This window comes from Sorangium sp. So ce836 (assembly GCF_028553905.1).
Lineage (GTDB): Bacteria > Myxococcota_A > Polyangia > Polyangiales > Polyangiaceae > Sorangium > Sorangium cellulosum_D.
In genome coordinates this window covers 6,231,099-6,461,784 of sequence record NZ_CP102233.1, presented here as the reverse complement: position 1 = coordinate 6,461,784, position 230,686 = coordinate 6,231,099, and the positions used below count along the sequence as shown (strand labels likewise).

General features: G+C 73.4%; 182 protein-coding genes (1 of these 182 running past the window's edge). 81 read left to right on the top strand and 101 right to left on the bottom strand.

The window, feature by feature from the left end; translation table 11 throughout:
* Nucleotides 1-9 precede the first annotated feature (9 nt).
* Nucleotides 10-945 (top strand): hypothetical protein, encoded by a 936-nt coding sequence (locus NQZ70_RS23410; protein ID WP_237245544.1) that lies wholly within the window; start codon nt 10-12, stop codon nt 943-945.
* A 222-nt stretch (nt 946-1,167) separates the two neighbouring features.
* Nucleotides 1,168-2,862, top strand: coding sequence for a sigma 54-interacting transcriptional regulator (locus NQZ70_RS23405; protein ID WP_129576181.1), 1,695 nt, complete (start codon nt 1,168-1,170; stop codon nt 2,860-2,862).
* Between the two features lie 27 nt (nt 2,863-2,889).
* On the opposite strand, the gene NQZ70_RS23400 is transcribed toward NQZ70_RS23405, so the two are convergent.
* Complete coding sequence (locus NQZ70_RS23400; protein WP_129576180.1) at nt 2,890-4,404, bottom strand: NAD(P)/FAD-dependent oxidoreductase; 1,515 nt, start codon at nt 4,402-4,404, stop codon at nt 2,890-2,892.
* 16 nt (nt 4,405-4,420) lie between these two features.
* Entirely contained in the window at nt 4,421-5,317 is an 897-nt protein-coding gene (locus tag NQZ70_RS23395) for an isoaspartyl peptidase/L-asparaginase (RefSeq protein WP_129576179.1), read from the bottom strand.
* Nucleotides 5,318-5,590: 273 nt separating this feature from the next.
* On the opposite strand from NQZ70_RS23395, the gene proS reads away from it, so the two are divergent.
* On the top strand, nt 5,591-7,147 hold the full coding sequence (gene proS, locus NQZ70_RS23390) for a proline--tRNA ligase (protein ID WP_129576178.1): 1,557 nt from the start codon (nt 5,591-5,593) through the stop codon (nt 7,145-7,147).
* 97 nt (nt 7,148-7,244) lie between these two features.
* Here proS and NQZ70_RS23385 read toward each other — a convergent pair whose 3' ends face one another.
* The 10 genes from NQZ70_RS23385 to NQZ70_RS23340 form a co-directional block, all read right to left on the bottom strand.
* Nucleotides 7,245-8,279: a hypothetical protein gene (locus NQZ70_RS23385; protein ID WP_129576177.1), complete on the bottom strand. Its 1,035-nt coding sequence runs from the start codon at nt 8,277-8,279 to the stop codon at nt 7,245-7,247.
* A complete protein-coding gene (locus NQZ70_RS23380; protein ID WP_129576176.1) occupies nt 8,276-9,946 on the bottom strand; it encodes a serine/threonine-protein kinase in 1,671 nt (556 codons plus the stop codon). The genes NQZ70_RS23385 and NQZ70_RS23380 overlap by 4 nt, the downstream gene beginning before the upstream one ends.
* Nucleotides 9,947-10,087: 141 nt before the next feature.
* Nucleotides 10,088-10,750, bottom strand: coding sequence for a hypothetical protein (locus NQZ70_RS23375; protein ID WP_237245543.1), 663 nt, complete (start codon nt 10,748-10,750; stop codon nt 10,088-10,090).
* A gap of 79 nt (nt 10,751-10,829) precedes the next feature.
* Complete coding sequence (locus tag NQZ70_RS23370) at nt 10,830-11,756, bottom strand: PfkB family carbohydrate kinase (RefSeq protein WP_129576175.1); 927 nt, start codon at nt 11,754-11,756, stop codon at nt 10,830-10,832.
* A 154-nt stretch (nt 11,757-11,910) separates the two neighbouring features.
* A complete protein-coding gene (gene mtnP, locus NQZ70_RS23365; RefSeq protein ID WP_129576174.1) occupies nt 11,911-12,798 on the bottom strand; it encodes an S-methyl-5'-thioadenosine phosphorylase in 888 nt (295 codons plus the stop codon).
* Nucleotides 12,795-13,433: a guanylate kinase gene (gene gmk / locus NQZ70_RS23360; RefSeq protein WP_129576173.1), complete on the bottom strand. Its 639-nt coding sequence runs from the start codon at nt 13,431-13,433 to the stop codon at nt 12,795-12,797. Before gmk ends, mtnP begins: the two co-directional genes overlap by 4 nt.
* Nucleotides 13,434-13,442: 9 nt before the next feature.
* Complete coding sequence (locus tag NQZ70_RS23355; protein ID WP_237245671.1) at nt 13,443-14,312, bottom strand: YicC/YloC family endoribonuclease; 870 nt, start codon at nt 14,310-14,312, stop codon at nt 13,443-13,445.
* A 26-nt stretch (nt 14,313-14,338) separates the two neighbouring features.
* Complete coding sequence (locus NQZ70_RS23350) at nt 14,339-15,385, bottom strand: SDR family oxidoreductase (RefSeq protein WP_129576171.1); 1,047 nt, start codon at nt 15,383-15,385, stop codon at nt 14,339-14,341.
* A gap of 23 nt (nt 15,386-15,408) precedes the next feature.
* The gene (locus NQZ70_RS23345) at nt 15,409-15,726 is read right to left on the bottom strand and encodes a hypothetical protein (protein ID WP_129576170.1); all 318 of its coding nucleotides are present in this window, start codon (nt 15,724-15,726) and stop codon (nt 15,409-15,411) included.
* Between the two features lie 202 nt (nt 15,727-15,928).
* A complete protein-coding gene (locus NQZ70_RS23340; RefSeq protein ID WP_129576169.1) occupies nt 15,929-16,441 on the bottom strand; it encodes a DUF507 family protein in 513 nt (170 codons plus the stop codon).
* A gap of 233 nt (nt 16,442-16,674) precedes the next feature.
* Here NQZ70_RS23340 and NQZ70_RS23335 point away from each other — a divergent pair, with 233 nt between their 5' ends.
* Nucleotides 16,675-17,415 (top strand): Crp/Fnr family transcriptional regulator, encoded by a 741-nt coding sequence (locus NQZ70_RS23335; RefSeq protein WP_236644713.1) that lies wholly within the window; start codon nt 16,675-16,677, stop codon nt 17,413-17,415.
* A gap of 374 nt (nt 17,416-17,789) precedes the next feature.
* Here the strand turns inward: NQZ70_RS23335 and NQZ70_RS23330 are convergent, their stop codons facing one another.
* The 5 genes from NQZ70_RS23330 to NQZ70_RS23310 all read right to left on the bottom strand — a co-directional run bounded on the left by NQZ70_RS23330 (nt 17,790) and on the right by NQZ70_RS23310 (nt 23,060).
* Nucleotides 17,790-18,881 (bottom strand): TIGR04552 family protein, encoded by a 1,092-nt coding sequence (locus NQZ70_RS23330; protein ID WP_129576168.1) that lies wholly within the window; start codon nt 18,879-18,881, stop codon nt 17,790-17,792.
* 888 nt (nt 18,882-19,769) lie between these two features.
* The gene (locus tag NQZ70_RS23325) at nt 19,770-20,213 is read right to left on the bottom strand and encodes a hypothetical protein (RefSeq protein ID WP_129576167.1); all 444 of its coding nucleotides are present in this window, start codon (nt 20,211-20,213) and stop codon (nt 19,770-19,772) included.
* A 6-nt stretch (nt 20,214-20,219) separates the two neighbouring features.
* Nucleotides 20,220-20,684 (bottom strand): cytochrome c, encoded by a 465-nt coding sequence (locus tag NQZ70_RS23320; protein WP_129576166.1) that lies wholly within the window; start codon nt 20,682-20,684, stop codon nt 20,220-20,222.
* Nucleotides 20,685-20,890: 206 nt separating this feature from the next.
* A complete protein-coding gene (locus NQZ70_RS23315) occupies nt 20,891-21,514 on the bottom strand; it encodes an OmpA family protein (RefSeq protein ID WP_237245541.1) in 624 nt (207 codons plus the stop codon).
* 466 nt (nt 21,515-21,980) lie between these two features.
* Nucleotides 21,981-23,060 (bottom strand): hypothetical protein, encoded by a 1,080-nt coding sequence (locus tag NQZ70_RS23310; protein WP_237245540.1) that lies wholly within the window; start codon nt 23,058-23,060, stop codon nt 21,981-21,983.
* A 233-nt stretch (nt 23,061-23,293) separates the two neighbouring features.
* On the opposite strand from NQZ70_RS23310, the gene dnaE reads away from it, so the two are divergent.
* Nucleotides 23,294-26,932, top strand: coding sequence for a DNA polymerase III subunit alpha (gene dnaE, locus NQZ70_RS23305; RefSeq protein WP_129576163.1), 3,639 nt, complete (start codon nt 23,294-23,296; stop codon nt 26,930-26,932).
* Here dnaE and NQZ70_RS23300 read toward each other — a convergent pair.
* A complete protein-coding gene (locus NQZ70_RS23300; RefSeq protein ID WP_129576162.1) occupies nt 26,925-27,926 on the bottom strand; it encodes a MoxR family ATPase in 1,002 nt (333 codons plus the stop codon). The genes dnaE and NQZ70_RS23300 overlap by 8 nt on opposite strands.
* 101 nt (nt 27,927-28,027) lie before the next feature.
* Between NQZ70_RS23300 and NQZ70_RS23295 the strand changes: the two genes are divergently transcribed.
* Nucleotides 28,028-29,338 carry a DUF4388 domain-containing protein gene (locus NQZ70_RS23295; RefSeq protein ID WP_129576161.1) on the top strand — a complete coding sequence of 437 codons (1,311 nt, stop codon included), beginning with the start codon at nt 28,028-28,030 and terminating at the stop codon, nt 29,336-29,338.
* A 27-nt stretch (nt 29,339-29,365) separates the two neighbouring features.
* Here NQZ70_RS23295 and NQZ70_RS23290 read toward each other — a convergent pair whose 3' ends face one another.
* The 4 genes from NQZ70_RS23290 to NQZ70_RS23275 all read right to left on the bottom strand — a co-directional run bounded on the left by NQZ70_RS23290 (nt 29,366) and on the right by NQZ70_RS23275 (nt 32,405).
* Nucleotides 29,366-29,977 (bottom strand): HAD-IIIA family hydrolase, encoded by a 612-nt coding sequence (locus NQZ70_RS23290; protein WP_129576160.1) that lies wholly within the window; start codon nt 29,975-29,977, stop codon nt 29,366-29,368.
* 7 nt (nt 29,978-29,984) lie between these two features.
* A complete protein-coding gene (locus NQZ70_RS23285) occupies nt 29,985-30,605 on the bottom strand; it encodes an SIS domain-containing protein (protein ID WP_129576159.1) in 621 nt (206 codons plus the stop codon).
* Nucleotides 30,606-30,666: 61 nt separating this feature from the next.
* Entirely contained in the window at nt 30,667-31,662 is a 996-nt protein-coding gene (locus NQZ70_RS23280) for a sugar kinase (protein WP_129576158.1), read from the bottom strand.
* A complete protein-coding gene (locus tag NQZ70_RS23275; protein ID WP_129576157.1) occupies nt 31,659-32,405 on the bottom strand; it encodes a nucleotidyltransferase family protein in 747 nt (248 codons plus the stop codon). The genes NQZ70_RS23280 and NQZ70_RS23275 overlap by 4 nt, the downstream gene beginning before the upstream one ends.
* Before the next feature lie 122 nt (nt 32,406-32,527).
* On the opposite strand from NQZ70_RS23275, the gene NQZ70_RS23270 reads away from it, so the two are divergent.
* The 6 genes from NQZ70_RS23270 to NQZ70_RS23245 all read left to right on the top strand — a co-directional run bounded on the left by NQZ70_RS23270 (nt 32,528) and on the right by NQZ70_RS23245 (nt 37,458).
* Nucleotides 32,528-32,800: a hypothetical protein gene (locus tag NQZ70_RS23270; protein ID WP_129576156.1), complete on the top strand. Its 273-nt coding sequence runs from the start codon at nt 32,528-32,530 to the stop codon at nt 32,798-32,800.
* A gap of 313 nt (nt 32,801-33,113) precedes the next feature.
* Entirely contained in the window at nt 33,114-33,749 is a 636-nt protein-coding gene (locus NQZ70_RS23265) for a hypothetical protein (protein WP_129576155.1), read from the top strand.
* Between the two features lie 275 nt (nt 33,750-34,024).
* Nucleotides 34,025-34,654, top strand: a complete 630-nt coding sequence (locus NQZ70_RS23260; RefSeq protein ID WP_129576154.1) for an ATP-binding protein — start codon at nt 34,025-34,027, stop codon at nt 34,652-34,654.
* A complete protein-coding gene (locus NQZ70_RS23255; protein ID WP_129576153.1) occupies nt 34,651-35,217 on the top strand; it encodes a SpoIIE family protein phosphatase in 567 nt (188 codons plus the stop codon). The genes NQZ70_RS23260 and NQZ70_RS23255 overlap by 4 nt, the downstream gene beginning before the upstream one ends.
* Before the next feature lie 7 nt (nt 35,218-35,224).
* Nucleotides 35,225-35,788: an STAS domain-containing protein gene (locus tag NQZ70_RS23250; RefSeq protein WP_237245539.1), complete on the top strand. Its 564-nt coding sequence runs from the start codon at nt 35,225-35,227 to the stop codon at nt 35,786-35,788.
* A 164-nt stretch (nt 35,789-35,952) separates the two neighbouring features.
* A complete protein-coding gene (locus NQZ70_RS23245) occupies nt 35,953-37,458 on the top strand; it encodes an HAD-IG family 5'-nucleotidase (protein ID WP_165374120.1) in 1,506 nt (501 codons plus the stop codon).
* A 102-nt stretch (nt 37,459-37,560) separates the two neighbouring features.
* Here the strand turns inward: NQZ70_RS23245 and dusB are convergent, their stop codons facing one another.
* Nucleotides 37,561-38,547, bottom strand: a complete 987-nt coding sequence (dusB, locus tag NQZ70_RS23240; RefSeq protein ID WP_129576150.1) for a tRNA dihydrouridine synthase DusB — start codon at nt 38,545-38,547, stop codon at nt 37,561-37,563.
* 380 nt (nt 38,548-38,927) lie between these two features.
* On the opposite strand from dusB, the gene NQZ70_RS23235 reads away from it, so the two are divergent.
* Nucleotides 38,928-40,526 carry a serine/threonine-protein kinase gene (locus tag NQZ70_RS23235; protein WP_237245538.1) on the top strand — a complete coding sequence of 533 codons (1,599 nt, stop codon included), beginning with the start codon at nt 38,928-38,930 and terminating at the stop codon, nt 40,524-40,526.
* Between the two features lie 225 nt (nt 40,527-40,751).
* Entirely contained in the window at nt 40,752-42,128 is a 1,377-nt protein-coding gene (locus NQZ70_RS23230) for an MFS transporter (RefSeq protein ID WP_129576148.1), read from the top strand.
* A 237-nt stretch (nt 42,129-42,365) separates the two neighbouring features.
* On the opposite strand, the gene NQZ70_RS23225 is transcribed toward NQZ70_RS23230, so the two are convergent.
* The 9 genes from NQZ70_RS23225 to NQZ70_RS23185 all read right to left on the bottom strand — a co-directional run bounded on the left by NQZ70_RS23225 (nt 42,366) and on the right by NQZ70_RS23185 (nt 52,921).
* On the bottom strand, nt 42,366-42,899 hold the full coding sequence (locus NQZ70_RS23225) for a hypothetical protein (RefSeq protein ID WP_165374119.1): 534 nt from the start codon (nt 42,897-42,899) through the stop codon (nt 42,366-42,368).
* Nucleotides 42,900-43,917: 1,018 nt separating this feature from the next.
* Nucleotides 43,918-44,205 (bottom strand): antibiotic biosynthesis monooxygenase, encoded by a 288-nt coding sequence (locus NQZ70_RS23220; RefSeq protein WP_129576147.1) that lies wholly within the window; start codon nt 44,203-44,205, stop codon nt 43,918-43,920.
* A gap of 212 nt (nt 44,206-44,417) precedes the next feature.
* Nucleotides 44,418-45,482, bottom strand: a complete 1,065-nt coding sequence (gene leuB, locus NQZ70_RS23215) for a 3-isopropylmalate dehydrogenase (RefSeq protein WP_129576146.1) — start codon at nt 45,480-45,482, stop codon at nt 44,418-44,420.
* Nucleotides 45,479-47,125, bottom strand: a complete 1,647-nt coding sequence (gene cimA, locus NQZ70_RS23210; protein ID WP_129576145.1) for a citramalate synthase — start codon at nt 47,123-47,125, stop codon at nt 45,479-45,481. The genes leuB and cimA overlap by 4 nt, the downstream gene beginning before the upstream one ends.
* An 84-nt stretch (nt 47,126-47,209) precedes the next feature.
* Nucleotides 47,210-48,913: a 2-isopropylmalate synthase gene (locus NQZ70_RS23205; RefSeq protein WP_207217929.1), complete on the bottom strand. Its 1,704-nt coding sequence runs from the start codon at nt 48,911-48,913 to the stop codon at nt 47,210-47,212.
* A 34-nt stretch (nt 48,914-48,947) separates the two neighbouring features.
* The gene (gene ilvC / locus NQZ70_RS23200) at nt 48,948-49,961 is read right to left on the bottom strand and encodes a ketol-acid reductoisomerase (protein WP_129576144.1); all 1,014 of its coding nucleotides are present in this window, start codon (nt 49,959-49,961) and stop codon (nt 48,948-48,950) included.
* Between the two features lie 60 nt (nt 49,962-50,021).
* Entirely contained in the window at nt 50,022-50,573 is a 552-nt protein-coding gene (ilvN, locus tag NQZ70_RS23195; RefSeq protein WP_129576143.1) for an acetolactate synthase small subunit, read from the bottom strand.
* 128 nt (nt 50,574-50,701) lie between these two features.
* The gene (ilvB, locus tag NQZ70_RS23190; RefSeq protein WP_129576142.1) at nt 50,702-52,411 is read right to left on the bottom strand and encodes a biosynthetic-type acetolactate synthase large subunit; all 1,710 of its coding nucleotides are present in this window, start codon (nt 52,409-52,411) and stop codon (nt 50,702-50,704) included.
* Nucleotides 52,412-52,501: 90 nt separating this feature from the next.
* Complete coding sequence (locus tag NQZ70_RS23185) at nt 52,502-52,921, bottom strand: hypothetical protein (RefSeq protein WP_129576141.1); 420 nt, start codon at nt 52,919-52,921, stop codon at nt 52,502-52,504.
* Nucleotides 52,922-53,097: 176 nt separating this feature from the next.
* On the opposite strand from NQZ70_RS23185, the gene NQZ70_RS23180 reads away from it, so the two are divergent.
* The 6 genes from NQZ70_RS23180 to NQZ70_RS23155 all read left to right on the top strand — a co-directional run bounded on the left by NQZ70_RS23180 (nt 53,098) and on the right by NQZ70_RS23155 (nt 61,761).
* Nucleotides 53,098-53,259 (top strand): hypothetical protein, encoded by a 162-nt coding sequence (locus NQZ70_RS23180; RefSeq protein WP_165374118.1) that lies wholly within the window; start codon nt 53,098-53,100, stop codon nt 53,257-53,259.
* A gap of 435 nt (nt 53,260-53,694) precedes the next feature.
* On the top strand, nt 53,695-54,678 hold the full coding sequence (locus tag NQZ70_RS23175) for a hypothetical protein (RefSeq protein WP_129576140.1): 984 nt from the start codon (nt 53,695-53,697) through the stop codon (nt 54,676-54,678).
* 315 nt (nt 54,679-54,993) lie between these two features.
* Entirely contained in the window at nt 54,994-56,454 is a 1,461-nt protein-coding gene (locus tag NQZ70_RS23170) for an amidase (RefSeq protein ID WP_129576139.1), read from the top strand.
* Between the two features lie 39 nt (nt 56,455-56,493).
* The gene (locus NQZ70_RS23165; RefSeq protein ID WP_129576138.1) at nt 56,494-57,693 is read left to right on the top strand and encodes a trans-acting enoyl reductase family protein; all 1,200 of its coding nucleotides are present in this window, start codon (nt 56,494-56,496) and stop codon (nt 57,691-57,693) included.
* Nucleotides 57,694-58,074: 381 nt separating this feature from the next.
* Nucleotides 58,075-61,086: a serine/threonine-protein kinase gene (locus NQZ70_RS23160; RefSeq protein WP_129576137.1), complete on the top strand. Its 3,012-nt coding sequence runs from the start codon at nt 58,075-58,077 to the stop codon at nt 61,084-61,086.
* 81 nt (nt 61,087-61,167) lie between these two features.
* Nucleotides 61,168-61,761 carry a gamma-glutamylcyclotransferase gene (locus NQZ70_RS23155; protein WP_129576136.1) on the top strand — a complete coding sequence of 198 codons (594 nt, stop codon included), beginning with the start codon at nt 61,168-61,170 and terminating at the stop codon, nt 61,759-61,761.
* Nucleotides 61,762-62,019: 258 nt separating this feature from the next.
* Here the strand turns inward: NQZ70_RS23155 and gyrA are convergent, their stop codons facing one another.
* From gyrA to NQZ70_RS23140, 3 genes are all read right to left on the bottom strand, one after another.
* Nucleotides 62,020-64,644 carry a DNA gyrase subunit A gene (gene gyrA / locus NQZ70_RS23150; RefSeq protein ID WP_129576135.1) on the bottom strand — a complete coding sequence of 875 codons (2,625 nt, stop codon included), beginning with the start codon at nt 64,642-64,644 and terminating at the stop codon, nt 62,020-62,022.
* Nucleotides 64,645-64,896: 252 nt separating this feature from the next.
* Entirely contained in the window at nt 64,897-66,093 is a 1,197-nt protein-coding gene (locus NQZ70_RS23145) for a hypothetical protein (protein ID WP_129576134.1), read from the bottom strand.
* A gap of 483 nt (nt 66,094-66,576) precedes the next feature.
* Nucleotides 66,577-67,233: a hypothetical protein gene (locus NQZ70_RS23140; RefSeq protein WP_272829026.1), complete on the bottom strand. Its 657-nt coding sequence runs from the start codon at nt 67,231-67,233 to the stop codon at nt 66,577-66,579.
* Nucleotides 67,234-67,629: 396 nt separating this feature from the next.
* On the opposite strand from NQZ70_RS23140, the gene NQZ70_RS23135 reads away from it, so the two are divergent.
* On the top strand, nt 67,630-69,234 hold the full coding sequence (locus NQZ70_RS23135; protein WP_165374117.1) for a protein kinase domain-containing protein: 1,605 nt from the start codon (nt 67,630-67,632) through the stop codon (nt 69,232-69,234).
* A 22-nt stretch (nt 69,235-69,256) separates the two neighbouring features.
* Here NQZ70_RS23135 and NQZ70_RS23130 read toward each other — a convergent pair whose 3' ends face one another.
* From NQZ70_RS23130 to NQZ70_RS23120, 3 genes are all read right to left on the bottom strand, one after another.
* Nucleotides 69,257-70,483, bottom strand: a complete 1,227-nt coding sequence (locus NQZ70_RS23130; RefSeq protein ID WP_237245670.1) for an MFS transporter — start codon at nt 70,481-70,483, stop codon at nt 69,257-69,259.
* Nucleotides 70,483-71,259, bottom strand: a complete 777-nt coding sequence (locus NQZ70_RS23125) for a YoaK family protein (protein WP_129576130.1) — start codon at nt 71,257-71,259, stop codon at nt 70,483-70,485. Before NQZ70_RS23125 ends, NQZ70_RS23130 begins: the two co-directional genes overlap by 1 nt.
* Nucleotides 71,260-71,468: 209 nt before the next feature.
* Nucleotides 71,469-73,226: an MFS transporter gene (locus NQZ70_RS23120; protein WP_129576129.1), complete on the bottom strand. Its 1,758-nt coding sequence runs from the start codon at nt 73,224-73,226 to the stop codon at nt 71,469-71,471.
* Between the two features lie 1,009 nt (nt 73,227-74,235).
* On the opposite strand from NQZ70_RS23120, the gene NQZ70_RS23115 reads away from it, so the two are divergent.
* The 6 genes from NQZ70_RS23115 (at nt 74,236) to NQZ70_RS23090 (ending at nt 79,236) form a co-directional block, all read left to right on the top strand.
* A complete protein-coding gene (locus tag NQZ70_RS23115; protein ID WP_129576128.1) occupies nt 74,236-74,679 on the top strand; it encodes a hypothetical protein in 444 nt (147 codons plus the stop codon).
* Nucleotides 74,661-75,503 (top strand): thrombospondin type 3 repeat-containing protein, encoded by an 843-nt coding sequence (locus NQZ70_RS23110; protein WP_129576127.1) that lies wholly within the window; start codon nt 74,661-74,663, stop codon nt 75,501-75,503. The genes NQZ70_RS23115 and NQZ70_RS23110 overlap by 19 nt, the downstream gene beginning before the upstream one ends.
* A 75-nt stretch (nt 75,504-75,578) precedes the next feature.
* Complete coding sequence (locus tag NQZ70_RS23105; RefSeq protein WP_237245537.1) at nt 75,579-76,487, top strand: NDP-sugar synthase; 909 nt, start codon at nt 75,579-75,581, stop codon at nt 76,485-76,487.
* 1,173 nt (nt 76,488-77,660) lie between these two features.
* Nucleotides 77,661-78,332, top strand: coding sequence for a hypothetical protein (locus NQZ70_RS23100; protein WP_129576126.1), 672 nt, complete (start codon nt 77,661-77,663; stop codon nt 78,330-78,332).
* Nucleotides 78,333-78,372: 40 nt separating this feature from the next.
* Complete coding sequence (locus NQZ70_RS23095) at nt 78,373-78,540, top strand: hypothetical protein (protein WP_165374115.1); 168 nt, start codon at nt 78,373-78,375, stop codon at nt 78,538-78,540.
* Between the two features lie 189 nt (nt 78,541-78,729).
* Nucleotides 78,730-79,236 carry a hypothetical protein gene (locus tag NQZ70_RS23090; RefSeq protein ID WP_129576125.1) on the top strand — a complete coding sequence of 169 codons (507 nt, stop codon included), beginning with the start codon at nt 78,730-78,732 and terminating at the stop codon, nt 79,234-79,236.
* Nucleotides 79,237-79,280: 44 nt separating this feature from the next.
* Here the strand turns inward: NQZ70_RS23090 and NQZ70_RS23085 are convergent, their stop codons facing one another.
* The 3 genes from NQZ70_RS23085 to NQZ70_RS23075 form a co-directional block, all read right to left on the bottom strand.
* Entirely contained in the window at nt 79,281-80,690 is a 1,410-nt protein-coding gene (locus tag NQZ70_RS23085) for a hypothetical protein (RefSeq protein ID WP_129576124.1), read from the bottom strand.
* Between the two features lie 265 nt (nt 80,691-80,955).
* A complete protein-coding gene (locus NQZ70_RS23080; RefSeq protein ID WP_129576123.1) occupies nt 80,956-82,521 on the bottom strand; it encodes an NAD(P)/FAD-dependent oxidoreductase in 1,566 nt (521 codons plus the stop codon).
* Between the two features lie 286 nt (nt 82,522-82,807).
* Nucleotides 82,808-83,899, bottom strand: coding sequence for a DUF72 domain-containing protein (locus NQZ70_RS23075; protein ID WP_129576122.1), 1,092 nt, complete (start codon nt 83,897-83,899; stop codon nt 82,808-82,810).
* Nucleotides 83,900-84,644: 745 nt separating this feature from the next.
* On the opposite strand from NQZ70_RS23075, the gene NQZ70_RS23070 reads away from it, so the two are divergent.
* The 3 genes from NQZ70_RS23070 to NQZ70_RS23060 all read left to right on the top strand — a co-directional run bounded on the left by NQZ70_RS23070 (nt 84,645) and on the right by NQZ70_RS23060 (nt 90,070).
* Entirely contained in the window at nt 84,645-87,896 is a 3,252-nt protein-coding gene (locus tag NQZ70_RS23070) for a hypothetical protein (RefSeq protein WP_165374114.1), read from the top strand.
* Nucleotides 87,897-88,088: 192 nt separating this feature from the next.
* Nucleotides 88,089-89,381 carry a hypothetical protein gene (locus NQZ70_RS23065; protein ID WP_129576121.1) on the top strand — a complete coding sequence of 431 codons (1,293 nt, stop codon included), beginning with the start codon at nt 88,089-88,091 and terminating at the stop codon, nt 89,379-89,381.
* Nucleotides 89,381-90,070: an ATP-binding cassette domain-containing protein gene (locus NQZ70_RS23060; RefSeq protein WP_129576120.1), complete on the top strand. Its 690-nt coding sequence runs from the start codon at nt 89,381-89,383 to the stop codon at nt 90,068-90,070. The genes NQZ70_RS23065 and NQZ70_RS23060 overlap by 1 nt, the downstream gene beginning before the upstream one ends.
* 20 nt (nt 90,071-90,090) lie before the next feature.
* Here the strand turns inward: NQZ70_RS23060 and NQZ70_RS23055 are convergent, their stop codons facing one another.
* From NQZ70_RS23055 to NQZ70_RS23040, 4 genes are read right to left on the bottom strand one after another with little or no spacing between them, the layout of a single operon-like run.
* The gene (locus tag NQZ70_RS23055; protein ID WP_129576119.1) at nt 90,091-90,831 is read right to left on the bottom strand and encodes a hypothetical protein; all 741 of its coding nucleotides are present in this window, start codon (nt 90,829-90,831) and stop codon (nt 90,091-90,093) included.
* A 9-nt stretch (nt 90,832-90,840) separates the two neighbouring features.
* Nucleotides 90,841-91,593, bottom strand: coding sequence for a methyltransferase (locus tag NQZ70_RS23050; RefSeq protein ID WP_129576118.1), 753 nt, complete (start codon nt 91,591-91,593; stop codon nt 90,841-90,843).
* A complete protein-coding gene (locus tag NQZ70_RS23045) occupies nt 91,590-92,867 on the bottom strand; it encodes an alpha/beta hydrolase (RefSeq protein WP_129576117.1) in 1,278 nt (425 codons plus the stop codon). The genes NQZ70_RS23050 and NQZ70_RS23045 overlap by 4 nt, the downstream gene beginning before the upstream one ends.
* A 2-nt stretch (nt 92,868-92,869) precedes the next feature.
* Entirely contained in the window at nt 92,870-93,733 is an 864-nt protein-coding gene (locus NQZ70_RS23040; protein WP_129576116.1) for a bifunctional 5,10-methylenetetrahydrofolate dehydrogenase/5,10-methenyltetrahydrofolate cyclohydrolase, read from the bottom strand.
* Nucleotides 93,734-93,930: 197 nt separating this feature from the next.
* Here NQZ70_RS23040 and NQZ70_RS23035 point away from each other — a divergent pair, with 197 nt between their 5' ends.
* Together NQZ70_RS23035 and NQZ70_RS23030 are read left to right on the top strand one after the other, a co-directional pair.
* Complete coding sequence (locus NQZ70_RS23035; protein ID WP_129576115.1) at nt 93,931-95,307, top strand: nicotinate phosphoribosyltransferase; 1,377 nt, start codon at nt 93,931-93,933, stop codon at nt 95,305-95,307.
* Between the two features lie 78 nt (nt 95,308-95,385).
* On the top strand, nt 95,386-96,069 hold the full coding sequence (locus NQZ70_RS23030; protein WP_129576114.1) for a cysteine hydrolase family protein: 684 nt from the start codon (nt 95,386-95,388) through the stop codon (nt 96,067-96,069).
* A gap of 91 nt (nt 96,070-96,160) precedes the next feature.
* Here the strand turns inward: NQZ70_RS23030 and NQZ70_RS23025 are convergent, their stop codons facing one another.
* A complete protein-coding gene (locus NQZ70_RS23025; protein WP_237245536.1) occupies nt 96,161-98,164 on the bottom strand; it encodes a bifunctional diguanylate cyclase/phosphodiesterase in 2,004 nt (667 codons plus the stop codon).
* A gap of 318 nt (nt 98,165-98,482) precedes the next feature.
* Between NQZ70_RS23025 and coaE the strand changes: the two genes are divergently transcribed.
* From coaE to NQZ70_RS23010, 3 genes are all read left to right on the top strand, one after another.
* Nucleotides 98,483-99,109: a dephospho-CoA kinase gene (gene coaE, locus NQZ70_RS23020; protein ID WP_129576112.1), complete on the top strand. Its 627-nt coding sequence runs from the start codon at nt 98,483-98,485 to the stop codon at nt 99,107-99,109.
* Between the two features lie 37 nt (nt 99,110-99,146).
* Entirely contained in the window at nt 99,147-100,772 is a 1,626-nt protein-coding gene (locus NQZ70_RS23015) for a ribonuclease H-like domain-containing protein (RefSeq protein ID WP_129576111.1), read from the top strand.
* 115 nt (nt 100,773-100,887) lie between these two features.
* Nucleotides 100,888-101,538: a DUF72 domain-containing protein gene (locus NQZ70_RS23010; RefSeq protein WP_129576110.1), complete on the top strand. Its 651-nt coding sequence runs from the start codon at nt 100,888-100,890 to the stop codon at nt 101,536-101,538.
* 73 nt (nt 101,539-101,611) lie between these two features.
* Here the strand turns inward: NQZ70_RS23010 and lnt are convergent, their stop codons facing one another.
* Entirely contained in the window at nt 101,612-103,312 is a 1,701-nt protein-coding gene (lnt, locus tag NQZ70_RS23005) for an apolipoprotein N-acyltransferase (protein WP_129576109.1), read from the bottom strand.
* 387 nt (nt 103,313-103,699) lie between these two features.
* Here lnt and NQZ70_RS23000 point away from each other — a divergent pair, with 387 nt between their 5' ends.
* Together NQZ70_RS23000 and NQZ70_RS22995 are read left to right on the top strand one after the other, a co-directional pair.
* Nucleotides 103,700-104,968 (top strand): hybrid sensor histidine kinase/response regulator, encoded by a 1,269-nt coding sequence (locus NQZ70_RS23000; protein ID WP_129576108.1) that lies wholly within the window; start codon nt 103,700-103,702, stop codon nt 104,966-104,968.
* A complete protein-coding gene (locus NQZ70_RS22995) occupies nt 104,968-106,227 on the top strand; it encodes a cysteine desulfurase family protein (RefSeq protein WP_272829021.1) in 1,260 nt (419 codons plus the stop codon). The genes NQZ70_RS23000 and NQZ70_RS22995 overlap by 1 nt, the downstream gene beginning before the upstream one ends.
* 474 nt (nt 106,228-106,701) lie before the next feature.
* Here the strand turns inward: NQZ70_RS22995 and NQZ70_RS22990 are convergent, their stop codons facing one another.
* From NQZ70_RS22990 to NQZ70_RS22980, 3 genes are read right to left on the bottom strand one after another with little or no spacing between them, the layout of a single operon-like run.
* Nucleotides 106,702-107,448, bottom strand: coding sequence for an RNA methyltransferase (locus NQZ70_RS22990; protein ID WP_129576105.1), 747 nt, complete (start codon nt 107,446-107,448; stop codon nt 106,702-106,704).
* 1 nt (nt 107,449) lies between these two features.
* Entirely contained in the window at nt 107,450-108,229 is a 780-nt protein-coding gene (gene pyrF / locus NQZ70_RS22985) for an orotidine-5'-phosphate decarboxylase (RefSeq protein WP_129576104.1), read from the bottom strand.
* 19 nt (nt 108,230-108,248) lie between these two features.
* A complete protein-coding gene (locus NQZ70_RS22980; protein WP_129576103.1) occupies nt 108,249-109,016 on the bottom strand; it encodes a hypothetical protein in 768 nt (255 codons plus the stop codon).
* Nucleotides 109,017-109,528: 512 nt separating this feature from the next.
* Here NQZ70_RS22980 and NQZ70_RS22975 point away from each other — a divergent pair.
* Nucleotides 109,529-109,744, top strand: a complete 216-nt coding sequence (locus tag NQZ70_RS22975; RefSeq protein ID WP_129576102.1) for a biotin/lipoyl-binding carrier protein — start codon at nt 109,529-109,531, stop codon at nt 109,742-109,744.
* Between the two features lie 127 nt (nt 109,745-109,871).
* Here the strand turns inward: NQZ70_RS22975 and NQZ70_RS22970 are convergent, their stop codons facing one another.
* Complete coding sequence (locus NQZ70_RS22970; protein ID WP_129576101.1) at nt 109,872-110,894, bottom strand: MlaD family protein; 1,023 nt, start codon at nt 110,892-110,894, stop codon at nt 109,872-109,874.
* A 146-nt stretch (nt 110,895-111,040) separates the two neighbouring features.
* Here NQZ70_RS22970 and NQZ70_RS22965 point away from each other — a divergent pair, with 146 nt between their 5' ends.
* Entirely contained in the window at nt 111,041-111,781 is a 741-nt protein-coding gene (locus tag NQZ70_RS22965; protein ID WP_129576100.1) for an ABC transporter ATP-binding protein, read from the top strand.
* Between the two features lie 26 nt (nt 111,782-111,807).
* On the opposite strand, the gene NQZ70_RS22960 is transcribed toward NQZ70_RS22965, so the two are convergent.
* Nucleotides 111,808-112,677 carry an ABC transporter permease gene (locus tag NQZ70_RS22960; protein ID WP_129576099.1) on the bottom strand — a complete coding sequence of 290 codons (870 nt, stop codon included), beginning with the start codon at nt 112,675-112,677 and terminating at the stop codon, nt 111,808-111,810.
* Between the two features lie 15 nt (nt 112,678-112,692).
* On the bottom strand, nt 112,693-113,568 hold the full coding sequence (locus tag NQZ70_RS22955; RefSeq protein WP_129576098.1) for an ABC transporter permease: 876 nt from the start codon (nt 113,566-113,568) through the stop codon (nt 112,693-112,695).
* 275 nt (nt 113,569-113,843) lie between these two features.
* On the opposite strand from NQZ70_RS22955, the gene NQZ70_RS22950 reads away from it, so the two are divergent.
* Nucleotides 113,844-114,782 (top strand): DMT family transporter, encoded by a 939-nt coding sequence (locus NQZ70_RS22950; protein WP_129576097.1) that lies wholly within the window; start codon nt 113,844-113,846, stop codon nt 114,780-114,782.
* A gap of 25 nt (nt 114,783-114,807) precedes the next feature.
* Here NQZ70_RS22950 and NQZ70_RS22945 read toward each other — a convergent pair whose 3' ends face one another.
* The 4 genes from NQZ70_RS22945 to NQZ70_RS22930 all read right to left on the bottom strand — a co-directional run bounded on the left by NQZ70_RS22945 (nt 114,808) and on the right by NQZ70_RS22930 (nt 119,025).
* Nucleotides 114,808-116,556, bottom strand: coding sequence for a cation:proton antiporter (locus tag NQZ70_RS22945; RefSeq protein ID WP_129576096.1), 1,749 nt, complete (start codon nt 116,554-116,556; stop codon nt 114,808-114,810).
* Nucleotides 116,557-116,707: 151 nt separating this feature from the next.
* Nucleotides 116,708-117,382, bottom strand: a complete 675-nt coding sequence (locus NQZ70_RS22940) for a glutathione S-transferase family protein (RefSeq protein ID WP_129576095.1) — start codon at nt 117,380-117,382, stop codon at nt 116,708-116,710.
* Between the two features lie 51 nt (nt 117,383-117,433).
* The gene (locus NQZ70_RS22935) at nt 117,434-118,396 is read right to left on the bottom strand and encodes an NAD-dependent epimerase/dehydratase family protein (RefSeq protein WP_129576094.1); all 963 of its coding nucleotides are present in this window, start codon (nt 118,394-118,396) and stop codon (nt 117,434-117,436) included.
* Entirely contained in the window at nt 118,393-119,025 is a 633-nt protein-coding gene (locus NQZ70_RS22930) for a class I SAM-dependent methyltransferase (protein WP_129576093.1), read from the bottom strand. Before NQZ70_RS22930 ends, NQZ70_RS22935 begins: the two co-directional genes overlap by 4 nt.
* 629 nt (nt 119,026-119,654) lie before the next feature.
* Here NQZ70_RS22930 and NQZ70_RS22925 point away from each other — a divergent pair.
* Nucleotides 119,655-122,252, top strand: a complete 2,598-nt coding sequence (locus NQZ70_RS22925; protein ID WP_272829018.1) for a S8 family serine peptidase — start codon at nt 119,655-119,657, stop codon at nt 122,250-122,252.
* Between the two features lie 9 nt (nt 122,253-122,261).
* On the opposite strand, the gene NQZ70_RS22920 is transcribed toward NQZ70_RS22925, so the two are convergent.
* From NQZ70_RS22920 to NQZ70_RS22865, 12 genes are all read right to left on the bottom strand, one after another.
* Entirely contained in the window at nt 122,262-123,389 is a 1,128-nt protein-coding gene (locus NQZ70_RS22920; RefSeq protein ID WP_129576091.1) for an RtcB family protein, read from the bottom strand.
* On the bottom strand, nt 123,386-123,709 hold the full coding sequence (locus tag NQZ70_RS22915) for a ribosome-binding factor A (protein ID WP_272829016.1): 324 nt from the start codon (nt 123,707-123,709) through the stop codon (nt 123,386-123,388). The genes NQZ70_RS22920 and NQZ70_RS22915 overlap by 4 nt, the downstream gene beginning before the upstream one ends.
* A gap of 363 nt (nt 123,710-124,072) precedes the next feature.
* The gene (locus NQZ70_RS22910; protein WP_129576089.1) at nt 124,073-124,777 is read right to left on the bottom strand and encodes a hypothetical protein; all 705 of its coding nucleotides are present in this window, start codon (nt 124,775-124,777) and stop codon (nt 124,073-124,075) included.
* 308 nt (nt 124,778-125,085) lie between these two features.
* Entirely contained in the window at nt 125,086-126,459 is a 1,374-nt protein-coding gene (locus tag NQZ70_RS22905; RefSeq protein ID WP_129576088.1) for a 3-deoxy-7-phosphoheptulonate synthase class II, read from the bottom strand.
* Nucleotides 126,460-126,531: 72 nt separating this feature from the next.
* The gene (locus NQZ70_RS22900; protein ID WP_129576087.1) at nt 126,532-127,515 is read right to left on the bottom strand and encodes a hypothetical protein; all 984 of its coding nucleotides are present in this window, start codon (nt 127,513-127,515) and stop codon (nt 126,532-126,534) included.
* Between the two features lie 67 nt (nt 127,516-127,582).
* On the bottom strand, nt 127,583-129,262 hold the full coding sequence (locus NQZ70_RS22895) for a serine/threonine-protein kinase (protein ID WP_129576086.1): 1,680 nt from the start codon (nt 129,260-129,262) through the stop codon (nt 127,583-127,585).
* Between the two features lie 419 nt (nt 129,263-129,681).
* A complete protein-coding gene (locus tag NQZ70_RS22890; RefSeq protein WP_129576085.1) occupies nt 129,682-130,725 on the bottom strand; it encodes an RNA polymerase sigma factor in 1,044 nt (347 codons plus the stop codon).
* A complete protein-coding gene (locus tag NQZ70_RS22885; RefSeq protein WP_129576084.1) occupies nt 130,722-131,144 on the bottom strand; it encodes a hypothetical protein in 423 nt (140 codons plus the stop codon). The genes NQZ70_RS22890 and NQZ70_RS22885 overlap by 4 nt, the downstream gene beginning before the upstream one ends.
* Before the next feature lie 174 nt (nt 131,145-131,318).
* Nucleotides 131,319-131,636: a PEGA domain-containing protein gene (locus NQZ70_RS22880; RefSeq protein WP_129576083.1), complete on the bottom strand. Its 318-nt coding sequence runs from the start codon at nt 131,634-131,636 to the stop codon at nt 131,319-131,321.
* A gap of 2 nt (nt 131,637-131,638) precedes the next feature.
* A complete protein-coding gene (guaA, locus tag NQZ70_RS22875; RefSeq protein ID WP_129576082.1) occupies nt 131,639-133,213 on the bottom strand; it encodes a glutamine-hydrolyzing GMP synthase in 1,575 nt (524 codons plus the stop codon).
* Nucleotides 133,214-133,329: 116 nt separating this feature from the next.
* Nucleotides 133,330-133,665: a hypothetical protein gene (locus NQZ70_RS22870; RefSeq protein WP_129576081.1), complete on the bottom strand. Its 336-nt coding sequence runs from the start codon at nt 133,663-133,665 to the stop codon at nt 133,330-133,332.
* Nucleotides 133,662-134,027: a hypothetical protein gene (locus NQZ70_RS22865; RefSeq protein ID WP_272829014.1), complete on the bottom strand. Its 366-nt coding sequence runs from the start codon at nt 134,025-134,027 to the stop codon at nt 133,662-133,664. Before NQZ70_RS22865 ends, NQZ70_RS22870 begins: the two co-directional genes overlap by 4 nt.
* A gap of 70 nt (nt 134,028-134,097) precedes the next feature.
* Here NQZ70_RS22865 and NQZ70_RS22860 point away from each other — a divergent pair, with 70 nt between their 5' ends.
* Genes NQZ70_RS22860 through NQZ70_RS22850 form a run of 3 tightly spaced genes read left to right on the top strand, consistent with a single transcriptional unit; the run spans nt 134,098 to nt 136,772 of the window.
* Nucleotides 134,098-135,378 (top strand): glutamate-5-semialdehyde dehydrogenase, encoded by a 1,281-nt coding sequence (locus NQZ70_RS22860; RefSeq protein ID WP_129576080.1) that lies wholly within the window; start codon nt 134,098-134,100, stop codon nt 135,376-135,378.
* Between the two features lie 59 nt (nt 135,379-135,437).
* Nucleotides 135,438-136,328 (top strand): ribosome silencing factor, encoded by an 891-nt coding sequence (rsfS, locus tag NQZ70_RS22855; RefSeq protein WP_237245534.1) that lies wholly within the window; start codon nt 135,438-135,440, stop codon nt 136,326-136,328.
* A 6-nt stretch (nt 136,329-136,334) separates the two neighbouring features.
* Entirely contained in the window at nt 136,335-136,772 is a 438-nt protein-coding gene (locus NQZ70_RS22850; RefSeq protein ID WP_129576079.1) for a 23S rRNA (pseudouridine(1915)-N(3))-methyltransferase RlmH, read from the top strand.
* 56 nt (nt 136,773-136,828) lie between these two features.
* Here NQZ70_RS22850 and NQZ70_RS22845 read toward each other — a convergent pair whose 3' ends face one another.
* On the bottom strand, nt 136,829-137,782 hold the full coding sequence (locus NQZ70_RS22845) for an SDR family oxidoreductase (RefSeq protein WP_129576078.1): 954 nt from the start codon (nt 137,780-137,782) through the stop codon (nt 136,829-136,831).
* A 206-nt stretch (nt 137,783-137,988) separates the two neighbouring features.
* Here NQZ70_RS22845 and NQZ70_RS22840 point away from each other — a divergent pair, with 206 nt between their 5' ends.
* The gene (locus NQZ70_RS22840; RefSeq protein WP_129576077.1) at nt 137,989-139,041 is read left to right on the top strand and encodes a YafY family protein; all 1,053 of its coding nucleotides are present in this window, start codon (nt 137,989-137,991) and stop codon (nt 139,039-139,041) included.
* 155 nt (nt 139,042-139,196) lie between these two features.
* On the opposite strand, the gene NQZ70_RS22835 is transcribed toward NQZ70_RS22840, so the two are convergent.
* Nucleotides 139,197-142,331: a DNRLRE domain-containing protein gene (locus tag NQZ70_RS22835; protein WP_129576076.1), complete on the bottom strand. Its 3,135-nt coding sequence runs from the start codon at nt 142,329-142,331 to the stop codon at nt 139,197-139,199.
* Nucleotides 142,332-142,903: 572 nt separating this feature from the next.
* On the opposite strand from NQZ70_RS22835, the gene NQZ70_RS22830 reads away from it, so the two are divergent.
* From NQZ70_RS22830 to NQZ70_RS22820, 3 genes are all read left to right on the top strand, one after another.
* Complete coding sequence (locus NQZ70_RS22830; protein ID WP_129576075.1) at nt 142,904-143,242, top strand: transcriptional regulator; 339 nt, start codon at nt 142,904-142,906, stop codon at nt 143,240-143,242.
* The gene (locus tag NQZ70_RS22825) at nt 143,239-143,799 is read left to right on the top strand and encodes an RNA polymerase sigma factor (RefSeq protein ID WP_129576074.1); all 561 of its coding nucleotides are present in this window, start codon (nt 143,239-143,241) and stop codon (nt 143,797-143,799) included. The genes NQZ70_RS22830 and NQZ70_RS22825 overlap by 4 nt, the downstream gene beginning before the upstream one ends.
* Nucleotides 143,800-144,050: 251 nt before the next feature.
* A complete protein-coding gene (locus NQZ70_RS22820; RefSeq protein WP_129576073.1) occupies nt 144,051-144,605 on the top strand; it encodes a hypothetical protein in 555 nt (184 codons plus the stop codon).
* A 194-nt stretch (nt 144,606-144,799) separates the two neighbouring features.
* Here the strand turns inward: NQZ70_RS22820 and NQZ70_RS22815 are convergent, their stop codons facing one another.
* Nucleotides 144,800-145,633, bottom strand: a complete 834-nt coding sequence (locus NQZ70_RS22815; RefSeq protein ID WP_237245533.1) for an IS1 family transposase — start codon at nt 145,631-145,633, stop codon at nt 144,800-144,802.
* Between the two features lie 567 nt (nt 145,634-146,200).
* Here NQZ70_RS22815 and NQZ70_RS22810 point away from each other — a divergent pair.
* Nucleotides 146,201-146,389, top strand: a complete 189-nt coding sequence (locus NQZ70_RS22810; RefSeq protein WP_129576071.1) for a hypothetical protein — start codon at nt 146,201-146,203, stop codon at nt 146,387-146,389.
* A 611-nt stretch (nt 146,390-147,000) separates the two neighbouring features.
* Nucleotides 147,001-148,032, top strand: a complete 1,032-nt coding sequence (locus tag NQZ70_RS22805) for an IS1 family transposase (RefSeq protein ID WP_129581398.1) — start codon at nt 147,001-147,003, stop codon at nt 148,030-148,032.
* Between the two features lie 566 nt (nt 148,033-148,598).
* Here the strand turns inward: NQZ70_RS22805 and NQZ70_RS22800 are convergent.
* Nucleotides 148,599-149,159 (bottom strand): RNA polymerase sigma factor, encoded by a 561-nt coding sequence (locus NQZ70_RS22800; RefSeq protein ID WP_129575124.1) that lies wholly within the window; start codon nt 149,157-149,159, stop codon nt 148,599-148,601.
* A complete protein-coding gene (locus tag NQZ70_RS22795) occupies nt 149,156-149,386 on the bottom strand; it encodes a transcriptional regulator (RefSeq protein WP_237244456.1) in 231 nt (76 codons plus the stop codon). The genes NQZ70_RS22800 and NQZ70_RS22795 overlap by 4 nt, the downstream gene beginning before the upstream one ends.
* 509 nt (nt 149,387-149,895) lie before the next feature.
* Between NQZ70_RS22795 and NQZ70_RS22790 the strand changes: the two genes are divergently transcribed.
* Nucleotides 149,896-150,696, top strand: a complete 801-nt coding sequence (locus tag NQZ70_RS22790) for a nucleotidyltransferase domain-containing protein (RefSeq protein ID WP_207217927.1) — start codon at nt 149,896-149,898, stop codon at nt 150,694-150,696.
* Nucleotides 150,697-151,438: 742 nt separating this feature from the next.
* On the opposite strand, the gene NQZ70_RS22785 is transcribed toward NQZ70_RS22790, so the two are convergent.
* The 4 genes from NQZ70_RS22785 to NQZ70_RS22770 all read right to left on the bottom strand — a co-directional run bounded on the left by NQZ70_RS22785 (nt 151,439) and on the right by NQZ70_RS22770 (nt 155,902).
* Nucleotides 151,439-152,956 carry an SBBP repeat-containing protein gene (locus NQZ70_RS22785; RefSeq protein ID WP_165374113.1) on the bottom strand — a complete coding sequence of 506 codons (1,518 nt, stop codon included), beginning with the start codon at nt 152,954-152,956 and terminating at the stop codon, nt 151,439-151,441.
* A gap of 422 nt (nt 152,957-153,378) precedes the next feature.
* Nucleotides 153,379-153,996, bottom strand: a complete 618-nt coding sequence (locus NQZ70_RS22780; protein WP_129576069.1) for a DUF47 domain-containing protein — start codon at nt 153,994-153,996, stop codon at nt 153,379-153,381.
* Between the two features lie 180 nt (nt 153,997-154,176).
* Nucleotides 154,177-154,341, bottom strand: coding sequence for a hypothetical protein (locus tag NQZ70_RS22775; RefSeq protein ID WP_165374112.1), 165 nt, complete (start codon nt 154,339-154,341; stop codon nt 154,177-154,179).
* 148 nt (nt 154,342-154,489) lie between these two features.
* On the bottom strand, nt 154,490-155,902 hold the full coding sequence (locus tag NQZ70_RS22770; RefSeq protein WP_129576068.1) for a hypothetical protein: 1,413 nt from the start codon (nt 155,900-155,902) through the stop codon (nt 154,490-154,492).
* Nucleotides 155,903-156,254: 352 nt separating this feature from the next.
* Here NQZ70_RS22770 and NQZ70_RS22765 point away from each other — a divergent pair, with 352 nt between their 5' ends.
* Nucleotides 156,255-157,079, top strand: a complete 825-nt coding sequence (locus NQZ70_RS22765; RefSeq protein ID WP_129576067.1) for an SPOR domain-containing protein — start codon at nt 156,255-156,257, stop codon at nt 157,077-157,079.
* A gap of 62 nt (nt 157,080-157,141) precedes the next feature.
* On the opposite strand, the gene nikR is transcribed toward NQZ70_RS22765, so the two are convergent.
* Nucleotides 157,142-157,585: a nickel-responsive transcriptional regulator NikR gene (gene nikR, locus NQZ70_RS22760; RefSeq protein WP_129576066.1), complete on the bottom strand. Its 444-nt coding sequence runs from the start codon at nt 157,583-157,585 to the stop codon at nt 157,142-157,144.
* A 116-nt stretch (nt 157,586-157,701) separates the two neighbouring features.
* Nucleotides 157,702-158,820: a hypothetical protein gene (locus tag NQZ70_RS22755; RefSeq protein ID WP_129576065.1), complete on the bottom strand. Its 1,119-nt coding sequence runs from the start codon at nt 158,818-158,820 to the stop codon at nt 157,702-157,704.
* 358 nt (nt 158,821-159,178) lie between these two features.
* On the opposite strand from NQZ70_RS22755, the gene NQZ70_RS22750 reads away from it, so the two are divergent.
* The 3 genes from NQZ70_RS22750 to NQZ70_RS22740 all read left to right on the top strand — a co-directional run bounded on the left by NQZ70_RS22750 (nt 159,179) and on the right by NQZ70_RS22740 (nt 165,718).
* Nucleotides 159,179-160,411 (top strand): SPFH domain-containing protein, encoded by a 1,233-nt coding sequence (locus tag NQZ70_RS22750; RefSeq protein WP_129576064.1) that lies wholly within the window; start codon nt 159,179-159,181, stop codon nt 160,409-160,411.
* Nucleotides 160,412-160,530: 119 nt separating this feature from the next.
* On the top strand, nt 160,531-162,429 hold the full coding sequence (locus NQZ70_RS22745; protein WP_129576063.1) for a serine/threonine-protein kinase: 1,899 nt from the start codon (nt 160,531-160,533) through the stop codon (nt 162,427-162,429).
* Nucleotides 162,430-162,610: 181 nt separating this feature from the next.
* A complete protein-coding gene (locus tag NQZ70_RS22740) occupies nt 162,611-165,718 on the top strand; it encodes a response regulator transcription factor (RefSeq protein ID WP_129576062.1) in 3,108 nt (1,035 codons plus the stop codon).
* Nucleotides 165,719-165,733: 15 nt separating this feature from the next.
* Here NQZ70_RS22740 and NQZ70_RS22735 read toward each other — a convergent pair whose 3' ends face one another.
* Genes NQZ70_RS22735 through NQZ70_RS22725 form a run of 3 tightly spaced genes read right to left on the bottom strand, consistent with a single transcriptional unit; the run spans nt 165,734 to nt 170,417 of the window.
* Nucleotides 165,734-166,837, bottom strand: coding sequence for an ABC transporter permease (locus NQZ70_RS22735; protein ID WP_129576061.1), 1,104 nt, complete (start codon nt 166,835-166,837; stop codon nt 165,734-165,736).
* Nucleotides 166,834-169,524, bottom strand: coding sequence for an ABC transporter substrate-binding protein (locus NQZ70_RS22730; protein WP_129576060.1), 2,691 nt, complete (start codon nt 169,522-169,524; stop codon nt 166,834-166,836). The genes NQZ70_RS22735 and NQZ70_RS22730 overlap by 4 nt, the downstream gene beginning before the upstream one ends.
* Entirely contained in the window at nt 169,524-170,417 is an 894-nt protein-coding gene (locus tag NQZ70_RS22725) for an alpha/beta fold hydrolase (RefSeq protein ID WP_129576059.1), read from the bottom strand. The genes NQZ70_RS22730 and NQZ70_RS22725 overlap by 1 nt, the downstream gene beginning before the upstream one ends.
* A gap of 374 nt (nt 170,418-170,791) precedes the next feature.
* Between NQZ70_RS22725 and NQZ70_RS22720 the strand changes: the two genes are divergently transcribed.
* Nucleotides 170,792-171,289, top strand: a complete 498-nt coding sequence (locus NQZ70_RS22720; RefSeq protein WP_236644707.1) for a MerR family transcriptional regulator — start codon at nt 170,792-170,794, stop codon at nt 171,287-171,289.
* A 239-nt stretch (nt 171,290-171,528) separates the two neighbouring features.
* A complete protein-coding gene (locus tag NQZ70_RS22715; RefSeq protein WP_129576058.1) occupies nt 171,529-172,290 on the top strand; it encodes a sigma factor-like helix-turn-helix DNA-binding protein in 762 nt (253 codons plus the stop codon).
* On the opposite strand, the gene NQZ70_RS22710 is transcribed toward NQZ70_RS22715, so the two are convergent.
* From NQZ70_RS22710 to NQZ70_RS22700, 3 genes are all read right to left on the bottom strand, one after another.
* The gene (locus NQZ70_RS22710; RefSeq protein ID WP_129576057.1) at nt 172,291-174,798 is read right to left on the bottom strand and encodes a hypothetical protein; all 2,508 of its coding nucleotides are present in this window, start codon (nt 174,796-174,798) and stop codon (nt 172,291-172,293) included. It lies immediately after the preceding gene.
* Entirely contained in the window at nt 174,786-175,664 is an 879-nt protein-coding gene (locus tag NQZ70_RS22705; protein ID WP_129576056.1) for a hypothetical protein, read from the bottom strand. Before NQZ70_RS22705 ends, NQZ70_RS22710 begins: the two co-directional genes overlap by 13 nt.
* Nucleotides 175,665-175,725: 61 nt before the next feature.
* Nucleotides 175,726-176,391 (bottom strand): RNA polymerase sigma factor, encoded by a 666-nt coding sequence (locus NQZ70_RS22700; RefSeq protein ID WP_237245532.1) that lies wholly within the window; start codon nt 176,389-176,391, stop codon nt 175,726-175,728.
* Between the two features lie 204 nt (nt 176,392-176,595).
* Here NQZ70_RS22700 and NQZ70_RS22695 point away from each other — a divergent pair, with 204 nt between their 5' ends.
* On the top strand, nt 176,596-177,135 hold the full coding sequence (locus NQZ70_RS22695) for a hypothetical protein (protein WP_237245531.1): 540 nt from the start codon (nt 176,596-176,598) through the stop codon (nt 177,133-177,135).
* A 263-nt stretch (nt 177,136-177,398) separates the two neighbouring features.
* Nucleotides 177,399-177,704 (top strand): septal ring lytic transglycosylase RlpA family protein, encoded by a 306-nt coding sequence (locus NQZ70_RS53415; protein ID WP_408022435.1) that lies wholly within the window; start codon nt 177,399-177,401, stop codon nt 177,702-177,704.
* 46 nt (nt 177,705-177,750) lie between these two features.
* On the opposite strand, the gene NQZ70_RS22685 is transcribed toward NQZ70_RS53415, so the two are convergent.
* Nucleotides 177,751-180,174, bottom strand: coding sequence for a PQQ-binding-like beta-propeller repeat protein (locus tag NQZ70_RS22685; protein WP_129576053.1), 2,424 nt, complete (start codon nt 180,172-180,174; stop codon nt 177,751-177,753).
* A gap of 250 nt (nt 180,175-180,424) precedes the next feature.
* Between NQZ70_RS22685 and NQZ70_RS22680 the strand changes: the two genes are divergently transcribed.
* From NQZ70_RS22680 to NQZ70_RS22665, 4 genes are all read left to right on the top strand, one after another.
* Nucleotides 180,425-181,051, top strand: coding sequence for a phosphatidylcholine/phosphatidylserine synthase (locus NQZ70_RS22680; RefSeq protein WP_129576052.1), 627 nt, complete (start codon nt 180,425-180,427; stop codon nt 181,049-181,051).
* Between the two features lie 195 nt (nt 181,052-181,246).
* On the top strand, nt 181,247-181,837 hold the full coding sequence (locus NQZ70_RS22675; protein WP_129576051.1) for a Uma2 family endonuclease: 591 nt from the start codon (nt 181,247-181,249) through the stop codon (nt 181,835-181,837).
* A gap of 57 nt (nt 181,838-181,894) precedes the next feature.
* Nucleotides 181,895-182,485: a Uma2 family endonuclease gene (locus NQZ70_RS22670; protein ID WP_129576050.1), complete on the top strand. Its 591-nt coding sequence runs from the start codon at nt 181,895-181,897 to the stop codon at nt 182,483-182,485.
* A gap of 110 nt (nt 182,486-182,595) precedes the next feature.
* Entirely contained in the window at nt 182,596-183,720 is a 1,125-nt protein-coding gene (locus tag NQZ70_RS22665; protein WP_237245530.1) for a PQQ-binding-like beta-propeller repeat protein, read from the top strand.
* Between the two features lie 85 nt (nt 183,721-183,805).
* On the opposite strand, the gene NQZ70_RS22660 is transcribed toward NQZ70_RS22665, so the two are convergent.
* Nucleotides 183,806-184,540, bottom strand: a complete 735-nt coding sequence (locus tag NQZ70_RS22660) for a hypothetical protein (protein WP_129576049.1) — start codon at nt 184,538-184,540, stop codon at nt 183,806-183,808.
* 394 nt (nt 184,541-184,934) lie between these two features.
* Between NQZ70_RS22660 and NQZ70_RS22655 the strand changes: the two genes are divergently transcribed.
* From NQZ70_RS22655 to NQZ70_RS22640, 4 genes are all read left to right on the top strand, one after another.
* Nucleotides 184,935-186,470, top strand: coding sequence for a hypothetical protein (locus tag NQZ70_RS22655; protein WP_129576048.1), 1,536 nt, complete (start codon nt 184,935-184,937; stop codon nt 186,468-186,470).
* Between the two features lie 293 nt (nt 186,471-186,763).
* Complete coding sequence (locus NQZ70_RS22650; RefSeq protein ID WP_129576047.1) at nt 186,764-189,712, top strand: serine/threonine-protein kinase PknK; 2,949 nt, start codon at nt 186,764-186,766, stop codon at nt 189,710-189,712.
* A 213-nt stretch (nt 189,713-189,925) separates the two neighbouring features.
* A complete protein-coding gene (locus NQZ70_RS22645; RefSeq protein ID WP_129576046.1) occupies nt 189,926-190,951 on the top strand; it encodes a hypothetical protein in 1,026 nt (341 codons plus the stop codon).
* Nucleotides 190,952-191,027: 76 nt separating this feature from the next.
* Nucleotides 191,028-192,782, top strand: a complete 1,755-nt coding sequence (locus tag NQZ70_RS22640) for a hypothetical protein (RefSeq protein ID WP_237245529.1) — start codon at nt 191,028-191,030, stop codon at nt 192,780-192,782.
* Between the two features lie 216 nt (nt 192,783-192,998).
* Here NQZ70_RS22640 and NQZ70_RS22635 read toward each other — a convergent pair whose 3' ends face one another.
* The 6 genes from NQZ70_RS22635 to NQZ70_RS22610 form a co-directional block, all read right to left on the bottom strand.
* Complete coding sequence (locus NQZ70_RS22635) at nt 192,999-195,347, bottom strand: TIR domain-containing protein (RefSeq protein ID WP_207217926.1); 2,349 nt, start codon at nt 195,345-195,347, stop codon at nt 192,999-193,001.
* 107 nt (nt 195,348-195,454) lie between these two features.
* Nucleotides 195,455-196,537, bottom strand: a complete 1,083-nt coding sequence (locus NQZ70_RS22630; protein WP_129576045.1) for a hypothetical protein — start codon at nt 196,535-196,537, stop codon at nt 195,455-195,457.
* A 518-nt stretch (nt 196,538-197,055) separates the two neighbouring features.
* Entirely contained in the window at nt 197,056-197,643 is a 588-nt protein-coding gene (locus NQZ70_RS22625) for a Uma2 family endonuclease (protein WP_129576044.1), read from the bottom strand.
* Between the two features lie 171 nt (nt 197,644-197,814).
* Nucleotides 197,815-203,010, bottom strand: coding sequence for a pentapeptide repeat-containing protein (locus tag NQZ70_RS22620; RefSeq protein WP_129576043.1), 5,196 nt, complete (start codon nt 203,008-203,010; stop codon nt 197,815-197,817).
* Between the two features lie 149 nt (nt 203,011-203,159).
* Nucleotides 203,160-203,408: a hypothetical protein gene (locus tag NQZ70_RS22615; protein ID WP_129576042.1), complete on the bottom strand. Its 249-nt coding sequence runs from the start codon at nt 203,406-203,408 to the stop codon at nt 203,160-203,162.
* Nucleotides 203,396-204,667 carry an AAA family ATPase gene (locus NQZ70_RS22610; protein ID WP_165374111.1) on the bottom strand — a complete coding sequence of 424 codons (1,272 nt, stop codon included), beginning with the start codon at nt 204,665-204,667 and terminating at the stop codon, nt 203,396-203,398. Before NQZ70_RS22610 ends, NQZ70_RS22615 begins: the two co-directional genes overlap by 13 nt.
* Before the next feature lie 316 nt (nt 204,668-204,983).
* Between NQZ70_RS22610 and NQZ70_RS22605 the strand changes: the two genes are divergently transcribed.
* Entirely contained in the window at nt 204,984-207,641 is a 2,658-nt protein-coding gene (locus NQZ70_RS22605) for a dynamin family protein (protein WP_237245528.1), read from the top strand.
* 90 nt (nt 207,642-207,731) lie between these two features.
* Here the strand turns inward: NQZ70_RS22605 and NQZ70_RS22600 are convergent, their stop codons facing one another.
* The 3 genes from NQZ70_RS22600 to NQZ70_RS22590 form a co-directional block, all read right to left on the bottom strand.
* The gene (locus tag NQZ70_RS22600; protein WP_129576040.1) at nt 207,732-209,288 is read right to left on the bottom strand and encodes a protein kinase domain-containing protein; all 1,557 of its coding nucleotides are present in this window, start codon (nt 209,286-209,288) and stop codon (nt 207,732-207,734) included.
* Nucleotides 209,289-209,352: 64 nt separating this feature from the next.
* The gene (locus NQZ70_RS22595) at nt 209,353-210,948 is read right to left on the bottom strand and encodes a 3,4-dehydroadipyl-CoA semialdehyde dehydrogenase (protein ID WP_129576039.1); all 1,596 of its coding nucleotides are present in this window, start codon (nt 210,946-210,948) and stop codon (nt 209,353-209,355) included.
* A gap of 26 nt (nt 210,949-210,974) precedes the next feature.
* Nucleotides 210,975-212,477, bottom strand: a complete 1,503-nt coding sequence (locus NQZ70_RS22590; RefSeq protein ID WP_272829002.1) for a TolC family protein — start codon at nt 212,475-212,477, stop codon at nt 210,975-210,977.
* Nucleotides 212,478-212,742: 265 nt separating this feature from the next.
* On the opposite strand from NQZ70_RS22590, the gene NQZ70_RS22585 reads away from it, so the two are divergent.
* Nucleotides 212,743-213,681 (top strand): hypothetical protein, encoded by a 939-nt coding sequence (locus NQZ70_RS22585; RefSeq protein ID WP_237245526.1) that lies wholly within the window; start codon nt 212,743-212,745, stop codon nt 213,679-213,681.
* A gap of 10 nt (nt 213,682-213,691) precedes the next feature.
* Here NQZ70_RS22585 and NQZ70_RS22580 read toward each other — a convergent pair whose 3' ends face one another.
* The gene (locus NQZ70_RS22580; RefSeq protein ID WP_129576038.1) at nt 213,692-215,176 is read right to left on the bottom strand and encodes a hypothetical protein; all 1,485 of its coding nucleotides are present in this window, start codon (nt 215,174-215,176) and stop codon (nt 213,692-213,694) included.
* 225 nt (nt 215,177-215,401) lie between these two features.
* Here NQZ70_RS22580 and NQZ70_RS22575 point away from each other — a divergent pair, with 225 nt between their 5' ends.
* From NQZ70_RS22575 to NQZ70_RS22535, 9 genes are all read left to right on the top strand, one after another.
* A complete protein-coding gene (locus tag NQZ70_RS22575; RefSeq protein WP_020736304.1) occupies nt 215,402-215,935 on the top strand; it encodes a hypothetical protein in 534 nt (177 codons plus the stop codon).
* A gap of 39 nt (nt 215,936-215,974) precedes the next feature.
* Nucleotides 215,975-218,413, top strand: a complete 2,439-nt coding sequence (locus NQZ70_RS22570) for a DEAD/DEAH box helicase (RefSeq protein ID WP_237245525.1) — start codon at nt 215,975-215,977, stop codon at nt 218,411-218,413.
* Nucleotides 218,414-218,608: 195 nt separating this feature from the next.
* Nucleotides 218,609-219,298 carry a tetratricopeptide repeat protein gene (locus NQZ70_RS22565; RefSeq protein ID WP_129576036.1) on the top strand — a complete coding sequence of 230 codons (690 nt, stop codon included), beginning with the start codon at nt 218,609-218,611 and terminating at the stop codon, nt 219,296-219,298.
* A 354-nt stretch (nt 219,299-219,652) separates the two neighbouring features.
* Nucleotides 219,653-219,850: a hypothetical protein gene (locus tag NQZ70_RS22560; protein WP_129576035.1), complete on the top strand. Its 198-nt coding sequence runs from the start codon at nt 219,653-219,655 to the stop codon at nt 219,848-219,850.
* Nucleotides 219,847-221,196: an STAS domain-containing protein gene (locus NQZ70_RS22555; RefSeq protein ID WP_129576034.1), complete on the top strand. Its 1,350-nt coding sequence runs from the start codon at nt 219,847-219,849 to the stop codon at nt 221,194-221,196. The genes NQZ70_RS22560 and NQZ70_RS22555 overlap by 4 nt, the downstream gene beginning before the upstream one ends.
* Before the next feature lie 23 nt (nt 221,197-221,219).
* Nucleotides 221,220-221,615 carry an STAS domain-containing protein gene (locus NQZ70_RS22550; RefSeq protein ID WP_020736301.1) on the top strand — a complete coding sequence of 132 codons (396 nt, stop codon included), beginning with the start codon at nt 221,220-221,222 and terminating at the stop codon, nt 221,613-221,615.
* Complete coding sequence (locus NQZ70_RS22545; protein ID WP_049949574.1) at nt 221,596-222,381, top strand: anti-sigma regulatory factor; 786 nt, start codon at nt 221,596-221,598, stop codon at nt 222,379-222,381. The genes NQZ70_RS22550 and NQZ70_RS22545 overlap by 20 nt, the downstream gene beginning before the upstream one ends.
* A complete protein-coding gene (locus NQZ70_RS22540) occupies nt 222,378-222,962 on the top strand; it encodes a SpoIIE family protein phosphatase (RefSeq protein WP_129576033.1) in 585 nt (194 codons plus the stop codon). Before NQZ70_RS22545 ends, NQZ70_RS22540 begins: the two co-directional genes overlap by 4 nt.
* The gene (locus tag NQZ70_RS22535; protein ID WP_129576032.1) at nt 222,959-223,438 is read left to right on the top strand and encodes an ATP-binding protein; all 480 of its coding nucleotides are present in this window, start codon (nt 222,959-222,961) and stop codon (nt 223,436-223,438) included. Before NQZ70_RS22540 ends, NQZ70_RS22535 begins: the two co-directional genes overlap by 4 nt.
* Before the next feature lie 117 nt (nt 223,439-223,555).
* Here the strand turns inward: NQZ70_RS22535 and NQZ70_RS22530 are convergent, their stop codons facing one another.
* Nucleotides 223,556-224,581 carry a lipopolysaccharide assembly protein LapB gene (locus tag NQZ70_RS22530; RefSeq protein ID WP_129576031.1) on the bottom strand — a complete coding sequence of 342 codons (1,026 nt, stop codon included), beginning with the start codon at nt 224,579-224,581 and terminating at the stop codon, nt 223,556-223,558.
* Nucleotides 224,582-224,765: 184 nt separating this feature from the next.
* Nucleotides 224,766-226,688 carry a L,D-transpeptidase gene (locus tag NQZ70_RS22525; protein WP_129576030.1) on the bottom strand — a complete coding sequence of 641 codons (1,923 nt, stop codon included), beginning with the start codon at nt 226,686-226,688 and terminating at the stop codon, nt 224,766-224,768.
* A 296-nt stretch (nt 226,689-226,984) separates the two neighbouring features.
* Between NQZ70_RS22525 and NQZ70_RS22520 the strand changes: the two genes are divergently transcribed.
* The 3 genes from NQZ70_RS22520 to NQZ70_RS22510 all read left to right on the top strand — a co-directional run bounded on the left by NQZ70_RS22520 (nt 226,985) and on the right by NQZ70_RS22510 (nt 230,070).
* Complete coding sequence (locus NQZ70_RS22520; RefSeq protein WP_165374110.1) at nt 226,985-228,352, top strand: hypothetical protein; 1,368 nt, start codon at nt 226,985-226,987, stop codon at nt 228,350-228,352.
* 141 nt (nt 228,353-228,493) lie between these two features.
* Entirely contained in the window at nt 228,494-229,774 is a 1,281-nt protein-coding gene (locus NQZ70_RS22515; protein WP_129576029.1) for a hypothetical protein, read from the top strand.
* A 53-nt stretch (nt 229,775-229,827) separates the two neighbouring features.
* Nucleotides 229,828-230,070 (top strand): hypothetical protein, encoded by a 243-nt coding sequence (locus NQZ70_RS22510; protein ID WP_237245524.1) that lies wholly within the window; start codon nt 229,828-229,830, stop codon nt 230,068-230,070.
* Between the two features lie 103 nt (nt 230,071-230,173).
* Here NQZ70_RS22510 and NQZ70_RS22505 read toward each other — a convergent pair whose 3' ends face one another.
* Nucleotides 230,174-230,686 carry the 3' end of a hypothetical protein gene (locus NQZ70_RS22505; protein ID WP_165374109.1) on the bottom strand. It continues 1,203 nt past the right edge of the window, so the window shows 513 of its 1,716 coding nt (coding positions 1,204-1,716); its start codon lies beyond the right edge, outside the window; the stop codon is at nt 230,174-230,176.

Sequence of the window (230,686 nt, the reverse complement as noted above, 5' to 3'; positions counted from 1 at the left end):
ATCGTCGACATGAACAATGGCCACGTGAACCAGGCGATGCGCTGCCTGCGCGGGCTTGCCGCAGCCTTCTTCGAACGTGTCCAGAAGCACAATCCGGGCGTATCTTGCGAGGTTGTCGAGGTGTCGCCCCGGGACACCAACGCGCCGATCCCCACGGACTGTGATCTGTACCTCTCGTCGGGCGGCCCCGGCTCTCCGTTCGACGGCGAGGGCGAGCCGTGGACGCTCGACTACGCGCGCCTCCTGGACGGCGTGGTCGAGTCGGCGATCCAGGGGGGCGCGGACCGGCGGGCGCTCTTCGCGATCTGCTACTCGTTCGAGCTCGTCGTCCACCATTACCGGCTGGCCGACGTGGTCCCGCGCGCCGACCGCAAGTTCGGCGTCATGCCCATCTACACGACCTCGGTCGGCCAGCAGCACCCGCTGCTGTCTCCGTTCGGCGATCGCCTCTTCGCCTTCGAGCACCGCAACTGGGAGGCGGTGAACCTCGACGAGCGCCGCTTGGGCGGCCTCGGGGGCCAGCTCCTCGCCCGCGAGAGCCGCGACGGCATCTCCAAGGGCCGGGCGATCCTCGGGCTGCAGGTCGCGCCGGGGGTCGAGGCGGTCCAGTTCCATCCGGAGGCGGATCGCGCCGGCGTCATGAGCTGGCTCTCGCGCCCCGAGCAGGCGGCCGCCTTCAAGGCGACCTACGGCGAGGTCACCTACCACGCGATGCTGCGCACCCTGGACGATCCCAGGCGGCTCGCGCGCACCTTCGCGCTCGTGATTCCAGGTTGGCTCGGCCGCTGCTTCAACGAGATCGCCGGCGCCCGCGGCTACGCGGAGCTGCCGCCGATCGAGGACGCCCCGTGCCCGCGCTTCGCCGCGCACTGCCGCCCCGACGATCCGCCCACGCCCTCCGCGCGCACGCCGATCCCCGGTGAGCAGGTCGCGCGCGGCGCCTGAGCCGCGCGCGGCGCGGCACAGGATCCGCGCGCCGAGGGGCCGCGGGGGGGGGGCTGCCCGAGGCGCCGACGAGTGCCGACGAGTGCCGACGATCGCCTGCTCGCGCCTTGCGCGCCGGCCTACCTGCGGCTTATGGTCATGGGATAAAGGATGATCGCGAGCAGGGCTCGCGGACCAGCATCCGGCGCCGGGGGCTGCTCTGGCACGCATGAGAGAGAACGCATGAATCACTCGCGTCCGGCCGCTCCGAGGAGTCTACCGTCGCCGGACGTCCGCGAGCCGGGCGCGCCCGAGGAGGGGCACTGCGGCGACGCGTCGCCGGCCGAGGCCTCGGCCGCCCAGCGCTCCGCGCCGGCCGAAGACCCCGACGCGCAGGAGGCTCAGCTCGATTCGCAGCTGGGCGTGACGGATCCGATCGCGATGTCGCAGGTCCGTGACGCGTTGAACCAGCTGAGCCGCGAGCGCGGGACGCAGCCGGACGTGCTGCTCATCATCTATCACCGGCACGGCGCCGAGACGGTGCGGCTGAACGAGGGGGTCGGGGTCGTCGTGGGCCGCGATCCGAGCGCGGACGTCGCGATCCCGGAGCGCAGCCTGTCGCGGCGCCACGCGCGCTTCACGTTCCAGCGCGGCGACGTGCTCATCGAGGACCTCGGCTCGACGAACGGCACCTTCCTGAGCGGCCATCGCGTGGAGCAGGGCATCCTGAAGCCCGGCGACGAGGTGGTGCTCGGGGAGATCACGGCCTCGCTGCGCGTCATCGCGAGCGCGGAGCTGCCGGTGCTCCACCTCGACGCGCTGGACGCGCGCGCCCTGGCCCCGAGACACCTGCCGAGCGCCGACAACCTGATGGGCGGGCCGACGCCCGTGGGCGGCGTGCGCGCGGTCAGCGACGAGGGGCTCGTGATGCGCAGCCCCGCGATGCGGCCGGTGCTCGAGACCGCCATGCGCCTCGCGCGCTCGTCGGCGCCCGTGCTGCTCCAGGGCGAGACGGGGACCGGCAAGGACGTGCTCGCGCGGCTCATCCACGAGGCCGGCCCGCGCCACAAGAAGCAGCTGGTCCACCTCGGGTGCAGCGGCGTACCCGCGCAGCTCCTGGAGAGCACGCTCTTCGGCCACGAGGCCGACGCGCTCCCGGGCGCCGCCCAGGCGCAGGAGGGCGTCTTCGAGGCGTGCGCGGGCGGCACCGTGGTGCTCGACGAGGTGGGCGATCTCCCGCCGTCCTCCCAGGCCGCGCTGCTGCGCCTCCTCGACACCGGCCGCATCGTCCGCATCGGGTCGACCAGGGAGATCGAGGTCGACGTGCGGATCGTCGCGACCACGTACCGCGATCTCGAGGCGCTGTGCGAGGCGGGCACGTTCCGCTCGGACCTGCTCTACCGGCTCAACGCGGTGCCGCTGCGCATCCCGCCGCTCTGCGAGCGGCGCGAGGACATCGGGCCGCTGGCCCAGCGGTTCCTCCGGCAGGCGAACGAGGCGCACCGCCGCAACGTGCGCTCGATCGATCCCGAGACGCTCGCGCTCCTGGAGCAGTACCCCTGGCCCGGCAACGTGCGCGAGCTGCGCAGCGCGATCGAGCGCGCCGTCGTCATCGCGCGGGGCAGCGTCATCACCCCGCTCGACCTGCCGGAGAGCATCAACGCCCTCGCGGCGCGCCGGCTCTCCACGCCGCCGCCGCCGGACCGGCCGCTCGTCGAGATCGCGCCAACCAGCACGGGGCCGATGATCGGGCTCAAGGCGCAGATGGACCGGCTGGAGACCGAGATCATCCTCGAGGCCCTCCGCGCGACGAACGGCAACCTGGCGATGGCGGCGCGGCGGCTCAGGATGCCGCTGCGCACGCTCCAGGAGAAGATCACCACCCACGGGCTGAAGCGCTCCGATTACCGGGACGGCCCGCCGTCGCGCTCGAAGTAGGGCGCGCGCGAGCGGAGCCCCGGCGGCTCAGCCTTCGTCCTCCAGCACGGCCAGCGCGGCGTTGTGCCCGCACGCGCCGTGGACCCCGGCGCCGGGGTGCGCGTACGACGAGCCCAGGTAGAGGCCGCGGACCGGCGTCCGGTAGCGGAAGTAGGGGAACACCGGCCGGAAGATGAGCTGATTCCGGATGTCGGCCGAGCCTCCGCCGAGGTCGCCGCCGATGAGGTTCGCGTTCATCGCCTCGAGGTCGTCGGGCGCCCAGATCTTCCGCGCGAGGATCCGCCGCCGGAAGCCGGGGGCGAGCTCCTCGATCCGGGCCTCGATGCGATCGGCGAAGCGCTCGCGCGAGGCGGCCCAGCCCCCGTCGATGGAGGAGGGGACGCGCGAGTAGGCATACAGGGTGTGGCGCCCGGCCGGCGCGCGGGTCGGATCGACCAGCGACTGCTGCCCGATGACGAGGTAGGGGTGCTCGGGGAGGACGCCGGCGCGCACCTGGCGCGTGAACTCGGCGAGGTCCTCGAGGCTGTCGCCCGCGTGCACGACCGCGGCGCGCGCGGCGTCCTCGTGGGACCACGGCGCCGGGCCGTCGAGCGCCCAGTCCATCTTGAAGGTGCCGAACCCCTGGCGGAACCGGCGCATGGCGCGCTGGACCCGGGCGGGGACGAGCTCGGGCGCGAGCAGGCGCAGGTAGAGCGTCGGCGCCGCGAGGTCGGCGACGATGGCGCGGCGGGCGCCGATCTCCTCGCCGTCCGCGAGCCGGACCGCGACGGCCCGGCCCTGCCTGGCGATGATCTGCTCGACCCGGGCGCCGCAGCGGAGGCTGCCGCCGCGCTCCTCGATGCGCCGGAGCAAGGCGCGCGTGATCGAGCCGGCGCCGCCCTCGGGCACCGCGAAGCCGCCGCTCGAGGCGAGCAGGGTGAGCATGAAGCCGACGATCGCGCCGCAGGGGTCCTCGGGGCCCACGTCGGTGTGGAGGGCGAGGCCGGGGACGACGCGCCGGGCCGCCTCGGTCCGGAACGTGCGCGTCGAGAAGCCGCGGCCGCTCGAGAGGGCCACCTGCGCGAGGCGGAGCAGGTTGAGGGGCCCGAAGCGGAGCAGCGCCCCGAGGGCGGGCGGCGTGGACAGGAGCGCCTTGAGCAGCCGCTCGACCGTGGCGGCGTGCCAGCGCGCGATCCGGCGCCACGTGGGGCCGTCCTCGCCGAGCGACCTCGCCGTCGCCTCGACGTCCCGCGCGATCGAGGCGCAGGTCCCGTCGGGCGCCGGGTGGGCGCTGTCGATCGGCGCGTGCCGCCAGACGAGGCCGGCCCCCGGCAGGTCGAGCGGCAGCAGCGCGGGGCTCGTCTGCCCGAAGGGGAAGAACGCCGCGCCGAGATCGTGGCGGAACCCCGGGAGCGTCACCTCGCGCGTGCGCACGGCGCCGCCCGGCTCCTGTTCGGCCTCGAGCACGAGCACCGACAGGCCCGCGCGGGCGAGGTACGCCGCCGCGGTGAGGCCGTTCGGTCCCGCGCCCACCACGATCACATCAGGGTCTCCGCTCTGCATCGTCGTCTGCGGCTCCTCAGCCCACGAGCTGCGCGCTCGGCATGGTGCGGTTCGAGGCGATCGCCTGGCCGCTCCGCCCCACCACGAGCAGGCCGACGGCGATCACGTCCGGGAACATCGCGACGCCGCGCTGCGCGGCGCGGGCGGGCGCGACGCCGTCGGCGAGCCAGTCGTAGACCGTCCGCGCGAGGAGGCGGCGCGCGATCTCCTCGCCGACCCCGGTCGCCGCCACCGCCCCGTGCGGGCCGGCGTAGATCCCCGCGCCCATCAGCGGCACGTCCCCGACGCGGCCGCGGAGCGAGAAGGTCGACCCGCCCGTCGACGCCGCGGCGGCGAAGCGGCCGTGCGCGTCGCGAACGACGGCCCCGACCGTGTCGCACTCGATCGGCTCGGCGTCGAAGTTCCAGAACCGCTTCGCCGTGAGCGCGTGGAACCGCGCCGCGTCGTTCGTGGAGTCGCCGTCGCCCCCCTCGCCGCGCAGCGCGGCGAGGGCGCGGCCGTGCCTCTCGCGCGCCGCCTCGGTGGCCGGATCGTGGTCGGCGAACCCGAGCCGGCGCGCGAACGCGGTCGCGCCCGCGCCGGCGAGGATCAGGTGGGGCGTCTCCATCACCTTCGCCGCGACCAAGACGGGGTTCTTCACCCGCTCGACGCACGCGACGGCGCCGAACCGCCCGTCGCTGGCCATCACGGCCGCGTCCATCTCGATCGTGCGCCCGTCGAGGCGGAGGTTCGAGCCCGTCCCGGCGTTGAGGCGCGGGTCGTCTTCCAGGCGCGCGGTCGCAGCGATGGCCGCCGCGAGCGCCTCTCCGCCCGCGTCGAGCGCGCCGAGCGCCTCGTCGGCGGCCCTGGCGCAGCTGTCCGCGCCGTCTTGCGGCGCGGACACCCCGCCGTGCGTGAGGATGGCGTATCTCACGTCGTTCTCCTGCGCGTACCATGGCCGCGCGCCGCCGCGAAGCCGGCCGGGCGCGCGGCCGCCGGGGGGGGCGGGCGCGGGGCCGCCCCGCGGGGAGGCCGCTCGGCTCCGGGGCAGGACCGCTGCGCTCGACACCCTGCCGCGCTCCTGATACGTCGCGCGCTCAGCCCGGAGCGCGGCAGGCGCCAGCCGACCGCCCGCTGCGGGACGAGCGCGGCCAGGTCCAGGGCCGCCGCGAAGCCGCCCATCGAGGAATCGAGGAGAGCAGAGACCGTGGCCAAGAACGAAGCGCCGAAGACCGCCATCACGCCCACGCGCAACGAGGACTACCCCGAGTGGTACCAGCAGGTCGTGCGCGCGGCCGACCTCGCGGAGAGCTCCCCGGTCCGCGGCTGCATGGTCATCAAGCCGTGGGGCTACGCGATCTGGGAGAACATCCAGCGCGAGCTCGACAGCATGTTCAAGGCGACCGGGCACAAGAACGCCTACTTCCCGCTGTTCATCCCGAAGTCGTTCCTCGAGAAGGAGGCGGAGCACGTCGAGGGGTTCGCGAAGGAGTGCGCGGTGGTCACCCACCACCGGCTCGTGCCCGGCCCCGGCGGCGGGCTCATCCCCGACCCCCAGGCCCGGCTGGAGGAGCCGCTCATCGTGCGCCCCACGTCCGAGACCATCATCGGCGCGGCGTTCGCGAGCTGGGTCCAGAGCTACCGGGATCTGCCGCTGCTGATCAACCAGTGGGCGAACGTCGTGCGCTGGGAGCTGCGGACGCGCCTGTTCCTGCGGACGGCGGAGTTCCTGTGGCAGGAGGGGCACACCGCGCACGCGAGCGAGGCCGAGGCGCGCGAGGAGACGCTGCGCATGCTCGGCGTCTACGCCACGTTCGCGCGCGACTTCATGGCCATGCCCGTCCTCGAGGGTCCGAAGACGGCGAGCGAGCGCTTCCCCGGCGCGGTCGACACCTACGCCATCGAGGCGATGATGCAGGATCGCAAGGCCCTGCAGGCCGGGACGAGCCACTTCCTGGGCCAGAACTTCGCCAAGGCGAGCGGCATCAAGTTCCAGACCAAGGAGGAGACCGAGGAGTACGCCTGGACGACGTCCTGGGGCGTGTCGACGCGGCTCGTCGGCGGCCTGATCATGACCCACAGCGACGACGACGGCCTGGTGCTCCCGCCTCGCCTCGCGCCGGCCCACGTCGTGATCCTGCCGGTGTACCGGGGCGACGACACGCGCGCCAAGATCGACGAGTACATCGATGGGCTCGCGAAGGAGCTCCGGGCGCAGCGCTTCGGCGAGCGGCGCGTCGAGGTCGAGATCGACCGGCGCGACATCCGCGGCGGCGAGAAGCAGTGGGAGTGGGTGAAGAAGGGCGTCCCCCTGCGGATCGAGATCGGGCCGCGCGACGTCGACGGCGGCGTGGCCATGGTCATGCGCAGGGATCGCTCGCCGAAGGACAAGGCGAGCATGGCGCGCGCGGAGCTCACGGGGCGCATCACGGAGATCCTCGCCGACATCCAGGCGACGCTCTACGCGCGCGCGCTCGCGATGCGCGACGCGAACACGCACGTGATCGACAGCCGCGCCGATTTCGACGCGTTCTTCGGGTCGAAGGGGGGCAAGGAGGCGCCGGGCGGCTTCGCGCTGGCGCACTGGTCCGGCGATCCGGAGGTCGAGGCGGCGGTGAAGGACGCGCACAAGGTGACCATCCGCTGCATCCCGACCGGCGGGTTCGAAGGGGCGCCGTGGGCCGACGCGCTGACCGGCGAGGGGACGTGCATCTTCACGGGCAAGCCCAGCCCGCGGCGCGTGGTGTTCGCGAGGTCGTACTGAGCAGCGGCAGCCGCCGGCTCACCGGGCGCGCGCGGCGTCGCCGGCGCGCCCGCCTTTGCGGGCAGGTCGGCGCGCGCATCGTCGGAGCAGCGGCGCCTCAGCGGCCGAGCGCGGGCAGCACGCGCTCCGCCAGGATCGCGGGGAGCAGCCGCAGCTGCGCGCAGTGTTCGCCGGGGCCCGAGCCGGCGTAGCCGCGCACGTAGAGGCTGCCCCCGTCGTACATCCGCGTGAGCCGCAGCGCGTCTCCCGCTCCCTCGGCGCCGAGGCCGGGCGCTCTGGGCGGCGCGCCGTCGCCGCTGGAGGTCACCGCGATGGAGCTCGCGCCGAGCTCGCTCAGCAGGAAGGTGGCCACCTCTTTCGTCGACGCGTAGCCGCTCGTCGGGATCTCGGTGTGCGTCAGGTAGAAGACCGGCGCGCCGCGCGCGGCGGCGTTCGCGAGGGCGACGTACGGCGCGAGCTGACCCTGCACGAGCGACGTCTGCCCCGGCATGTAAGAGGCATAGAGCGAGTCGAGCAGGATCAAGGCGTCCACGTGGCTGGTCCCGCGCTCGACGACCCTGCCGATCGCGCCCGATCCCGCGCTCCAGGACGACAGCATGAGGCGGCGCGCGCGCCCGCCCGCGATCCCGGTCGCGGCGCCGACCTCGCGGTCGATCGCCTGGAGCAGCGCGTCCCAGCCGCCGCCCTCGAGGGCGCGCGCGTAGTCGCTGGAGCGGGTCCCCAGGTCGATCCCGGCGATGACCAGCTCCATGTCCCTCGGAGCCAGCACCTTTCGGATGGCCTCTGCGCCGTGAAAGTGGACGAGCAGATCGTAGCCGCCGTCCGCCGAGATCGCGCGCGCCGGCGGGACGAGGAGCCTGCCCAGCGGGAGGGGGCGCCAGCGCTCGTAGCCGCCGAAGCCGTGGTCGGCGAAGTCGCAGCCCGCCTGCGCTTCGCGCTCCTCGAGCGCGATCCGCTCCGGCTCGCCGCCCCTGGGCAGCGGCGACGGCTCTGCGGGCGCGCTCGCCGGAGCCGGGACCGGCGACGCGCTGGGCTCCCGGCTCCGGCGGAGCAGCAGCACGCCGCCCATGACGCCGAGGCTCGCCGCCAGGACGAGCGCGTCGCGGAGCTGCCGCGTCCTTCGGCCGCTCAAAACCCGGGATCGGTGACGGTCGGCACCCACCGCGTCGAAGGAGGCTTGCTCGGGGTGGCTTTGCGCGCGCTCGCGGCGCTGGATCCAGCGGCCGCCGCGCTCGGCGCCGCGGGGCCGGCGGCCGCCGCGCTCGGCGCCGCGGGGCCGGCGGCCGCCGGCGCGCCCTTGGCCGCCTGGCTCGGAGCGCCGGTCCCGCGCTCCTCGGGACCGGCGGCGTCGATCGGGTCGCGGGCCGGTACGGCGCCGATCTCGTCGCTGTCGACCAGGATCGCGGCGGTGCTGGCCGACGCTGGGGCGGCAGCCGCCGCGGCGCCCGCGCTGCGGTCGACCACCGCGGCCTGCTCGGGCGCGATCGGCTGCGGCGCGGGCCGCTGCCGGAGCCACACCACGCCCGCGCCGAGCGCCGTGACGAGCGCGAGCGCCGCGGCTGCCGCCAGCGTCCCCGAGCGACTCCGCGCCGCGGGGACCTCGATCGGGCCGAGCGGCGTCTCCTGGCCAGGCGAGCTCTGCGGCAGCGCCTCGGGCAGCAGCGCCGGCTGCGTGAGCGAGGGCGCGCTCGCGCGGACCGTGGGGAGCTGTGCGTTCGGATGGCCAGGGGGGAGCTGCGTGAAGAAGAGCTCGCTGATGCTGTCGCGAACGAGCATCACCTCGGGCGGGTGCGACGCGCGCTCGTCGAGCATCCGGACCGTGTCGCGCAGCGCGGCGCGCCGGCGCTGGTTGCGCTCTCCGAGGAGCCCGCGCACGAACGCCCCGACGTCGTGGTCCGTCACCGTCGGCTCCTTCGCCAGCACGGCCTCGAGCGCGCCCTCCAGCTCGAGCATCGTCTGGTACCGCTTGTCCGGGTCCTTCTGGAGGCACGTCATCAGCACGTGATCCAGGTCGGCGGGGTAATCCGGGTTCTTCAGGCGGGGCGACAGCGCTGGCCGCGAGGTGATGTGCTGCAGCGTGAGGAGATCGTTCTCCGCGGTGAACGGATGATCCCCCGTCGTGAGCTTGTAGAGCACGATGCCCATCGCGAAGATGTCGGTGCGCCGATCGACCCGCTCGCCCCGCGCCTGCTCCGGGGACATGTACGGGACCTTGCCCTTGATCTGGCCCGCGGTCGTGTCGTTGCCGGAGCGGTTGGTCGCCTTGGCGACGCCGAAGTCCACGAGCTTCACGTGGCCGTCGTACGTCACGAGGATGTTCTGGGGCGACACGTCGCGGTGCACGAGCCCGAGCAGCTGATCGTCGTTCTGCGGGTCGCGGAGCTCGTGGGCGGCGTGCAAGCCGAGGCAAGCGCGGCTCAGGACGCGGAGCGCGATGCGCAGCGGGATCGCCACCCCGCTCTTGTTGGCCGCCCGCGCGATGACCGACAGCGCCTCGCCGTCGACCCACTCCATCACGATGTAGAGGACGTCGCCCTGCTCCCCCAGGTCGAGGATCTCGGCGACGTTCGGGTGATGGATCCCCGAGGCGAGCCTCGCCTCCTCGAGGAACATCGACTCGAACTGGGCGTCCTCCGAGAGCGACGGCAGCATCGTCTTGATGGCGACCGTCTTCTGGAAGCCGCGATGGCCCTTGCGGCGCGCGGCCCACACCGTGGCCATCCCCCCCTGCGCGATCGGCAGGAGGAGCTCGTAATGCCCGAGCTCCTTTCCCGGCAGCAGCTGGGGTTGGGGGATCATGACGTCGTGCGGCGCGCTCCGGACCGAAATGCAGGGAGCCCGGAAAGCTTGAGCAAGTCTAGCATCCGGGCCCGGCAGGCACGTTATGTGGTGCTGCTTACACAAACGCGGTCCGGAGGAGCGCCCCGCCGCGTCGGGAGATCACGCGCCGGGCGGGACCGCCTGTCCCCACAGCTGCTGGTAGATCTCGCTGAGCTTCTGGTGGGTGTCGGCCGAGAAGCCGTTGACCGCGTAGGGCCAGCGGAAGCCGTCGCCCATCGCCTGGTTGCACGAGAACGAGACGAGCAGATCGACCGGCGTGGGGTTGTTCGGCCGGATGATGGAGATGCCCAGGCCCGGGTAGAAGCAGTTCCCGCGGTCCGCCGTGAAGCTGTCCTCGTCGCCGAAGACGTCGAGGATCTGATCCTTGAGCTCCTCGTCGGCGTCGCTGGTCGTGAGCTGGCGCTGCTGGAGGATGACGAAGTTCTTGAAGCGGGGCTGAGCCGGCAGCGTCGGCGCGGCCGCGGTCTGTCCCGGGATGAGGTTGGGTGGGATGAGGCCGGGGAGCGCCTGCTGCAGCCCCTGGAGCGCCGCCTGCCCCATCTGCTGGAGCTCGGGCGGGATCCCCGGGATGAGGGTGGGGGCCGTGGTCGCCGTCGGCGTCGGGGCCAGCTCCTGCCCCTGGAGGCGGAGCACGGTGATCTGCGCCTTGTCCATCTCGTCGAACGGCGCCGTGCGAGCCGCACAACCGGTGACGAGGGGTGCCAGCAAGGCGATGCCTGCGAGTGTACGGGTGGTGAGGTTCATGTTCACTTTGACGGTCATCTAGCACGGCTATGCGCCGGAAGGTGAACAGCGACCGCACACGGCAGGCCCTCGCCCCCGGCCCGCCCCGGGGCGGGCTTCACATCGTGCTCGCGCCGAACTCGTAGAGCGCCCGGATCTCGGTGAGGCGCGCCGTGATGTCGGCGCGCGTCACCTTCGCGATCCGCTGCGTGCCCACCGCCTCGACGCAGAACGAGGCCGTCGCCGTCGCGTGGAGCATGCCGCGCCGGAGCGCGAGCGGCGTGACCTCCGGCTGGCCCGCGAGGTAACCGATGAGCCCGCCTGCGAAGGCGTCGCCGGCGCCCGTCGGATCGACGACGTCCTCGAGCGGGAAGCCGGGCGCCGCGAACACGCCCTCCTCGTCGAAGAGCAGCGCGCCGTGCTCGCCGCGCTTGATGATCAGCCGGCGCGGCCCGCGGGACAGGATCTCCTTCGCGGCGCGGCGGATGTTGTACTTGCCCGAGAGCTGGCGCGCCTCCTCGTCGTTGACCACGAGCGTGTCGATGCGGCGCAGCATCGCCGCGACCGCCTTCGGCTCCCCCTCGATCCAGAAGTTCATCGTGTCCGCGAGGACGAAGCGCGGCGAGCGGACCTGCTCGAGCACGTCGAGCTGGAGCGCAGGGTGGATGTTGCCGAGCAGGAGGAAGGGCGTGTCGCGGTACGCCTCCGGCAGCTTCGGCGCGAACGACGCGAACACGTTGAGCTGCGTGTCGAGCGTCGTGCGGTGGATGAGATCGACGTCATAGCGCCCGGCCCAGCGGAACGTCTTCCCCGGAGCGCGCTCGATGCCCTCGACGGCGATGCCCCGGGCGCGCATCGCCGCGAGCGTCTCCTCGGGGAAGTCGTCGCCGACCACGGCCACCGTGCGCACCGGAGCGAAGCACGAGGCAGCGAACGCCGAGTACGTGGCCGAGCCACCCACGACGTTCTTGGCGTTGCCGGAGGGGAGCTCGAGGTCGTCGAAGGCCATCGAGCCGATGATGAGGATCGCGGAGGGGGTCGTCACAGAAGCCTCTTATTCGGGTTTGCGCGCAGCCGCTAGCCGCGCGTTTCGTTTCAGCGGCGACGTCGCCGCGCCCGCGTGGCCGGGCGAGATGGCGCCCGCCCGCGGCCCGCTGCCGCAGGGCGGGCGCGGCGACAGCCTTCGCCGGAGGGCACGCTCAGTCCGCCTTCTGCCGAGGGCCGATGAGCCACTCGAGCCGCGCCTGCGCGTCGGGCGAGGTCGCGCTCGCCGAGGTCATGATGGAGCTCCGCAGCGCGTGGCGCGCCGGGCTCTGCGACACGTCCGGGAGGCCGTGGGCGAGGGCCTTCGCGACGTTCCGCGCGTGCACGATGTTGCGGTTCAGCACGGCGATGACGGCCTCGACGCTCACCGCCTCCTCGGTCACGTGCCAGCAGTCGAAGTCGGTCGTGAGCGCGAGCGTGGCGTAGGGGAGCTCCGCCTCGCGCGCGAGCTTGGCCTCGGGCAGGTTGGTCATGCCGATGACGTCCGCGCCGAGGGACCGGAACATGTGGCTCTCGGCCCGCGTCGAGAACTGCGGGCCCTCGATGCAGACGTACGTGCCGCCGCGGTGGACGCGCGCGACGGTGGCGCGCGCGGCCTCGTAGACGGCGCTCGCCATGAACGGGCACACCGGATCGGCGAACGGCACGTGAGCGACCACGCCGTCGTCGAAGAACGTGGAGATCCGGCGCTTCGTGAAATCGAGGAACTGGTCGATGACGACCAGGTCGCCGGGCTCGATCTGCTCGCGCAGGGAGCCCACGGCGCTCACGCTGAGCACGTGCGTCGCGCCGAGCATCTTCAGCGCGCAGATGTTCGCGCGGTAGTTGATCGTCGACGGGGAGAAGCGGTGCCCGCGGCCGTGGCGCGGCAGGAAGAGGACGGTCGCGTCGCCGCCCTTGACCTGTCCGCGGAGCACCACGTCGCTCGGCAAGCCGAACGGTGTGGACACCGAGACCTCCTCGACGTCCTCCAGCCACCCCATCTCGTAGAGCCCGCTGCCGCCGATGACGGCGAGCACGTCGCGCGTCGCGCTCTCGCTCATCGCTCGAACCTCCGCTCGGAGAGCAGCCGCTCGCAGAGCGCCGCGCGCCGCTGCCGGCGGCACCGCTCGGCGAAGACGAGCGACCTCAGCTGCTCGTACGCGCGGTTGATCTCGTCGTTCACGATCACGTAGTCGAAGAAGCCGTAGTGCTCGATCTCCCCCTTCGCGTTGCGGAGGCGCCGCAGCGTCGTCGGCTCGTCCTCGGTGCCGCGGCCGCGCAGGCGCCGCTCGAGCTCGGCGAGCGACGGGGGCAGGATGAACACGGCGATCGCCTCGGGCAGGCTCGCCTTGATCTGCCTCGCGCCCTGGTGATCGATGTCGAACAGGACGCCGCGCGCCGTGGCCCGGGCGATCTCGATCTCCTTCAGGCTGGTGCCGTAGAGGTGATCGTGCACGCGGGCCCACTCGGCGAACGCGCCGATGCGGATCATCTGCTCGAACGTGCCCGGGTCGACGAAGTGGTACTCGCGCCCGTCGACCTCGTTCGGGCGCGGGCGCCGCGTCGTGTGAGAGACCGAGAAGCGCAGGTCGGGGAACTCGCTGCGCAGCCTCCCGCAGAGCGTCGTCTTCCCCGCGCCGGACGGGGACGACACGATGAGGAGGAGGAAGTCGTCACTGAGTGCTTCGGTCGACATGCTCTCCTGTCACTCGATGTTTTGGACCTGCTCCCGCAGGCGTTCGAGCTCCACCTTCATCGCCACGACGTGTTGGGAGATGGCGGCGTCCTGCGCCTTGGAGCCCAGCGTGTTCGCCTCGCGTACCATCTCCTGGAGCAGGAAGTCGAGCCTCCTTCCGCAGGGGTCGCCGCCCGGCGCCGCGAGCGCGCCGCCGAACTGGTCGAGGTGGCTCCGGAGGCGGGTGACCTCCTCGGTGATGTCGCTGCGCTCGGCGAGCAGCATCACCTCCGCCTCGATCCGCGCCGCCTCGAAGCCGGTCTCGATCCCCTGGAGCAGGCGCTCGACGCGCTCGCGCAGGCGCCGCCGGAGCGCCTCGCGCGCGTCGTCGGCGCGCGCCACCACCTCGGAGGCGAGCGCGCGGAGCGTCGCCACGCGGCCGCGCATGTCGCTGGCGAGCGCCTCGCCCTCGCGGTGGCACATGCCCTCCATCGCGTCGATCGCGCGCTCGATCGCGAGCTTGAGCGCGGCGCGGACGGCGGCGATCTCGTGCCCGCCCGCGGGGGCGAAGAGGTCCGGCACCGCGCAGAGCAGCGAGAGCGGCACGTCGGCGCCCGGCGCGAGCTCGTCGCGGAGCTCGGCGAGCGCGCGGAACGCCGCGCGCGCCTTCGACTTGTCGAGCGTGCTCGAGGCCAGCACCGCCCCCTCGGTGCGCACGATGATCTCGATGCGCCCGCGGCGCAGGCGCTCGCGCACCACCTGCTCGGCGAACATCGTCAGATCGACGAGCTCGCGCGGGAGCCGCGCGCGCACGTCGAGGAAGCGCTGGTTCACCGAGCGGATCTCGGCGACGACGCGCCCTTCGGTGAGCGAAGCGTCACCGAGCCCGAAGCCGGTCATGCTCCGCACGAGCCGCTCCGCTCTACCTAGCTCGCCTGGTGCCCGGTGTCCGTGGCCGCTTGGGCCTTGGGCAGCGGAACCTTGCCACAGGTGACCGTGGCCGACGCGGCCGCGGGGCCCTTCTCGCGGAGCGTCCGCAGGTACGTGACCGTGGGGGCGATGCCGTCCTCCCAGCGCACGCGGGGCTCGTACCCGATGAGCTCGGCCGCGCGCGAGATGTCGGCGAGCGAGTGGCGGATGTCCCCCGCGCGGGGCGGGAGGTGCTCGATCGCGACGTCGCGCCCGAGGACCCGCGAGATCTCCCTGCAGAGCTCGTTCAGCCCGATCCTGCGGCCGCCGGCGATGTTGATGACCTCGCCCTTGAACTTCTTCGGCGACGTGGCGCCGAGCAGGTTCGCGAGGACGGTGTTCTCGATGAAGCAGAAGTCGCGCGTCTGCTCCCCGTCGCCGTAGATCGGGATCGGCCGGTTCTGCAGGGCGGCGTCGATGAACCGCGGGATCGCGGCGGCGTAGGCGCCGTCCGGCGTCTGGTTCGGCCCGAAGACGTTGAAGTAGCGCAGGCTCAGGGTCTCGATGCCGTAGATGCCCGCGAAGACCTTCATGTAATGCTCGCACGCGAGCTTCGTGACGGCGTACGGCGAGAGCGGCATCGGCTCCATGGCCTCGTGCTTCGGGAGGACGGGCGTCTCGCCGTACGCGCTGGAGGACGCGGCGAAGATCACGCGGCGCACGCCCTGCCGGCGCGCCACGTCGAGCACCGTGACCGTGCCGCCGACGTTGACGGCGTTCGACTCGACGGGCGTCTCGACGCTGCGCGGGACCGAGCCGAGCGCGGCCTGGTGGAGGATGACCTCGACCCCCTTCGCCGCCGCCGCGACCGCCGCCGCGTCCCGGATGTCTCCGGTGATGCGCTCGATCGACGACTGGTGCGGGAGCCCGTCGAGGTTCTCCCACCGGCCCGTCGCGAGGTTATCGAGGACGCGGACCCGCTCCCCGGCCGCGGTCAGCGCCGCGACGAGGTTGCTTCCGATGAACCCGGCACCGCCGGTGACCAAGTAGCGAGGCGTGGACATGTGCGTGCTCCCCCAGCGGGCGCCTACTTCTTCTTGAAAAGGTTGTCGAGCTTGGAGCGCGAATCCGCGATGCGCTTCGAGTTATCTTCCGGTACGCCGTTCTTGAACGTGAAGAAAGTACAATAGTTCGCCCTTTCCCGGTCCGGGATGTACTCGGCGATGTGCTCTTTGCACTGGTTGTGCGCGACCGGGTCCCAGTTCTCGCAGTTCTTGCAGCAGTGGAGGTCGACACCGCAGTGGGGGCAGGTGTCCGCGCGCTGGAGCTTCACCTCGAAGATGAGCTCGTTCTTGCATTTATGACAGAAGTGCCGCTTCGCCTCGACCTTGGGAATCCAGCTCATGATGTCCTCCGGTACCACGACGGAGCCCGATCTGGCAGGCGGAACGTTCCACGAGGGGAATGGTCGTATATGGTGCACCATTGTCCTACATGGCGCCCCCGTGCCTAGGCGCGCTGTGGTTCGGGTGAGGTCTCGCTGAACCGGCGTACGTCACGGGCGGCTCGCTCGCTCCGCGACGAGCTCGCCCGCCTGTCACCGCCGGCTACAGCAGGCCCTTGCGGCGCTGGATCTCGCCCATGACCCGCTGGTACTCGATCTCCCAGGTGCGGGAGCCTTCCTGGACGTGGCGGAGCTTGCCGCGGACCTCGTTCTCGAGCGCCTCGTCCATCTCCAGGTATTTCCGGAGGATGGGGCGTATCCGGCGCCGCAGGTCGTGATCCTCGACGAACACCTCCTCGACGTTGTTCGAGTGCATCAGCATCTCGAGCACCTGGTCGAGGAGATAGTCCATCGTTTCCTCGCCTGTCTTGATCCCCTTCTGCTCCGCGGCCAGGCGCTTGACCCGGTTGAACTCGCCCTGGGGCAGCCCGCGAGCCTGGAGGATCTCTTTCGCCCGCTCGGTCGCTTCCCGCTCGGCGTGCAGGTAGCTCGTGAACACCGACTCGATGTCGAGCGCGACCTCTTTTTTCGACTCGCACTCGATATCGTGATTGTCCACGAGCGCGCGGACGATTTCTTCTGTGAGAGGAGTAATTTTGCCGCTAAAGAGGCGCATCCAACGTCCGTAGCTGGAGGAGCGGTCGAACTGGCTCCCCCGTGCAGGGGTTCATTCACGGGGCGTGCCCGGCTCAAACCGAAAGGTACGGGCCGCGTCTCCGGGATGTCAACGCAAGTGGGAGGTCCCGGCACAAGTCGGAGCCCCCCGGCCGGCGGGGCCCTCCCGGAAACAGCAGGACCGCGACACCGCAAACCGCAGGAGCAGCCGCGATGATGATGGGTAAGGATGCGATGGCACGGAGCGTCAGGGTTCAGCCTGGCGCGCTCGGGAACGACGGTGGACTCGACCTAGACTCGCGCAAACGACGGGTCGTCCGGCGCGGGGCGATCGGCAATGCGGCATCCCCGGCCACGCAGGCGGCGCTGGCCGACGGGGGCACGATCCAACGCGTCGCGAAAGGGCGTCACCTCGTGACGCAGGGCGACGCGGCGACCGCCCTCGCGATGCTCAGCCTCGGCCGGGTCCGCCTGGTGCGAGGGATGAGCGACGGGCGCAGCTTGTCGCTCGGTTACAGAGGGGCCGGCGACGTGCTCGGCGAGGCCGCGCTCGGCGGCGTCACGGCCCACCGGGAGAGCGCGATCGCCACCGAGGACGTCGAGGCGCTCATCGTCCCGCTGGCGACGGTGCGCAACCTGATGGCGAGCGACGCCAACTTCGCCGCCGCGATCGTGACCACGCTGGTCGAGCGCCACACGGACACCGAGGAGCGCCTGGCGTCGATGCTCTTCCGCAACGTGGAGGCCCGCCTCTGTGAGTTCCTGCTCAAGGCCGCGACGCGCTGGGGCATCCCCGATCCGCGCGGGGTGCTCATCTCCGCGCCGTTCACCCATCAGGAGATGGCGAGCATGATCGGCTCCACGCGCGAGACCGTCACGCTCACGCTCGGCGATCTCCGCCGCAAGGGGGTGATCGAGATCGATCGCCGCCGGATCGTGGTGCTCGATCGCGACGCGCTGAAGAGCCGCATCTGAGCTCGTTCGGCGGCGTCGCTGAGGGGACCGTCGGTCTCCTCCTAGCGCCGCCCGTCGCCGCCCAGGCTGCTCGCTCGGCGGCCTCCGCTCCGACAGCCCGACTGCTCCCGGCCTCGCAGCGGCGTCCGCCTCCCTGCTCCAAGCGCTGCTTCTCCAAGGGACCCCGGGTCCAGAGATCCTGCGGACCTCTCTGCCAGCTCCCCGCTGGGCAGCTCCATCCCACGCCACGTGCCGCGGTCACGCATCCGTGGAAGGGGCCGCGCGCTCGGCGCCTCGCGCGAACGGCGCCCCGCGCGAACAGCGCACGGCCGCGCACCGCGCGCCGGTGCCCCTGTCGATCCGGAGCGCGATCCGCGCTGCGGCGCGCGGCGCGCTCAGCGGTCGCGCTTGGGGCCGCCGCTCACCGGGTCGCGGGTGGAGCGAACGCCGAGCTTGAGCCTGCGCATGACCGCGTGCTTCTGCCGCTCCTTGTACCTGGCGTGGCTCGCCTCGCCGACCTCGTTCGCCGCCTCGGTCTCGCGGTCGATCAGCTGGAACTCGCAGAGGACGAAGATGATCGGCCCGAGCGCCCACGCCGCGGGCGGCGCCATGTCGAGGATCTCGGCGGGGAGGCGCACCGGCAGATCGACGACGAAGTGGATCACGCGGTAGCTCCGATCGCTGAAGCTGTTGTCGCCCGCCGTCAGCCCGTCGTCGACGTCCGTCTGCAGCGCCTCGAGCATCGGCTGGAGGAACGGCCGCGTCTCGCAGTAGCTCCGGAACCGCAGGATCGTGTTCGTGCTCTCGCCGGGCACGACGTAGTTGAACGGGAACAGGCGCTCCGAGAGGTAGAGGAGGACGGGCAGCAGATCGTCCACCGTGCGGCAGACGATGCGGAAGCGGAGCTTGTCGTAGATGGCCGCCGCGGTCGTGTCCGTCTTCGACAGGAGCTTCGTGTAGAGCGAGTCCTTGTTCTTCCGCCCGCCGATGAACTCGGTGATGGGGAAGCCCGCCGCGAGCATGCCGCCGATCACCCGGTACACCTTCTCCTCGACGAGGTGGAAGACGTCCTGGTCCGACATCGGGATCGAGAAGAGCAGCTCGCGCCCGGCCAGGTGATGGATGATGTGCATCGCCTTGAGGATCGTGCAGGCGCAGAGCTGGCGATGGCCCTTGCCGGAGGCGAGCATCAGGATCTCCTCGACCGACGCGCGCGCGACCGGGCTCGGGATCGGGAACTCGAAGTGGCGGCGCAGGTACGCGATCGCCTCGTTCTTGACGCTCTCGAGGTGGGCGCGATCCCCCGGCTCGTCGGGGCGGAACTCCTGCGCGAGCAGGAGATCGCGCGCGTCCTGCTCGCTCTGGAGGTTGAGCCGTCGCCAGTCGATGACCGATTCGCCGCGCAGGATGAGGTGCACGGACTCCAGGTCCATGAGCGTGAACTCTTCGAGCCGCTTGAGCCGGCCGACGGAGGCGTCGTGCGTCATGACCTCACGCCCCCCGAGCGTAGGCGCCGGCGCTGTCGAGCGCTCGGGAAAGCGTCGCGGCGGCGTGCAGCGGGCGGCAGCTGGGCGAGAAAATCAGGAGACAGGGGCGTTCGGCGGGGCAGGGCGAGAGCTCGGAGTGCGGCCGAGCGAAAGGGTCCCGAGGAAGATGCCGATCGTCAACGCCACGACCGCGGCGTGGCCGAGGTACGCGCCACTGCAACCAATGGCGGCGAACGGGGCAAGCGCAGCCAGATACCACGGGGTGATCCTCATCGGTTCTCCTTCTCCGCCTCCAGCGACACTGTACAGGTCGCATGGTCGCTCCCTCCGGGGGGGCACCACGATGCTTCACGGTTGTCCCGGTCAGAGCGTGTAAGTTGTTGTAGGATAAGGTGCCACGCCCTGCTGCTGCGGGCCAAGAAGTAGCGGTTCCGGGGTGAACGCATCAAGGGAATTCGTTCTCATATTCCATTCCCATCCGAACCGCGGCCCCTGCTTACACGAAACACTGAACAAAAACAACGGTTTGCCACCGAAGCTGAAGCTCTTGCATCACGGGCTCCACGCGGCCCGCCGGACGCGAGGTGGTGCCTCAAGGACACGCTTCCAACTCACGGCACTGCCTGGCTTGTCAGTTTCCGGGAGTCAACGGTCTCGTGCGTCGACCGACCGCGAGGAGGAAAGGGGGGCGCATCGCCGGTCCGTGCCGCCGGTCGCGCGTCTCGGCGAGACCGGCGTGAGCCCGCGCGACGGCGCATCCGGGGCGCTGCCATGCACCGCCCCGACGAGCGGAAGCAGGGGCTGAACGCGGCCGATCCGGCGACGCGCCGCGTGCGTCCGGGAAGGAATCCTTCGAGATCGCCCGCGATAGCGCCGGGCGCGCGCTGTTCAGCGCACGAACAGCGTGATCCGGGAGGAGTCTCCCAGCGTGACGGTCCGGCTCGTGACGTCGTGCCCGCGCTTCCGGTCGACCGCGATCTCGACCTGGTAGAAGCCGTCCGGGAGCGACACCTTGGTGAGGACCGTCCTCGGCGCCGTCCCCTCGGCGAACCGCCACGAGCTGTCGACGACCGGCGCGGCTTCGGTCGCGCGCTGACCCGAGGAAGGTTCCGTCCAGGTCACGTCGAGCCGCACGACGGTCGCCGCGTCGTCGAGCCTCAGCTCGACCTCGCGCTCCTCGGGCATGCTTTCGAAGAGGACGCTCCCCGCGAACAGCGCGCCCACGACGAGGATCACCGGCGCGAGCCGACGGGCCCAGGGGCGACGACCGTCCGGGGCGGCCGGCCGTTCTTCCGGCGCCTCATCGAGGTCCTCCTGCGGGGTCGAGCTCATCGGGGGCTAGCGCTGTGCCGGTGCGGAGCCGCTTGCTCTGCTGGTGCGGATTCGCTTCACGAGGCCATCGATCACCTGCTGCGGCAGATCGAAGGCGGGCATCTTGTTCTTGCCCTTCCGGATCACCTCGGCGATCTGGGCGTCGGTCACCCGCTCCTGCCAGGCGGTGTCGGTGAGATCCGGGGCGCGAACCATCGGACCTTGCGGGCCATCGCCGCGACCGGCCCTGCCGTGACAGGTGGAGCAGTTCCGCTGCCAGGCGAGCTCGATCAGCCCCGGGTCGGTCTCGTTCGAGGCGACCGGCCGCGCGGCGACCTTGCCGCCCTGCCCCTCGTTGGGGCTCGGCGGATCGTGATCGGCCGGCGTCCATTCGCGAACATCGCCCGGCCCGGGGTCGCAGCCGAAGAGGCCAAGCGAGAGGACGGCCGTGAAGAGGAGGCGGCCCAGGGGCCTGTCGTGGCGTCGCCGCATGGGGTGGAGGAGTACGGATAGTGAAGATGATGGGGGAGGCAAGCGAAGAAGGACAACAAGACGACGTCCGCCGCCGGCGCGCGCGGGGTGGCGCGGCGCGGCGGCGAGCGGGGCTCCGTCGTCGAACGGTCAGGCCGCCGGGCGCGGCTCGGACGCGCCGCGAGGACCGCGGCGCGCCCGGAGGGGCGCAGCCAGGCGGAGCGCCGTCACTTGCAGGGATCGCCGGCGACCTTGCCGCCGCCGTCCACGGGCTGCTTGTCGACCGCCTTGCCGTCGACGGCCGCGATGAAGAACCCGGTGCGGCGGTTCTGGGCCTTGCCGTCGGGCGTGTTGTTGTCGGCGATCGGCTTGGTCTCGCCGAAGCCGACGGCGATGAAGCGCTTGCAGTCGTGGCCCTTCGCGACGAGCCAGCGAGCGACCGACATCGCGCGCTTCTCGGACAGCACCTGGTTCGCGGCGTCCTCGCCGTCGGAGTCGGTGTGCCCCTCGACCCGGAGGAGGGTGACGTCCTTCCGCTGCTTCAGGAAGTCGTCGACGATGCTGAGGACCTCGTCGCTCTCGGGCAGGAGCTTGTCGCTGTTCGTCTCGAAGACCACCGGGCCGGGCAGCTCGACCTGGTTGCCCTTCAGCTTGAAGGTGAGCTTGAAGCGCGGGCGGGGCTTCTTCTCCTCCTTCGGCTCCTCCTGCTTCGGCTCCGGCGGGGGCGGGGGCGTGGCCGCCGGCTCCTTGCCGCCGGCGTTGAACGAGGCGCTGGCCGTGCAACCGGCCGTCGCGGCGGCAGCGCCAACCATCATCACGGCGCACAGAACGGAAGCGACGTATCTACGCATGGACGTTGTTCTCCTCTGAGGGCACGAGCCAGAGCTCGCATCGGCAACCCGCCGGGCTGACGCCCTGGGACGGCAGCTCGCCATGAATCTTCACTGCCATCGGGTATTTGCGTGGTGGACGCTCGAAGCGATGCCGCCTTCTAGCGAAAAGTTGGGACAAACGAAACCAGGAAGAGGGCGCCTCACGGACCCCCACGAGCGGGCGGACCGAGAGAGCGCGCCACCAAGGCCTCCCTCGCTTGAGCGCGTACCCTGGACGGGCGGGGTCGATTCTTGAGACGCTCGCGGGGCGCGCGATGGCTCAACGGCGAGCACGATCTTCGCGCAGAGCGCGGGCGGGCTGAGCAGGTCGCACGTCGCAGGCTGTGGGGAGCTCTGGCGAGGGGGCACCCGGGGGAGGTGCCCGCGGAGCCCTCGACGAGGGCTCCGCTGGGATCGCCGCTGCTGGATGGGAATCGCGCGGCGCTCAGCCCTGGTCCGGGGGCGCTTCCCCGCACGGCACGCCGCTCGTCTCGGCAGGGGGTGCGATCTCGCCCAGCTGGACCTGCTTCGCCGTGAACCCGATGCCGATGGAGATGGCGTTGCACTCCTGGCCCGGGTCCTGGCTGCCGTCCTTCAGGATGTCCGAGGCGCGACGGACCTGGTCGAGGGTCGTCTCCAGCCCCGCGCCATCGCAGAAGGTCGGCTGGACAGCGCCGATGACGCTGCGCAGCTCCTCGACGAGGACTGCCGTCTCGAGCACGCCCGCGATGGTGCCGTTGACCACCGACTTGTGATCGGGCGCGAGGTCCATCGCGATCCTCACGTTGCGGATCGTGAGGCCGATGGTGGTCCCCGAGATCGTCAGGTTCAGCTTGAAGGTGACCTGCGACTCCGGGCCCGAAACCCACGTGTCGTCGACGACGTAGCTGGCCGGGAACATGACCTTGGCACTCTCGATGTTCTGAGCGTCCTCGAGCAGCTCCGGGACGACGGGCCACCTGTCGCTGCCGTCCCAGGCGGGCGCCATGCCCAGCGTGGCGCCGCCGTAGAGCTTCGCGGTGAGCGGGTTGTAGGACGACTGCGCGCCGAGCCCGTCGACCTTCAGGATCACCGTGAAATCGCCGTTGGCGATGGCGTCGGTGACCCTCGTCGATGGGTCGCTCAGCAGAGTCGCAATGAGGCCGACGAGCTTGTTGCCGAAGGAGTTGTCGATGCCGTCGACGCCGTCCGGATAGACGTCGGAAGGGGCGGCGCCGTCGACCGGCCGGCAGAGGTCCTCCGAGATGGTGCTGGACACCTTGCCGTCGATGTTGAAGCCGTACTGCTTCCAGCTGCCCGGTACCTTCTTCCCGGCGCGATCCGTGTCGCCGAGGAAGAGGCGGTCGATCGCGAACGCGACCCCCTCGCCGTCACCGGCCTGCTCCGGCCCCGGCCCGGGCGGCTGGCCGAGGTCGACGTCTTGTTCAGCGGGCGGCGGCGCGGCCTCTTCGGAACCACAGCCGGCGACGGACAGGAGCGCCGTCGCCAAATAGACCGCGACGGCGATACGGGAATGGCGCATCATCGACCTCACTTTCTGGAAACCCCACCCCAAATCAGGCAAGTGCTCTCAAACGGGCGCACATGCTAGCGCCGGCTCGCGCGCCTCATCAAGGGCGATCCCCGCTGCGCAATGCGCTATATGTGAGCTCGCAGGCACGTGACGGTCGGTCGTCCAATTGCCTCCCGATTTCGTTCTCCCTGATTACCTGTCTTTCCCGATTCACACGACGATGAGAAGCCACCTGGAAGCCCGCTGTGACCGCTGAGTTCATCCACCTCCACGTGCATTCGCAGTACTCGCTCCTCGACGGCGCCCTCCGCGTCAAGGACCTCGCCGCGCGCGCCAAGTCGCTCGGTATGCGCGCCGTCGCCCTGACGGATCACGGGAACATGTTCGGGGCGATTCAGCACTACAAGGCCTGCAAGGACCAGGGCATCGGCGCGATCATCGGCTGCGAGGTGAACGTGGCGCGCAGCTGGGGCGCGGCCGCGGGGCAGGTGTCGCGCTCGGGCGTGGACGAGACGCCCGTCGATCACCTCGTGCTGCTCGCGACGTCCGAGGAGGGCTACAAGAACCTCGTCCGCATCGTCTCGCTGGGGCACGTCGAGCCCGCGAGCGGGCTCGCGCCGAGCGTGCGGCTCGACATGGTGGCGCAGCACAGCGCGGGGCTCATCGGCCTGACCGGCTGCATGGGCGGCGTGGTCGCCCAGCGGATCCTCGAGCAGGGCGAGGACGAGGGGCGCGAGGCGCTCAGCCGGCTCCGGGACTGCTTCGAGCCGGGGAGCCTCTACGTCGAGCTCCAGGACCACGGGCTCGTCGAGCAGTCGGTGCTCAACGGCATCCTGGCGCGCGCGGCGGGCGATCTGGGGTTGCCGCTCGTCGCGACGAACGACGCGCACTTCGGCGCGCGCGAGGACGGCGAGGGGCAGCTCTACCTGTCGTGCATCGCGGCGAACCGCACGTTCGCCGATGCGAGCGAGGCGCACCACGGCAGCTTCGAGATGTTCCTCAAGCCCGCCGACGAGATGGCGCACCTCTTCCGCGACCACCCGCAGGCGGTCCGCTCGACGCTCGAGATCGCCGAGCGGTGCGCGGGGCTCAAGCTCAAGCTCGGCAAGCCGATGCTCCCGCGGTTCCCGCTGCCGAGCGGGTTCGACGACCCGGCGAGCTACTTCCGGCACGTGGCGCACGAGGGGCTCACGAAGCGGCTCGCGCAGATCGCGCGATCGGGCCGGACGGTGGACGAGGCGGTCTACCGGGCGCGCCTCGACGTCGAGCTGAACGTCATCGTCCAGATGGACTTCCCGGGCTACTTCCTCATCGTCTGGGACTTCATCAAGTATGCGAAGGACCACGGCATCCCGGTCGGGCCGGGCCGCGGCTCGGGCGCCGGCTCGCTCGTGGCCTACGCGATGGAGATCACCGATCTCGATCCGCTCCCGTACAACCTGCTGTTCGAGCGCTTCCTGAACCCGGAGCGCATCAGCATGCCCGACTTCGACGTCGACTTCTGCATGGACCGGCGCGACGAGGTCATCTCGTACGTCACGAAGAAGTACAGCAAGGAGGCCGACAAACCCTCCGTCGGGCAGATCGCGACGTTCCACGAGCTCAAGGCGCGGAGCGTCATCAAGGACGTCGCCCGGGCCATGGCGTTCCCCGCCAACGAGGCGCAGAAGATCGCGAGCCTCATCCCGCAGAAGGGGCCGGGGATCACGTACACGATCCCCGAGGCGCTCGACATCGAGCCGAAGCTCAAGGCGCTCAAGGAGAGCGACCCCACGGTCGCGGAGCTCCTGAAGCAGGCGCAGAAGCTCGAGGGGCTGACGCGGCACGCCGGCATGCACGCCGCCGGCGTCGTGATCAGCGAGGGCCCGCTCTGGGATCACGTCCCATGCTTCAAGAACGGCGAGCAGGTCGTCACGCAGTACTACAAGGACGACGTCGAGCTGGCCGGGCTCGTGAAGTTCGACTTCCTCGGGCTGAAGACGCTCACCGTCATCGACATCGCGGTGCGGCTCGTGAACGCGCGCCCGGACCTCGCGGGCAAGGAGGGCGCGCGGTTCGACGTGAACGCGGTGCCGATCGACGACCCCGCCACCTACGCGCTCCTCCAGTCGGGCGAGACCACCGGGGTGTTCCAGCTCGAGTCGAGCGGCATGCAGCAGCTCTTCAAGGACCTGAAGCCCGACGCCTTCGAGGACATCGTCGCCGCCGTGGCGCTCTACCGGCCCGGGCCGCTCGGCACCGGCATGGTGAAGGACTTCGTCGACTGCAAGCACGGTCGCAAGCCGATCGAGAAGATGCACCCCCTCGTCGACGAGCTCCTCCGGCCGACGTACGGCGTCATCGTCTATCAGGAGCAGGTCATGCAGATCGCGCAGCGGCTCGCGGGCTACACGCTCGGCGGCGCCGACCTGCTCCGGCGCGCCATGGGCAAGAAGAAGCCCGAGGAGATGGCGAAGCAGAAGGCGACGTTCGTCGACGGCGCGCTCAAGAACGGGGTGAAGGGGGAGGACGCCGAGCGCATCTTCGGGCTCCTCGAGTACTTCGCGGGCTACGGCTTCAACAAGAGCCACTCGGCCGCGTACGCGTTGCTCACCTACCAGACGGCCTACCTCAAGGCGCACTACCCGGTCGAGTTCCTTTGCGCCCTGATGACGGCCGACCGCGACAAGATCGAGAAGGTCGTGCGGATCATCGCGGAGGGGCGCGCGTGGGGGGTCGAGATCCTGCCGCCCGAGATCAACGAGTCCAAGACGGACTTTACCGTCGTCTACAGCGCGACGCCGGTGACGAACGGCAAGCGCGTGACCGGCACCCGGCGCGGCGGCTCGCGGGTGAGGGACCCGTACGACCCGAAGATCCGCTTCGGGATGGGGGCGATCCGCGGCGTCGGCGAGTCGGCGCTCGAGGCGGTCCTCGAGGCGCGGGAGGCGGGGGGCGCGTTCGGGGATCTCTTCGACTTCGCCGAGCGCGTCGATCCGCGGCGGGTCAACAAGGGGGTGTTCGAGGCGCTCGTGCAGTGCGGCGCGTTCGACGCGAGCCTCCGGGCGCGGGGCATCTCGCGGTCGCGGGCGTTCGCGGCCATCGACAGGGCGCTCGAGCGCTCGCGCTCCGCGAGCAAGGAGCGGAACAGCGCGCAGATCGGCCTGTTCGCGGCCGTCGCGTCCAAGAACGAGGTGCGGCTGGACGACTACCCGATGGTCGAGGACTGGGATCTGCGGGAGACGCTCTCGCGGGAGAAGCAGTCCCTCGGCTTCTACGTCTCGGGGCACCCGCTCGATCGGTACGGCGTGGATCTGAACCGCTTCGACGTGACCGCGGTGAGCGCGCTGGCCGGACTGGATGCCTGGGCCAGGGTGCGCGTCGGCGGGATGGTCGAGGGCTACCGCGAGCGCATCTTCAAGGGCGGCGGCGGCAAGATCGCGTTCTTCGTGCTCGAGGACACGTCCGGCCGGGTCGAGGTCAAGGTGCGCGAGAAGCAGATCGAGGCCTACGGCGAGCTCCTGAACCGGGGAGAGCCGGTCTTGATCTCGGGCAAGGTCAGCTTCCCCATGGTGGACGAGGGCGCCGAGGAGGCCGAGTCCGCGCCGCGCGAGCCGACCCTGCTGCTCGACGAGGTGCAGCCGCTCTCCGACGCGATCCTCGCGCAGACGCGGAGCGTGGCGATCACGCTGAAGTCGCGCAGCGCCAGGCGCGAGCACATCGATCGGCTCGGCGCGCTCCTGCGGGCGAGCCCGGGGGTGTGCCCGGTGCAGCTCGTGATCCAGCTCGACGACGGGGCGGAGGCGGTGCTGGCGCTGGGGCGCGATCTCCGCGTCGAGCCGAACGACGCGATGCTGGGGCGGCTCGAGAAGCTGTTCGGCGAGAAGGTGGCCGAGCTCAGGTAGGCGGCTCGACCGCGCCCGCTTGCTCGGCGGCCCGCGCGAGGGCGCCGAGCTTCGCCTCGGCGTCGGCGCGGTCGCCCTGGTGCTTGAGGAGGACGCCGAGCGTGTCGCGGGCGAGCTCCGGGGTGATCGCGCGCTTGCCGAGCAGGAGCAGCGCGCGGGCCCAGTCGATCGTCTCGCTGATGGCGGGGGATTTCCGCAGATCCATGGCCCTGAGACCGGAGACGAACGCGACGATCTGCGCGGCGAGGCGGGGCTCGATCCCCGGGAGGGCGACCCTCAGGATGGCGATCTCGCGCGACGGCGGCGGGTAGTCCAGGAACGCGTGCAGGCAACGGCGGCGCAGCGCTTCGGTCATCTCGCGCGTCGCGTTCGTGGTGAGCAGGACGAGCGGCGGATGCGCGGCGCGGATCGTGCCGAGCTCGGGGATCGTGACCTGCGTGTCGGCGAGCACCTCCAGCAGGAACGCCTCGAACTCCGGGTCGGCGCGATCGACCTCGTCGATGAGGAGGACGACGGGGGCGGCGCTGCGCAGCGCCGCGAGGAGCGGGCGCGCGATCAGGAAGTGCTCGCTGAAGAACGACGCCTCGCTCCCCGCGATCGCGCGCGCGGCGGCGGCGAGGCTCGCCGCGCCGGCGATCTCCTTCGCGACCGCGTCGCGCAGGAGCTGCGTGTAGAGCATCTGCTTCGCGTAGTCCCACTCGTACAGCGCCTTCGCCTCGTCGAGGCCCTCGTAGCACTGGAGCCGGATGAGCCCGCGACCGAGCGCCTCGGCCGCGGCGCGGGCGAGCTCGGTCTTGCCGACGCCGGCCGGCCCTTCGAGCAGGAGCGGCCGTTCCATCCGGAGGGCGAGCCACAGCGCGAGCGAGGTCGCCGGATCGGCGATGTAGCGGGCCGCCGCGAGGCGCGCGTCGAGCTCGTCCGCGGTGGCCGGGGTGTCGTCGCGGGCGCTCCGATCGCCGGGCGCGCCGCCGTCGTGATCCGGGGGAGGCGTCACGGCGGGACGGTAGCACGCCGCGCGCGGCGCCCGGGTGGCGGCGCGGCGCGAGCGAGGCCGGCCGTGGCCGCGCTCTCCGCGCTGGGTTAGAGATCGCGGCGATGACCGAAGAGCACCGCTCGCTCGTGCGCATCGACGCGACTGGCACGGCTCACCCCGTCGACCTCGACGCCAGCAAGCACCTGCGCGCGCGGCAGGGGGTGTTCCAGCTGCTGCCCGCGCCCGGCCACCTCGTCGTGATGCGCCACGTGGGGAAGGAGGCGCCGGCCGACGCGCCGAAGGAGGCGCCGGCCGACGCGCCGGCGGCCGCGCCGCTCCGGCTCGCCGGGCAGATCATGGGGCCGGGCGCGCTCTGCGACGTCGTCTCGCTCATCGGGCAGGCGGGGTGGTCCGGCGAGCTCGTCGTGATCGACGGCGCGGAGAGCCGGTCGCTGTTCTTCGAGCCGGGCCACGCCATCGCCGCGCGCTCGAGCGCCCCGGGCGAGCGCATCGGCGAGGTGCTCTACCGCTACGGCGCGCTCTCGCGGCCGCAGGTCGACGCGACGCTCGCCGCCGCGGCGCCGGACGTGCGCTTCGGCGAGACGGCGGTGAAGCTCGGCTTCGTGCCGCGCGAGCGGCTTTATCAGCTGCTCAGCGCGCAGGCGGAGGAGATCGCTTACCGGGTGCTCCTCGCGGGCGAGGGGATGTTCTACTTCCTCGCGGGCTTCGAGGAGGAGCAGATCCCGACGCGCCACAGCCTCCCGGTCCACGCGCTGCTCCTCGAGGCGGTGCGCCGCATGGACGAGCTGCGCTATTTCCGCGAGCGGATCCCGTCGGATCAGCACGTGCCCGCGCGCGTGCCGGATCGCGGCCCGCCGCCGGAGGAGCTCCGCGCGGTGTACGACGCCGTCGACGGGCAGCGATCGGTGGCGGAGGTGGCGCGCGCGCTCGGGCAGGGGGAGTTCGAGACCACGCGTGCGCTCTTCCAGCTGGCGCAGTCCGGGCGGGTCGTGGTGCGCGCGCCGGGGCCGACGGGCGCCGCCGCCGGCATCGCGCTCTTCAACGAGGCGATCGCGTCGATCCTCTCCGCCGTCGACGGGGCCCAGCGGGGCGACGAGGTGCGCTGGCAGCTCGCCGCGTTCGTCGCGGGCGCGGGCATCTACGACGCCCTCTTCCGCGGCGCGGGGCCCGCGCCGGACGGGACGCTCGAGCCCGCGAGGCTGCTCGAGAACGCGACGCTCATCGCCGGCGCCGAGCAGGCCGAGGCGATGCTCTCGCAGTGGCTGCGCGAGTACGTCTCGTTCGCCATGTTCGTCGCGGAGCCGTGCCTGCGCCTGTCGCCCGAGGGCATCCCGCTCTCGAGGCGCAGCGACAACCAGCCGCCGCTGTCGAAGCGCGTCGCCGCGCTCGTGGGCCCGCTCGCGCCCAGGTAGCCGTCGCCGACCCGCGCGCGGGCGCCGCTAGCCTCGCGGCGCCGCGAGGATCTCCGCGGCCAGGAGATCGAGCCGCGGCGCCGCGCGATCGGGGCAGGGGAGATCGGCCTCGCCCCGCAGCGGGCACAGCTCGCAGCGGCGTCGATCCAGGAGCAGGCCCGCCCGCATGCCCGCGGCGCGCGCGGCCGCCACGTCGCTCGGCGCGTCGCCGATCATCCAGCTCGCGGCGACGTCGAGATCGAGATCGCGCGCGAGCCCCGCGAGCATCCCCGGCTTCGGCTTCCTGCAGTCGCACGGGCCGATCAGCGCCGGATCGCCGCCGGGCCCGCCCTCGGGGTGGTGCGGGCACACCGCGAGCGCCGCGATCTCGACGCCGGCCGCGCGCAGCCCGTCGACGAGCGCGCGGTTCGTGCGCTCGATCGCCCCCCAGGGGACCTGGCCCTTCGCCGCCCCCGGCTGGTTGGTCGCGATCGCCAGCAAGAACCCCGCGTCGGCGAGCCGCCGCAGGCCCTCGAGCGCGCCCGGCAGGAGCCGGATCTGATCCGGGTGGAACGCCGTCACGACCACGCCGAGCTCGGGATCGCGCACCACGTCGATGAGGGTGCCGTCGCGGTCGAGGACGATCCCGCGCCTCGCCACGCGGCGCTCAGCTCTCGGCCACGAGCTGCAGGAGCCGCTCGCAGATCAGGTGGTGGTAGACCTCGTGGAAGCCCTCGACGTGCGGCGTCGACGTGTAGCCGGCGCGCGTCCTCGGCACGATCACGCTGGCGTCGGCCATCTGGCGCAGCGCGCCGCCGTCGTAGCCGACGAGCGCGACCACCTTGGCCCCCGCCTTCCTCGCGAAGTCCGCGGCGGCCACCAGGTTCTGCGACCACGGGCCGGCCCGATCGGCGCCCGAGCCGCCGTGCACGCTCAGGCACACGAGCACGTCGCCGGCGACGATGCGGCCGTCGAGCTGCTCGAGGAAGATCCGGTTGAAGCCGACGTCGTTGGTCAGGGCGCTGAGGAGGGCCGCGTTGTCGCAGAGCGAGGTGCACTTGAAGCGGCGCTTGCCGTCGACCCACGTGAACTTGGCGATGTCGCAGGCGAGGTGGCTCGCGTTCGCCGCCGAGCCGCCGTTGCCGCACGTGTAGATGGTGCGATCGTTCCGGTACGCCTCGAAGAGGATCTCGATGACCCGCGCCATGTCGTCGGGGCTCGTCGCGAGGGCGATCTCGGCCGTCTCGCGAAGGTACTTTTCCACGAAGTCGTGCGTGCTCTGCGGCATGATCGATCTATAGCCAGAATCCCGGCGAGATGCCCAGTGAGCGGCGCGCCGGCGCGCCGGCTCACGATCGGTGCAGGTTCGCGACGATGCGCGCGCCGTCGAGATCGAAGCGGAAGCGCAGCACGCGCAGGCCCTTCGCGGCGAGCGCCTCCAGCACCCGGCGCTTCTCCGCCGGGCGGACGTAGAACATGAAGAACCCGCCGCCGCCGGCCCCCATCAGCTTGCCGCCGAGCGCCCCGGCGCCCCGGGCGACCTCGTAGATCTCGTCGAGGACCTCGTCGGTCATCTTGGAGGCGAGCTTACGCTTCTGGGTCCAGTGGGCGTGCAGGAGCTCGCCGTAGTCGTCGAGCTTGCCGGAGACGAGGATGCGGTGCACGTCGCGGCCGATCTCCTTGATACGGTGCATCCGCTCGACCACCGCGGGCTCGAGATCGTGCAGCCGCCGCCCCTGTTCGGAGAGCACCACCCTGGCCGGCCGCTCGATGCCGCTCCACACGATGAGCAGGTTGCTCTCGAGCTCGTCCAGCACCTCGTCGCGGACCGGCACGGGCTCGACGTGCACCGAGCCGTCCGGCGAGAACGTGAACGCGGTGACGTTGCCGTAGGCGGCGATGTACTGATCCTGCTTGCCGATCGGCTCCCCGAGGCGCTCGATCTCGATGGCGCACGCCTCGCGCGCGAGCTGCTCGGACGACACGAAGTCGCGCTTGTAGGCGTGCAGGGCGTTGAGGAGCGCGACCGTGAACGAGCTCGACGAGCCGAGGCCCGAGTTCGCGGGGAGATCCGCGACGCTCGTGAGCTCGATCGAATGCTCGATTCCCATCATCCGGAGCGCCTCCCGGAAGATGGGGTGCTCGATCCGGTCGACCGAGGGGACGATCTCGGTCTTGGAGTAGGCGAGGCGGATGTCGCGGTGGAAGCGCTTGTTGGCCGTGACGTAGATGTACTTGTCGATGGCGGCCGACACGAGGTAGCCGCCGAACCGGTCGGAGTAGGCGGGCAGATCGGTCCCGCCGCCGCCGAGGGAGAAGCGGACCGGGGCGCGGGAGACGATCATCCCCGCTCCTCCGCCGCGGCCGGGGCCCCGAGCGCGGCCTCGAGATCGCGGAGGCCCCGCTCGGAGCCGATCTCGTAAAAGCGCGCCGCGACCCGGAGCGCCCGCAGGCGGCCGCGCGCCGCGAGGTCGCGCTGCACCGCATCGAAGCCGAGCGGCGTGTCCGCCGGCAGCGCCTCGACGACCCCGCGGCGGAGCGCGGTCGCTCCGTAATCGATGTGATCGAGGGCAGGGTCGGGCGGGGCATCCGCGCGGCGCTTCTCGTAACGCGCCACGAGGTCGCCCGAGACGGCCGTGTTCGAGGCGTCCAGCCGATCCTCGTTCTGGTACACGGCCATCGTGCCGAGCGCGCCCGGGTGCGCACAGAGGTCCCGGAGCGGGGCCAGGTAATCGAAGGGCAGATAGGAGTCGCCGTAGGTCATGAGGAACACAGGGGCCAGGTGGGGCAGCGCGCGCCGCAGCGCGCCGGCCGTGCCCAGGAGCTCGGGGCCGTCGTCGGCGTAACGGAGCGGCAGCCCCGCGAACCGATCGCCCATCGCCGCGCGAACGGCGTCGCCCAGGTGACCCACGCAGAGGACCACCTCGCCGACGCCCGCGGCGGCGAGCCGATCGAGGAGCCACGCCCCGAACGGCCGGCCGGCCACCGGCAGCAGGAATTTCGGCGTGCGCTCCGTCCGCGGGTGCATCCGGGTGCCGAGCCCGCCGGCGAGGATCACGGCTTGAGGGGACGAGGCGTCGGGGCGCACCAGCGGGACGTACCACAGACGACGGCCACCATCGGTGCGCCTCGGGCGTTCCCGCTGGCGGCCCGGAGAAATCGTCGCCACAAACTGTACGACCGTTCAGCTACTGAACTAGGGTCGGCGCCATGACCGACAAGGACCTCGTTCCGCATCTTCTCCGGACGCTGCTCGCCCTCCAGAGCGAGGGCAAGACGGTGACCCTCGAAACGTTGACCACGGCCCTCGCGGTGCGCCGGACGGACGTCCGCCGGGTGATCACCGCCCTCCACCGCGAGGGCTACCTCGATGCCCTGCGGATGCGGCTCACGTTCCGCGGGCTCGCGCTCGGCGCAGCCTTCGCGGCGGCGCCGCTCCGCCCCCTGCGCCGCCCATCGCTGCGCGCGGTCAAGGCGGCTTGAGCGACCGCGCCCGCACCACGCCCGCGCCGGGGTCGCCGCGAGCAGCGAGTCGATCTCTGCCCAACGGCGTGGCCCCCGCCCTCGGACCGCGCCGCGGGCGGAGGGTCGACATGGATTGTCGATGAGTTTCGGATCTTGCCGCATTTCATTTGGTAGAGCGGCAAATTCACACTGGACACGCGCCCGAGCCACCGATCGAGCGCCGGGGCGGGGGCGGCGGCCGTCGCGAGATCGTCCGGGTTTCTCCGGTCTCTGCGCGTCACTCCGCGCGGAAGACGTTGACATTCCGGGGGATTCGTGAGACGGCGGCAGCGTGATATCCGATGTCGAGATCGAGAATGAGATTCGTGCTTTGGTGGCCGCGTTCCTGGAGGGCATGAAAGCGCTGGCCCGTAAGGACGTTCTCCAAAACGCAGCGCGGTACCTGGAAGTCGACATCAAGGCCGCAGGGATATCCGGGCCCGTCGCGACTCCCATGAAGCCGGCCCGCAAGGCCGAGCGCGCTCCGGCGCCGAGCCGCCCGGCCGCGCCGGCCCGAAGCGCGCCGCCGCGCAAGGCCCCCGCCCCGAAGCGCGCTGCGCCGCGCAAGAAGGCGGCCGCGCCGCGGGCCACCGCCGGCGCCGCGCGTCCGGCGGCCGCCCCGGCCAAGGCGCGCCGCGCGAGCGCCGCCCCCGCCCAGGCGGCGCCCGCCGTCGGGGCGGGCGCGAAGGAGGCCGAGCAAGCCCGCCCGACGAGCCCGGAGAACGCGCCGTCCGGGATCCCCGGGGACGAGATCGCCGAGGCGCTGCTCGCCCATGTGGAAATCGAGCCGGGCCAGGGCATCGACGATCTTGCGCTGGCGATGGGCACCCCTGCAGCCGAGCTCCAGGAGCCGATCAAGAAGCTTCTCGAGGAAAACAAGATCACCGAGGAGCTGAACCAGGGTCAGACGTCGTACTACCCGGCCTGAGCGGACATCGGCGCGCCGGTCATCCGGGCATGAGCGTTGCCTGAGCCGGCCGCACGGCGGGCGGCTGGCGCAGGCCGGCGCCGCCGTGGCCTCAGGAAATGCGCCGCCGAGGCCGCACGAAACGCGCCGCAGGCGGCGCGCCGAGCGGGCCCTGCGGCGATGTCCGGCCCGAGGCTGCGTTCTCGTGTGTTGGCTGACGTACCCGGCGAGGCCGTCGCCGCGCACTCGACGCGGACGCGGGGCCCCGGTAACCTGCCCTTCCAGGCTCTTCCCGGATGACTCCCGCGCACGAACAGATTCTCAACGTCCTGCTCGGCTATCTCTCGGCGATGAACGCAGAGGGAGTCCTGCTCCGGGCCATGCGGGAGGCGGAGATCCAGCCCGAGAAGTTCTCGCTCGACGACCTCCCGGACATCATTCCGAGCATCGAGCGCCGCGCCCGCCTTTATGTCGATCCGGCGCGGCTCGGTCGGCTCAAGTCGGAAATTTCGGCGATCGGCGGCGATCGGCCTTCGCGGCGCTCGAAGGTCATGGCCATCAACGTGGAGGCGGACATCAGCGAGGCGCGCCTGAGCGCGAAGGCCGTTTGCGACGCGGCCGGCGCAAAGAGCTTCACCTCGCACAAGGTCGCGACCATCGTCAGCGAGCTCGCCCGGAACATCGTCCATTATACTCCAGGCGGGACGATCGAGATCGCCGTGCAGCGCGACAGCCCGGTCCGCTTCCTCATCGTCGCGGTGGACGAGGGCGCCGGCATCCAGAACCTGCAGGAGATCCTCGCCGGCCGCTACAAGAGCAAGACCGGCATGGGCCGCGGCCTCATCGGGGTCAAGCGGCTGGCCGATCGCTTCCAGATCGACTCGGGGCCGAAGGGGACGCGGGTGGAGATCGAGGTCCACCTGTGAGGCTGTCCGTGGAGTACGCCATTCTTCCCAAGGATGGAGAGCGCGTCAGCGGCGACGCCGCCTTCGTGCGGGCCGGCGAGGATGGGGTCGTCTTCGCGGTCATCGACGCGCTGGGTCACGGCGAGCACGCGGCGGCCGCGGCGGACGTCGCGCTCAAGGCGCTCGCCGACGCGCCGAGCGGCGACGACGTCCGCGCCCTCATCGACCGCCTCCACGCGCGGCTCCGCGGGACCCGCGGCGCCGCCGGCATGGTCTGCCGCTTCCGGGAGGGGCGGCTCCAGGGCTGCGGCGTCGGGAACGTCGAGCTGATGTCCCACGGCACGCGCGTGCAGTGGCTCCAGAGCCCGGGCATCCTCGGCGCGTCGCTCGGGAAGGCCCGGATCTTCGACGCGCAGCTCGCGCCGGGCGACCGGCTCGTCGTCTTCTCCGACGGGATCTCGCCCCGCTTCGACCTCTCGCTGTTTCGTGGGATGAAGGCCGCGGAGGCCTGCCGCGTCCTCATGAGCCGACACCGGCGCTCGCACGACGACTCAACGGTCTTGATCGCCGACATCGAACCTTAGGATGACCATGGAGCTCAAGCGCCTTCCGATCATCAACCTGTGGGACCGGATCCTGGTGCCCATCCAGGGGGACGTGACCGACGACCTCGCGGAGCAGCTGAACACCGAGGTGCTGCGGGCCATCCACGAGAGCGGCGCGAAGGGGCTGGTCATCGATCTCACGGCCGTATGGATCATGGATAGCCACCTGTGCGCCGTGCTGTCGAACCTGGCCTCCGCCGCGCGGCTCATGGGCACGCCCACGATCCTGTCCGGGCTGAGCCCCGAGATCGCGATGACGCTGCAGGCCATGGGGGTCGAGCTCGAGGCGGTGAAGACGGCGCTGACGCTCGAGCAGGCGCTCACCATGCTCGGGCTCGAGGTGCGCCGCGCCGAGGCGCGCGACGAGGACGACGAGGACGACGACGACGACCTCTTCGACGACGAGGACGACGAGGACGACGACGACGGATGGGAGGCGGACGATCGCGGCGACTCGAGGCGCGCGCCCCAGGCCGCGCGCTCGCCGCGGCCCGCCGCGAGCGCCGAGCGGGGGCAAGGCGGCGGCAAGAGCCGGCTCAGGCGCCGCTGAGCCCGCGCGAGCGCGGCCGGCACGACGTCGCGCCATCCACGCGTCATCCACGCGATCGACGCACCGGACGCGCCCTCCTGACGGCCGGGTGACGGCGATGGTCGCGGTGGGCAACGCCGTGGGTCCCTGGTATGCCTCACGACCGCTCTCCGGGCGATCTCACCATGGACAAGCTGGATTGCCTCTCCGCTCCGCCGCCCAAGCAACGGGGGATCTTCTGCAACCGGACGCTGAACCTCCGTTCGATCAAGGCGATCGGGTACGACATGGATTACACGCTGATCCACTACCGCGTGGAGGCGTGGGAGCGTCGGGCCTATGAGCACCTCCGCCACCTGCTGGAGAGCGAGGGCTGGCCGGTCGGAGACCTGACCTTCGAGCCGGACCTCGTGATCCGGGGGCTCATCCTGGACACCGAGCTCGGCAACCTGCTCAAGGTGAATCGGTTCGGGTACGTGAAGCGGGCGTACCACGGCACCCAGCCGATCGACTTCGAGACCCAGCGCGCGACGTACGCGCGGACCATCGTCGACCTGGCGGACGAGCGCTACGTCTTCCTGAACACGCTCTTCTCGCTCTCGGAAGGGTGCATGTACGCGAAGCTCGTCGATCTGCTCGATCAGCGCCGGCTGCCCGAGGTGCTCGGCTACGGCGACCTCTACCGCCGCGTGAAGGATCGCCTCGACGCGACGCACATGGAGGGGCAGCTCAAGGCCGAGATCATCGCGGATCCGGACCGGTTCGTGCTTCTCGATCCGGAGACCCCGCTCACGCTGCTCGACCAGAAGGAGGCGGGCAAGAAGCTCCTCCTCATCACGAACTCCGAGTGGGTCTACACGCGCGCGATGATGAGCTACGCCTTCGACCGCTTCCTGCCGGACGGCATGACGTGGCGCGACCTGTTCGACGTGGTGATCGTGTCCGCGCGGAAGCCGGAGTTCTTCTCGAGCCGCAGCCCGCTGTTCGAGGTGGTCACGGAGGACGGCCTCCTGCGCCCGGCCGGCCGGCTGCGCGAGGGGGGGCACTACCTCGGCGGCAACGCGGGGCTCGTCGAGCACCACCTCGGGCTGTCCGGCGACGAGATCCTCTATATCGGCGATCACATCTATGGAGACGTGCACGTGTCGAAGAGCGTCCTCCGGTGGCGCACGGCGCTCATCATCCGGGAGCTCGAGGAGGAGATCGTCGCGATCGAGGAGGCGCGGGGGGCCGAGGCGCGGCTCGATCTCTGGATGCGGGAGAAGGAGGACGCGGAGCGCGTCTACGCGAGGCTGCGCCTCGAGCTCCAGCGGATGCGCGCCGGCTACGGGCCGGTCGTCGGGGCGACGGAGGCCGAGGTCCAGGCGAAGATGAACGAGCTCAAGGTCAGCCTCGCGGCGCTCGACGCGCGGATCGCCCCGCTCGCGAAGGCGTCGGCCGAGACGATGAACCCGCGGTGGGGGCTGCTCCTCCGCACGGGGAACGACAAGAGCCACCTGGCCCGGCAGATCGAGCGCTCGGCGGACATCTACACGTCGCGCGTCTCCAACTTTCTCCTGGCGACGCCCCACGTGCTGCTCCGCTCGCACCGCGGGAGCCTGCCGCACGACCCCATGGGCGCGCCGCCGGGCGCCGACCGGCAGAACGGCGAGCCCGCCCCGGTCGACGACGCGACGCCCGTGGGGATGTAGGCGGCCCCGGCGCGGCTCGGGCGCCCCGCGGCGCGCGCCCGGCGGCGGCGCGGCGGGCGCACGGCGAGCGCCGCTGCGCGGCCGGCCGAGCCCAGGCGCGGCTCAGGCCGCGAGCCGCTGCGCGGCGCTGTCGAGGATGTCGAGGCACCCCGTCAGGCTGTCGCAGAAGAGCAGCTCGCGCCGGAGGGCGGACGCGCCGGGGAGGCCGCGGAGGTAGCCGGTCAGGTGGCGCCGCGTCACGCGCACGCCGTGCGGCTCGCCGCGCGCCTCGGTGTTCGCGATGAGGTGCGCGCGGCACAGGGCGAGGCGCTCCTCGGCCGTCGGCGGCGGGAGCCGCGCGCCGTGGTCGAGCAGCGCCCGGGCCTCGCGGAAGACCCAGGGGTGGTCGATCGCGGCGCGGCCGACCATCACGCCGGCGCACCCCGTCTCCCGCAGGGCGCGGGCGGCGTCGTCGGCGGTCTTGATGTCGCCGTTCACCACGACGGGGATGGACACGACCTCGCGCGCGCGGGCGGCCCAGCTCCAGTCGGCCGCGCCGCTGTGCCCCATCTGGGCCGTGCGGCAGTGGATCGTGAGCGCGGCGACGCCGGCGTCCTCGAGGCGGCGCGCCAGGTCGACGATCGGCATGTGGGACTCGGGCCCCCAGCCGATGCGCGTCTTCACGGTGACCGGGAGCGAGACGGTGCGCACCACGAGCCGGGCCATGGCCACCATCGCCTCCGGATCGCGCAGCCAGCCCGCGCCCGCGCCGCGGCCGGCGATCTTCGGCACCCAGCAGCCGCAGTTGATGTCGAGGAACGCCGGCCCCGCCTGCTCGGCGACCCGCGCGGCCTCGGCGAGGCGCTCCGGGTTGGCGCCGTAGATCTGGATCGCCGTCGGCTGGTCGCCGGCGGACAGGGCGAGCTTGCGCCGCGCGGTCTTGCACCCGCGCAGGAGCCCCTCGACGTTGACGAACTCCGTGACGCACAGCTCGGCGCCGAGCTCGCGGCAGATGCGGCGGAAGACGGCGTCCGTCACGTCCTCCATGGGCGCGAGGACGACGGGGCGGCCTTGGAACAGCCGGCGAAAGCTTTCGGGCGAGAGCGGCACGGTGGCGAGCTTTCAAGCACGGATCCGGCCGGTTGACCAGGGCGACGCCGCGGCCCCCGGGCGCCGGGCCCGCCGGGCGGGAGCCGCGGGGGCGCGGGGCGCGGGGGCGCGGCCGGCATTCGCCACCTCGGATCTCGGGACGTGTATGCCGGCAGCGCACGAACACGGCAGGTCCGGCGGCGAGCGGCCTTGTTTGGTATGACATCCTGGGTGGGAGACGCCGCGCGGCGCAGACCGCCATCGTGTCCGAGGAAACCAGCCGCGCAGATGACCGCAACGCTCGCTTGACGTGCGGCGCGGCTCTGGCGACCCTCGAGTGTGCCATGAAGCGCGCGCTGCTCAGAGACGCTCTCCTCGCTGAGCGCTCGGCGTCGTCGCGCATGCTCAAGGAGCGCGAGACCCGCGCGATCGGCGCGCGGCGCGGCACGCTGACCGCCCAGGACACCGAGAGCGTCCGCCGCGCGGTCCGCCGCGCTTTCCGGGTCGCTCTCTGGATATGGCCCGCGTTCACGCTCGTCGACGTGTTCATGGCGACCGTGCTGTACCCCGCGGCGCCGATGTGGCGCTTCGTCGTCATGCGCATGATCGAGCAGGCGATCGCCATCGCCGTGTACCGGCTCTCGGGCCGCCCGACCGTCTCGGGGCGCGTCGTGCTGCTCGGGTACGACACGGCGTTCCTCATCGCCGCGATCTTCATCTCGCTCATGGCGCTCGATTTCGGCGGCCTGACGAGCGCGTACATGCACGGCCTCTCCATCGTCGTGCTGCTGCGCACCGCGCTCGTGCCGGCGCCGTTCGGCAAGGCGCTGCTCGCCTCCGCGCCGATGTTCCTCGCCTTCCCGACCGTCATGGGCGTCGCCGCGGTCTTCTCCCCGGACATCCTCTCGGCGTGGCTCGACCCGACGACGCTGCTCACGGCCGCGAGCCATTATATCTTCGTCCCCTCCTCGGGGGTCATCGGGGCCCTGTCGAGCCACGTGGTCTGGGCCGCGCAGCAGCAGGTCTATCAGGCGCGCAAGCTGGGCAGGTATCGGCTCGAGGCGCCGATCGGCAAAGGGGGGATGAGCGAGGTCTGGCTCGCCTGGGACGAGACGCTCCAGCGCGGCGTCGCCCTCAAGCTCCTGCGGACCCGCGACGCGCCCGACCCGGCGGTGCTGAAGCGCTTCGAGCAGGAGGCGCACGCGGCCAGCAAGCTCAGCGACCCGCACACGATCCGGATCTTCGACTTCGGCGCGAGCGACGACGGCATCTACTACATCGCGATGGAGCACCTGCGCGGGGCCGATCTCGCCGCCATCGTGCGCAACTACGGCCCCATGCCCGTGGCGCGCGCCGTGCGCTTCGCCCTGCAGGCCTGCCGCTCGCTCATCGAGGCGCACGAGGCCGGGATCATCCACCGGGACATCAAGCCGCAGAACCTCTTCGTCACCCGCGTGGGCGACGATCACGACTTCCTCAAGCTGCTCGATTTCGGCGTCGCGCGGATGGTCGAGGGCGGCCGGGACGCCGAGCTGACGAACAGCGGTATGCTCTGCGGGACGCCCGCCTACATGGCGCCCGAGGTGTGCCGCGGCGACCGCGCCGACGCGCGCAGCGACGTCTACTCGCTCGGCGGCACGCTCTATTTCCTGCTCACCGGGGAGCTGCCGTTCGAGGGCTCGTCGTCGGGGCAGCTCTTCGTCGCGCACATGACGAAGGCCCCGCTCGCGCCGTCGGTGCGCCGCGGCCCGGTCGTCCCGCGCGCGGTCGATCGCCTCGTCCTGCGCTGCCTCGCCAAGGACCCGCGCCACCGCTTCCAGAGCGCGCGCGCGCTGTACGACGCGCTCCTCCCGCTGCTCGACGAGTCCGCCTGGAGCGCGGCGGACGCGGAGCGCTTCTGGGTGACCGATCGAGCGGAGAAGCTCGGCCAGCTCGAGGCCCCGCCCGAGCGCCTCGCGCTGGCGCGGGGCGGCTCCACGCAAACCGCCTCAGCGCGATAACACCGAGACACCGCGCGCTCCTCGCCGCCAAGGCGGCCGTCCACGAGACCGGCGCCGCACGGGAAAAGTGCGTCGAAACGGTTCGGAAACACACGAGAAACTCCGATTTTTGATCGCTGCCTGTATGACGCAGAGGCCGATGCAGAGCAGGAATTGATCGGAGCGCGGCCGCCTCGTGCGCCATGGCTCATGGCCGCCGCGCCCTGGTCTCGGTGAGGAGGACAGATGTCGACTTTGATTACCGAGTGGAATCCCGACGATGAGGCATTTTGGGAGAAGACAGGGAAGCGGATCGCTCGTCGGAACCTCATCTGGTCGATCATCGCCGAGAACATCGGCTTTTCCGTCTGGCTGCTCTGGAGCGTGACGGCCACCCGGCTCCCCAAGGTCGGCTTCGACTACACCACGGACCAGCTCTTCTTGCTGGTCGCGATCCCGGGCCTCGTCGGCGCGCTGATCCGGTTCCCGTACACGTTCGCCGTCCCGAAGTTCGGCGGGCGCAACTGGACCATCGTCAGCGCGCTCCTCTTGCTGATCCCCACGATCTCGCTCTCGGTGCTCGTGACCAGGCCGGACACGCCGTTCTGGCTCATGGCGGTCGCGGCGGCGACCGCGGGGCTCGGCGGGGGCAACTTCGCCTCCAGCATGGCGAACATCTCGTTCTTCTATCCGGACAAGAAGAAGGGGCTGGCGCTCGGGCTCAACGCCGCCGGCGGCAACATCGGCGTCAGCAACGTGCAGCTCCTCGTGCCGCTCCTCATCGGGCCGGGCGCGGTCGCGACGGCGATCGGCGGGTATCACACCGAGTCTGGGATTTACCTGCAAAACGCGGGGCTGATGTGGATCCCGCTCATCCTCCTCTCGGCGGGCGGCGCGTACTTCTTCATGAACAACCTGGCGTCGGCGAAGTCGAACTGGAAAGATCAGGCGGCCGCCGCGAGGAACAAGCACACCTGGATCATCGCGTGGCTGTACGTCGGCACGTTCGGCTCGTTCATCGGCTACTCGGCGGCCCTGCCGCTGCTGCTCAAGATGCAGTTCCCCGCCGTGACGCTCGAGCTCACGTTCCTCGGCGCGCTCATCGGCTCGGTGGCCCGCCCGCTGGGCGGCTACCTCGCGGACAAGATCGGCGGGGCGCGCATCACGTTCTGCAACTTCGTGGTGATGGGCCTCGCGTCGCTCGGGATCATCCACTTCCTGAACGAGAAGAGCTACGCCGGCGTCGTCACGATGTTCATGATCATGTTCGTCTCGACCGGCATCGGCAACGGCTCGACCTTCCGGATGGTCCCCGTGCTCTTCCGGCGCGACCACCTGCGCGCGGCGCAGGGCAGGGGCGAGGCGGCGCGCAACGAGGCGCTGATCGCCGCGCGGCGCCAGAGCGCCGCCGTCCTCGGGTTCACCTCGGCGGTCGGGGCGCTCGGCGGCTTCTTCATCCCGCGGAGCTTCGGCGCCTCGATCAAGGCGACGGGCGGGGCCACGACGGCGGTCATGTATTTCTTCGTCTTCTATCTCACCTGCATGGGGCTCACGTGGTGGTGTTACATGAGGACCCGCTTCCTCGTGAACCGCATCCCGAGCCTGGCCGAGGCCGATGCCTGAGGCGCGCCCCCGAGCGCGCTGGCGCGCCTCGGACGTCTCCTGGCGCCGAGGCTCCTCCGCGGCGCGACGCGACGAAGCCTCGGCGGGACACGGGAGCCTGGACCGTTGACCGCTCTGGAGCCGACCGTGAGGTCCTGAGGGCGTGAAGCGCCGTGGCGAGGACCGAGCCACGGCGCTGCCGCCGCTCATCGACGGCCGCGCGTCGTCGTCACCGGGCCGCGCGGTCGACGGCGCTCGCTACCAGCCCCAGCCGCCGCAGCCGCCGCCCCAGCCGCCGCAGCCGCCGCCCCAGCCCCAGGGCCGGCCCCAGAAGCCGCCGCCCCAGCCCCAGGGCCGGCCCCAGAAGCCGCCGCCCCAGCCCCAGGGCCGGCCCCAGCCGCCCCAGCCGCCCCAGCCGCCCCAGGGCCGGCCCCAGAAGCCGCCGCCCCACGGCCGGAAGTGGTGGAAGCCGCCCCAGCCGCCCCAGCCGCCCCACCAGCGCGACGCCGCCTCAGGCTTCTCGCCGACGCTCTCCTCACCGGAGCTCGTCTCGCCGACGTTCGCCGCGCCGGGGTCTGCTGCGCTCGCGTCCTCCGGGCTCACGCCCATCGACGGAGCCGCGCTCGACTCCTGATCTGCGTAGTCCATCTCCTCGCCCTGAACCGCCGGCTTCGCCTCGTCGGTCTGGACCGCCGTGTCGTCCGTCGTCGCCTCGGCCGCCACGGCCACGCCGGCCGCGGAGAGCGCCGTCGAGAGCGCGACGAGCGATGCGAACTTCGTCAATTGGCTCATGTTCCCATTCTCCTGTGCACATCGACTCATGTGGATGGCGCCAACGCCCGTCGCGACGACGAGCGTCGACGCGCGGGGACCTGAGCTTCCCCGTCGCGAGATCATGTGTGGTGTCAGGGGCGTGATGTCGATTACCCCAGAAAGGACACCTGAGACACCATGGATGCTTTCGGCGCTCCTGCGCGCGGGGAGGGCCGCCGCGCGCCCCTCTTCGGCCCCCCCGGGAGATCCTCCCGGTGGCGATACGCGCTTTCCCAGCTTGCGCGCGGCGCAGACAGCGATCGCGCGGGGAGGCTAGGGCCGAGGGCGGGCGAACCGCTGCGGCCGGCGGGCGCGCACACGGGCGCAAGAGACAATGCGTGCGGGCGCGGAAACGTGGAGCGCGGAAACGTGGAGCGTGGGAGCACGGAAGCGCGTCGGACTGCGGCGCTATGGACAAGCCGGCGAGAGATGCCTTATAGTCGTAAGACTGCCGTGGTCGTGCCCTGAAATGCGAGCAGCTCGATCAACCGAGGTGACGCGGAGCACCCGAGGCTCCTGCCCGCTGGGCGAGCGCTGTGCGGCTGGCGCGGCGCGGTAGAGGATGCGGCATGAAGGTTCGCGAGATCGTGACGTCCGCCCAGATACTCCGGCTTGAGGACGATGGAATCATCCGCGCGACTGCGTTTCCTGTGCACATGAGCCTGGCCTTCGCACAGGAGGTCGTCAGGGCCACCATCGAGCTCGGAGGCGGCACGCCGCGCCCCGTCGGGTCGATATCCGCGCGCAAAAGATGGTGGACAGGGCAGCGCGGGAGTACTTCGCAGGAGCGGAGGCCGCGAAGGGGCACTGCGCCCTCGCGCTGCTCGTTCCTCTCCGCGATGCCCGACGCGCTCCTCCCGCGACATCACCGCGCAGAAGCGCGCCGAGGAGGAGAGGGAGCGGCTGGAGGCCGCCGTCCGGCGGCAGGCCCGGATGCTGCCGGCGCGCGGCGCGCTGACCGCCGGGCGGCTCAGGGACCGCCGCGGCTCGGGACCGCTCACGCCATGATCTCGCCTTCGTAGAACGTGATCTGCGCGGCCCGGAGCGCCTGATCGCCGCCCATGCCGCGGTGATGGCGCCGGAACACCTCGGACCTCGGGTACTGCTGAAACGCCTCCCGGCTCTCCCACCTCGAGACCGCCCGGAGCCCGCCGTCGCCCAGCCAGATCTCGAGGCCGAGGAAGCCGGAGAACTGGCGCATCTCCGGCGCTGCTCGCCGGAAGCTCTCCACCATGGCCTGGAGCGCCGGCCCGGAGGCGGTGATGGTGTTGACGACGATGAACATGGTGGCGTTCTAGAACACCAATCACGTCGAGCGACCGAGAAATGAACCGCCAAGAACGCTAAGAACGCCAAGAAGAAAAGAAGATCTTGGCGTCCTTGGCGGCTCGAATTTCTGCTCTTGCGAGCGGTTTCAACCCGCTCGTCGCTCTGGCGGCGCGCCGTCGAGGCGGCGGCGACCCCTCCGGGCCGCCCAGGCCCGCCCCGCGCGGGCGATCAGGCCGCGAGCTTCGCCCGCACCGCCTCGCCCATCGCCTGGGTCGACAGCTTGCCGCCGAGGTCCGCCGTCCTGGCGCCGGCGGCGATCGCCTGCGCCACGGCGCGCTCCAGCGTCGCCGCCTCCTTGTCGAGGCGCAGCGAGTGCCGGAGCAGCATCGCGGCGCTCAGGATCGTCCCGATCGGGTTGGCGAGCCCCTTGCCGGCGATGTCGGGCGCCGAGCCGTGGATCGGCTCGTAGACCCCGCGCGTGCCCTCGCCCAGCGACGCGCTCGGACAGAGCCCCAGCGAGCCGGCGAGCACGGCCGCCTCGTCGGTCAGGATGTCGCCGAACATGTTCTCGGTGACGATGACGTCGAACGCCGCCGCCGCCGTGATCAGCCGCATCGCGCACGAGTCGACGAGCTGGTGCTCGATGCGGATCTCCGGGTGGCGCGCGGCGACCTCGGTCGCCACCGTCCGCCAGAGCCGCGACGACTCGAGGACGTTCGCCTTGTCGACCGACGTGACGAGCCGCCGGCGCGGCGCGGCCAGGCGGAACGCGAGCTCGACGACGCGCTGGATCTCCTCGTCCGTGTACTCGAGCGTGTCGACCGCGCGCCTGCGCCCGTTCACCTCCTCGCGGAGGCGCGGCTTGCCGAAGTAGAGCCCGCCCGTGAGCTCCCGGACGACCAGGATGTCGACGTCCGCGAGCCGCTCCGGCTTGAGCGGGGAGGCCTGGACGAGCTCCGGGAACAGGCGGATCGGCCGCAGGTTCGCGAACAGGCCGAGGCCCTGGCGCAGCGCGAGCAGCCCCTGCTCGGGCCGGACGTTCGCGCTCGGGTTGTCCCACTTCGGGCCGCCCACCGCGCCGAGGAGGACGGCGTCGGCCGCGCGGCACGCGTCGAGCGTCTCCGGCGTGAGCGCGGTGCCGGTCGCGTCGATGGCGCACCCGCCGATGAGGTGCTCGGAGTACGTGAAGCTGTGGCCGAACTGGGCGGCGACGGCATCGAGGGTGACGCGGGCTTCGGCGACCACCTCGACGCCGATGCCGTCACCGGGCAAAAGAACGATATTGGCCTTCATGCGACCTCGCTGGCAGGCAACGTGGATGTGTACTGCGCTGGCTCTCGCGCTGCGAGCGTGAGCCCATACTCGATCCCGTCCGCGAGCGCATGCCAGGAAGCGTCGATGATGTTCGTCGAGGCGCCGACCGTGCTCCACTGGCGGTGCGCGTCGCGGCTGTCGATGAGCACGCGCGTCGTCGCCGAGGTGCCGTCGCGCCCGTCGAGGATGCGGACCTTGTAGTCGACGAGCTGGATGTCGCGCACGGCCGGGAACACGGGCGCGAGCGCCTTGCGGAGCGCGCCGTCGAGCGCGTTGACGGGGCCCGACCCCTCGGCCGCCGTGATCACCACCTCGTCGCCGACCGCGATCTTGATCATCGCCTCGGCGAAGGTGCCGACGCCCTCGCGCTGGCCCGCGATGACCTTGAAATCGAGCAGCCGGAACGGCGGCTTGTAGCCCGGCGAGCTCCGGCGGAGCAAGAGCGCCACCGAGGCCTCGGCCGCCTCGAACGACGAGCCGCGCGCCTCGCGCTCCTTGATCTGCTCGAGCACCTCCACCTCGGCGCCGGCCTTCACCTCGAGCCCGAACTCCTCGGCCTTGCTGAGGAGATTGCCGCGGCCCGACAGCTCGCTCACCACGGTGCGCATCGCGTTGCCGACGAGCGCGGGGTCGATGTGCTGGTAGGACGCCGGCTCGCGCCGCATCGCCGCGACGTGGACGCCGCCCTTGTGCGCGAAGGCGCTCCGCCCGACGTAGGCCATGTGATCGTCGGGGGCGAGGTTCGCCAGCTCGGCGACGTAGTGCGAGAGCTCGGTGAGCCCGCGGAGCGCCCCCTCCGGCAGCGCCCGGAGGCCGAGCTTCAGCTCGAGGTTCGGGATGATCGCGCAGAGGTTCGCGTTCCCGCAGCGCTCGCCGTAGCCGTTGATCGTGCCCTGGACGTGGCGGGCGCCCGCGCGCACGGCGGCGAGCGAGTTGGCGACCGCGAGCTCGCCGTCGTTGTGCGCGTGGACGCCGAGCGGGTGGCCGAGCAGCGCCTTCATCTCGGCCACGATCGCCTCGACCTGCCACGGCATCGAGCCGCCGTTCGTGTCACAGAGCGTGAGCACCTCGGCCCCGCCGCGCGCCGCGGCGCGCAGCGTCTCGATCGCGTACGACCGGTCGAGCGCGAACCCGTCGAAGAAGTGCTCGGCGTCGTAGACCACGCGGCGGCCGTGCGCGCGCAGGTAGGCGACGGTCTCCTCGATCATCCGGAGGTTCTCGTCGAGCGTCGTGCGCAGCACCGCGGTCACGTGCTGCGTCGAGCTCTTGCCGAAGATCGTACAGACGCTGGTGCCGGCGGCGAGCAGCGCGCGCAGGCCGGGGTCGTCCTCGGGGGCGAGCGAGGCCCGGCGCGTCGAGCCGAACGCGGCGATCTTCGCGTGCTTCCACTCGATGTCCTTCGCCCGCTCGAAGAACTGCGCGTCCTTCGGGTTCGAGCCGGGCCAGCCGCCCTCGATGAAGGTCAGGCCGAACGCGTCGAGGTGGCGCGCGATCTGCAGCTTGTCCTCGCACGCGAGCGAGATGCCCTCGCGCTGGGTGCCGTCCCGTAGCGTGGTGTCGTAAACGTCGACGCGGTCCGCGGGGCGGGCGCCCTGCTCCGCGCCGTTGAGAGGCGGATTCATAAGCTTCAACTTCCTTGTGCGGCGGGGGCAGGCCGCCGAGCTCGCCGGCCCCGCGCGGGGCCCTCGTGCGCTCGGCGCACCGGCCTACCTCGCGCTCTCGACGGCGGCGCCGTGGCCGCTCTGGTTGCTCTCGTTGCTCTCGGACGCCGCCGCGTCTTCCCTGGGCTCGACGCCGTAGGTCGCGAGGAGCCGGTTCAAGGCGGTGAGGTACGCCTTCGCGCTCGCGACCAGGATGTCCGTGTCGGCGCCGTGGCCGTGGAACACCCGGTGCGAGGCGTCGTGCTGCGGGTGCCGCTTGCTCGACGTCGCGTCCGCCCGGACCCGGACGCTCACCTCGCCGAGCGCGTCGATCCCCTCGGTCACCGCGTGCACGGAGAACTCGAGGAGGCTGCTCGGCACGCGGACGATCTCGTCGATCGCCCGGTAGGCCGCGTCCACCGGCCCGGTGCCGATCGCGGCGCGCACGTGCAGCGCCCCGTCCGGCCCGCGGAGGCGGACCGTGGCCGTGGGCATCCCGGTGGTCCCGCAGGCGACCTGGAGCGCGTCGAGCGTGTAGAGCTCGTCGCCCTGCGCCCGCGTGGTGGAGACGATCGCCTCGATGTCGGGATCGGTGACGTGCTTCTTCTTGTCGGCGAGCACCTTGAAGCTGGCGAACGCCGCCGCGAGCTGGGCCTCGTCGAGGTGATAGCCGAGCTCCTCGAGCCGGTTCCTGAGCGCGTGCCTGCCCGAGTGCTTGCCGAGGACGAGCCGGGTCTGCGTCACCCCGACCATCTCCGGCCGCATGATCTCGTACGTCTCCTGGTGCTTCAGCATCCCGTCCTGGTGGATGCCCGACTCGTGCGCGAAGGCGTTGGCGCCGACGATCGCCTTGTTCGGCTGGACGTTGAAGCCCGTCGCGGCGCTGACGAGGCGGCTCACCGTGGCGATCTGGGTCGTGTCGATGCCGGTGCGCAGCCCGAAGACGGCCCGGCGCGTCGCGAGCGCCATGACGACCTCCTCGAGCGCGGTGTTGCCGGCGCGCTCGCCGATGCCGTTGATGGTCACCTCGGCCTGGCGCGCGCCCGCGCGGATGCCCTCCAGGGCGTTCGCCGTCGCGAGCCCGAGGTCGTTGTGGCAGTGCACCGAGATGATGGCGCGGTCGATCCCCGGGACGTTCTTGCGGATGCCGGCGATGAGCGCGCCGAACTCGCTCGGCATGGTGTAGCCGACCGTGTCCGGGATGTTGAGCGTGGTGGCCCCGGCGGCGATCGCGGCCTCGAGGACCTGGTAGAGGAACTCGGGCTCGCTCCGGCCGGCGTCCTCGGGGCTGAACTCCACGTCGGCGCAGAGGTCGCGCGCGTACGCGACCATGGCCCGCACGCGGTCGAGCACCTCGGCCCGGGTCATCCGGAGCTTGTGCTTGAGGTGGATGTCGCTCGTGGCGAGGAAGGTGTGGATCCGCGGGTGCGCGGCCCGGGAGACGCCCTCCCACGCCTTGTCGATGTCGACCTTGGTGGCGCGGGCGAGCGCGCAGATGATCGGCGGGGTCGCGGCGGGGCGGCCGGGGACCGCGGCCGCGCCCACGCGCTCGGCGATCGTCTGGACGGCGAGCAGGTCGTCGGGGGAAGCGGCGGGGAAGCCCGTCTCGATGACGTCGACGCCGAGCTTCGCCAGCGCGAGCGCGATCTCGAGCTTCTCCGAGGACGTCATCGTCGCGCCCGGCGACTGCTCGCCGTCACGCAGCGTGGTGTCGAAGATGCGCACGTAATCGGACGGGGGCATCGCTTGATTCGCAATCATCTCAGGCATGGTGTTCTCCGCCGCCTCCCACGAGTGGAGAGGCTCAGTCGCCGGGCTTGATGGTGACGGGGTCGATGAACGGCATCATCTTGCGCAGGTTGGCGCCCACGACCTCGAGCCGCTGCTCCCGCTCCTTGGCCCGCGTCGCCTCGAACTTCGGCCGGCCCTCCTCGTTCTCCGCGATCCACTTGCGCGCGAACTCGCCGCTCTGGATGTCGGCGAGGATGCGCTTCATCTCCTCGCGCGTGCGGTCGGTGATGACGCGCGGGCCGGACACGTAGTCGCCGTACTCGGCGGTGTCGCTGATCGAGTACCGCATGTAGTTGAGGCCGCCGCGGTACATGAGGTCGACGATGAGCTTGAGCTCGTGCAGACACTCGAAGTACGCGATCTCCGGCTGGTAGCCGGCGTTCACGAGCGTCTCGAACCCGGCCTTCACGAGCTCGCTCGCGCCGCCGCAGAGCACCGCCTGCTCGCCGAACAGGTCGGTCTCGGTCTCCTCCGCGAACGTCGTGAGGAGCACGCCGGCGCGCGTGGCGCCGATGCCCTTCGCGTAGGCGAGCGCCTGCGCCTGCGCCTTGCCGCTCGCGTCCTGGTGGACGGCGAGCAGGGCCGGGACGCCGCCGCCGGCCTCGTACGTCTCGCGCACCCGGTGCCCGGGGCCCTTCGGCGCGATCATCGAGACGTCGACCGACGCGGGGGGCGTGATCGTGTTGAAGCGGATGTTGAACCCGTGCGCGAACATGAGCGTCTTGCCCGGGCCGAGGTGCGGCGCGATCTGCTCGTTGTAGATGCGGGCCTGCGACGTGTCGGGCGCGAGGATCATGATGACGTCGGCGGCCTTCGCGGCCTCGGACACCGTGGCCACCTGAAGCCCCGCGGCCTGCGCCTTGGGCCGGCTCTTGCTGCCCTCGGGCAGGGCGACGATCACCGTCGCGCCGCTGTCGCGCAGGTTCAGCGCGTGGGCGTGCCCCTGGGAGCCATAGCCTACGATCGCGATCTTCTTGCTCTGGATGAGCGACAGATCCGCGTCGTTCTCATAAAAAATCTTCGCCATCTCACTCTCCTTCAACAGGGATCCGCACCTCGCGGCTCCCGTCCTTCACGTCATCCGTCATCAGGGCGCGCTGCTGTCGGCTCCGCGCGCAGGCAGCACGGTGTCGAGCCTGGCCTCGGCCTCCTCGGCGCCGCGGGTCATCACGATCATCCCCGTCCGCACCATCTCGATGATCCCGAACGGGCGGAGCACGTCGAGCAGGCCCTCGATCTTGTCGCCGGTGCCGGTGATCTCGATGGTGAGCGCCTCGGGGGCGACGTCGACGGTGCGCGCGCGGAACACCTCGCAGAGCTGGAGCACCTGCGCGCGGGTCGTCGCGTCCGCCTTCACCTTGATCAGCGCGAGGTCGCGCGCGACCGAGGCCGTGTGGGTGACGTCGCGGACCCAGAGGGTGTTGACCAGCTTGTACAGGTTCGCCTCGAGGCGGCGCGCCCCGTCCTCGTCCGCCTCGAGGACGAGGGTGAGGCGCGAGACCCCGGCGATGTGGGTGCGCCCGACGCTCAGCGACTCGATGTTGTACGCGCGGCGCCGGAACAGCGACGCGACGCGGTTGAGCACGCCGGGGCGGTCTTCGACGTAGGCGATGAACGTGCGCAGGATGGGTCGATCCATGGATGCCTCTTGAAAGTCCCTCTTGTCTCTGGGGCGCCCGGCAGCGGCCGCGACGCGCTCGGACGCGCCCCGCTCGTCCGGCGCGCGCGCCGGACGAGCGCTCGGGGCGCGCGCCTCTACGGGTGCGTTCACGGATCCTCCCCGGTCTCCAGGATGGGGCTCGGGCGGCGGATCATGTCGTTCAGGTCGGCGCCCGCGGGGACCATCGGGTAGACGCTGTCCTCCTGCTCGACGCGGAAGTCGATGACCACGGTGCCCGGCGTCGCGCGGGCGCGCTCGACCGCGCCCGCGATCTCCTCGCGCTTCGTCACGCGGATGCCGGTCAGCCCGTGGGCCTCGGCGAGCTTCACGAAGTCCGGGCTGCGCATCGGGGTCGCCGAGTAGCGCCGGTTGTAGAAGAACTCCTGCCACTGGCGCACCATGCCGAGGTAGCCGTTGTTGATGACGGCCACGTGGACCTTGATGCCCTCCTGCGCGCAGGTCGACAGCTCGCACGCGGTCATCTGGAAGCCGCCGTCGCCCACGACCACCCAGACCTCGTCGTTCGGCTTCGCGAAGCGCGCGCCGATCGCCGCAGGCAGGGCGAAGCCCATCGTGCCGAGCCCGCCGGAGGTGATGAGCTTCCGCGGGTGATCGTGCTTGTAGTACTGCGCTTCCCACATCTGGTGCTGGCCGACGTCGGTTACCACAAGCGCCTTGCCGTCGGTGAGCCGCCAGAGGTCGTGCATCACGTGCGCGGCGTACAGTTTGTCGTGGTACGGCAATTGTTGAATGTCACGGACCGCCGAGTCGCCCTTCAGGGTGCTGATGCGCTCGACCCAGGCGCTCCGGTTGCGCTGCTTGCACCCGGGGATGAGCGACAGGAGCGTGTCCCGGACGTCCCCGACGAGGCCGACGTCGACCTTGACATTCTTGTTGATCTCGGAGCGGTCGATCTCGACGTGGATCTTCTTCGCCTTCACCGCGTAGGTCTTGAGGTTGCCGGTCACGCGGTCGTCGAAGCGCATCCCGAGCGCGATGAGGAGGTCGGCCTCCTGGATGGCGGTGTTCACCCACGCCTCGCCGTGCATGCCCATCATGCCGAGGCTGAGCGGGTGGGTCGCCGGGAAGCCGCCGAGGCCGAGCAGCGTGGACGCGACGGGGATGCCCGTCTTCTCCACGAAGGCGAGGAGCTCGCGCGTCGCCTCCGCCCGGACGATGCCCTGGCCGGCGAGGATGAGCGGCCGCTCGGCCTCGTCGATGAGCTCGATCGCCTTCTCGATGTCCGTCTGGACGGCGTGGTAGCCCGGGCGGTAGCCGGGCAGGCGGACCTCGCCCTTCGGCGGCTCGAAGTCGATCGACGCCTGCTGGGCGTCCTTGGTGATGTCGACGAGCACCGGGCCCGGGCGGCCCGAGCGCGCGATGTAGAACGCCTCGCGGATGGCGGGGGCGATGTCCTGGACCTCGGTCACGAGGTAGTTGTGCTTGGTGATGGGCAGGGTGACGCCGGTGATGTCCGTCTCCTGGAAGGCGTCGGTCCCGAGCAGCTTCGAGGACACCTGCCCGGTGATACAGACGATCGGCGACGAGTCGAGCATCGCCGTCGCGATCCCGGTGACGAGGTTCGTCGCGCCGGGGCCCGAGGTGGCGACCGCCACGCCGACCTTGCCCGAGGCGCGGGCGTACCCGTCCGCCATGTGCGCCGCGCCCTGCTCGTGCCGGACGAGGACATGGCGGATCGGGTAGCCGAGGATCGTGTCGTAGGCGGGCATGATCGCGCCGCCCGGGTAGCCAAAGACCACGTCCACGCCTTCGCGGACGAGGACTTCCCAGATAATCTGTGCGCCGGTTCGTTTCATAGTCTCGACTCCGATCGAGTCACGCTGGTGGAAGATGGCGCCGTGGGCGCCTTGGCCGCGGGTTCCGCCGTCTCTCAGGGGTTCGGTAATTTAGGCGATCGCGCGCTGGAGGTCCTCCCGCGGGCCGCCGCCGCTGCTCTCCTCGCGGCGGAGCGCGTCGAGCACCCGCCGCGCGTCGTCGAGCGACACGACGCGCGAGGAGCCCGCGGCGGGGGCCGCGCCGGGTCGCGCGGAGGGCGGGTCGGAGTGGAACTCGAACGAGGCCTCGGCGGCGCCGTCCGGGCGCGCGCCCTTCAGGTGCGTCGAGGAGCGCTGGGGCGCGCGGACGGCGCCGCCGCTCGCGCGCGCGCGGATCTCGTCGACGAGCGCCTCGAACTCCTCGCGCACGGCGCTCGACGCGACGGGCATCCCACAGCCCGCGGCGACGAGCTCTGCGAGCTCCGCGATGCGCTGGCCAACGGCCTCGCTCGAGGCGTCCTCGCGATTCTTCCTCGAATGTTCCTTGCTCACCTGATCCTCCTTGACGACGGCTGCTCTTCGTGAACCCACAGGCCAGAAAAACGAAAGCCCCCGGACCTTCTCGGTGCGGGGGCCTATCTCCATGCTGCTCAGCTCAGAGCGGCGGCCCGCACCCGTTCCCGACGCGAATCAGCCCGACGACGTCGACTAGGCTGACGAGCGCAGGAATGGCTAGGCCCGCTAGGAGCCCGACGGACACGCCGCCCTCGACGACGAGCGAACGCGCCGCCGAGGTCGCCGACGAAGCGCGGTGCACCAGCTTCACAGCGGGGTTCCCATCGCCGGAGGCGTGGGCGCTGGCGGTGCACGTCGACTTCTGCATAGCGTGAGTGCCTCTAGCTTGCAGAGCTGCTGCGTCGCGTCAAGTTATTTCTTTACAGATCGCGTGTTTCTGCGGTGTTTCGTGCACTTTTTTTTGTTCGCGCATGCCCACCGCGAGCGCGTGACGTTCTGCACGAACACGCGCTGTCCGCGTCGCTCGCCGATGCGCCGCTCTGGCCGCGACGGCGCGACGGCGCGACGGGGGCGCGCGCGGTGTGCATGGAAGCGTCGCTCGATCGCGGCGCCCGGCGGGCCCTGCGAGGCGCATCGAGCGCATCGCGCGCATCGCAGGGGGCGCGCGGCGACGAGCGGATGCGGCGCGGTGCCGGAGCGCCAGGGGAGGTATGAGCAAACACCGGACCTCGTTTCGTGCGCGCCCGAAGTGCGGAGTGCTGCCTTCAACCGACTGCCGCCGGTTCGCGCGGCTCCACCATGGAACCGCCATGCAAGCGCATCGCGTGGCGCAGGCGCGCCCTGCCAGTCGAACGGTCTCGCCCTGCGGTCGCCGGCGCCGCCGCGCGGCCTCTCCCGCCGCGATCGGGCTCGTCGCGCTGTGCAGCGCGCGGGCCGGCGCCGCCGCGGATCGCGTCGAGCCCGCGCGACGAGCGGAGCTCGCGGAGCTCGCGAGCGCCCAGCCCGCGCGGCCGCTGCCGCTGCCGCCAGCGCCGCCGCGCCGCGGGCCGGGGCCGCGCACCGCCCCGACGCCCCGGACGCCAGCGCCGGCGGCGGCCAACCTGAGCACCTTCCTCGAGCTCCGGGACGATTACGTCTCGCGCGGCAGCGGCGGCTTCTACAACGCCACGGTGCTCCGGGGGGACTACGCCTTCGACAGGAGCTTCGCGCTGCGCGCGGACGTGCCGCTCGCGGTCGCCAGCGGGCCCGATGGCCGGCGCGACGCGGGGCTCGGCGACGTCCTGATCCGGCCGCTCGTCCGCGCGATCGGCACGCCGCGGTTCGCGCTCGTCGTCGGCTCGGATCTCGTCCTCGACTCGGCGACGCGCCGCGCGCTGGGCTCGGGCAAGAACCAGGTCGCGCCCCTCGTTCAAGCGTACGTCCGCGTGGCGCGGCCCGCGCGGCTGGGGCTCCAGCTGCAGCACGCGGTGTCGTTCGGCGGCGATCCGCGGCGCGACGACATCCAGACGTCGGTGGTGCGGCCCTTCGCGATCGTCGAGCTGCCGCGCGGCTTCTGGGTGAGCCCGGACCAGAGCTTTCACTTCAACCACCGCGGCGCGCCCCGCGTCGTGTCGACGAGCGTGCTGGAGGTCGGCGCGGAGCTCAGCGAGCGCGTGCAGGTGTACGTCGATCCCGGCATCCAGGTCGACAGCCGCGGGGGGGGCGGCTGGGTCTTGACCGGGGCCGTGCGGTGGGCCTTCCCGCAGCGGTCGCGGGGGCACGCGGCCGCGCCCTGCGCCGGCGCGGGCGAGTAGGCGGGCGGCCGCCGTCCGCGCGCCGGCGTGCGGGCGCGCTCAGCGGGGTGCGCTGCGGCGCCGCTCGGCGGGGGCGGCGCGCGCTCGGCGGGGCGGCGGCGGCTCGGCGCGGGCGGCGGGGGCGGCGAGGGCGGCGGGGGTTCGGCGAGCGGCGAGGGCGGCGGCGGGTCCGGCGAGGGCGGCGCGCGGCGCGCGTTCGGCGAGGGTCACGCGCGGCTGGCGCCGGGGAGGGCGGCTGGGCCATTGTCGGGCCCTGGGGCGGCCCCTTGACCCGGGTCGCCGTCCCGCGCCTGATCGCTTATCGCACCCACGCCCATGCTTTCACGAGATCCGTTGCTCCTGCTCTCCGCCACGCGGCTGGCTGCGCTGATCCGCGCCCGGGCCGTGACGTCGGCCGAGGTCGTGGAGGCCCACATCCGGCACATCGAGCGCGTGAACCCGACGCTCAACGCGATGGTGGCGAACCGGTTCGACGCCGCCCGCGCCGAGGCGCGCGCCGCCGACGCGCTCCTCGATCGCGGCGACGCCGCCGCCGCGCCGCCGTTCCTCGGGGTCCCGTGCTCCATCAAGGAGAGCTTCGCCGTCGCCGGCATGCCGAACTCCGCGGGGCTCGTCGCCCGCGCCGGCGTGCGCGCGACGGAAGACGCGGTGACGGTCGCGCGCATGCGCGCCGCCGGCTTCATCCCGCTCGGTGTCACCAACGTCTCGGAGCTCTGCATGTGGATGGAGTCGAACAACCGGCTCTACGGCCGGACGAACAACCCCTACGATCCGGCGCGCACCGCGGGCGGCAGCTCGGGCGGCGAGGCCGCGGTCGTCGGCGCGGGCGGCGCGCCGGTCGGGCTCGGCTCGGACATCGGCGGGTCCATCCGGATGCCCGCGTTCTTCAACGGCGTCTTCGGCCACAAGCCGACCGGCGGGCTCGTGCCGACCTCGGGCCAGTTCCCGCTGCCCGGCGAGCGCGGGCTCCGCTACATGACCGCGGGGCCGATCGCGCGGCGCGCCGAGGATCTCATGCCGGTGCTCCGCGTCCTCGCGGGCCCCGACGCGCGCGATCCGGCCTGCGCGCCGCTGCCCCTCGGCGACCCGGCCTCGGTCGACCTCGGCGGGCTGACGGTGCTCTCGGTCGAGCACGACGGCGCGCGCCGGGTGAGCGACGATCTCCTGGCCGCGCAGCGGCGGGCGGAGGAGGCGCTCGCCGCGCGCGGGGCCACGGTCCGCAAGGCGCGCGTCGAGCTCCTCGCGCGGGCGCTCGACATCTGGACCGCGATGCTGGGCGTGGCCGGCGGCGTCACGTTCCGGGCGCTGCTCGGGGACGGCCGCCCGATCAGCCTCCCGCGCGAGCTCGCCCGCTGGTCGCTCCGCCGCTCGGCGCACACGCTGCCCGCGATCGGGCTCACGCTGCTCGAGGACGTCGGCCGGCACTTCCCCTCGCGCACCGCGCGCGCCCTGGAGCTCGGCGAGGCGCTCCGCGCCGAGCTCGTGGCGCGCATCGGCGAGCGGGGCGTGATGCTCTACCCGTCGTACCCGCGGCCCGCGCCGCGGCACTACGCGCCGCTCCTGCCGCCCTTCCAGTGGACGTACACCGCGGTGCTCAACGTCATGGAGATGCCGGCGACGCAGGTCCCGCTCGGCCTCAACGCCGACGGGCTGCCGCTCGGCGTCCAGGTGGCGGCGATCCACGGCAACGATCATGTGACGATCGCCGTGGCGCAGCACCTGGAGCGCTCGTTCGGCGGCTGGGTCCCGCCGTCTCTCTCGTGGTGCCGACGGTGACGTTTTCCCGCCCGCGGTCGTGGTATCAAGGCTCCCCCCATGACCCTCGACCGCACGTACGATGTGATCGTCTACGGCGCGACCGGCTTCACCGGTCGCCTCGTCGCCGAGTATCTCGCCACCAGGGGCAAGGAGGCCTCCGCCCGGGACGACGCCTCGGCGCGACCCGCCCGCTTCGCGATCGCCGGCCGGAGCGCGGGGCGCCTCGCCGAGGTGAAGGCGGCGCTGGAGGCGATCGATCCGGCCTGCGCCGCCGTGGGCGTCATCGAGGCGACCTCGGAGGACGCGGCGTCGCTCGAGCGCATGGCGAGCCAGGCGCGCGTGGTCATCACGACCGTGGGCCCGTACTCGAGCCGCGGCGAGCCGCTGGTCGAGGCGTGCATCCGCGCGGGCACCGACTACGCGGACCTCACCGGCGAGCCCGAGTTCGTCGATCGCCTCCTCGAGCGCCACCACGAGGCCGCCCGCGCGGCGGGCGTGAAGATCGTCAACTGCTGCGGCTTCGACAGCATCCCGCACGACCTCGGCGTGCTCTTCACGGTGACGAAGCTCCCCGCGGGCGAGCCGATCGCGGTGGAGGGCGTCGTGCGCGCGCACGGCAGCTTCTCGGGCGGCACGTGGCAGTCGCTGCTCGAGAGCATGGCGCACGGCGGCCGCAGGCGGCGCGAGGCGCGCTCCGAGGGGGCGCGCGGCGCGCGCAAGGCGCAGGGGCTCAAGGCGCGCATCCGCTACGAGAAGCCGCTGCGCGCCTGGGTCTGTCCGATGCCGAGCATCGATCCCGAGATCGTGCTGCGGAGCGCGCGGGAGCTCGACGTCTACGGCCCCGATTTCCAGTACGGGCACTACATGCAGGTCAAGTCCGGGCTGCAGCTCGTGATCGGGATCGCCGGCTTCGGCGCCGTGGCGGCGCTCGCCAAGGTGGGGCCGACGCGGGAGCTGCTCCGCAAGGTGCGCAGCCCGGGGGAGGGGCCGAGCGCCGAGGAGCGGGCGCGCAGCTGGTTCCAGGTGACCTTCCACGGCAAGAGCGCGTCGCGCAGGGTGGTTACGCGCGTGAGCGGCGGCGATCCGGGCTATTCGGAGACGGCGAAGATGGTGGCGGAGTCGGCGCTCTGCATGGCGTTCGACCGCGAGCGGCTGCCGGCGCGCGCCGGCGTCCTCACCCCGGCCGTGGCCATGGGGGAGCGGCTCATCGAGCGGCTGCAGGCGGCGGGGATCCGGTTCGAGCTGCTCGAGGGGTGAGCGCCTGCGGCGGGCCGCGGCGATCCGAGGGAGATCGACGCCGCTCCCAGCGTACCAGGCACTGCCCATCTCCATCGCACCGCGCGCGGCCCGGGCGCGCCGCCCGCGGCATCGATCGAGGCCGCGAGCGCCCCGGCGCCCGCGCTCGGCGCGGAGGAGGGCTGTCGAAGGAAACGCTCCGTGACAGGCGGAGAGTCCGCGATGCTCGCTCTCCGTATCGCCGGCGGATCGCACGTTATCGACGCCGTCTCGAGTCGCTCGCATCGCTCGAGTCGCTCGCATCGCTCGACTTCACCGAGAGGGCATGTCCCTGGTGGATTTCTCGATGTCAACGGCCCGTGACATTGTGAATCGCGGAGTCCCTGGGTATCCTCGCGCGAAGTGATCGGCACCGAGGAGCACGGCCTTCGCGGGGAGGAGACGCTGCCCCTGTCCCCGGGCCCGGGGGCAGGCCTGGCGAGCGCCTCGACGGCGGAATCCCCGGTCCTCGGGGCGGCGCCTCGCGGGTCCACCGAGCCCGCGCGGCGCCCGGAGGAGAGCGCCGCGAGCAGGACGGGCCCGCTGCGGCGCTCCTCGACGGCGCAGGAGCCTGCCGGCCCGCCCATGTCGAGCCGGCAGGCCTCCGGTCCGGCCATCCGCGCCGGGACGCTCATCGGGCATTACGAGCTCATTCGCGAGCTCGGCCGAGGGGGCATGGGCACCGTCTTCCTCGGCCGCGACGTCCGCCTGGGGCGCCTCGTGGGCATCAAGGTCGTCACGAGCCTGACCGGCGCGAGGCTCCAGCGGTTCCTGGTCGAGGCCCGCGCCACCGCGCTCTGCAAGCACGAGAACATCGTGACGATCCACGATGTGAACGAGCACGACGGATATCCGTACATGGTGCTCGAGTACATCGACGGCCAGAGCCTCCGCGCGTGGATGGATCAGCGCAGGCCGGCCGGCGCGGACGAGACGGTCGCGGCGGCGCCGGTGTCGGCGAGCGCCGCCGTGGAGATGATGGTGCCGGTGGTGCGCGCCCTGTCGTGCGCCCACAAGCTCGGCATCGTCCACCGCGATCTCAAGCCCGAGAACATCATGCTGGAGGCGTCCGGCGCCATCAAGGTGCTCGACTTCGGCATCGCCAAGCTGCTCGACACCGACGTCGCCGGCCCGGTCGATCGGGCGCCCATCTCGATCCGCACGACCCTGACGCGCGAGGGCGCGATGATGGGGACGATCCCGTACATGTCCCCGGAGCAGTGGCTCGGGGAGGGGATCGATCACGCCAGCGACATCTGGGCCGTGGGCATCATGCTCTACGAGCTCGTCACCGGCGCGCACCCGCTCGCGCCGGTCACGGTGCACAGCCTCATGCAGGTCGCCCTGCTCGACCAGCCCATGCCCGAGCTCGACGGCGCGCGCCCGGAGCTCGGCGCGCTCGGCGGGATCATCGATCGCTGCCTGCGCAAGCGGAAGGCCGAGCGCACCGCCTCGGCGCAGCAGCTCCTCTCCGAGCTCCTGCCGCTCCTGCCCGGGCGCCACGAGATCGTCCTCGGGGCCGACGAGAGCCCCTTCGCGGGCCTCTCGGCGTTCCAGGAGGCCGACGCGGACCGCTTCTTCGGCCGCGCGGAGGACGTCGCCAGGATGGTGACGCGGCTGCGCAGCCAGCCGCTCCTCGCGATCGTCGGCGCGTCGGGCGTGGGCAAGTCGTCGCTCGTCCGGGCGGGGATCTTCCCGGCGCTCAAGCGGTCTGGCGGAGGGTGGGAGTCGCTCATCCTCCGGCCGGGGCGCGAGCCGATGGCGGCGCTCGCCGAGCTGCTCAGCCACCCCTCCTTGCTGTCGAGGGGCGGCTCGGAGCGGCCGGAGCCGCCGGGCGGCGACGCCTCGCGCGGGCGCACGCTCGTCGACCGGCTGCGCGCCGAGCCGGGCTACCTCGGGGCCGAGCTGCGCGCGTGGGCGGCGCGGAAGCAGCGCCGCGTCGTGCTCTTCGTCGACCAGTTCGAGGAGCTCTACACGCTCTCCTGCGACGCCGGCGAGCGCGCCGCGTTCCTCTCGTGCCTCGGGGGCGTCGCGGACGACGCCTCCTCGCCCCTGCGCGTCATCCTGTCGATGCGGTCGGACTTCATCGAGCGGGTGGCCGAGGACAGGCATTTCATGGCGGCGGTGACGCGCGGGCTCGTGGTCCTGCCGCCCATCGGCCGCGCCGGGCTGCGCGAGGCGCTCACGAGGCCCGTCCAGGCGGCGCGGTACGAGATCGAGGATCCGGCGCTGGTCGAGGACATCCTCGACGTGCTGGAGACGACCCGCGGCGCGCTGCCGCTCTTGCAGTTCATGGCGGCGCGGTGGTGGGATCTGCGCCATCGCGAGCGCCGGCTCCTGACGCGGGCGAGCTACGAGGCGATCGGCGGCGTGGCCGGCACGCTCGCGAGCCACGCCGACACGGTGCTGGCCGGGATGAGCGTGCGCCAGGCGAAGCTCTGCCGGGCGGTGTTCGAGCGCCTGGTGACGCCCGAGCGCACGCGGGCCATCGCCAGCCTGCGGGAGATCCGCGAGCTGCCGGGCGAGCCGGACGAGATCGAGGGGGTGGTCCACGTCCTCTCGGACGCGCGGCTGCTGGCGGTCGAGACGGGGCGCGACGACGCCGGCAGCCGCGTGGAGATCGTGCACGAGTCGCTCATCGAGCGCTGGCCGACGCTGCAGCGCTGGCTCGACGAGAACCAGAAGGACGCGGCGTTCCTCGACAAGCTGCGCGTGGCGGCGAGGCAGTGGGAGTCGAGCGGCTGCGCCGACGACACCCTCTGGCGCGGCAAGATCGCCCAGGAGGCGCGCCGCTTCCGCGACAGGTACCAGTATCAGGGCCGCTTGCCCGAGCGGGAGCAGCGGTATCTGGACGCCGTGCTCCGGCTGGCGAGCCAGGCGAAGCGCCGGCGGCGCAGGCTGATCGTCGGCACCATGACGGGGCTCGCCGTGCTGGTCGCGATGGCCGCCCTGGGGATCATCAAGGTGGTCCGCCAGAACCAGGTCATCACCGCGCAGCTCCAGGAGATCCGCCAGACCGAGTACAACCTCGCGCAGGCGCTCGCGAACGAGCGGGCGGCCCGCGAGGCCGCCGAGCGGGCGCGGAGGAACACGGAGGACCAGCGGCGGCTGGCGGAGGTCCTGCAGAAGGAGGCCGAGGAGGCGCGGTACCGGGCCGAGTCCGCGGCCGAGCAAGCGCGGAAGGCGGCCCGGGACGCCCGGACGGCGCGCGACATGGCGCGGGCGTCCGAGAGCGGTGCGCGCGTCGCCGAGGCCCGGGCCAGCGCCGAGGAGCGGCGGGCCAAGGAGGCGGCCGAGCACGAGCGCCGCAGCCGGGAGGCGCTGGAGCAGCTGATCCAGCGCTCGGTGGGGAACATCCGGGAGGATCTCCGGTAACAGCCCACAGCCCGCCTGGCGCGAGCCGTCCAGGCGAGCGCGGCGGTTCTGGCGGGCGGCGACGTTTGATAGAATGGTCCCGTGCATGGCGAGACCTGGATCTTCGGTTACGGCTCGCTGATCTGGCGGCCGGCGTTTCGATTCGAGCGGATGGCGCCCGGGTACATCACCGGCTGGGCGCGCCGGTTCTGGCAGGGTTCCACCGATCACCGGGGTATTCCCGGGGCGCCGGGGCGGGTGGTCACGCTCATCCCGGCGCCTCTCGCGCGCTGCTGGGGGATGGCCTATCGGGTCGCCGCCGCCGACGTGGACGAGGTGCTCCGCGCCCTGGATCACCGCGAGAAGGGCGGATATGCGCGCTGCGACGTGCCGCTCACCCTGGCGGAGGAGGCGCACGCGGAGAGCGCGCCTCGAGCGGCCATCGTGTACGTGGCCACGCCCGACAACCCGGATTACCTCGGCGAGGCGCCCCTGGCCGAGATCGCCGCGCAGGTGCTCGCGTCCCACGGGCCGAGCGGCTCCAACGTCGAGTACGTCCTTCGGCTCGCCGACGCGCTCGCGGCGATGGATGCGACGGACGATCACGTGACCGAGCTCGCGCAGCTCGTCGGCCAGGGCGCCGTCGCTTGCGCGCCTCGCCCCGAGAGCCGACCCGCGCCGGCCGCCGCGCCTTAAAGGCCTCTCCGGCGGATCGCGGATCGGCCTCGAAGCGACGTCACTCCGCCCGAACGAAGTGGATTTTCAACGCAGAGGCGCAAAGACGCAAAAAGACATAATCATTCTTCTTTCTGTGCCTTTGCGTTGAACCGCAAGGGCGCAAGAGGCGCAATGGGACAGAGATGGGATTGTATTCTTCTCTTCCCCTTGCGTCCCTCGCGCCCTTGCGGTCCTCTTCCCATGAATCGATTTCGCCGAATTTCAGCGTGAGCGGCGCTAGTTGACCTCGCCGCCCCCGTCCCCGCCCGTGTGGTCCGCGACCCCGTTGGCCCCGTCGGCCGCCGCCGCCGGCGGCGTCGAGCCGCCGCCGTCCTCGCCCTCGGTCGCGTCCGCCGCGAACGCCTCGACCGCGACCACCCGCTCGTCCTGCCCCACGTGCATGATCCGCACGCCCTGCGCGTTGCGCCCCGTCTCGCGGATCTCGCTCGCCTTCGTCCGGATCATCTGCCCGCGGTCGGTCACGATCAGCACCTCGTCGCTCGGGCTCACCATGGCCACGCCCACCACCGGCCCGTTCCGCTCGCTCGCGTCGATCAGGATCACGCCCTTGCCGCCGCGGCTCTGCAGCCGGAACTCCTCGAGCGGCGTCTGCTTGCCGTACCCGCGCTCGCACACCGCCAGCACCCGGTCGCGCCCGTCGCCGCTCACGCCGAGGCCCACCACCACGTCGCCCTCGTCGAGCTCGATGCCCTTCACGCCCATCGTCGCGCGGCCCGTCGGCCGCACCTGGTCCTCGGGGAAGCGGATGCTCATCCCGCTCCGCGTCGCGATCACGAGCTCGCGCTTGCCGTCGGTGAGCGCCGCCGTGAACAGCTGATCGCCCTCCTCGATCCGGACCCCGATGATCCCCTTGTCCCGGTAGTTCTCGTACTCGTTGAGCGCCGTCTTCTTGATCTGCCCGCGGCGGGTCAGGGTCACCACGTACGTCTCGCCGTCGAAGCTCGGCACCGGCGTGATCGCCGCGACCTTCTCCCCCGGCTCCATCCCGACGAAGTTCACGATCGCCCGGCCCTTCGCGTTCCGCGGCGCCTGCGGGATCTCGTAGACCTTCTTGACGAAGACCTTGCCCTTGTCGCTGAAGAAGAAGACGTACGAGTGCGTCGACGCCACGAAGAGCTGGCTCACCCAGTCCTCCTCGCGCGCCTCCATCCCCACCATCCCCTTGCCGCCGCGGCGCTGCGCCCGGTACGTCGAGGTCGGCGTCCGCTTCAGGTAGCCGGCGTGCGAGATGGTCACGACCATGTCCTCTTCCTGGATCAGGTCCTCCATCTGGATCTCGGCCTCGGCCGGCACGATCTCGGTGCGCCGCTTGTCGCCGAAGCGCGCCTTGATCTCCTCGAGCTCCATCACGATCACGTTCATGAGCAGCCCCATGTCCGCCAGGATCGCCCGGAGCCGCTCGATCGTCTGCGACAGCTCGCCGTACTCCTTCGCGAGCTTCTCCCGCTCGAGGCCGGTCAGGCGCGACAGCCGCATCTCGAGGATCGCCTTGGCCTGCCGCTCCGACAGGAAGTAGTCGCCGCGCGTGTCGGCCTCGGCGCACTCGGGCTCCGGCCGGCCGGCGCGCCGCAGGAACTCGCCGAGCCCGCGGAGCGGCAGCCTCTGCAGGTTCTCCCGCGCCTCGTCCGTGTCGCTCGAGGCCCGGATCGTCGCGACGATGCGATCGATGTCGCTCGTCGCCATCCCGAGCCCCTCGACGAGCTCGCGCTGCGCCTCGGCCTGCCGCAGCTCGAAGCGGCAGCGCCGCGTCACGACCTCGCGCCGGTGCTCGATGAAGTGCGAGAGCGTGTCCTTCAGGCTCAGCACCGCCGGGCGCCCGTTCGCGATCGACAGGTTGATGACCCCGAACGTCGCCTGGAGATCCGTCAGCCGGTAGAGCTGGTTCAGCACCACCTGCGGGAAGATGTCCTTCTTCAGCTCGACGACGATCCGCATCCCCTCGCGGTCGCTCTCGTCGCGCACCTCGCTGATCCCCTCGATGCGCTTCTCCTTCATGCACTCGGCGATCTTCGCGACCAGCCGGGCCTTGTTCACCTGGTAGGGGATCTCGGTGAACACGAGCTGCTCGCGGTCGCCCTTCATCGTCTTCTCGACCTGGCTGCGCCCGCGCATCGTGATCGAGCCGCGGCCGGTCGTGTACGCCTGCACGATCCCGCTCTTGCCGTAGATGAGGCCGCCGGTCGGGAAATCGGGGCCAGGCACCAGGTGGAGCAGCTCCTCCAGCGTGATGTCGGGGTTGCGGATGATCGCGATCGTCGCGTCGATGATCTCGCCGAGGTTGTGCGGCGGGATGTTCGTCGCCATGCCGACGGCGATGCCGCCCGAGCCGTTGACGAGCAGCTGCGGGAACTTCGCCGGCAGCACGCTCGGCTCGAGCTCCGAGTCGTCGTAGTTCGGGACGAAGTCGACCGTGTCCTTGTCGAGGTCGGCGAGCAGCTCGACCGCCATCCGGGACAGGCGCGACTCCGTGTACCGCATGGCCGCGGGCGAGTCGCCGTCGATCGAGCCGTAGTTGCCCTGCCCGTCGATGAGCGGGTAGCGCAGGCTGAAGGTCTGCCCCATGCGGACGAGCGCGTCGTAGACCGCGAGATCGCCGTGGGGGTGGTACTTGCCGAGGACGTCTCCGACGACGCGCGCGCACTTCTTGTGCGCGCCGGAGGGGCCGATCTTCTGCTCGTTCATCGAGTAGAGGATCCGGCGGTGCACCGGCTTCAGGCCGTCGCGCACGTCCGGGATCGCGCGGCCGATGATCACGCTCATCGCGTAGTCGAGGTAGCTCGTCCGGAGCTCGTCCTGGATGCTGACCGGAACCTTCTGCTGGATGTTCGACGTCTCTTCCATGGGATCTGCACCCGAGGCGCGGGGCGTGCGCGGCGCGCGCGGCCCCGTCGTAGAGGCCCATCCCAGCGCGGCTCGAGCGTCGAGCGGGGCGGCGGAGGCGTCTCAGGCCTCGATCGGCGAGCGACGAGGTCGAATCCGACCTCCGCCGCTCGCCCTTGACCCGCGCTGTTCAGGGGATGCGACGGATGCGTTCAGGTACTCCAAGGGGCAGGCCGGCGCAAAGGGTTTGCCGGCCTCCGGGCGTCGCTCCGGTCAGGGAGACGCGCACGCGGCGCGCGTGGTCGCGCCGGGGCGGACCTCGCCGCTGCACTGGGCCAACAGCGCCGGCGCCCCCTTCGCGTCGCGCACCTCGATCGAGGTCGTGTACGCGCCCGGGGGGAGGGCCGAGAGGAGCGCGCGCTCGCCGCAGGGTACAGGGCCGACGTAGGGGGGCGCATCCGTCTCGGGCTGCTCGCCGTCGGGCAGCGGCTCGGTCGCCGTGTAGCTGGCCGCGCCGGCCCCGCAGGCGAGCTGTTCCGCGTCGAGGAGCGCGCCGAGGTCGAGCTCGAGCGCTCCCGTGTCGGACAGCGGATCGCAGGTCGCCGTCGCCGTGACGCCCGCGCTCGCCGCGGCGAAGCAGCTCGACCCGAACAGGAGATCGCCCGCGGCGTTCTTCGCCTCCAGGCGGAAGACGTGGGCCCCTGCCGCGGCGGCGCCGAGGTCGTAGACGATGGGCTCGGCCGGCGGGCAGCCGACGCCGAGCACCGGCGCGAGCGAGCCGCCCTGGGGGAGGACGTCGAACGACGCGACCTCTCGGTCGCCGGCCCCGCAGCGCAGCGCGCCGAGCGCGCTCGCCGGGTCGAGCACGATGGCCGCGCGCTGCGTGTCGTCGGGGCCGGAGACCGCGGCGCACCCCTGGACGACGACGTTGACGCCCGTCTTCGCCACGAGCTTGCCGGCGTCGTCCGCGGCCTCGGGGCCCGGGCACGCCCACGTCCAGCGCGGCGCGACCGGGGCGCCGTCGACGAGCATGTGGGGGCTCCCGGAGGTCTCGTCGCCGACGGGGGTGAGCTCCTCGGCGTACTGCGCGTAGCCGTCGATCCTGGCCGTGTACTCGTGCCCCTCGACGACGTAGGTGAACGACACGCGCGACGTGCACGGGATCGGCGGCGACGAGGCGAGGGTGAACGGACCGCCCTCGGCGCTCTCGTCCGTGAGCGTGGCGACGTAGCTGCGGATCGCCCCCGGCTCGTTCGAGCACCGCACGTCGCCCAGGAAGGCGAGCGGGTCGATGGCGAGCGAGGTCTGGATGCGCCCGTCGTCGTCGTCGTCGTCGTTCCCGCTGGTGCAGGCCGCGAGCGCGAGCACGGCGAGCGCCAGGGCGCGCCGGCCGGACCAGGGCTGCGGGGAGAGCCCGCCTTCGCGATCCCCACCGGACGAGGTTCCACAACCAGCTCGAGCTCGGCCCATCGGCAGGGGGCACTAGTCCAAGCCGGGGAACGGCGCCACATGAAACGCGGCGCGCCCCGCGCCGGGAGGGCGCCTGCGGGCCAACAGCCCGTACCAGCCGACGGAGCTCCGCCGCGCGGCCGCGCAGGCCGAGGCGGTCGCGCGGAGGGCGCCGGGGACGGCGGCGCTCATGGACGAGCTGTCGGACGCGCTGCTCTCGTGTGAGGCGGGGCCGTGGCTGCGGGGCGTGACCCGGCCGTTGCAAGGCTTGATGCAAACGTTGAAACGGGCGACTCGGGGGCCGAGCGGGGCATTTCAAGGCTTGAGATGGCCGACTCGGGGGCCGAGTTGGGGATTTCAAGGCTTGAGATGGCCGACTCGGAGGCCGAGTGGGGCGTTCCAAGCCTTGAAAGCGGCGACTCGGGGGCCGAGTGGGCGTTTCATTGCTCGAAACGGGCGACTCGCGGAGAGGCTCGAGCGATACGCGTGTTTCGGGCCGAAGAACTAGGGATCAGCGGCACCGCCAGCGCCGCCGCCCCCCCCTTGACCGGCACCGCCGCCCCCGCCGCCTTCACCGTCAGCGCCGGCGCTTCCGCCGCCGCCGCCTTCACCGTCAGCGCCGGCGCTTCCGCCGCCGCCGCCATCGCCAGCACCGCCGGCGCCTCCACCACCGCCGTTCCCCCCGCCTTCACCGTCAGCGCCGGCGCTTCCGCCGCCGCCACCATCGCCCTCGCCGCCGCCCGCGCCGGTCGATTTGGCCACGAACGCGCAGGCCGCGAGCTCATGAGCCCGCCCGATGATCACCTCGCACGGGCTGAGCGCGCGATCGGCGCCCTCCGCGGGCTGCGCGGCGGAGCACTCCGCCATGGAAGCGACGTTGTCGGCGGCGCACTCGCGCGTCGCGCCGATGGCGTCGACGCAGGCCTTGATCTGGCTTTCCGTCGGCTCCGGCGCGGGGTGCTCCTTTGTGCCGGCGTTCTCGATGCCGTGGAGGCACTGGTCCCAGGAAAACTCGACGCAGGCGTCCACCCGCGCGTCGGCGTCGGCCGAGCCGACCCACGCCGGGCACGCGGCGGCGGCCTCGCACCGGGCCGTCTCGATTTGCCGGCAGGCGTCGATGCCCACGGCGTCGGTGCCGCAGCTCTGCGTTGCGAGGGTCACGGCCCCGAGGCCGAGCAACCCGGCCGCGGCCCATGTTGCGGAGCTCCGCCTCGCGGCGGAGCGGACGGCGAGCGCAGACGAACCCACCCGGCGGAGCTACCACGCGGGCGCCGGGGGCGTCGAGTTTTCCGCCGACCACCGCCTCGCAGTACTACCGGCGCGCCCGCTGCGGCGCCGCCGCCCGCACGCCGGCGCGCGTCCATGGTGCAACCGGGCCGGCGCGGCCGTGGTTCCCGGGCGCGCTCGCGCCGGCGCGGCGCTCTCCCGGATCGGGCGCCGCGCCCCCGCGACGAGCCCCGCATCGCGATGAACGCCGCGCCCGCGGCGCCGCGCCGTCGCGAACGGTGCCCGGCCAGGGCCCCGTCCGATCTATGCTCCCGTGGCCTCGATCTCCCGATGGATCCGCCGAGCCTCGCGCAGCTCCGACCCGACACGCTTTTCCACGGGCGATACCGCGTGGTCCGCTCGCTCAAGGCGGGCGGGATGGGGGCGGTGTACGAGGTCGTCGACGAGGTCACGGACCGCCGCCGCGCGCTCAAGGTGATGCTCCCGGGATCCATCCAGGACCCCGGCATGCGCGCCCGGTTCGCCCAGGAGGCCAAGATCACCGGCGGGATCGAGAGCGATCACATCGTCCCGGTCTCCGACGCCGGCATCGACGCCGACTCCGGGATGCCCTTCCTCGTCATGGACCTGCTCCAGGGCGAGGAGCTCGCGAGCCTGTCGGCGCGCCGCGGCCCGCTGCCGGCGGTGGAGGTGGTGCTCTACCTCTCCCAGGTCGCGCGCGCGCTCGACAAGATGCACGCGGCGGCCATCGTCCATCGCGACCTCAAGCCGGCGAACCTCTTCTTGACGCGGCGGGACGACGGCTCCCCGTGCGTCAAGGTCCTCGATTTCGGCCTGGCGAAGATCGCGGCGCAGAGCAGCATGGCGGACCGCACCGCGATCCTCGGGACGCCGCTCTACATGGCCCCCGAGCAGATCCGCGGCGACGGCGCCGTGGGGCCGAAGGCCGACATCCACGCGCTGGCGCACGTGGCCTTCACGCTGCTCGTGGGCAGCCCCTACTGGCTGACCGAGGCCAACGTCCTGCCCTCGATCTTCGCGCTCCTCCAGCGGATGGCGGCGGGGCTGCCCGAGCCCGCGAGCGCCCGCGCCGCGCGGCGCCGCACCGTCCGGCTGCCGCCCGCCTTCGACGCCTGGTTCCAGCAGGCGACCGCGATCGATCCGCGGGACCGGTTCGACCGCGCCACAACGGCCGTCGCCCTGATGGCCGAGGCGCTCGGCGCGCCCGCGCCGTCGAGCCCGCCCCCCGGGCCGGTTCCGCCCTCGAACCCGCCGCCGTCGTCGCGCCGCAGCCTCGAGCTCGACGACCGGCGCGCCGCCGCCCCGCCGGACCCCGGGCCGAAGCCGCCCGATCCGGGACCGAGGCCGCCCGACCCCGCGCCGAGGCCGCTGGACCCCGCGCCGAGGCCGCTGGACCCCGCGCCGAGGCCGCTGGACCCCGCGCCGAAGCTCGCGGGCGACGCGCGGCACCGCGACGAGGATCTCGCCGAGGTCGTCCACGAGGAGCGGCTCCGGGCCTTCCTCAAGAAGGAGGTCCAGCGCGCCAGGGAGCAGCGGACCCGGCGGCTGTCCCTGCTGCTGCTCGGCGTGGACGGCCTCCAGGAGGTCGAGGAGAAGCACGGGCGGGCGGCGGTCGACCGCATCCTCAACGACCTCGCGCGCGTGGTCCGGATCTACGTGCCGGAGGACGGGCTGCTCGGGCGGTACCGCCGCGACCTCCTCGCGATCGTCCGCCCCGGGATCGGCCGGACGCGGGCGTCCGCGTTCGCGAAGGTGCTCGGCGAGAAGGTGCGCCAGCACCGGTTCCGGCGCATCCCGTCGATGCCCGTCCGGATGACCCTCCGGATCGGCGTCGCCCACCTCGAGGAGGACGACACGACCGCGCACGATCTGCTCGAGCGCGCGACGCGGGACCTCCTCGAGCGGGGCGAGTGAGGGCCCGGCGGGATCCCGGGCGTCAGCCGCTCCGTGCGCGCCGCAGCATCGCGACGCTCGCGAGCGTCGACGCGCTGAGCACGAGCCACATCGCGGCGTACCCCTGGGTGGAGGCGAAGAGCGGACGCAGGAGGTCGATGGCCGCGCCGGTGAGCGCGGGCCCAAGGAGCGTCCCGACGCCGCCGCTCACGTCGAAGAGGCCCGCCGCGGCGCCGTGGCTTCGAGCGGGCATCCGCTGCATGACGATCGCGTAGGGCAGGGTGCTCGCTGCCCCGCCGCAGAAGGCGATGAGCGGGAGCTCCGCGCCGAGGAGCATGGTGGAGCTGGAGAAGGCGGGGAGGACCAGCCCGAGCCCGAAGACGACGAGCGTGCGCGCGAGGACGCGCGCCGCGCCGTGCCGGTCCGCGAGCTGGCCGCTCACGAGCGCGCCGAGGAGGGCCCCCACGGCGACGACGGTCATCGCGCCGGCGATGAACTTCATGCTCTTGCCGAGCCCCTCGGTCAGCCAGAGCACGACGAAGGCCTTCATGCCGCCGAGCGTGAGCGAGAGGAGCGCGTTGGCGATCATGAGCGCGCGGATGGCCCGGTGGTGACGGAGCAGCGCCCAGACCTCCGCGGCCGACGAGCGGGAGCCACGCTGGGGGACCGCGGACGGCCGTGCGGTCCCGCGCAGCCCGAGCACGAGCAGCGCGGTCCCGAGGAGCAAGGCGGCGGCCGCGACGAGGTACGGCAGCGGCCGCCAGAGCTCGAGGAGCAGCCCGCCGCCGACGAGCGCGGATCCGAGGCCCACCTGGCTGAAGATGCCCTGGATCCCCTGCGCGCGGCCGCTCAGGCTCAGGGGGACGAGATCGGCGTAGAGCGCGCGGTAGGGCGCGAGGTAGGTGAAATAGGCGGCGTAGAAGAAGAACACCTCCACGGCCATGACGGGGAGCGAGCGCGCGAGCGGGATGAGCGCGAGGGCGACCGCCGCGACGGGCGCGGTCGCCATCAGGAACGGGACACGGCGGCCGAACCGGGTGTCGACGCGATCGGAGAGGCCGCCGATCCAGAGGGGGACGAGCAAGGCGACGAGCCCCTCGCCGCCGACGAGCGCGCCGATGCCGGCGCGCGATCCCGTGAACCCGCGCGCGAGCACGGGGAGGTAGGTGGAGATGACCGTGAGGGACAGCGACAGCCCCAGGCCGGGGGCGCCGAGGAGAAGGAGGAGGCGTCGCTCCGCGCTCGAGAGCTGCGCCCGCGCCGGCCGCATCACTCGCCGCTCCGGCGCCGCTGCTCCCGCCGCCACGCGGCCGTCCCGCTGGGCCCGCCCACGGGCCACGCGAGGTCGAGCACCACCAGCGAGACGAGCAGCAGGACCGGGATCGCCAGCGCGCGCGCGCCCCAGCGCGCGTGCGCGAGCGCGCTCGCGGCGGCGCCCGTCACGAAGCTCGGCCAGACGATCCCCGTGGCCACGAGGTGTCGCGCCGTCGAGCGCAGGTCGACGGGGGCGTCGCGAGGCCTGGCGAGCAGCTGGGCCAGCTCTTCGGCGAAGTTGGTGAGCATGCCGGTGATGTACGTGGTGCGCACCGTCACGCCGTCGATGCGGCGGAACGTGGCCGTCTGCACCCCCATCGCCAGGCTGACGAGCGACGCCTGCAGGTCGAACGCCCACGCCGGCTCGAGCGGGACCGGCCCCGCGTGCGCGGTCACGCTCACCCCGACGAGGAAGCCCCCGAGCAGGGCCGCGGTGAGCGCGAGGCCCGGCGCGACGTCGGCGCGCACGCCGCGATGGGCGCAGACCTCGGCGAGCGTGGCGCCGCAGACCACGCCCGCCATGAAGACGACGGCCGGGAGCCCGCGCGTCACGATCGCGCGCGCATCTCCGCGGGCGATGGCCTGGCCGAGCGCGGCGCTGTTGCCCGTCATGTGCGTCGTGTAGAGGTGATCGAGCGACAGCCAGCCGATCACGTCGACGGCCCCGGACACGAAGGCGAGCACGGCAGCCACGCCGAACCTCGCCTCGATCACGTTCACCGGCCGGTCCATGCCGCCGCGCGAGCTGCAACCGCTGCGCCACGAGGATCGCGTCGTGCCACCGCGCGATCGTCGCGGGGGCGAGGCTCGTCATCGAGGTCGAGCCGCCGCGCCGAGGCCGCCGCCTCCGGTTGGCGCCGGGGGGAGGAGGCGCTCGGCCAGGGCATGGAGGGCTTCGAGGTCGGCGAGCGCTCGGAGAGGGGCGGGCCCTTTCCCGGGGCTCAGCGGCGACCACGCCCTCGCGCTCGCTCTGTGAGCGCGTCGGCGCTGGCGGCGTCGCGGAGGTACGTGCGGAGCGCGATCAGGGTGATGAGCCCGCTTCCGCACAGCGAGACGAGCATGACGGAGAAGGTCGCGCGCAGGGGTGACGGGCCGCCGCCGAAGACGTTCTCGGCGACGTACCCGAAGGCCACCGGCGCGGCGGCCTCCGCCGCTTTGCGTACCGTCATCCGGACGCCTTCCGCGCGACCCCACAGGTGCGAGGGCACGATGTCGAGCCGCGCCGCGTCGAGCGGAGGGTTGGCGGCCGCGAGCGCGAACGCGGCGAGGACGTACAGGATCAGCGCGGTGGCGAGCGCGACGGAGAGCAGGCCGAGAAAGAACAGCGCCGTGCTCGCCAGGTACGCGCATGAGGCCACCCAGATGCGCGCCGTCTCGTGCCCGCGGGCGAGCAGCCCATCGACGCCCCTGCCGCCGACGTAGACGCCGAGGACCGCGCCGGATCCCACGATCGCGGCGACGCCGAGGGCCGCCTGGTGGCTGAGGTGGTAGCGGTCTGTCAGGAGCTCGACGGAGAAGATGCGCAGCCCGCCGAAGAAGTAGTAGCCGAGCGCGGAGCTGATGATCAGGACCAGGTTGGTCGGGATGCGGAGCACGTAGCCGAGCGCCCAGAGAAACGACCGCTCGCGCCGGTCGACGTCGTGGACGAGGCGCTCGCGCGGCTCGACGCCGGCCGCGCGCGCCCTGGCGCCGACGCTCTGCGCCGGACGGGGCCACGGCCCCTCGTCGCGCGACGCCGCCGCGCCCGGACGCGCTTCGATGCGTTCCTGGCCTGGCTGGAGCCAGCTCGCGCCGCCGCGCGCCGGCTCGGGGAGGCGATGGATGGCCCACGCCAGAAAGGGCGTCGGCAGGGCGAGGGCCCAGAAGCCGAGGCGCCACGAGATCTCGGCCAACAATCCCGCGGCGATGACGCCGATCGCCGTGCCGATCAGCTCGCCCGAGAGGATGAAGCCGAACACCCGACCGCGCAGATCGGGTGGAGAGTAGTCGCCGACGAGGGACGCGACCGCGGGTTGCGCGGCCGCGATGACGGCCCCGAGCGCGACCTGCGCGACGAGGAGGGCGGCGTAGGAGGTCGCGGCACCGCAGGCGACCATCGCCACGCCCCACAGCACGACCGTCAGCGCCAGGAGCCGTGTCCGCGCCCTGCGATCGACAAGCCAGCCGAACACGAGGGTTCCGGCGGCGGCGACGGCGGATTCGACCGTGAACAACAGGCCGAGCCTGGTGCTGTCGATGCCGAGCGACCCCTGCAGCGGCGCGGCCATGCCCCCGATCGCGCCGGCGTCGGCGCTGTCGAGTGACAGCACGAGCGCCATCAGGACGATCACCCTGGCCTGCGCTCGCCCTCCGAGCTGTCGCAGCAGCGCATCGCCGATCCGGCGTGCGAAGCGCGTCCGCGGGAGGGGCTCGCTCGGAGGGTCGGTCACCGCCGGAGCACGGATGCCGTGCGGCTCGAGACGGCGGTGCGGCTCGGGATCTCGGTCGACCCCGGCACGAACGAGGCGACGGGCGCGACCGGCGCGGCGCCGAGGACGCTCGTGGCCATGGGCGCGGAGGATCTCGGCGGCTCGCCCGCCAGCGCGCTGCTTGCCTGGAGGACACCCGTCTCGCCCCGTTCTGCGAGCCATTCGCGATCTTCGGGCCCCCTCGTTGCCATGATTTCCCCCTTCAGCGCCGGGAGCGCTGCCCGTGCGCACGTGATGCGATGCATACGCTGCGCCGCGCGCGGGGTGGGCTCTCCCGAGGGGACGCGAGAGGTCAGCGGGCCTGTCGAGCGTGGTCGTGTCCGGCAACGTCCCGATGAGTCGGCCGCGCCGTGTCACCCAGGCGCGACGTCACCGGCACGCTTCTGCGGACCCGTGAGGGGCACGGGAGCCGCCGGTTCTACCTGGCTGGCTCATGTGTTTTACATTCTCTGAAATTTGTGCTCCCTTATCGTCCAATGCCGGGTCGTGCGCCTCGCTTTGTCCAGACAAGGCATAAGGGTGAAGGGCCCTCGCACGCCGCACAGGCGCCGGGAGCGGGGATTGCGCGGGCTCAGCAACCCGGGGCGGTTCAGCGTCGAATACAAGCGCCGGTTCGGCGAGCGCCCCTCCGAGACGCTGTCGGCGGGGCGCGCGGCCGCGGGCCTGCTGCGCCTCCAGCCGCGGCGCCGGCCCTGAACGTCACGAGCGCTGGCACCCACGAGCAACAACTCCGGCGACAACGCCACCCCGGGCCGACGGCCCGCAGCTCACCATGGCGTACCGGTCGTCGGGCTCGACCTCGACGTATCGCGCAGATCGCCATCCATCGCGTGCGCGAACGATGTCTCCTGTCCAGAAACGGCAGCGGACTGTCCACGAACGGCAAGACAAGCGCGCGAACGAGCTCGTCGCTGTTGCATCCTCGCCTGAACCTATGGTGGAAGAACGCTCCGCCATCGAGCTCGGCAGGGTCGCCGCGGTCGGTCACGGCGGTGCGTGATGGACTCCGCAGGTGAAGCATTCATAAAGCAGCAGCGGGCGGCGGCGCTCGACTGGACCTCGGCGACGGGGACCGGCGGCGCGCACACACCGAATGCCATGCAGGGGCCCGCGTCAACATCACCTCCGAAGGTGGGTGCGTCGAGCGCGTGCTCCCGGCCTCGGAGCGGCTTTGGGATGGTCCGGACTGACGCCACCGCGGGCCTTTCCCTCTCTCCGGGTTTGATTTACGATACACCCTATGAAGCGCCTCGCCTCGATCCTCTCCTTCTCCACGATGGTCTTGCTTCCAGCGGCGGCGCACGCCGCGGCGGAGAAGCTCCTGCTGATGGAGGTCGTCGTCTCCCCGACACAGGCCGAGTCCGTCGCGATCCGGAACCCCGGAAACACGCCGATCGTCCTGACCGATTATTATCTCGCCGATTACAATACTTATTACAACGTGGTCATCGCCGGGGCGCCCGCCGGCACCAGCGACTTCATCGTGCGATTCCCCGCCGGTGCTGTCATCCAGCCGGGTGAGACCCAGTACGTGTCGATCGCCGGCGGCGAGTGCTTCAGGACCTCCTGCGGCGTGACGAGCCCGTTCACCGGATACGGGATCTATCCCACGTACGAGATCGCAACGGGCGCCGAGACACCACGACGAGCCCCGCTGTCCCTGACATGCTCGTGCCGATCATGAACGGGGTCGGCACCGCGTGGGGGTTCACCAATGGGGGCGAGCCGGTCATTCTGTTTCACTGGGATGGCATGACGAACCTCGTGACCGATGTCGATTGCGTGTATTATGGAACGGCGGGGGCCCAAGCCCCGGTGAACAAGGCGGGCGTCACGGTCAACGGCTCGACGTATCTGCCGGATACGGCGGACAATCCCGCGCTGCACGCGCCCCTGTCGATGAATACGACGACGATCAACACGTGTCGCGTGGACCTCACGGAGACCGGCCAGGTCATGATGGGCAGCAATGGCGTCAGCGGCCGCGACGAGACCAGCGAGCCCTGGTCGACGACCTGGACCGCGTGCGCCGTGCCGAGCGCCGCCGATATCGACCTCGATACGGTCCTCAACAGCATGGATAACTGCCTCACGGTGTCCAACACCGCGCAGATCGACACCGACGCCGACAGCGTCGGGGACGCCTGCGACAACTGCCCGACGGTGCCGAACCCCGACCAGGCGGACTCCGATGGCAATGGCATCGGCGACGCCTGCGACGCGTCCGGCGCGGGCGGCGGGGGTGGTATGGGTGGCGGGGGTGGTATGGGTGGCGGCGGCGGCATGGGCGTGGGCGGCGCTGGCGGCGCTGGCACCGGCGGCGACACGACATCCACGACCACAACCGCCACGACCGGCACCGGCGGCGCGGGCGGCAGCGAGGATGACGGCGGCTGCGGCTGCCGCGTGACCGGCGGCGAGTCGCCGCGGGGCGCGTCCTACGCTTCGCTCTTCACGATCGCGGCGGCCGCGCTCGGGGTGCGGCGCCGGCGCTCGCGATCCCGGTAGACCGACGGCAGCGGGGGAGGCATCTCACCTTCGATTTCTTGGACGTTCCTCGCGGAGGGGGCGATCCTCCGGCGCATGGCCTCTGCGATGATCCTGGCGGCGGGGCTCGGGACCCGGCTCCGCCCGCTCACCGACGAGCTGCCGAAGCCGCTCCTGTGGCTCGGCGATCGCCCGCTCGTCGCGCACATCGCCGGGCAGCTCGCCGCGGGCGGCGTCCGGCGTGCCGCGATGAACAAGTCCCACCTCGCGGAGCGCTTCACGCGCGACCTGCTCGCGGCGTTCCCGGTGCCGGTCGAGGTCCTGCACGAGCCGGAGCCGTTCGGCACCGCGGGGGGCCTCGCGAACGCGGCGGGCGCGCTGGGCGACGGCGACGTGGTCCTCTGGAACGGCGACATCCTCATCGACCTCGACGTGGCGGCGCTCTGCGCGGCGCACGCCGAGCGCGGCGCGGCCGCGACGCTCGCGGTGGCGCCGCGGCCGGCCGGGGAGGGGACGGTGGGCGTCGGCGGCGGGGGCGAGGTGGTCCGGCTGCGCGGCGAGCGCTTCGGCGATGAGGTCGCCGGCGGCGACTTCGTGGGCGTGCAGGTGGTCGGCGAGACGCTGCGGCGGCGGCTGCCGCCGCGCGGCTGCATGGTCGGAGACGTGTACCTGCCGTGGCTGCGCGAGGGTCGACCGCTCGCGACGTTCGCGGCGCCGGCCGTGTGGCACGACATCGGCACGCTCGCCGCCTACCTCGCGGCGAGCGCGCACTGGCTCGCGCAGCGCGGCCTGCCGAGCTACGTCGGCCCGGGGGCGTCCGTGGCCGAGGGCGTGGACGTGGCGGGCAGCGTGATCGGCGCGGGGGCGCGGGTCGAGGGCGCCGGGGCGCTGCGCGGGTGCGTGGTGTGGCCGGGCGCGCGGGTCGCCGCCGGCGTGGATGTGGGTGCGCCGTGCGAGCGCGCGGTGGTGACGACGCAGGGGCGCGTCGTGCACGCGGCCAGCTGATCGCCCATCCGGGGCCGCGCCGCGAGGTGCGCCGAGGTGGGCGGGATTGCGCCACAGGGCCGCCCCCGCTGCACGGTGGGGGCCTGGGCACCGGTGGGGACCCAGCGCGAGCCTTCGGCGTTCTACTACCGCGGGTTACCGCGGGTCACAAATCTCGCCAGGGATCTGCCTCGCGAGCGCAGAGGAATCTCAACGCACAGACGCCAAGCCGCCAAGGTGGCGTTCTGTTCTTGGCGAATCGATGGCTCGAAATGCTGCCCGTTTCGGGCGGTTTCGACTCGTCCGTCGCTCCGGCGCCTACCCACGATTCCGGGAGAGCCCGAATGGCTCCCATCGCATCTCCAGCTAGTCTGGCATAGCCGCGCCTGCCTCTGATTCCAGGCTTTGCGGCCAGCGAAAGCAAGAAGAGCAGCTGAACGCCGCGTGCGCCGGTTCTCGTCAGGGCCACGCGTCGTTGCGCCGCCATGCGGACGACGAGGGGGGTAGGCCGCGCCACCTCGCGATGAGAGGCGACCTCCGCCATGTCGTCGAGGTGACCTGGTCAAATCGACGATTCGAATGGAGAGCGAGATGACAGCGAGAGAGATGTTGGACGGTAAGCCGTGTCGCGCGCAAGGGCATATCGAGTGCGTGGGCAGATTCGTCGCGATCGGGCTCAGTCTGGCGATCGCCGCAGCGGGCTGCGCGGATGCCCCGGACACGGTGGCCGAGGGGCCGGAGGCCGTGGAGGCAGAAACCGCTGCTGCCCAAACGGAGCTCTCGTCGGTCCTGGCGTCGACCTTGGTCCTGAACGCGATCGCGGACAGCGGCCCCTACGGGTTCGCCAGGCGGGAGTTCGTCTTTGTCGACAGGTCGCGACCAACGCGGCCGAACAACGGCTTTCCTGGAGCCCCCAGCAGGACGCTGCCAACGGTGGTCTGGTACCCCGCAAAGTCGCGTTCGGCCTCGCCTCCCGGGGGGGACCGCGCGCCCGTGGCGCACGGGCGGTTCCCACTGCTGGCGTATGGCCATGGATTCGCGAGCCCCGGAGGGGACGCTCGTCCCTACGCCGAGCACCTGGCGTCCCACGGCTACATCGTCGCAGCGCCGCTGTTCCCCCTCACCCGGGCGGATGCTCCCGGCGGGCCTACGTCATCGGACTACGCGAACCAACCGGCAGATCTCGAGTTCGTGATGCAGCAGATCGAAGGGCTCGACGGCGCCGACGCCGACCTGGCCCGCGCCGTGCTCCCGGACCATCGAGGGGTCTTCGGCTTCTCGGCGGGAGGCCTGACGGCGCTGCTCGCCGCCTACCACCCGGTCCTCCAGATCGACGTCCGGTCCGCGGTGGCCTATGCGCCGGCATCGTGCTTCCTCGGGCCAGCCACCTATGGACGCGCGTTGCCCGTAACGATCGTCTCCGGCACCGCGGACGAGCTGGCGCCCATCGTGGGACCGCTCAAGGTGTTCGACCAGGCGCCACCTCCTGTGACCCTCGTGAAGCTCCTGGGCGGCAATCACACCGGGTTTCTGAACATGGATATCCCTGACGTGGAGAACACCGACACGGTGCTGTGTGAGCTCGTGCAGTCGATGGGCGGCATCTCCGGGGGCAGCGAGCAGCTCTTCGAGGATCTCACGCGCGGCGTCGGCCCTGGCGCCGTCGACCCGGGAGGCTGTGATGAATTTCCATTCTGCGGCACCCGGTTCACGCAGACGATGGAGGCGGCACGACAGCTCACGATAGCCCGGGCGGTGACGCTGGCGCACTTCGATGCGACGCTGAAAGGGCGGCTGCTCCGCGTGGGGCTCGTGGTGCCCGCGCTGGAGGCAGCGCCCGACGTCGTGCTCAAGATCAAGCGCTGATCCGGGCCTTGCCGAGCTACGTCGGCCCGAGGGCGTGGACGTGACGGGCAGCGTCGTCGGCGTGGGGGCGCGGGCCGAGGGCGCCGGGGCGCTGCGCGGGGGCGTGGCGTGGCCGGGCGCTCGCGTCGCCGTCGGCGTGGATGTGGGGGCGCCGTGCGCGCGCGGTGGTGTGACGACGCAGGGACGCGTCGTGCGCGCGGCCGGGTGATCGACCAGCCCAGGGCCGGGCCGTTGAGGTGCGCCGGGGTGGGGCAGCCTACGCCCGAGGGCCGCCCTCACTGCAGCGACGTCGCGCGCCAGAGGAGCGTCTCGGGCACCGGGACACTGGGCATGCGACCGCCCTCGCTCCATGTGTCCGGAAACCCGATCAGAAAGGCACGGTGCAACGATGCGTTCGATGTCCTCCATGCCCCTGCGGCGCCGGTTCCTGCGGCTGCCTTTGCTCCTGTCGGCGCTCGCCGGCGCGACGTGCGTGAGCGAGCCATCGCCGTCGGACCTCCCGCCTCCGAGCCCGCCCTCGTTGCCGCCCACGATGCCTCCTGGCGGGCAGAACAGCGGCGACGGCGACCCCGAATCAGGGGCCGGCGCGCAGGGCGCCGGCGGGCGGAGCACCGACGGAACGGGGCCCGGCGACCAGGGCGCCGGCGGGCTGGGCGGTGCCGGCGGGCTCGGGGCTGGCGGGGACCTGGGCACGGGTGGGGACCTGGGCGCCGGTGGGGGCCTGGGCGCCGGTGGGGGCCTGGGCGCCGGCGGGGACCTGGGCACGGGTGGGGGCCTGGGCGCCGGCGGGGACCTGGGCGCCGGCGGGGACCTGGGCGCCGGTGGGGGCCTGGGCGCCGGTGGGGGCGGCCTGGGCGCCGGCGGGGACCTGGGCGCCGGCGGGGGCCTGGGTGCCGGCGGGTAGCGCCGGTCGCACCCGCGTCACCCACCCGAGCGCGAAGTGGCCCTTCAGGGGGCGAGCTTCGCCAGGAACATGTCGAATCCACCCGCGCTCGTCAGCGGCCAGCCGCCGCAGTCCAGCGTGCCCGTGAACGAGCCGCCGACGAACACCCTGCCTCCAGGAGCGACGGCGAGCTCGGGCCGGGACGTCCTGGCCCAGCTTCGACTCCACACGTGATTGCCCGAGGAATCGAGCTTCAGGAGGAGGGCGCCGAACGGCAGCGGCCCTCCGCCGAGATCGATCGTCAACCCCGACGACGGGCTGATCCCGGTCGGATCGGTCGCCACGACCACGTTGCCCTCCGCGTCCGTCCCGATGCTCCTGCCGGGCCACGCGCCGACGGCATCATCTCCCGGCTCCGCGGGTGTGCCCCAGTAGAACCGGCTCCAGAGCACCGCGCCGTCGGGGGCCACCTTGAACACGCTCAGCGCCCTGCCGCTCGCGCCGCCGCCGCCGTCCCAGCCCGTGGCGACGATGTTGTCGGCGCCGTCGATGGCGAGGGCGTTGACGCTCGAGTTGTACCAGCTGTCGGACGGCAGCATCTGGCTCCAGACGTGGAACCCTCCGGCGTCGAGCTTTGCAAGGAACGCGCTCCGGGAGCCTAGCGCATAGAGGTCCTCGCCTCCGAGGAAGATGCGCGGGTTGAAGTCGCCGGCGAGGACCACGTTGCCCGCGCTGTCGGCGGCGAGCGCGCGCGCCACCTGGTTGCCTTCCGCCCCGAAGCGCCAGCTCGAGAGGGTGGTGCCGCCGGCGTCGAGCCGCGCCACGAAGATGTCGGAGCCAAGCGCCGGCATCGGCCCGAGCCCCAGATCCGCCAGCTCCGTGTAGGTGCCGGCCACCAGGACATGGCTCGTGCCGTCCACCGCGAGCGCGGTCGCGACCGCGCCCAGGCTGCGGCTCCAGACATGGCCGCCTGTGGCATCGAGCTTGACCAGCGCCGCAGACGCGGTCTCGACCGGCCCTCCGCCGAAATCGACCGGCTGACTTCCCACCACGTGGATCACCACCTCACCCTGGTCGTCCACTGCCGCGAGCGTCGCCCCTTCGTCGGCAGCGCCGCCGAAGCGCCGGCCCCAGAGAGGGACGCCCCCCGCGTTGATCTTCACCGCGAAGACGTCCACGCCGCCCGCGCTGGTCAACACGAGGCCGTCGAGCACAAGGCTCCCCGAAAAGCGCCCCACCACCAGGAGGTTTCCCTGGGGATCCAGGGCGACGTCCTCCGCGAGCTGATCGAGCGCGCCCCCGAACCGCCGGCTCCAGAGGTGCTCGCCCGGGCTCGCCGTGAGCGCCTCGGCCGACGCGCCGGCAGGCTCCTGCTCTTCCAATGCGCCCGATGGATCCGGCGCGTCCATCGCGCACCCCGCCAGCCCCAGGGTGCACAGCACGGACAAGAGGCATCGTGATCGGCTCTCCAGCATCGGAATTCCCTCCTTGAGGCGGCTGCGCCGCGGGTGGTCGTCGTGTCGAAATGAGAGGCGTTGGCAGCTCCCCGCTACAGATGCGGTAGAGCTTACCGAAATTCACCGTCCGGTGAGGATCGCCACGACGGGGTAGCTGGAGGCTCGACCACGGTCTCTCATGCGCCGCCGCGTCAAAGTCGCAGCGGTCCGACGGGGTGTGACCCCCTTCCGAGCAGGTGCAGGGCCCGGTCGGGCAGGAGTGCGACCGGGAGCGCCGCCCGGGTCACTTCCCGAGGTCGGCGAGCGCGGCCTTGGCGGCGTTGTGCCCGGCCGCGCCGATGACGGACCCGGCCGGGTGCGTGCCGGCGCTGCACGAGTAGAGCCCGGCGAGCCCGAACCGGTACGGCACGCGATCGGCGAAGCCGAAGCCGTTGTCGATGTGGTGGATGTGACCCCGCGTGATCCCGAAGTGCCGCTCGATGTCCGGCGGCGCCAGCGTGAACGTCTCCAGCACGAGGTCGCTCATCCCCGGCGCGAACCGGTCGCAGATCGAGAGGAGGTGCTTCACGTAGCGCGGGGCGGCCTGGTCCCACGTCTCGCCGCTCGCGAGCGCGTAGGGCACCCACTGCACGAAGAGCGCGGCGTTGTGGTGCCCCTCCGCGTCGCGCAGGCTCGGGTCGATCGGCGTGTGGAAGTACCACTCGATCGCGGGGAACTCGGGGAGACGCCCGCTCATCGCGTCGCGGTGGGCCTGGCGCAGCACGTCCATCACGACGCCCTCGTCGGGCAGGAGGTGGATGGTCGGCCCGAACTGCCCGCGGTCCTCCGGGAGGCAGGTGAACCGGGGTAGGCCGGTCAGCGCCATGTTGACCTTGAGCGTGGAGCCGTCCTTCGCGAGCGCGTCGAGCCGCGCCGACAGCGCCGCCCCGATCGCCGCGCCGCCGGCCAGCGCGCGGGTGCGGAACGGATCGGCGTTCGAGACGACCGCCCGGGCGGCGATGCGCGTCCCGTCCTCGAGGAGCACGCCGGAGACGGCGCCCCCGGACGACTCGATCTGCGCGACGCGGGCGCCGGTGACGATCGCGGCGCCCTCGGCCTGCGCCTTCTCGGCGAAGAGGCGGCTGACCGTGCCCATCCCGCCCTCGACGATCATCCAGGTCCCGTCCGCGCCCGGGAGGCGGCACATGTTGTGGACGAGGAAGTTCATCCCGGTGCCGGGCGTGTCGAAGCCGCCCGCGAGCCCCGAGAAGGCGTCGGTCGCGGCGTACATCGCCTGGAGGAGATCGCTCTTCCAGGGGAACCGCGCGAGGTAGTCGGAGATCGTGCCCCGGCAGAGCGCCACGAACGTCTGCCGGAGGGCGGGCCGCACGTAGCGCTCCGCGGTCTCCTCGATGGAGAGCGGCTCCTCGAGCCAGGTCGGGGCGATGTCGTCGCGGAGCGCGGCGAGCTCGGCCTGGAGGGCGCTGTTCGCGTCCCAGTCCTCCTGGGAGAAGAACTCGAAGAACTGCCGCTTCATCGCGGCCTGGTCCGAGCCGAAGAGCAGGTAGCGCCGGTCGGTCGTCGGGAGGAAATAGTGCGGATCGCGCCGACGGAGGGGGAGCGAGACGCCGAGCTCGCGGAGCAGCTCGGGCGGGGCGAGCCCGAGCAGGTAGGCGCCGCTCGAGACGCCCAGGGACGGCGCCTTCTTGAAGGGGCGCTCGGTCTTCACCGCGCCGCCCACGGCGTCCTTCTCCTCGAGCACCACGACGTCGAGCCCGCGGCGGGCGAGGAGGACGGCGGCGACGAGACCGTTGTGGCCGGCGCCGACGATGACGACGTCGGCGCGGGCCGGAGCTTCACTGCGTTTCACTGGGCACCTCCAAGCGCTGTGCGCGTCCGTTGCCGCGGCCGGCGCGCGGGCCGCGGCGCGCGAGGTGTTGCACGGATGACGCGGCGAGGAGAGCCCTTTTCGCGCCCCGGAATCCTGAGGAGCGCGCCGCGCCGGCCCCGGGGCCGCCCGCGCGGGGTGCCTTTCCAGCCTGTTCCCGCCGCGGCGCGCGGCGGCCGGCGCCCTCCCGCGGGCGCGGCGGGCGGCCGAGGCGCGGCGGGCGGCCGGCGCCCTCCTGCGGCGCGGCGGGCGATCGGCCGCGGTCGGATCACCCGCCAGCGGCCGCGGTGGACCCCTGCCACGCCGCGGCGACCTCCTCGGCGATGGCGCGCACGGTGAGGGGGGCCGAGCCCTCGGCCTTGTTGTTCACCAGCACGAAGCTCTCGATGCGCAGCGCCGCGGCCTCGCAGAGGAGCCGCGCGGCCTCCGCGCGCATGGCGGGATCGGGCTCGACGATCCGGTCGAACGGATGGAACCGCCGCTGCTCGGCCTCGTAGCGGCGACCGGGTTTGAGCAAGAGCCGGACGACCGCGAACGGCGCGTTCGAGACGGGCACCACCTCCGCCTGGGCGCCGGGAGACGGCATGTTGCGCCAGTAGCTGTAGGTGTGGGCGACGCCGTGCGCGCCGAGGATCTCCCGGTACTCGCCGGTGAGATACGCCCGCTCGCGGAGCTCGACGGCGTAGGCGAGCTCGCGCGGCAGCGCGCCGAGGAAGGCGTCGAGCCGCTCGAAGAAGGCGCGCGGCGGGAGCCGGTGGGGCGGGCCGACCGGGGGCAGCTCGAGCAGCACCGGCCCCGCGTGCGGCCGGAAGACCGAGAGCAGCGGCGCGGCGACGCGCGACAGGAAGAGCGGGACCGACAGGAAGTCCGGGTTCGGCTCGGCGCGGCCGCGGCCCGCGCCACGACCTTCGCCGTCGTCCGGCGGCGTCGAAGGGCGCCGGAGCGTCTGGGAGACGACGGCGTGCAGCGCCTTCGGCACGCAGAGGAAGCCGCCCGGCAGCTGCGCTCTATAACGAAGGAAGTCGCTGTCGGGGATGGGGGCGTAGAAGCTCCGGTCGATGCCGACCGTCGTGAGCAGTGGGTGCCGCGCGTACTCGGCGAGGCCGTCGCGCGCGAGCTCCTCCGTGCTCCGCCGCCGGGCGTAGACGAGGCCCTGCCAGCCCGGGAAGCTCCACGAGCTCGTGCCGAGGTGCAGCCCCGCCGGCAGCCGCGCCGCGAGGCGGGCGGCGTCGTCGTAGACCGCGGCCATCGCGTCGGGCTCCGGCGCCGCGGGCGCCTCGGCGGCGGCCGGCCGCGGCGCTCCACCGAACAACGAGAGCTGCGAGGGGACAGGGCCACGGCGCCCGGGGGAGCGGCTCACCCGGGCGAGTCTACTGCTTCCGCCGCCCACCGGGAGCGCGTCCGCGCCGGCAGGCGCGGGAGGCGCGCGCGCCTCGGGCCCACCGCAGCTTTCCGACGCGCGCCGCCTGCGTGCGCGAGGCGGGAGGCGCGGTTTCTCCAGGAACTACCGCAACTTCTTGCTCAAGTACGCAAGGTGCAATGTTGCGACGCGGCCGGCCAGCTGGCCGGCCAGCGTTTGGCCAGCTCGCCTGAGCCAAGCGACGCTCTGATTTGGGCGCCAACGCGTGAGCGCCACGGCGCGGGGGAAGGGGGCGACGTCGTTGGTACATCGCGTGCAATCGCTCAGAGGTGAAGACTAGGGCGGCGCTCCTCCGAGCGACGCCGCTTTTCTTACGCGCGCAGCAAGCCGCGGAGATCGCAGACCGCGAGCGATGGCGCCGCCGCCTCTCCCGAGACGGCGGCTCGCCGCCGCCCGCCGGCCGCGCGGTCGCCGGGCCGACGCCGGGCGCGCGGGTGCGAGATCGCGAGTCGACGCGGCGGCGGACCGGCTGGCCGCTGCATGGTCGTCATTGTCCTGATTCGAACCTGATCAAGTGCGATCGGAGGGATGAATGCGCAGTTATCGTGGACTGGTATCTCTCTTTCTTCTGGGGCTCGGGATGGCCGGCTGCGGCGGAGAGGACACCACCTCATCCATCGCGGCTCCGGCCAGCAATCCCCCCCAGGCGGCCAAGACGTATGGCCGTGAGGTGAAGGGCGGCCGTATGCACCAGGGCAGGGACATCGCGCTTCCGCCCACGCGCTCGCTGAGCGCCGTCGACGTGCTGCCGCTGGTGAAGGACGAGCTGAAGGTCGCGCTCGGCCCGCTCACCGCGAGCGATTTCGAGACCGCGAGCCAGCATGTCGAGCGCACTCCGGCCCGCGCGACCCTCAGCCATGTGAGCTACCGTCAGGTCCGCGACGGCGTGCCGATCTTCGGCACGTACCTGAACCTGACCCTGCGCGCCGACCGAGACGGCGGGAGCAAGCTGGCGGCGTCGAGCCACCACCTCTATCAGGACGCCGTCGTCGACACGGAGGACAAGGTCGGCGAGGAGCGCGCGCACACGCTCGCGCGGACGGCCCTGCGCGCGCAGCCGGACGCGCGCGTGGCGAAGGCCGAGCGGGTGATCCGCCCGATCGCGGGCGCGCTCCAGATGGTCTGGGACATCAGCCTCGCCGGCCGTCACGAGCGCGTGCTCGTGATCGCCAACGGCCCGGCCACCGGCCGGGTCCTCACGATCGACGACCGCGTGTTCGAGGTCGTGACGGGCTCGGTGTCCGGCTTCACGGTGAGCGGCGGCGCCCCGGGCGCGTCCGGCGGCGCCGTCGCGCAGACGAGCCTCCCGCACGCGCGCGTCACGGGCCCCGGGACCCTCGTGCACGCCGACGCGGCCGGCGCCTTCAGCGTCGACGTGCCGCTCGGCTCGCCCCTCCAGGCGAGGCTGAACGGCCGCGCGGCGACGGTCCAGAACGTGTCGGGGCCGAACCTCGTGGCCACCGCGACGGCGGCCCCAGGGGTCGGCCTCGTGTTCTCGTCGGCCGGCGCGGGCGAGCAGGAGATCGCGCAGACCACCGCCTATCGCTACGTGGACGCGGCGCGCTCGTTCCTCGAGGCGAACGGCCTCGCGCCGGACGCCCTCGGCGCGCCGCTGCCGACCAACGTCAACCTGAACGACTTCTGCAACGCGTACTACGATCCGGGCGCGATCAGCATCAACTTCTTCCGGTCGGGCGGCGGCTGCAACAACTCCGCGATCGACAGCGTGATCGCCCACGAGTACGGCCACTTCGTCGACGATACGTTCGGCGGGATCTACGACGGCGGCCTGTCGGAGGGGTGGGGCGACACGCTGGCTTGCCTGCTGCTCAAGGCCCCGCTCGTCGGCGGGGGGATCACCGACGACGGCGGGCTGATCCGCACGTGCGACAACGACTACGTGTATCCGCCGGGCGGCTGGGACGAGTCGCACAACCTCGGGCAGGCGTGGGCCGGCTTCGTGTGGCACGCCCGCGCCAACCTGATCGGCGAGCTCGGCGAGGCGGCCGGCGACGCGCTCGCCCGCGCCCTGGTGCTGCCCTCCTTCCCGTCGAACGCGCCCGACATCCCGACGGCCGTGCGCGAGGTGTTCCTGCGCGACGACGACGACGGCGACCTGGAGAACGGGACGCTCCACTGGGGCGCCCTCTGGGCTTCCGCCCAGCTGCACGGGCTCGCGTTCGCGCTCACCACCGACGTCACGCCGCCGGGGCAGGTCACGGATCTGACCGCGATCGACGCGGGGGCCACGTCGGCGGTCGTCCAGTTCACCTCGCCCGGCGACGACGGGCTCGAGGGCACGCCGACGGCGTACGAGATCCGCTGGGCGCTGTACCCGCTGGACGACAGCAACTTCGCCTCCGCGAAGCTGACGTCGGCGCCCCCGGCGCAGCCCGCGGGCTGGCTGGTGCAGGCGCAGATCGAGGGCCTGCCGCCCTCCGCGACCGTGTACGTGGCCATGCGCGCCGTCGACGAGGCGGGCAACGTCGGGCCCGTGTCGAACAACGTCCAGGTCACCACCGAGGGCGGCCTCGTGGTGTACTCGGAGGGCTTCGAGGGCGACTCGGGCGGCTGGAGCAGCGACGGCCTGTGGCACATCACCACGCGCCGCGCGTCCGAGGGCGATCGGTCGTTCTGGTACGGCCTGGAGGAGACCGGCACCTACGACACGGGCACGGCGAACGCGGGCACGCTGACGCTGCCGGTCATCGATCTGACCGGCGTGTCGAGCCCGTTCCTCGTCGTCGACCAGTTCATCCAGGTCGAGGGCGGCCTGTACTACGACACGGCGACCATCGTCGTGACCGACGTGGACGATCCGGGCAACGTGGCGGTGTTCCCGAGGACCACCTCGTCGACCAGCGGCACGTTCGAGCCGCGCTTCGAGTCGCTGGCGGCCTTCGCGGATCGGCGCATCACCGTCGCGTTCAGCTTCGACACGATCGATGGGGTCTTCAACGACATGGAGGGCTGGTACATCGACAACGTGCGCATCATCGGCGAGGAGACGACCTCCTGCGCGCACGGCAAGTGCGAGGAGGGCGGCCCGCTCGACCCGGCCTGCGACCCGTGCGTCGCGTCGATCTGCGAGCTCGATTCGTTCTGCTGCAATGTCGCGTGGGACGGCGCGTGCGTGAACGAGGTCACGGCGATCTGCGGCGAGACCTGCGAGGCCGAGACCTGCGGCGACGGCGTGTGCGGCGAGGGTGAGGACTGCGGCAGCTGCTCGCTGGACTGCGGGTCGTGCCCGACCTGCGAGCACGAGGTCTGCGACCCGGGCGCGCCGCTCGACCCGGGGTGCGACCCGTGCGCTCAAGCGGTGTGCGCGGCGGATCCGTACTGCTGCTCCAACGAGTGGGATCGCGTCTGCGTCGAGCAGGCCGCGAACACCTGCGGCGTCGTGTGCCAGGACGCCTGCGCGCACGACCTGTGCTCGCCCGGGGGCGCGCTCGATTCACAGTGCGACCCGTGCGCTCAGGCGGTGTGCGCGGCGGATCCGTACTGCTGCAACAACTCGTGGGATCGCGCGTGCGTCGAGCAGGCGGCGAACACCTGCGGGCTGACCTGCACGCAGGCGTGCAGCCACGACCTGTGCTCGGCGGGCGACGAGCTCGACCCGGGGTGCGACCCGTGCGCTCAGGCGGTGTGCGCGGCGGATCCGTACTGCTGCAACAACGCGTGGGACGCGCGCTGCGTGGACCAGGCGGCGTCGGCGTGCGGCCTCGCCTGCGGTTGCAGCCACGACGTGTGCGACACCGGCGTGGCGCTCGACGCCGGGTGCGACTGGTGCGTCTCGGAGGTCTGCGCGCAGGATCCGTACTGCTGCAACAACGCGTGGGACGACCGCTGCGTCGGCACGGCGAACAACGCCTGCGGCCTGACCTGCTCGTTCGACGCCAGGGCGGCCGCGCTCCCGCGCGAGCCCGCCCGCCGGTGAGGTCGGCGCCGGGGCCGCGCGGCGGCCCCGGCCCGCTTGCCGGCGCGGCCGGCGCCTCCGATCCGGATCCATCCCCGTAGAACATCGTCGCGACGAGGGGGCCACGGCCCCTCGTCGCGTTCGTGCGTGGCGCGGCCCTGGTCGTGTTTCCGGTGGGAAGAGCCCGCCCGCCGCGGGTACAAAGCACCTGACGTGCTGCGCCGCTTCGCCCTCGTCCTGCGCGTCCTGGTCTCGACGGCCGGCAAGGACGCCTTCGCCCGCGCCATGCCGCTCTACATGGGGCTCGGCGTCGTCGGCGCGGTCGTGTTCGGCGGCAACGGGATGCACCCCGCGCAGCTCACCGGCCTCGCGGGCCAGTCGCTCCCGTTCCGGCTCGCGCTGTGGGCGGCGTGGCTGCTCGTCGGGACGCCCGCGGCGCGCGCGCTGCTCCGCGCCCCGGCGACCTTCTTCCTCCGCGCGCTGCCGGTCCCGCGCCTCCAGCTGCTCGCCGCGCACGCGCTGCTCCTCGCCGTCGCCGAGCTCCCATGGGCGCTGCTCTGGGCGTTCGGCGCCGGCCCGCTCGCCGGCGGCGCCGCCTGCGCCGCCGCGCTCGCGGCGCACGGCATGCTCGTCGCGCGGCCGCGCGGCGGCCGCGAGCTCGCGGCGCTCTCGCTGCTCGCCGTCGCGATCCTGCTCGGGGCGCCGGCGCCGCTCCTGCTCGCGTGCGCCGCGCCCGCGCTCGCCCTCGGGCTCCGCGGGGCCGTCGTCCGCGCCCCGGAGCTCCCGCCCGGCCGCGAGCTCCCGCTGATCCCGCGGGCCGCGCCCGCCCGCGGCGGCGCGCTCCTCGCGCTCTCGCTCGCTTACCTGGCGGCGCTCCTGCGCGGCCATCGCGCGGTGCTGCTGCGCGGCGGGGCGCTCACGCTGCTCGGCGCGCTCGCCGCGGCGGCGTGGGCGCGGAGCAGCGAGCCGCTCGAGGACGCGTCGCTCGCCGGCGCGTCGCTCGTCGCGCTCGCGCCGTTCGCGCTCTGCGCGGGCGCCGGCTGCTCCGGCCCGGTGCTGCGCGAGGAGCGGCGGATCGCGTGGCTCCTCGACGCCTGCGGCGCGTCGGCGCCGCTCCGGGCGGTCGCCGCCGCCGCCGCGGTCGCCGCGCCGCTCGTGGCCCTCGGGCTCGCGCACGGGGCGGCGGTCGCCGCGCTCACCCGCGCGGCGCCCCTCGCGGCGCTGCGCCTGCTCGGCGGCGCGGGCCTCGCGGGGCTGCTCCTGTCCGGGGTCGCGCTCGGCTGCGTGCGCTGGTCCGTGCGGCAGGACGGCCGCGACAGCAGCCGGGTGCTCCTCTCGGTGCTGGCCGCCGTCGTCGCGGCGACCGTGGCCGCGTGGATGCTGGACGAGATCGCGCTCGCGGCCTGGGCGCCGGCGGCCGCGCTGCTCGCGGGGCCCGCCGGCGCGCGCTGGCTCGCGCCGCGCCGCGCGCGCGGCGCCATGGCGGGGGAGAGGAGGGCGGGGTGATGCTGGAAGCGACGGGGATCCACAAGCGGCTCGCGGGCAGGGACGTGCTCTCGGGCGTCGACCTCCGCTGCGGGCCCTCGGACGTGGCCGTGGTGATGGGCGGCAACGGCGCCGGCAAATCGACCTTGCTGCGGATCGTCGCCGGGCTCCTGGAGCCCGATCGCGGCGCCGTCGTCCTCTGCGGCGATCCCGTCCACGGCGGCGGCGTCGCGGCGCGGCGCCGCCTCGGCTACGCGCCCGACGCCACCGAGGCGCTGCCCGACCTGCAGGTCTGCGAGCTCGTCGCCCTCGTGGCGGCGCTCAAGCAGGCGCCGCCGCTCGATCGCGCGTGGGTCGAGCGGATCGGCGCGGGCTCGTTCTTTCGTCAGCGCCTCTCCGGGCTCTCGTTCGGGCAGCGCAAGCGCGCGCTCCTGCTCGCCGCGCTGGTGGGCGACCCGTGGCTGCTCGTGCTCGACGAGCCGACGAACGGGCTCGATGAAGGCGGCGCGCGCGTGGTGCTGGACCTCATCGCGGAGCGCCGCGCCGGAGGGAAGGCGACGCTGCTCACGACGAACGATCCGGCGCTCGCGTCGGCGCTCGGCGATCGGCCGCGCTGGCTTGGCGCGGGGCGGCTCGGCGCGGCCGGGGTCGCTCCTCGAGGTGGAAGCGCTGATGGCGCGGTCCCGGCGCGGGGAGCTGGCGACCCGTGAGCACCGGCGCCGGGCGGCGCCTACCGGCCGGTCTGCCGGGGCGGCTGCGGGCAGAGCTGCTTCTTCAGCTCGTCCATCCCTGCTGCGCCCTTCTGCACGAGCGAAGCCAGCCGCTCGACCTTGGGCGCGAAGGAGCAGTCGACAGGCTCGTTCGGCGCCTGGTTCAGCAGCGCTTCGACCTTGTCGGAGGGGCCCTCCACGCTCTTCCTCATGCAGAGGATCGGGCTGCCCTGGTGGTAGTAGTACCTGCGCTGCAGCAGGCGTGTCTTCGCGGGCTCGCCGAAGGGAAAGGCGTCGTTCAGGGCGAAGATGAGCCGGCCGTTGTCATAGTAGAACTGGTAGGTGGACCCGGCGTCTCCCGCGGCGATGTCCTTCAGCACGGCTTTCGAGACAGCGCCGTTCTTCTGGTGCAGCTGGACCTCGGCGCGCCCCTCGCCACCCAGGCAGGCCATGCGGAGCTCGCTCGTCTGCAGGCCTTTGTCCGCCTGGATCTCCGCGTACTTCTTCCGGATTTCATCGATCCGAGGGTCGCCCGACGCCTCCGGGGCGGCGCTCTGGTGCTCGGCGTCCGCCGCCGTGTCGGGGGCCGACGCGCGCGGCGCGGGCTGGGCGGTCGCCGGGGCAGCGGCCGCGGGCGGCTGAGCCCCGTGCTCGCCGCCAGACGCCGCAGCCGTCGTCGACGAGGAGCCAGGCGCCGCGGCGCCGCGCCCGCAGCCGGTGGCGAGCAGGACGCCCGCGAAGATCATCGCCGATCGACTCATGATGAGACCCTATTCTCCCTCGTGGGTTGAATCCACCTCGGCGCCCCCGGGGAGCGGGAGCAGCCGCAGCACCCGTGCCTCGCGCGTCTCGCGCCCCTCCAGGTCGAGCGACGTGGGGACGAGGCAACGCGCGAGCTCCTCGACGCCTTCCGAGGGGCAGTAGGCGCGCCCCGGGTCGCCGACGAGCACGTCCGCCGGCCCCGCGGCCTGTCGCCGCAGCCAGGGGAGCATCCGGTCGACCATGGCGCGCTCGTAGAAGATGTCGCCCGCCACGATGACGTCCCACGCGCCGCGGGCGGCGCTCGCCGTGAGATCCTCCGCGATCACGTCGACGGCGACGCCGTTCAGGGCCGCGTTCAGCGCGAGCGCGGCCGCGGCGAACGGGTCGATGTCGGCGGCGCTCACGCGCGCGGCGCCGGCGAGGACCGCGGCGATCGCGACGATGCCGCCGCCGGCGGCGAGGTCGAGCACGCGCTTGCCCGCGACCGCGGCGGGGCGGTCGAGCAGGTACCGCGCGAGCGCCTGCCCGCCGGCCCACGCGAACGCCCAGTACGGCGGCGGCACGCCCGCGCGCGCGAGCGCCGCCTCGGTCGCGTGCCAGAGCGGCGTGACCTCGGTCGCGAGGTGGAGCCTCACCTCGGGGACGAGCGGCGGGCTGGCCACGGCGGTCTCGCGCGCCACGAACGCCGCGGCGCTCCCGGCGGGAGAGAGGCCCGCGGCAGGCCCGCGGGGCTCCGGCGCCGGCTCGAGATCCCGCGTCATAGCGCCTCGAAGATCCGGAGCGGCTCGGCCACGCGCGCGGCCCACGCCGCCTCGTCGTGCTCGGCCCCCGGGTGCCACGCGTAGAACACGCTCTCGCCCTCCACGTACGGCGACCGCGCGCCCGCGAGCACGCCGCGCAGCTGGCGGTTCTCGCAGTAGTTGTCGGCCGCCCTCGGGTCGTCGTCCTCGACGCCGTCGCCGTCGTCGTCCACGCAGTCCCCGCCGCCGCCCGAGTCCAGGTAGAGCGCCGCCGCCGGCTCGGCGTGCGCCGCGTACCGCGCGATCATCGTCTCGTGGCGCACGCCCGCCCCGATGCTGCCCCAGCCCATGGTGCCGGACAGGCTCGCGGCGAACGCGTACTCGCCCCGGTGGCGGTCGGCGGCGTGGAAGCTGATGAGCCCCCCGAGCGACGAGCCCAGGATCCCGACCGGACCCGGCTCGCCGTAGCGCGCCCGGATCAGGGGCCGGACCGTGTCGCGCACGAAGTCGGCGTACGCGTCGCCCCTCCCGCCGATCAGCGCGCCGCCGTCCTCGATGCGATCCGTGACGTGGGTGTACTCGGAGAGGCGCGCCGCGGTGCTGTCGATGCCGACGAGGAGCACCCCGGGCGGCGCGTGATCCTGCAGGTGCCAGCCGCCCGCCGGGCCCGCCGGATCGAAGAGGTTCTGGCCGTCGTGCACGTAGAGGACGCGCTCCACGTCCCCCTCCGGAACCCACACGCGCACGGTGCGCGGCTCCATCGCCGCGTCGCCCACGCCGAAATGGCGATCGAGGTGCGCCGCGCTGGGCGCGACGAGGCTCATCTCGCCGAACGCGTCGTAGGTGATCGCGCGCGACCAGGGATCGGCCGACCACGTGGCGCGGTCCGTGAGCTTGTAGCGAGCGCCCGCGGGCACGTTCAGCACGATCCAGTGGAAGCCAGCGTCGCGCGTCATCTCGGCGCCGGTCCACCCGTCGTGATCGCCCGCGAGCAGGCGCAGGCTCGCGCTCGTCGAGACGAAGAGATACCCGTCGTCCACCGGGACGGGCCAGCCGGTCCGCGCCGCGTGCGAGCGCAGCGCCGCGTCGCGGTCTTCCCGCAGCTCGCCGAGGATCGCCTCGACCGAGGTCCCGCTCGCGCCGCCGCTGCCGTGCCCACCCGCGCCCGCGCTCGCGGCGCCGGACGCGCGCGGCGCGCCGCCGGCCTCCGCGGCGTCTCCGCAGCCGGCGAGCGCGGCGAGCCCCGCGACCGCCGCCGCCCGCCCGATCGCCGCGACCCTGCCCGGCGCGGCCACGGCTATCGCTTCGCGACCCGCGCTTCCGCCGCGCGCAGCGTCGTCTCCAGCAGCGAGGCGATCGTCATGGGGCCGACGCCGCCCGGCACCGGCGTGATCCAGCCGGCGCGCTCCCTGGCGGCCTCGAAATCGACGTCGCCCACGAGCTTGCCCGCGTCGTCGCGGTTCGCGCCGGCGTCGATCACCGCGGCGCCCTCCTTGATCCAGTCGCCCCGGATGAGCCTCGCCTTGCCGACGTCGGCGACGACGACGTCGGCCTCGCGGCAGAGCGCCGGCAGATCGCGCGTGTGGGCGTGGGCGATCGCCACCGTCGCGCCCTGCGCGAGCAGCAGCTGCGCCATCGGCCTGCCCACGAGGTCGCTCGGGCCGACCACCACCGCGCGGGCGCCGGCGAGCTGGACGCCCGCCTCGGCGAGCAGGCGCATGCAGCCGGCCGGCGTGGCCGGCGCGAGCCCGCCCGGTCGCCCCAGCGCGAGCAGGCCCGCGTTCACCGGGTGGAGGCCGTCGACGTCCTTCGCGGGATCGATGGCGTCGAGCGCGGCGTGCTCGCGGAGGTGCTGCGGCAGCGGCAGCTGGACGAGGATCCCGTCGACCGTGTCGTCCGCGTTGAGCTCCGCGATGCGCGCGAGCAGCTCCGCCTCGGTCGTACCGGCGGGGAGCGCGCGGAGCCGGCCTCGCATGCCGACCTCGTTCGACATCCGCTCCTTGCTCCGCGTGTAGCTCACGCTGGCCGGGTCCTCGCCGACGAGCACCACGTCGAGGCCGGGGGGCCGGCCGTGGGCGGCCGCGAAGCGCGCCACCCCCTCCCGCACCTCGTCGCGGACCTTCTGAGCGATCACCTTGCCGTCCAGGATCTTGGCTGCCACGGCCGCGGAGCTTAGATCAGCCGCGGCCGCCCCGGGGGCGCGGCCCGCGCGGCCCGCGCGCCGGCCTGCCTGGCGCGGCCGCCCGCGAACGGCCACGCCGGCCCCGACGAACGAACGCGCGCGGCGCGAAGGGACCGATACGTCCGCGGCGCGATCTTCAGGTTGACCCTTCCGTCCAGCGTCTTTAGCCATGAGCGGTGGACGCGCTGCACACCGACCTCTACCAGCTGACGATGGCGGCGGGGTACTTCCACCGCGGCATGGCCTCGCGCGTCGCGACGTGCGAGCTCTTCGTGCGGCGGCTGCCCAGGCACCGGCGCTTCCTCGTGGCGATGGGCCTGGAGCGCGTCGTGCGCTACCTCGAAGGGCTCCGCTTCACCGACGAGCAGATCGCCTACCTGAGCGCGCTCCCCGCCCTCGCGGACGCGATGACGCCGGCGTTCTGCAGCTACCTGCGCGACTTCCGCTTCCACGGCGACGTCTGGGCCGTCCCCGAGGGGACCGTGTTCTTCCCGAACGAGCCGCTCCTGCGCGTCACCGCGCCGATCATCGAGGCGCAGCTCATCGAGACGTTCGCCCTGTCCGCCGTCAACTACGCCACCGCGATCGCGTCGAAGGCCGCGCGCATCGTCCTGGCCGCCGGCGACGCGGGGGTCATGGAGTTCGGCACCCGGAGGGCCCACCCGGAGGCCGCGGTCGACGCGGCGCGGGCCGCGTACGCGGTCGGTTGCGTCGGCACCTCGAACGTCGAGGCCGGCATGCGCTTCGGCATCCCGGTGCTCGGGACGGCCGCGCACATGTGGACCATGGCCCACCCGACCGAGGAGGCCGCGTTCGAGGGCTACGTCGCCGTCTTCCCGAGCGCGGCGATCCTGCTCATCGACACGTACGACACGCTCGTCGGCGCCGCGCGCGCCGCCGCGGTCGCGCGCGACAAGCTGAAGGGGGTGCGCATCGACTCCGGCGACCTCGGCGCGCTCAGCGTGGCCGTGCGCAAGATCCTCGACGACGCCGGGTGCGCGTCGGCGAAGATCGTGGCCTCGGGCGATCTCAACGAGCACCGCATCGCCGAGCTCCGGCGCGCCGGGGCGCCCATCGACCTCTACGGCGTCGGGACGGACCTCGTGACGTCGATCGACGCGCCCTCGCTGGGCGGCGTCTACAAGCTCGTGGAGATCGGCGGCGCCGAGCCGGGCGCCGGCGGCGAGCGCACGCCGATCGCGAAGTTCTCGGAAGGGAAGGCGACGCTGCCCGGCGCGCACCAGGTGCACCGCTTCCGCGACCCGGCCGGCAAGCTCGCCCGCGACGTCATCGCGCTCGACGGCGAGCCCGCGGGCCCCGGGGCCGAGCCGCTGCTCGCGCCCGTGATGAGGCGCGGCGCCCGCGTCGCGCCGCCCGAGCGGCTCGACGCCGTCCGGGCGCGGGTGCGCGCCGAGATCGCCGGGCTGCCGGACGCGCTGCGGCGCATCGACGACGACCCCGCGCCGGGCGCGCCCTTCGCGGCCGAGGTGTCGCCGCGGCTCGGCGCGCTCGTCGAGGCGGTGCGCGCCCGCGTCGTCGCCGGCGCAGGATAGCGAGGGCGAGCGGGGCGCCGCGCGGCGAGGCCGCGGGGCGGCGCGCGCCCTTCGAGGGAACGCGAGAGGAGAGAGGACATGGCGAGTGGCGATCCGACCCGGCAAGCTCCGCACCCGAGGGTGTTCGTCGACGTCGACGTGCAGCGCGACTTCTGCGACGAGACCGGCGCGCTCTACGTGAAGGGCTCGCCGAACGCGCTGTTCCGGCGGCTCACCGAGCACGCCGTCGCGCACGGGATCCCGATCGTCGGCTCGGTCGACTCGCACGCGTGGGACGCGTGGGAGTTCGGGTCGAACGACACCCCGGCGCCCGAGGGCGAAAAGCCGGGCTTCCCCGACCACTGCGTGAAGGGGACGCCGGGCTGGCTCAAGGTCGAGGGGACGCTGCCGCCGCGCTTCCGCTTCCTGCCGAACGTCGCAGGGGCGCCGATCGACGCCGCGGTGCGCGAGCTCGCGACGGGCAAGACCCACGCGGTCTACTTCGAGAAGGAGGTCTACAGCCTGTTCGCGAACCCCCTCGCCGAGGGCTTCCTGCGCGACCTCGCCGCGGCGCTCGGCGGCGCGCCGGAGCTCGTCGTCTACGGCGTCGCGACCGACTACTGCGTCCGCGCCGCCGCCCTCGGCCTCGCCCAGCGCGGCTACCGCGCGACGGTCCTGACCGACGCCGTCGCCGGCATCACCGAGGCCGGCGTCGCCGCCGCGCTCGCCGAGATGCGGGCCGCCGGCGTCACCCTCGCGACGTCGTCGGCCGTGCTCGGCTGACGACGTCGCGCGGCCGGCGCGGCCCGCCGGGGCGCCCGCGGCGGCCCTCGACGCGCCCGCGCCGTCACCGGCCCTCGACGCGCCCGCGCCGTCAGCGGCCCTCTGGCGCGCCGCCGGTCGGGTCGGGATCGCTCGGGTCGCCATGGGCCCGCAGCGACGCGCAGAGGTCGACGAGCGGCTGCGGCTTGTCGAAGTGCCACCCCTGCGCGTAGTGGATGCCCATCGACGTGAGCAGATCGGCGATCTCCTGGTTCTCGACCTGCTCGGCGACGGTCTTGATGCCGAGCGTGTCGCCGATGCGGTGCACCGACTCCACGATCGCGCGGTGGAGCGTGTTGTCCTGCAGGTCGCGCACGAACATGCCGTCGATCTTCACGTAGTCGACCGGCAGGCTCTCCAGGTAGCCGTACGACGCGTGCCCGCTGCCGAAGTCGTCGATCGCGAACCGGCACCCCATGGCGCCGAGCTCCTGCATGAACCACAGCACCTCGCCGAGGTTGGCGAGCGCCGCGGTCTCGGTGATCTCGAAGCAGATCTTGCTCGGCGGCACCTGCGCCCGGTGCAGCTGCTCGACCAGGAAGTCGAGCAGGCCCTCGCGCAGGAGCGACACGCCCGACAGGTTGATCGAGCACGTGTCGAGGCGCCGCAGCGCGTGCTGCGGCAGCGCGCCGATCAGCCGGAACGCCTGCCGCGCGACGTAGCGATCGATGACGTGGATGAGGCCGCTCTGCTCCGCCGCCTGGATGATGCCGACCGGCGAGTAGAACCGGCCGTCCTCGCCGAGCTGCCGCACGAGCACCTCGAAGTGCGCGCCGCGCGGGGTGTGGGGCGCGCCCGGCTTCACGAGCGGGTGGATGCCCTGCGAGTAGAGCCGGAGCCGCCCCTCGGCCAGGTGGCGCTGCAGGCTCGCGACCCACTGCATCGAGCGCCGGCTCGTCGTCATCTGCTGGTCGTCGAGGTAGACCTGCAGCCGCCCGCGCCCGTTCTCCTTCGCGATCCGGCACGCGTGATCGGCGGCGCCGAGCACGTCGACCGCCCGCTCGAAGTGCGGCGTCAGCACCACGAGCCCGATGCTCGCGCCGATCGAGAACGTCTTCTCCGCCCACCCGAACCGGAACTCGAGCAAGCAGATCTGCAGATCGCGCGCGATGCGCTCCGCCTCGCGCTCGCTCTTGTCCGCGAGCAAGAGGACGAACTCGTCGCCGCCGATCCGCCCGGCCGCGTCCTTCGGTCCGACGATCTCGTGCACGCGCGTCGCGACCCACTGGAGCAGATCGTCGCCCGCCTCATGGCCGCACGTCGCGTTGACGAGCCGGAAGCGATCCAGGTCGATGTAGCAGAGCGCGTACGGCGTCCCGGTCTTCCGGCAGTCGTTCAGCGCCTCCTCGATGCGATCGATGATCGCGTACCGATCGAGGAGGCGCGTGAGCGCGTCGTAGCGGGGCTTGGCCGGGTGGATCGGCAGGGGCCCCGGCGCGCCGAGCTCGCGGAACAGGATGATCTGCCCGGGCGGCGGCGGCGGCTTCGAGTCGCGGTGGCCCTCGCGCGCGGGCCGCGCGGCGACGGCGCCGATCGTGTGGAGGATCGGGATCACGGAGCCGTCGCGGCGCTCGAGCAGCGCGGTGTACCGCGCCGGCGGCCGGCTCGCCGCGGCCGCCTCGGGCGCGGCGAGCGGCGCGCCCGGCGTGCGCAGCGCGCCCTCGTCGATGATCACCGGCGAGAGCGGCACCACCGGCTCGCGCCGCGGCGTGAGCCCGGGCGGCGGCGCGGGCTTCGCGGGCGCGCCCTCGTCGAACAGCTCGTTCATCTCTCCGACGTCGATGTCCGGATCTCCGCTCGTCGTGCCCGCCGCCGGGATCAGGCGGAGAACGCGATCGAGCAGCGCGCCGCGCGCTTCAACGATCGACCAGCCGGTCAACCGCTCCGCCGCGCCGTTGCAGCGCACGATGCGCTGCTCGGCGTCGACCTCGATCAGGCCGACGTCGACCTCGGACAGCCACGCAGCAAGCTGTTTGTCCGGCGAGCCGCGGTGCGCGTCCGAGCGATCGAACGCGGCGTGCAGGCTCGACTCCGGCCGGTCATCGATCTTTGCCACCACCCCGTTATGGTAGTTGCATTCCCGGAGAAGCGGACTTCTTAAGCGCCGACGGCGCGGAAACTCGACGGCCACGCCCCCCGCTGGGGTAGGCTCGGGTCATGGGTGGTCACGAGGAGAGCAGGCGCTCCCGGCCGGGGCTCGGCGCCGGCGCCGCCATCGTTTCCCCGGCGTTGCGGCGATCCGTCGATCTCCAGCGGAAAAATTCCAGCCACCGGCCGGCGAAAGCCGGTGCTGACGCGACGCGTTGTGGCGGTATGTCGGGGTGGGGTGGCGGTGTGGGAGCGCGGTTCGCTCCCGGCGGGGGGTGAAGCGTCGATGGGGCTCGTCCTGTTCGGGCTCACCGGCGGCCTCGGCTCCGGCAAGAGCACGGTGGCGGCGCGGTTTCGTGCGCTGGGGCTCCCGGTGATCGACGCCGACGCGCTCGCCCGCGACGTGGTCGCGAAGGGGACCGAGGGGCTCGCCGAGGTGGTCCGCGCCTTCGGTCCGGAGGTGCTCTCGCCGGACGGCTCGCTCGATCGCGCGCGCGTCGCCGCGATCGTCTTCGACGATCCGGACAAGCGCCGGCGGCTGAACGCGATCGTGCACCCGCGCATCGGGGCGCTCCTCCTGGAGCGCGCCGCCGCGATCGAGGCGCGAGGCGAGCCGCTCGCGTGCTACGAGGCGGCGCTCCTCGTCGAGAACGGGGTCGCCGACGCGTTCCGCCCGCTCGTTGTCGTCGCGGTGCCCGAGGCCGTCCAGATCGCGCGCGCGGTGGCGCGGGACGGCGCGACCGAGGAGCAGGTGCGCGCCCGGCTCGCCGCGCAGCTGCCGCTCGCCAGCAAGGTCGCGGTCGCCGACCACGTCATCGACAACGCCGGCGATCGCGCCGCGACCGAGCGCCAGGCCGACGAGGTGCTCGCCGCGATCCGGGCGAAGCTCGGCCGCGCCGGACCACTGACTTGATGCGCAGTGCCCGGCGTGGAAGTCTCGCGGCCGGCCGATGACGTCGTTCAAGTCGAAGCTCGCGCGGCTCGGGCCGCTCCCGGCGGAGCGGCGGGGCAGCGCGCCGCTCGCCCCCGCGCCGGCGCCCCTCGCCCGCGAGCCCGCCGCGGAGGACGACCGGGCATCCGCCCCTCCGCCCGCGCCGCCGGCGCCCTGCGATGCGGCCGCCGCGGCGGCGGTCTCGGCCGCCGCGGCGGCGGTCTCGGCCGCCGCTGGCGCGGTCTCGGCCGCCGCTGGCGCGGTCCCGGCCGCGGCCGCGCCGGCCGAGGCGGCGCGGCCGCGGGCGGCGGCGCCGGGCGCGCCCGCGGGGGGCGGCGCTCGGCCGTCGCTCGACGAGCTGCGCGACCGCATCTCCCGCATCGTCGCCCGGGGCGCGCCGCCGACGCCGCGGGCCGATCCGGCGCGCGGCGAGCTCCCGTTCCACGTCGAGCAGACGCCCGGCGGGCCGCTCTACGTGAGCCGCACCCGCTCGCTCGCCGCGGCCCGCGTCGGCCGCGCCCCGCTCGTCGCCGCGCGCGACGCCGATCCGGCGCTGCTCGCGCTGCTCGCGCTCGATCCCGCGCTCGCCGGCTGCGACGTGCGGAAGGCGCTGTTCCTCGACACCGAGACCACGGGCCTCGCCGGCGGCACGGGCACCGTGCCGTTCCTGATCGGCCTCGCCTGGTTCGACCCCGGGGCGGCGAGCGCGGGGCCGCTCGGCGAGCCCTCGTCCGACGGCTTCGTCATGGAGCAGCTCCTCCTGCGCCGCCTCGGCGAGGAGGAGCCGATCCTGCGCCGCCTCGCCGAGCGCCTCGCCGGAGCCTCGATGATCATCACGTACAACGGCAAGGCGTTCGACCTGCCGCTCCTGCGCACGCGCTACGTGATGAACCGCCTGCCGCCGCCGCCGGAGCTGCCGCACCTCGACCTCGTCCACGTCGCCCGCCGCATCCACAAGGCCCGGCTGAAGACGCGCACGCTGATCGCCCTGGAGCACGACGTGCTCGGCCGGGTGCGCGTCGGGGACGTGCCCGGCGGCGAGATCGTCGCGTGCTACGCCCACTTCCTGCGCACGGGCGACGAGGAGGCGCTGCTCGGCGTCGTCGAGCACAACGCGGCCGACGTGCTCGCGATGGTCGCGCTGGTCGGCCTCTACGGCGAGCCCCTCGGCAGCCTCGCCGCCGGCGATCTCGCCGGCGTGGCGGCCACGCTGCGGAGGGCGGGCGCGCTCGAGCGCGCGGCCGAGCTCGCGGACGCGGCCGTCGAGCGCGGCGGCGGCGCGGCGGCGCGCCGCGCGCGCGGCGACATCGCGAAGGCGCGCGGGGACAAGGCGCGGGCGCTCTCGGACTACGAGGCGCTCGCCGCCGAGATCGACGACCCCGCGGTGCGCCTCGAGCTGGCGAAGCTGTACGAGCACCACGTGCGCGCCTTCGCCCGCGCCCTCGACCTGGCCGACCAGGGCACCGCCGAGCCCGAGCCCGCGCAGGCGCGCCGCCGAGCCCGGCTGCGGCGGAAGCTCGATCGCGCGACCGGCGGCGCCGCCGCGCTGGCGCTGCCGTTCGAGCGCGCCGAGGCCGGTGGAGCGGGCGGGGCGCGGCCGGGCGCCCAGCCCGCCGCCGCGCCCGAGCGCGAGGGGAAAGAGTGAGCGGGCCCCCCGCGGCCCCGCGGCTCGGGCTCGCCGGCGGGGGCCAGGCGGGGCCGATCGAGAAATCCATCGGTCCGGCTTCTCGCCGGCGCGCGCGTGGGCTAGGGTGGGGGCGATGATTACCGTCGGCTGCGCCGGTTTCCCCGTCCCAGCGACGCGCTATTTCCGCGAGTTCATGTTCGTGGAGGTGCAGGAGACCCATGTGTCCCTCCCGGGACCTGGAACGATCCGGCGCTGGCGGCGCGAAGCTCCGGTCGGCTTTCGCTTCGCCCTGCTCGGTCCGCGCGAGATCGGGCAGGAGGGCTTCAGGGACGGCAAGGTGATCGAGACGGCGCTGAAGAGCATCGAGGCCGTGGCGGACGAGCTCGAGGCGAAGAGCGCCGTCTTCGTCGGTCCCCCGGAGTTCGCGCCGACGCGCGCGAACAAGGCGATCCTGCGCGAGTTCCTGGTCAACGTGAAGAAGCGCTTCGAGCGCGTCGTCTTCGAGCCGCCCCCGGGGTGGGATCCGGACGAGAGCGACGAGCTCACCCAGGAGGTCGGCGCCCTGGCCGCGCGCGATCCGCTGACCGCGGGGCTCTCGCGGCTGAAGGTGGCCTACTACCGCCTGCACGGCCCGGCGGGGCACAAGTCGCGCTACGAGGATCCGGCGATCGAGCGGCTCGCGGAGATCGCGCGCGGCGCGAAGCACGACGACGCGACGTACGTGTTCACGAACGTCGACATGTTCGCCGACGCGAAGCGCTTCAAGAAGGCGATGAAGATCTGACGCGGGCGCGCCGCGCCGCGGAGGTGAGGCTCAGCGCGGCGCGGCGCGGCCCAGCGCGCCGCGGAGGTGAGGCTCAGCGCGCGGCGCTGCGGAGGCGCCAGCGCTCCGGCCGCGTGAACAGCGCCATCGCGGCGCTCACGGCCGCGGCGACGTACCACGGGATGTCCTGCACGGTCCCGTAGACGGTCTGCGCGCGCATGAACCGCGCCTCGCCGAGCAGCGACTGCTCCTTGAAGGTGTCGCTGTGCGCGACGACCCGGCCGACCGGGTCGACGATCGCGGAGACGCCGCTGTTCGTGGCGCGCACGAGGTAGCGGCGGTGCTCGATGGAGCGCATCTTCGCGAGCGCGAGGTGGATCCACGGCTCCGTCGTGTTGCCGAACCAGGCGTCGTTCGTGAGGTTGACGAGCAGGTCGGGGTCGCCCGCGGCGACGAGCTTGTTCACGAAGTGCGGCAGGATGTCCTCGTAGCAGATCATCGCCGCGAGCCGGTGCCCGTCCCACTCGAGCGGGGCGAGCGACGTGCCGGGGCTGAAGCGGCCCGAGTTCGGCGACAGCGTGTAGAGGTACGGGACCGCCTCGCCGAGCGGGAGGTACTCCCCGAACGCGAGCAGGTACTGCTTGTCGTAGCGCCCGAGGATCTCGCCCTCGTCGCCGGCCATCAGCGCCGTGTTGAAGCTCACGCCGCGCTCGTTCCGATCGGCCGGGAGCCGGTGGATGACCGTGCCGACCACGGTGGGGACGCCGAGGCGGCTCGTGAGCGACCGCTGGACGTCGTTCTTGTACGACGACTCGCGGAAGGCCTGCGGCACGCCGGCCTCGCTCCACACGACGAGCCCCGCGCCCTGCTTCGCGAGCGCCCGGGTGCGGTCCACGTGGATCTTGAGCGCGTTCCGCCGGTCGAAGAGCGCGAGGTTCGGCTGGACGATCCCGATCTTGATCGGCTCGGCCGCGGCGGCGGCCGCGTCCACGGCGCGCATCCGGATCACGCCGTACACGGCCGCGAGGGCGGGGGCCGCGACGCCCACCGCGACGACCGCGCGGCGGAGCGGGCGGCCGGGTTGCGGGCCGGCGCCGCCGCCCGCGCGCGGCGCGCGATCGAGCCGGAAGCTCACCAGCTCGGCGATGGCGAGGTTGGCGGCGACAAGCACCAGCCCGACGAGGTAGGGGCCGCCGAGATCCGCGACCTGGCCCATGACCGGCGCGTTGTGGACCGAGGCGCCGTAGTACCAGGGGAAGAGCAGCGGATAGACGAGCTCGCTGGTCACGAACGCGAGCGCGAACGCCACGGCGCCCGGCCACCCGCGCGCCTCGGCCCGCCCGTAGAGCCAGCCGCAGAGGGCGATCCGTCCGGCCTGGTAGGCGCAGAGGATGGCCATGAAGAGCGCGCAGAGGATCGTGGGGAATCCGCTGAACACCCGCAGCATCTCGAGCAGCCAGTAGAAGCCGGTCATCGTCATGACGAAGCCGGCGATCCAGCCGAGCAGCGCCGCGCGCCCCGGCGTCTGCCCGCGCAGCGCCACGATCAGCGGGACGAGGCCGAAGAACGAGATCGGCCAGAGGTCCATCCCCGGAAACCCGAGGAAGTAGAACAGGCCGGAGAGCGCCGCGAGCCCGTAGGAGAGGCGCGCGGGCAGCGGCCGCGCCGCGGCGCCGGCGCCCTCGCGCGGCGCGCCCGCGCCGGGCGGCGCTTCCGGCCGAGGGAGGTGTTCGGCCTCTCCGCCGCCGACGCTTGCGCCCGCGGCCTCGCTCTCTTGCTGGTGCGTGGTCGTCATCGGGAGCGCCGGAGGAGCCGGGGGGACGAGAAGCAGCGCGCCGCCGTGACGGCGCGGTCGAACTTGAAGGAGCCGAGCATGGCGGCCCCCCGTATTGGATGGGCGCCGCCGCTCGTCAACCCGCTCGGCGCGCGTGGCAACCCGCTCGGCGCGCGTGGCAACCCGCTCGGCGCGCGTGGCAACCCGCTCGGCGCGCGCCGGGCACGAGCTCCGCGAGGGCCGCCGACGGGCTCAGCGAGCGCGGAGGAACAAGCTCGTTGCAAGCGAGCGCCCCAAGCGGACGAACCGGGGCCCGGATCGCGCCGGCGCGCCTGGTCAGGCGGTGGAAAGTAGCGCAGAACGTGCCTGAACCCCGCCGTTCGTGACTACTATCCGCACGCAGAGCCCATGTCGAAGATACTTCACATCGAGGACGATCCCGCGAACCGCCTGCTCGTCCGCAAGCTGCTCCAGAGCGCCGGCTACGAGGTCCTCGAGGCCGCCGACGGGCTCGAAGGGGTGCGCCTCGCCTGCGCGCACCGCCCGGATCTCGTCCTCGTCGATCTGAACATCCCCGGCCTCGACGGGTTCGAGGTCACCCTGCGCCTGCGCGGCGAGGCGTCGCTCGCCGGCGTCCCGATCGTGGCGATCACCGCCGAGGGCGACCGCGACACGAGCCTCGCCGTCGGCTGCGACGGCTTCCTCCAGAAGCCGATCGACGCGCGCTCCTTCTCGGCCGTCATCGCCCGCTACCTCAGCGGCGCGCGCGAGGAGCTCCCCGCGTCGCAGGGGCCGCTCCGGCTGCGCGAGCAGAGCCAGCGCATCGTCGCCCACCTCGAGCAGAAGGTGGCCGAGCTCTCGCGCGCCAACGCCCGGCTGCGCGAGCTCGACGCCGCGCGCACCGAGTTCTACCGCAACATCTCGCACGAGCTCGCGACCCCGATGACCCCGATCGTCGGGTACGTGAAGCTGCTCGCCGACGAGGAGCTCGGCCCGCTCAACAAGGCGCAGAAGAAGGCGCTGCTCGCGATGGAGGACTGCGTGCGCAGGCTCCGGTCGCTCATCGACAACCTGCTCGACGTGACCGGCATCGAGACGGGCCGGATGCGCTTCATGCACTCGGAGTACGACTTCCTCGACACCACGCGGCGCGCCCTCGCGCAGGTGGCCGACCGCTTCGCCGAGGGGAAGGTCCAGCTCGTCGAGGATCTCCCGCGCGGCCCGCTGCCCGCCTGGGGCGACGCGGGCCGGCTGCAGCGGGCGATGATCCAGCTGTTCGAGAACGCCGCGAAGTTCACGCCGGCCGGCGGCACCGCGGGCGTGCGGGTCAGCGTGCTCCAGTCGGGGCACTACGAGCTCTGCGTCGCGGACACCGGGCCCGGGGTCAAGCCCGACCGCCAGCCGCGCATCTTCGAGCCGTTCTACCAGGTCGACGGCTCGGCCACGCGCGCCTACGGCGGCGTCGGCGTCGGGCTCGCGATCGCGCGGCGCACCGCCCGCGGGCTCGGCGGCGACGTGCGCGTCGTCTCGCCCAGCAACGAGGTCATCGAGGGCGAGGCGCTCACCGGCTCCGCGTTCTACCTGACCGTCGCTCGGCGGGCGCCCTTCCAGGACGACGGCAGCTCGCCGGGCCGGCTCGGCCCGCCCTCGTCGCCGCCCATCGATTCGTCGGCCTGATGCGCCCTGCCTCCAGCGTCATCTACCTCGACTGGAACGCCACGACGCCGCCGCACCCCGAGGTCCTCGCGGCGATGCAGGCCGCCGCCGAGGTGGCCTGGGCCAACCCGGCGAGCGTGCACGGACCGGGGCGGCGGGCGCGCGCGTTCATCGAGCAGGCGCGGGAGGCGGTCGCCCGGCTCACCGGCTTCGACGCGCGCGACGTGACCCTCACCTCGGGCGGGACCGAGGCCAACAACCTGGCGCTGCTGCACGCCTTCGGCGACGAGGCTGCGGCAGGCGCGGCCGGTGCGGGCGCGGCCGGGGAGCCGGCCGCGGGAGCGGGTGCGTCCGGGGGGGCGGCCGCCGGGCGGCTCCACGGCGCGCTCGTGGTCTCGCGGATCGAGCACCCGTCGGTGACCCGCGCCGCGGAGGGGCTCGCCGGCCGCGGTGTACACGTCGCCTGGGTCGATCCCGAGCCGTCCGGCCGGGTCGCGCCGGAGGCGATCGCCGCCGCCATCGACCGGGCGGCGGCGGTCGCGCCGGTGCGGCTCGTCAGCCTCCAGGCGGTCAACCACGAGACGGGCGTCGTCCAGCCGGTCGCCGAGGCGGCGGCGATCGTCCACGCCCGCGGGGCGCGGCTCCACGTGGACGCCGTCCAGGCGGTGGGGCGCCTGCCGCCCGAGGCGTGGGCCGGGGCGGATCTCGTGTCGGTCGCGGCCCACAAGATCCGCGGCCCGAAGGGGATCGGCGCCCTCGCGGTGCGGCCCGGCATCCGGCTCCGGCCCGTCCTGCTCGGCGGCGCCCAGGAGCGCGGGCTGCGGCCCGGCACGCAGGACCCGGTGGCCGCGGCCGGCTTCGCCGTCGCCGCCCGTCGAGCGCTCGGCGCCCCCGCCCGGTACGCGGCGCTCGCCCCGCTCCGCGATCGCCTCGAGGCCGAGCTCACCCAGGTTGGGCGCGCCGCCGGCGCTCCGCCGGTCCGCAACGGGGAGGGCGCGCGCGCCTCCCACGTCGCGAACCTCTCCTGGCCCGGCTGGCGCGGCGACGAGCTCTGCGCCGCGCTCGACCTGGAGGGCGTCGCCGTGTCCAGCGGCGCGGCCTGCAGCGCCGGGACCGCCGAGCCGTCCCCGGTCCTCACCGCGATGCTCGGACCCGAGCGCGCGGCCTCCGCCGTGCGCTTCTCGATCGGCGAGGACACGACCGAAGCCGACCTGGTCGAGGTCGCGCGCCGCGTGGCCCGCGTGCTCGCCCGCCTCCGGTCGCTTCCAGCCGGAAGCTGAGCCGATCCAGCCGCTTGCCGAGAGGCCGTCGATTCTTGAACCATCCCTCGAGCCATTCCGGATTACCGCGCAGAAAAGGGTGAGTCCACAGGGGTAACCCCTCGCAACGACTCAACTTTTCGAGGGGGGTGTGGATTCTTTTTGTCGATCCATTGAATGGATTCAATCGGCCGTCCTGCTGCGAACCTGTTCAGCGATGGCCCCTGTGCTCGAACCTACTTCAGATGCTGCGCGTATCTATGCAAATTTGTTGATAATTTGTCCGAAATCAGGAATGGTCTTACGGCGCTTCCGGACGACCTCGGAGCGCGCGTTGCGCCGAGCCCGGTCCCATTGCGCGGGCTCGATCGCTGGAGGTCCCGGGGAGCCCTCGGGAATGGGCCTACGGCGCCGGCCGCGCGCTCGCGCAGCGCGCGCGCCGCGCGTCCGCCGAGGCGGCGCGCGGGCGATGCGACGAGCGCTGGCGGCCTCGGGCTACGCGCGGGGCGCGCGGCGCTGCCGGACGACTTCGTAGAGCGCGATCGCGCCGGCGACCGAGGCGTTCAGCGAGGCGATGGGGCCGGTCATGGGGAGCCGGGCCACGTACTGGCAGACGCGGCGGACCGAGCGGCGCGTGCCCTTGTCCTCGGCGCCGATGACGATCGCGACCGGGCCGGTCAGGGGCAGCTCGCCGAGCTCGACCGGGCCCTGGGCGTCGAGCGCGATCGCGGCGACACCCCGGGCGGCGAGCGACTCCAGCGCGTCGGGCAAGGAGCGGACACGGCAGAGCCTCGCGTGCTCGATCGCGCCTGCAGACGCGCGGAACGTCGCCGGCGTGAGCGGCGCCGAGCTGTGCTCGGGCCACAGGATCGCCCGCGCACCGAGGGCGACGGCGCTGCGGATCACCGCGCCGAAATTCTGGGGGTCCATCACGCCGTCGAGCGCCACCGTGATGGTGCCGACGCCGGGCTGGCCCTCCTCGACGACCGGGATCGCGTCGACCCCGACGATCTGGAGCTCGGGCGCCGACGCGACGGCGCCCTGGTGGCGGCCGCCGGCGCTGCGGCGATCGAGCTCGCCGCGGGGCGCGCGCTCGGTCGGGATGCCCTGGCCCTCCGCGAGGCGCGCGAGCGCGTCGAGCTTCGGGCCGCCGTCGCGCTGGACGAGGACCCAGCCGACCCGGGCGCCGTGCGCGCGGATCGCCTCGCGGACCGGCTGGAGACCGTAGACGAGTCGGCTCACGTCAGCGCGGGGGGTGGAGCGTGTGCGCGATCTCCTGGACGATGGAGCGCGCCGTGGCGAGCGGATCGGCCGCGTCGCGGATCGGCCGGCCGACCACCAGGAGATCGGCGCCGGCCGAGATCGCGGCCGACGGCGTGGCGATGCGCTTCTGATCGTCGGCGCGCGCGCCGTCCTGCCCGGGGCCGAGGCGGATGCCCGGCGTCACGATGAGCTCGCTCTGCCCGAGCGCCGCCCGCAGCGCCGGCACCTCCTGCGGCGAGGTGACGAACCCGTGGATGCCGGCGCCGCGCGCGAGCTGCGCCACCCGCACCACGTGATCCGACGTGCTCCCCTGGATCCCCTGCGCGGCCAGGTCGCCCGCGTCGAGCGACGTGAGCACGGTGACGGCGAGGAGGATCAGATCCTGGGAGCGCGCCGCCTCCTGGGCCGCGCGCCGCAGCATCTCGGCGCCGCCGGCCGCGTGCACCGTCAGGTAGCGGACGCCGTGCGCGGCGGCGCTCGACACCGCGCGGGCCACCGTCTCGGGGATGTCGTGCAGCTTCAGGTCGAGGAAGACATCGAGGCCGAGCGACCTGCCGATCTCGATCGCGGCCGGCCCCTCGCGGACGAACAGCTCCAGGCCGACCTTGAGCACGCCGACCGAGGGGGCGACGCGGGTCGCCGCCGCCCGCGCCTCGTCGAGGGTCGCATAGTCGAGCGGGAAGACGAGCCTGCGGCGCGCCTCGTCGAGCGAGCTGCCGCCGAGGCTCGTCCTCTGCCTGACGTAGCCGGTGTTCGTCATGCGGTGATCCCGTCCCCGATCAGAAGCAGCTGCAGAGCGGATCGCCAGGGGCGCAGTTGCAGGGTTTGCTGTTTCCGCCGCTCGCCGGTTGGCCGCCGGACGGCCGCACGCCGCCGCCGCCGCCGCCGCGGCGCAGCTGCTCCTGCTTCTGCTGCTCGGCCTCGAGCTGCTTCTGCAGGGCGAGGCGCGTCGCCTCGTCCTTCGCGCTCGCGAGCTGGTCGCGGAGCCCCGACATCTTGGACTCGGACTCCTTCATCTGCGCCTCGAGCCGCTTGTTCGCCTCCTCGAGCTCGCGTGCGCGCGCGGCCTCGGCGGCGATGCGCGCCTCGTTCTCCTGGGCCGACTTGACCGCAGCGATGGTGATGCCGCCGATCACCAGCACGCTGGCGACGGCGCCGCCGATGAGGAGCTTGCGCAGCTTGTTCTTCGACTCGTCCTGCTGCAGCGCCGCGAGCGAGCGCTCGTGGTGCTGCTGCGCGGCCATCGCCTCGAGCCGCGCCTTCTGCTCGGCCTCGACGCGCGCCTTCTCGATCTCGGCCTGCCGGATCGCCTCGAGCCGCGCCGCCTCCTCGCGGGCGCGGCGCTCCTCGTTGCGGCGGCGCTCCTCCTCGGTGCGGATGCGCAGCTCCTCGGCCTCGCGCGCGGCGCGCTCCGCCTCGACCCGCGCCTTCTCGGCGGCGGCGGCGGCGGCGGCCTTCTGGGCCTCTTCGGTCTTGATGCGATCCTCCTCGAGGTTCATCAGCTCCTTGAGCGAGAACAGGACCGAGCTTTCCTTCTGTTCCGACATGACCTCGTGGCTCCTTCGATCGAGCGCGTGCGGTTGAGCTACCTAGGGGCGGTGCGGAGAACCTGCAGGTCGCCCTGGGAGAGGGCACCGAGCAAGACGATTCTGACCCGCAGCGCGGCTTTCACGCAAATCTTCGCGATCACCGCGACCCTCGCGATGTCGAGGAACCGCGGGGCCGCCGGCCAGATTATCGCCGTGGTGCACGGCAGGTACCAGCGGAAATCGCAGCGCTCCGTCCCTTCCGCGCTTCCACGCTCCCACGCTTCCACGCCCAGCGTCCACGCCCGGCGTCCACGCCCAGCTTCCACGCCCTCGACGTCCGCTGTCCGCGCACCTGTGTACCCGCGCCGCCGCGCGCACCTGCGCCACCGAGCGACCTGTACCGTCCAGAGAGGGGCCGCGGGCACGCGCGAGCAGGGAACGCCCGACTCATCAGCGCCACCCGCGGCCGCGGCGCCTCGCGCCACGGTCCCGTTGGATTCTCGGCGGCTCTCCGGTAGGTTCGCGCGCCCATGGCAAACGTCATCAAGGCGCACATCACCGGTACCGTCTGGAAGATCGAGGTCAAGCCGGGCGACAAGGTCGAAGAGGGGACCGTCGTCGTCATCCTCGAGTCCATGAAGATGGAGATGCCCGTCGAGGCCGAGGACGAGGGGACGGTCGAGGAGATCCTCGTCACCGAGGGGGCCGCGGTCACCGAAGGCGCCCCGCTGATCAAGCTGGCCTGACCGCCCGGGCCGGCCGGCGTCCGCGCTTTCCCGGACTCGTCCGCCGCCGCGCCCTCGCCTGCGGGCGCGGCGCCGTGCGCCCGCAGCAAGGGGCGGCGCCGCGCGCCTCCGAGGGCGCGGCGGGCGCTCACTCGCGCCAGAAGAACTTCCAGGGGTTGTGCTTGAGGTCGCGGGCGAGCTCCTGGAGGTCGTCGAACAGCTGCTCGTCCATCACCAGCGCGCCCACCGTCCCCTTGCCGCGCTTGACGTGGGCGAGGACCTCCTGGGCGTCGGCGGTCGCCGCCCGCGCCTTGCCCGCGATCTCGGCGATGTCGTCGAGCGTCTTCCTGATCTTCGCCTGCTCCGGCTCGCCGCCCACCGTGGTGGAGAGCCGGCGCGCGTTGGCCAGCGTCTCGCGCGCGTCCGCCATGAGCGGCGGCAGATCGCGCGCGGCCGTGCTGCTCACCTGATCGGCGTTCGAGAGGATCCGGTCGATCTGCGGGTTGTTCACGTACTTCTGCCGGGCGTCCTTCACGAGATCGGTGCCGTCGAGGCTGATCTGCTCGACGTTCTCGGCGATGCGATCGAGCCGGTCCTGGTTCCGGTGCATGAAGTCGCCGGTGCCCTTCAGCGTCTTCCGGAGCCCGTCGAACGCCTCGCCGACCTCCTCCCGGTGCTCGCGCATCGCCGTGACGGTCGCGTGCAGGAGCTCGTATCCCTCGGCGAGGAGCATGTCGAGGCGCGGCGGATCCAGCCCCCGGACGACCGCGTTCGCCGGGAGCACCGGCCGATCGGTCGAGCCCGGCTCGATCGCGAGGAACTGCTCGCCGAGCACGCCCTGCGTCGTGACGTAGAACGTGGCGTTGTCGTGGATGCTCTGCTGGTAACGTTCCTCGACGCGCAGCTGGATCCGCACGAGCGGCTCGCGGCGGCCGTCCTTGCCGACCTGGCCGCCGCGGAAGTGGATCTCGCTGAGCTTGCCGACCTCGACCCCGGCGATCTTCACCGGCGCCCCGGTCTGGAGGCCGCCCGGGTTGTCGAACTCGACGTAGATCGAATACTTCGGCTGGAAGTTGACCCCGCCCATCACGAGGATGAACGTGGCGAGGAGCCCGATCGCCGTGAGTATGAGGATCCCGACTTTGACCTCGATCGATCGCGGGCTTGCCATGGGGTCTTCATCTTCTCCGATCTCGCCGCGGGAGGTGAGGGAAATAGGCCGGGATCCCGCCGCTCTGACGCATTGTTTCCGGCGCGCGTCGTGACGCTTCGCGCTGCCTTTGTCCTGACGCAACCGTCATTCCTTCGCAGGTCGCGATGATTTCGTTCCGGAATGTCAGAAAATCCTTTGGACCCAAAGAGGTCCTCAAGGACGTCTCGTTCGACGTCGAGGACGGCGAGGTGTTCTTCATCATCGGGCAGTCGGGGGTCGGGAAGAGCGTGCTGATCAAGCACCTCGTCGGCTTGCTCTACCCGGACGGCGGGGAAATCTGGCTGGACGGCGAGGAGGTGAGCCGCTTCGACGAGGCCCGGATGTACCCGGTCCGGATGAAGTGCGCGATGGTGTTCCAGCACTCGACGCTGTTCGACTCGATGACGTGCGCCGAGAACGTCGCGCTCCCGCTCCGCAAGCACAAGGGGCTCAAGCCGAAGGAGGCGCTCGCGGAGGCGCGGCGGCGGCTCGAGCAGGTGCACATGCGCGAGTTCGCCGACCGCTTCCCGCCGGAGCTCGGCGACGGGATGCGCAAGCGCGTCGCCATCGCCCGCGCGCTCACGCTCGACCCGCGCTACGTGCTCTTCGACGAGCCGACCACGAGCCTCGACCCGGTGAGCGCGCGGCGCGTCGACAAGCTGATCCGCGAGCTCAGCGACACGCTCGGCGTGACGAGCATCGTCGTGAGCCACGATCTCGTGAGCATCTTCACGATCGCCGACCGCATCGTCATGCTCTATCAAGGGCTCGTCCGCCTGCTCGGGGATCGAGCGATGTTCCAGGGCTCCGAGGACGCGATCGTGCGGCAGTTCATCACCGGCAGCGCGGAGGGGCCGATCGAGTGACGCGCCGGCGCGGCGGCGCGATCCGGCTAGCGGAAGATCAGGAACGCGGCCGCCGAGATCAGCATGTTGAGGACGATGACCGCGAGCGAGGAGTTCACGACCGCCCGCGTCGTCGCCCAGCCCACGCCCTCGCTGCCGCCGAAGGTCGAGAGGCCGGAGTGGCCGGAGACCACCGGGATCGCGGCGCCGTACGCCAAGCACTTGGCGAGGCCGGTGGCGAGGTCGCCCGCGTCGACGAGGCTCACGTTGATGAACGTCTCGGGGCTCACGTCGAACATGCTGTACGCGGTGACCATCCCCGTGGTGAACGCGACCGCGGCGCTCCAGACGATGAGGCACGTCGTCATGAGCAGGCTCGCGATGAACCGCGGCTTGATGAGGTAGTCGATCGGATCGGCCGCGCACATGCGCAGGGCGTCGACCTGCTCGGTCACCACCATCGAGCCGATCTCGGCGGCGATGCCGGCGCCGACGCGCGTGGCGAGCATCAGCGCGCCGATCGAGGCGGCGAGATCGCGGACGAGCAGCTCGAGGTAGGTCGCGCCGAGCATGGTCAGATCCGGGATGACCCGCTTGGCCTGCTGGCCGGCCTGGAAGACCATGATCATCCCGATGAAGCCCATCACGACCGTCAGGAAGAACAGCGATTTGTTGCCGATCTCGTACATCTGCACGAGCACGGCGCCCGGCTCGCGGCGGCCCTTCGCGCAGTAGTAAAGCGTCCTTACGAACACCGAGTAGAGCTCGCGCGCGGACGCGAGGAGGGACAGCGCGGCGCCGCCGATCGCGGCGACGCCGGACAGCTCGGGCGCGACGTCCCGGAGCTCGCTCGAGGGGGGGCCGGTGGGGGGGCCAGCGCTCGCGCGGTCCGGGAAGCTCGGGTGGGAGGTGGGCATGCGCGGCGCCGTCGATCAGTCGAGCGTGAACGAGACGAAGTAGTCGAGGATGAAGATGCCGGCGGCCGAGGCGACGACGGTCGCGTTGACGGCGCGGCCGACGCCGGGGGCGCCGCCGGTCACGCCGAGGCCGTACTGGCAGCTCGAGAGCGCGAGGACGACGCCGAAGACGACGCTCTTGACGAGGCCGCTCATGACGTCGCCGATGCCGAGGAGCCCGCTCGTGAGGCCGTTGTAGAAGACGGCCGGGGCGACGCCGAGCAGGAGGTCGCCGGTGAACGCGGCGCCGAGCAGGGCGAGCGCGTCGGCGAAGATCACCGAGAGCAGCAGCGTCAGCACCATCGCGAGGAAGCGCGGGGCGATGAGGAAGCTCACCGGGTCGATCGCGAGGACGCGGAGGGCGTCGATCTGCTCGGTGACGACCATGGTGCCGAGCTCGGCGGTGTTGTTGGCGCCGACGCGGCCGTTGATCATGAGCGCCGTGAGCAACGGGGCGATCTCGCGGAGCGTGCCGAAGCCCGCGCCCCAGCCGAGCAGGCCGTGCGCGCCGAAGCGCTCGACCAGCGGCGCGGCCTGGATGACCATGATCGCGCCGGTGAAGAGCGCGGTCACGACGACGATGGGCATCGACTTGACGCCCATCCTGTAGAGGTTGCGCATGAACTCGGCGCCGTCGACGCGGAGCGTGGCCACGCGCGCCGCGATCTGCCCCGCGAGCACGGCCATGCCGCCGACCGTGGCGGCGATCTGCAGGAACGACGCGCCGACCTGGTGCACGCCCGAGGGGTCCTGCGCGATCGGCGCGCGCCGCCGCGGCGGGGGCGGCCCGACGGGGGCGGGGAGCGCACCCGGGACGCGCGCGGCGGTGCCTGGGCCAGCAGGGGACGTCATCGGAACGGGGAGCTTAGCCCAAGGCCCCCGGGGAGCGCGGCCCGATCCGACGCGATCCGCGCGCGCAACGGCCCGGACAGCTACCCAGCCGGGAGATCGTCCCCTACCTGAAAAATACCTGCCTCGCCCCGAAGCCGTCCTGTGCGATGGCAAACGCGGACTTCCACGCGCAATGCTGGCTCGAGGAGCGCGCCCGCAGGGCGGGGTCGCGGAGGCCGATGACCGGTCTCCTGCGGATCGCCCTGTGAGCCTGTGACGACGAGAGACGCGATTCCATGTCCCATCCCGAGCGCGCACACACCTTGACCGGCGAGCTGCCGACTGGCCTCCTCGACGATGGCCGGACGTTCGCCGTCCTCTCCGCGGCGACGTTCGCGCTGAAGGCGATCTTCGTGAAGCTCGCCTACGCCGCGCACCCGATCGACGCGGTGTCGCTGCTCGCGCTGCGGATGGGCATCGCGCTGCCGTTCTTCCTGTGGCTCGCCCGGAGGGAGCGCGACGAGGCCGCCGAGCCCATGACGCCCGGCCTCTGGGGCGGCGTGCTGCTCGTCGGCTTCCTCGGGTACTACCTGTCCAGCCTGTTCGACTTCATCGGGCTCACGTACATCAGCACCGGCCTCGAGCGCCTGATCCTGTTCGTCTATCCGACGCTCGTGCTCCTGATCGGCGCGGTGTGGCTGAAGCAGCCGGTGCGCGGCAAGGCCTGGGGAGCGCTCGCCGTGTGCTATCTCGGCCTCGCGGCGGCCGTATGGCACGATCTCGAGCAAACCGGGGACGCGCGGGTCGTCGCCATCGGCGGAGCGTGGGTGTTCGCGAGCTCGGTGACCTACGCGCTCTATTACATCGGCGTCGGCAAGCTCGCCTCCAGGGTGGGCTCGACGCGCCTCGCCGCGTATTGCGGGGCGACCTCGTGCGTGATGGTGCTCGCGCACTACGCGGCGACGGAGAGCCCCGCCCGGCTGGCGGAGCTCCCGGCCGCGGTGTGGTGGTACGCGGCGGCGATGGCGACGATCAGCACGGTGCTCCCCATCGTCCTGCTCGCGGCGGCGATCCGGCGGCTCGGCGCGGGCCGGGCCGCGACGTTCTCGACGCTCGGCCCGGTGCTCACGATCGCCTTCTCCTGGGTCATCCTGGGCGAGCCGTTCGCGTGGCAGCAGGTCGTCGGGCTCGCGCTCGTCGTCGGCGGCGTGACCTGGCTCGGCAAATCGCGCTGAGCCGGAGCGCCGCCCCGCGGCGGGATCACCCCGCGGGCGCCGCGGGCTGGGGCTCCGGCGCGCTGGTGCCGAAGAGCTCGCTCCGGACGCGCTCGCGCTCGCGCTCCACCTGCTCGGCCGTGGCGCCGAGCCGCACGAGGAGGCGCTCGGTCATCGAGAACGCGACCTCCGCCTCGCCGGTCACGACGACGTCCGCGCCCGCCTTCTTCAGCGCGGGCACCTCGCGCATGTAGAAGGCGCGGGCGAGGACGAACAGCCCGGGATTGAGGCCCTTCGCCTGCTCGATCACCGCGTCCCCGGACGGGCCCGCCGACGTGAACAGCAGGCTGTCTGCCGTCCCGACCCCGGCGCGCTCGAGGATCTCCCGCTGCGTCGCGTCGCCGTAGATCGCGCGGATGCCCTGGCCCTGCAGGTGCTTCACCGTGTCGAGGTTCAGCTCGACGACCGCGGGCTCGATGCCGTTCTCCCGGAGCAGCCGGGTCAGCGTCCGCCCGACCGGGCCGTAGCCGACGACGACCGTGCGGTGGGCGTTCTCGTCCTCCGGAGCGGGCTCCGCGCCGGCCTGCGCCGCGGCGCCGCGGCGCAGGAGGAGCGCCGAGGTCGACCGCGCCATGCGATCCCGGAGGCTGAAGAGCAGGGGGTTCAAGGTGATCGACGCGATCGACGCGACGACGAGCGCCTGCGAGGCCTCGTCCGGCATGATGCCGAGCTGCCGGCCGAGCGTCGCGAGGATGAACGAGAACTCCCCGATCTGCGCGAGCGACAGGGCCACGGCGAAGGCGGTCTGGAGGGGGCGGCGGAGCAGCACCACGACGACGAGCGCGGCGAGCGGCTTGCCGATCAGCACCACGGCGAGCGTCGCCGCGGCGACCGGCCAGCCCATGGCGAGCTGCGCGGGGTCGAGGAGCATGCCGACCGAGACGAAGAACAGCACGGCGAACGCGTCGCGCATCGGGAGCGCCTCCGAGGCGGCGCGCGAGCTGAAGTCGGACTGGCCGACGACCAGGCCGCCCAGGAAGGCGCCGAGCGCCATCGACGAGCCGAAGAGCACCGCCGAGCCGACGGCGACGCCGAGCGCGACCACGAGCACCGTCAGGGTGAAGAGCTCCCGCGAGCCGGTCTTCGCCACGTACCCGAGCAGCACGGGGATGACGCGCTGTCCGACGATGAAGACGAAGGCCACGAGGCCAGCGAGCTTGAGGACCGCGACGCCCACGGACACGGCGATCCCCGTCGCGCCCGCGCCGTCGTCCCCGCCGAGCAGGGCGGGGAGCAGCACGAGCACCAGCACGGTGAAGACGTCCTCGAGCACGAGCCAGCCGATGGCGAGGTGGCCGGCCGGGGTGTGCAGGACGTGGCTGTCGCTGAGGACGCGCGTGAGCACGACGGTGCTCGCCACCGAGATGGCGACGCCGAAGACGAGCGACGCGGCCCACGACCAGCCAGCGGCGCGGCCGACCAGGCCGCCGAGCGCGGTGGCGACGGCGATCTGGATGAGGGCGCCCGGCACGGCGACCTTGCGCACGGCGAGGAGCTCGCGGACGTGGAACTGCAGGCCGACCCCGAACATCAGCAGGATGACCCCGATCTCCGCGAGCTGGTCCGCGAGCGGTTTGTCGGCCACGAACCCCGGCGTGAAGGGGCCGACGAGGATCCCCGCCAGCAGGTAGCCCACGATGGGCGACAGCCTCAGCCGCTGGGTGATGAAGCCGAACGCGAGGGCGGCGGTGAGCCCGCCCGTGAGCGTGAGGATGAGGTCGAGTTCGTGCGGCATGTCGGGGTCTCGTAGCGCGTCTCGCCACCGGCCGCAGCCGTTACCGCGCGACGGGGCGGCGGAACCTGCGCGACATCGTCATCGTCGTCGATCGTCGTCGTCGTCGCGCCCGCGCTGTCCGCCGGCTCCTCAGTCCGCGGCGTGCTCGCCCCTACTTGCCCACGACGCCGATCGCCTCGTACGCCTCGATGATGTGCGGCTCCTCCCTGGCCTTCGCGATCCACTCCTGCATCGCGGGGAGGGCCAGGATCGCCGCCACGTAGCGCCGAGAGACCGCGTCGAGCTCGACCCCGTACGTGTCGAACCGCGTCGCGACCGGCGCGTACATCGCGTCCGCGACGCTGAAGCGGCCAAACAGGAACTCGCCCCCCTGGCCGAAGCGAGATCGGCAGTCGTTCCAGATCGCTTGGACGCGCGCGATGTCCTGCGACGCGGCCTCGGTGATCGCCACGCCCTGGATCTTGCGCCGCACGTTCATCGGCAGCGCGGTGCGGAGCGCGGCGAAGCTGCTCGCCATCTCGGCGCTCACCGCACGCGCGACGGCGCGCGCGTCGCGCGCCTCCGGCCAGAGCTTCGCCTCGGGGAAGCTCTCCGCCACGTACTCGGCGATCGCGAGCGACTCCCAGATCGTGAGCGCCCCGTGCTTCAGGGCCGGCACCTTGCCCGAGGGCGAGTGGCGCTGGATCTCCGGGGTGCGGACGCCCGGCGCCCGGAGCGGGATCACCACCTCGTCGAACTCGGCACCGGCGTGCTTCAGGGCGAGCCAGGGCCGGAGCGACCATGAGGAATAGGACCTGTTTCCGATGTAGAGAGTGAGCTCAGCCATGCGCAGAGTCTACCACCGCGGCGCGCCCCGGGCGCTCCGCCGCCCTGGCCCTCACCCCGCCGGCTCGCCCCCGAACACCTCGCTCGCCAGCGCCTCCACCGCCATGCGCACGGCCTCGTCGCTCGTGTGGCGCACCCGGAAGCCCAGCGCCGCCAGCTTGCCCGGATCCATCCGCGATCGCGGGACGTCGCCGGGCCACCCGCGCTCGCCGCCCTGATACCGGATCACCGCGTCGGGGTAGGGCGACGCCGCCACGCACAGCTCCGCGATGCGGGAGACGCTCGTCGCGTCCTCGGGCGCGAGGTTGAAGATGTTCAGCCGCTCCCCGGCGCGATCGAAGCCGAACAGGATCCCCTCCGCGCAGTCGCGGACATCGAGGTACGGCTTCGACTGGCGTCCGTCGCCGAGCACTTCGAGCTCGCTGCGGCGGTCGCGGAGCTTCTTCAGGAAATCGAGCGCCGCGCCGTGGGTCCCGCGCGGCCCGACCACGTTGCCGAAGCGGTAGATCCACGCGGTGAGGCCGAAGCACTCGACGTAGGCGCTGATGAGCGCCTCGCCCGCGAGCTTGCTCGCGCCGTAGAGCGAGATCGGCAGGGCGCCGAGATCGCCCTCGGCGCACCGCCGCGCGGTGTCGCCGTAGACCGTCCCGGAGGACGAGAAGATGAGCCGGCTCACCCCCGTGCGCCGCATCGCATCGAGCACGTTGTACGTCGCGATCGTCCCCTGCTCGAGATCGAGCCGCGTCCGCGCGAGCCCCCAGCGCGCCTCCGGGTTCGCGGCGAGGTGCACGACGAGGTCGTGGCCCGCCATGGCCTCGGTGAGGCGCTCGAGGTCGAGGGCGTCCGCCTCGACGAGCGTCGCGCGCCCGGAGGCGAGGTGCGAGGCCACGAACGCGCGGCGCCCGACCGAGAGGTTGTCGTACAGCGTCACGGGGCCGCGCTCGACCAGGCGATCGGTGAGGTGGCTCCCGATGAACCCGGCGCCGCCGACGACGAACGACCTGAGCCCGGTCATCGCCCCCCTCCTTCGGCCGGGCGCTCGACCCGGGCCGCGAACTGCAGTCGATCCTGCGTCACCAGGCGGAACGGCATGTCGTGGATCCGGAGCGGCCACTCGAGGCCGGTGATGCGCCCTCCCGCGCCGCGCACGAGCTCGACGAGCTCGCCCGGCGTGAAGTAGGTGCCGCGCACCTCGACGCCCGGCGCGGCGTTGCCGACGAGGTCCATGAGGAGCAGCACCTTCTCCGAGACCGGGCCGAACCGGAAGTGATCCTTGAGCGCGACGACGCGCGCGGCGACCCGGAGCGCCTCCGCGAGCAGCGCGGCGGGGCGCGCGCAGTGGTGCAGCACGTCGGACAGGAGCACCGCCTCGAACGCCCCGTCGGGGAAGGGGAGGCGCTCGCCGTCGTACGCGACGACCGGGAGCGCCGCGCCGGGGCGCGCCTTCACGTCGACGCCGACGACGCGCTGCGCGCCGACCCGGCGCGCGACCTCGAGCGCGACCGTCCCGTCGCCCGCGCCCACGTCGAGCAGCGACGCCGCGCGGCCCACCTGCGCGGACAGCGCCCGCGCGACGCGCTCCACGCGCGGCACGTGGACCAGGCGATGGTGCATGGAGAACAAGGCGCGCGCGAGGATCGTCATTCCACATCCGAGCCCGGCGCCGCCCGCGCCGGAGAGCCGCGCGACCCTAGAACACCGATCACGTCAAGATCCAGAGAAAATCGGCAGATGGGAAGAGGACCGCCAGGGCGCAAGGGGCGCAAGGGGAAGAGGGGAACAGATTTTATCTCTGTTCTCTTGCGTCGCTTGCGCCCCTCGCGCCCTGGCGGCCTCTCTACTTCCCGCGCTGCGGAGAGCCGCTGGCCGCCTCCTCCGCTCCGGCGCGCAGGCGACGAGAGGTGGCGGGACAGGACAGTGGTGAGATCGCGAAATCGATGGCTCTCCAGGACGACCGCCTTGGACTTCGGGGCGGGCGCGCTGCGCCACGTGGCCGCGCCGACGGCGCAGCGCTCGTTATGCCCGACGCGAAAGGAGGGCTGACCTGAAACAGCCACTCTTCCAGGGCCTGCGGCGATGATGTCGTGAGGCTCTGTGCCCGACGCGAAAGAGGTCTGTCCTGAAATAGCCGCGCTTCCAGGGTCTACGACGATGACGCCGTGACGCGCCGTCGCCGAGCCGTTCTCGCCCCGCTCACGCTTGACCGATTCGCGTCATCGAACATAGCTGAATCGATGATCGGAACGCGCGGAACAGGGCTCATGAAATGCGGTGTGCGCTGGTTCGGTCTGGCTTGCCTCCACATCGCTCTTTCAGGGTGCAGCGGAGAGCTTGGAGTCGAGGGGGCGAGCCAGAACAACGCCCCTCCGGACGGCGCAGCGGCGGGCGAGGCGACGTTCGCGCCCGATGAGCCGACGGAGCTCTGGTTCGTGGAGCTCGAGCGCGCGCCGGCCGCGACGAGCGGCGGGCGCGCGCGCATGAAGGGCCTCGCCGACGAGGAGCGGGCGCTCTTCCGGCGGGCGGCCGAGGAGCGCGGGCTCCGGTACACGCTCCGGTTCTCGTTCGAGGAGCTCTGGGACGGCCTCTCCGTTCGCGTCGCGCGCGGGGGCTCCGCCGCGCTCTCCGAGATGCCCGGGGTCAAGGCCGTCTACCCCGTCGTGCCCGTGGAGCTCGACGCCGTGCGCGCCGCGACCGCGGTCGATCCGGATCTCGCCGTCGCCAGCGACATGTCGGGCGCGGACCTCGTGCGCCGCGACCTCGGCGTGACCGGCGAGGGCATCCGCGTCGGCGTGATCGACAGCGGCGTCGACTACCATCACCCCGATCTCGGCGGCTGCTTCGGCCAGGGCTGCCGCGTGGCGTTCGGCCACGACTTCGTCGGCGACGACTTCGTCGCCGGCGACTCGAGCAATCCGCCGGCGCCCGACGACGACCCCGACGATTGCCTGGGCCACGGCACGCACGTCGCCGGCATCATCGGGGCGAACGGGATCGTGCAGGGCGTGGCGCCGGACGTGACCTTCGGCGCCTACCGCGTGTTCGGCTGCCGCGGCGGATCGCGCGCCGACATCATCCTCAAGGCGATGGAGCGGGCCGCCGAGGACGGCATGCACGTCGTCAACATCAGCATCGGGACGCCGTTCCAGTGGCCCGACTACCCGACGGCGGCCGCGGCGAACGCGCTCGTCGCGCGGGGCGTCGTGGTCGTCGCGTCGATCGGCAACAGCGGCGAGAAGGGGCTCTGGGGCGCGGGCGCGCCCGGCGTGGGCGAGGCGGTCATCGGCGCCGCATCGATCGACGGCACCCGCGTGACCCGCCTGTCGTTCACCGTGGCGCCGGGCAACGCGGCGATCGGCTACGCGCGCGCGGAGGGGAGCCCGCCGCCGCCGCTCTCGGGGAGCGCCCCCCTCGCGCGCACCGGGACGCCCACGAGCGCGCGCGACGCGTGCGACGAGCTCCCCGCGGGCAGCCTCGCGGGCAAGATCGCGCTCGTCCGGCGCGGCGGCTGCCCCTTCCACGAGAAGGCCGCGCACGCGCAGGCCGCGGGCGCGGCCGGCGTCGTGATCTACAACGACCGAGGCGGCGTGATGAACCCGTCGGTCGCGGCGAGCAGCCCGATCTCGATCCCGGTCGTGGGGATCGCGCAGGCCGACGGCGAGCTGCTGAGCGCGCGCCTCGACGCGGGGCCGCTGACCCACAGCTGGACCGACCGAGCCGTGGCCGCGCAGAGCAGCACCGCGGGCCTCATCTCCGGCTTCAGCTCGCACGGCCTGAGCGCAGCGCTCTCCTTCAAGCCCGACCTCGCCGCGCCCGGCGGCGCGATCTACTCGACGGTCCCGGTCGAGCAGGGCTCGTACGACACGCTCAGCGGCACGTCGATGGCGGCGCCGCACGTGGCGGGCGCCGTCGCGCTCCTGCTCGACGCGCGCCCGGAGCTCTCGGCGCCGCGCGTGCGCGATGTCCTGCAGAACAGCGCCGTCCCCGCGCCGTGGAGCGGCGATCCGAGCGGGCAGGTGCCCGAGGGCGCGCACCGGCAGGGGGCGGGGGTGATGCGCGTCGACCGGGCGATCCGCGCGACCACCGTGATCAGCCCCGGCAAGCTCGCGCTCGGCGAGAGCGAAGCCGGCCCCGCCGCGCGCACGCTGACGCTCGAGAACTCGGCCGCGCACGACGTCACCTACGACCTGTCGCACGCGCCCGCCGCGTGCGCGACCGGCGGCGATCACTGGAGGCCGACGAGCGCGACCGCCGGCGCCGCGGCCGTCGATTTCAGCGCCCCGAGCGTCACCGTGCCCGCCCACGGCCGCGCGACCGTCACCGTCACGGTGAGGGCGAGCGACGCGCTCGCGGACGGGGGCCTGTTCGGCGGCTATCTCGTGTTCACCCCGCGGGGCGGCGCGGCCGACGGCCCGCTGCGGGTGCCGTACGCGGGCTTCAAGGGCGATTACCAGAGCGTCCCCGTCCTCAAGCCGTCGGGCAGCGAGGCGCCGTGGCTCGGCAAGCTGAGCGGGACGCGCGTGGTCCCCCAGCGGAGCGGCGCGACCTACACGCTGGCGTCGGACGACGTGCCATACGTGATGGTCCACTTCGATCACGGCGCGGAGCGCGTGACCCTCGACATCGTCGAGGCCGCGACCGCGAAGCCGTGGGGGCGCGCGCTCTCGCTCTCGCACGTCGGCCAGAGCTCGTCGGCGACGGCGGTCACGCGGTACGGGTGGAAGGGCACGACGAAGCTCGACGGGCGGCCGACGGTCGTCCCGGACGGGGACTATCGGATCAAGCTCCGCGCGCTCAGGGCGCTCGGCGATCCGGGCAACGAGGCGCACTGGGACACGTGGACGTCGCCCGTCTTCACACTCGATCGGCCGTGAGCGGCGCGCTCACGGCGCCTTGTAGACGAGCACCGGCCGGAGCCGGCGGACGACGCGCACGAGCGCGCGTTGCGCCCGCATGACCGCGCCGATGTCCTTGTAGGCCGAGGGCGCCTCCTCGCGGAGCCGGTCGGCGAGGCGATGATCGAACCACACGCCCTCGGCCTCCCGCAGCAGCTGCCGCGCGCCGATGCGGCGGCGCGCCTCGCCCCGCGGCAGCGCGCGCCCGGCGCCGTGCGCCGACGACCCGAGCGCGTCGGGGTGGCCGCGCCCCGCCACGTGGAAGCTCGGGCTCCCCATCGACCCGGGCACGACGCCCAGCTCGCCCTCGCGGAGCCCCATGGCGCCCTTGCGGTGCACCCAGAGCGCGCGCCCGCCGTGCTCCTCGCGCCGGACGTGGTTGTGATCGACCTCGATGCGCGACGGCGCGTCGACCTCGACGCCGAACAGCTCGGCGAAGAGCCCCGCGGCCTCGGCCGCCATCCGGGCGCGGCTCGCCCGCGCGTAGCTCGCGGCCCACGCCGCGTCGGCGAGGTACGCGCGCCCGGCCTCGCTGTCGGCCTCGAGGAAGCGGATCCCCGAGGGATCGCGCGCCGCGAGCGCCTCGTGGTGCTCCCGGATCGCCGGCCCCATGGCGCGCGAGCCGCTGTGCAGGAGCAGCCACAGCGCGCCCTCCTCGTCGCGCTGCACCTCCAGGAAATGGTTTCCCCGGCCGAGCGTGCCGAGCTCCATGCGGCCCTCGCGGCGCTTCATCGCCTCGAGCCGCGGCGCGCCGAGCCGCGCCTCGGCGAGGTCGTCCGGCAGCGGCGGGGCGCCGGCGGCCGGGTGCAGGACGTGCGGGACGCGGCGGCAGAGCCCCGAGAGGAGCCGCGCCGCGCGGTCGCGATCCGCGAGCAGATCGGCGCCCGCGCGGAGCCGCAGCGCGACCATGCCGCACCCGATGTCGCCGCCGACCGCCGCCGGCAGGAGGCGGCGGGTCGTGGCGGTCACCGTGCCGACGCACACGTCGTCGGCCACGTGCGCGTCGGGCATCACCGCGACGTGCGCGACGTCCTCGGTGCGCGCGAGCCGCGCGAGCGAGGCGTCGAGCGCCGCGCCCGCGCCGTCCGGGAGCCACGCGGCGATGCGCGCGCTCACGGCTCCTCCTCCGGCGGCTGCACCTGGAAGGCGAGCGTCGGCGCGCGCTTGCGCGTGATCGCCCCCGCCACCTCCGCGCGCACGTAGCCGGCCACCCGCGCAAGCCGCGCCGCCGCCACCTCCGGCGGCGTGCCCGGCCCGACCTGCACGACCACCGCGAGCCGGCTCGCGTCGGGCGCCGGCTCCACCTGCATCACCCAGACGTCCTGGAGGACGTCATCGCGGAGCGCGGCGAGCGCGTCGCTCACCGCCTCCTGCACCTGACGGCAGAGCTGGCGCTCCTTGCGCTGGGCCTGCCGCGCCGCCGTCCCACCGAACAACGAACCTGCATCCACGACGGAGCGCGCGCGTTCGCGGCTCCGCGATCGATCTTTGCTCATGCCATGCTCCCGAGGGCGCGGCGACGCACACACGCGTCTGCCGCGCGGTTTCCAGCGACACGCGAGATGAGCTCGGGATGTGAGCCTCGCTGGCGCGCTCAGCGGCGCGCCAGAGCGAGGCTCGTCGATGCAATCGGGTGCATGGCGGGCCTCCTTCGCTGCGAAGGGTGCACGAGCGAGCGCAGGCGCGCAAGACGCGCCGCGGCCGCGCTCCCGCGGGCCGCGGCGCGCCTGCCGCTCCGGCGCTCGGCGCCGCGCGTGGAGAGGTCCGGCCATCCCTGGCCGGACCTCTCGCGGGCGGAGCTACATGGCCTGGCGATGCGCCTGCGCGGCGCACTGGCGCTCGACGACCTTCGCGGCGTAGCGGAGCGCCCGGCGCGTGATCGCCGTCATGAGCGGCGAGGTCAGCGCGTCCCAGAAGAACAGCTGCCGCCGCGTCCGCGTGTCGGTCGCGCGGATCCGCACCTCGTACGAGAGCATCGTCCGGCGCTGGCCGTGGGGCGTCACGGCGTAGCTGGCCGCCACCTTCACGTACCCGGGGCAGTCGAACGCCTTGAACTCGGCGGCGGACCGCCTCACGTACAGGCTCTCCGCGTTCATCAGGCGCGCGATCGCGCCGACGACGATCTCGGAGCCTTCCTGCTCGGCGAGCTTGATCTGGCCGTAGTCCTCGACGTTCTGGAGCGACACGCGCGCGGGCGCCGGCAGCGGCGCCAGCCGGAGCCTGCGCCGGGCGCGCCGCGCCTCGGCCACGCGGAGCGCGAGGGCCGCGCGCAGGAGCAGAGAGTGGCTCCTCGCGAAGTCCACCCGCTTCAGCGCGGCGTACGTCGCCTCCGGCGTCGCCATCACGACGATTTGCTCGTTCACGACGATGTCGGCCACCGGCAGGAAAGACTCGATGAGCGTCGGGCATGCGGCGGAGCGCTGCTGTCCCTCGAACGAGCTCTCCGTGATGGCATGTCCCTCCCCCTGCCGGCGTTCACCCTGTTCTGTTGAGATGTTCTGCATGGCGAGCTACCCCCTGCGAGGATCCATTGGGATAGCCTCGACGGATCGCCAGAAGGCGTCTCCCGATGACGGGCGCTCGGAGCACGCGAGATGGCCGAAATACGGCGAGAGCGCTCGAGGCCACAGCGGGAATCACGGCAAGCGTCTGTGCTCTCGATGAAAGAGAGAAAGCCGCCAAGACACACAGGGCGCCAGGAGAGCTCAGAAGCTTTTCTTCTCTTGGCGCCCTTAGCGTCTTGGGGGTTCGTCTTCTCGTCCGATTCTCGTCCGATTCTCGTCCGAGCGCCGCTCCGGGGCGGCGCCGGCGCTCAGCCCCTCGAGCGCCGGGAGGACTCCGCCATGCGGTGGGCGATGCGGAACGCCATCTCGAGCGACTGGCGGTAGTTCAGCCTCGGATCGCACAGGCTCGCGTAGCGCCGATCGAGGTCGGATTCCGTGAGCCCCGCCCCGATGCACTCGGTCACGTCGTCGCCCGTGAGCTCGAAGTGGACGCCGCCGAGGTGGGACCCGAGCGCCTCGTGCACCTCGAAGCTCGCCTCGATCTCGGCCAGGATGTCCTCGAAATTCCGTGTCTTGATCCCGCCGGACGTCGTCTGCGTGTTGCCGTGCATCGGGTCGGACATCCAGAGGACCTTGCGCCCCGCCGAGCGCACCGCCTCGATGAGCGGCGGGAGCCCCTCGCGCACCCGGCCCGAGCCCATGCGCACGATGAGCACGATCTTGCCCGGCTCGTCCGCCGGGTTGAGCCGGTCGAGGAGGCGGATCAGCTCGCCGGGGACCGTCTTCGGGCCGAGCTTGATGCCCACCGGGTTCGCCACCCCGCTGAAGAACTCGACGTGCGCGCCGTCGGGCTGCCGCGTGCGCTCGCCGATCCAGGGCAGGTGGGTCGTCAGGTCGTAGTAGCCGGGGCGGCGCGCGACCTTCCGCGTCTGCGCCGACTCGTAATGCAGGTTGAGCCCCTCGTGGCTCGTGAAGAACTCGACCCGCGACAGCTCCCCGACCGGCACCTCGGCGAGCGCCTCCATGAACCGGAGGGCCTCCCCGACCTGCTCGGTCATCCGCTGGTAGCGCTCGCGCAGCTCGCCGGGCAGGTCCGCCCGCTCGAGGAAGCTCAGATCCCAGTACTCCGGGTGATGCAGATCGGCGAAGCCGCCCTCCGACAGGGATCGGATGAAATTCAGGGTGAGCGCCGCGTGCTGGTATCCCGCCACCATCAGGGCCGGATCCGGGCGCCGGGAGGCGGCCTCGAAGGGCGCGCGGTTGATGAGATCCCCGAAATAGCTCGGCAAGCTCACGCCGTCGCGCGTCTCGATCGGGCTGGAGCGCGGCTTGGCGTACTGCCCGGCGAAGCGCCCGAGGCGCACGACCGGCCGGCGGGCGCCGTGCACCAGCACGAGCGACATCTGCAGCAGGATCTTCAGCTTGTTCGTGACGATGTTCGGGCGGCAGTCGTCGAGCGTCTCCGCGCAGTCGCCCCCTTGCAGCACGAACCTCCGGCCGAGCTGCGCCTGGGCCAGGTGGCCTTTGAGCCGCTCGACCTCCCACGAGGTCACGAGCGGCGGCAGCGCCCGGAGCTTCTCGACGGCCGCGTCGACGGCCGCGGCGTCGTCATACGGCATGGCCGCCGCGTTGGGACGTTCACGCCATGAATCTGGCGACCAGGATTGAGCAGGAACGTACATGAGTTGAGCCCTGATATGGCAAGGCTCCCACCCGCGCAACCCTCGGTCAACGCGATCGGCGCGCGCGGGCGATCACCGACTCTCCGGCGCGTCGGCCGCCCCGGGCGATGGCCCGACGCGCGCCTCGATCGCCTGGATGGCCGCCTTGATCTCCTTCGCGATCGAGGCGCACGGCGCCGCGCAGCGGCTCATCCCCAGGAAGCCGCACCCCTTGCTCTTGCTGGAGACGAGCGGCGTGAGCACGTCGATCGCGCGCCGATCGCCGTCGGCCGCCGCGCGCCCCAGGAGCGCCTGCCGCGCCTTGCAGGAGGGGGCGACGCGGAGCTCGTGCGCGACGCGCAGCGCGGGCGTCGCCCGCGCGAGGACCGCGGCCTCGGCGAGCCGCTTCGCGGCGCGCTCCTTCAGCGCAGCGCTGCCGATCGAGAGGTCGTAGAGGAGATCGGCCCCCTGGCTCCCCATGCCGGTCGCCATCAGGTCGAGCGCGGCCGACGCGGCCTCGGGAGGGCCGCCGGCGGCGCTCGAGACGACGCGCTTCACGTCGTCGTCCGCCGCCGCCCCCGGATCGAGCTCCAGGAGCCGCTTCGCCGCCGCGAGCGCGGCGGCGTGGTACGGGGGCGGGAGCGCGTGGCGCTGCATGAGCGCCCGGAAGATCGACGGATCCTTGGGGTAGCGCGCGGCGAGCGCCTCGAGCTGGAGCACGCCGCCCGCGGTCGCGGCGGCGAGCTCGTCGGCGGGGACCGCGTCGCTCGGCCGCGGGGCCACCGGGCGCCGGGGCGCGGAGCCCGCGGGCCCCGCGCGCTCGGCGCTCACGGCAGCCTCGATCCGGGCGAGCGAGCCGTCGTCGCGCAGCAGGGCGGCGCCGAGGACGACGGCCACGACGGCGGCCGCGCCGGCGACCATCCAGCGCGCCGCGGCGGGCGCCCGCGCGAGCAGGGCGGCGCGGCCGGCCGAGGCGCCGCCGCCCGCGGTGAGGACGGTGGTCGCCCCGGGGAGCGACCCCGGTCGATCAGGGGAGCTGCCCTGGCTGGCGCTGGTCCCGGAGGCCTGCGGCGGCATGCCCCGCTCCCCTAACACAGGCGCTGGCTGCGGCCCATGGGCGGCGTCACCCGGCCTGGCCGCGGGCTCATCGCCGCTCGGCTCGCCACTGGAACAGCGCGGCCGCGAGCGCGGCGGCCACGCTGATCAGGAAGAGCAGCGCGTCCCAGAGCGGCCATGCGATGCCGACGGCGCGCTGCAGGAACACGGCCTCGAGCAGCCGCACGAGCAGCGACGCCACCCCGTACGCCACGAGGGCGAGCACGACGGGCGTCGTGAGCCGCGGCGCGAGCGCGCTCAGCCTCGCGTCGTCCCGCCAGATGTGGCGGAAGACATAGAAGCCGCCGAGCAGCCCGACGCCGAACAGGGCGCACAGGACCCCGAGCGTGAGCAGCGTGGCGCCCTGGCCCGACAGCGCGGCGCTGTCGCTCCGCGCCGCGCGCGCGAGGCCGGTGAGGCAGCTGACGAGGCCCGCGCCGAGCCACCCGAGGCCGAGGCTCGCCGAGAGGAAGACCATCTGCCGCGTCAGGTACGCCTCGGAGGCGGCCGACCCGGGCAGGCCGAAGGTGTGCGAGAGCGCGTAGGGCCTGCCGAGCGCCACGGACGGGCGCCCGAGCGACGCGCGCGCGCTGGGCGGCTGCGCGGGCAGGGGCGCCTCCTCGAACGGCGCGAGCGCGCTCGCGAGCTCGGCCATCGAGGCGTAGCGGCCCTCCTTCTCCTTCGCCATGGCGCGCTGGACGATGAGCTCCAGCTCCGGCGGGATCTCCGGGTTCACCGTGCGCAGCGCCGGCGGCTCCTCGGTCATGACGGCGAGCAGCATCGCCGTCGGGTCGCTGCGCTCGAAGGGGCGCTGCCCGGTGAGCGCGTGGTAGAGGACCGCGCCGACCGCGTAGATGTCGGCCCGCGCGTCGATCTCGTCCCCCTTGGCCTGCTCCGGGGCCATGTAGGCCGGCGTTCCGAGCACCATGCCGGTCCGCGTGAGCGCGGACGGCGCGGAGGTCTTCGAGATGCCGAAATCGAGGACCTTGACGGTGGGGCACGCCGGGTCGCCCGTGAGGAAGATGTTCTCCGGCTTGATGTCCCGGTGCACGACGCCCGCGGCGTGCGCGGCCGCGATGCCGTCGCAGACCTCGCGGGCGATCCGCACCGCCGTGCCGACCGGCAGGCGGCCCCCGGACGCCGCGAGGAGCTCGCCGAGCCCCTGGCCGTCCAGGTACTCGGCGATGATGCACGGCCGGCCGTCGCTCAGCCGGTTCACGTCGAAGATCTCGACGATGTGCGGGTTCCGGACCGACGCCGCCGCCTCGGCCTCGCGCTGGAACCGCGCGAGGATGGTGGGCTGCTGGGCGAGCTCGGGGTGGAGCGTCTTCAGGGCGAAGCGCTTGCCCGGGATGCGGGTGTGGTGCGTCTCGTAGACGCGGCCCATGCCGCCTTCTCCGAGGAGGCGGACGATGCGGTACGCCCCGGCCACCGTGGTGCCGACCAGCGGATCCGCCTCGACCGGAGGCTCGCCCGGCGCGCCCGCCTCGGGCGGAGGCGGTGGACGGACCGTATCGGCGGTCGCGTAGTGCGCCGCCGCTGCGGGTCCCATGGGGACGTTGTGCGGCCGGACCGTCACCGGGGCCACGTCGTGCGCCGCCGCGCTCCCCCCCGGGGGAGGAGGCGGACGGACCGTCTCCGCGGTCGTCGACGGGGCTGCCGCTGCCGCGGCCTGGGCCTGCGCGGCACGGACGGCGGCCAGAGCGGCCTGCCGCTCCGTGTCGCTCATGACGCGGGTGGGGCCCTCGCCCTCCTCGGGCGGGGACGGGGGCGCGCCGCCAGCAGCGCGGGACGCGGGTACGGCAGGGCTGCCCGAGCGACCGGGCGAAAAGCTCGAATCCGACACGCTCAGGGCCTCGCTCCCATGGATCCGGGTCGATCCTCGCCGGAGGCGGGGACCGACGATTCGTCGCCAACGCGCGGGCGAACACCGCGAGGCGACGCTACCACGGATCGCGCCGCGCGGGGCGCCGACCTGCCGAACCGCGATCGGTACGCGATGTCGAGGCGTTCGCGCGGCCGGTCCGGTTATCGCCGCACGGTGGTCGGATGGTCAGCCCGAGGGCTGCTCAACCGGGGCCGGCTTCTGCTTGGCGGCCTTGCGCTGCTCCGCGTCGAGAAGGCCGATCCGCGCCTTCTGGCAGCGCTTCAGGCGCTTCTTCTTGAGCGGGGTGGCGAGCCATTCGTGACGCAGACGGACATTCCACTTGGGAGTATTGGCCATGATCGTAGGACTTTCTCTGCGAGGGGGGCGGAGACTACACAAACGTGCGGGAGCGTCAAGCTGTCAGTGTGGTCGTCCGCTTCGTATTTGTTGCGCTCGCCGCTGCGCGGCGAGGTTTTGCGCTCGCCGCGCAGCGGCGAGGTTTCGCGCTCGCCGCCGCGCGGCGAGGTGGTGGCGACCGCGGGCGCGTCGGCAGCGCGCTCGCACATCGCGATCCGGTGCTGGAGACGGAGCCAGAGCGCGCCCGCGTCGGCCGCGGGGATGGTCGGGAACACGGCCGCGGCGCGGAGCATGGACGCGGCCGCGGCGTGGAGGGGGCGCTCCGATGCGGTGAGGGCGCGCAGCGCGCTTCGGCGCTCGGACGACTGGCGCGCGACCGCGGCGCGGAAGTCCTCGCGGGCGAGGCGCAGGCGGGAGCGGACCGTGTTCTCCTTGAGCTCGAGCTCGCGGGCGATGTCCGCGACCGCGACGCCGAGCAGCTCGTACATCACGAGGATCACGCGCCGCTCGGGCGCGACCTTCCGGAGCAGCGCCGTCACGATCTCGACGCGGTCGTCGCTCGCGAGCGATTGCTCCGGCGACGGCGTCGGATCGCGCCCGTCGAACGGCCAGGACGCGCCGGCCCCGGACGGGATCTCGCGACGACGGTGAGCGCGCGCGTGATAGTGGCTCATCTTCCGCCACGCGATGCCGAACAGCCATCGCTGCAGCGCCGCCTCGGGCGTGATGCGCAACGGCGGCGGCCCGTCCGTGGGGAGCCCGGTGGAGGGCGCGCCGTGGTAACGCCACGGCTCGTAGCCGGGCAGGGCTCGGTGGGCCGCGAGGAAGATCTCCTGGAGCATGTCGTCGAGATCGTTCGTCTCGACGCCGAGCCAGCGGAGCGCGCGGTGCAGGAACGGCAGGCCCACGGCATAGACCGTCTCGAACGACGGGCGCGCCGGCGGGGGAGGCGGCGAGGACGACGTCATCCGGCCCCCCACACCTGCGGGAAATCCGCGCCTGTGTAGGTGGGGTAGGGGCGGGGCGCCGGCCGGCCGGCGGGCGGATCGGGCGCCGGGAGCGGGCGCTGCCAGCGCTCGAGCGGCTCGAGCTCGACGAGCATGTCCAGGGAGGTCCGGAGAGAGAGGCGGAAGTCCTCGTCCTCGGCCGCTCGAGCGCCGTGGAAGGCGACGTAGAAGAGCACCGTGCCGAGCTGCGTCACCCGCGGATCCCCCCGGCGCTGCAGGAAGCGATCGGCGAGATCACACAGTGCATGAAACAGGCGGCCTCCCGGGCGACGACTCCCGGGACCGCACACCTCGAGGGTGGCGCGCCGGCGGGCGCGCCGGGCCATGTTCTGCGTGGAAGGCGCGCGCGACAGCGCCTTCGGACGGCTCCGATTCGGCATGTTCCTGTCCACCGTAAGCTTGAGGTTGAGGACGAACGCGCGCTGTGCGCATCCATCTCCCTGGATTACGGAGAGCGCCTGGAGATGATTTCGTCCTGCGCCGTCGCGCGCCTGCGACGCGGTGACGAGGCGACGGCGGCGCGATGGACCGAGCGGCGTCCGCCCGGCGAGGCGTCAGTCCGGCACGGGCGTGAGCTGCACCTGAAGATGGAGCGGCGGGTCGCCGCTCTTCGCCTCGACGAGGCGATCCCAGGCGAAGTAGCCGGCCTTCTCCACGGTGATGCGGTGCGCGCCGGGCGGCAGCGCGACGCCGCGGGCGGCGACGTAGGCGAGCGCGCCGATGTACTGGTCGTCGATCGTGACCGACGCGTCGGGCACGTTCCCCTTCATCCGCAGCGAGACCGTGGCCGGGGTCCGCGCGACGCACGACGAGAGCCCGAGCAGGAGGAGCGCCAGCGCGGCGCGCGGCCGCCTCGCGTTGCCGCCGGCCATCGTCACTCCCACTCGATGGTCGAGGGGGGCTTCGACGACACGTCGAGCACCACGCGGTTCACGCCGCGCACCTCGTTGATGATGCGCGAGCTCACCCGCGCGACGAGGTCGTAAGGCAGCCGCGCCCAGTCGGCGGTCATGCCGTCGGTCGAGTGCACCGCGCGGAGCGCGATCGCCTCGTCGTAGGTGCGCTCGTCGCCCATCACGCCCACCGAGCGGACCGGGAGGAGCACGCAGAAGCTCTGCCAGAGCGACTCGTAGAGCCCGGCGGCGCGGATCTCCTGGTCGAAGATCGCGTCGGCCTCCCTGAGCACGCGGAGCTTCTCCGGCGTCACCTCGCCGAGGCACCGCACCGCGAGCCCCGGGCCGGGGAACGGCTGGCGGTAGAGGATCTCCCGCGGCATGCCGAGCGCCTCGCCGGCGGCGCGCACCTCGTCCTTGAAGAGCTCCCGCAGCGGCTCGATGAGGCCGAGGTTCATCCGCTCGGGCAGGCCGCCGACGTTGTGGTGGCTCTTGATGACGGCGCTCGGCCCCTTGAACGAGACGCTCTCGATCACGTCGGGGTAGAGCGTGCCCTGGACGAGCCACTTCGCGCCCTCGACGCGCTTCGCCTCCTCCTCGAACACCTCGATGAAGAGGCGGCCGATCACCTTGCGCTTCTGCTCGGGATCCACGACGCCGCGCAGCCCCTCGAGGAAGCGCGCCGAGGCGTCGACCGCGTCGAGGTTCATGTGGAAGTGGCCGCGGAACGTCCGCTCGACGGCCTCGGCCTCGCCCTCGCGCAGGAGGCCGTTGTCGACGAAGATGCACGTCAGCCGGTCGCCGAGGGCGCGCTGGCAGAGGACCGCGGCGACCGAGGAGTCGACGCCGCCCGAGAGGCCCAGGATGACGCGGTCGTGCGGGCCGGCCTTCTCGCGGACCGCGGCGATCGCCTCCTCCACGAACGACGCGGGCGTCCACGTCGGGGAGAGGCCGGCGACGTCGAAGAGGAACGCCTGGAGGATCTCCTTGCCGCGCGGGGTGTGGACGACCTCGGGGTGGAACTGCAGGCCGTAGAGCTTGTCGCGCTCGCGGGCGACGGCGCAGAGCGGGCTGCCGGCCGTGGTGCCGAGCGCGACGAACCCCTCCGGCATCGCCGTGAGGCGATCGCCGTGGCTCATCCAGACGTCGATGGAGTCGCCCTCGGCGAAGCGGGAGAAGATGCCGGTCGGGCGATCGATCCGCACGGTGGCGGGGCCGTACTCGCCCCCCGTCTGCGCGCGCTCGACCTTGCCGCCGAGGTGGTGCGCCATGAGCTGGAGGCCGTAGCAGATGCCCAGCGTCGGGACGCCGAGCTCCAGCACCTCGCGGGAGCAGTGCGGCGCGTTGTCCCCGTACACGCTGGCGGGGCCGCCGGAGAGGATGAGCGCGCGCGGGGCGAGCCGGCGCAGCTCGGCGATCGGCACGTCGAAGCGGTGGATCTCGCAGTAGACGCCCGACTCGCGCACGCGCCGGGCGATGAGCTGCGTGTATTGAGAGCCGAAATCGAGGATGACGACGAAGTCCCGACGGGGTGAGAGCATGGCTGCCGCTAGCATGGCGGGGCTGGATCCGCCAGCGTCGGACGGGCCGGGGCGCAGGCGAGGCGCTCGCCGCGCGGGCGTCACGGGTGCGCTGGCGTCACGGGTGCGCGGGCGTCACGGCCGCGCTGGTGTCACGGCTGCGTGGGCGGCGGCGGCGGCGTGGGGGCCGGCGGCGCGCCCGTCGGCGGCGCGCCCGTCGGCGGCGCGCCCGGCGACGGGGCGAGCAGCGGCGCGCCCGGCGTCGGCGCCGGCTCGTCCGGCGAGGCCGGCGCCGCGGGCGCGTCCGGCGAGGCCGGCGCCGCGGGCGCGTCGCCCGGGCCACCGTCGTACGCGCGCGGGCGCTCGTACTCGGGCGGTGGACCGGCCGGGAGCGGCTTCGGGGAGGAAGAGGAGCACGCCGCGGCGAGGAGCGCGGCGAGGACCGCGGCGACCGCGGCGACCTGAGAGGCGTGGCGAGGGCGTGTCATAGCTCGACTCCGCTGCCGCTCCCCCCGGCGTTCCCGGAAGGAACGGGATGCGGCGGCAACTCGGGAGGACCGAACGGATCGGGCGGTATCTGGAGCTCCTCGGGATCGGCGAACGGCGAGGAGGGGACGGAGGGCGCCGGCGGCGCCTCGAGCGGCGCCCCGCGCGCGTTCGGCGCCGCGCGCGGGATGCCCGTGCTCGGCGGGGCGGGCGCGTCCTCGGCGGCGTCCGCGCCCCCGCACGCCGCGGGCGCGAGCGCCGCGAGGAGCGCCCCCGCGAGGAGCGCCGCCCGCCGCGCAGGGCGGGCCGGGCGGGAGCGGGGTGCGAAGGACGCCTGGCTCGAGCTTCGGAGATCGCCGGACACGGCCGGTACGCTAGCACGGAGGCGCAGGAGAACGGTTGGCCCGCGCAGGGAGGCGAGCTAGGTTCCCGCTGTGGAACAGAGCAACGTCGATCTCGAGGGCACGCTGCGCGCCCTCTGCCTGCGCGCCCGGGCGGCCGCCCGGGCCCTCGCCCCCCTGGACCGGGCCCAGAAGGACCGCGCGCTGCGCGCCATCGCCGAGCGGCTGCGCGCCGAGGCCGGCGAGGGCAAGCGCTCCGCCGTGCTGGCCGCGAACGCCGAGGACGTGGCCGCGGCGCGCGCCGCGGGCGTCTCCGAGGCGCTCGTCGACCGGCTCGTGCTCGACGAGGCGCGGCTCGCGTCGATCGCCGGCGCGGTGCTCGAGGTCGCCGCCGCGGGCGACCCGGTCGGGCAGGTCGTCGGGATGGAGCGGCGGCCGAACGGGCTCCTCGTCGGGCAGGTGCGCGTCCCGCTCGGCGTGATCGCGATGATCTACGAGTCGCGCCCCAACGTGACGGTCGACGCCGCGGTGCTCTGCCTGAAGAGCGGCAACGCCGCGATCCTCCGCGGCGGCAAGGAGGCGGCGCGCTCGAACGCGGCGCTCGGCGCGCTGCTCTCGGACGCGGTGCGCTCGGTCGGGCTCCCGGCGGACGCGGTGCAGATCGTCCCCTCGCTCGACCGCGAGGCCACGCGCCTCCTGCTCGGCATGACCGGCCTCATCGATCTGGCCATCCCGCGCGGCGGCGAGGGGCTCATCCGGTTCGTGGCCGAGAACGCGCGCGTCCCCGTGATCCAGCACTACAAGGGCGTGAACCACCTCTACGCCGACGCGGGGTGCGACGTCGACATGGCCCTCCGCCTCGTCGACAACGGCAAGCTCCAGCGCCCCGGCGTCTGCAACGCGCTCGAGTGCCTGCTCGTGCACGAGAGCGTCGCCGCCCCGCTGCTCGCGCGCGTCGCCGCCCTCGCCGAGCGCGGGCTCGAGCTGCGCGGCGACGAGGCCACCTGCGCGCTCGTGCCGTCGGCGCGCAGGGCCTCGGAGGACGACTACGGCCGGGAGTTCCTCGCGCCCATCCTCGCGGTGCGGGTCGTGAAGTCGCTCGACGAGGCGCTCGAGCACATCGGCCGCTACGGGTCGCTGCACACCGAGGTCATCTGCACGCCGCGCTACGATCACGCGCAGCGGTTCGTGCGCGAGGTCGACGCGAGCTGCGTGCTCGTGAACGCGTCGCCCCGGTTCAACGACGGCGGCGAGCTCGGCCTCGGCGCCGAGATCGGCATCTCCACGACGAAGCTCCACGCCTACGGCCCGATGGGGCTCGCGAGCCTGACGGCGCTCAAGTGGATCGCATACGGCGAGGGCCAGACCCGCTGACGCGGGCGAGACGAGGGGCGCCCGGCGACCTCTGGGGCGCAAGAGAAAGCGAGAGAACGTTGGCGACGAAGAAGGACGCAGGCGGAGGGAGCAGCAAGCCGCGGGCGAAGTCGGGATCGAAGGCGGGCGACAGCGCGGAGCCCCGCCTTCCGGCGCGGAAGAAGGCGAGCACGGCCAAGGCGGGCGCGGCCGGGCGGGCGTCGTCCGCGGCGAAGCCGAAGCGGCCGGCGTCGCCGCGGATCCGGGCCTCGCACGCGGGCGTCGGCGAGGCCGGCGCGAAGAAGACGGCGCGCCGCGCGCTCGGCGGGGGCGACGCGGTCGAGCCGCTGGACCGCCCGGAGCGGCCGATCCCGGCGGATCGTCCGGCGGCGCGGGCGCGGCGTCCGGCGCGGGACGAGGGCGACGCGCCGCGGCCTGCGCGGGGCGGCGGCGAGGGCTCGGCCAAGGCGATGCTGCCGCTCGCGGGGCGGTCGCCGGCGCGGAGCAAGTCGCCGCTCGCCGGCCCGAAGCGCGCCGCCGCGCGGCGGAGCGCGCCGCCGCCGGCGCCCGAGCCGTCGGCGTCGGCGCGCGAGCTCGCGCTGGCGCTGGCGGCGGCCGGGCTCGACAAGAAGGCGATCGGCGTCGAGATCCTCGAGGTCGTGGGGCGCGTCGACTACGCGGACTACCTCGTGATCATGACCGGCCGCTCCGACCGGCACGTCCACGCGATCGCGACGGGCCTGGAGGAGGCGGTGCGCAAGCAGAAGCTCGCGCCGCTGTCGATGGAGGGCCTCGCCGCGGCGACGTGGGTGCTGATCGATTTCGGCGACGTGGTGGTGCACGTGTTCCAGGAGGAGACGCGCCGCCTGTACGACATCGAGGGGCTCTGGATCGACGCGGGCCGCGTCCCGGTCCCCGCGGAGGCCCCGCCGCCCGGGGCGCAGCCCGCCCCGCGGTTCGATCCGAGCTGAGCGCCCGTGCGCCTCATCGTCGTCGCCGTCGGGCGCGTGAAGGACAAGCCGCTGCGCGCGGCGATCGACGAGTACCTCGGCCGCGTCCGCCGCTACGTCGCGTGCGACGAGATCGAGATCCCGGACGGCCCGCCGGCGAAGGTCGGGCCGCTGCTCGCGCGCGCGTCGGCGGGGGCCAGCGTCATCGCCATGGAGGTGAACGGCAAGCCGCTCGGCAGCGAGGCGTTCGCGGCCGGCGTCGAGCGGTGGGGCTCGCGCGGCAAGGGGGTGGTCGCGTTCCTGATCGGCGGGGCGGACGGGCTGCCGGCCGACGTGTCCGCCGCGGCCGACGATCGGTGGAGCCTGTCGTCGCTCACGTTCCCGCATCGCCTCGCCCGGCTCGTGCTGGTCGAGCAGCTCTACCGCGCGATGACGCTGCTGCGCGGCGAGCCGTACGCGCACTGACGCGCGGCCACCCGGAAGAGGCCGCGGCGGCCGTGCGCCCGGGTCCACCGGCTCGGTCACTCCTTGGGCCAGTCGGGGCACGCGAGGTCCATCGGGCCGTTGAACCACCATGCATAGGCGGCCTCGTCGGCCTTCTTGCACTCGCCGAACGTCTTCGCGAAGTACTCGCCCCAGTGGGGCGTCCGGCCGTCGACGTCGGTGAAGCCGTACTCCCTGGCGAGATCCCACGAGCTGAAGACGCGGCCGGACTTCGCCGCGACGTTCGGATCGGCGGCGAGCGCCGCGATGGCGCGGCCCACGTAGAACGGGGTCTCCGACTCGATGAAGTGCGGGTCCTTGGCGGTCGCGTCCCGCCAGTTCTCCTCGGTCACGCCGAAGCCGTCGAGCATCGCCTCCGAGCGCAGGAAGCCGGGGGTGATCGCGAGCGCCGTCATGGCGGGGTGGCGGCGCAGCTCCCAGGCCATGGCGAAGGCGAGGCGGATGACCGACATCTTCGCGAGGTCGTAGAAGAGGTTGCCCCGGTAGCCGAAGCTGTCGCCGTCGGTGACCTCGACGATGAGGCCGCGGTCGCGCTCGAGCATGAGCGGCGCCGCGTGGCGGCTCGTGATGATGTGCGAGGTGACGGCCCGCTCGAGCAGGAGCTTCCCCTTGGTCAGGGAGAGCTTCCAGAACGGCTGGCCGAACTCGGTGAGCTCGTCGCCGCCCCAGACGTCGTTGACCAGGACATCGAGCCGCCCTTGCTCGCGCCGGATCCGGGCGCAGAGCGCCTCGACCTGCTCCTCGACGGTGTGGTCGACCTGCGCGGCGACGCCGCGCCCTCCGGCCGCGCTCACGCGCTCGGCGGTCTCCTCGATGGTCTCGGGGCGCTGCCCCGTGGCGGGCCGGCCGCGGACGCTGCGGCCGGTGCAGTAGACCGTCGCGCCGGCCTCGCCGAGCGAGCACGCGATGGCGCGCCCCGCGCCGCGCGTGGCGCCGGCCACGAGGGCGACCTGTCCTTCAAGCGGTCTCATACGCTGTCTCCTCCTTGAGCGCCGGAGCGCGCGGCGGCGCCGGGCGGGGGCGCGCGGCGCTTCGGCTCCGGTCATCCGGGGACGCTACCGGACGATTCCTGACACCTTCTGTCATGAATTGCGCGTAGGCTGATCGCCGGGTCGGACGGGAATCGGACGGGAGTCGGACGGGAGCGGCGCCGCCCGGGAGCCGCGGAGGGTCAGTCATGCGCGCGGATCGGCTGCTCAGCTTGCTCTTGCTCCTCCAGCAGGCGAAGAGCCGGCAGCTGACGGCCGAGGACCTCGCGCGCCGCCTGCAGGTCTCGGCGCGGACGATCTACCGGGACCTCGACGCGCTGTCGTCCGCGGGCGTGCCCGTCTACGCGAACCGCGGCCCGAACGGCGGGATCGCGCTGCTGGAGGGGTGGCAGACGAGCCTGACGGGGCTGACGCAGGCCGAGGTGCAGGCGCTCTCCGCGGTCGCGGCGCCGGGCGCCCTCGCGGACATCGGGCTGTCGGCGGCGCTGCAGAGCGGGCTCATCAAGCTGTCGGCGGCGCTGCCGGTGGTGCAGCGGTCGATGGCGGAGCACGCGCGGCAGCGGCTCCACGTCGATTCGTCGGGGTGGTTCCAGGGGAGGGAGGTGGTGCCGCACCTCGACGTCCTGCGGGAGGGGGTCTGGCAGGATCGCAAGGTGTGGCTCGCGTACCGGGACTTCGACGGGGTGGCGAGCGAGCGGGTGGTGGATCCGTACGGGCTCGTGATCAAGGCCGATCGCTGGTACCTCGTGGCCGGGACGACGGAGCGGGGGCCGAGCGTGTTCCGGGGGGCGCGGGTCGAGGGGGCGCGGCTCCTCGACGAGGGGTTCGCGCGGCCGGAGGGGTTCGACTTGCCTTCGTGCTGGAAGGCGTGGTGCGAGCGGTTCGCGGAGCGCCGGGCGAGCTACGTGGCGACCTTGCGCGTGACCGAGGAGGGGGAGGCGGCGCTCCGGCGGATCCGGCCGAGCGGCGAGCACGAGCGGTGGGGGCAGGGGAAGCGCGGGCGCGACGGGACCAGGACCGTGACGGTCGACTTCGAGCGGGAGTCGATCGCGGTCTCGCAGATCGTGGGGCTGGGGCGGGGCGTCGAGGCGCTCGATCCGGCGGCGCTGCGGGCGCGGCTCGAGGCGATCGCGGCGGACCTCCGCGCGGTTTACGGGCCGCGCCGGGCGGCGCGGGCGCGCGCGAGCGCCGGGGCGGCGGCGCCGCCGCGGACGCGGGGAGGCAGGAAGGCCGCGAGGTAGATGCGCGCGGAGGCGGCTCGCGCGCGGGAGGGGGATGCGGGGGGCGAGGAGGGGTCAGCTCACGGGATGCCGGTGGAGAGGGTCGAGGGACGCGGCTCCGGCGCGAGGGCATGACGAGGAGAGCGTCTCACGGAGAGCTCGCGGTCCGACGCGGCTCACTCCGCGTCGGGACACGAATAGCCGATCTCCCAGCCCTGGACTTGAACGCCGCCCGCGCCGTCGCTCGTCGGATTGAGCTTCACCTGCAGCTCCAGGTAGTCCGCCTGCGCCGCCGGTGGCCCACCGAGCGCGCCGGCGAGCTCGACCGCGCACGGCGGCGTCGAGGTCTCGTCGCACACCTGGGTGTCGGCGGGCGTGGCGTGGGCGGTCACGGCGAGCGTCACTGTCGCGGCGTCGAGCTCGGCGGGGTCGTCGGCCGCGCGCACGAAGAGCTCGACGCTCGAGTCCTCCGGGGTGACGGTCCGGTACGTGAGGTACTCCCACCGGGCCTTGGTCCCCGGCGGGCAGACGCCGTGGTAGCGCTCCCAGCTCGTGGTGATGGGCGTGAGGGCCTCGGCCGCGCACGGGACGACCGCGCGGACCTTGCCCGGGCCGTCGCGGAGGGCGGTGCACGTCTGCGGGCAGAGCTTGACGCTCGTGTTCGTCGCGTCGGCGAAGTACCAGCCCTGGCCGCAGCTGGCGAGGTCGGCCCGGGGCGTGAGCACGGTCTCGGTGCCGGCGCTGTTCACGTGGACGACCGACACCGAGGCGGGATCCGCGACGCCGGCGAGCGGGACCGCCACGTCGCAGGGGAGCGTTTCGCCGCGGATCGAGACGAGCGCGTCGCGGAGGGTCGTCGCCAGCCCCGTGCCGGCGGTGAGGTTGAACGCCCGCCCGCCGCCGCGCGTCGCGATGAGGTTGATGATCTCCGCGTTCGAGTTGCCGAAGCCCACCGCGTGCACGCGGACGCCGTGGTTTTCGAAGGCATTGCGCGCGAGGTCGGCGATGTGGTTCGGGACGGTGTCGCAGTTCGACGGGACGCCGTCGGTCACGAGAACGACCGCGACCTCCTCCTCGGGGTGGGCGTTCTTGTAGTTGATCGCCCAGGTCGTCGCGCCGTCGAGCGCCGGGTACATGGGGGTATCGCCGTTGACGCCGGGGCCGGGGTAGAGCGCGTTGACGAGCGCGAGCTCCTGCTGATCCATCGGCGCGGGGTCCGCGCTCAGCCTCCGGGCCGCCGTGCCATCGAAGGGGACGATCGGCAGGGAGCACCCGCCGACGGCGTAGGCCGGGCAGGTGCCGCCGACGTCGTTGCACGGCCCGGGGTTGTCGTGCGGCCAGAACCGGAGCGCGACGCCGAGCCCCGCCGACGCCGGATCCTCGAAGAACGCCCTGAGCGCGTCACGCGCCGGGGTCCATCGGGAGGTGCTCGCCCCGCTCGCCGTCATGGAGGCGGACCGATCGAGCGCCACGAACAGGGTGACCGGCCTGATCGTCGAGGCGCTCGCCGTGGCGATGCAGCCTGGCGACTCGCACTCGGCCGATTGATAGATGCTTCCGTTGTTGGCGCACTGGCACTCGGCGATCTGCCCCGGGCCCGGCGGGTTGACGATGAGCTCCATGCCGTCGGCGACGCCCGTGCAGCCGGCCACGCTGATGCACTCGCCCGGGGCGATCGGCTGCGCGGTCGTGCAGGCGAGGGTCCCGCCGGTCGGGCTGCAGGAGCTCAGCACGCGGCTCGGGGCCGAGGAGGGGAGCTGGCCCGCGCCCGCAGGATAGCGGTGAATCGCGATGCCCGCGGGCGCCGGCGTGTTGCCGCGGTTGCAGACCGGGATCGTCCCGCCGCAGGGCACGCCGACGGTGAGATCCACGCCGCTGCACGCGGGGTCCGTCTGGCTCGGCAGGTAGGGCTTGCAGAGGCCCTGCTGCGTGTCTGGATCGGTGCTGCAGGTGGAGCCGCACAGCGGCTCGGCCAGGGCGACGCACGTCGCGTCCCACGCGTTGGTCGGCGTCGTGCACGACTTGCCGGGGCACTGGGTCGCGACGAGGTTCCTGCACGTCGCGCTCCATTGCGGCACGCACGCGCCGCCGGAGAGGGTGGTCGGCGGGGGGCAAATCCCGGAGTTGGGCGGATCGCACCTGCCGCCGGAGAGCAAGATGCTGCCCGGTCCGATGAGCGCCGCGCAGTCCGCCGAGCTCGTGGGGTGGATTTCGCAGCAGAGCGGGTTTGTCGCGCAGATGTTTTGGACGCACGGGTCGCCGCAGGTCGTGGTCATGTGGGTCGCGGTGCCGGTCTGGCAGGCGTCATGTCCACAGTCGGCCGGTATCGTCGGCTGGATGCAGCAGCTCGGCCGAGCGTCGCAGACCTTCGCGACGCAGCCGCTGCAGGTCGTCAGGAGGGGGCCGCCGGTCTCGCATGCATCGTGGGCGCACGCGCCCTGCGCGGGGTGCTCGCAATATTGATCGAACTGGCAATCCTCGCTGGTCGTGCAGGGCTCGTGCGTGCCCTGCCGCGCGACGGACTCGGGCAGCTCGTTGATGTCCCCGACCGACCATGCGTACGTCGGGCCGCTCCCTTCGAGATCGACGGGGCTCCCGCCCGGCGGCCCCTCGAACGACTGGCCGCCGCAGGCGGGGCACGAGCCGCCGCAGTCGACGCCCTTCTCGCTTCCGTTCTGGATCCCGTCGTCGCACGTGACGTAGCAGAGCTCGAGCTTCGGCCGCTCCTCGACGACCGACTTCTCGCTGCTGCGGAAATCGGTCCGCTGGACCGGGTCTTCCTCGAGGAGGACGCCGTGATTCGCGGCCTCGCCGCTCGCCCACGCCCGCGCGAGCTCGGTGACGTCGGACGAGCGGAAGCCGGAGCCGCCGCCGGAGGTGAACGAAGCGGCGATCGCCGGATCGAACGCCTCGCCGAAGCTCGCCCAGGTCACGGCGGCCTCCTCCCAGGCGCTCGTGGCGCGGTGGACGCGGACCGTGCTGTCCGTCGTCTTGTACGTCTGCGACAGCGACAGGCTCGCCGACACGACCTCGGCGCCCGGGGGCAGGCCGGAGAGATCGAACCGGAGCAGGCTGCGCCGGAGCCCGCCGCCCGCGCTCGTCCCCGTGCTGAGCGTCACGCCCGCGCCATCATTCCAGCTGGGCGAGCTTTGCCAGAGCACGGCGTCGGCCACGCCCGCCGGCCCGGCGCCGCGCTGGATCGTGGTGCACACCTGTCCTTCGGTCGACAGCGCGAGCGCGGCGTGGCCGACGCCCTCGTCGCTGGCGCCGCCGGGATCGGCGCTACAGCCGGCCGCGAGCGCGCTCGTCACACCGGCGCATAACGTCGTGAAAATCTTTCTTTTATTTCTCATGGACAGAGATTCCCCCTGACACGCTTCGTGGTGAGCCGCGCCGAGCCCCGCCGGATGCGAGGCCGGCGTCCTGGAGCCTCGCCGTCACGAGCGCTGGTACGACGCGAGCGCGCGGCGTGAATCGCTGAAGAGGTTCAAGACAAATATCCGTTCATCGTCGCGCGGCGCCTTCAGGCATGTCAAGGCCTCGAAGGAGGAGACCCCGTGTCCTGTACGTGGGGGCGGGGGCTCGCGTCGCACCTCGCGCTGCAGCACCGACGGGCGCCGGACTGAAAAGGAATTCAGGTGGGGGCCGCCGACAGGCTCCCGGTTGAAGAAGAATTCAAGAGCGGGGCTGTCGGCAGGTAGTGTCCGGAATTGCACCCTTGAAACGTCGAGTGTCCGGCATCCGAAGATGCGGTGTCCGGAATGTCGATATCTGTTGTGACCTCGTGATCCGTCCGTAGGCTCTGGCCGGAAGTAGTGCGGCCCGCGGGTGTTGGAAGCACCCCGGGCCGCGTGGCCGAACTCTCGCCGCAACGAGGTCCGACATGCTGACCGTAGTCCGTTCGCCTTCGGGCGAGCAAGAAGGCGGAGGTGCGCCCGTGCGCCGCCGTCGCCCCCGATCCCCCGCGCTTCGCCTGACCGAGGCGGAGCGCATGCGGCTCCGCGCCGCCCTCCGCAACCTGCGCGCTCTCTACGGCACCTGGGCTTGCTTGGCCGAGGTCATGGGCGTCAGCGCCGGGACGCTCCAGCAGCTCGCCAGCGGCAACGGCGGGTCGCACGCGATGGCTCTGCGCGCCGCGAAGGCCGCAGGGACGACGCTCGATCGCATCCTCGGCCGGCCGGCGTCGGCGGACCACTGCCCCGCGTGCGGGAGGAGCGGGTGAAGCGCCCGCGGAAGGGGGCTCGTCGCCCGCCTGCCGCGCGACATCCCAGGAAGCGACCGAGCATCGACGCGCTCATCGCGGAGCGCTCGGTCATCGTCGCCGTGCTGGTCTCGAGCGGCATCCCCGCGCGCGACCGCGCCGACGTCGAGCAGGACATCGTGATCGGCGCGTGGCGGTCCGTGCGCCGCGGGATGTACCGCCCGGACCCGAAGGCCGACCCGCGCAAGGCGCTCCGCGCGTGGCTCTACGGCATCGCGTGGCGCAAGGCCGGGCACTACCTCGGCAGCGCGTACGTGCGCCGCGCCGTTCTCCACGCGGAGCCGCTCGGCCTCCTCCGGGAGCTCGCCGGCCCGAACCTGCACGCGCAGGTAGAGGCGCGCGAGGCGCTGGGAGCCCTGGCCGACCTGCCGCCGTGGCAGCGCGAGGCGCTCCTGGCCGTCGACCTGCCGGCGTCGATCGTCCAGTACGCGAAGGCGCGCGGCATGAGCCCGGGTACCGCGGCCAGCCGGCTGCGCATCGCCCGCGCGGCCCTCGCTCGCGTCCTCCGGCGTCGCTGACGCAGGATCTACCATCCGTTCCATTTGTCCGGCTTTTGCCGATTGATCTGATCGATCCGGTGGCAGAACCCGCTTGACTGCGCTCCGGATCGACGCTGTCGTCCAACAAGCGAAAGGCCGGGTCTGACCACCCGGCCTCCCACCGCCGACCCCTCGTTAGCGGGCGCTTCCGCGCGTCATCATGGTGCCCGGGCGCGCTCTCGCCGTCAAGGGGAAGGCTTCCGTACGACCCCTCACGAGCGGGAGACTACATGACGCAGGAACTGGACGACCTGATCGACGAGGTGCTGAGTCTAGCCGAGAAATCAGATGCAGAATTGCAGCAGCAGGTGAGTGATCGAGAAAGAGACCTCGTCACTCAGGCAGAGCAAGCAGAGGTCATCAAGAATCTCGGCAGAGCTGCATTTTCTCCAATCTTTGAATCAATGGCCGCGAAGCTGCAAAAGCTCGAGCCAGAGCGCAAGTTCGGCGCGAGAGTACGAGTCGGCGCGTGGGACGTAACAGAAGTGAACAGCCTATCATTTAGGCATCCGAAGACGTCCGGCAAGCGCAACGATAGCAAAGCCGCGATCTTGGTCGGAGTGGCAAACACGTTAGATCCTTTTGATCTTAGCGTTCGCATGATCGTTGCCATCTCAACAACGTATAGCGGTGTGAAGCACAAGTACGCCGAGATCGGTACAATAGAGTACGGCGACGTGGTGTCTCTGTCGTCCGAAGAGGCTTTTGACAAGGCTAAAGACGTCGCGGATTCGCTTATCAAAAAGGCGATGTCGGCAATAATCAGCAGTGAGAGACCACAATAGTCAACCGCTTGAAGGCTCTTCTGGATCACATGTCCGCGCGATGTCGTCGAGCATATCGTATAGAGATGCCTCAACCGGAGCCGCGCGCAGAGCTTCGGATTGAGCGAATACGCTCCTAGCGAGCGCGTACACTCCCTCATTTGTGCGCGCATCGTAGGAAGAGCGGCTGTCTGTCGAACGGTCTCCGCTCATGACTACACCAGTCGGAGGAAACCGCGGCCCCCAGGGAGCTCGCGCGCAGGCTTCTCCTCTGCGCCGGGCCGCACCTGGAGCTTGAGGGGCTGCGGCTCGGGTGCCGCGGTCTCGCCCTCGGCCAGCGCAGCGGTCACGAGCTCCGCCAACGTCCATGGGCGCTCGACGACGCGCGCCGCTACAGCCGGCGTCGTCCCAAGCGAGCCGTGGATCTTGACCAGGTTGTAGTAGCAGATCCCCAGCGCCACCGCGGCACAGTGCCCGCGCAGCGTCTTGCTGAAGGCGAGGCAGAGACGGCGCGTGCGGCCGACCGTGTGGCGCGTGGTCAGGTTGAACCGCTCCACGTAGGACGTCGACAGGAGCTCATCACGCGGTGCGCCGAAGATCGGTTTCTTCGTGATGAACGGATCGCGCGGCGGCTCGTACCGATAATCCGGGCGCTGCGAACCGCCTTTGCTGAAGTTCTTGACGCACTGGCCGTAGTCGACGGCGCCCTTGAAGTTCCAGCCGACGGCGTTCGGATACGACTGCCACCCGTCGCTCGTTATGTGCGGCACGACGGACAGGCGCGACCGCAGATCTTCGATGAAGAGGTGCGTGTTCACGTCGTCGCGCTTGCCGACGTGGAACGAGATCGCCAGCTTCGTGTTCGCGTCCAGTGCGACGTACAGATAGGCGTCGCCGCGCTCCTCCGGCTCGTCGGGCTTCACGCGAGACTGCTTCTTCTGGACGAAGCTCCATTGCTCATCGACCTGGATCACGTGGGCGGCCAGGTCGCGCATCATCCGGTTGTGGAGACGGGCGCAGCCCTCGCCGACGCGGAGGGCGAGGGACATCACGGTATTCTTGTCGATCCCGACCATGCGCGCAGTCGCGCGGATCGAGTTGCCTTCGCAGAGCGCAGAAACGACGCGAATGCGCGTCTCCAGCGGGAGAGGTGCGGGCACGGCTTGCCTTTCTCCCGGCGTTGGCCCATGCTCGCGGTGCGATGCGCGTTCGGCGGGCCCACCGCCGGATGTTTCGCAGCCCCGCTCTCGGTTGCAGCCGAGGGCGGGGCGCTTTGCTTTGTCCTCACAAAGTAGCGCGAAACTCCGGGATTTGAAGCCTGAACGCGGCTCGATCGGTCGAGATATGTCACATGGCGAATTAGGTTGACGCCGCGCCGTGGACGTGCACCCGAGCGCTGATCGGGCGCCACTTGGATCGCTGTGGATCCATCTTGACGCTTGCAAACATCCGCTCCTCGAGCGAGTAGGTCGGAGGTCGGCCCCGGTACGAACGAGGCCGGCCCCCTGGCGCAGGGGTGTCCCCCATGCGGAAACGCGCTGGTGCGTCACAGTCAGAGTGATTTCATAGTTTGCATTCCGCGTCAAGGGACAAGTGCGCCTCATCGGAGGTGCCGAATGGCCATCAACGCAGAGGAATTTCTCAAGAATTACAAGGTGTTGGAGCATGGAATCGCCATGAGCGGAGTTCAGCTGGCCTCGTTGAGGTCGGCTGCCGCTCAGATCGCGGCGATTCCCAAGCCGGTCCTGGATGCCATGATCCGGGAGGCCAAGTTGGCGCGGCGCATCATGCCGCCGCGCAGGTGAAGGAGGGCGCCCGGCGGCAGTCTTCCCCAGGCGCCGCCGGGCGCCGTCGTCGATCCAGTATATCGGAGTGGGTGAGACCGGCCGCAAGCGTGTATGCCACGACGGCTAGCACGGCCGATCCAATACATCACCTGTCGGCAGGCTCTCGGTTGAAAAAGAATTCAGGTGCGGGGCTGTCGGCAGGTGGTGGTCAAAATTGACCAACCGAGCCCGCACCGCCTTGACGAGCGACGCCCCCCGAAGCGCAGCGTCCTCTCCCGCGCACCGTCCGCCCCCTTCTCCAGGATGAGCCGCACGCGCGCAGCGACCCCACCACGGGGCTGGCGCTGTCCGTCAGCGCTCGCGACTGACCGCGCAGAAGAGCCGCTAAACAGGCTGTAATCGCGCAAGATGGATATGACAGTCCACATCATAGCTACACGAAAACTCCGGGAAACATAGGCTTTCTGTGCTACATTGCAGGGTACTTAGCAAAGCGCCCTGCCCCCGGCTGGTCCCCGGAGACAGGGCTGCGGAACGCCGAGCGGTTGGGCCGCCCTGCGCACGACGCACGTGCAGCATGGGCCCCCGCTTGGGGAGAGGCAAGGCCCTGCATGGCACACGTGCTGCCGATGACGAAGCGCGTCGAGGTCGTGGCTCATCTTGTTGAGGGAGCGGGCATCCGCCCCACGTCACGGCTCACGGAGGTGTGCAAGCCGGCGATCTTGGCGCTGCTGCTTCGCGTCGGCGAGGGCTGCGAGCGGCTGCACAACCGGCTGGTGCGCGACGTCGACTGCCGCGCGGTGCAGGTCGACGAGATCTGGAGCTACGTGCAGAAGAAGCAGGCGCGCGTGCAGCCAGGCGACTCGCCCGAGGTCGGTGAGGCATACGTCTTCGTCGGCATGGCGAGCGCGTCGAAGCTCGTGATCTCGTACCGCGTGGGCAAGCGCGACGAGGAGAACACGCGCGCCTTCATCGCGGATCTGCGCGCCCGGCTGGTGACCGTCCCGCAGCTCTACAGCGACGGCTGGCAGCCCTACATCGCCGCGGTCGGCGACTCGTTCGCGGGCTCGGTCGACTACGCCCAGGTCGTCAAGAACTACAGCCGGAAGGCCAGGCGCGACGACGATCACAGGTACGAGCCGCCGCGCGACCCGTTCATCACGCGCACGCCCGTCTACGGCGTGCCCGACGTGAAGCGCGCCAGCACGAGCCACGTCGAGCGGCAGAACCTCACGATCCGCATGCACATCCGCCGCTTCACCCGGCTCTGCAACGGCTTCAGCAAGCGCCTGCCGCACCACAAGGCGGCTGTCGCGCTGCACATGGCGTTCTACAACTTCTGCCGCCCGCACGAAGCCCTGCGCGTCACGCCCGCCATGGAGGCCGGACTGACTGATCACGTGTGGAGCATCGAGGAGCTCGTCGCCCTGGCGCTCTCCGAGGCACCCGCGGAGCCGCCGAAGCCGAAGGCGCTCAAGCTGCCTGAGCCGCCCGCGGGAGCGCCTACGGCGCCCGCCAGGGCCCTGCCGAACGGCCGGGGCTTCCTCCGGTTGGTTGGGTCCGCTCCGGCTGCGCCTGTGGCGCCCACAGAGCCGGAGCCGCCGCCCGCCCCGAAGCCGAGGCGGGGGCAGCTCTCGTTGTTCGGTGACCTGGACGACTAGCTACGCCGATAGCGGCGCGGTCGCTCTACGCGACGCAGGCTCGGATCGAGGGGCGGAGGGAAGCCCGGACCGAAGATGGGCAGAACGAGCTGCCTCATCGACCGGTGCAGCTTCACGCGCGGCGGTTCGTCCGAAGTGTCGAACGAGAGCTTGAAGAGAAGAAGATGACCAGTTGAAGTCTGCGAATGGACAGACTTCATGTGACGTCGAGGGGCCATGATTGCTCCGCTGGCAAAAAGCGGATCAAGCCCCTTGACGTCTGCACCTAGCTTAGTCTAGATACAGATTCGGATGCGGTGGGGCCTAATCCACCGTGACGACGCTTCGGTGTCGGGACGGAGCCAGCGGTCGCTACCCGCTGGCTTTTGTCTTTTCCGCTACCTGGGCGACGTCAGTTGCCGGATGCACCCTACACACGCGTCGCTCCGACCGTCAAGCGATCGCGACACGCCCGGCGCTGCCTGGGGCATCATGCCCTATCTAGTTTTGAGCAGCAATGCTCACTTGTTAGTTTCTGCTAACAGCTACATTGTGCTGTAGTTTCGAGTATATAGCGCCTGGCTTGCTCATCGGCGCCACCGCCGAAGCTTCAGCGCCAGCGCTTCGCGGGCGATCCTGAGCCGGCTCGCCGCTGTGCCGGGGTGCATGCCGCGGGACCGCGCGTACGCGACGAGCGACTCCGGAAGGTCCACGGCGAGCAGGATCTCCCGCTGCCAGTCCGGCAGGTGCGCGAGCGCCTCCAGCGTTTCGCGCGCCTGGAGCTGTGCCTCAAGGCTCGGGCCGGTGTGTTCGCGCAGCAGGCCGAGCGGCTCCGCGTGCAAGACGGCGCGGCGCGTCCACGCGCTGTCGAAGTAGTGCGCGGCCTGCCGCCAGGCGATGCCGTGCAGCCACTTCCGGAGCGCGTCGCGCGGCTTGTCCCTCGGGTCGGGCCGGTACTTGCCTCGCTTCACGGAGCGCCACGCGCCGAGGAGCACCTGCTGCTCGACGTCGGCGCGGTCGCGCTTCGGGATGCCCGCGAGCGTGGCGAGCACGATCCCGCGTTCGGCCAGGATCGCCTCCATCGTCGGCTTCTTCCGGGGATGTCGTGCGGCAGGCGGGCGGCGAGCTCCCTTCCGCCGCTTCGTCACCCGGCCCTCCCGCATGTCGGGCACCTGCCGGCGACGACGGGCCGGCCGAGGATCTGGTCGAGGCTCACCCCCGCGGCCTTCGCGGCGCGCAGGGCCATCGCGTGCGACCCGCCGTTGCCGCTGGCGAGCTGCTGGAGCGTTCCGGCGCTGACGCCCATCACCTCGGCGAGGCATGCCCAGGTGCCGTAGAGCGAACGCAGGGAGCGGACCGCGGCGCGGAGCCGCATGCGCTCCGCCTCAGTCAGGCGGAGCGCGGGGGAACGGGGACGGCGGCGGCGCGCGGGCGCACCTTCGCCTTGCCCACCATCGGATGGGATCAGGTACAACTGCATCGTCGGACCTCGCGTGATCGGGGTTCGGCCACGCAGCCCGGGGTGCTCGTAACACCCGCGGGCTGCACTTCCTGGCGGCCGACCCTACGCGGCGAGATCCCTAGTCGCCACGGTCATCGGGCAATGTTGACCACTGCGGGTCAAAACTGACCATTACCTGTCGGCAGGCTCCCGGTTGAAAAAGAATTCAGATCGAGGCTGCCGGCAGGCTCCGACCTCGGTCCCGCTTGACAACCGGCTCTCCTCCGGCGCTACCGTGCGATCCTCGTCATGGCGAGGAGGCACCCGTCGATCACGTCGGCAGCACCGTCTGCGCGGCGTCCGTCTGCGCGGCGTCCGGTCGCGCGGCCGGACGTCGCCGCCGCGCGCGGCGGCCGCGCAGCTGCCGCGGGGGCACGATCCCGGTGACCCCCGACGCGCAAGCCGACGCTCTCGCGCGATGCCTCTGGCCGGAGCTGTCGCCGAGGTACGCGAGCGCCCTCCGCGCGGCGGTCGGCTTCGTGCTCGAGCGATTCGAGCCCCTGGCCATCGTGGCGGCCGGATCGATCGTCCGCGGCCACGGGGATCGGTCGAGCGATCTCGATCTCTTCGTGATCCACCGCGCCCCGTACAAGCAGCGGTTGCAGCGCTGGTTCGGGGAGGACGTCCCCGTGGAGATCTTCGTGAACCCGCCCGCGGCCGTCCGCGAGTACTGGGCCGCCGAGCACCAGGGCGCACGGCCGTCCGCCGCCCACATGATCGCCACGGGCTTTCCGGTCCTCGGGTCTCCGCTCCTCGACGAGCTCCGGGCGGAGGCCGCCGCGTGGCTGGCGAAGCGCTCTGAGCTCACGCCGGAGCAGGACGCGTGGGAGCGGTACAGCGCGGCGACGCTCCTCGAAGACGCCGTCGACGTCGCCGAGCGCGACCCGGTCATGGCCACCGCCCTGCTCGCCGAGGCCGTGCTGGCGATGCTCCGGTACCACCTCCGGGCGCGCAACGGCGTCCTGCCCCGCACCAAGGAGCTCTTCGCCGAGCTCGATCGCAGCGACCCGGACGTCGCCCGGTCCGCGCGCCGGTTCTTCGAGGCCGCCGCCCTGGAAGACCGGACGAGCGCCGCCCACGCGATCGCCGACGCGTGCATCGGCGCGCGGGGGTTCTTCCCCTGGGAGTCCGAGCGGATACCCGTGGCGGCGCCCGGCGGCGACGCCGGCCCGGGCCCCGGCTGAAGCGGGTGCGCTGCGCAGGCGCCGAGCTCCGGCGCGCCGGCGGAGCTCACCCCCGCGAGATCCGGCCATCGGCAGGGCTCGGGCCGCTCGCGACCTCCGCCGGACAGCGCTCAATCCAGGGGGGATGTCGCCGTCCTGCCACTTGGCTGCGTCGGAGGTGAAGCGCTCTTCCCGGTTCAGAGAATCCCGCGGCGCGGCGTGAATCTCTTCAGATTCACGGCCCCTCGCGCCATTGTCCCGGAGGTCCGCTTTCTCTGCCGCGGAGTCGCCGGCGCGAGCGTCCTTTGAATTCATCATCGGTTTGGGCGTGAAGAAGAGAGAGCGTCGCGCTCGGCGAGATACGCCTGCTATGTCCGGCACAGATGCTCGTCGTCTGGCCTCTTCGCACGAAAACGTCCAAATGGATGGCGCCAACGTCTCTGCTTCATGCCATGATAGGGGAGACATATAGTTGAGGGGGCCAGTGATGACGCGTAAAGCTGTCGTGAGTGCGTCGACGCCCGTCGTCCTGGCCTGTGCGCTATGCGCGTTCTCCGCCGCTTCCCCGAGCGCGATGGCTGATGTACACGGCCCCGCGCTGGCGAGGGGGCAGTTCGAAATCTCGGTGGACGCCTACGGCAACGTCGTCGAGGTGAATTACCCGTAGGCTCGGGTGCCAGAGACCCCGCCAGCCCCTCGCCGGCCGCCTGAGCTCTGCTCCCCCGCGGGACGAGGCGGAGCACGCTCGGGCCCGAAGTGTGGCTCAGGGATCGAACGCGGCGATGAAGATGTCCGTCGCGCCGGCGGAGACGAGCGGGCCGCCGCCGAGATCGGCCGTGCCGGTCAGCTGGCCTGTCACCGCGATCCACCCGTCGCGGTGGATCGTCAGGTGGCGCGCGAAGGCGCCGGCGAAATCCTGACTCCAGAGCTCCGCCGCATCTGGATCGAGCTTCGTGAGGCGAAAGCCCTGGCCTGCCGCGCCCTCGGAGATCTCGACGATGTTGCCGCCCGGATCCAGGGCGAGGCGTTTGGCGTGGGGGGCGACCCTGCTCCACAGATTCTCGCCCGCGGGCGTCAGCTTGGCCACGAACGTCGACCCGGGGGGCAACGGTCCTCCTCCGAGGTCGATCGCCTCCGCGACATAGCCGGAGAAGAGGATGTTGTCCGACGCGTCGATCGCGACGCTGCTGGCGGAGCCGCCGCCCAGCATCGTGATGTCCTCGCCCTCGAAGATCTTGCTCCAGAGCAGGGCGCCGTCTCCGTCGTGCTTCTTCACCACGATGGCCTTGTCGCAGGGGCATCCGGAGCTGTAGCCGTCATGCCGCCAGGCGACCACGACGAGGTGGCCGGCGCTGTCGAACTCGACGCTCCCCTCGATCCCGTCGCCCAGGTCGTTCTGCGCCTCCCAGAGCTGGTTGCCTGACGGGTCGAGCACCTTGACGGCGCTGTTCCCCTCGGGGCTCGGGTGCCCGCTGCTGTGCAGCGAGCCGTACAGGATCGCGACGTTGCCTGCCGCGTCGACGGCGACATCGTACGTCTGGGGCTCCCATGCCACGTCGACAGGCGGATACCCCCTGCTCCAGAGGTGCTCGCCGTCTCCGTCGAGCTTCGCGACGAACAGGGGCTCGGTGTTCTCGATGAAGCTCAGAGCAGGGGCGTGAGGCAGCTGGCCGCCGCCGAGGTCGAGGGTCGCCGGGGGCGTGTCCGAGAAGCTGGGATCCCTCGCGACGTAGGAGCCGGTCAGGAGGACATCGCCGGCGGCGTCGACGGCCACGGCGCCTCCGCGCTCATCGGTGTCGGTTCCGAATCGCTTGCTCCAGATCACGTTGCCGAGCCGATCGAGCTTGACGAGGAAGATGTCCTCGCCGCCCGCGCTCACGAGCGGACCCGCCCCGAAGTCGACGGTCCCGGTGAACCACCCCGCGACGTACAGGTTGCCTGACGCGTCCACGGCGACGCCGTAGCCCACGTCGTTGCCCGCGGCGCCGAACCGCGCGGACCAGCGCGGCGCGCCGGTCGTTTCGCCGTGGCCGCCTTCGCCGCCGTGGCCGCCTTCGCCGCCGCCGTGGCCGCCCTCGCCGCCGCCGCCCTCGCCGCCGCCGCCCTCGCCGCCGCCGCCCTCGCCGCCGCCGCCCTCGCCGCCGCCGCGGCCGCCTTCGCCGCCGCGGCCGCCTTCGCCGCCGCCGCCCTCGCCGCCGCCGTGGCCGCCTTCGCCGCCGCCGTGGCCTCCTTCAGCGCCGCCGCCCTCGCCGCCGTCACCGCCCGAGGACACGCTGCTCACCGCATCGCCGCCGCCGGTCCCAGGCTCACCCCCGGAGCCGCCCGTGCCTGCCGATGGGTCACACGCGATGGCGAGGACCAGGACCGCTGAGGCAGCGCCTCTCGTGAGACGGGTCAGGCCGGAGGATGACCTCCGCAGTGCATCACGATGGCTCATGCCGGTTGGTTGCGCGCCGTGGGACAGGGATTCAACCCGTCGACCGCAGCCGGAACGCGCAGCTCCCGGAGGCGATCCGACCCAGGTTGCGCTCGCGACGGTCGCGGAGCTCGCGACGGTCGCGACCCGACCCACGTTGCGACGCGGTCGCTGCGGGCCGAGGGGCTGCCCGCAGTCGACGCCGCCCCCCGGGTCCCTGCGGCGCGTCATCGCGAGCCGGCGCGGACCCTGGGTCGCCACGGCGAGGGCGGCGACGGCGCTGGTCGTCACGCGTGCTCGAGCACCACGCCCTCGATGACGTTGGCGACGTCCTCGCAGCGATCGCTGGCGTTCTCGAGCTGATCGTAGATGTCACGCCATTTCAGCACGAGCAGCGGGTCGTTGCCCTGCTTGAAGAGCGCCGCCAGGGCCACGCGGTAGTGCGCGTCGGCGTCGTTCTCATGGCGGTTGATCTCGACGCAGAGCTCGAGCAGTCGGGCGCCGTCCTTCACGTCCCGGAGCGAGCTCGTGGCCGTGCTCATGGCGTCGCAGGCGGCCACGAGCGACTCCGCGAGGCCGCGCGCCTCCGGCGTCGCACTCTGGATCTCGAAGAGAACGATTCGCTCGCTGGCGGCCTCGATGAAGTCGAGCACGTCGTCGAGCCGGGTGATCAGCGCGTGGATCTCCTCCCGATCGAGCGGAGTGATCCAGGTCTTGTGCAGCGCGGCGAGGCAGCGATGCGTGATCCGGTCCCCCTCGTGCTCGAGCTCCTTGATCTTCCTCGCGATGGCCGGGGCGTCCTCGATCCGGTCGAGCATCTCCAGGAGGAGCTTGCTGGCGGCGACGCTCTTCTGAGCGTGCTCGGCGAGGGCGTCGAAGAAGAGGGCGTCCTTCGTCAATCCCATGCCGTGTGATACCTCGGTGTCGCCGGGGGCGTCAATGCGCGCCAACGAGCCCAACACCTCGTCAATCCATGAAAACAATGGCGGTCGCCTCCGCCTCTCGCGAGGCCCGCCGCCGGGGCCACGATCAAGCGCGCTGAAGACGGATCTCGCCTCGTCCACTCTGGAAAGTATTATCGAGTGTCACGAGCGCGAGCTCCCGACGCCGGAGCGGCGCGTCCCGGCGGCGGCCTCGCGCGAGCCGGACGCATGGCGGCATGCGCGCTCCTTCGGGAGCGCCTCGTTGGAGAGGTGGTAATCCGGCGGGGCGCCCTTGCGCCACGCCGCGCCCTCGGCGCGGGCGACCACGGCGTCCGGTTCTCGAGCGTCAGCGCCTTCGGCCGAAATGGCCCGAAGAGCGCGCTCGGCTCCTCGTCTTGATTCGGGTCTTGATTCATCGTCTCTCGATCCCTTTCGGCCCTCTCGGCGCGCCGCCGCCGGCGAGCGCGCCCGCGGCTCACTCAGGAAAGAACGTCTCGACCGTGAGCGCCGGCGTCCCCTCCGCGTGGACCCCGCCGAGCAGCGCGAGCGTCCCGTTCGGCGCGGGCACCACGGTCGCGCCGCGCCGCGGCTCCCTGAGCGGCAGCTCCTCGACCTGCGCCGCCGCGAGGTCGACCACGAAGCTCCTGGTCAGGCCGCCCTCGCCCGCCTCGGCGCCCACGGCGAGGAGGCGCCCGCCGGGCAGCGCGAACGCCGCGACGTCGACGATCGCCGCCGGCAGCGCGGCCCCCGCGACCTCCGCGGCGGCGCACGCGCCGGCGCACCCGGGCGCGAGCCGCCGCGTCGGCGCCGGGGCGCCGCCCTGCGCGCCGCCGACAAGCACGATCTCGCCGGGCGCCGTCACGGCGGCGCCCGCGCCCTCGACGGCGTCCGGCGGGAACGGCCGCGGCTCGAACGCGGTCGCGCCGTCGGCGAGCACCTCCAGCCCGGCAGCGTCCGCGCCCCCGGCGCTGCCGCCCGCGACAACGAGGCCGACGCCCTCGACCCACACCGCCGCCGCGCCGGCCCGCGCGTGGCGGAGCCTCGCCACCGAGAGCGCCCCGTCCGCGCCGACGACGAGGACCGCGTCCGAGGGCTCGCCCGGCGCCTCCGCCGGCGCCACCCCGCGCGCGGCGCCCACCACGAACGAGCGCCCGTCCGCCGCCTCCACGGTCCGGCCGCCCGCCACCTCCGCGAACGAGCCGAGCCCCGCGGGCAGCGGCGCCTCGGCGCTCTGCCCCGACAGCACGTCGGCCCAGGTCGCGCCCTCGCCGTCCACGGTGAGCAGCAGGCTCCCCCGGACGACGAGCGACCGCGCCGCCCTCGGGAGCGCGCCGCTGGAGGCGCTCCCGCCCCACACCGCGACGTCGTACGCGTCGAGCCGCGCCGGGTCGACGTCCGCCGCCGCGGCGCCGTCCGCCGCGTCGCCGCCGGTGAGCACCACGTAGCGCTCCGCGAGGGCCGCGCCGGGCGCGCCGACGCGCGACGCCGCGAGCTCGCCCGGGGGCCGCGCCCACCCGCCGGTCCGCTGGGCGAAGAGCGGCAGCACCTCGCCGGTGAGGCCGGCGAGGTAGATCCCCGCCGCCGAGCGCCCGCGCACCACGGTCGCCCCGCCCGCGTCGAAGCCGCGCACCTCGAACGTGTACGCCCGCTCCGCCGGGATCTCGCCGAAATCGAGCTCCCCGCCCGGCGCCGCGGCCGCGGACACGGCGACGTCCCCCTCGGCCGACGTCGCGGTCACCTCGATCCGGGCGACGGGCGGGTCCTCCTGGAAGGCGGCCGCCTCGTGCCCGGGGATGACCTCGATCGTGAGCGGGCGCGGCTCGGAGGCGCAGCCCGGGAGCAGCAGGCCGAGCGCAGGCAGGACGCGGCCCATCGGCGGGATCTTCATGGGGGCGGATCCTTAGCGCCGCGGCCGCGCGAAAGCATCGCGGAGGCGCCGCGCGGTGGTGGGGCTCACCCCGCCATCGCAGGACGCCTCGCGCCCGGCAACACGGAGGCGCTCGCGGGCGCCCGCCCGCCGCGCGCCCCCCGGCGCTGGCCGAGAACTTTCCCCGCGGCCGCCGCGCGTGCGAGGCTGCCCGGCCCGAGCCGAGGCGCGGGCTCGCCGCCGAGCGCTTCCTTCAGCGCGCATCGATGACCGCGCAGCCAGCGAGCGGGCCTGGTCGGTAGATGTGGGATAAAGTAAGACACGAAAGTTGTCGCGTCCCGGCCGGGCAGGGTAGACGGGTCGAGGAGGAAGCATGAGGCGCAGCAAAGGCGAGAGCATGGACACCGGGGCGGTGCGGAACCTCGAGGAGATCCAGGAAGAGGATCCCGGGGCTCGCCCGTCGCGTGCGGGCGCGCTGGTGCTGGCCTCGCTGGGCGGGGCGTGCATCGTCTTCGCGGCGGTGGCGCTCCTGCGCGCGCCGGCTCGCGAGAGGCCGGTCAGCGCCGATCCGCTCGGCGATCTGGTCGCGCGCGCGCACCCGGCCGGCGTGAAGCCGGCGCCGCGCCCCGCCACGATCGGGGAGCACGTGACCTTCCCTGCGATCCTGTCCGACGCGGAGCACCCGACCACGGCGCTCGAGGCCGTGCGCGACCCGCGGGCCAAGGCGGCCGCGTCGGCGCAGTCGCCGGCCGCCGATGCGGGTCCGCCGCTCGCCGCGGACCGGCTGCCCGTGGTCCCGCTGCCGGCGCAGCACGTCCTCGGGCCCGCGGGGGGCGAGGTCGCTCCGAACGACACGCTCACCGCGATGGCCCGCCACGTCTCCCGCGAGGAGGGGCCCGAGACCGAGCGCGGCGGGCCGGGCGGCTACCAGCTGCAGGTGAGCTCGTTCAAGGAGCCCGCCGACGCGGAGGGCTTCGCGGCGGCCCTGCGCCGGCGCGGTCACAAGGCGTACGTCGAGCCGGCGTACGTGAAGGGCCGCGGCCTGTGGCACCGCGTGCGGATCGGCCCCTTCAAGTACAAGCGCTCGGCGGTGATCTACCGGCAGGAGTTCGAGGCCAAGGAGCGCCTCGTGACGTTCATCGTCGATCCGCCGAAGACCACGGTGAAGGTGGCCGAGACGCCCGGCGACGACGCGTAGCCTGGGAGATCCGGCGAGGCGTTCACGCGCGAGCGCGCGGCGCGGCGCCGGTTTGCGCGGCGTCAGCCCCGCGGCCGGCGCGGCGCCTCGGGCGGCGCCTCCGCGAGCGCCGCGGCCGGCGTGAGCGCGCAGGACAGGACCCCCTTGGCCCCGGCGAGCTGCCCGGCGAGCCCGGACAGGTCCGCGCCGCGGCCCTTCAGCACCATGACCTGGAGCACCCGGCCCTCGTCGAGGCGGACCAGCAGGCTGGAGACCACCGACCCCGCGTGCTGCTCCTCCAGCTCGGAGATGCGCAGCACGAGCTCTCGCACCTCGGGCGCGTAGACGACGGTCAGCGTCGCCGCCACCTCGGCGCCCTCGTCCCACGCGGCGCGCGTCAGGTCGGCGCGGACCAGGTCCCGCAGCGCCTCCGAGCGGTTCTCGTATCCCTGCGCGGTGATGCGCCGATCGAACTCGGCCAGCAGCGCTCGATCCATCGCCACGCCGAAGCGGACCAGGTCGCTCATCGTGGGCGCAGGCTAGCGGGGCATGGGTCCGGGCGGGAAGGGGGCTCGCCGCCCGGAGCGCGCTTCGCCGGTGGCGGGGTGAGCGCCCGACCGCAGCCACGCGAGCGCTCGCCCGCTCAGCTCTTGCGCCGCTCGAGGTGCCGCCGCGCGGCGTCCTTCACCGGCGAGGTCACGTTCTTGCTCTTCGCGATGCCCCGGAGGTCCGACTCGCGCAGGTGCTGGACCAGCCGCGTCGCGACGAGCACCGGTGTCCTCGGGTTCTCCACGAGGTTCCGCTTCACCGTGTAGCTCTTCATCCACTCCGGCGTGGTCGCGATGATCCGCAGCACCTCGTCCGAGATGTTCCGGTTGCGGCTGATGAGGACGACCTCCTCCTCCTGCATCTGCGGGCTGCGCACGGCGGCGCTCGCCACGAGGCGGTTCGAGTCGCGCACGAGCAGCATGCGCTCCTCGCGCGAGCCGAGCATCGCCCGCCGGATCCGCTGCGACATCGTCATGTCGGCGAGCCGCTTGTAGAGCGGGACGTACTGCGCCTTGAGCTCCTCTTTCCCCTCCTCGTCCTCGACGTGGGTGTCGACCGGCTCGTCGGCCGCGAGCGCCTCGGAGAGCGCCTGCGTCTCGACGAATATCACGTCGTCCGGCGTGGGCTCCGGCGACGGCTCGGCGATGAGCTCGTCCTTGATCGCGATGCTGACCTCGCGCCACGCGGGGATGCCCGTGAGCTCGACCCCGTTGCGGGCGGCGAGGTCGACGAGGCGGTCGGCCGTCGACATCCGCGTGTTCTTGTTGAGGTAGAGCCGCTCGATGACGCGCGGGCTCTTGAGCAGCCGCTCCTCGTTCACGGCGATGAGCTCGGTCACCGCCTCGCTCCCGGTGCGCGCGAGCTCCTCGAGCGTGTCCCCGGCGATGCCCGGCATCGCGCAGAGCCGCTCGACGACCGGGAGGCGGTCCGCGTAGAGGCGGGCCAGCCGGTCGATGACGGCCGGCTGCAGCTCCCCGCCGAGCGCGCCCTGGAGGAGCGGATCGGGGAGCGCCGACAGCGTCTTCTCCGCCGTCTCGCGGGCGGGCTCCTCCTCGCGCGACGCGAGCAGCACGAGCAGCGTCACCACGTCGCCCGGCTTGAGCCCGGGGGCGATGCCGCGCGCGGCCATCTCGCGGAGCTTCTGCGGCGCCCCTGGCTGCGCCATTTTCTGCGCGGGCGGCGAGAGGACGGAGGCGTCGATCGGCGCGATCATCGCGCGGTCCTCCCCGCCGCCGCCGCCGCCGTGGGCGCGCGGCGGCGGGGCGAGCGCGTCGCCTGCCGGGCGGCGGAGCTCGGGATCTCGGGTGACGCCGGCGCGCGCGGCGCGGGTTTCGTCGGTTGCGCCGGTGACGCGAGCGAAGCGACGGGCATGCGGTCCTCCCCGGCGGGCATTGCTGCCCTGCGATCTGCGGATTATCCTGAGGCCGCTGTGTGCCTGAAAGGCGCGGCGATCGTCAACGGAGAACGAACAGCGCAGGTCGAGCGCGCCGCCTGTCGAAACGAGCCCGAGGTCCAGGGGGGCAGGGTACCGGCACGCCCGTCACATCCAGCACACCGAAGAGGAGCGCGACATGGGGATTTTCGATTTCGTGAAGAGCGGCGTCCGCGAGATGATGATCGCGCGCCCGGACGCGGCGAAGCATCTCATCGTCTACAAGCACCCGGACCAGAACGTCCCCTTCTGGTCGCAGCTGACCGTCGACAGCGATGAGTGTGCCCTCTTCTTCAAGGACGGGCGGTACGTCGGTTACCTGCCGACGGGGCGCCACACCCTCCAGACCCAGAACATCCCGTTCCTGAACAACCTCGTCAACAAGTTCACGGGCGGGGACGTCTTCATCGCCGAGATCTTCTTCGTCAAGACGCAGCCGGTCCGCGGCGTGCCCTTCGGCGGGCCGCTGGAGTCGATGGAGGACCCGATCCTCTACGAGTTCGTGACGCCGCGCATCTTCGGTGAGTTCTCGCTGGTCGTGGTCGATCCGGTGCGGTTCGTCGTCGGCTACCACGGCCAGTGCGGCGGCAGCGGCGACAACGACGTCGTCCTGAGCTGGATCAAGGGCAAGTTCTTCATGAGCGTGAAGACCGTGATCGGCCAGGTCTGCGCGCAGCAGCAGAAGAGCCTGCTCAACCTCGGCGGCATGAGCATGGAGCTCGGCGCCCGCATCGTGCAGTCGGCGCCGAACCTCGAGGAGATCGGCTGCAAGATCCTCGAGATCGGCAACTTCAACATCAACTTCTCGGCCGAGGACCAGAAGCTCCTCCGCGAGGCGAACAAGGCCCGCGGCGAGGCGCGCCGGGGCATCGGCGTCGCGCAGGACACCGCCCGCGCGAAGCAGTTCGAGCTCGATCAGCGGTTCCAGCAGGACGCGCGGTACGTGCAGCAGCTGGCGGGCAACTGGCAGAATTACGCCGCCGGCCAGGCCATGATGGGGGCCGGCCAGGGCATGGCGCAGGGCGGCGACGGCAGCGGCGTCGCGGGGCTGGGCGCCCAGGTGGCGATCGGCGCGGGCCTGGCGCAGGCGATGAACCCCGCGCTCGCGGCGCAGGGGCAGCCCCAGTTCGTGCCGCCGCACATGCAGCAGCAGGGGTACCCGGGCGCGCCGCACCAGGGGTACCCGGGCGCGCCGCAGCAGGGGTACCCGGGCGCGCCGCAGCAGGGGTACCCGGGCGCGCCGCAGGCCGCCCCGGCTGCAGGGCCGTCGATCGAGCAGCGCCTGGAGCGCCTCGCAGATCTCAAGAACAAGGGCCTCATCACGGACGAGGAGTTCCAGGCCCGCAAGGCGAAGATTCTCGAAGAGATCTGAGTCTTTCCGGGCGCTCTGGCCGCCGCGCCCCCAGGCCCGTAGGGGGGCGCTCACCGCGTTCGCCACCTGATGCCATCTGATCCGAAACACCGCGCGCGCTTTCGGCTAGACTCGCCGGGGTGCCCGTCACGCTCCGCATGGCCGGGGATAATCCGCCCGAGATGACCGCCGGCGAGTCCGAAGCTGCCGAGCTGTTCCATCGGGAGGACATCCCGCAGCCGCACGGAGGCACCCTGGCCTCGCAGCCGCCGCCGCGCAGCGACGCGCCTTCCGCCCACGGCTCGGTGCCGCCGGTGCACGGCTCGGTGCCGCCGGTGCACGGCTCGGTGCCGCCGGCTTACGGCTCGGTGCCGCCGGTGCACGGCTCGGTGCCGCCGGCTTACGGCTCGGTGCCGCCGCTCTCGCCGCGCGGCTCGGCGCCGCCGGCGCGCATCTCGGCGCCGCCGCTCTCGCCGCGCGGCGAGGGGCACCTGGCGCTGCCGCCGCTGCCGCCGCTGCCGGCGCGCGGCGACGGGTTCCAGGCGCGCCGGGGGAAGGTGAAGCAGGTCCCGCGCGCGCGGCGCTGCCCGACCTGCAAGCTGACCTTCTCCGGCGACTCCCGCTTCTGCCCGTTCGACGGCGACCCGCTCGCCGACGCGCCCGACTGGAACCCGTCGGCCGATCCGCTGCTCGGGCGCACGATCGACGGCCGCTACGACGTGCAGGCGGTCGTCGGCGAGGGGGGCATGGGGACGGTGTACGAGGTGCGCCACAAGTCGCTCGGCCGCCTCTTCGCCCTCAAGGTGCTCCGGCGCGATATCGCGCAGGACGTCGAGCTCGTCGCCCGCTTCATCCAGGAGGCCAAGGCGGCGGCGGCGATCGGCCACCCCAACATCGTCGCGGTGAGCGACTTCGGCGCCCTCGAGGTCGAGCCGGGGCAGCCGGAGCTGCCCTTCTTCGTCATGGAGTTCCTCACCGGGACCTCCCTCGCGGCGCTCCTGCGCACCGAGCGGACGCTGCCGGCCCCGCGGGTCGGGGAGATCATGCTCCAGTGCGCCGCGGCGCTCGGCGCCGCGCACGCGGCGGGCGTCATCCACCGCGATCTCAAGCCCGACAACGTGTACCTCGTCCGCAACGGCGACCAGGAGTTCGTGAAGCTGCTCGATTTCGGCGTCGCGAAGGTCGCCGGCGGCAAGCGGCTCACCCGCATCGGCATGGTGTTCGGGACGCCGCACTACATGAGCCCGGAGCAGGCGGAGGGGAAGCGCATCGACGCGCGCGCCGATATCTACGCGCTCGGCGTCCTCATGTACGAGTGCTTCGCCGGGCGCGTCCCCTTCGAGGCGGACACGTACATGGGCGTGCTGACCAAGCACATGTACATGTCGCCCGAGCCGCTCGAGCAGGTGATGCCCGACGCCTCCGCGCTCGGCGCGTTCGGCCCGATCGTCATGCGCTGCCTCGCGAAGAACCCCGAGGAGCGCTTCTCCTCGATGGCCGACCTCGCCGCGGCCATCGAGCTCGCCATCGACGCGCCGAGCCGCGCCACCGCCGCCATGCTCCAGGACGAGACCCCGCGCCGCGAGGCCCTGAAGCTGCGCGAGCACGACGAGATGCTCGGCGCGGTCCAGGTGCCCAGGGAGCCGTCCGAGCCGCTCTCGATGGGCGCGCGCGTCGCGATCGCGCTCGCGGCGGTCCTCGTGCCCATCGCGATCGCCCTCGGGGTCCGCGCGCTCCGCACCTCGGCGCGCGAGGCGCCGCCCGAGGCCGCCGCCCCCGGCGCCCTCCACGCGGCGACGGCGGCCGGGGCCGTGCCCGACGAGCCGCCGCAGCCGCCGCCCGCGGCCCCGGCCCCGAGCGCGGCGGCCGCGCCGCTCGCGCAGGAGCTCGCGCAGGATCCGGAGCCGCCCCGCCCGCACGGCACGGCCTCCGCCGTCCCGGCGAAGCCGGCCGCGCCGACGGCCCGCCCCGCCGCGCCGCCGGTGTCCCCCTCGAGGCCGACGATGACCGGCGATATCATCGATCCCTGGGAGCGCTGATCGCGCGCGCGGCCCACGACGAAACCTGGCCTTCCCCGGCGTCCTGTGCGCACGATGGGCGCCGGCGATCACCGGGCCCACGGCGGCGGGACGAGCGATCGACGGCAGCGGCGACGCTCGGGGCAGAGCGCTTGACAGCGTCCGCTCGGGCTCGCCATCCTTCGCGAGGCGGAAACCTCTAGTGGCCAAGCAACAGCTCCTCCTGGTCGACGCGGATCCACGCAGCGTTCGGGTCCTCGAGGTCAGCCTGAAGAAGGCCGGTTACAGCGTGACCACCGCGACGGACGGAGGGGACGCCCTCGCGAAGCTCGAGGTCTCCACGCCGGACCTCGTCCTCAGCGACACCCGCCTGCCCCACGTGGACGGCTACGCGCTCGTCCGCAAGATGAAGGAGCACGCCGACTGGGCGTCGATCCCGGTCGTCTTCCTCACGAGCCAGCGGTCGATCGAGGACAAGATCCGCGGGCTCGAGCTCGGGGTCGAGGACTACCTGACCAAGCCGATCTTCGTGCGGGAGCTCATCGCGCGGGTGACGCTGCTGCTCGCGCGGCGGACGCGCGAGGGGATCACGACGCGGCATTTCGCGACCACCGGGCGGACGAGGTTCTCCGGGTCGATCCTCGACATGAACGTCGTCGATCTCCTGCAGACGTTCGAGGTGAGCCGGAAGAGCGGGATCGTCCACCTGTCGCACGCGGACAACGAGGCGCAGGTCTATTTCCGCGAGGGCAAGGTCGTCGACGCGACGCTCGGCCGGCTCTGCGGGGAGGAGGCCGTCTACCGCGCGCTCCTGTGGAACGAGGGGACGTTCGAGGTCGAGTTCTGCAAGGTCGACAACCCCGACGTGATCGAGACGTCGACCCAGGGGCTGCTCATGGAGGGCATGCGCCGGGTCGACGAGTGGGGCCGGCTCCTCGAGGCGCTGCCGTCGCTCTCCACCGTCTTCGAGGTCGACAGCGAGGAGCTCCTGGAGCGGCTGAACGAGATCCCCGACGAGCTGAACGGCATCCTGCGCCTGTTCGACGGCAAGCGGACGCTGATGCAGGTGGTCGACGCGTCGCCGTTCGAGGATCTGTCGACGCTCTCCACCATCTCGAAGCTCTACTTCGAGGGGCTCTTGGTCCCCGCCGCGGCGCTCCCGCCCGACGACGTGGTGCCGAGCGAGCCCGAGGCGGCGTTCCACGACGAGTTCTCGCCGCTCTCGTCGCCGTCGGGGCTGCGGCGCTCCAATTACCCGGACGGCGGCGGGAACGCCGGCGCCGACGATTTCGAGGACGCCGCGGTGGTCCCCGCGCCGCTCTCGAACCGCCTCTCGCCGGCGATGCTCCCGCGTTCGCGGCCCGGGCACGAGCTGCCCGCGCCGGCCGCGGATCCCGACGCGGAGTCCGCCGGGCGCCCGGTGACGGCCCGCAGCGCGGTCCACGGGACCGTGGCGGTCGGCCGGCCGGCCGGCGCGGGCGCGGCGGGGCGGGCGCCGTCGGAGCCGCCGAAGAGCGCCGCTGCGACGGGCGCGGGGCGCGCGGGCGCGGCGGGGCGGGTGCCGTCGGAGCCGCCGCGCGCGGGGCGGGCGCCGTCGGAGCCGCCGAAGAGCGCCGCGGCGACGGGCGCGGGGCGCGCGGGCGCGGCGGGGCGGGCGCCGTCGGAGCCGCCGCGCGCGGGGCGGGCGCCGTCGGAGCCGCCGAAGAGCGCCGCGGCGACGGGCGCGGGGCGCGCGGGCGCGGCGGGGCGGGCGCCGTCGGAGCCGCCGCGCGCGGGGCGGGCGCCGTCGGAGCCGCCGCGCGCGGGGCGGGCGCCGTCGGAGCTGCCGAAGAGCATCGCGGCGCCGGGCGCGGGGCGCGCGGGCGCGCCGGGGCGGCCGTCGTCGGAGCCGCCGCGGAGCGCTGCAGCGGCCGTCGAGGCCCGAGCTGCGCGCGCGCACGCAGAGATCGACATCGACAAGGACACCACGCTCGCCAGCAGCGACGAGGCCCCGCTCACGCGACCGCTGGTGACGCCGCGCAGCTTCGCGCAGAAGCACCGCGCGTCGAGGAGCGACCGTCCCGAGGCCGCGGGCCCTCCCGCCGAGCAGCGCGCCCGATCCGAGGCGCCGGCGCCCGAGCCCGCGCCGCCGCTCCCGCCCGACCCTGCGCCGACGGCAGAGCCGGCTGCCGCGCCGCCGCCCGCCGGCGACGAGCGCGCCGCCGCGGTGCCCGCGTCGACGGTCCCCACGCTGCGGCCCCGCCCGCCGAGCGACGCGCCGCCGGCCATCGCCGGCCCGCGCGAGGCGCAGCAGGCGCAGGCGTCGCTGCGCGGCGAGGCGGGGGGCGGGGAGGCGCGCCCGCTCGAGGCGGCCGCTCCGCCGCCGGACGGCGCAGCCGCGGCCCCGGGGGCGAGCCTTTCGGCGGCGCCGGACGACGGGCCGCCGAGCGATCCCGAGCCCATCACCGAGAGCGAGCGCTTCTTCCTCGGCGGCGGGGTGAACGCGCCGGCGCGGCTCGCGGCGCAGGGGCGCTCCTCCGCCGACGACACCGATACGACCGCCGGCGCCGTCGAGGCCACGCTCTTTCGCCCCCGCCAGGAGGAGCGCAGGGCGCGCGTCGCGCGGATCGCGGTCGGTCTGGTCACGGCGCTCGCGATCGGGGGCGCCGGCGTCTGGTTGATCGGCCAGGCGCGGCACCCCGTGCCCCCGGCGCCGATCGACGACGCGCCCCGGCAGGCGGAGGAGCAGAGCTCCGGCGCCGCGATGGAGGCGGCTCCGGCCGCGCCGGAAGGCGAGCCGACCGCCGCCGCCGGGCTCTCCACGGCGACCCCCTCCGACGCCCCGGCCGACCCGCCGTCCGATCGCGCGGCGGCCGCCACCACGGCCTCGGCGAGCCCCGCCGCGGCGGCCGGGCCAGCCGCGGCGAGCCCCGCCACGACCACCGCCCACCACGGCTCGCCCGCGCCTGCGACCCCCGCGGCGCCGCCGGCCGCTCCGACGCACGCGGGTCAGGCCGCCGCGCCGACGCGGGCGCCCGCGCCGCCGCCGAGCGCCCCGGCGACCGCGCCCGCCGCGCCGGACGAGGAGGGCGGGTCCCTGTCGGCCCGCGTGATGCGCGCCCTGGAGTCGGGGCAGACCGGCAAGGCGGTGCAGCTCGCGCAGCAGCTCACGGCCGCCTCGCCGGGGAGCGCCGCGGCGTGGCACCTGCGCGGCGCCGCGGAGCAGGCCGCGGGGCGCGGCGGTCGGGCCTCGTTCCGCAAGTGCGCCGAGCTCTCCTCGCCCGACTCCTCGCTCGGCGCCGAGTGCCGAGCGCTCGCCGGCGTGCCCTGATCGCGCGCGCCGCGCTCAGCGCGACCGCGACCTGAGCCGCGGATCGAGGGCCAGCGCCGCAAGGTCGAGCGCCACGGTGGCGAGCACGATCGCGGCCGCGGCGAAGAGCACCGTCCCGACGAGGAGCGGGCCGTCGCGGTTCTGCAGCGCCTCGACGGCCATGCTCCCGACGCCGGGCCAGCGGAAGAGCCGCTCCGTGACGATCGCGCCGCCCGCCAGCGCGCCGAGGTCGAGCGCGGCCAGGGTGGCGAGCGGCAGCAGCGCGTTGCGCAGCGCGTGGACGACGAACGCGCGCAGGCGGGAGGCGCCCTTCGCCCGCGCGGTCCGGATGAAGTCCTGGCGGAGCAGCGCCCGGAGCTCCTCGCGCACGACGCGCGCGTAGAGCGCGCTGCCGAAGAGGCCGAGGGTCAGCGCCGGCAGGACGAGCGAGCGCAGGTGCTCGGCCGCGGTGACCCCGTACCCGTCGTAGGGAAGGAGGCGGAGCTTGTAGGCGAGCACGTACTGCAGCGCGGGGCCGATCACGATGGTCGGCGCGCTGGCGACGAGCAGGGTGACGCCGAGCGCCGCGTGGTCCCAGGCCGTCCCGCGGCGGGCCGCCGCGACGAGCCCGAGCGCGAGCCCGAGCAGGAGCTGCACCGAGAGGGCGGCCACCGCGAGCTCCAGCGAGCGCGGCGCCTTCGCCTCCAGCAGATCCACGACCGGCTTTCGGTAGTGGAAGCTGTAGCCGAGATCGAGGTGCAGGCCGAAGGGCCCGGCCGCGCAGCTCCGGTGCTCCAGGTCGCCGCGCGCGCCCGCGTGCGGCGACCCGGGATAGGGGCCGAGGTGGACGAGCCGGCGCACGAACCGCGCGAACTGCACCGGGACCGGCCGATCCAGCGCGTAGACCGTCCGGACGCGGTCGACGTCCGCGGCGGACGCCTGCGGCCCGACGAGCATCCGCGCCGGGTCCCCCGGCAGGAGGTGCGCGATCGCGAACGAGACGGCGGTGACCCCGGCGATCACGATCGCCGCCCACCCGAGGCGCCGGAGCAGGTGCGCGATCGCGGCGCCCGCCGCGGCGGCGCGGCCCGCGCGAGCGGCGCTCGTCGCGGCGGTGCGGCGTGAGGGCGCGGCGCTCATCGCGGGGGCACGGCGCGCGCGGGCAGCGCGCGGAGCGGCGAGGCGCGCGGCGGCGCGGCCGCGCGCGCCCCGGCGGCGGGCGCGCCCCGCGCGGCCGGGTCGAGCCAGACGCCGTCGAAGCGCGACGGCACCGCGGCGGAGCCCTCGTAGCCGCGCAGGTACGGCTGCCAGAGCTCGAGCATGCCCATCGTGTACGTGGGCACCCAGGGCGCGCGATCGCGGACGATCCGCTCGGCGCGGGCGTAGAGCTCGAGGCGCCGCGCGCGGTCCTGCTCCGCGTGGGCGGCGTCGAGCGTGCGATCGAGCTCCTCGTCGCTGAAGAAGGCGAAGTTCATCGAGCCCTCGTCGCGGATGGCGCGCGTCGAGAGCGTCGGCTCGAAGAAGCTCGCGGGATCGGGGAAATCGGCCTGCCACCCGGCCCAGCCCATCTGGACCGCGCGGCGCCGCGACGCCTCGGCGAGGTAGGTCGCCCAGCTGACGAGCCGCAGGCGGACGCGGAGGCCCACCTTCGCGAGCTGCTGCTGGAGGATCTCGCCGACCGCCTGCTCGAAGGTGTCCGGGATCGCGATGTACTCGACGACCCCCGGGTAGCCGCCTTTCCCGGTCGCCGGGTCGAACGCGTACCCGGCCGCGGCCATCTGCGCGAGCGCGCGCGGGAGACCGTGCTCTCGCATCGGCTCGTCGCGCGGAGGGCCCGGGATCGACGGCGGCAGCACCCGGTCGAGGGCGAACAGATCGGGGCGCACCTTCTCGAGCACGGAGGGGTCGACGGCGAAGGAGACCGCGCGCCGCACGGCGAGCTGATCGAACGGCGCGAGCTCGGTGTTGAGGAAGACGGCGTTCGTCCTGCTCCGCGTCACCCAGCGCGTATACCCCTTCCACGCGGGGTCGGCGCGGTAGGTCGCCGCGTCGACCCCCGTCAGATCGCGCAGGTAGTCGAGCTCGCCCTCCTCGAACTTGTAGCGCTGGGTCGTCGCGCGCACCCCGGTCTGCCACTCGATCGCGTCGAGGTACGGCCGGCCCGGCCGGAAGTACCCCTCGTGCCGCGCGAGCCGGACGCCGGCGTCCTGGTCCCACCGCTCGACGCGGAACGGGCCGGCGCCGCACGGCGGGGGAGGGCTCGCCGCGTCGACCACGGCGCCGGACGAGGGGCACACCGGCGCCATGAAGCCGAGCGTCATCCGCGCGAGGAAGGTCGCGTCCGGCGCGCTCAGATCGATCGCGACGGCGTGGTCGCCGAGCACCCGCACGCCGGCGAGGTGCGGCGCCGCGCCCGCGCGGTACTCGGCGAACCCCTCGATCATCTCGTACTGGCTGGCCCCCGGGCTCGGCGTCCGCGGGTGCAGCGTCCGCTCGATCGAGCGCTTCACGTCCGCGGCGCGGAGCTCCGCGCCGTCGTGGAAGCGCGCGCCCTCGCGGAGCGTGAACACGTACGTCCGCCCGCCCCGCTCGACCGCGACCTCGCGCGCGAGCTCGGGCGCGACGTGGCCGCCCTGGTCCCACGCGACGAGGCGGGCGAAGACGAGCTCCGTGACCATGCCCGAGACCTCGTCGTAGGCGATCGCGGGATCGAGCGTGCGGATGTGGCCCGTGGTCGCGAGGCGCAGGGTCCCGCCGCGCACGGGCGCGCCGGGCGGCGCCTCGCCGCCGCCGAGCGGCGGCCGCGCGCGGCTCGGCGAGACGCCCGAGAGGAGGAGGAGCACCGCGCCGGCGAGGAGCAGATCGACCGGCAGGCGCCGCCCGCGCGGGAGCTCGTCGCCGGCGGGATCGAGCGCGTCGCGGAGCCCCTCGCTCGCGCGGTGGAAGCCGAGCACGGCGAGCACGATGAGGAAGCCCGGCGCCGCGAGGAGCATCGGCTTCACGCCGAGGTAGGGCTCCGCCTCGTGCAGCATCCGGCCCCAGGTCGCGGTCGGCGGCTGCACGCCGACGCCCAGGTAGCTGAGCGTGCCCTCGGCGAGGATCATCTGGCCGGCGAGGATCGTCGCGAGCGCGAGCAGCGTCCCGCCGACGTTCGGCAGGACGTGCCGCCGGACGACGTGCAGCGTCCCGGCGCCGAGCGCGCGCGCCGAGGCCACGAACTCGCGCTGGGCGAGCTCCAGCGTCTTGGCCCGGACGACGCGCGCGACCCAGGTCCACCCGGTGAGGCCGAGCACGAGCAGGATCGTCCCCACGTCCGCCCGCCCCACGGCGACGCCGATCGCGGTCACGAGCAGGAGGTACGGCAGGGCGAGGATCACGTCGATGAGCCGCATGAGCGCGCCGTCGAGCGCGCCGGCCCGCGTGCCGCTGGCCATGCCGGCGGCGACGCCGACGACCGCGCCGAGCGCCGTGGCGAGCGCCGTGGACGCGAGCGCGATGCCGAGCGAGAGCCGCGCGCCGTGCGCGAGGCGCGCGAGGAGGTCGCGGAAGAGCGGGTCCGTCCCGAGCCAGTGGGCGGCCGACGGCCCCGGCGGCGCGCCGAAGGCGTCGCGGGACAGGCTGAAGTCGCTCGCGTTCGGGTCGTGGCCGACGACGGCCGGCCCCAGGGCGGCGAACAGCGCGAGCAGGGCCACGATCGCGAGGCCGAGCAGCGCCGACCGGTCCGCGAGCAGGCGCGCCGCCGCGTCGTCGCCGAGGAGGGCCCGCGCCGCGCGCCGGCCCGCCCACGCCGCCCAGCGCGCGGGCGCGAGCCGGGCAGGGCGCGTCATCACCGCTTCCCTTCGAGGAACTGCGTCACGAGCGCGACGAACTCCTCCGGCCGCTCCTCGTGGGGCGAGTGCCCGGCGTCCATGATCTCGAGCATCGCGCCGGAGATCTCGCGGGCGAGCCGCTGCGCGCCCGCGGCCGGGAAGATGCGGTCGTCGCGCCCCCACACGACGAGCGTCGGCGCCGTGATCCGCGTGAGGCGCGCGACGACGGGGCGCGCGTCGAGCACCGCGCGCATGATCGCGTGGGCGCTCTCGCGCGCCGAGGGGGCGTTGAAGAGGTCGTAGTGTCGGTCGATGCGCGACAGCGGCACCGCCGCGTCCGCCCGGAACACGTCGTCGCGGAAGTACGACCGGAACATCCTGCGGCCGTGGAGCTGCTTGAAGACGATGCCGCCCACGACTGGCAGGAGCGGGAGCTTCATCCGGAAGCTCATCGGGAACGGGTAACAGAGCGCGTCCTCCAGGACGAGGCGCTGCACGAGCTCCGGGTGCTCGGCCGCGAGCGTGATCGCGACGGCGGCGCCCATGGCGTGGCCGACGAGGTGCGCCCGGCCCACGCCGAAGGCGGCGATGAGGTCGGCCACCGCCTCGGCGAACGTCTCGATCCCGTAGGCGTACCGCGCCGGGCTCGGCTTCTCGCTCTCCCCGAACCCCGGGAGGTCCGGGGCGATGACGTGGAAGCGCTGGGCCAGCGCGTCGATCACGTCGTCGAACTCCAGGTGGCTGACGAGGAAGTTGTGGATGAGGAGGAGCGCCGGGCCGTTGCCCGCCCCGGCGACCAGGACCCGCATCCTGACACCCCGGGCGGTGACGTCCCTGATGACGCGCTCGACGGGTCGGGGGGCGGCGGGCGAGGCCGCGCCTCGACCCTCGCTGGCAGGGGCCTTGGCCATGGTGGCGACGAGACTATCAGCCCTTTTGTCTGAAAGGACCGATGTGTGTCAGGGTAAGGACCATGTCGCTCCCCGAGCCCCGCCGCCCGACGGACGCCCCCTCGCTCCCACCCATTGCGCCCAGCGTCCAGCTTTTCCCTCCTCGACCCAGGGGCCCCGCCGTGCGGAGCGGATCGAGGCTCGGCTCCGACGGACGAAAAATGTCCGAGGTGTGTCAAGAACCCCTGGAAAGCACCGCGTCCCGCGACAGCCACACAATAATCGTAGTCGGGTCAATTGACTGTATTCCATTCAGTGGAATAGAGTCGCCCGCGTCGGTTGGGTAGGGCCTCCGGCAATCGATGGGAGGACCGGTGCAGAGGATCCCCGAGGACGTGCTTGAGCGCATCGAGCGGGAGCACGCCCAGGGGATTACCTCGAGCGATATTCTCGAGTTGTTCGCAGCGCATGGCATCAAGTTCAGCGAGGCGACGCTCCGGAAGTACGTGCAGCTCGGCCTGCTCCCGCGAAGCGTGCGGGTGGGGCGCAAGGGCAAGCATCAGGGCTCGCAGGGGATGTATCCGGCCACGGTAGTCCGCCAGGTTCAGCGCATCAAAGAGATGATGGCCCAGGACTACACCATCGAAGAGATCCAGCGTGAATTCCTGTTCGTGAGAGGTGATATCGAGGAGCTCGAGCGCACGATGACCAAGGTCTTCAATGCGCTCAGGGACGCCGCCAAGGAGAGGCGGAGCGAGACGAGCGGCAGGGCGATCGCCCAGGACCTCGCGAGCGCGGAGACGCTCGCGCGGGAGCTCGTCGCGAAGCTGTCGTTGATAGAAGAACGCCTGATGGCGCAGGCGCGGCTCACGAAGCAGGCGGCATCCTCTTGAGGTGCCGAGTCGCAGGGTCTTCGATTCCGTGAAGTGAAGGGGGGCCGCATCGCGGCCCCGCCTGGGTTTGACGCGATCGACGGGACGGGCACCGGCTCGTTTCGTCGCGATTCTTTAGGGACGGCATCCGGCGTTACGTCGGGCAAGGAGCGGGATCTCTTTGCGCTCGAGCTTGGACTCGGGCGCGTGGGGAAACGCGCGCGCTTGAGAGCGGAGACGCTACCAAACGGAGGCAGCGCATGGCGACGGTGTCTGAGAGCGAGCTCGAGATCTTCGGCCTAGACGGAGCGGATGCGGCGGGGAGTGACTGCGAATCGGCGGGCTCCAGCGAGCCGGTCGTGGAGGGCGCGCTCGCGCTCCAGGCAGACCCGGCGGCGTCGGGGAACGCCATCACGCGCGAGCAGCGCAGGTCACGGAGGAAGCGCGAGATCCGGGCGCGGACGATCAGCGTCAAGCGCATGACCAAGCGCGAGCTCGAGATCGGCCGGATGCTCTATCCGGAGACCGATTATTACAAGCCGCGGACCCGCGCCGAGTGCGTCGACGGCCCGAGGCCGTGCCCGTACGTCTCGTGCCAGCACCACCTCTATCTCGACGTGTCGGCCAGGACCGGCGCCATCAAGCTGAACTTCCCCGATCTCGAGGTCTGGGACATGAACGAGACGTGCGCGCTCGACGTCGCCGATCGCGGCGGCACCACGCTCGAGGACGTGGGGGCGATCATGAACCTGACGCGCGAGCGGATCCGCCAGGTCGAGGTCAAGGCGCTCGCCAAGCTCGAGGCGCTGAAGGACATGATGGCGCTGCGCGACTACGTCGACGAGGGCCCGGTCGGCAAGCGCCGGCTCCCGGTGCTGACCCAGCCCGAGGACGACGAGGACGAGGACGAGGTCGCGCTCGACGAGGACGAGAGCGACGCGGAGGACGAGGGCCTCGACGCGACGCCCGCCGGGCGGACCTCGGAGATCGAGGACGCGGGCGACTTCGACAGCGGGGAGTGATCAGTCGGGCCGGGCCTCGACGGTCACGATCGCGTCCGCGCCGAGCGCGCTCGCCAGGAAGGCGCGCCACGCCGCCAGCGTGGCCTTCGCCGGCGGCGTGCGGGGGGCGCGGCCGCTCCACAGGTGGATGAGCCGGCGCCGCGGCTCCGCGAGCGCGTCGCGCTCGCGCCGGGCGACGTGCGACTCGGCGCGGTCGAGGTCGGCGTCGGTCACCCGCTGCGCGAGGCCGGCGAGGAGCTCCTTCACGCGGGCCGTGGCCTCGTCGAGCTCCGCGCTCGGCGCCCGGATCTCGACCGCGAGCGCCGCCGCGCGCGCCCCGCCGAGGACGCGGGCGCTCGCGCGGGCCGCGAGCTTTCGCCGCGCGGGCGCGGCGTCCGCCGCGGGAGGGGCCGCCGCGCCGAGGGCGGCCGCGAGCAGGCCGCCTTCGCCGCTCAGGCCTTCGCCGTTGAGGGCGGCGACCGTGAGCTCCGCCAGCTCGCGCGTCGCGCTCGCGGCCTCGCGCGCGGCCGGGAGCCGCGCGCCGACGACCGCCTGCGAGAGCGGCGTCCCGGCCGGGAGGCGGGCGTCGTGGTGACCGACCCGGGGCACCACCGCGCCGTCGGGTGAGGCGCACCCGCGCGGCGCGAGCCGCGGCGCGAGCCAGCGCTCGGCGGCCTCCGCCGCGGCGGCCGCCTGCGAGGCGTCGGCGTTCGCGAGGACGGCGAGCCGGAGCGGGCCGGTCGCGAGCGCCTGCCATCGGAGCTGCACGGTCTCCAGCGCGCCGCTCGCCACCCGGTCCCAGACGCCGAACGGCTCGATCCAGGACGGGTGGTCGGGCGCGAGCGCCGAGGCGAAGGCCTCGAGCGCCGCGGCCCGCCCGCCGGAGAGGCGCTCCAGGTGCTCGAGCGCCGCGGCGCGCGCCAGCGTGAGCGCCTCGGGGCCCAGCGTCGTCGCCGCGACCGTGCGCGCGGCGGCGCTCGCGACGCGGCGCCCGAGCTCGGCCGGGGTCTCGCGATCGTCGCGGAACGGCGCGTGCGCGATGACCCCGACGGCGTCCGCCGTGACCCACGGCTCGATCGTCACGTCGAGCTCGCGCCGCCGGGTCTGCACGGCGGCGAGCGCGGCGAGCGCCGTCGCGCCCGCGTCGTACACCCCCTCCTCCGCGACGCCGCACGGGCTCGCGAGCAGGACCCAGATCTCGCCCTGCCCGCGCTCGATCAGGGTGCGCCGCTCCAGCGCGGGCTGGGCCCCCGCCGCGAGCGCGCGGCCGAGCTCCGCCTCGAAGAGCCGCTCGCCGGCCTCTCCCGGCGCGACGGGCCGCGGCGGATCGGCGCTCGGGGGGAGGCCGAGGGCCGTCGCCCAGCGCTCGGGCGGCGCGTTCGGTGCGCTGCCCGAGAGCGCCCACCAGGCGGCGCGCGCGCCGGCGTCGCGCGGGTCCTGCGCGGTGAGGATCTGCCGCGTGGCGGTGGCGGGGCTCGCGGGGGCCGCGAGGCCGCGGCGGATCTCCTGCCGCGCCACCGCGGCGGCGAGCGCCGCCGAGGCCTCGACGGGCGGGGCCGCGGGCAGGTCGGAGGCCTCGATGGTCACGCCGACGCAGCCGCCGCGCGGGCGGGCGACCCCGAGCACCTCGACGGTGCGGAACGGCGACGGGAGCGCCGAGAGCCGCGCGCGGAGCGGCGACCCCGGCGCGCCGAGCCGCTCGGCCGCGGCGACCGCCGCCTGCGGGCTCGCGACGCGCACGGCCACGGTGACGCGGGCGGCCCGCCGCTCGAGCTGATTCGTCGCGTACACGCCGACCGTGTCCGCCGCCGGCCACGGGTCCGCGGGCGGGCTGCCCGCGGGCCAGCCGCCTTGGCCCTCCGCGGCGCGCGCCGCCTCCGCGCAGAACGCGGCCGGGCCGACCGCGGCGATCGAGGTGCGCCCGGCGTGCAGCGCCGCGGTCCGCCACCCCTCGAGCTCCCGCACGCCCGCGGGCGTCGTCAGGTCGACCACGGGCTCGGCGCCCGCGAGGCCCAGCCGGCCGGTGCACGCCGCGATCGGCGAGAGCTCCGGCGCGTCGAGCGGGCTCGCCCTGAGCGCCTGCACCCGCTCGATGGCGCGGGTGACCTCGGGGCTGCCGGCCGCGATGGGCTGCGCGAACGCCGCCGAGAGCGCGCGCAGGAACGGCGCGACGCGCGCCGCGTCCCGCACGAGCAGGCGCACGCGGAAGGAGCCGCGGTCGATGCGCGCGTCCACGTCGAAGCCGGCGGCGACGAGCCGCGCCTCGACCACGCTGGCGAGCGCCGTCGTGGCGACCGAGCCGAGATCGGTGGCGACCGAGGCGACGAGCGCGGGCGCGGGGTCGCCGTCGCGGGAGACGAGCGTGAGCCGCGGGCGGGCCTCGAGGTTGCGCACCTCGATGCGCCCGACGCTGCCCTCGGGCGTCGAGACCAGCGCGTGCCCCGGCGCGGTCGGGCCGCCGGGCGCGGCGCCGCTGCAGGCCGCGATCAGGACGAGCGGCAGCGGGAGCGCGGGCGTCAGGGAGCGCATGCGTCGTCGGCCGGCAGGGGGGCGCCTTCCGGCTGGAAGTCGGCCGGGCATCGCGGGGCGATCTTGAAGCCGTAGAAGTAGGTGAGCACGCCCGTGACCGAGGCGAACGCCGCGCCGTCCGCGAGGCGCGGCCCCTCGGCTTCGAGGTCGTAGAGCTCGTTCGACAGGCTCGGCACGTCGTCGGCGGGCACGCCGGCGCCGACGTTGATCCGCGCCGTGTACCGGCCGCCGCTCCTCGCGGGGCCGCCGACGGTCGTCACCCCCTCGACCCGCACGAGCATGCCGAGGTAGCTGCGCGCGGTCGCGTAGCTCGTCAGCGCGCGGAGCGGCACGCGGATCGGCTTCGCGGGGCGGTCCTCGAAGCGGAAGCTCACGGTCCCGCCGATCTCGGGCAGGGTGCGGCAGCCGCGGAACCGGCCGGACGAGGGGCCGCGGAACTCGGTGAGCACGCCGAGCAGATCGACCACGTCGCCGGGGAAGAGCCGCAGGTCCGGGGGGCTGAACGCCGGCTGGAAGACCGTCATGCCGGAGTACGGGACCGGCTCGTCGGCGCTGTCTTGCACGTAGTGGTTGCCGTGCGCCCCCTCGCCGGTCTCGTCGAACCGGTCGATCGCGACGAGCGTCGCGCCGGTGACGTGGACGCGGCGATCGACGGGCACGCCCTCGCAGTCCTCGCTGTCCTGCGCCGCGGGATCGGCGTTGAACCACGCGGCGTCGCCGACGAGCTCCGCGATGCGGGCGCCGCTGCCGCGCTCGTCGGCGAGGGGGATCGAGGGGGCGTCTCCGTTGCCGCCGCCGCACGCGGCGAGCGGCGGGGCGGCGGCGACGGCGAGGAGGGTGGTCGTGATGCGGAGCGGGGCGGCCATCCTCTCCGGCTCATACCACAGGGCCGACGGACGCCGAGCCCCCTTCGGGGGGCGGGGCGGCTCAGGCCGCGAGGCTCGCGCCGGACAGCATCGCCTCGAGGCGGCTCTGGATCTTGTGCCGCTTCGAGTAGACCGTCTTCACGCTGATGCGCATCCGCTCCGCGATCTGCTCCGGGGGCAGGCCCTCGCCGAAGTAGAGCGCGACGAACTCGCGATCCTTGTCGGAGAAATCGTGCAGCACCTGCCCCACGATAGCGGCGCGCTCGCGGCGCTCGGCGTGGTCCTGCGGGGAGGGGCGCTCGCAGGGGAGCTCGACCGCCGCGTCGTCGAGCGGGGCGCAGCGCGGCGCGCGGCGGGCGCCGCGCAGGTGGTCGTAGGCGCAGTGGACGGCCAGCGTGCCGATCCAGGAGCCGAGCCGCGTGCCGCGCTCGGCGTCGAAGCTCCTCAGCTTGCGCATGTCGTTCGAGATCAGCTGCATCAGCAGCGTCGCGTGGATGTCGCGGATGTCGTCCTGCGCCACCACGGCGGAGAAGCGGGCGATCACGCCGCTGATACACCGGTGGACCAGCCGATCGTACCGGGCGTGGAAGGCGCGCCAGGCGCGCTCGTTCCCCGCGATCATCTCCTTCACCAGCACCCCTTCGGCGACGTCGCCGAGGTCTTCCGAGCATCCCTTACCGCAGAGAGCCAAGCCGTTGGACATGCCGGGGGCCAGTGCACCCGACATGCCAGCGTCTCCAGGGCCGGATCGACGGGCGGCGCGGCGGCGGCGTGCCGCCGTGGGCCAGCGGCCGTACCTCGGGAGCTGTTAACGAGGGTTCACTGCGCGCGACCGCCACCGAGGTGGAAAGATCCAGCCACGCGCCCCAGTTCAGGCCGCGCCGGGCGCATCGGGTCTGCGCGCGGCCGTGTTTCGGGTTATGGACCGAGGGTGCTTTCCGGCCGTGCTCTAGCCCTTGCGGTCCTCGCGTGGTCGCTCCTCAAGGTCGTGGTGCGCCGTCTGTTCGACGGGCCGAGCGGGCTTGCGCTCTTCCGCGAGAACTACGACGCCGACGGCCTGCCGCCGCTCTCGCCCGCCGAGCGCGCGGCGCTGCCCGGCTTCTCCCGCTGCATCGCGTGCGGGCGCTGCGATCTCGGCGAGGCCGAGCGCATCGCCGCCTCGAGGGGGGCTTACCCCGGGCTCATGACCGTGGTGCTCGCGTCCTCGCGGAGCATGCCGGACTTCGACGCCGCGGCGCTCGCGCTCTCGCACGTGCCCGAGGCGGTGCTCGCCGAGAAGGAGCAGACCTGCCCGACCGGCGTCCCGTTCCGCGAGCTGGCCAGGTTCGTGCGGTCCAAGGCCAGCGCGGCGCTGGCCTTGGACGGGGAGGGGAGCGCGCCGGCCGACCTGGCCCTCGCCGCCGCGGCGGCCCCGCCCGTGGCCGCCCTCGACCCCGCGTCGGCCGAGCGCGCCGCGCCCGAGGCGACGTGATGACGCCGGCGGGACGCCGCGGCGCGGCGAGGGCGCTCGCGTTCGTCTTCCTCCTCGGCACCCCGGCCTGCGCCGCGCACCAGCCGATCCCGGCCCGCAGGGGCGGCGCCGCGCCCCTGTCCGCCGAGGTCTCCCGCCCGCCGGGCCCCCGAGCGGCGCTCCCGCCGGGCCGGGCCGGGGACGACGACGCGGGCGAGGACGACGGCCGCATCTCCACGCCCGTCGCGCCCGCGAGCGCCCGGGGCGCGGCGAAGGGGGTCCCGATCCAGCGCGGGCGCGCGACCTACTACGCCGACAAGTTCAAGGGCCGCGCCACCGCGAGCGGCGAGCCCTACAACCCCCGCGCGCTCACGGCGGCGCACCGGACGCTCCCCTTCGGCGCGCTCGTCGACGTCGTCCGCCGGGACGGCCGCCGCGTGCGCGTGCGGATCAACGACCGCGGCCCGTTCAAGCGCGGCCGGATCATCGACGTGTCGCGCCGGGCCGCCGAGCGGCTCGGGCTCATCCAGGACGGCGTGATCGACGTGACGCTCGAGCTCATCTGGAAGCCCGCCCGGCGGGGGCGCTGATCGCGCCGCGGCGCCGGGCGGCCGGGGGCCGCCGAGCCGCGGGCTGCTACTGGACCAGGCTGAGCCGCGGCGCCGCGGCGAAGGCGGCCAGGTGGCCGCTCTCCTCGGCGACGTAGACGTCGCACCGCTCGTCGACCCGGAGGAGATCCGGGATGAGGTCGGTCGGCACCTTGCCGAGCAGCGCGCCGTCGCGCGGCCGCACCACGTGCACCTCGCTCTGCGGCACGAACAGCGCCCCCGAGCGGAGCACCGGCTCGAGGCGCCGCGGCCGGTCCCCCTCGACGCCGCCCGCGAGCACGTGCCGGTACCGGATCGCGCCGTCGTGCGCGCCGACCCCGACGATCTCGCCCGCCTCGCTGTTCACCACGACAACGTCGTCGACCATGAGGCACGAGGCCGTCGCCGCGCACGCGGTGAGGTCGAAGCGCGTCGCCCCGGTGCGGCGATCGAGCCCCACGAGCCCGGTGCCGCGCCGCCCGTGGGTCACCACGCACACGGTCTCGGGCCCGAGCAGCGGCGCGCCGACCGGCGCCACGTGCTTCGGCAGGTCGACGGTCCACCGCGCCTCGCCCGACCACGGGTCGAGGTGGTGCAGCCGCGCCCCGCCGCGGCCGACGAACGCCCCGTCGCCGGCCAGGGCGAAGAGCGCGTCGTGATCGACCGCCACCGGCGACGCGAACGGCAGCCGGTCGCAGAAGCGCCAGACCACCTCGCCGCTCAGCACGTCGAGCGCCGCGAGCGCCGGCTCGCCGCTGCCGACCACGACGAGCTTGCCCGCGCGGCGCAGCCGGAAGTTCTCGCCGCGTCGCGCGGCGTAGCGCCAGCGCACCTCGCCGGAGTAGAGGTCGACGGCCGCCAGGTGGCGCGTCCCCTCGCTCACGATGAGCATCCGGGGCAGCCCGGGGGCGCTCACCACCGCGCCCGAGGCGTTCGCCCCGACGCGCGGCGACAGCCGCGTCGACCAGGCCACCTCGCCGGTCGAAAGCTCGTGCAGCTGCAGCGTGCCGTCGGGCAGGAGCCGCCCGAGGCCGACCGGCGTCATCACCGAGACCGCGCGCGGCGCCTGCTTGCGCCACAGGCACTCGCCGGTGCGCCGATCGATGCAGGTGAGCTCGCGCGTCGAGCCCACGACGAGCACGTCGCCGCAGAGGAAGGTGGCGCGGAGGTCGAGCGAGGGGATCGCCGCGACCCACCGGGCGGTGAAGCGCAGCCGCGTCCGCCCGAACGTGTCCTCGGCCGCGGCCTGCGGGCGCGCCGCCGCGGCGAAGGCGCGGTACGTCTCCGGGGCCACGTTGATCTTCGCGTCGTTGCGCGTGAGCTCGCGGAGCCGCTCGGCGAGCTCGCGCACGCGCGCCCGGAACTCGAACAGGCGCAGGTTCGAGGTCTGCGCGCGGTCGCGGCGCACGAGGCTGCGCGCGAGCGCGCGCCCGAACGCGACGACGCCCTGGGCGAGCGCGGCCACGTCGACGGCCGGGAAGGTCCAGGTCTGCGCCCGCTCCTCGGCGGCCGAGAACGGCGAGCCGCGGCCCGGGCCGGGCGCGCGCGGATCGCCGGGCGGGACGCGGCCCACGCGGGGCACGCCGAGCGTGAGCGAGAGCGCCCCCTCGCTGTGCAGCCGCACGCCGAGGATCGCGCCGCCGACGGTCAGCCGCCGGTGGTAGGGCTGCCGACGCGCCCACGCGTCGAGCGACTCGAGCGACAGCGACGCGAGCTGCTCGGCGAACGGGAAGATGAAGACGTCGGGCAGCTCCCGCGCCTCCTCGCCCACGAGCACGCGGATCTTGCCCCGGAAGAGGAGCGAGAACAGGTCGGCGCGGAGCACGGCCGGCTGCGCGAGCGCGGCGCCCTGGGACGTGCGCAGGAGCGCCTCGGCCGCGATGGCGATCGGGATCTCGCCGGTCGGCTCGACGCCCACGATGGCGGGCTCGCCGCCCGGATCGTCGGGCGAGAACGGCAGGGCGGCGGCGAGGCACCGCCGCGCGGCCGGGAGGCGGTGCTCGCCGAGGCCGCCGCCTGCGTCGTTGTCGGAGAAGGCGGCGTCGCGGCGGGCGCTCGGGCTCCGGTGCGCGGCGAACCGATCGATGGCCGCGAGCACGCGCGCGCAGAGCGCTTCGCCCTCGAAGCGCCGCTCGTGCAGGGCGACCTCGGGCACGTCGCCGCCGTGGAAGACGGTGACGAGCAGATCGCGGCCCACGCGCTCGAGGCCGAGCTCCCAGGGATCGGGCTCGAGGCACAGCCGCACGACGGCGCGCGCGCGGCGTCCGGAGGCGAGCTCCGCCGCGGCCTCGGCGAGATCGCAGAGGAGCGGCAGCGCCTCGGCCTCGGCGCGCAGCGGCAGCGCCGCCTCATCGAGCGGAGGAGGCGCGTTGCGCGCCCCCTCCAGGACGAAGTCGAGCACCTCGTGCAGCGACGTGCGCTCGGGCTCCGGTGAGCATCGGGTGTTGTCGGCGACAAGAGACAGTCCGGGCATCCGTCGAGGGATGCTAGGCAGCGTGGGGCCGGGTCCTAAGTTTTGTGCGCGGATAGCCGCGGAGTGGACAAGCCCGTGCCACCTGACTAGACAGCGCCGGGCGCGCGCCGCGGCTGCCGCCGCCGCTGCCGCCGCGGGGCGGGCCCTCTGGCGCGAGGACGGCGCGAGGTCGGCGACGCGCGCGGCGCGCGCGACGTAGAATGGTTGGAAATCCAACCGGACGTGCAACACACTTCGCACCCCGAGCGCCATGCCTTCCGAAAGACCGCCCCACTTCTCGATGCTCCGGTCGTTCGCGCTGGCGGATTTCGTCACGCTGGCGAACGCGGCGAGCGGCACCCTGAGCATCTTGCTCTGCCTGAACTACGTGGCCGAGCGCGAGCGCGTCTACATCTGGGTGGTCTTCGGGCTCTTGCCGTTCGCGCTCGCGTGCGACGTCCTCGACGGCACGATCGCGCGGTGGCGTCGCCGGCACTCGCCGCTCGGGGCCGATCTCGATTCGCTGGCCGACGTGGTCTCGTTCGGCGTCGCGCCCGCGGTGCTCGGCTACGCGCTCGGCCTGCGCGGCCCGTGGGACGCCGCCGCGCTCGTCTATTTCGTCGCCTGCGGGATCAGCCGCCTCGCGCGGTACAACGTGACCGCGGCCGAGCTGTCGGACGAGCGCGGGAAGGTGCGTTACTACGAGGGCACGCCCATTCCCACGAGCCTGCTCATCGTGCTGCTCTTCGGGGTGCTCTTCGCGCAGGAGCGCGTGCACGAGCAGATCTGGCTCGGGTCGATCGCGCTCGGCCCCTGGGCGTTCCACCCGCTCAGCCTGGTCTACGTCGTGAGCGGCAGCGCGATGGTGAGCGGCACGCTGCGGATCCCGAAGCCGTAGCGGCGAGGGGGCGGCGGCGCGGGCGCCGAACAGCAACTTCCGCTGAAGTTACAGTGACTTGCGGCCCGAGCGGGCAGGCGGCGCAGAGGGGGCTCCGCGGCGCTTCCGCATTTGCTCCGCCCTTTCGGGCGCCGGCCGCGGGCGCTTGCTCCGCACCGCATTGCCTGCCATCGGGGCACCGGGCAGGCTTCGTCCATGGGCCAGCCCGCCGAGAAGCAGCGCCGCGCCACGTACGCCGACCTCGAAGCCGTCCCGCCGAACAAGGTGGCGGAGCTCATCGCAGGTGTGCTCCACGTCATGCCCCGGCCGGCACCACCTCACGCACGGGCATCGTCCAGGCTCGGGATCAAGCTGGGCGGACCGTTCGACCTGGGCGACGGAGGGCCCGGCGGCTGGCACATCATCGACGAGCCCGAGCTGCGCTTCCCCGACCCACACGCGCCTGGCGAGATCGACGCGCTCGTGCCCGACCTCGCCGGCTGGCGCCGTGAGCGTATGCCCGAGCTCCCGGAGACGGCCTTCTTCCCGCTCGCCCCGGATTGGGTCTGCGAGGTCCTGAGCCCGTCGACCGCGGAAGTTGACCGCACTGTGAAGATGCCGGTGTACGCGCGCGAGGGCGTGCGGCACGCGTGGTTGGTCGACCCGATCGCGCGCACGCTCGAGGTCTACGTGCTCGGCCAGGATCGCCGCTGGGATTCCGCGGTAGTCCACCGCGACGCTGCGCGCGTCCGGGTCGAGCCCTTCGACGCCATCGAGCTCGACCTCTCGGTGCTGTGGCTGAAGTAGGTTGGTGCCGCGCGGGTCGCCTTGTGCGGCCGCACGCCTCCGGGCAGGCTCCGAATCATGGGTAAGCCCGCCGAGACGCAGCGGCGCGCCACGTACGCCGACCTCGAGGTCGTCCCACCGCACAAGGTCGCCGAGCTTGTCCGCGGTACCTTGCACGTGTTTCCTCGGCCGGCCCCTCGGCACGCATACGCCCAGGGAGCCCTGTTGGGTGAGCTGTTCATCCCCTTCGACCGCGGTCGCGGCGGCCCAGGCGGGTGGCGTATCTTCCGCGAGCCCGAGCTTCACTCCCCAGATCCGGAGGCGCCCGGCGAGGTGGAGGTACTCGTGCCCAATCTCGCTGGCTGGCGTCGCGAGCGCATGCCCGAGCTGCCCGACACGGCCTTCTTCCCGCTCGCCCCGGACTGGATCTGCGAGGTGCTGAGCCCGTCGACCGCCGCCGTCGACCGCGACGAGAAGATGCCCGTCTACGCGCGCGAGGGCGTCCGGCACGCGTGGCTGGTCGACCCGATCGCGCGCACGCTCGAGGCCTTCTCGCCCGCGTCCGTGCGCACATGGACCCCCGTCGCGACCCACCGCGACGCCGCGCGGGTCCGCGTCGAGCCGTTCGACGCCATCGAGCTCGATCTCTCCCTCCTGTGGGCAAAATAGAAGCGGCGGGTCAGGGCCCCGGCCGAGGACGCTGCCCGGCCCCGCGCTCGCCGGCGCGCCGCGCGCCGTCGCCCTCGATCGCGGGCGCCCCGCGGCGATAGACTGGCGCGATGCGGCCCTGCAGGAGCTGTGGTGCCTCGCTGGAGGCAAGCCGTCATGGGATCACGTGTCCGCGCTGCGGCGCCGAGAACCCCGGCGTGCCGGGCGCGGCGGCCGCACTGCCGGACACCCCCGCCCCCGCGCCGGCGCCGACGCCGCCCCGGGCGGTGAAAGCGCTCCTCGCCGTGGCGATGGCGGCGGTGGGGGTCGGCTTCGCGGTGATGTTCTTCGCGCGCGTCGAGCCGCCGCGGGAGCCCGCCCCGCGCGCGCGCCAGCTCACGACGCAGCTCGACGCGCTCTGCTTCGTGGACGCGAACGGCGACGACGCGCCCGACCCGGTGCTGTGGCAGGACGGCAAGACGCGCGGGCGGGTGGTCGCCGTCGATGGACGCAGCGGGCAGGGGATCTGGTCCTCGTCGGAGCTCGACCGGCCCGACGCGCTCGCCTGTCCCGACCACAGCACCGTGCTCGCCGGCGGGGAGAGCGCCACGCTGCACGCCCTCGACGCCCGCACGGGCAAGCCGCGCTGGGCAGCGAGCCTGCCCGGGGCCCCCGACGAGATCGCGGCCGGCGAGGGCTGCGCGACGGTGGTGTTGAAGGACGGCACCGCGACCGGGATCAAGCTCGGCGGGGGCGAGGTGGCCGACTGCCCGACCGCACCCCCGCCGTCGGCGATCACGGGGCAGTTCTGGGAGCGCAAGAAGAACCCCCAGGTGGTCCAGGTCGCCGACGTGGAGGTCGCGCTCACGGCGCCGGCCGAGGGGCCGCCGCGGCTCTCGGCCGAGGGGCGCCGCGGCGGCGCGTCGCTCTGGAAGAAAGAGCTCCCGGTGCGCGCGCCGCTCTCCGGCGGGCGGCCGGACCTCTTCCTCGTCGCGAGCGGCGGCGCCGCCATCGTCGTCGGCGTCGATGTCGTCGGGGGCACGGAGCTGCGGATCATCGCCCTCGATCCCGCGACCGGGGCCAGCCGGTACGAGCGCGCGGCGGGCTACCTCGGCGACCGGATCGTGGCGGCGAAGGCCGCGGGCCCCTACGTGTACGTCGTGAGCGGCGCCGCGGTGAGCGGCGCCGCGCTGCGCGCGATCGACCCGGCGACCGGCGGCACCGTGTGGCGCGCGACCGCGCCGCCGTCCCCGTGACCGGGCCAGGCGACCGCGCCGCCGTCCCCGTGACCGGGCCAGGCGGCCGCGCCGCCGTCCCCGTGACCGGGCCAGGCGGCCGCGCTCAGCAGAGGCAGCCGACGAAGGTGCCCGAGAACAGCGGCCGCTCCATGACCGCGGCGCCGCACGTCGGGCACGTGTCGCCGAGCTTGAGCTCGCGGGGCGGAGGCGCCGGCTTCGCCGGCTGCGCGCCCGCGGCGACGCCGACCGCGGCGAGCGGCTGGAACTCCACGATCGACACGCGCGAGAACCCCTGCCTCGGCGTGGCGCTGCGCTGCGGGGAGGCCAGGAGATCCTGCTTGCTGCGGACCGGCAGGATGGGCCGCGACATGTTGATGTAGGCGAGCTCGGTCGTGTAGAGCGCCGGGTCGAGCATGCGCGGGTCCTCGGGCTGGACGATGCCGTGCTGGAACGCCTCGATCAGCATGTCGACGTCGGTCCGCGCGTTGCGGTTGCGCGCGGCGTCGACGAGGAAGAGCCCGTTGCCGTAGTAGGCGGCGTTGAGCCAGAAGCCGGTGCCCGCGGTGTGGTAACCGCCCGTCGCCCACTTGTACCCGCGCAGCGCGCGGACGTGGGCCGTCAGCGCGTTCGCCAGCGCATACGACGTCATGCCGAGCGGCAGGAGGCTCACGAGCGCCGCCGGGTGGAAGTTCAGGCAATCGCTGCAACAGACAGGCACCGTCGGCACGAGCGCCTGCGCCGGATCGATGCAGACCTGGACTTCCGATTCGCTGCGATAGCAGCCGGTGAAACAGGAATGCCGCTCGACGGCGGCCAGGAGCGCGGCGGGAAGTGCCATGCGAGCAACTATACCGTCCACGAGGGCGCATGGCTGCCATGAGGCGCAGCGTCACCGCCGCTGTCCGCGGCGCGAGACGCGCGGCGCGCGCGGGCGTTCTCGACGTCCGCGCATGCACGCGCCCGTACGTCCGCGCGTGCATGCGCCCGTACGTCCGCGCTCTCGCATGCGCGCTCGTCCGCGCGTTGGCGCGGCCGCGGACAGGCGAGCGCAATTGCGTCCTTCGTGCGCCTGTCCCAGGATCGCCGGCCGTGATGACGGCCGCGCAACCCGAGCATCAGCGCCTCCGGCGATGCGTCCTCGATGGAGCGCGCGCGGCCGAGCTCGAGCGCCGATCCGGGACGGGCGCGCGGTCCTCCTGCCCGCTCCAGCGCGGCGCGGACGCACGGGCCGCGTGACCGGGCGGAGGCGCTCGCAGCTCGTCGCGCTCGCCGGTTCCCTCGCGGCGCTGCTCCCGGCGCTCGCGCTCTCGGGGTTCACGGTCGACGACGCGCTGATCACGGCGCGCTACGCGCACCACCTCGCGCGCGGGCTGGGCTACCGCTTCAACGCGGCCGGGCCGGTGACCGACGGGGTGACGCCGCTCGGGTGGGCGTTCGCGCTCTCGCCGTTCGCGGCCGGAGGCCCGCTCGCCGCGCTCGCGGCCGCGAAGGCGATCGGCGTCGCCGCGTGGACGCTCGCCGCCGGAGCGCTGGCGCTCGCGGTCGATCGCGCGTCCGGCAGGCCGGCGCGGTTCGCGGCGCTCGCGCTCGTGCCGGCGTCGGCGCCGCTCGGGGCCTGGGCCGCGGCGGGCATGGAGACGGGCGTCGTGGCCGCGCTCGGCGCCCTCGCGGTCGCGCTGCCGGCGCTCGGCTGGGCGCTCGCCGGCGCGGCGTGCGCCGGGGCGGCGGCGGCGCTCCGGCCGGAGCTCCTGCCGTTCGCGCTCGTCGTCTCGCTCGCGGCCCTGGCGGCCCCGCGCTCCGGCGGCGCCGGCGCCGCGCCGCCTACGCCGCCTGCGCCGCCTGCGCCGCCTGCGCCGCCTGCGCCGCCGGCGCCGCTTGTGCCCGTGGAGCGGCCCGCGTGGGCCCGCGCGCTCGCCGCGCTCGCGCTCGCGGGCCTGCCCTTCGTCGCGGTGGCCGCGGCGCGGCTCGCGATCTTCGGGCGCGCGGCGCCGCTCGCCGCGCTCGCCAAGGCGCCGGACGCGGCGCTCGGGGCCCGGTACGCGCTCGCCTGCTTCCTCCTGACCGGGCCGGTGGCGCTGGTCGCGCCGGTCGCGTGGCGCGCCCTCCCGGCGTGGCCGCGCGGGCTGCTCGCGGCGGTCGCCGTGCACTTCCTCGCGGTCGCGGCGGCGGGCGGCGACTGGATGCCGCTGTCGCGGCTCGTCGTGCCGGCGCTGCCCGCGACCGTGCTCGCGGCCGCCCACGTCGCCTCGGCCGCGGGCGCGCGCGCCACGGCGCTCCGGATCGCGCTCGCGCTCGCGGGGCAGCTCTTCGTGATGATCCGCGTCGGGCCGACCGCCGCGCGCGTCGGCGGCGACCGGCTGCGCGTGATCGAGGAGCTCCGCGGCGCGCTCGCCGGGGCCGAGGTCGTCGCGGCGCTCGACATCGGCTGGCTCGGCGCCGCGACGGGCGCGACGCTCGTGGATCTCGCGGGCGTCACGGATCCGGCCATCGCGGCGCTGCCCGGCGGGCACACCACGAAGCGGATCCCCGGCGCGCTGCTCGACGCGCGCGGGGTGGACGCGCTCGTGCTGCTGCTCGCCGAGGGCCAGGCGCTCGCCTCGCCGTGGACCGCCTCGCGGTTCGCGCGCGGGGTGGAGCAGCACCTCGCGCGCCTGCCCGGCGCCGGCGAGGCGTTCGCGCCCGCGGCGGTGAGCGGCGTGCCGCACCTCCGGTACGTGGTGCTGCGGCGCCGCGCCGGGGGCGAGGCCGCGGCCGTCGCGCCGCGCTGACGCGGTCGCCGCGGGGGCGCCGGCTCGCGCGCGGCGCCCTCGCGTTCGCGCCGCGGGGGTGCGCCGGCTCGCATGCGGCGCCGCGCCGCGCGGCCGCCGCGGAGGTGCGCCATCGTGCACGCGGCGCCGACGCGGGCGCCGCCCCCCACGTGACGTATGCCGCGATGGTGTGCCGGCACGCGCGCCGCGCCGCGCCGCGCGGCGTCGCGGCAGGTGGCAGTGGACGCCGGACGCGCGCAGCTGGCACGCTGCATGGAAGCGCGCCGTGCGCCCGAGAGGAGCGCGTCAGCTCGATGCGGTCAGGTGAGGTCGTCGACGACCGGTTCGAGGTCGAGGAGCACGCCGCCTCGGGCGCGACGGCGCGCGTGTACCGCGGGCGCGACCTCCGGTCCGGCGCGAAGGTGGCGCTCAAGCTCCTGCTGACGGCCGCGACCCCGGCGCTCGGCGCCCTCGCGCGGGAGGCGCTCGCCCTCGCGACGCTCGCGATCCCCGGCGTCGCCCGCTACGTCGCGCACGGCGCGACCGCGGGCGGCCGGCTCTACCTCGCGGTGGAGTGGATCGAGGGCGAGACCCTCTCGGAGCGGCTCGATCGCGCGCCGCTCACCATCGCCGAGGTCCTGACGCTCGCCGCCCGCGTCGCCGAGACGCTCGCCGCCGTCCACCGCCTCGGCTTCGTGCACTGCGACGTGAAGCCGGGCAACCTCCTCCTCGAGGGCGGCGACCTCGATCGCGCCCGGCTCATCGACTTCGGCGCCGCGCGCTTCTCCGGGGACGAGGAGGAGTTCCCGACGCTCGGCGAGATCCGCGGCACGCCGCAGTACATGGCCCCGGAGCAGGCCCGCGGCGAGCCCCAGATCGACGCGCGCGCCGACGTCTTCGCGCTCGGCAGCGTGCTCTTCGAGTGCCTGACCGGGCGCGCCGCCTTCGCCGGCGGCGACCCGCTCTCGGTGCTCATGAAGGTCCTCCTCGAGGAGCCGCCGCGGCTCAGGGAGCTCCGCGCCGACGTCCCGGCCGGCCTCGATCGGCTCGTCGCGCGGATGCTCTCGAAGGCCCGCGAGGCCCGCCCGCGCGACGGCGGCGCGGTCGCGGCGGCGCTCGCCTCGGAGGCGCTCGACAGGCGCCCTGGCGGCGGCCCGCCGCCGTGGTCGCACCCCTCGTCGTCCCACCCGCCGCCCCGCGCCCGCGAGATCACGGCGAGCGAGCGGCGGGTCATGTGCCTCATCCTCGCCCGCGAGGACGAGGCCGACGCCGAGGCGACCCTCTCGGAGACCGCGGACGAGGGCCGGTCGCGCGCCATCCGGGAGATCGTCGAGCGCCACCGCGGCCGGATCGAGCTCCTGGAGGCGCGGTGGCTGCTCGTCACGCTCTCGGGGCCCTCCGCGCCCGCCGACCTCGCGGCCCAGGCGGCGTGCTGCGCGCTCGCGCTCCGGGAGCTGCTCGGCGGCGCGCGGCTCTCGCTCGTCACCGGCCGGGCCGAGGTCGCGGCGCGGCTGCCGGTCGGCGCGGTGATCGATCGCCTGGTGCAGCTCGTCCAGGGCTCTCGCGATCCGCACCGCCCGGCGGCCATCCGCATCGACGACATGACCGCGGGCCTGCTCGGCGCGCGGTTCGGCGCGACCAGGGACGCGTCGGGGTGCTGGCTGTACGGCGCCCGCGAGGAGGCGCTCGACGCGCCGCCCGCGCTCCTCGGCCGGCCGACGCCGTACGTCGGCCGCGAGCGCGAGCTCGGGCTGGTCGAGGCCGAGATCGACGCCTGCCTCCGCGGCAAGGCCCCGGGCGCGGTGCTCGTGACGGGCGCGGCCGGGGCGGGCAAATCGCGGCTCGCCTACGAGCTCGTCCGCGCGCTCCGGGCGCGCGGCGAGCCCCTCGAGGTGTGGATCGGCCAGGCCGACCCGATGAGCGCGGGCTCCGCCTTCGGCCTGCTCCAGCGCGCGCTCCGCGGCGGGCTCGGCCTTCGGGACGGCGAGCCGATCGCCGCCAGGCGGCGCAAGCTCCGCGCGCGCGCCGCGCGCCGCGGCGGCGCCGGCGCGCGCATCGCGCCCTTGCTCGGCGAGCTCGCGGGCGCCCCGCTGCCGGACGGCGGCGACGCGCGGCTCGATCCGGCGCGGCGCCCGCTCTTCTCGAGCGACGAGCTCCGCCTCGCCTGGGAGGGCTTCCTCGACGCCGAGTGCGCCGCGCGCCCGGTGCTCCTCGTGCTCGACGACCTGCACTGGGCCGATCCGCCGACCGTGGCGCTGGTCGACGCGGCGCTGCGCCGCCTGCGGGGCCGACCGTTCGCGGTGCTTGCGCTCGCGCGGCCCGGCGTGCGCGAGATCTTCCCGGGGCTCTGGCACCCGCACCTGCGCAGGGAGGTCTCCCTCCCGCCGCTCGCGCCGGCGGGCGGCGAGCGGCTCGTGCGGGAGGCGCTCGGCGCCCGTGCGAGCGCGGACCTCGTGCGGGCGATCGTCGAGCGCGCCGACGGCAACGCGTTCTGCCTGGAGGAGCAGATCCGCGCCGCTGCCCGCGGGAGGATCTCGGCGCCGCCGGAGACGGTGCTCGCGATGGTGCAGGCGGATCTCGACGCGCTCGATCCGGAGGCGCGCCGTGCGCTCCGTGCCGCGAGCGTCTTCGGCGAGGCGTTCTCCGAGGCGGCGGTCGCCGCGCTCGTGGGCGGCGCCGACGTCGCGCGCGCTCTCGACGAGCTCGTGCGGCGCGGGGCGATCGTGCGGCTCGGCGCGGGAGGCGCGGGCGGCGCGGGAGGCGCGGGCGGCGCGGGCGGCGCGGGAGGCGCGGGAGGCGCGGGAGGCGCGGGAGGCGCGGGAGGCGCGGGAGGCGCGGGAGGCGCCGGCGGCGGCGCTGCGTACCGCTTCCGCCACGCGCTCCTCCGGGAGGCCGCCTACGCCATGTTGACCGAGGGCGACCGGCGGCTCGGCCACGCGCTCGCGGGCGGCTTCCTCGCGGAGCGCGGCGAGGTCGCCCCCATGGCGCTGGCCGAGCACTTCGAGCGCGGCGGCGAGCCTGCGCGCGCGGCCGCGGCGTACCTCGAGGCGGCGCGGCAGGCGCTCGCGGTCGGCGACCCCGGCGCGGCGCTCGCGCGGTCGGCGCGCGGCGTCGCCTGCGACCCGCCGCCCGCCCTCGCGGACGAGCTCCGCCGTGTCGAGGGCGAGGCGCGCTTCCGCGAGCGCGCGGCTGGCGCCCGCGCGGAGGACGACGCCTGCGCGCTCGAGCTCGTGCCGGAGCGGCTGAGCGAGGCGGCCGAGTAGGAGAGCTCACGCGCCTCTCTCGGCGAGGCGCGGCGCGCTGCTGACGAGGCGCGCCGCGCGCTTCGCGGAGCGCCCGCCGTCGCGCCGAGAGGGGCCGCTCGATATCTCTCGATATCTGCTGTCGCTTGGTAAACGGACTCCTGTCGACGCAATGCCCTCGGCCTTGCGTCGCTCGAGGTAGGGTCGGGTGCCTGCGCGGAGCTTGATCTCGAGATGCGACAGCTCTCTCTCTTCGAAGGCCGCACGCTCACGGCGGAGCCTGGCCTGCTCGACGGCGCCGCCGGCCCGCCGCCTGGCGACGGCGCGCCCGCGGGGCAGCTCGACCTGTTCGCGCAGCGCACGCTGCGGCTCTCGCGCGCGGCCGGGGCGGTCGCCGCGGGGGAGCTCGGCGAGGCGCGGCGGACGCTCGCGGAGCTCGCGGCGCTCCGCCCGGCCGACGCCGACGTCCGTCGCCAGTCCGACCGGATCGCCGCGCTCGATCGGGAGCTCGCGCGGGCCGCGGCCTCCGCCGCGCCGGCGGCCGCGCTGCTCGAGATCGCGCGCGGCCTCGATCTCGAGGGCGGCGCCTTTGCGTCGCTGCGCCGCGTGCTCCTCGGCCGCGTGGCGGCGGCGCTCCGCGCGGCGGAGGGCGACGACGGGCGGCTCGAGGGGCAGCCTCCCGGGTACTACTGGCTCGCGGCGGGCGAGGTGGCCGAGGCGCACGCCTCGCTGCTGCGCGCGGTGGAGGCCCGGCGGAGCGCGCGCGCGCTGTTCCTGCTCGGCGACGCCGCCACGTCGCTCGGCGAGCCCGCGGCGCGGCGGTTCTACCTGGAGGCGCTCCTCTGCGATCCGTTCGACGCGGCGCTCGCGTCGGCGCGCGACGAGGCGGTGCGCGGCCTGCCCGACGTCGCGCGCTACGAGCTCGAGATCGAGGACGAGCCTGCGGCTTGGTCGGCGCCCGTCGGGATCGTGACCGGCGTGCTGCCGCCGCCCGTGGGGATCGCGATCGCGCTCGACGACGCGGGCTCCGGGGGCGCTGCCGCGTCCGGAGGAGCGCCGGATCGGCCGTGGTCGCCTGCGCAAGACGAGGCGCTCTCGATGGCGCGGCGCTTCGTCGCGGCGCTCGCCGCGGCGTCGTCGCGGGAGGCGCGGCGGTCCGGCGAGGCGGTGATCGAGGCGCGGCGCGCGATGAAGCGGCTCGCGCCGGCGCTGTTCGCGGCGTACATGGCGCGGGGCGGGGGGGCGCTGCAGGGCGGGTAGGGCCCGCCGCGTCGCCGCCTGTCGGGCGGAGAGGGGCGCCCGGCCGGGTCGCGGTCGTTTACGCTCGAAGGCGGCCATGAGGAGTCGCCCTGTCATCACGCTCCGCGTGCCCAGGGTCGTGCACGCGGGCGACACGTTCGACGTCGGGATCTCGCTCGACTGCGCCGCGGAGACGCCGATCGACTTCGTGCGCGTGACGCTGGAGCTCACGCTGGCCGTGCAGAGCAGCACCGACGAGGACCGGAATTTCTCCGGGTCTCGCGATCTGCTCGCCCTCAGCGTGGATGTGGCCGGGAAGGGGCGGCTCGGCGCGGGGATTCATCGCTACCGGGTCTCGTTCACGCTGCCGGGCGACGTACCGCCGTCGCACGCCGGCGCCATCGCATCCCTCTGCTGCAAGGTCGGCGCGCTCGTCTCCATCCCGTGGTGGATCGACGCCGCGGAGAGCAAGGAGATCCTCGTCCGGCCCTCGATCGCGGAGGCGCCGAGGGACGAGCCGTTCACCGGCGCGAGCGGGCCGGAGAGCGGCGCATTCCTCGAAGTGTCGCTGCCGGGCCGGACGTTCGCCCCGGGCGAGATCCTGGCCGGGGCCGTCGCCTTCCGCGGTCTCGCCGGGAGTCGTCCGATCGCGCTCGACGTCGCGCTGGTCAGCGTCGAGCGCCATCGGGCGAGGGACCGGTCGAGCCAGCGCCGCCGGCTCTCGTTCATCCAGGATCTCACGACGATCGCCGAGGGGCAGGAGGTGCCCTTCCACATCGCGCTGCCGCGCGGTCTCGCGCCGTCCTTCAGCTTCGGCGACGTCTCCCTGGAGTACGTGCTGGAGATGGCGCTCAAGCACATGGAGGGCCGGCTGCTGCACCGCGTGCCGGTGTTCGTCGACATGTTCGAGCCGCGCGCCGGGCTCGAGGGGCAGCGGCCGCGCATCGGCGCGGATCGCTGGCGCGCGCTCTGGTCGCGGGTGGGGCAGCGGATCGATCTGTCGCTCGCGGAGCGGGAGCTGGCGCTCCGCGGGGTGCGCGCGGGGTGCGCCGTGGAGGTGGTCCCGGCCGAGAGGGAGTCGTGGGGCGGCCTGGGCGCGGCGGTGCGGTTCGCGGAGCCGTGGGGGCTGCGTCTCGACGTGCGGCCGCGTGCCTTGCTGGAGCTCGGCGGGGTGGCGACCGGGGACAGCGGCTTCGATCGGCGTTTCCGGGTGCGGGGGCGGGAGGAGGCGCAGGTGCTGGCGGCGCTCACGCCCGCGCTGCGGCGCGCGCTGAGCGCGTTCGGCCGGGCCGAGGTCGACGACGCGGAGGCGCGGGTGTGGAGCGCCGCCGGGGCGTTGGACGAGCCCGAGCTCGCGGCGTTCCTGGCGCCGGTCGACGCGCTCGCGCGGGCGCTCGCGGAGGCCGGCGCGGCGCTTCCGCCGCCGGCGGCGATGGCCGCGTGGCTGCCCGCGTGGCGCCGCTTCGCGGAGGAGAGCGACGGGGTGCTCCGGGTCGGATCGATGCGGCTTTCGGGGACGTTCGAGGGGGCGGGGTTCGAGGTGGAGACGCTGTTCAAGGGGGCTGCGCCGACGGGGGCGCGGCTCGCGCTGCGGCTGGATCCGCCGATCGCGGGCGCGGCCAGGCCCAGGAGGGCGGCGGAGCAGCGGATCGCGGGGGCGATCCTGGAGCAGGCGGCGCGCCTCGGGGGCGTTGCGGGCGCGGAGGAGGGGGTCGCGGTGGCGCCGGGGGAGATCGCGGTGGTGATGGCGGGGCCGCTCGCGGATCCGGCGGCGGCGCGGGAGGTGCTGCGGCCGATGCTGGCGCTGGCGCGCGAGATGCGGGGGGAGCGGCGGGGAGGGCCGTACCGGTGAGGGGCGGCGAGGGGCGGGGGGATGGGAGATGGGGGAGGGCTGGTCGGCGGGGTGGGCGGGCAGGTCGCGATATGACTATCTACCTGGATACGCTCGTCTGCGATCCGTTCGACGCGTCGCTCGCGTCGGCGCGCGACGAGGCGGTGCGCGGCATGCCCTACGTCGCGAGTCGCCGCGCCTGTCTCCGCTTTGTACCGTTAACAACAGATATTGGTTTCAGTGCGATAGCAGAATGGGTCTTGGCCGGCGAAGCATTCGTATCGTACGCCGCGCCCATAGCCTCCGCAGCTCGTTCCCTCGCACGCCCAGTACGTCGTGCTCGCTGGCTGCACATCTGGCGTCTCCAAGATCTCGACTTCGCTCGTCTCTCCGAGCTCGTCGTCCCCTTCGTCCGGACTCGCGGCCACACAGCCAGCGATCGACGATCCAACGATCATTCCGGCGAACAAGTTGGCGAACAGCCTCTTCATAAGCACCTCCGACGCGTTGTAGGCTCACACACAGGGTCACCGAACGCAAGCGGGACGACGGACGCCGAGCCGAAGACCTGGCCCGGGAGCTACCCGGAGCTCCTCCGGAGCGACTCGACCGCGCGCCGGATGCCCTTCGCCACGTCGGTCCAAGCTGCGTCGCGGTCCGGCAGAGCGTGATCGGTCTGGCATCCTTCGGCAGCGCCTGGAGCCTGGCGAACGGCGCGCTTTGCCAGTCGGTCTCCCGTAGAAAGATCGGGATGACGCGGGCCTGGCCGGCGTCGTGGCGCGCCATGGCGCGCTTCATCTCCTTGTCGAAGCAGTAGTCGGAGGCGAGGAAGTCGGCGCTGACGAGGAGGAGGATCACCTCGGCCTCGTCGAGATTCCTGTCGATCTGGCCTGCCCATTCATCGCCGGCGGCGATGCGGCGGTCATGCCAGCTCTGGAGGAGGCCCTCGCGTTCGAGGAGGGAGAGATGGGTCTCCAGCTCGTCACGGAGCGCCTCGTCCTTGTGGGAGTAGCTGAAAAAGAGACGGACGGGCCTGGGCGCTGCGACGGCGCTCTCGATCGGCGCGGGCTCGGCGAGATCGAGCAGCCAGAGGTTGCCGTTCGCATCTCCGGCGCAGAGGAGCTGGTGCGACACGGCCACGCAATGAAACGGGCTGATCCCGTGGGCCGTGTCCAGGCATTCGCCTGTCGTCGTGTCCCAGATTTTGAGCGTCCTGTCCAACGAAGCACAGACGATGCGGCGGCTGTCCGATCGGATCGCGCACGCCCGAAACCCATCGGCGTGGCCCCCAAGGGTGGAGAGGAGCTTGCCCGTCGCGAGGTCCCATACCTCGATCGCCCTGTCCAGCGAGGTGGAGACGACACGCTGGCCATCAGGGCTTATGGCGCAAGAGCTGACCCAGCCGGACTCGCCCTCCATCGTGGAGAGGAGCTTCCCGGTGGCGAGGTCCCACACCCTGAGCGTCCTGTCATCGGAGGCAGAGACGACGCGCTGCCCGTCGGGGCCGATGCGCTTCGGCCCGAGCTTCTCCGCGAGGAACGCGCGGAACGCCTCGTGGTAAGGCCGGTAGGCCCGCGCGCCGCGCCACGAAGCCGGCTCCTCGAGGAGCAGCGCCCGCGCTGCGCGAAGGAGATCCTCCCCGACCTCCACGTCGTTCCACCCCCACGCCGCCTCGATCTCCTCGAGCGGCAGCGCCTCGCGCGCCGCGCAGACCAGCCCGAGGCCGTTCGCGACCAGCCCGAACTGCTCCCGCGGCAGGCTCCGGAGCTGCTGCCAAATCTGCTCCAGGAACCCGCTCAGCCCTCGGGGCAGGCGCTCCACGCGCCGCTGCTCGACCGGCTGCTCCTCGAGCCATTCCCGCAGCTTCACCGCATAGAGCAGGTCCCCCTCCGCCCGCGCGACCGCCTCCTCGACGAGCTTCGGGTCGAGCCGCGGCGTGAACTGCGGCGCCTGGTCGGCCCAGAACGCGCGGCAGGCCTGCTCGTTCGAGCCCGTCCATTCGGCCGCATCGAGATCGATGCGCCGCACGTTCCCGCGGCTCTCCAGCCACCCGAGGTGCGGGTACTGCGGGCGCGAGGCGCAGAGCGCATGCACACCCGGCGGCAGCGCGTACGGCAGGAACCCCGGCAGCGGGTTCTGCCCGGCGCCCTCGCTCCGCGCCTCGTCGAGGCCGTCCACGACGAGCACCAGGCGCTCTCCGCGCGGAACGAGCTCGCGCTTCGACACCCTGGCGAGGAGCTCGATCAGCCGGCTCTCCGGCCGCGCCTCCGGGTCCTTCTGCGCCGGGTAGAGCGCCTCGATCTGCGCCGACAGGGAGCGCGCGACCGCCTCGGGGCGATCCCAGCCCATCACGTCACGCCGGAGGAAGCGGTGCGGCGCCCTGCGGCCGCGCTGCTCCTGCACGTCGAGCCATCGCGAGAGGATCGCGCTCTTGCCCATGCCGGGCCCGCCCGTGACGAGCACCCAGCGGCCCGACGCGCCCGCGCCGTCGAGGTGGCGATCGGTGGCCGCGAGCACGTCCTCTCGACCGGAGAAGTGCTCGTGGCGGCTGCGCTCGATCTCGAAGTCGATGAGGTCTGCCGCCACGGCGCCAGTCTAACAGACGACCTTCTCGGGTCGCCGCAAGGCTTGCTGAAGACGGGGAGAGGGCGCAGCGCAGCGCGCGGCGCCCCTCCCCATCTTCGTTCACACGGTCATCCGTCCGTCATCTCGGCCGGCGCGCCTCCCGGCGCTTCCGCCGGCGCGCTCTCCGGCGCATCCTCGGGCGCCGTGGCCGCCCCGTTGCTGCCGAGCGCGACCGCGGCGCGCAGCGCGGGCAAGAGCTCGTCGGCCTTGCGTTTGCCGAGCGCGACGGCCGCGAGCACCTGGAGGTGGTCGTAGCGCTCGGCGACGAGCGCCGCGAGCTGGTCGCGCAGGATCGACTCTCCGGTGCGCTTCGGCACCGCGGCGACGGCGTTGCCTGGGCGCACCTGCTGCACCAGCGCGCCGCCCAGCGTCGCGAGCAGGTCGAGCTTGTCGGCAGGGAACGGGTGCTTTCCGGCGAGCGCGCCGGCGAACTCGGCGAAGAGCCCCGGGAGGGCGACGAAGTCGCGCGCCTTGTCGAGCTTGCCCGCGCCCGCGCGCACGGCCGCGACGCGCTCGCGCGGCAAGAGGCCGAGCAGCGGGTGCGACGCCACCTCGAGGTAGGTCAGCATCAGCTCGCGCCACGGCGCGCCTTCGGCCAGCATCCTGTCGATGTCGCCCGCGCTGAGCGTCGCGACCGGCACGCGCGCCGCGCTGAAGTCGAGCGCCATGACCAGGGCCGGCAGCTCGAAGACCTCCTTGAGCCTTGGCTCGCGCAGCGCGCTCACGGCGGCGGGCAGGTGCGGATCGAGCGCGTCGAGCGCGGCCCTGACGTTCGCGCGCATGAGCAGCGGCTGGCCGGTGAAGACGGGCAGATCCGCCGCCGGCACGCGCTCCGCGAGCGGCCGGAAGTGCGCGAAGGCGCGCTCGGGGGCCTCGTCGGTGAACGCGTCCGCCCGCGCCTCCGCGATGAGCGCCGCCGGATCGACGCCGGCCCGATCCCTCTTGCGCGCGCTCCGAGCCTCCTTCTTGCCGGCCTTCGCGGCCTTCGCGCCGTCTCGCTTGCCGGCCTTCGCGTCCTTCGCGCCGTCTCGCTTGCCGGCTTTGGCGGCCTTCGCGCCATCCCTCTTGCCGGCCTTCGTGTCGTTCGCACCATCCCGCTTGCCGGCCTTCGCGTCCTTCGCGCCAGACTTCCTGTCCTTGTTTCCGCCCATGGGTCTCCCTCCGTGTGAGCGCGGTTCGTTCAGCCGGCGACCGTGCCACAGCGCCGGCGGCCTGTTCAATCCGACCGCACTGACGGCGCACCGCGAGCGGCGGCGAAATCGTGCCCGCGCCGCGGCCCGGTGCCGGAGGCGCGACCTGCGTCCTCCCGCCGCAGCGACCCGGGCAGCGCTGCTGCGCTCTCAGCGCTGCGTCCCGTTCAACGGTGGAATCGTAATATGGCTTACAAATCTGTGTCCTGGGCGACGGGTAACCCGTGGTTTGGCTTGGAGGGCCGTGTCCCATCCGGCGGGCAGGCCGTTCCTGAAGCGACGCGACGCGCTCCTACGTCCGCTTCCGCGCATGGCCGCCGATCGCCACGGCGACCGTCGCGGCGAGGAACACGATCTGGATCAGCGTCCGCGGCACGAGCGGCGCCTCGAGATTACCTCGGCGGGCGGCGATCGACGCGCGACCACGGCGCGCGAGACAACGAGCGTTCGCGGCCCAGCGGTCGATCGGCCGTGGTGCGTCAATCGCCTTCGAGATCGAGATCCTCCCACCAGATGGCGAGATCGATCTCCACCTCTTCGAACGGCTCGGCGCGCACCCGCTCCGTCGGACCGTGAACGCCGAGCTCGAGCCAGCGGCCGTCGACGAGGCGGCTGACCGCGAGCGATCTCGCCTCGGGATCCACGTACCAGAGGTGGCCCACGCCGATCTCGGCATAGAAGCGTCGCTTGACGATGAGATCGTAAGCGCGCGTCCGGGGAGACAGGACCTCGCAGACCCAGTCCGGCACCACGCGGATGGGCTCCTTCACGGGCAGGCGAGGCAGCCGCTCGCGCCGCCACCCGGCGACGTCCGGCGAGATCTCCGGGGCCCGGGGGAGCTCGACGCCGGGCTCGACGAGGAGCCACCAGCCCCCGGGACCGTTGCGCCGCTTCTGGAAGGGGCCGTGGAGGTCGGCGGCGATGCTGGTCTCGAGGCTGCCATGCGGGGCGCGCGGGCGGGGAAAGGCGTAGAGGTCGCCGTCGATGATCTCGCCGCGCATCGTGTCGGGCAGCGCTTCGAGGTCCGCCCTCGTCGCGGGGCGATCCAGCTTTCGGGCAAGGCTCATCGGGGTGCTCCCAGCTCCCACGGAGCTTACCTCACCCGGGGCGCGCCGCGCGAACGCGACCGCGGCGGCGGGCAGCCAAGAGCGACGCCCCTGGTCGCCGAGCAAGCCGGGCGGCGTACGCGGCTCGATCGGAACTGGTCGGGAGCGGCTGATCTCTCGACCCCCCTGCGCTCAATCCGCGCGACGCGAAGGCCGCTCGGGGAGCAGCGCCTGGTCGTCCGGAATGCGCAGGCCGGGGATGAGCGCGTCGAGCTCGCCTGGCTCGAAGCGGCAGAGGTTGGCGGCGTGCCAGAAGCCGCCAGCGACGTCGCGGCCGAGCTTGTAGCGGCCATCGGGGCGGAAGGCGACCCAGCCCTCGCCGAGCTTGAGGAGCACGGCGAGGCACGCGCCGGTATGCACGTCCCAGAGACGAACGGTGCTGTCGGTGGAGCTGGAGATGAGCGTGGCGCCGTCAGGGGTGAAGGCCACGCTCAGGACCGCACCAGCATGCCCTCGCAGGACACGCTCGAGCTCGCCGTTCACCTCCCAGATGTGGATGGTGCTGTCGTTCGACCCCGAGGCGATGAGAGCGCCCCCGGGGCCAAAGCACACGCTGTTCACTGGGCCCGAGTGAGCGTTCAGCCTGTATATCGACTCGCCGGCAGCGATGTCCCAGACGCGAACACTGCTGTCTTGCGAGCCCGACGCGAGCAGCGCCCCGTCGGGGCTGAACGCCACGCTCGCGATCGTATGCTCATGGCCTTGGAGCACGCGCGCCGCGTCCCCTCTCTCCAGGTGCCACAGCCAGATGGTCCGGTCTTGTGAAGCGGAGGCCAGCGTCGCGCCATCAGGGCTGAAAGCCACGCCCGTCACGCCGCGGTCGTGGCCCTGGAGCACCCGCAACGCAGCGCCGGTCGCCGTATGCCAGAGCCGTACGGTCCCGTCGAACGAGCTGGACGCCAGTCGCTGACCATCAGGGCTGAACGCGACGCCCACCACGTAGCTGGAGTGACCATCGAGCCTCCGCACCAGGCGACCCGTCGCGACATGCCAGAGCTCGACGGACAGATCCCGCGCACCTACGGCCAGGATCGAGCCGTCAGGGCTCAGCGCGAGCTTCGAAAAGACGGCCACGGCATTTCGAAGCGTGGACAGCATCTCTCCCGTGAAGAGCTGCCAGAATTGAATGCCAAACTCGTCGGACTTGAAGGCGACCGTCGTGCCGTCGCGGCTGAGGGCGAACTGTGAAATGGGGCTCCTCGGTTGCCCAAGCGCGCGTTGCATGCTGCCGGTCGGCACGTGCCATAGCCGTACGGTCTCGTCGAGAGAGCCCGAGGCGAGCGTCGCGCCGTCGGGCGCGAACGCCACGCTCATCACGGCGAACAGGTGGCCGTGGAGCACGTGCAGGGTATCCCCGGTAGAGAGGCGCCACAGCCGTACCGTCTTGTCGAAAGAACCCGAGGCGAGCGTCGCGCCGTCGGGCGCGAACGCCACGCTCATCACGGCGTAGGAGTGGCCCTGCAGCATCTGCAAGACTTCTCCGGTCGACGTCTGCCAGAGGCCGACGCTGCGGTCCATGGATCCGGAAGCGAGGATCGCGCCGTCGGGGCTGAACGCCACGCTCAGCACGCTGCCCTGGTGCCCGCTGAATACGCGGATCGTATGCCCTGTCGATACGTCCCATAGCCGGACCGTGGTATCGTACGAGCCGGAGGCGATTGTCCTGCCTGTGGCGCCAAACGTCAACGTCGTCACCGTTTGCGAGTGACCCTGGAGCAGGCGAACCTCTCTGCAGGTGGACACCTGCCACAGCCGGATGGAGCAGTCGCGCGATCCGGAGGCCAGCAGCTCTCCGGCAGGGCAGAACGCCACGCTCGTCACGTGATCGGAGTGCCCCTTGAACGCGCAGATCGCGCTGGCCGTCGACACGTCCCACAGCCGGACGGTGCAATCCTCGGAGCCAGAAGCGAGCGTGTATCCGTCAGGGCTGAAGGCGAGGCTGGTGACCGTGCCGGAGTGGCTATCCAGCACGCGCAGCGCGCTGCCGGTCTGCACATCCCACAGCGTGATCCTCCCAGAATGTCCGGTGGCGAGCAGCGCGCCGTCCGAGCTGAAGGCTACCGCGGTGCATTTCCCACCGTAGTGCCAGGTCGGCTCGAACATGGCCGCCTCCGGCATCGCCGCGCCGAACGTGTCGCACCCGTCGAACCGCGCCCCCCGCGCGCCCACCAGCTTCGCCCCGCGCAGCTTGACCGCGGCGAGCCTCGCCCCCGTCAGGTCCGCGCCCACCAGCCGCGCTCGCACCGCCGTCGCCGCCGTCAGATCCGCCGCGCAGAGCGCCGCCCTCGAGAGGTCCGCCCCGTCGAGCAGCGCCCCCGCCATCAGCGCCCCGCGGAGGTCGGCCCCCACGAGCTTCGCCTCCCGCAGATCCGCCCCCCGCAGGTCGCACCCGCGCAGGTCCTTGCCCGAGAGATCCTGCCCCCGCAGGTCCGCCCCCGCGAGGTTCATCCGCTCGGGCACCCCGAGCCCCATCCGCCCGTCGATCCGCAGCGCGTTCGCCGCGGCCACCGCCCCCCACGCTCCGCCGAGCGCCGCCCGCACCCACGCCGCCGCCGCGTCGCGCCCGGCGAGCGCACCGAAGAAATCGGCCATCAGGTCGCTCACCTCGCGCTGCGCGAGCGCCGGCGCCTCCCCGGCGCGCTGCACCTCCTCGGCCGCCTCCCGCGCCACGAGCCACTCGAGCACCGACTGGTGGATGAAGCGGAAGTTCTCCTGGTCGTCCCACACGAGCAGCGTGCCCGACCCGATCTCGTGCGTCGCTACCGCCACGTCGAGCTCGTGCCGCCCCAGCGCCTGCAGCGCCGCGATGAGCTCCGCCGGCAGCTCGCGGATGTTCACGCTCTGCTCCGTGCGCTGCCACAGCCGCGTCGCGAGCTCCGTCACCGCGCGCCACCGCTGCGCCACCGACAGCCCCGGCTGCGCGCCCTTCGGGTGCGCGCGCTCGTACTCCCAGACGAGCCACCGGTCGAGCAACAGCCGGTACAGCCCCGCCGACGTGATCTCCCCGTCGCCCGCCTTCGCCTGCCGGAGCTGCGCCTCCTCGATCTCCGCGATGAACCCCAGCATCCGCGGGTTCGCCGACAGGCCGAGCAGGTCCTTCACGTCCGCGAGCAGCCGCACGCGCGCGTCGGCCGCCTCGTCGCTGCCGAGCCGGTTCACGAGGAACCTGCCGATCTGCGCCCCGGTGAACGGCATGAGGCGCGCGAGCCGGTAGCCGGGAAGCAAGGCGGCCCGCTCCGCGAGCGCCGACCTCACCTGCTGCTCCGAGATGAAGTGCTGGCTCCGGCTCGTGACCACCACCTTCGCCGCCTTGCCCTGCGCCGCCTGGATCAGCGTGTCGAAATGCTCGACCGCGCGGTCGTACGTCACGCGGAACGCGAGCTCGTCGAAGCCGTCGAACAGGAGCGCGATCCGCCCCTCGGCGAGCATGTGCCGGAACGCGGGCAGGTCGATCTTGCCGAGCCCCGCGAGCGCGAGGTGCTGCGCGATGAGCGCGTTCAGGTCGCGCGCCTTCTCGAGCGCCCGCATCTCGATGAGCACCGGCGTCAGCGGGCCGCCCGCCTTGCCCATCCGCCGCGCGAGCTCGTGCAGGAGGAACGTCTTGCCCGTGCCGAAATCGCCGAGCACCAGGACGAACCGGCTGTGCTCCGCGTCGAGCAGCTCGGTGAAAGCGTCGAGCGCGCGCTCGTGCAGCACCTCCTCCTGGCCCACCGTGAGCGCGATGCGCTGGTCGACGTAGAGCGCCGGCGGATAGGTGGGGTCCCGCTCGAGCTTCGCGTTCTGCCACGCGAGGTAGCCGCGGAAGTCGATGAGCCCCTGGTACTCGAGGAACCGCACGAGGCGCACGCGCCGCGCGCTCGCGTAACGGACGAGGTCCTCCGGCGCGGGCTCGCCGCCGTAGACGAGCGTGGACACGAGGCCGGGATCCTCGCGCCGGTACGAGGCGTCGATGCTCTCCAAAAACGCGGAGACCGCCTCGGTCGAGATGCCGGTCTCGAGCGCCGCGAGCGGCGCGATGCGGACGATGCCGCCCTCGTTGACCGAGACGCGCAGGTAGACGCCGAAGGGGAGGGGCGCGTCGAACCACTCGATCTTCACGCCCTCGGGCTCGCGGAGCCTGCACACGCGCTCGACGCGCGAGAGGAAGTCGTCGCTGCGCCCCTCGCCCGGCAAGAGGATGTCGTCGTGGTGCTCGGCGTGGCCGCTCCCCGCGCGCGCCGAGAAGCGGCGCAGCCGGCGGCCTCGCCCGGTGTCCTCGGGGCGCTCGGCGCGCGCGGGCTCCAGGGTGCGCCGCAGGAACGCGAGGAGGAACTCCGCCGACGCGCGGCACGCGAACGCGCGGAAGCTGTCGTCCTTGTCGTGGTCGCCGTGATCCGAGACCGCCTTCGCGATGATCGACCGCCGCCCGAGGCGCTCCGCGACGTAGCCGATCGCGGCGGCCTCCATCTCGACGCCGAGCACCTTCCGGCCGATCGACTTCAGGCGCTCGAACAGCCCGGCGTCCTCCTGCACCGCCTTGCCCGTGGCGATCGGGCCGATGTGCACGCGGAACGGCCGGGCCTCGGGCGGGCCGTCCGGGTAGATGAGGCGCTCCCGGCGGACCTGCGCCAGGCCCGCCTCGGTGAGCTCGAGGCCGCCGTCGCCGATGCGGAGCACGCCCGCCGCCTCCAGCTCGCCGATGCGCTCGGCCCAGCCCGGGCACCGCTCGGCGCGATCCGGCCGCGCGACGGGCGACGGCCCCGCCTCGACCTGGCTCGCGTAGAGCGCGTGCCGGAGCCACCACGCCTGCGACGCCCTCGACGGAGGGCGCGCGGCCGCGAGCGGCGTCTGCCGCTCGAACTCGCGCGCGAAGAGCGCGGCGTCCATGTTCCACGTCCGCTCGAGGTTGTACGTCTCGAGGTCGTGGAAGAACGCGCCGTCGCCGCCCCCGCCGGGCGCGGCGACGTGCTTGCCCTCGTCATAGCTGTAGACCCGATCCGCGACGATGACGTCGCCGAGCGCCACCTCGCCGCGCCTGCCGGCGCAGATGCCGCACATCGCGAGGCACCCCGGATCGAGCTCGTCGATGAGCCCCTGCGCCCGCGCCGCCGCGGCGCTCTCGCCCATCCGCCCGGACCACGCGGCGGCGACGCGGAGCGGCGCTCCGCGGTCGTTCGGGAGCTCGCGGACGTAGTACGGAAAGCCGGCCGGATCCCGCGCCTCCCGCCAGCCGTCCCGGCCGCCCTCGCCGAGCGCGAGCACCGCCTCGAGCTCGTCCTGCAGCGCGGTCACGACCAGCGCGTCGACGCGCGCTGGGTCGACGCGCCGTGTGGGGATGTCCAGCGACACTTAGTCAGTCTAACAAACAAGCGCGCGCGCCATCGCGCAAGCTGTCGGCGTCCGAGGCGCCAGCCGGGGCCCTCGCGGGCGGCGCGGCATGCAGCGCGCGCACGCGCCCCGCGTGCCCTTGCTGTTCCTTCGACAGCTCCGGCCCGCGCTCAGACGCTGCCGTCGCCTGCGCGCACGAGCGTGGCGAGCGCCTTCACGATCTCGAGGATCGCCTCCACGCGCTGTCGGATGCAGTCGCGCACGCCGCGGTCCGATTGCCACGAGATCCTGTTGAAGATCGCGTCCCGGGCGTTGACGTCCTTCTGGAGCGCCCGCGTCACGAGCGATCGCGTGAGGTCTTTGTCGCAATGCTCGGCGGCCTCGATGACCGTCTCCGTGTTCTCCTTCAGCAGGAACACGTGAAGCCTCTGCCCTCCCGCCGCGTCAGGACGGAGGCGGCGTGGCCGGCTCCCCGCACGTCGCCGAGCCCACGGTACTCCGTGAGCCAGTCCCGAAGGGCGTCCGGGTCGGGACGGACGAGCGTCGTCGCGCGGCGCTCGTCGAGCTCGCAGAGGACGACCGAGCGGGCAGGGTCGGACAGGCCGTCGAGCAGCCGATCGGAGTGCGTCGCGAGCAGCACGGGCCGCTCCTTCGCCATGGCCTCGAGGAACCCGAGCACGCGCTGGAGCAGCTCGGGGTGGAGGTGGGTCTCGGGCTCGTCGAAGGCGATGAGGCTCTTCTTGGTGTTGAGCCGGTAGAGGGCCACGAACGCGAGGTACGCGAGCGTGCCGTCAGAGATCGCGAACGAGGGGATCTGCTCGTCGAGGCCGGCGTACTTGAGCCGCAGGGCGATCGAGCCGCCGCCCGGATCGGCGCGCACGTTGACGGACTCGACATCGCGTCCCAGGCCCAGACGGACGTAGTCCATCGTCTCCCGCCAGTGCGCCTCGGAGAAATCGTTCTTGAGAGCGCTCCACGCGTTCGGGAGGTTGGCTCCGAAGCGCGAGAGCGCCTCCGCCGGCTCGATCGTCGCTGCGCCGCGCAGGGGTGAGGGTTGGCCACGCGAGCGCTGCACCCAGCGCGCCGTGGTGTCGAACGGCAGGTGGACGTCGATGGCGCGGAGCGCGGCCAGCGCCTCACGGATGAGCCAATGCGGTGGGAACTCCCCGAACGAAGAGAGCGCCAGCCGCTTCGGATCGATGGTCCTTTCTACGGGTGGAACGTCCTTCTCATCTATCAGAAACCTGAACGAGCTACTCCTGTAGAGCCCTCCCTCTCGCGAGATGATGCCGACACGTTGTTCCATGACGGCGTCGCCGTCATCGAGCTCACCGCGGACCCAATCGAGGAGCTCGCGCAGGATGACGCCGCTCCTGTCGAGCGCGAAGGAGTACTCGAACCTTTCATGGAAGCCGCCTTCCAGCGCGATGACCAGGCCGAGCTCCAGGTGCTCGGCGCCGGCGCGGAGCAAGCTCCCGACGCCGCCGTGAATCCTGATCATGTCCTCGGCGAAGCTCTCGCTAGCCGCACGCTGCAGCAGCTCGCATGCCTCGATCAGGCTGCTCTTGCCGCTGCCGTTGTCGCCGATGAGGACCGTGAGCCCGTCAAGCCGGAGCCGCACATCGGCGAGGGAGCGCAGCCCCTTCACGTGAATCTCAGTGATCCGGTTGCTTGGCATGACGGTCGCTACCGAGCTCCGCGGTGCGATCCGCGGCACCTTCGTAGTACCCCAGGCGTGTGGGGTCGGCGTACCTTTTGTCGCGGCTCGCCCGCCCGTCGTCGCCGTGCATCGGACGCAGAGCGCCCGGCCGGGGCCAACGCGCAGCGCCGCCGTCACCCGAGCAGCTCCGCTGCGGGGTTGTCCAGAGCGCACCTCGCTCCCTCCGGCACACCGGGTACCCCTCCTCCGGCTTGATCCCTCGCCGATCGCCGGCCGCCCCCCGCCTTCGTTTTTTCTTGGACGACCGCCCTCCCGCAAGGCTTTCATCCCGCCCATGGCGAGGCTCGTCGAGGCGCTGAATCGATTCTTCGGGCGGGTCGAGATCCTCGCGCTCGGTCTCGAGAACGAGCGCAGCGCCGCCGAGGCCGCGCTCGGGAAGGGCATGCCCCTCGAGGCCCGCGAGCACGCCCGCACCATCCTCTCCGTCCTGCCCGACTCGGCCGTCGGGCTCGCGCTCTGGGCCGACGCCGCGGAGGACGCGTGGCTCGATCAGGAGGTCGTCACCGCGCTCGCCGACCTCGCGAAGCGCGTGCCCTGGCGCGCCGACGTGTGGCTCCGCCTCGGGCGCGCGGGGCAGCGCGTCGGCTGGGACGGCGCGCGCGACGCGCTCGAGCGCGCCACCGCGGCGCCCGAGGAGCGCGACGCGGCGCGGCTCGCGCTCCTCGACCTCTGCGACCTCGACCTCGCCGCCGGCGACCCGGCCCGCGCGCAGCGCTGGCTCGACCGCATCCCGGCGCCGCTCTCGACCGCGCCCGACCGCGACGTCGCCCTCCGCCGCGCCGAGTGCGCGCTCGCCCACGGCGACCTCGACGGCGCGCGCGCCGCCGCGGCGATCCTGGGCGAGCCCACCGCCATCGAGGGGCGCGCCGCCCTCGTGCTCGCCCGGCTCGCGCTCGCCGAGGCGGGCGCCGCGGCGGGCGCCTCGGCCGCGGCGCTGCCGCCGGCCGACGTGGGGCGGGCGCTCGACCTCGGGCTGCGGGCGCTCGTGCTCGACGTCCCCGGCGCGGCGGAGCTCTGCGCGTCGCTCGTCGCCGCCTCCCGCGACGTGCTCGTCGTCGACCGCGTGCGCCGCGTGGTCCGCGCCGCGGGCGCGCTCGACGAGCCGACCTGGGCCGCCGCGTTCGCCTTCGCCGAGGGGCGGCGCGACGACGCGCGGCAGGCGCTCGCGCGCGGGCTCTCCGCCGGCGATCGCGCGGCCGCGGCGGCGCTGCTCCGCATGGCCGTCGAGACCCGCGACCTCGGCGCGCTCGACGCGCTCGCGGCCCGGGCGGCGGGCGCGGACCCGCGCGGCGACGCGGCGCCGCCGCTCGCGCCCGACCTCGCCCGGCTGCGCGACGCCGCCAGGATGGCGTCCGAGGGGCAGGGGAGCGAGGCGCTCGACGCGCTCGACGCGGTGACCGGCGAGGGCGCGGCGTGGGCCGACGACATGCGCCGCGCGATCGCGCGCGCGTGGATCCCCGCCGCGCCGCGGGCGGCCGCGTGGGGCGACGCGCTGCGCGAGCTCGCGCGCACGGCCAAGCTCCTCGACCGGCTCGACCTGCTCGCGGCGACCGAGGCCCTCGCGGTGGAGCGGGAGCGCCCGCTGCGCGCCGCCGTGGTCGGCGAGTTCAACGCGGGCAAGAGCACGTTCCTGAACGCGCTGCTCGGCGAGGACGTGGCGCCGACCGGCGTCCTGCCGACGACCGCGACGCTCCACTGGGTGGCCTGGGCGCCCGATCCGTTCGCGCGCATCGTCGTGCGCGGCGGCCAGGACCGCGTCGTGCCGCACGCGGCGCTCAAGGACACGCTGCGCGCGCTCGCCGCGGCCGGGGCGAAGGTCGCGCGGGTCTTCATCTACGCGCCGATCGAGCGGCTCAAGCGCGTCGAGATCCTCGACACGCCCGGCTTCAACGCGCCGGACCCGGACCACATCGCGGAGGCGCGGCGCGCGTTCGACGAGGCCCACGTCGCCATCTGGCTGCTCGACGCGCCCCAGGCGATGAAGGAGTCGGAGCGGCGGGTGCTCTCCGAGATCAGCGCGCTCGGCGTGCCCGTGCAGATCCTCGCGAACAAGGCCGACCGGCTCAAGCCCGACGCGCTGGAGACGGTGCTCGCGCACGTGCGCGACAGCCTCGCGGCGAGCGCCATCACCTCGCTCACGCCGCCGATCGCCTTCTCGGCGCGGCTCTCGCTGAAGGGGCGGCTCGGCGACGAGGCGGCGCTCGCGGCCTCGGGGTGGGCCGAGGTCGAGGCGCTCTTCGCCGAGCAGATCGTCGACGCGAGCGACGCGCTCCGCGAGCGCGCGCTCCGGCGCAAGGCGGGCCGCATCGCGGCCGAGCTCGCGCAGGCGGCCGCGGCGCGCGCGGCGGAGGACCGCGAGGCCGGGCGGAGGGCGCGCGCCGAGGCCGACCGGCTCCGCGCGAGCGCGGCGTACCTGCGCCGCGAGCGGCGCACGATCGCCGCGGCGATCGACAAGGCGCTCGAGCCCGCGCGACGGGAGCTCGCGGCCGACCTGCGGCCGATCGCGGCGCTGCCCGAGGAGCGCAAGCGCGCGGACGCCGGCGTCCGCGCCTACGTGCAGGAGCGGCTCGTCACGCGGCTGAGCTGGCCGCTGTCGGCGGAGATCGCGCGGGCGGCCCGCGCGGGCGCGGAGCCGGGGGCGCGCGCCGCGAGCGGCGCCGAGGAAGCGGGCGCCGCCGCGCCGTCGCCGCGGGCGGCGGCCCACGTGCGCGCGGTCCTGATGGGCATGGTGGCGGTGCACGACGCCCCCGACGAGCTCGCGGCGCGCTCGATCGAGGGCGTGGTCGAGGCCGCGATCGACGCCTTCGCCATGGCGCTGTCGGCCGAGGCGGAGGCGCCCGTGCCGCCGGCGGCCTCGGCGGCGATCGAGCTGCGCGCGCAGGCGCTCCGGGCGGCGTTCGAGGCGCCCGAGGCGCCGCCGGCCGTCGCCTGAGCGCGGCCGGGCTCGCGGTGGCGGTGCGTCGGCGGGCACGCAGCGCCAGCGGCTCGGTTGCGCTGCGTCGGCGACGCGGTCCGCGCCGCGTCAGCGGCTCAGGAAGAACGCGAGCACCCCGAGCGCCAGCCCGATCACGAGCGCCAGCGGCACCACGAGCCGGACCATCCACAGATCGGTCGGGCGCTGGGGCGGCCGGCGATCCCGATGGACCGGGGGCGGCGTGATCTCGATGACCTGCTCGGCCGCGGGCCGCGCCGGATGCCGCGGCAGCGCCGCGGCGCCGGCCGGCCCGGCGCCTCGCGGCGCCTCGTGCCGGGGGGACGGCGCGCGGGCGCCCGCGGCGGAGAAGAGCGGCGCGAAGTCCTTGCGATCGTGGATCACGAGGTCGCTCGACGGCGGATCGCTCGACGGGCTGCTGAGCCGCGCCTGCGGGAGCGTGCGCGAGAAATCCTCGGACGTCGGCCCGGCGAGCGGGTCGTGCCGCAGGGCGCCGGCGGCCGGCAGCGCCGCGGCGCGCGACGAGATCGCGCTCGACGCCGGCCCCTCCGTGAGCGCGCCCTCGCGGAACATCGCCTTCGCCAGCATCTCGCCCCGCTGCGCCGGCGGCGGCGGGTCGACGTCGCGCAGCGGCGGCGCGGCCGTCATCGTGCTCCGGATCGACACCGGCACCGCCGACTCCACGGTCGGCGCGTCCTCGAGCGCGCTCGCCGTGGCGGCCGGGAGCAGCGCGTCGGACAGGTGGGGCAGGAGCCGCTCGAGCTCCTCGCGCAGCTCGCGCGCGCTCTGCTGGCGCTGGCCCGGCATCTTCGCGAGCGCCGTGAGGATGATCGCCTCCAGCGCGGGGTGGATCTGCGGCAGGAACAGGCTCGGCGGGGGCGGCCGCTTGCGGATGTGATCCATGGCCACCTCCCACACGACCGCCGTGGGCGGGAAGGGGAGGCGGCCCGTGACGAGCAGGAACAGCAGGACCCCGCACGCGTACACGTCGCTGCGCCCGTCGATGACGTCGCCCCGGCACTGCTCCGGGGACATGTACGCCGGCGTGCCGACGACCACGCCGACCGTGGTGACCGAGCCCCAGACGCTGATCGGCGCGCTGTTCGGCCCGTCGTCGCCGGCGCGGGTGCCGCCCTCGACCATCTTCGCGATCCCGAAGTCGAGCACCTTCACGCGCTCGACCGACGGGTCCGACGGATCCCGCAGGATCATCACGTTCTCGGGCTTGAGGTCGCGGTGCACGATGCCCCGCGCGTGCGCGGCGTCGAGGGCGTCGGCGATGCCGATCAGGATCCGCGCGGCGCGGGCCTCCGAGAGGCGGCGCTCGGCGAGCAGGAGCTCGAAGAGGTCCTGCCCCGAGACGAGCTCCATCACGATGTACGGCAGGTGCCCTTCGACCCCGGAGTCGAGGATCTGCACCGTGTTCGGGTGGTGGAGGCGCGACGCGGCCTTCGCCTCGCGGTAGAAGCGGGTCACGAAGGTCTCGTCGCCGAGGAGCTGCGGGTGCATGATCTTGATGGCGACGTCGCGCGGCTCCGCGTCCTGGACGCCGCGGTAGACCGCCGCCATCGCGCCCTCGCCGATGAACCCGGTGACGAGGAAGCGCCCCGCGATCGTTCGGCCGATGAGTTCCGGGCCCGCGCTCATGAGCGAGACTTCACCATAGGGTCCTCTGCGTCCTTCTAGAAGGGCTACCCCGGCAGTTGCGCGCTTACGGCTTCGCGGGCGCGGGCGCGGGCCGGGGCTCGCCCTTCGTCCCGAGGATCGCCTCGAGGATAGGCCGCGACCCCTGCACCGCGGTGCGCTGCGAGTAGAGGTGGAGCCCGCGCAGGCCGCCGAGCTCCTCGCCGCCGCCGGCGCGCCCCGGGCCGCCGTGGATCGTCTGCGGGAGGACGGTGCCGGGGCCCGGCGCCTGGTCGGCGATCCGCTCGCTGCCGAGCAGGACGCGGCCGTGGTACGGCGCGACGCCGAGCAGCACCTCCGCCGCGAAGCCGCGGTCGTCGCTGTAGATCGAGCAGACGAGGCTCCCGCGGCCCCGGCGCAGGAGGGCGACGGCGTGCGCCGCGCCGCCGTCGTAGGGGAAGAGCGTCGCCACCGGGCCGAAGACCTCGTGCTCGTGCGCGGCGGGCGCGCCGTCCGGGCCGCTCGCGACGAGCAGCGTCGGCGGCACGAAGTACCCCTTTCCCTCGGGCACGCCGATCTTCTCGAACGGCCCGTCGCCGCCGAGCGCCACCTCCGCCCCCGCCGCGAGCCGCTCGATGCCGGCGCGCACGCCGCGGAGCTGATCGGCCGTGGTGAGCGGACCCACGGTGACCCCGTCCTGCGCGGGGTCGCCGACGCGCGCGTCGCGGAGGCGGTCGACGAGGTCGGCGCGCACCGTGGCGATGACGGAGGCGGGCGCGAAGATGCGCCGGATCGCCGTGCACTTCTGGCCGGCCTTCTGGGTCATGTCGCGCACGACGTCGCGGAGGAACATCGCGTAGGTCTCGGAGCCGGGCTCGACGTCGGGGCCGAGGACCGCGCCGTTCAGGCTGTCGGCCTCCACGTTCACGCGGACGCTCTCCCGCGCGAGGCCCGGCAGGAGCCGGAGCGCCGCGCCGGTGGCGCTCGAGCCGGTGAACGCGAGGACGTCCTCGCCGCCGAGGTGCGCGAGGAGGTCGCCCGGCGGGCCCGCGATGAAGGAGAGGGCGCCGCGCGGCAGCGGGGCGCGCTCGGTGAAGATCTTCATCAGCCGGAACGCGACGAGGGCCGTGCTCGTCGCGGGCTTCGTGATGACGGGCATGCCGGCGAGGAGGGCGCAGGCGGCCTTCTCCGCGAGCCCCCACGCGGGGAAGTTGAAGGCGTTGATGTGCACCGCGACGCCGGGGCGCGGCACGAGGATGTGCTGCCCGAAGAACCGCGGCGAGCGCCCGAGCTGCGCGCCCTCGCCGTCCGCGAGCAGCCGCGCGTCGCCGAGCTGGGCGCCGAGGTCGGCGTAGTAGGCGAGCGTCCCGATCGCGCCGTCGATGTCGAACTTGGCGTCGCCGCGGGTGTTGCCGCCGTTCTGGATGGCGATGTCGATGAGCGCGTCGCGGTGCGCGTGCGCGGCGCGCGACATGGCGCGGAGCAGCTCGCCGCGCTCCGCGAACGTCAGCGCGCGCAGGGAGGGCCCGCCCACCGTCCGGGCGAACGCCACCGCGGCCGCGAGGTCGAGCCCGTCCGTGCTCGTCTCGGCGAGCGGCTCCTCGGTCGCGGGGTTGACGAGCGGGTACGGCGCCCCCTGACCGGCGATCCACTGACCTTCGACGTAGCTCTCGAGCCGCTCCATGGGGCGCGTAGCCTACTCGCTCCACGTCACTTGCACGAGGCGGACGCGAGCAGCGCCGAGATCTTCGCCTTCACCACCTCGAACTCCCGCACCGCGAGGTCGATCTCGGCCTGGCGCTGCCTGCGGCCGGACTCGACGAGATCGAAGCTCGTCACGGTGCCGGCCTCGTACGCGACCTGCGTGAGGCGCGCGGTCTCGCGCGCGAGGTCGCGCGACTGCTCGGCGACCGCGCGCGCCTGCTCGGCGACCTCGACGCTCCGGACCGCCTGCGTCGACTCGAGCTCGGCCGAGCGCTCCGCCGCGCCGAGGCGGGCCCGCTGCTGCTCCACGGCCGCCCGGTTGATCCGGAGATCGCCGTAGCGCGCCCCGCCGTCCCAGATGGGGACGGTGAGCACCGCGCGGATCGACCACGACCAGCCGGGCCGCGCGGCGCCGCCGGCGTCCCCAACGCCGCCGCCGACGCCGCCGACGCCGCTGGTGGTGCCGCCGAAGTAGGTCTCGGTCCCCAGCGTGCTCGACACCTCGGCATACGGAGCGAACGCGAGCTTCGCGTCGGTGAGGCCGCGCTCGGCGAGCTCCAGCTCGGCGCGCGCCGCGCGGACGTCGGCGCGCTGATCCGTCCGCGTCTGGGTGCACTGGGACCCGAGCTCCGCCGCGATCCCGTTCAGCGAGAACTCCTGCGGCACGCCGACCTCGCCCTTCAGGCCGAGCGCGGCCCCGAGCGCCTCGCGCGCCCTGCGCAGCGACTCGTCGCCGGACACGAGCGTCGCGCGGGCGAGCGCGACGTCCTGCTCCGCGCGGACGACGTCGAGCTTGGTGCCGGTGCCGAGGCGCTCCCGCCGCCGCGTGAGCTCGAGCAGCTCGAGCGCGCTGCGCAGCCCGACGCGGTTGACCTCGCTGAGCCGCTCGGTCGTGACGATGGACACGACGGCGTCGGCGACCGCGACGAGCGTGAAGCGGCGCCGGTCCTCGAGGCTCAGCTTGGCGACCTCGACCGCGAGGTCGGCGGTGCCGATGCCGTACCAGGCGCGCGGCGCGAGGATGGGCTGCCGGAGCGTGATCGACGCCCCCGCCCGCGTCGGCGCGTCCGCGCCCCCGGGCGCCAGGAGGCGGCTCAGCTCGCCGCTCGCGTCGAGGTTCGGCAGCGCCTGGGCGAGCGCCCGCCGCGCGCTCCCCTCGGCGCGGGCGACCTCCTGCACGGCGACGACGAGATCCACCGACCGCTGCTCGATGATCGCGCGCGCCTCGTTCCAGCTCGCGAGCGTGCGCGCCGCCGGTGGGACGGGCGCGAGCGCGGGGTCGTTCACCTCGATGCGCTGCGGCGTCACCGCGGGCGCCCCCGCCGGCGCCGGCGCCGCGGCCGGGGGGGGCGCGGCGGCGCCCGCGGGCGCCTGCTGGCCCGGCCGACCCTGAGGCAGCTGGCCCGGCCGCGCCGGCGGAGGCGCCGGCTGCGCGAGGGCGACGCCTTGATGCAGGGCGAGGGAGGCGAGGGTGAGGACAGCGACCATGCGGAGCCGGCGACGGGGCATGCGCGACTCGATGCGCTGTCCGGCGCGCGACGACAAGCCCGAAGCGGACGGCCGCGCGGTCTCGGCCTGCGCGTGTGTGCGAAACCGTGGGCGGGGGCCGCGTGGCGGCCCAAGTGATGGCGGCGGAGCGCGGATGCGCCACTATTCTGGATCACCGATGCCAAGCCGGTTGCCCCCGAACGACATCTGCCTCGGCTGCGGAAAGCGACGGCGATGCGGCGCCGCCGACCCCTGCGCCCGCTGCGGCGAGCCCCCACATCGCGCCGTGTGGCGACGTTGCGAGAAGCGCGGCGCGTCGCCGAGGATCGAGCTGTTCCTGAGCGCCATCACGAGCGGCCTCTTGCTCGCTTACTCGGCGCTCTACGCGCTGCTCCTGACCGGCCTCGCCGAGTCCGCGGACAGCTCCCTCGCCTCGGCGGCGCTGTTCGTCGCGATCCTGTGGCTCGGCGTGAGGCTCGCGCGGTGGATCGTGCGCTCGCTCTTCGAGCTCTGGGGCACCACGTGGTCGTACTGCTCCGCCGACGGCGCGCGCTGGGGCACCGTGAGCACGCTCTTCGGGTGGTACGGCGCCGGCGAGGGCGTGAGCCTGACGGAGTTCCGCCCCACGAGCGCGGGCTCGACGCTCTTCTGCTCCTCGGACGCGATCGACGCGGGGCTCCCGGTCGTGGCCGCGAACCTCTCGCGCCTCGTCGGAGCGCAGGGCCACGAGGCGTTCTCGCCGTTCGAGGTGCTGATGCTCAGCGCCTTCACGGGCCTCGTCGCGCGCGGCGAGGCGATCATCAGCCGGGCCACGGCGGTGCGCTGGCGCAAGGACTGGCTCGGCGCCGCGCGGCGCGGCGCGGCCCACGCGATCTTCACGATCGAGCGCGCCGGCGATCGCGAGGAGGGCAGCGCGATCGAGCGCGAGATCCTCTCGGCCATGCAGGCCAAGGCGGACGGCCTCGCGTCGGCCGCGGAGCCCCCGCCGCCCGGGGGCTACCGCGACGCCGTGTGGCGGCCGCCCCCCGTGCGGCTCTGCATCGACGAGGTGCTGCGCCCGCGCGCGCTCGCGCTGGCGGCGCGGGCGCTCCGCAAGGAGCCGCGCGGCGGCGCGCCGGTCGCGGTCGCCGCGGCGCTCGACGAGTTCGGCAGGCGCGACCCCGCCCGGATGAGCCACCTCCGCGTGCTCCTCGCCGAGCACCGCCGCCGCGCCCTGTCGGCGTGAGCCGCGGCGCTCAGTGCCACACGCCGATGCCGGCGCTCACGCTCTCGTAACGAGGCGCGACGTCCATGGAAGCCTGCAGCGTGTAGGCGGCCTCGGAGATCAGCCCCCAGAAGGTCGTCGTCAGCACGCGGATGTCCGCGCCGAAGGTGAAGTGCTGCCGCCCCACGCCGCCGTAGCGGTTCGGCTCGTAGTAGCTCCCGAACCGCGTGTGCACGCGGCCCGGGATCGGCTCCGTCTCGATCCCGAACCGCGGCGAGAAGCTCACGCGCGCGCCCGACGAGCCCACCGCCGAGTCGTCGCCGGCCCTCTCCGGCAGGTTCTGCGCCAGAAAACTCTCGAGGCTCACCCCGTTCGACACCGCGCCCGTGACGAGGAGCTCCGCGGTGATGAGCAGGTGCTCGCGCGGCCAGTTCCAGTAGCGGGCGCGCCGCTCCTTCTCGAGCAGGTCCGGCCCGGCGGCGAGCGCGCGCTCGTCGGCCTCGCGCTCGCGCGCGCTCTCCAGCGCGAAGATCCGCGCCCGCCGGGCGCGCTCCTCGGGGTCGGCGATCTCGGCGAGCTCGCGCTCCCGCCGCGCCTCCCGCTCGGCCCGCCTGCGCGCGATCGCCTGCCGGAGCTCCCGCTCCTGCTCGCGCGGGTCGATCCACGCCGGGTTGAGCGGGCGCGGCCCCACCTGGACGGCGAGCCCGAGCTCGAGCTCCCAGGGGAGGACGACCTCGTTCGGCAGGATCAGCCCGCCGGCGCGGCGGACGTTCCCGTCCGTGACCACCCCCTCGCCGAGCAGCCGGCCCCCGTTCACGGGGAAGCGGAACGTCGCGCCGATCCGGTAGGACGCCCAGTCGGGGCGGACGAGCACCCCGAGCTCCGGGGAGATACCCGCGATCGTGAGGTTGGTCTGCTCCGCGCCGAGGCCGAGCGTCACGGCGCGGGCGCCGGCGCCCAGCACGACCGCGTCGCCGAGCAGGCGGGCTCCGCCGAGGAAGTGGTACTTGCCGGTCACGACCGTGGTCTCGGCGCCGCCGTCGTCCACGAGCGAGTACCGCTGCAGCTCGGCGTTGACCCCGAGGCCGAAATCGCCCGCCTGGAGCTGGGCGCCGAGGGTCAGGTACACGAAGTTCGAGTAGTCGAGGTCGATGTCGCCGCTGTTGTCGAAGTCGTTGTTGTCGAAGTCGTTGTCCCCGAAGAGCTCGATGGGCAGCGAGATCGACGCGGCGACGTCCCACTCGAGCCATTTCACGCTGAAGGGCTCCCGGACCGCGGGCGCGGCGGCGTTGGCCACCATGCCGGCGATCCCCTCGGCGTAGGCTGCGTACGCGCCGGCGATCCCGGTCACGCGCAGCGGCGCCAGGATCGGCCCCTGGAAGAGGTCGATGGTGTACGCGTTGTCCTGGAGCGGCTGGGCCGGCGCGGCCCGCGGCGGGCCGAGGGCGAGGGCCAGCGCGGCGAGCGCCGCGGCGGGGCGGCGGGCGGCGCGGCGCGGCGCGGTCGTCTCGGTCACCTCGCGCTGCCCCTCCGGTCCAACAGCATCTCGTCGCGCCCGCGTCGAGGTGATAGCACTGGCCCGCACGGAAGGGACCGCGGAAGCGGAGCCCGACCAGCGGTGGCCGGGCCCGGCGACGAGGCTCCCCGGCCAGCGAACCACGACGAATTGAGACGAGGAGCGGCCGCCCGCCGCCGCGCGAGCGCCCGCGCACCCCATCCCGCCCAAGGAACCGCTGCTCTCATGCCCGCCCAAGCTCCCGCGCCCATCGCTCCCGCCCCGGCCGTGCCTGGGACCGAGGCGCGATCGCCCGGCGGGCGGCGGCGCCCCGGCGGGCCTCGCGCCCGCGGCCGGCGCGTCGCCCTGGTCGCCTACTACAGCTTCGCCGCGCTCATCATCGTCTCGTGCACCCTCCAGGTGATCCGGCAGGTCTTCTTCCTGCCGGCCGCGCCGTCGCCCTACGGGAGCTGCGAGGAGGGCCTCCTGGCGCTCGTCCGGGCCGTCGAGCGCGCCAGGGAGGCCGCCCCGGGGACCGACGGGGAGGACGCCGCCCTCGCCCGGTTCCGGAGCACGCTCGCTCCGGCGTGGGGCTACCGGGACGGAGTCGCCGCCTCGTGCCGGGGCTCCGCCGAGAACGAGCGCGCTCTCGACGCCATCGAGCGGCTCCGCTATGCGGAGGAGCACGCAGCGCGGCGCGAGGCAGGCGATCTGGCTCCGCTACGGCGCCGGGTCCGGGCGATCGTCGATGGCCAGCTTGGGCCCGTGTCCCCGAGATAATACCCCGACGCGGCGATCACGCAGGACGATATGACCGATATGACCGTTCCTTCTCCCCCTGCCGCAGTGGCGGGTGAAGCGCAGACCGGCGAAAAGCCCCAGCCGCCGCCCACCTTCGATGTGCTGCCCCTGTCGTCCGAGCTGCGCGAGACGCTCGCGGAGATTGGCTACGTCCACCCGACGCCGGTGCAGCTCGCCGTCTGGGAGCCGGTCACGCGCGGGCGCGACGCGGTCGTGCAGGCGCGCACCGGCACCGGCAAGACGGCGGCCTTCGGGCTCCCGATCGTCGACCACGCCGTGAAGCGCTCGCTCGCGCAGGCGCAGGTGCTCGCGCTCTGCCCGACGCGAGAGCTCGCGCTCCAGGTCTCCGCCGAGGTCGAGCGCCTCGGCAAGCGCAAGGGCGTCAAGGTGGTCGCCGTGTACGGCGGCGCGCCGATGCAGCGGCAGATCGACGCGCTCGCCGCCGGCGCGCAGGTCATCGTCGGCACGCCGGGCCGCGTGCTCGACCACCTGCGCCGCGGGACGATCGTCGCCAAGCACATCCGGCTGCTGGTGCTCGACGAGTGCGACGAGATGCTCTCGATGGGCTTCGAGCGCGAGCTCACCGCGATCCTCGCCGAGCTGCCGCCGGAGCGGCAGACGCTGCTGTTCTCGGCGACGCTCCCGCCCGACATCGAGCGCATCGCGCGCAGCAAGCTGCGCTCGCCCGAGTTCATCACCCTCTCCGGCGACGCGGTCGGCGCGCTCCAGATCCAGCACTACGTCTACCTCGTCACGGGCGACAAGCTGACGTCGCTGATCCGGATCCTCGAGGTCGAGAACCCGGAGAACGCGGTCGTCTTCTGCAACACCAAGGACGAGACGGAGACGGTCGCCGCGGCGCTGAAGCGCCAGGGCTACGACGCCGACTGGCTGAACGGCGATCTGCCGCAGTCCGATCGGGAGAAGGTGATGAGCGCGACGCGCGAGGGGCGCCTGCGCTTCCTCGTCGCCACCGACGTGGCGGCCCGCGGCATCGACATCTCGCACCTCACGCACGTCATCAACTACGACTTCCCGCAGGACGCCGAGGCGTACGTGCACCGCACCGGCCGCACCGGCCGCGCGGGGCGCACCGGCACGGCGATCGCGCTGATCACGCCGCAGGACGTCGGGCCGCTCTACATCCTCCGGCTGACGTACAAGATCCGGCCGCTCGAGAAGCAGCTCCCCACGGAGGGCGAGCTCAAGACGCGCGCCGAGGCCGACCTCGTCGCGCTGCTCGCCGAGGCGTTCCTGCCGAAGGGCACGCACCCGGACGACCTCTCGCTCGCGCGCCGGCTGCTCACGCACGACCAGGCCGAGGCGATCGTGGCGGGCCTCCTGCGCGATCACCTCGGCGCGCGGCCGACGGCGCAGGAGGAGGCGAGCGCCGCGCGGCGCGCCCAGCAGCCGCGCGCGGCGGCGCGCGAGGGCGCCGAGCCCTCGACCCGGCCCGAGCCCGCGGCGCGCGGCGCGAGCGCGCGGGGCGAGGGGCGCGCGGCGCAGGGCGCGATCCCGCGCGCGGCCGACTCGGTCGATCCGCGCTCGCCGGAGACGGAGCGCAGCAGCGAGCGCGAGGGCGCGCGCGAGGGCGATCGGGACCGCGGGCGGGATCGCGATCGCAGGTCGCTGCGGCTGCGGCGGGACGAGGGGCGGCGCGGGCCCCGCGGCGCGGACGCGCCGGCCGGGGACGACGCGCGGAGCGAGCCGCGCCGGCCGGAGGTGGCGAGGGCGCGCGACGAGGGGCCCGTCTCGGTCGAGCCGCTCACGCGGCCGGAGCCGCTGATGCGGATCGAGCCGCCGCGCGGCGAGGGCGCGCCCGGCCGCGGCCCGGCGGAGCGCCTGCGCGAGCGGCCCGGCACCGCGACGCTGCTGTCGGCGCGCCGCGGCCCCGCCGCGGCCGGCGTCGCCGCCGCGCCCGGCCGCGGCGGCGCGCAGGGCCAGCCGTTCTCCCGCCACGCCGATTTCACCATGTGGCAGCCGCCGGAGGAGGAGGGCGACGACGAGCCGATCCTCGGCGAGCCGCCGTCCCCGCCGCCCGGCTCGCCCGCGTCGCGCGGCGGCGATCGCGAGCGCGCGAGCGGCGCTTCGCCCGCGCTCGTCGGCGAGCCCGCGGTCGAGATCGAGAGCGGCGAGCCCGGCGAGCCGCCGCGCGCCGAGCCCTCGCGCGACGAGGCGGACAGCGAGTTCGTCGAGGTCTTCATCAACCTCGGCCGCCGCGACGGCGCGCGCGCGGCAGATTTCCAGCGCGCGCTCATCGAGCGGGCGGGGATGGCCAAGGGCGACATCCGGCGCATCCGCGTGCGCGAGCGCAACGCGTTCGTCAGCGTCCCGAAGGCCGAGCTCGCGCGGGTCGTGGCGGCGCTGAACGGCGCGACGATCGCGGGCAAGGAGGCGCGCGCGGAGCAGGCTCGCGAGCGCACGTCAAGCGCCGAAGAGGTGACGGAAGACGCCTGAGCGCGGGGCGCGCCGGTCCGCCGAGTCGAGGCGGCGGACCGGGCTCCGCGCTGGCGTTTCGCGATGCCGCCGCGCGTGCCAGACACCGCCCGCCGGCGTACGTCGGTGAGCGCTCGCGTGCGACGCCGTCCAGGCGGCACTGCCCGGCGCGCAACGCGCTAGCCAAGCTCGCCCACTGGTCGTATCACGGAAGGGATGGCGCGCAGTGGAGCGGAGGATATCGACCGGCTTCGACGGGACATCGATCGAGCGCTTGCTGACAAGCTCGACGCGGACAGGGTTCTCCCGCTGCTCGCGCGTCTGGCCCGCGCGACGGCGCCCGGCAGCGAGCCGTGGCTCTATGCGCACCGCCACCTCGCGGAGATGGGCGTCGAGCACGACCCGTGGCGCGCCGCGCTCTTCGCGCGCCGCGTGCTGCAGTTCCACGGGGAGGACGACGGCGCGTGGGCGGTGCTCGGCCTCGCGCAGTCGCTGCTCGGCAACTACCGCTACGCCGCGCGCGCCTACGAGCGCGCCCTGGCCATCGCGCCCGACAACCCGTGGTACGCCCACAACCTGGGCCACCTGTACGACGTCGCCCTGAACCGTCCCCACGACGCCTTGCCGCTCCTGGCGCAAGCCACCGAGGCGCAGACGGGCGAGGCCGACATCGCCGCGAGCTACGCCCACGCGCTCGCCCGGTGCGGCAAGCTGGTGCTCGCGAAGAAGATCTTGAAGCGCGCCATCCGCCACGGGGCGACGGCCGACCAGATGGCGCTGTGGCGCTGGCTCGACGCCGGCGCGCCGACCGCGGGCGAGAGCGGGCCCGACCCTCAGCGCCCGGCCGACTCGAAGCGCAAGACCAAGCGGCGGCGCGCGCGCGAGCGCCAGAGCCTCGGCGACTGAGGCGCCCGCCCGCCCGCTCCCGCGCGCACCGCCGCAGAGCGCCCCACGCGAGGAACCTCACGTGTGCTCGGGCCCTTCATCCGCACCTCCGAGCAGGGGAGCCGCCGGTCGTCGCCGGCCGGGCTCGGCTGCGCTGCGGCGCGGCAGGCGCCGTCCGTCGTGACGCAGGGCACAGCGAGGTTGTACGGGCACGGGCTACCTCGTCTGGGCGACTGCGGATGCCGTCGCCACAAGCGACACGCACCGCCGACGCGAAGCTTGACGGTGGGTTGCCCGGTTGGCGATAAGCTGTGTTTCTCGACTGGTGCTGGACACGGTCCCCGTTCGGGAGAGGGCACCCTGCGAGGAGAAGACATGAGCGTCACGAGCGTGCAAAGGACGGACAGGACGACGGAGCGCCAGGCGCCCTCCGCGGCCCCCTCGTCCGGCCTGCGCGTCTCCTCCTCCCGGCGCGCAGACGTCGGGCGAGCCTGCGACGCGGCTCGCCGCGCCGCGCACCGGAGGGACGCGCTGCACGGCGGGCGCGGGCTCACGACGGAGAACTCGCGATGAGCGAAGAAGCTCTGCGGCAAGAGATAGCGAGGCTCACGGAGCGCATCGCGACGCTCGAGCAGCAGATCGAGGAGCGCGAGCGCGCGGCGAAGGAGCAGGCCGCGCAGCTCGACCAGGCGAGGGACGAGGCGCGCGAGCGCGGCGAGCAGCTGGCCCGCTCGGAGGACGAGCTGCGGCGGCAAGCGGGCATCTTCAAGCTCGTGCTCGACAGCATGGCCGACGGCGTCGCCGTCGTGGATCACGAGGGCGAGCTCCTGATGCGCAACCCGGCCGCGGAGCACATGCTCGGCCGCGGGTCCCTCGACGTCGCCTCGAACGGCGAGCCGGAGCCCGGCGAGGCCACGCTGTTCTTCCCCGACCAGGCGACGCCCTGGCCCACGTCCGAGCACCCGCTCGTGCGCGCCCTGCGCGGCGAGACGGTCGATCAGGTCGAGCTCTTCGTGAGGAAGCCCGCGGAGCAGGACGCGCGGCTCGCGCGCCTGCCGCAGGGCGCGCCGGGCAGCGCCATGGCGACGCTCGCCCCGGCTTCGGGGCCGCAGGCGGACGACGGCGAGCCGCGCTCGGTCCGCTTGCCGCCGACGTTCGCCGACGCGCGCCTCGATCCCGACCCGTCGGCGGGGCTGTTCCTGACGGTCAGCGCGAGCCCGATGCGGGGCAAGGACGGCTCGATCTCCGGCGCCGTCGCCGTCTTCCGCGACGCGACCGAGAAGAAGCGCCTCATCGAGGATCTCGAGGCGAAGAACCGCGACCTGGTCGAGAGCGAGAGCGCCAAGAGCGAGCTCGTCGAGCGGCTCCGCTACGCCATCGACGAGATCTCGACGCCCATCCTCGAGCTCTGGGACGACGTCCTCGCGCTGCCGATCATCGGCGTCGTCGACTCGCGGAGGAGCGCGCAGATCATGGAGCGGCTGCTCGACGAGATCGTCCGCCGCCAGTCGCGCTACGTCATCATCGACGTGACGGGCGTCGAGGTGATCGACACGCGGACGGCCGACCATTTCATGAAGCTGATGAAGGCGGTCGAGCTGCTCGGCGCGCGGTGCCGCATCACCGGGGTCAGGCCCGCGGTCGCGCAGACGATGGTGGAGCTCGGCATCAACCTCGGCTCCGTGCGCGCCGCGCGCAACCTCAAGCACGCGCTGCGCGAGAGCCTGGCGCTCGCCGGCCAGAAGCCGACGCTCTCGTCCCTCATGGGCGGCCGCCGCGCCGCGGCCAAGGGCGACGAGAAGCAGGCAGGACAGCCTTTCACCCCCGGCGGCCAAGGGGCCGCGTTCGATCCGTCGGGCAGCGGTCCCATGACCACGTCACAGCTGCAGCTCAGCGCGAGGAAGGAGACGTCCACTTGATGCAAGCGGGTAGGGTCCCCATCGTGGGCCTCTTCGGGAATTTAATCGTCTCGGTGCAGGGCGGGCTAACCGACGGGCAGGTCGAGCAGCTGCGCGACGACGTGACGGGGTCGATCGAATCGCGCTCGCCCCGCGGCCTCATCGTCGACCTCTCCGGTGTCGAGATTCTCGACAGCTATCTCACCCGCGCCATCCGTGACATCGCGCTCACGGCTCGGCTGATGGGCGTCCGGACGGCGGTGTGCGGCCTGCGCCCCGCGGTCGCGATCGCCCTGGTCGAGATGGATCTGGAGATCCCTGGCGTCGTGACGGCGCTCAACCTGGAGCGCGCCGTCGAGATGCTCGCGCCGTCCGCGGAGGACGACCTGATGCCGCCCGAGCTCACGAACGAGGTGACGCATGAAGATCCCTCCTCGTGACGGACCGCCCTCCAGCGGCGGCGCCACGGGGCCGCCGTCGAGCCGGTCCGGTGGACCGGTGTCGACGCGCATGCCGAGCTCGCCGCAATCGGCGCGCGGCCCTGTGCCGTCGTCTCCGCAGATCGTCGGCCGCTCGATCACGGATCAGATCGAGACGGTGCTGGCGCAGTTCCTCTCGCCCGCGGTGAGGAAGAGCGTCATCGACTGCGGCATTCGGCAGGCGAAGGTCGACCCGCTCTACGCGCGCGAGGGCGATCTCAGGCGCCTGCTCGTCGAGGTCAAGCGCGGGGTGAAGCTGTTCGTCCGCGACCAGGCGCAGCTCGATCGGTGCATCACCGAGCTCGGCGAGCTCGATCACGCCGCCCCTGCGCCGCGCGAGATCACCATCGACGTGCGCAACGAGGAGGACGTGCTGCGCGCGCGGTCTGCGGGCCGCGAGCTCTGCATCGAGCACCTCGTCAGCGACGTCCTGCAGACGAAGATCGTCACGGCGATCTCCGAGCTCGGGCGCAACATCGTGAGGTACGCGGGCAACGGGCAGATCGTCGTCCGCTCGCTCACCTCGCCGATGCGCGCGATCGAGATCATCGCGCAGGACCACGGGCCCGGGATCTCGAACCTGCAGGAGATCCTGAGCGGCAAGTACCGCTCGCGCCACGGCATGGGCGCGGGGCTCCGCGGCACGAAGGCGCTCATGGATGCGTTCGATGTCAAGACGGCGCCCGGCGCGGGGACGACCGTGACGGTCAGGAAGTACCTCGGATGACAATTGCGATCGGGACCGCGTGCTGCGTCGCGGCCGGCGAGGAGGTCGCCGGCGACGAGGTGGTGGTGGTCCGGCAGTCATCCTGGGCGCTGATCGGCCTCGCGGACGGGCTCGGCCATGGTCCCCACGCAGCGCAGGCGGCCTCCGCCTTCTGTCGCTACGTGGAGGACCACGCGTCGATGCCGCTCGAGGACCTCTTGATCGGGGCAGGGGAGCAGCTCGCGTCGACGCGCGGGGCGGCCGCGGCGCTCCTGCGCATCGACGAGGGCGCCGGCGAGCTCGAGTTCTCGGGCGTCGGCAACATCGCGATGAAGGCGATCACGCGCACGGCGATGCCGATCTTCTGCTCCGCGGGGATCCTCGGGCGGCGCGTGCGGCGGCTCCGCAGCTTTCGCTTCCCCGTGGCGCCGGGCGACGTCGTCCTCTTGCACTCGGACGGCATCTCCAGCGGCTTCGAGCTCGGCGCGTTCCGCGACCTCGATCCGGAGGAGATGGCGCGCCGGATCGTCGAGGTCCACAAGAAGTCGTTCGACGACGCGACGTGCGTGGTCGCGATGCTCCGCGACAGGGTCCCTTCGTGACGCAGCGCAGCCCGCCGGTCTTCAGCATCCCCGTCACGCGCGAGGAGGATCGCTTCGCCTGCGCGGCCGAGGGCGCGCAGATCGCGCGCTGGGCTGGGCTCTCGGAGCGCGCGCAGCACGAGCTCGCGATCGCGATCGCCGAGCTCGTGTCGAACGCCGTGCGCCACGGCGGCGGCGGCAGCATCAGCATCCGCGCGATCCGCGAGGACGCGCAGGCGGGCAGCGGCCGCTGGGGCGTCGAGGTGATCGTGCGCGACTCCGGCCCCGGCATCGACCCAAAGCTCGCGATCCTGGAGGATGTGGGGCCGAAGAGCGATCGCAGCCCGTCCTCGTCGAGCTCCGCGCGGCTCGCGCCGAGGATGCCCGGCCAGGGCCTCGGCGTCGGGCTCGGCGCCGTGCACCGGCTGATGAGCTCCGTGGTCATCCGCTCCTCGCCCGGCATCAGCACCGAGGTGATCGCCGTCAAGTGGAAGTAGACGCCGCGCGCCCGTTGCCGCGCGCGAGCCTCCGAAGCGCCGAGCGGCAGCGGCTCGGCGCGCCCGCGGCCGATCACGCGCGCGGGCGTCGGCTGACGACCGCGGCGACGGCGGACGTCAGTTGAGCTCTTTCTCGGTCCGCTCGTTCTGCTCGGCTTCGAGGAACGTCGCGGTGATCTCGCGCTCGAGCGCGAGGTTGATCTCGCGGTCGAGCGCCTCGATGCTGCCCGCGAGGCGCGCGACGTTGAGGGCGTAGACGAAGACCCGCGCGCACGGGTGGACCTCGGCGCTACCGCGCAGGCCCCGCTCGCGTTCGTCGGCGTTGAGGCCGTCGAGGAGCACCAGCGCGCGCGGATCGACCCCCTCGGCCACGAGCTCCATCCCGGGCACGTCGGAGATGTAGAGCTCCGCGCCCTCGACGTACCGGCGGAGCACGGGGTTGAGCGCGGCGATCGTCTTCTGGGCGAGCGTCATGAAGCCGTCGCGGCTCGGCGCCCAGGGGGGCATGCCGAGCTCGACGTCGAGCTCGCGCGAGCGCAGGAACGCCTGCGTCGCCCCGCGGACGTCGCCCCGCTCGTCGCGGATGAGCCCGAGGTAGTAGTGGGCCTCGGCGTGCCGCGGGTCCTTGAGCGCCGCCTCCTCGATGAGCGCGGCGGCCTTGTCGGCCTGGCCGATCTCGTAGAAGGCGCGGCCCACGAGGAACGTGTGGTTCGGGTTGTCGTACGGGCCGTCGGGGATCCTGGCGGCGACCTGCGCGGCCTCGTCGAGATCGCCCTTGCCGAGCAGCGCGTCGAACTTGAGGAGGAGCGCGTCGATGATCTCCTCGTCGACCTCGGCCAGGTCGAGCGCCTGGTCGCACATCTCGATCGCCTGATCGAAATCGCCGAGCGGGTGGATGTACACCTCGGCGGCGTTGAGCATCGCCTCCAGGTACGTGTCGTCGAGGGCGATCGCCTGGCGATACGCCTCGATGGCCTCCTCGCCCTCGCCCTCCAGGGCGGCGACGAAGCCGAGCAGGTTGTGAGCTTCCGGCGAGTTCGGATCGAGCTCGAGCGCCCGCCGGGCCGACGCCTCTGCTCCGCGCGTGTCCCCGCGCTGGACGAGATCCCACCCGCGATCGAGGTGCGCCGAGAACTGGTCCATGGCGGCTCCACAAGTGTGCGAAGGGGGCTCCAGAGTCAAGAGGGAGCCCTGTCAAAGCGACCGTTCAAGCTGTTCCGAACACGACCTGCCCGGATTTCCAGCGCCGAGTTCGGCCGCCGGCCAGGCGCCCGCGGGAGCGGCCGGCGGCGCACCGTCTCCAGGGTCGGGCCCGATCGCGTCGCGCTCACTCGTGGATGGAGATGAGCGTCCCGCGGTTCTCCGGCGTGGACCAGACCCCGTGCCAGCCGCGGGGCAGCCTGGGCTCGCTCCAGAAGAAGACCTTCTTCGCGTCGAGCGGCGAGAGGTTCACGCAGCCGTGGCTCATCTCCCGGCCGAAGTTGGAGTGCCAGAAGGCGCCGTGGAGCGCGTACGACCCGTCGTAGTACGCGACGAACGGCACGTCCTCGATGCTGTACGGCAGGTCGCCCGCGACCGTGCCGTCGCCGTCCATCGTGGTCGCGATGTGCTTCTCGCGGATGCGGAACACCCCCGTCAGCGTCGGGTGGTCCTTCTTCTTCTCCTTCGAGCGCCTGCCCGGGGAGACGAGCGCCGCGAAGACGGGCCTGTCGCCCTCGACGGCGACCAGCGTCTTGCGCGACAGGTTCACGTCGATCCACTTCTCGCCCGGCGCGAGGTCCTGCGGCGGGGTGCCGAGCTCGGTGTACGTCCCGTCGGCGCCCTTCATCCACCAGCCCTCGGTGGTCTTCCGGTAGACGACCGACTTGTGCTTGTGGACGTCGCCCGTGAGGCCGAACGCGGCGAAGCGCTCGAGGGAGCCGGCCACGGAGACGGACTTCATCTCGGCGTCGAACTGGTACTTGCTCGCCGTCTTCGCGAGGATGAAGCCGACCGACTTCGCGCCCTCGGGGAAGTCGATGCCCTGCGAGGACGGCGGCTTGATGATGTACATGCGGTCGCTCGGCGCGACGAGCCCCGCGGTCGTCTTGTACCAGGTGCGGCCGTTCCACCCGAAGGTCTTGTCGACCGCGACGAAGAAGCCCTTCACCATCCGCTTCGCGACCGTCGCGTCGGCGTCCTTGTCGAGATCGGCGAGCGTGACGTTGCGCGGCTTGCCCTTGTCGTCGACGTTCTCCCACCAGGGCTTCTCGGGCTCCTCCTCGACCGGCGCCGGGGCCACGATGCCGAGCGACGCCGCCGCGGCGACGGCCGCCGCCTTGTCCTCCGCCGCAGACGCCTCCGTGGTGACGGCGGCCACCGGGGTCGCCTCGGGCGGGCTCGCCGAAGGGCGCGCGGCGGCGGCCGCCGCCGCGGCGGCGACCTCCTTCTCGGTCTCCTCGTAGAGCTCCTCGGCGCGCTGCCGCTCCTCTTCCCGCTTCTTGCGCTTCGACGACTCGAGGTACGGCTCGTAGCGCGCCATCTCGTCCTTCGAGGGGACGGAGCGGTAGAGCGGCGTGCCGTGCGTCGTGTTGAACGCGTACTTGTACGGGAGGACGTCGTCGAGGTTCGGCGCCGTGATGCCGAGGCGCACCTGCGGGTTCGACAGGTCGGTCGTGGCCGACCTCCCGCAGACGTAGCCGCCGTCGAGGAGGCGGTACCAGCCCTTGGCGCAGCTGCCGCCCTTGATCGGCTTCGGATCGACCGGCACCTTGCTGCCGAGCCGGATGTAGCCGAGCCGCTGCTTCGAGAACTCCATCGTCGGGTAGACCGCCGCCTGCGGCACGATCGAGCCGAGCAGCGGACCCGTGTAGGGCTTGTCGGGCGCGGGCGGCTCCGGGGCGGCCGAGGGCGCGGCGCTCGGCGCCTCCTTGGGGGCGTCGGCCGACGCGATCGCTCGCGCCGACGAGGTGGGCGACGGGCGGGGGAGCGACGATGTCCGCTCGGGCGGCGATTTGCCCTCGGTGGAGGGGCCGGGGGGCGCCTCGCCCTGGCAGCCGCTCGCCCACGCCGCGGTGCCGGCGAAGGCGGCCGCGGCGATGAACCCGAGCGCGCTGGAGACGAGCGAGGAGCGCGCGGCGCCGCCCGCGGAGCGGCCGGCGTCCGGCGCAGGTTGCGGCTTCCGCGCGCCGCCGGTGCGGACGTTGCCGCTGCCGTGCGATCGTGCGGGGTCGTTCTGCCCGCGGGGGCGGGGCGCCTGAGAGCGGTTCATCGCATCCACAGCGTTGGGCGAGGACCGGCCATCCCGGGCCTCGCGGTCGTTTGATCGACCCGTAGGGTCGGGTCGGCTCGGCGGTCTTAGTACCTGGTCACTCACGTGTCGATCCACTTCTCTGCGGAGCGCGCGTCCCTCGGGTTTCGCCGCGGCGGGCGCCGGGGCAGGCGGCGTCGCATGAGCGTCGCCGGAGCGAACGACATGCCACGCAGCCCCGACGGAGGGCGCACGCACGGCGCGCACGCCGTCCGCGGTGCGGATGCCGTTCGGACGGCGGCTGCTAGGGTACCGCCGTGGCGGAACGGACCCCGGGGCGTGGCTCGAACAACACGACTTCGGCCCGGCGTGCGGGCCTGGGCGCCGGGGTCGTCCCGCTCGTCCGCGCCGCCTCGCGGCGCGCGCTGGCGACCGCGGCGGCCGTCGCGCTGCTCCTGCACCTGCCCCTCTTGCCGACCCCGCTGTTCTCGTGGCTCGAGGCGATGTTCGCGCTGCGGGGCGAGCTGACCGACTACGACGCCGGCGAGACCATCGTCCCGATCGACCTCGATCTGCTCGCGGACGATCCCAGCGCGGTCGCGGCGGCGCCCTCCGCGACCGGCGCCGAGGCGACGCCCGGCGGCGAGGGCGCCGCCGCGCCCGCGACGCCGCCGCCCACGCCGCCCCCTCCCGCGGCGTCGGCCAGCGCCGCGCCCGAGGCGCCGGACGCGGGCGCGCCCACGCCGCCGCGCCGCCGGCCGCCGGGCGACGCGGGCCCGGACGCGGCCGGGGACGGGGGCACGGGCGACGACAGCGATCACCCGAACCTCCGCACCCCGCTGAGCGTCGCGGGCGCGCCGGGCAAGCTCGCGTCGAAGGACCCGAACGTGCAGGTGCTCATCGCCGGCGATCGGCTGCGCAGCCACGAGCTCGGCGAGTGGTTCGGCCGGATCCTGACGACCATCCCCCAGTGGCAGTCCTTCTTCCAGGACACCGCCGTCGACCCGATCCGGGACATCGACCACCTCCTCATCGCCGGGCCGCAGCTCCGCGACTCCAGCAAGGTCGTCGCCGTCATGGACTACCGGGCGCCCGAGGAGGCCATGCGCGCGGCGGTCGACGTCGTCGTCCGGCGCTCCAACGGATCGTGGATCGAGGACGCCCCCGTCCCCGCCGCCCGGGCCACCGCCGACCGCAGCGAGCGCATCTTCGCGCTGGTCCCGGACCGGCGGCTGCTGGTGGTCCTTCCCGCTGAAGAAGAAGGTCAATTGTCCAAGTTGAAGTCCATGAAAGGCTTCAACAAATCGTCGGCGGCGGGCATCGTCATCTCCATGCTCACGCCGGCGAACGCCTTCCGCGGAGTCCAGGCGCTCCCGAAGAGCATCGCGTGGATGCGGCTCACGGTCACGCCGACCAAGGACGGGGGCGCCGACCTGACCCTCACGGCGGCCGACGAATCCGCTGAAGATGCGCTGGCTCACGCGCAGGAGCTCATGAGGACCTTGAATGCGATTCGGACCATCAACCTGGGGATCACGCGCATCGACGTGGTGGATGAGGTCACCTTCAACACCGACGGGAAGGTCATCTGGTCGAAGCTCCACGTCACGAACCGGCAGCTCAAGCTGATCATGGGGTTCGTGGAGCAGGCGCTGCGGGATCAGGCCGCCGCGCGGAGGAAGTAGCCGCGCGCTGGCGCGGAAAAGAGGCGGCGCGCGGGGCGAAGGACGGTCGCGCGCGCCTCGGGGGGACGCGATGCCCCTCCGGGGCCGCTCGGAACACTAGCCAAAGGGGCGGCGTTCAGTTAATCCGACCAGCCCGCGACGATGACGCCCGATCACTCTCCGCACGCCGTGCTCGATGAGCTTGCCGGACACCCCCATGGCGACGACCTCGCGCGGGTCGTCCACACGGCGGCCTTCGCCGCCGCGGACGAGCGCCGGACCACCCTGGAGGGCGGCCTCGCGGAGCTCGTGGACCGCGCGGGCCTGTCGGTCGCCGACGCGGAGACCCGGTTCGGCAACGTGATCCGGGCGCTCGAGCGCGGCACCAGCGAGGGCGCGGGGAGCGCGACCCGGGTGCTCCTCGCCACGCTGCTCGCCCGCGGGGTCGCCCTCTCGCCGCCCGAGGGGCCGGACGCGGAGGGGCGCGTGGCCGAGGCGCTCGTCTGGCTGGCGACGTACACCTCGGTCGACGCGCTGACCGCCCTGGACGCCGCGCTGGGCGAGCGCGCCGCGGGGCTCTGGCGGGCGGTCGCCGCGCTGGTGCGGCGCGCCGACCAGGGCGCGCTGCCGCAGCTCGGCCGGGCGGGCGCGATCATCGCCGCGGCCGCGCTGCGGGGGAGCGCCTCGCCGGACGCGCGCGCCGAGGCCGGGTCGCTGGTGGACGAGGTGCGCGACCCGATCGTGCGGTCGCTGCTGCGCGACGCGGTGTCGCCCGGCCGGCGGCCGAGCCGCGCGCCGGGCGCGTCGGCCGCGGGCGGCGACGCCGCGCAGGGCGGCGCGGGGGCGAGCGGGGACGAGGGCTGGGCGGAGGGCGACGGCCGGGCGCCGGGGCGGCTCGCGGGCGAGCTGTCGCCGCCGCCGCGCGGGCCGGTGGCGCTCGTGCTGCTGGCGGCGACCGGGATCCTGCTGGCGATGCACGTCGTCCGGCTCGCGGGGCGGTTCCTCCTGCGGTACCGCCGGCCGGCCGCGGTGGAGATCAGCCCGAGGGGCGTGACCGTCCGGAGCCGGACCGAGCTGTTCGGCCGGACGCTGCGAGAGCAGGAGACGTACATCCCGGTCGAGTCGCTCCTCCGGGCGACGCGCGAGGTGCGCTACCCGCGGCTCGGGCTCTACGCGGGGCTCGTGGCGCTGGGGCTGGGGACGTACCTCGGCGTGTCGCTGCTCGTCGACGGCGCGCGGGCGGGCTCCCCCGAGCTGCTCGGCATGGGCGCGCTGGTGTTCGCGTTCGGCGCGGCGCTCGACTTCGGGCTGTCGCACGTGGAGACGGCGGCCCGCGGCCGCTGCCGCGTGGTCCTCGTCCCGCGGAAGGGCCCGGGGGTCGCGCTCGCGGGGATCGAGCGCGCGGCCGCGGACGCCGCGCTGAGCAGGCTGCCGCGCGCCTGAAACTTGGCCGGAGCGCGCCGCCTCCGCTAGGCCGATCGGGCGAGGTGATGGCGATGCGCTCGAAGACCGAGGCGATGGCGGGGCTCAGGCGGATGCTGCACGACATGCTGATCGCGCGGGAGGGCGGGGAGAGCGCTCCCCGCCTGGCGCGCGCGAAGGGTTACGTGGACGGCGCGATGCGCGAGCTGCTCGAGAGCGGCCAGGCGACCCGGCAGGAGCTCCTGGAGCTCGTGGCCGCCGAGCGCGCGCGCGTGAGCGGCCCCGCGATCGCGGAGATCGGCGCGGCGTCGCTGTGAGCGCGTGACGGCGCCGCGCTGCGGCTCGCTGGGAGCGGTCGTGAGCGCGTGACGGCGCCGCGCTGCGGCTCGCTGGGAGCGCGTGACGGCGCCGCGCTGCGGCTCACTGCGGCGCGCAGGCCGTGTTCGTGGCGAAGTCCCAGCAGGCGCCGCTCACCCCGGGCGCGCCGGCGTTCGCATCCGCGCCTCCGACCCCGGGGCGGCCGCCCTCGCCGGCCGTGCCTGCGGCGAACTGCACCGTCGCCGGCGCGCTCGGCGCGACCGCGTAGGCGATGCCCACCGCGTGGCCTCCCCGGCCGCCGCCGCCGGCGCCGCCGTCGCCCCCGGGGCCGCCGGGGCCGCCGTCGCAGCCCTTCCGGGCGCCCGGACCTATATCGTCATCCACCGAGCCACCGACGGCGCCGCTGCCGCCGTTGCCGCCGCGCCTTCCGTCGCCGCCCGTGCCTCCGTGGCCCGCTGCGCCGACCGTGATGTTCACCTCGGTCAGCGCCAGCCTGGTCCCCAGGCTGAGGATCCCGATGCTCGACCCGCCGGCCTTGCCGCCGCCCCCTCCTTTGCCCCCGCAGCCGCCGGCCCCGCCGCCGCCGCCGCTGGCGCCGGCGCCGTCGCTCCATTC

Excerpts from the sequence above, each read along its gene's own strand:
- NQZ70_RS23410 (WP_237245544.1), top strand. The coding sequence starts at position 10 with ATGAACAATGGCCACGTGAACCAGGCGATGCGCTGCCTGCGCGGGCTT.
- NQZ70_RS23405 (WP_129576181.1), top strand. The coding sequence starts at position 1,168 with ATGAATCACTCGCGTCCGGCCGCTCCGAGGAGTCTACCGTCGCCGGAC.
- NQZ70_RS23400 (WP_129576180.1), bottom strand. The coding sequence starts at position 4,404 with ATGCAGAGCGGAGACCCTGATGTGATCGTGGTGGGCGCGGGACCGAAC.
- NQZ70_RS23380 (WP_129576176.1), bottom strand. The coding sequence starts at position 9,946 with ATGATCCCCCAACCCCAGCTGCTGCCGGGAAAGGAGCTCGGGCATTAC.
- NQZ70_RS23375 (WP_237245543.1), bottom strand. The coding sequence starts at position 10,750 with ATGACCGTCAAAGTGAACATGAACCTCACCACCCGTACACTCGCAGGC.
- mtnP (WP_129576174.1), bottom strand. The coding sequence starts at position 12,798 with ATGAGCGAGAGCGCGACGCGCGACGTGCTCGCCGTCATCGGCGGCAGC.
- gmk (WP_129576173.1), bottom strand. The coding sequence starts at position 13,433 with ATGTCGACCGAAGCACTCAGTGACGACTTCCTCCTCCTCATCGTGTCG.
- NQZ70_RS23355 (WP_237245671.1), bottom strand. The coding sequence starts at position 14,312 with ATGACCGGCTTCGGGCTCGGTGACGCTTCGCTCACCGAAGGGCGCGTC.
- NQZ70_RS23350 (WP_129576171.1), bottom strand. The coding sequence starts at position 15,385 with ATGTCCACGCCTCGCTACTTGGTCACCGGCGGTGCCGGGTTCATCGGA.
- NQZ70_RS23345 (WP_129576170.1), bottom strand. The coding sequence starts at position 15,726 with ATGAGCTGGATTCCCAAGGTCGAGGCGAAGCGGCACTTCTGTCATAAA.
- NQZ70_RS23340 (WP_129576169.1), bottom strand. The coding sequence starts at position 16,441 with ATGCGCCTCTTTAGCGGCAAAATTACTCCTCTCACAGAAGAAATCGTC.
- NQZ70_RS23335 (WP_236644713.1), top strand. The coding sequence starts at position 16,675 with ATGGCACGGAGCGTCAGGGTTCAGCCTGGCGCGCTCGGGAACGACGGT.
- NQZ70_RS23330 (WP_129576168.1), bottom strand. The coding sequence starts at position 18,881 with ATGACGCACGACGCCTCCGTCGGCCGGCTCAAGCGGCTCGAAGAGTTC.
- NQZ70_RS23325 (WP_129576167.1), bottom strand. The coding sequence starts at position 20,213 with ATGAGCTCGACCCCGCAGGAGGACCTCGATGAGGCGCCGGAAGAACGG.
- NQZ70_RS23320 (WP_129576166.1), bottom strand. The coding sequence starts at position 20,684 with ATGCGGCGACGCCACGACAGGCCCCTGGGCCGCCTCCTCTTCACGGCC.
- NQZ70_RS23315 (WP_237245541.1), bottom strand. The coding sequence starts at position 21,514 with ATGCGTAGATACGTCGCTTCCGTTCTGTGCGCCGTGATGATGGTTGGC.
- NQZ70_RS23310 (WP_237245540.1), bottom strand. The coding sequence starts at position 23,060 with ATGATGCGCCATTCCCGTATCGCCGTCGCGGTCTATTTGGCGACGGCG.
- NQZ70_RS23295 (WP_129576161.1), top strand. The coding sequence starts at position 28,028 with ATGACCGAAGAGCACCGCTCGCTCGTGCGCATCGACGCGACTGGCACG.
- NQZ70_RS23285 (WP_129576159.1), bottom strand. The coding sequence starts at position 30,605 with ATGCCGCAGAGCACGCACGACTTCGTGGAAAAGTACCTTCGCGAGACG.
- NQZ70_RS23280 (WP_129576158.1), bottom strand. The coding sequence starts at position 31,662 with ATGATCGTCTCCCGCGCCCCGGTCCGCTTCTCCCTCGGCGGCGGCGGG.
- NQZ70_RS23270 (WP_129576156.1), top strand. The coding sequence starts at position 32,528 with ATGACCGACAAGGACCTCGTTCCGCATCTTCTCCGGACGCTGCTCGCC.
- NQZ70_RS23260 (WP_129576154.1), top strand. The coding sequence starts at position 34,025 with ATGACTCCCGCGCACGAACAGATTCTCAACGTCCTGCTCGGCTATCTC.
- NQZ70_RS23250 (WP_237245539.1), top strand. The coding sequence starts at position 35,225 with ATGGAGCTCAAGCGCCTTCCGATCATCAACCTGTGGGACCGGATCCTG.
- NQZ70_RS23245 (WP_165374120.1), top strand. The coding sequence starts at position 35,953 with ATGGACAAGCTGGATTGCCTCTCCGCTCCGCCGCCCAAGCAACGGGGG.
- NQZ70_RS23235 (WP_237245538.1), top strand. The coding sequence starts at position 38,928 with ATGCTCAAGGAGCGCGAGACCCGCGCGATCGGCGCGCGGCGCGGCACG.
- NQZ70_RS23230 (WP_129576148.1), top strand. The coding sequence starts at position 40,752 with ATGTCGACTTTGATTACCGAGTGGAATCCCGACGATGAGGCATTTTGG.
- NQZ70_RS23225 (WP_165374119.1), bottom strand. The coding sequence starts at position 42,899 with ATGAGCCAATTGACGAAGTTCGCATCGCTCGTCGCGCTCTCGACGGCG.
- NQZ70_RS23220 (WP_129576147.1), bottom strand. The coding sequence starts at position 44,205 with ATGTTCATCGTCGTCAACACCATCACCGCCTCCGGGCCGGCGCTCCAG.
- leuB (WP_129576146.1), bottom strand. The coding sequence starts at position 45,482 with ATGAAGGCCAATATCGTTCTTTTGCCCGGTGACGGCATCGGCGTCGAG.
- cimA (WP_129576145.1), bottom strand. The coding sequence starts at position 47,125 with ATGAATCCGCCTCTCAACGGCGCGGAGCAGGGCGCCCGCCCCGCGGAC.
- NQZ70_RS23205 (WP_207217929.1), bottom strand. The coding sequence starts at position 48,913 with ATGCCTGAGATGATTGCGAATCAAGCGATGCCCCCGTCCGATTACGTG.
- ilvC (WP_129576144.1), bottom strand. The coding sequence starts at position 49,961 with ATGGCGAAGATTTTTTATGAGAACGACGCGGATCTGTCGCTCATCCAG.
- ilvN (WP_129576143.1), bottom strand. The coding sequence starts at position 50,573 with ATGGATCGACCCATCCTGCGCACGTTCATCGCCTACGTCGAAGACCGC.
- ilvB (WP_129576142.1), bottom strand. The coding sequence starts at position 52,411 with ATGAAACGAACCGGCGCACAGATTATCTGGGAAGTCCTCGTCCGCGAA.
- NQZ70_RS23180 (WP_165374118.1), top strand. The coding sequence starts at position 53,098 with ATGGCTAGGCCCGCTAGGAGCCCGACGGACACGCCGCCCTCGACGACG.
- NQZ70_RS23175 (WP_129576140.1), top strand. The coding sequence starts at position 53,695 with ATGCAAGCGCATCGCGTGGCGCAGGCGCGCCCTGCCAGTCGAACGGTC.
- NQZ70_RS23170 (WP_129576139.1), top strand. The coding sequence starts at position 54,994 with ATGCTTTCACGAGATCCGTTGCTCCTGCTCTCCGCCACGCGGCTGGCT.
- NQZ70_RS23165 (WP_129576138.1), top strand. The coding sequence starts at position 56,494 with ATGACCCTCGACCGCACGTACGATGTGATCGTCTACGGCGCGACCGGC.
- gyrA (WP_129576135.1), bottom strand. The coding sequence starts at position 64,644 with ATGGAAGAGACGTCGAACATCCAGCAGAAGGTTCCGGTCAGCATCCAG.
- NQZ70_RS23145 (WP_129576134.1), bottom strand. The coding sequence starts at position 66,093 with ATGGGCCGAGCTCGAGCTGGTTGTGGAACCTCGTCCGGTGGGGATCGC.
- NQZ70_RS23135 (WP_165374117.1), top strand. The coding sequence starts at position 67,630 with ATGGATCCGCCGAGCCTCGCGCAGCTCCGACCCGACACGCTTTTCCAC.
- NQZ70_RS23130 (WP_237245670.1), bottom strand. The coding sequence starts at position 70,483 with ATGCGGCCGGCGCGGGCGCAGCTCTCGAGCGCGGAGCGACGCCTCCTC.
- NQZ70_RS23125 (WP_129576130.1), bottom strand. The coding sequence starts at position 71,259 with ATGGACCGGCCGGTGAACGTGATCGAGGCGAGGTTCGGCGTGGCTGCC.
- NQZ70_RS23115 (WP_129576128.1), top strand. The coding sequence starts at position 74,236 with ATGAAGCGCCTCGCCTCGATCCTCTCCTTCTCCACGATGGTCTTGCTT.
- NQZ70_RS23110 (WP_129576127.1), top strand. The coding sequence starts at position 74,661 with ATGCTCGTGCCGATCATGAACGGGGTCGGCACCGCGTGGGGGTTCACC.
- NQZ70_RS23105 (WP_237245537.1), top strand. The coding sequence starts at position 75,579 with ATGGCCTCTGCGATGATCCTGGCGGCGGGGCTCGGGACCCGGCTCCGC.
- NQZ70_RS23100 (WP_129576126.1), top strand. The coding sequence starts at position 77,661 with ATGCAGCAGATCGAAGGGCTCGACGGCGCCGACGCCGACCTGGCCCGC.
- NQZ70_RS23090 (WP_129576125.1), top strand. The coding sequence starts at position 78,730 with ATGTCCTCCATGCCCCTGCGGCGCCGGTTCCTGCGGCTGCCTTTGCTC.
- NQZ70_RS23085 (WP_129576124.1), bottom strand. The coding sequence starts at position 80,690 with ATGCTGGAGAGCCGATCACGATGCCTCTTGTCCGTGCTGTGCACCCTG.
- NQZ70_RS23070 (WP_165374114.1), top strand. The coding sequence starts at position 84,645 with ATGCACCAGGGCAGGGACATCGCGCTTCCGCCCACGCGCTCGCTGAGC.
- NQZ70_RS23060 (WP_129576120.1), top strand. The coding sequence starts at position 89,381 with ATGCTGGAAGCGACGGGGATCCACAAGCGGCTCGCGGGCAGGGACGTG.
- NQZ70_RS23055 (WP_129576119.1), bottom strand. The coding sequence starts at position 90,831 with ATGAGTCGATCGGCGATGATCTTCGCGGGCGTCCTGCTCGCCACCGGC.
- NQZ70_RS23050 (WP_129576118.1), bottom strand. The coding sequence starts at position 91,593 with ATGACGCGGGATCTCGAGCCGGCGCCGGAGCCCCGCGGGCCTGCCGCG.
- NQZ70_RS23030 (WP_129576114.1), top strand. The coding sequence starts at position 95,386 with ATGGCGAGTGGCGATCCGACCCGGCAAGCTCCGCACCCGAGGGTGTTC.
- coaE (WP_129576112.1), top strand. The coding sequence starts at position 98,483 with ATGGGGCTCGTCCTGTTCGGGCTCACCGGCGGCCTCGGCTCCGGCAAG.
- NQZ70_RS23015 (WP_129576111.1), top strand. The coding sequence starts at position 99,147 with ATGACGTCGTTCAAGTCGAAGCTCGCGCGGCTCGGGCCGCTCCCGGCG.
- NQZ70_RS23010 (WP_129576110.1), top strand. The coding sequence starts at position 100,888 with ATGATTACCGTCGGCTGCGCCGGTTTCCCCGTCCCAGCGACGCGCTAT.
- lnt (WP_129576109.1), bottom strand. The coding sequence starts at position 103,312 with ATGACGACCACGCACCAGCAAGAGAGCGAGGCCGCGGGCGCAAGCGTC.
- NQZ70_RS23000 (WP_129576108.1), top strand. The coding sequence starts at position 103,700 with ATGTCGAAGATACTTCACATCGAGGACGATCCCGCGAACCGCCTGCTC.
- NQZ70_RS22995 (WP_272829021.1), top strand. The coding sequence starts at position 104,968 with ATGCGCCCTGCCTCCAGCGTCATCTACCTCGACTGGAACGCCACGACG.
- pyrF (WP_129576104.1), bottom strand. The coding sequence starts at position 108,229 with ATGACGAACACCGGCTACGTCAGGCAGAGGACGAGCCTCGGCGGCAGC.
- NQZ70_RS22980 (WP_129576103.1), bottom strand. The coding sequence starts at position 109,016 with ATGTCGGAACAGAAGGAAAGCTCGGTCCTGTTCTCGCTCAAGGAGCTG.
- NQZ70_RS22975 (WP_129576102.1), top strand. The coding sequence starts at position 109,529 with ATGGCAAACGTCATCAAGGCGCACATCACCGGTACCGTCTGGAAGATC.
- NQZ70_RS22970 (WP_129576101.1), bottom strand. The coding sequence starts at position 110,894 with ATGGCAAGCCCGCGATCGATCGAGGTCAAAGTCGGGATCCTCATACTC.
- NQZ70_RS22965 (WP_129576100.1), top strand. The coding sequence starts at position 111,041 with ATGATTTCGTTCCGGAATGTCAGAAAATCCTTTGGACCCAAAGAGGTC.
- NQZ70_RS22960 (WP_129576099.1), bottom strand. The coding sequence starts at position 112,677 with ATGCCCACCTCCCACCCGAGCTTCCCGGACCGCGCGAGCGCTGGCCCC.
- NQZ70_RS22955 (WP_129576098.1), bottom strand. The coding sequence starts at position 113,568 with ATGACGTCCCCTGCTGGCCCAGGCACCGCCGCGCGCGTCCCGGGTGCG.
- NQZ70_RS22950 (WP_129576097.1), top strand. The coding sequence starts at position 113,844 with ATGTCCCATCCCGAGCGCGCACACACCTTGACCGGCGAGCTGCCGACT.
- NQZ70_RS22945 (WP_129576096.1), bottom strand. The coding sequence starts at position 116,556 with ATGCCGCACGAACTCGACCTCATCCTCACGCTCACGGGCGGGCTCACC.
- NQZ70_RS22940 (WP_129576095.1), bottom strand. The coding sequence starts at position 117,382 with ATGGCTGAGCTCACTCTCTACATCGGAAACAGGTCCTATTCCTCATGG.
- NQZ70_RS22935 (WP_129576094.1), bottom strand. The coding sequence starts at position 118,396 with ATGACCGGGCTCAGGTCGTTCGTCGTCGGCGGCGCCGGGTTCATCGGG.
- NQZ70_RS22930 (WP_129576093.1), bottom strand. The coding sequence starts at position 119,025 with ATGACGATCCTCGCGCGCGCCTTGTTCTCCATGCACCATCGCCTGGTC.
- NQZ70_RS22910 (WP_129576089.1), bottom strand. The coding sequence starts at position 124,777 with ATGCAGAACATCTCAACAGAACAGGGTGAACGCCGGCAGGGGGAGGGA.
- NQZ70_RS22905 (WP_129576088.1), bottom strand. The coding sequence starts at position 126,459 with ATGTACGTTCCTGCTCAATCCTGGTCGCCAGATTCATGGCGTGAACGT.
- NQZ70_RS22900 (WP_129576087.1), bottom strand. The coding sequence starts at position 127,515 with ATGCCGCCGCAGGCCTCCGGGACCAGCGCCAGCCAGGGCAGCTCCCCT.
- NQZ70_RS22895 (WP_129576086.1), bottom strand. The coding sequence starts at position 129,262 with ATGAGCGACACGGAGCGGCAGGCCGCTCTGGCCGCCGTCCGTGCCGCG.
- NQZ70_RS22890 (WP_129576085.1), bottom strand. The coding sequence starts at position 130,725 with ATGACGTCGTCCTCGCCGCCTCCCCCGCCGGCGCGCCCGTCGTTCGAG.
- NQZ70_RS22885 (WP_129576084.1), bottom strand. The coding sequence starts at position 131,144 with ATGCCGAATCGGAGCCGTCCGAAGGCGCTGTCGCGCGCGCCTTCCACG.
- NQZ70_RS22880 (WP_129576083.1), bottom strand. The coding sequence starts at position 131,636 with ATGGCCGGCGGCAACGCGAGGCGGCCGCGCGCCGCGCTGGCGCTCCTC.
- guaA (WP_129576082.1), bottom strand. The coding sequence starts at position 133,213 with ATGCTAGCGGCAGCCATGCTCTCACCCCGTCGGGACTTCGTCGTCATC.
- NQZ70_RS22870 (WP_129576081.1), bottom strand. The coding sequence starts at position 133,665 with ATGACACGCCCTCGCCACGCCTCTCAGGTCGCCGCGGTCGCCGCGGTC.
- NQZ70_RS22845 (WP_129576078.1), bottom strand. The coding sequence starts at position 137,782 with ATGAGACCGCTTGAAGGACAGGTCGCCCTCGTGGCCGGCGCCACGCGC.
- NQZ70_RS22840 (WP_129576077.1), top strand. The coding sequence starts at position 137,989 with ATGCGCGCGGATCGGCTGCTCAGCTTGCTCTTGCTCCTCCAGCAGGCG.
- NQZ70_RS22830 (WP_129576075.1), top strand. The coding sequence starts at position 142,904 with ATGCTGACCGTAGTCCGTTCGCCTTCGGGCGAGCAAGAAGGCGGAGGT.
- NQZ70_RS22820 (WP_129576073.1), top strand. The coding sequence starts at position 144,051 with ATGACGCAGGAACTGGACGACCTGATCGACGAGGTGCTGAGTCTAGCC.
- NQZ70_RS22815 (WP_237245533.1), bottom strand. The coding sequence starts at position 145,633 with ATGTCCCTCGCCCTCCGCGTCGGCGAGGGCTGCGCCCGTCTCCACAAC.
- NQZ70_RS22810 (WP_129576071.1), top strand. The coding sequence starts at position 146,201 with ATGGCCATCAACGCAGAGGAATTTCTCAAGAATTACAAGGTGTTGGAG.
- NQZ70_RS22805 (WP_129581398.1), top strand. The coding sequence starts at position 147,001 with ATGACGAAGCGCGTCGAGGTCGTGGCTCATCTTGTTGAGGGAGCGGGC.
- NQZ70_RS22795 (WP_237244456.1), bottom strand. The coding sequence starts at position 149,386 with ATGCGGCTCCGCGCCGCGGTCCGCTCCCTGCGTTCGCTCTACGGCACC.
- NQZ70_RS22780 (WP_129576069.1), bottom strand. The coding sequence starts at position 153,996 with ATGGGATTGACGAAGGACGCCCTCTTCTTCGACGCCCTCGCCGAGCAC.
- NQZ70_RS22770 (WP_129576068.1), bottom strand. The coding sequence starts at position 155,902 with ATGAAGATCCCGCCGATGGGCCGCGTCCTGCCTGCGCTCGGCCTGCTG.
- NQZ70_RS22765 (WP_129576067.1), top strand. The coding sequence starts at position 156,255 with ATGAGGCGCAGCAAAGGCGAGAGCATGGACACCGGGGCGGTGCGGAAC.
- nikR (WP_129576066.1), bottom strand. The coding sequence starts at position 157,585 with ATGAGCGACCTGGTCCGCTTCGGCGTGGCGATGGATCGAGCGCTGCTG.
- NQZ70_RS22755 (WP_129576065.1), bottom strand. The coding sequence starts at position 158,820 with ATGATCGCGCCGATCGACGCCTCCGTCCTCTCGCCGCCCGCGCAGAAA.
- NQZ70_RS22750 (WP_129576064.1), top strand. The coding sequence starts at position 159,179 with ATGGGGATTTTCGATTTCGTGAAGAGCGGCGTCCGCGAGATGATGATC.
- NQZ70_RS22735 (WP_129576061.1), bottom strand. The coding sequence starts at position 166,837 with ATGAGCGCCGCGCCCTCACGCCGCACCGCCGCGACGAGCGCCGCTCGC.
- NQZ70_RS22730 (WP_129576060.1), bottom strand. The coding sequence starts at position 169,524 with ATGACGCGCCCTGCCCGGCTCGCGCCCGCGCGCTGGGCGGCGTGGGCG.
- NQZ70_RS22725 (WP_129576059.1), bottom strand. The coding sequence starts at position 170,417 with ATGGCCAAGGCCCCTGCCAGCGAGGGTCGAGGCGCGGCCTCGCCCGCC.
- NQZ70_RS22715 (WP_129576058.1), top strand. The coding sequence starts at position 171,529 with ATGGCGACGGTGTCTGAGAGCGAGCTCGAGATCTTCGGCCTAGACGGA.
- NQZ70_RS22710 (WP_129576057.1), bottom strand. The coding sequence starts at position 174,798 with ATGCGCTCCCTGACGCCCGCGCTCCCGCTGCCGCTCGTCCTGATCGCG.
- NQZ70_RS22705 (WP_129576056.1), bottom strand. The coding sequence starts at position 175,664 with ATGGCCGCCCCGCTCCGCATCACGACCACCCTCCTCGCCGTCGCCGCC.
- NQZ70_RS22700 (WP_237245532.1), bottom strand. The coding sequence starts at position 176,391 with ATGTCGGGTGCACTGGCCCCCGGCATGTCCAACGGCTTGGCTCTCTGC.
- NQZ70_RS22685 (WP_129576053.1), bottom strand. The coding sequence starts at position 180,174 with ATGCCCGGACTGTCTCTTGTCGCCGACAACACCCGATGCTCACCGGAG.
- NQZ70_RS22680 (WP_129576052.1), top strand. The coding sequence starts at position 180,425 with ATGCCTTCCGAAAGACCGCCCCACTTCTCGATGCTCCGGTCGTTCGCG.
- NQZ70_RS22675 (WP_129576051.1), top strand. The coding sequence starts at position 181,247 with ATGGGCCAGCCCGCCGAGAAGCAGCGCCGCGCCACGTACGCCGACCTC.
- NQZ70_RS22670 (WP_129576050.1), top strand. The coding sequence starts at position 181,895 with ATGGGTAAGCCCGCCGAGACGCAGCGGCGCGCCACGTACGCCGACCTC.
- NQZ70_RS22665 (WP_237245530.1), top strand. The coding sequence starts at position 182,596 with ATGCGGCCCTGCAGGAGCTGTGGTGCCTCGCTGGAGGCAAGCCGTCAT.
- NQZ70_RS22660 (WP_129576049.1), bottom strand. The coding sequence starts at position 184,540 with ATGGCACTTCCCGCCGCGCTCCTGGCCGCCGTCGAGCGGCATTCCTGT.
- NQZ70_RS22650 (WP_129576047.1), top strand. The coding sequence starts at position 186,764 with ATGCGGTCAGGTGAGGTCGTCGACGACCGGTTCGAGGTCGAGGAGCAC.
- NQZ70_RS22645 (WP_129576046.1), top strand. The coding sequence starts at position 189,926 with ATGCGACAGCTCTCTCTCTTCGAAGGCCGCACGCTCACGGCGGAGCCT.
- NQZ70_RS22640 (WP_237245529.1), top strand. The coding sequence starts at position 191,028 with ATGAGGAGTCGCCCTGTCATCACGCTCCGCGTGCCCAGGGTCGTGCAC.
- NQZ70_RS22630 (WP_129576045.1), bottom strand. The coding sequence starts at position 196,537 with ATGGGCGGAAACAAGGACAGGAAGTCTGGCGCGAAGGACGCGAAGGCC.
- NQZ70_RS22625 (WP_129576044.1), bottom strand. The coding sequence starts at position 197,643 with ATGAGCCTTGCCCGAAAGCTGGATCGCCCCGCGACGAGGGCGGACCTC.
- NQZ70_RS22610 (WP_165374111.1), bottom strand. The coding sequence starts at position 204,667 with ATGCCAAGCAACCGGATCACTGAGATTCACGTGAAGGGGCTGCGCTCC.
- NQZ70_RS22605 (WP_237245528.1), top strand. The coding sequence starts at position 204,984 with ATGGCGAGGCTCGTCGAGGCGCTGAATCGATTCTTCGGGCGGGTCGAG.
- NQZ70_RS22600 (WP_129576040.1), bottom strand. The coding sequence starts at position 209,288 with ATGAGCGCGGGCCCGGAACTCATCGGCCGAACGATCGCGGGGCGCTTC.
- NQZ70_RS22595 (WP_129576039.1), bottom strand. The coding sequence starts at position 210,948 with ATGGAGCGGCTCGAGAGCTACGTCGAAGGTCAGTGGATCGCCGGTCAG.
- NQZ70_RS22590 (WP_272829002.1), bottom strand. The coding sequence starts at position 212,477 with ATGCCCCGTCGCCGGCTCCGCATGGTCGCTGTCCTCACCCTCGCCTCC.
- NQZ70_RS22575 (WP_020736304.1), top strand. The coding sequence starts at position 215,402 with ATGCCCGCCCAAGCTCCCGCGCCCATCGCTCCCGCCCCGGCCGTGCCT.
- NQZ70_RS22570 (WP_237245525.1), top strand. The coding sequence starts at position 215,975 with ATGACCGTTCCTTCTCCCCCTGCCGCAGTGGCGGGTGAAGCGCAGACC.
- NQZ70_RS22565 (WP_129576036.1), top strand. The coding sequence starts at position 218,609 with ATGGCGCGCAGTGGAGCGGAGGATATCGACCGGCTTCGACGGGACATC.
- NQZ70_RS22560 (WP_129576035.1), top strand. The coding sequence starts at position 219,653 with ATGAGCGTCACGAGCGTGCAAAGGACGGACAGGACGACGGAGCGCCAG.
- NQZ70_RS22555 (WP_129576034.1), top strand. The coding sequence starts at position 219,847 with ATGAGCGAAGAAGCTCTGCGGCAAGAGATAGCGAGGCTCACGGAGCGC.
- NQZ70_RS22545 (WP_049949574.1), top strand. The coding sequence starts at position 221,596 with ATGAAGATCCCTCCTCGTGACGGACCGCCCTCCAGCGGCGGCGCCACG.
- NQZ70_RS22540 (WP_129576033.1), top strand. The coding sequence starts at position 222,378 with ATGACAATTGCGATCGGGACCGCGTGCTGCGTCGCGGCCGGCGAGGAG.
- NQZ70_RS22530 (WP_129576031.1), bottom strand. The coding sequence starts at position 224,581 with ATGGACCAGTTCTCGGCGCACCTCGATCGCGGGTGGGATCTCGTCCAG.
- NQZ70_RS22525 (WP_129576030.1), bottom strand. The coding sequence starts at position 226,688 with ATGAACCGCTCTCAGGCGCCCCGCCCCCGCGGGCAGAACGACCCCGCA.
- NQZ70_RS22515 (WP_129576029.1), top strand. The coding sequence starts at position 228,494 with ATGACGCCCGATCACTCTCCGCACGCCGTGCTCGATGAGCTTGCCGGA.
- NQZ70_RS22510 (WP_237245524.1), top strand. The coding sequence starts at position 229,828 with ATGCGCTCGAAGACCGAGGCGATGGCGGGGCTCAGGCGGATGCTGCAC.